General features: G+C 52.6%; 178 protein-coding genes, 8 tRNA genes, 4 pseudogenes and 1 other annotated feature (1 of these 191 only partly in view). Of the genes and pseudogenes, 107 read left to right on the top strand and 83 right to left on the bottom strand.

The window, feature by feature from the left end; genetic code table 11:
- The 4 genes from SIK69_RS09495 to SIK69_RS09480 all read left to right on the top strand — a co-directional run.
- Window positions 1-800, top strand: an 800-nt coding sequence (locus SIK69_RS09495) for a phosphohexomutase domain-containing protein (RefSeq protein WP_511071789.1), incomplete at its 5' end; no start/stop codon positions are given.
- Between the two features lie 176 nt (window positions 801-976).
- Complete coding sequence (gene gnd / locus SIK69_RS09490; protein WP_319627710.1) at window positions 977-2,383, top strand: NADP-dependent phosphogluconate dehydrogenase; 1,407 nt, start codon at window positions 977-979, stop codon at window positions 2,381-2,383.
- 229 nt (window positions 2,384-2,612) lie between these two features.
- A complete protein-coding gene (gene ugd / locus SIK69_RS09485; protein ID WP_319785968.1) occupies window positions 2,613-3,779 on the top strand; it encodes a UDP-glucose 6-dehydrogenase in 1,167 nt (388 codons plus the stop codon).
- Between the two features lie 155 nt (window positions 3,780-3,934).
- A complete protein-coding gene (locus tag SIK69_RS09480) occupies window positions 3,935-4,966 on the top strand; it encodes an acyltransferase family protein (protein WP_319785967.1) in 1,032 nt (343 codons plus the stop codon).
- Window positions 4,967-5,029: 63 nt separating this feature from the next.
- On the opposite strand, the gene SIK69_RS09475 is transcribed toward SIK69_RS09480, so the two are convergent.
- Entirely contained in the window at window positions 5,030-6,034 is a 1,005-nt protein-coding gene (locus SIK69_RS09475; RefSeq protein WP_319785966.1) for an NAD-dependent epimerase, read from the bottom strand.
- A gap of 230 nt (window positions 6,035-6,264) precedes the next feature.
- Here SIK69_RS09475 and wzzB point away from each other — a divergent pair, with 230 nt between their 5' ends.
- Window positions 6,265-7,269 (top strand): LPS O-antigen chain length determinant protein WzzB, encoded by a 1,005-nt coding sequence (gene wzzB, locus SIK69_RS09470; protein ID WP_319785965.1) that lies wholly within the window; start codon window positions 6,265-6,267, stop codon window positions 7,267-7,269.
- Between the two features lie 66 nt (window positions 7,270-7,335).
- On the opposite strand, the gene hisIE is transcribed toward wzzB, so the two are convergent.
- The 9 genes from hisIE to hisL form a co-directional block, all read right to left on the bottom strand.
- Complete coding sequence (gene hisIE, locus SIK69_RS09465) at window positions 7,336-7,935, bottom strand: bifunctional phosphoribosyl-AMP cyclohydrolase/phosphoribosyl-ATP diphosphatase HisIE (protein ID WP_319627714.1); 600 nt, start codon at window positions 7,933-7,935, stop codon at window positions 7,336-7,338.
- The gene (gene hisF, locus SIK69_RS09460; protein WP_319627715.1) at window positions 7,929-8,705 is read right to left on the bottom strand and encodes an imidazole glycerol phosphate synthase subunit HisF; all 777 of its coding nucleotides are present in this window, start codon (window positions 8,703-8,705) and stop codon (window positions 7,929-7,931) included. The genes hisIE and hisF overlap by 7 nt, the downstream gene beginning before the upstream one ends.
- Complete coding sequence (hisA, locus tag SIK69_RS09455; protein ID WP_319785964.1) at window positions 8,687-9,424, bottom strand: 1-(5-phosphoribosyl)-5-[(5-phosphoribosylamino)methylideneamino]imidazole-4-carboxamide isomerase; 738 nt, start codon at window positions 9,422-9,424, stop codon at window positions 8,687-8,689. The genes hisF and hisA overlap by 19 nt, the downstream gene beginning before the upstream one ends.
- Window positions 9,424-10,014, bottom strand: coding sequence for an imidazole glycerol phosphate synthase subunit HisH (gene hisH / locus SIK69_RS09450; protein WP_319785963.1), 591 nt, complete (start codon window positions 10,012-10,014; stop codon window positions 9,424-9,426). The genes hisA and hisH overlap by 1 nt, the downstream gene beginning before the upstream one ends.
- Complete coding sequence (gene hisB, locus SIK69_RS09445) at window positions 10,014-11,081, bottom strand: bifunctional histidinol-phosphatase/imidazoleglycerol-phosphate dehydratase HisB (RefSeq protein WP_319785962.1); 1,068 nt, start codon at window positions 11,079-11,081, stop codon at window positions 10,014-10,016. Before hisB ends, hisH begins: the two co-directional genes overlap by 1 nt.
- Complete coding sequence (hisC, locus tag SIK69_RS09440) at window positions 11,078-12,139, bottom strand: histidinol-phosphate transaminase (RefSeq protein ID WP_319785961.1); 1,062 nt, start codon at window positions 12,137-12,139, stop codon at window positions 11,078-11,080. The genes hisB and hisC overlap by 4 nt, the downstream gene beginning before the upstream one ends.
- On the bottom strand, window positions 12,136-13,440 hold the full coding sequence (gene hisD / locus SIK69_RS09435; protein ID WP_319785960.1) for a histidinol dehydrogenase: 1,305 nt from the start codon (window positions 13,438-13,440) through the stop codon (window positions 12,136-12,138). Before hisD ends, hisC begins: the two co-directional genes overlap by 4 nt.
- A 6-nt stretch (window positions 13,441-13,446) precedes the next feature.
- Window positions 13,447-14,346: an ATP phosphoribosyltransferase gene (hisG, locus tag SIK69_RS09430; protein ID WP_319627721.1), complete on the bottom strand. Its 900-nt coding sequence runs from the start codon at window positions 14,344-14,346 to the stop codon at window positions 13,447-13,449.
- A gap of 45 nt (window positions 14,347-14,391) precedes the next feature.
- Window positions 14,392-14,516, bottom strand: a sequence feature (His leader region).
- The gene (hisL, locus tag SIK69_RS09425) at window positions 14,492-14,542 is read right to left on the bottom strand and encodes a his operon leader peptide (RefSeq protein ID WP_159775649.1); all 51 of its coding nucleotides are present in this window, start codon (window positions 14,540-14,542) and stop codon (window positions 14,492-14,494) included. It overlaps the preceding feature by 25 nt.
- 176 nt (window positions 14,543-14,718) lie before the next feature.
- Between hisL and SIK69_RS09420 the strand changes: the two genes are divergently transcribed.
- The 4 genes and pseudogenes from SIK69_RS09420 (at window position 14,719) to SIK69_RS09405 (ending at window position 18,133) form a co-directional block, all read left to right on the top strand.
- Window positions 14,719-15,537 carry an SDR family oxidoreductase gene (locus SIK69_RS09420; RefSeq protein ID WP_319627722.1) on the top strand — a complete coding sequence of 273 codons (819 nt, stop codon included), beginning with the start codon at window positions 14,719-14,721 and terminating at the stop codon, window positions 15,535-15,537.
- A 39-nt stretch (window positions 15,538-15,576) separates the two neighbouring features.
- Window positions 15,577-16,591 (top strand): annotated as a pseudogene (locus tag SIK69_RS09415) (LysR substrate-binding domain-containing protein).
- Window positions 16,592-16,722: 131 nt separating this feature from the next.
- Window positions 16,723-16,785, top strand: coding sequence for a membrane protein YoeI (gene yoeI, locus SIK69_RS09410; protein WP_319627934.1), 63 nt, complete (start codon window positions 16,723-16,725; stop codon window positions 16,783-16,785).
- Window positions 16,775-18,133 (top strand): APC family permease, encoded by a 1,359-nt coding sequence (locus SIK69_RS09405; RefSeq protein WP_319627723.1) that lies wholly within the window; start codon window positions 16,775-16,777, stop codon window positions 18,131-18,133. The genes yoeI and SIK69_RS09405 overlap by 11 nt, the downstream gene beginning before the upstream one ends.
- 66 nt (window positions 18,134-18,199) lie before the next feature.
- Here SIK69_RS09405 and sbcB read toward each other — a convergent pair whose 3' ends face one another.
- Window positions 18,200-19,624: an exodeoxyribonuclease I gene (sbcB, locus tag SIK69_RS09400; protein ID WP_319627724.1), complete on the bottom strand. Its 1,425-nt coding sequence runs from the start codon at window positions 19,622-19,624 to the stop codon at window positions 18,200-18,202.
- Window positions 19,625-19,813: 189 nt separating this feature from the next.
- On the opposite strand from sbcB, the gene dacD reads away from it, so the two are divergent.
- The 9 genes and pseudogenes from dacD (at window position 19,814) to SIK69_RS09355 (ending at window position 29,376) form a co-directional block, all read left to right on the top strand.
- Window positions 19,814-20,980 carry a serine-type D-Ala-D-Ala carboxypeptidase DacD gene (gene dacD / locus SIK69_RS09395; protein WP_319627725.1) on the top strand — a complete coding sequence of 389 codons (1,167 nt, stop codon included), beginning with the start codon at window positions 19,814-19,816 and terminating at the stop codon, window positions 20,978-20,980.
- 138 nt (window positions 20,981-21,118) lie between these two features.
- Window positions 21,119-21,592, top strand: coding sequence for a DNA gyrase inhibitor SbmC (gene sbmC / locus SIK69_RS09390; RefSeq protein ID WP_319785959.1), 474 nt, complete (start codon window positions 21,119-21,121; stop codon window positions 21,590-21,592).
- 100 nt (window positions 21,593-21,692) lie between these two features.
- Entirely contained in the window at window positions 21,693-22,751 is a 1,059-nt protein-coding gene (locus tag SIK69_RS09385) for an FUSC family protein (protein WP_319627727.1), read from the top strand.
- Window positions 22,752-22,915: 164 nt separating this feature from the next.
- Window positions 22,916-23,251, top strand: a complete 336-nt coding sequence (locus SIK69_RS09380) for a DUF496 family protein (RefSeq protein ID WP_319785958.1) — start codon at window positions 22,916-22,918, stop codon at window positions 23,249-23,251.
- Between the two features lie 172 nt (window positions 23,252-23,423).
- Complete coding sequence (gene ldtA, locus SIK69_RS09375; RefSeq protein WP_319785957.1) at window positions 23,424-24,359, top strand: L,D-transpeptidase LdtA; 936 nt, start codon at window positions 23,424-23,426, stop codon at window positions 24,357-24,359.
- Between the two features lie 1,341 nt (window positions 24,360-25,700).
- The gene (locus tag SIK69_RS09370) at window positions 25,701-26,189 is read left to right on the top strand and encodes a PAAR domain-containing protein (protein ID WP_319627729.1); all 489 of its coding nucleotides are present in this window, start codon (window positions 25,701-25,703) and stop codon (window positions 26,187-26,189) included.
- Complete coding sequence (locus SIK69_RS09365) at window positions 26,189-27,766, top strand: S-type pyocin domain-containing protein (RefSeq protein WP_319627730.1); 1,578 nt, start codon at window positions 26,189-26,191, stop codon at window positions 27,764-27,766. The genes SIK69_RS09370 and SIK69_RS09365 overlap by 1 nt, the downstream gene beginning before the upstream one ends.
- Window positions 27,763-28,017, top strand: coding sequence for a DUF7683 domain-containing protein (locus tag SIK69_RS09360; protein ID WP_319627731.1), 255 nt, complete (start codon window positions 27,763-27,765; stop codon window positions 28,015-28,017). Before SIK69_RS09365 ends, SIK69_RS09360 begins: the two co-directional genes overlap by 4 nt.
- 191 nt (window positions 28,018-28,208) lie before the next feature.
- Window positions 28,209-29,376, top strand: a pseudogene (locus tag SIK69_RS09355) (IS3 family transposase).
- 172 nt (window positions 29,377-29,548) lie between these two features.
- Here the strand turns inward: SIK69_RS09355 and SIK69_RS09350 are convergent.
- A tRNA-Asn gene (locus SIK69_RS09350) sits at window positions 29,549-29,624 on the bottom strand.
- Window positions 29,625-29,629: 5 nt separating this feature from the next.
- Between SIK69_RS09350 and SIK69_RS22935 the strand changes: the two genes are divergently transcribed.
- On the top strand, window positions 29,630-29,737 hold the full coding sequence (locus SIK69_RS22935) for a DUF5951 family protein (protein WP_374941318.1): 108 nt from the start codon (window positions 29,630-29,632) through the stop codon (window positions 29,735-29,737).
- A gap of 79 nt (window positions 29,738-29,816) precedes the next feature.
- On the top strand, window positions 29,817-31,241 hold the full coding sequence (locus tag SIK69_RS09345) for an EmmdR/YeeO family multidrug/toxin efflux MATE transporter (protein ID WP_319627732.1): 1,425 nt from the start codon (window positions 29,817-29,819) through the stop codon (window positions 31,239-31,241).
- A 116-nt stretch (window positions 31,242-31,357) separates the two neighbouring features.
- Here the strand turns inward: SIK69_RS09345 and SIK69_RS09340 are convergent, their stop codons facing one another.
- The 4 genes from SIK69_RS09340 to puuD form a co-directional block, all read right to left on the bottom strand.
- Window positions 31,358-32,638, bottom strand: a complete 1,281-nt coding sequence (locus tag SIK69_RS09340) for an NAD(P)/FAD-dependent oxidoreductase (protein WP_319785956.1) — start codon at window positions 32,636-32,638, stop codon at window positions 31,358-31,360.
- Between the two features lie 2 nt (window positions 32,639-32,640).
- Complete coding sequence (puuC, locus tag SIK69_RS09335; protein WP_319785955.1) at window positions 32,641-34,128, bottom strand: aldehyde dehydrogenase PuuC; 1,488 nt, start codon at window positions 34,126-34,128, stop codon at window positions 32,641-32,643.
- Between the two features lie 151 nt (window positions 34,129-34,279).
- Window positions 34,280-34,837 (bottom strand): HTH-type transcriptional regulator PuuR, encoded by a 558-nt coding sequence (puuR, locus tag SIK69_RS09330; protein WP_319627735.1) that lies wholly within the window; start codon window positions 34,835-34,837, stop codon window positions 34,280-34,282.
- 25 nt (window positions 34,838-34,862) lie between these two features.
- Complete coding sequence (puuD, locus tag SIK69_RS09325; RefSeq protein WP_319627935.1) at window positions 34,863-35,627, bottom strand: gamma-glutamyl-gamma-aminobutyrate hydrolase; 765 nt, start codon at window positions 35,625-35,627, stop codon at window positions 34,863-34,865.
- 212 nt (window positions 35,628-35,839) lie between these two features.
- Here puuD and SIK69_RS09320 point away from each other — a divergent pair, with 212 nt between their 5' ends.
- The 3 genes from SIK69_RS09320 (at window position 35,840) to SIK69_RS09310 (ending at window position 39,209) form a co-directional block, all read left to right on the top strand.
- Window positions 35,840-37,258 carry a glutamine synthetase family protein gene (locus tag SIK69_RS09320; protein ID WP_319627736.1) on the top strand — a complete coding sequence of 473 codons (1,419 nt, stop codon included), beginning with the start codon at window positions 35,840-35,842 and terminating at the stop codon, window positions 37,256-37,258.
- 382 nt (window positions 37,259-37,640) lie between these two features.
- Window positions 37,641-39,029 carry an APC family permease gene (locus SIK69_RS09315; RefSeq protein WP_319785954.1) on the top strand — a complete coding sequence of 463 codons (1,389 nt, stop codon included), beginning with the start codon at window positions 37,641-37,643 and terminating at the stop codon, window positions 39,027-39,029.
- 104 nt (window positions 39,030-39,133) lie between these two features.
- Window positions 39,134-39,209: transfer RNA gene (locus tag SIK69_RS09310), tRNA-Asn, on the top strand.
- 55 nt (window positions 39,210-39,264) lie between these two features.
- Here the strand turns inward: SIK69_RS09310 and SIK69_RS09305 are convergent.
- The 5 genes from SIK69_RS09305 to SIK69_RS09285 all read right to left on the bottom strand — a co-directional run bounded on the left by SIK69_RS09305 (window position 39,265) and on the right by SIK69_RS09285 (window position 43,909).
- On the bottom strand, window positions 39,265-39,567 hold the full coding sequence (locus SIK69_RS09305; RefSeq protein WP_319627738.1) for a helix-turn-helix domain-containing protein: 303 nt from the start codon (window positions 39,565-39,567) through the stop codon (window positions 39,265-39,267).
- Between the two features lie 3 nt (window positions 39,568-39,570).
- A complete protein-coding gene (locus SIK69_RS09300) occupies window positions 39,571-39,924 on the bottom strand; it encodes a type II toxin-antitoxin system RelE/ParE family toxin (RefSeq protein ID WP_319627739.1) in 354 nt (117 codons plus the stop codon).
- Between the two features lie 530 nt (window positions 39,925-40,454).
- Window positions 40,455-42,221 (bottom strand): aminopeptidase P family protein, encoded by a 1,767-nt coding sequence (locus tag SIK69_RS09295; protein ID WP_319785953.1) that lies wholly within the window; start codon window positions 42,219-42,221, stop codon window positions 40,455-40,457.
- Window positions 42,222-42,238: 17 nt separating this feature from the next.
- Window positions 42,239-43,693 (bottom strand): AMP nucleosidase, encoded by a 1,455-nt coding sequence (locus SIK69_RS09290; protein WP_319785976.1) that lies wholly within the window; start codon window positions 43,691-43,693, stop codon window positions 42,239-42,241.
- Window positions 43,694-43,833: 140 nt separating this feature from the next.
- Window positions 43,834-43,909, bottom strand: a tRNA-Asn gene (locus tag SIK69_RS09285).
- Between the two features lie 331 nt (window positions 43,910-44,240).
- Here SIK69_RS09285 and nac point away from each other — a divergent pair.
- Window positions 44,241-45,158 carry a nitrogen assimilation transcriptional regulator NAC gene (gene nac, locus SIK69_RS09280; protein WP_319627741.1) on the top strand — a complete coding sequence of 306 codons (918 nt, stop codon included), beginning with the start codon at window positions 44,241-44,243 and terminating at the stop codon, window positions 45,156-45,158.
- A 102-nt stretch (window positions 45,159-45,260) separates the two neighbouring features.
- Window positions 45,261-46,211 carry an HTH-type transcriptional regulator Cbl gene (cbl, locus tag SIK69_RS09275; protein WP_319627742.1) on the top strand — a complete coding sequence of 317 codons (951 nt, stop codon included), beginning with the start codon at window positions 45,261-45,263 and terminating at the stop codon, window positions 46,209-46,211.
- A 47-nt stretch (window positions 46,212-46,258) separates the two neighbouring features.
- On the opposite strand, the gene SIK69_RS09270 is transcribed toward cbl, so the two are convergent.
- Both SIK69_RS09270 and mtfA read right to left on the bottom strand, forming a co-directional pair.
- Window positions 46,259-46,334, bottom strand: a tRNA-Asn gene (locus tag SIK69_RS09270).
- Window positions 46,335-46,434: 100 nt separating this feature from the next.
- Entirely contained in the window at window positions 46,435-47,232 is a 798-nt protein-coding gene (gene mtfA / locus SIK69_RS09265; RefSeq protein WP_319785952.1) for a DgsA anti-repressor MtfA, read from the bottom strand.
- A 92-nt stretch (window positions 47,233-47,324) separates the two neighbouring features.
- Here mtfA and SIK69_RS09260 point away from each other — a divergent pair.
- A tRNA-Ser gene (locus tag SIK69_RS09260) sits at window positions 47,325-47,414 on the top strand.
- 191 nt (window positions 47,415-47,605) lie between these two features.
- Here SIK69_RS09260 and ompC read toward each other — a convergent pair.
- Window positions 47,606-48,766 (bottom strand): porin OmpC, encoded by a 1,161-nt coding sequence (ompC, locus tag SIK69_RS09255; RefSeq protein ID WP_319785951.1) that lies wholly within the window; start codon window positions 48,764-48,766, stop codon window positions 47,606-47,608.
- Between the two features lie 690 nt (window positions 48,767-49,456).
- Between ompC and drpB the strand changes: the two genes are divergently transcribed.
- From drpB to SIK69_RS09235, 4 genes are all read left to right on the top strand, one after another.
- A complete protein-coding gene (gene drpB / locus SIK69_RS09250; RefSeq protein WP_319627745.1) occupies window positions 49,457-49,732 on the top strand; it encodes a cell division protein DrpB in 276 nt (91 codons plus the stop codon).
- A 68-nt stretch (window positions 49,733-49,800) separates the two neighbouring features.
- Window positions 49,801-50,496: a phosphohydrolase gene (locus SIK69_RS09245; RefSeq protein WP_319785950.1), complete on the top strand. Its 696-nt coding sequence runs from the start codon at window positions 49,801-49,803 to the stop codon at window positions 50,494-50,496.
- A gap of 57 nt (window positions 50,497-50,553) precedes the next feature.
- The gene (locus SIK69_RS09240) at window positions 50,554-51,975 is read left to right on the top strand and encodes a DNA cytosine methyltransferase (protein ID WP_319785949.1); all 1,422 of its coding nucleotides are present in this window, start codon (window positions 50,554-50,556) and stop codon (window positions 51,973-51,975) included.
- Entirely contained in the window at window positions 51,959-52,453 is a 495-nt protein-coding gene (locus SIK69_RS09235) for a very short patch repair endonuclease (protein ID WP_319785948.1), read from the top strand. The genes SIK69_RS09240 and SIK69_RS09235 overlap by 17 nt, the downstream gene beginning before the upstream one ends.
- Here SIK69_RS09235 and yedA read toward each other — a convergent pair.
- Window positions 52,428-53,339 carry a drug/metabolite exporter YedA gene (gene yedA / locus SIK69_RS09230; protein ID WP_319785946.1) on the bottom strand — a complete coding sequence of 304 codons (912 nt, stop codon included), beginning with the start codon at window positions 53,337-53,339 and terminating at the stop codon, window positions 52,428-52,430. The two genes, SIK69_RS09235 and yedA, sit on opposite strands and share 26 nt — an antisense overlap.
- Before the next feature lie 178 nt (window positions 53,340-53,517).
- Between yedA and SIK69_RS09225 the strand changes: the two genes are divergently transcribed.
- From SIK69_RS09225 to dgcQ, 3 genes are all read left to right on the top strand, one after another.
- A complete protein-coding gene (locus SIK69_RS09225; RefSeq protein WP_319627750.1) occupies window positions 53,518-54,426 on the top strand; it encodes a DUF808 domain-containing protein in 909 nt (302 codons plus the stop codon).
- Between the two features lie 77 nt (window positions 54,427-54,503).
- Window positions 54,504-54,683 carry a YodC family protein gene (locus tag SIK69_RS09220; RefSeq protein ID WP_319627751.1) on the top strand — a complete coding sequence of 60 codons (180 nt, stop codon included), beginning with the start codon at window positions 54,504-54,506 and terminating at the stop codon, window positions 54,681-54,683.
- A 73-nt stretch (window positions 54,684-54,756) separates the two neighbouring features.
- Window positions 54,757-56,460, top strand: coding sequence for a cellulose biosynthesis regulator diguanylate cyclase DgcQ (gene dgcQ, locus SIK69_RS09215; protein WP_319627752.1), 1,704 nt, complete (start codon window positions 54,757-54,759; stop codon window positions 56,458-56,460).
- Here the strand turns inward: dgcQ and SIK69_RS09210 are convergent.
- On the bottom strand, window positions 56,439-57,254 hold the full coding sequence (locus tag SIK69_RS09210; RefSeq protein ID WP_319627753.1) for a mannosyl-3-phosphoglycerate phosphatase-related protein: 816 nt from the start codon (window positions 57,252-57,254) through the stop codon (window positions 56,439-56,441). The two genes, dgcQ and SIK69_RS09210, sit on opposite strands and share 22 nt — an antisense overlap.
- 202 nt (window positions 57,255-57,456) lie before the next feature.
- A complete protein-coding gene (gene yodD / locus SIK69_RS09205; RefSeq protein WP_319627754.1) occupies window positions 57,457-57,684 on the bottom strand; it encodes a YodD family peroxide/acid resistance protein in 228 nt (75 codons plus the stop codon).
- A 141-nt stretch (window positions 57,685-57,825) separates the two neighbouring features.
- Here yodD and dsrB point away from each other — a divergent pair, with 141 nt between their 5' ends.
- The gene (gene dsrB / locus SIK69_RS09200; RefSeq protein WP_319627755.1) at window positions 57,826-58,014 is read left to right on the top strand and encodes a protein DsrB; all 189 of its coding nucleotides are present in this window, start codon (window positions 57,826-57,828) and stop codon (window positions 58,012-58,014) included.
- 46 nt (window positions 58,015-58,060) lie between these two features.
- On the opposite strand, the gene rcsA is transcribed toward dsrB, so the two are convergent.
- From rcsA to fliF, 14 genes are all read right to left on the bottom strand, one after another.
- Entirely contained in the window at window positions 58,061-58,684 is a 624-nt protein-coding gene (rcsA, locus tag SIK69_RS09195) for a transcriptional regulator RcsA (protein ID WP_319627756.1), read from the bottom strand.
- A 280-nt stretch (window positions 58,685-58,964) separates the two neighbouring features.
- Window positions 58,965-59,759: a flagellar biosynthetic protein FliR gene (fliR, locus tag SIK69_RS09190; protein WP_319627757.1), complete on the bottom strand. Its 795-nt coding sequence runs from the start codon at window positions 59,757-59,759 to the stop codon at window positions 58,965-58,967.
- A gap of 5 nt (window positions 59,760-59,764) precedes the next feature.
- A complete protein-coding gene (fliQ, locus tag SIK69_RS09185; RefSeq protein ID WP_319627758.1) occupies window positions 59,765-60,034 on the bottom strand; it encodes a flagellar biosynthesis protein FliQ in 270 nt (89 codons plus the stop codon).
- A gap of 11 nt (window positions 60,035-60,045) precedes the next feature.
- Window positions 60,046-60,783: a flagellar type III secretion system pore protein FliP gene (gene fliP, locus SIK69_RS09180; protein WP_319627759.1), complete on the bottom strand. Its 738-nt coding sequence runs from the start codon at window positions 60,781-60,783 to the stop codon at window positions 60,046-60,048.
- Entirely contained in the window at window positions 60,783-61,166 is a 384-nt protein-coding gene (fliO, locus tag SIK69_RS09175; RefSeq protein WP_319627760.1) for a flagellar biosynthetic protein FliO, read from the bottom strand. Before fliO ends, fliP begins: the two co-directional genes overlap by 1 nt.
- Window position 61,167: 1 nt before the next feature.
- Window positions 61,168-61,581, bottom strand: coding sequence for a flagellar motor switch protein FliN (fliN, locus tag SIK69_RS09170; protein ID WP_319627761.1), 414 nt, complete (start codon window positions 61,579-61,581; stop codon window positions 61,168-61,170).
- A complete protein-coding gene (gene fliM, locus SIK69_RS09165) occupies window positions 61,578-62,582 on the bottom strand; it encodes a flagellar motor switch protein FliM (protein ID WP_319627762.1) in 1,005 nt (334 codons plus the stop codon). The genes fliN and fliM overlap by 4 nt, the downstream gene beginning before the upstream one ends.
- Window positions 62,583-62,586: 4 nt before the next feature.
- Window positions 62,587-63,054 carry a flagellar basal body-associated protein FliL gene (gene fliL / locus SIK69_RS09160; protein WP_319627763.1) on the bottom strand — a complete coding sequence of 156 codons (468 nt, stop codon included), beginning with the start codon at window positions 63,052-63,054 and terminating at the stop codon, window positions 62,587-62,589.
- A 105-nt stretch (window positions 63,055-63,159) separates the two neighbouring features.
- A complete protein-coding gene (gene fliK, locus SIK69_RS09155) occupies window positions 63,160-64,386 on the bottom strand; it encodes a flagellar hook length control protein FliK (protein WP_319627764.1) in 1,227 nt (408 codons plus the stop codon).
- Window positions 64,383-64,826 (bottom strand): flagellar export protein FliJ, encoded by a 444-nt coding sequence (fliJ, locus tag SIK69_RS09150; RefSeq protein WP_319627765.1) that lies wholly within the window; start codon window positions 64,824-64,826, stop codon window positions 64,383-64,385. The genes fliK and fliJ overlap by 4 nt, the downstream gene beginning before the upstream one ends.
- A gap of 20 nt (window positions 64,827-64,846) precedes the next feature.
- Window positions 64,847-66,217 carry a flagellar protein export ATPase FliI gene (gene fliI / locus SIK69_RS09145; protein ID WP_319627766.1) on the bottom strand — a complete coding sequence of 457 codons (1,371 nt, stop codon included), beginning with the start codon at window positions 66,215-66,217 and terminating at the stop codon, window positions 64,847-64,849.
- A complete protein-coding gene (fliH, locus tag SIK69_RS09140; protein WP_319627767.1) occupies window positions 66,217-66,912 on the bottom strand; it encodes a flagellar assembly protein FliH in 696 nt (231 codons plus the stop codon). The genes fliI and fliH overlap by 1 nt, the downstream gene beginning before the upstream one ends.
- Window positions 66,905-67,903, bottom strand: a complete 999-nt coding sequence (fliG, locus tag SIK69_RS09135) for a flagellar motor switch protein FliG (RefSeq protein ID WP_319627768.1) — start codon at window positions 67,901-67,903, stop codon at window positions 66,905-66,907. Before fliG ends, fliH begins: the two co-directional genes overlap by 8 nt.
- Window positions 67,896-69,575 (bottom strand): flagellar basal-body MS-ring/collar protein FliF, encoded by a 1,680-nt coding sequence (gene fliF / locus SIK69_RS09130; RefSeq protein WP_319627769.1) that lies wholly within the window; start codon window positions 69,573-69,575, stop codon window positions 67,896-67,898. The genes fliG and fliF overlap by 8 nt, the downstream gene beginning before the upstream one ends.
- A gap of 214 nt (window positions 69,576-69,789) precedes the next feature.
- Here fliF and fliE point away from each other — a divergent pair, with 214 nt between their 5' ends.
- Window positions 69,790-70,101 carry a flagellar hook-basal body complex protein FliE gene (gene fliE, locus SIK69_RS09125; protein WP_319785945.1) on the top strand — a complete coding sequence of 104 codons (312 nt, stop codon included), beginning with the start codon at window positions 69,790-69,792 and terminating at the stop codon, window positions 70,099-70,101.
- A gap of 26 nt (window positions 70,102-70,127) precedes the next feature.
- Here the strand turns inward: fliE and SIK69_RS09120 are convergent.
- Window positions 70,128-70,265, bottom strand: a pseudogene (locus SIK69_RS09120) (integrase); the annotation flags it as partial.
- Between SIK69_RS09120 and SIK69_RS09115 the strand changes: the two are divergent.
- A pseudogene (locus SIK69_RS09115) lies at window positions 70,257-70,936 on the top strand (transposase family protein); the annotation flags it as partial. The pseudogenes SIK69_RS09120 and SIK69_RS09115 overlap by 9 nt on opposite strands.
- Before the next feature lie 98 nt (window positions 70,937-71,034).
- Here SIK69_RS09115 and SIK69_RS09110 read toward each other — a convergent pair.
- Window positions 71,035-72,084 (bottom strand): acyltransferase family protein, encoded by a 1,050-nt coding sequence (locus tag SIK69_RS09110; protein WP_319627771.1) that lies wholly within the window; start codon window positions 72,082-72,084, stop codon window positions 71,035-71,037.
- A 299-nt stretch (window positions 72,085-72,383) separates the two neighbouring features.
- On the opposite strand from SIK69_RS09110, the gene yedD reads away from it, so the two are divergent.
- Window positions 72,384-72,797, top strand: coding sequence for a lipoprotein YedD (gene yedD, locus SIK69_RS09105; protein WP_319785944.1), 414 nt, complete (start codon window positions 72,384-72,386; stop codon window positions 72,795-72,797).
- Between the two features lie 53 nt (window positions 72,798-72,850).
- Here the strand turns inward: yedD and amyA are convergent, their stop codons facing one another.
- The 4 genes from amyA to fliD all read right to left on the bottom strand — a co-directional run bounded on the left by amyA (window position 72,851) and on the right by fliD (window position 76,645).
- Entirely contained in the window at window positions 72,851-74,338 is a 1,488-nt protein-coding gene (gene amyA / locus SIK69_RS09100) for an alpha-amylase (protein WP_319785943.1), read from the bottom strand.
- A gap of 81 nt (window positions 74,339-74,419) precedes the next feature.
- Entirely contained in the window at window positions 74,420-74,803 is a 384-nt protein-coding gene (fliT, locus tag SIK69_RS09095; protein ID WP_319785942.1) for a flagella biosynthesis regulatory protein FliT, read from the bottom strand.
- The gene (gene fliS / locus SIK69_RS09090) at window positions 74,803-75,213 is read right to left on the bottom strand and encodes a flagellar export chaperone FliS (protein ID WP_319627775.1); all 411 of its coding nucleotides are present in this window, start codon (window positions 75,211-75,213) and stop codon (window positions 74,803-74,805) included. Before fliS ends, fliT begins: the two co-directional genes overlap by 1 nt.
- Window positions 75,214-75,235: 22 nt before the next feature.
- Window positions 75,236-76,645, bottom strand: coding sequence for a flagellar filament capping protein FliD (gene fliD / locus SIK69_RS09085; RefSeq protein WP_319627776.1), 1,410 nt, complete (start codon window positions 76,643-76,645; stop codon window positions 75,236-75,238).
- A gap of 278 nt (window positions 76,646-76,923) precedes the next feature.
- On the opposite strand from fliD, the gene SIK69_RS09080 reads away from it, so the two are divergent.
- The 9 genes from SIK69_RS09080 to sdiA all read left to right on the top strand — a co-directional run bounded on the left by SIK69_RS09080 (window position 76,924) and on the right by sdiA (window position 86,264).
- The gene (locus SIK69_RS09080) at window positions 76,924-78,231 is read left to right on the top strand and encodes a FliC/FljB family flagellin (protein ID WP_319785941.1); all 1,308 of its coding nucleotides are present in this window, start codon (window positions 76,924-76,926) and stop codon (window positions 78,229-78,231) included.
- A 163-nt stretch (window positions 78,232-78,394) separates the two neighbouring features.
- Window positions 78,395-79,126, top strand: coding sequence for an RNA polymerase sigma factor FliA (locus tag SIK69_RS09075; RefSeq protein ID WP_319627778.1), 732 nt, complete (start codon window positions 78,395-78,397; stop codon window positions 79,124-79,126).
- Between the two features lie 52 nt (window positions 79,127-79,178).
- Window positions 79,179-79,727 carry a flagella biosynthesis regulatory protein FliZ gene (fliZ, locus tag SIK69_RS09070; RefSeq protein WP_319785940.1) on the top strand — a complete coding sequence of 183 codons (549 nt, stop codon included), beginning with the start codon at window positions 79,179-79,181 and terminating at the stop codon, window positions 79,725-79,727.
- Between the two features lie 85 nt (window positions 79,728-79,812).
- Complete coding sequence (tcyJ, locus tag SIK69_RS09065; protein ID WP_319627780.1) at window positions 79,813-80,613, top strand: cystine ABC transporter substrate-binding protein; 801 nt, start codon at window positions 79,813-79,815, stop codon at window positions 80,611-80,613.
- Window positions 80,614-80,975: 362 nt separating this feature from the next.
- A complete protein-coding gene (locus SIK69_RS09060) occupies window positions 80,976-82,883 on the top strand; it encodes an energy transducer TonB (RefSeq protein ID WP_319627781.1) in 1,908 nt (635 codons plus the stop codon).
- A 102-nt stretch (window positions 82,884-82,985) separates the two neighbouring features.
- Entirely contained in the window at window positions 82,986-83,972 is a 987-nt protein-coding gene (dcyD, locus tag SIK69_RS09055; RefSeq protein ID WP_319627782.1) for a D-cysteine desulfhydrase, read from the top strand.
- Between the two features lie 12 nt (window positions 83,973-83,984).
- On the top strand, window positions 83,985-84,653 hold the full coding sequence (tcyL, locus tag SIK69_RS09050; protein ID WP_319627783.1) for a cystine ABC transporter permease: 669 nt from the start codon (window positions 83,985-83,987) through the stop codon (window positions 84,651-84,653).
- A complete protein-coding gene (tcyN, locus tag SIK69_RS09045) occupies window positions 84,650-85,402 on the top strand; it encodes an L-cystine ABC transporter ATP-binding protein TcyN (RefSeq protein WP_319627784.1) in 753 nt (250 codons plus the stop codon). Before tcyL ends, tcyN begins: the two co-directional genes overlap by 4 nt.
- A gap of 139 nt (window positions 85,403-85,541) precedes the next feature.
- Window positions 85,542-86,264 (top strand): quorum-sensing transcriptional regulator SdiA, encoded by a 723-nt coding sequence (gene sdiA, locus SIK69_RS09040; RefSeq protein ID WP_319627785.1) that lies wholly within the window; start codon window positions 85,542-85,544, stop codon window positions 86,262-86,264.
- A 70-nt stretch (window positions 86,265-86,334) separates the two neighbouring features.
- Here sdiA and SIK69_RS09035 read toward each other — a convergent pair whose 3' ends face one another.
- Window positions 86,335-86,559, bottom strand: a complete 225-nt coding sequence (locus SIK69_RS09035) for a DUF2594 family protein (protein ID WP_319627786.1) — start codon at window positions 86,557-86,559, stop codon at window positions 86,335-86,337.
- Between the two features lie 457 nt (window positions 86,560-87,016).
- Here SIK69_RS09035 and uvrY point away from each other — a divergent pair, with 457 nt between their 5' ends.
- From uvrY to SIK69_RS09005, 6 genes are all read left to right on the top strand, one after another.
- Complete coding sequence (gene uvrY / locus SIK69_RS09030; protein ID WP_319627787.1) at window positions 87,017-87,673, top strand: UvrY/SirA/GacA family response regulator transcription factor; 657 nt, start codon at window positions 87,017-87,019, stop codon at window positions 87,671-87,673.
- Window positions 87,670-89,502 carry an excinuclease ABC subunit UvrC gene (gene uvrC / locus SIK69_RS09025; RefSeq protein ID WP_319627788.1) on the top strand — a complete coding sequence of 611 codons (1,833 nt, stop codon included), beginning with the start codon at window positions 87,670-87,672 and terminating at the stop codon, window positions 89,500-89,502. Before uvrY ends, uvrC begins: the two co-directional genes overlap by 4 nt.
- Before the next feature lie 55 nt (window positions 89,503-89,557).
- Complete coding sequence (gene pgsA / locus SIK69_RS09020) at window positions 89,558-90,106, top strand: CDP-diacylglycerol--glycerol-3-phosphate 3-phosphatidyltransferase (RefSeq protein WP_097164896.1); 549 nt, start codon at window positions 89,558-89,560, stop codon at window positions 90,104-90,106.
- A gap of 150 nt (window positions 90,107-90,256) precedes the next feature.
- Window positions 90,257-90,332, top strand: a tRNA-Gly gene (locus SIK69_RS09015).
- Between the two features lie 39 nt (window positions 90,333-90,371).
- Window positions 90,372-90,445 (top strand) — tRNA-Cys (locus tag SIK69_RS09010).
- Between the two features lie 13 nt (window positions 90,446-90,458).
- A tRNA-Leu gene (locus SIK69_RS09005) sits at window positions 90,459-90,545 on the top strand.
- 353 nt (window positions 90,546-90,898) lie between these two features.
- Here SIK69_RS09005 and SIK69_RS09000 read toward each other — a convergent pair.
- Together SIK69_RS09000 and SIK69_RS08995 are read right to left on the bottom strand one after the other, a co-directional pair.
- On the bottom strand, window positions 90,899-91,552 hold the full coding sequence (locus SIK69_RS09000) for a LysE family translocator (RefSeq protein ID WP_319785939.1): 654 nt from the start codon (window positions 91,550-91,552) through the stop codon (window positions 90,899-90,901).
- Window positions 91,553-91,750: 198 nt separating this feature from the next.
- Window positions 91,751-92,623, bottom strand: a complete 873-nt coding sequence (locus tag SIK69_RS08995; RefSeq protein WP_319785975.1) for an EamA family transporter — start codon at window positions 92,621-92,623, stop codon at window positions 91,751-91,753.
- Window positions 92,624-92,691: 68 nt separating this feature from the next.
- On the opposite strand from SIK69_RS08995, the gene SIK69_RS08990 reads away from it, so the two are divergent.
- Window positions 92,692-93,213 (top strand): MarR family winged helix-turn-helix transcriptional regulator, encoded by a 522-nt coding sequence (locus SIK69_RS08990; RefSeq protein ID WP_374941365.1) that lies wholly within the window; start codon window positions 92,692-92,694, stop codon window positions 93,211-93,213.
- Window positions 93,214-93,355: 142 nt separating this feature from the next.
- Here SIK69_RS08990 and SIK69_RS08985 read toward each other — a convergent pair whose 3' ends face one another.
- The 3 genes from SIK69_RS08985 to SIK69_RS08975 are packed head-to-tail and all read right to left on the bottom strand — an operon-like array spanning window position 93,356 to window position 95,357.
- Window positions 93,356-93,817, bottom strand: a complete 462-nt coding sequence (locus SIK69_RS08985) for a GNAT family N-acetyltransferase (protein ID WP_319785937.1) — start codon at window positions 93,815-93,817, stop codon at window positions 93,356-93,358.
- Window positions 93,818-93,819: 2 nt separating this feature from the next.
- Window positions 93,820-94,671: an aminoglycoside phosphotransferase family protein gene (locus SIK69_RS08980; RefSeq protein ID WP_319785936.1), complete on the bottom strand. Its 852-nt coding sequence runs from the start codon at window positions 94,669-94,671 to the stop codon at window positions 93,820-93,822.
- 53 nt (window positions 94,672-94,724) lie between these two features.
- Window positions 94,725-95,357 carry a Vat family streptogramin A O-acetyltransferase gene (locus SIK69_RS08975; RefSeq protein WP_319785935.1) on the bottom strand — a complete coding sequence of 211 codons (633 nt, stop codon included), beginning with the start codon at window positions 95,355-95,357 and terminating at the stop codon, window positions 94,725-94,727.
- A gap of 275 nt (window positions 95,358-95,632) precedes the next feature.
- Between SIK69_RS08975 and SIK69_RS08970 the strand changes: the two genes are divergently transcribed.
- From SIK69_RS08970 to SIK69_RS08945, 7 genes are all read left to right on the top strand, one after another.
- Entirely contained in the window at window positions 95,633-96,850 is a 1,218-nt protein-coding gene (locus tag SIK69_RS08970; RefSeq protein ID WP_319785934.1) for a site-specific integrase, read from the top strand.
- A gap of 359 nt (window positions 96,851-97,209) precedes the next feature.
- Window positions 97,210-97,581 (top strand): hypothetical protein, encoded by a 372-nt coding sequence (locus SIK69_RS08965; RefSeq protein WP_319785933.1) that lies wholly within the window; start codon window positions 97,210-97,212, stop codon window positions 97,579-97,581.
- Window positions 97,582-97,606: 25 nt separating this feature from the next.
- Window positions 97,607-98,137, top strand: a complete 531-nt coding sequence (locus SIK69_RS08960; protein WP_063139136.1) for a hypothetical protein — start codon at window positions 97,607-97,609, stop codon at window positions 98,135-98,137.
- A gap of 72 nt (window positions 98,138-98,209) precedes the next feature.
- Window positions 98,210-98,644, top strand: a complete 435-nt coding sequence (locus SIK69_RS08955) for a DUF2787 family protein (protein WP_045331645.1) — start codon at window positions 98,210-98,212, stop codon at window positions 98,642-98,644.
- Between the two features lie 295 nt (window positions 98,645-98,939).
- The gene (locus SIK69_RS22930) at window positions 98,940-99,176 is read left to right on the top strand and encodes a DeoR family transcriptional regulator (RefSeq protein ID WP_375341503.1); all 237 of its coding nucleotides are present in this window, start codon (window positions 98,940-98,942) and stop codon (window positions 99,174-99,176) included.
- Window positions 99,177-99,261: 85 nt separating this feature from the next.
- Window positions 99,262-99,582: a hypothetical protein gene (locus tag SIK69_RS08950; RefSeq protein ID WP_319785932.1), complete on the top strand. Its 321-nt coding sequence runs from the start codon at window positions 99,262-99,264 to the stop codon at window positions 99,580-99,582.
- Between the two features lie 42 nt (window positions 99,583-99,624).
- Complete coding sequence (locus tag SIK69_RS08945) at window positions 99,625-100,017, top strand: hypothetical protein (protein ID WP_319785931.1); 393 nt, start codon at window positions 99,625-99,627, stop codon at window positions 100,015-100,017.
- A 50-nt stretch (window positions 100,018-100,067) separates the two neighbouring features.
- Here the strand turns inward: SIK69_RS08945 and SIK69_RS08940 are convergent, their stop codons facing one another.
- From SIK69_RS08940 to SIK69_RS08905, 8 genes are all read right to left on the bottom strand, one after another.
- On the bottom strand, window positions 100,068-100,955 hold the full coding sequence (locus tag SIK69_RS08940) for a GTPase family protein (RefSeq protein ID WP_319785930.1): 888 nt from the start codon (window positions 100,953-100,955) through the stop codon (window positions 100,068-100,070).
- Window positions 100,948-101,355: a hypothetical protein gene (locus SIK69_RS08935; protein WP_319785929.1), complete on the bottom strand. Its 408-nt coding sequence runs from the start codon at window positions 101,353-101,355 to the stop codon at window positions 100,948-100,950. The genes SIK69_RS08940 and SIK69_RS08935 overlap by 8 nt, the downstream gene beginning before the upstream one ends.
- Window positions 101,348-102,274, bottom strand: coding sequence for a helix-turn-helix transcriptional regulator (locus SIK69_RS08930; RefSeq protein ID WP_319785928.1), 927 nt, complete (start codon window positions 102,272-102,274; stop codon window positions 101,348-101,350). The genes SIK69_RS08935 and SIK69_RS08930 overlap by 8 nt, the downstream gene beginning before the upstream one ends.
- 263 nt (window positions 102,275-102,537) lie before the next feature.
- Window positions 102,538-105,138, bottom strand: coding sequence for a DNA polymerase type-B family protein (locus SIK69_RS08925; protein WP_374941366.1), 2,601 nt, complete (start codon window positions 105,136-105,138; stop codon window positions 102,538-102,540).
- A gap of 58 nt (window positions 105,139-105,196) precedes the next feature.
- Entirely contained in the window at window positions 105,197-105,799 is a 603-nt protein-coding gene (locus SIK69_RS08920; protein ID WP_045331631.1) for a hypothetical protein, read from the bottom strand.
- A 24-nt stretch (window positions 105,800-105,823) separates the two neighbouring features.
- The gene (locus SIK69_RS08915; RefSeq protein ID WP_045331629.1) at window positions 105,824-106,012 is read right to left on the bottom strand and encodes a helix-turn-helix transcriptional regulator; all 189 of its coding nucleotides are present in this window, start codon (window positions 106,010-106,012) and stop codon (window positions 105,824-105,826) included.
- Window positions 106,013-106,146: 134 nt separating this feature from the next.
- Complete coding sequence (locus SIK69_RS08910) at window positions 106,147-107,268, bottom strand: tyrosine-type recombinase/integrase (RefSeq protein WP_089580510.1); 1,122 nt, start codon at window positions 107,266-107,268, stop codon at window positions 106,147-106,149.
- A gap of 153 nt (window positions 107,269-107,421) precedes the next feature.
- Window positions 107,422-108,564: a hypothetical protein gene (locus SIK69_RS08905; protein WP_319785927.1), complete on the bottom strand. Its 1,143-nt coding sequence runs from the start codon at window positions 108,562-108,564 to the stop codon at window positions 107,422-107,424.
- Window positions 108,565-108,870: 306 nt separating this feature from the next.
- Between SIK69_RS08905 and SIK69_RS08900 the strand changes: the two genes are divergently transcribed.
- From SIK69_RS08900 to SIK69_RS08870, 7 genes are all read left to right on the top strand, one after another.
- Window positions 108,871-110,394, top strand: coding sequence for a type I restriction-modification system subunit M (locus tag SIK69_RS08900; RefSeq protein ID WP_047731832.1), 1,524 nt, complete (start codon window positions 108,871-108,873; stop codon window positions 110,392-110,394).
- A complete protein-coding gene (locus SIK69_RS08895; protein WP_047731830.1) occupies window positions 110,384-111,655 on the top strand; it encodes a restriction endonuclease subunit S in 1,272 nt (423 codons plus the stop codon). Before SIK69_RS08900 ends, SIK69_RS08895 begins: the two co-directional genes overlap by 11 nt.
- A 21-nt stretch (window positions 111,656-111,676) precedes the next feature.
- Window positions 111,677-114,961, top strand: a complete 3,285-nt coding sequence (locus SIK69_RS08890; RefSeq protein WP_319785925.1) for a type I restriction endonuclease subunit R — start codon at window positions 111,677-111,679, stop codon at window positions 114,959-114,961.
- On the top strand, window positions 114,958-115,713 hold the full coding sequence (locus SIK69_RS08885) for a M48 family metallopeptidase (RefSeq protein WP_319785923.1): 756 nt from the start codon (window positions 114,958-114,960) through the stop codon (window positions 115,711-115,713). The genes SIK69_RS08890 and SIK69_RS08885 overlap by 4 nt, the downstream gene beginning before the upstream one ends.
- Before the next feature lie 173 nt (window positions 115,714-115,886).
- Window positions 115,887-116,246 carry a hypothetical protein gene (locus SIK69_RS08880; RefSeq protein WP_319785922.1) on the top strand — a complete coding sequence of 120 codons (360 nt, stop codon included), beginning with the start codon at window positions 115,887-115,889 and terminating at the stop codon, window positions 116,244-116,246.
- Window positions 116,247-116,349: 103 nt separating this feature from the next.
- Window positions 116,350-117,477, top strand: coding sequence for a PD-(D/E)XK nuclease family protein (locus SIK69_RS08875; protein WP_319785921.1), 1,128 nt, complete (start codon window positions 116,350-116,352; stop codon window positions 117,475-117,477).
- A gap of 105 nt (window positions 117,478-117,582) precedes the next feature.
- Entirely contained in the window at window positions 117,583-118,764 is a 1,182-nt protein-coding gene (locus tag SIK69_RS08870) for a restriction endonuclease (RefSeq protein WP_319785920.1), read from the top strand.
- 104 nt (window positions 118,765-118,868) lie between these two features.
- On the opposite strand, the gene SIK69_RS08865 is transcribed toward SIK69_RS08870, so the two are convergent.
- Complete coding sequence (locus tag SIK69_RS08865) at window positions 118,869-120,353, bottom strand: SIR2 family protein (protein ID WP_319785919.1); 1,485 nt, start codon at window positions 120,351-120,353, stop codon at window positions 118,869-118,871.
- A 530-nt stretch (window positions 120,354-120,883) separates the two neighbouring features.
- Here SIK69_RS08865 and SIK69_RS08860 point away from each other — a divergent pair.
- Window positions 120,884-121,549: a YecA/YgfB family protein gene (locus SIK69_RS08860; protein ID WP_319627789.1), complete on the top strand. Its 666-nt coding sequence runs from the start codon at window positions 120,884-120,886 to the stop codon at window positions 121,547-121,549.
- A gap of 42 nt (window positions 121,550-121,591) precedes the next feature.
- On the opposite strand, the gene tyrP is transcribed toward SIK69_RS08860, so the two are convergent.
- The 4 genes from tyrP to SIK69_RS08840 all read right to left on the bottom strand — a co-directional run bounded on the left by tyrP (window position 121,592) and on the right by SIK69_RS08840 (window position 126,277).
- Window positions 121,592-122,803, bottom strand: a complete 1,212-nt coding sequence (gene tyrP / locus SIK69_RS08855) for a tyrosine transporter TyrP (RefSeq protein WP_319785918.1) — start codon at window positions 122,801-122,803, stop codon at window positions 121,592-121,594.
- Between the two features lie 175 nt (window positions 122,804-122,978).
- The gene (gene ftnA, locus SIK69_RS08850) at window positions 122,979-123,476 is read right to left on the bottom strand and encodes a non-heme ferritin (RefSeq protein ID WP_319627791.1); all 498 of its coding nucleotides are present in this window, start codon (window positions 123,474-123,476) and stop codon (window positions 122,979-122,981) included.
- A gap of 193 nt (window positions 123,477-123,669) precedes the next feature.
- Window positions 123,670-123,999, bottom strand: coding sequence for a YecR family lipoprotein (gene yecR / locus SIK69_RS08845; protein WP_319785917.1), 330 nt, complete (start codon window positions 123,997-123,999; stop codon window positions 123,670-123,672).
- A gap of 106 nt (window positions 124,000-124,105) precedes the next feature.
- Window positions 124,106-126,277, bottom strand: a complete 2,172-nt coding sequence (locus SIK69_RS08840; RefSeq protein WP_319785916.1) for an HD domain-containing phosphohydrolase — start codon at window positions 126,275-126,277, stop codon at window positions 124,106-124,108.
- Window positions 126,278-126,526: 249 nt separating this feature from the next.
- Here SIK69_RS08840 and SIK69_RS08835 point away from each other — a divergent pair, with 249 nt between their 5' ends.
- Window positions 126,527-127,165 (top strand): RpiB/LacA/LacB family sugar-phosphate isomerase, encoded by a 639-nt coding sequence (locus SIK69_RS08835; protein WP_319627794.1) that lies wholly within the window; start codon window positions 126,527-126,529, stop codon window positions 127,163-127,165.
- 37 nt (window positions 127,166-127,202) lie between these two features.
- Here SIK69_RS08835 and SIK69_RS08830 read toward each other — a convergent pair whose 3' ends face one another.
- Entirely contained in the window at window positions 127,203-128,624 is a 1,422-nt protein-coding gene (locus SIK69_RS08830) for an MFS transporter (RefSeq protein WP_319785915.1), read from the bottom strand.
- Between the two features lie 136 nt (window positions 128,625-128,760).
- On the opposite strand from SIK69_RS08830, the gene SIK69_RS08825 reads away from it, so the two are divergent.
- A complete protein-coding gene (locus tag SIK69_RS08825; RefSeq protein ID WP_319785914.1) occupies window positions 128,761-129,015 on the top strand; it encodes a DUF2766 family protein in 255 nt (84 codons plus the stop codon).
- A 68-nt stretch (window positions 129,016-129,083) separates the two neighbouring features.
- On the opposite strand, the gene SIK69_RS08820 is transcribed toward SIK69_RS08825, so the two are convergent.
- Window positions 129,084-130,427 (bottom strand): anaerobic C4-dicarboxylate transporter, encoded by a 1,344-nt coding sequence (locus tag SIK69_RS08820; protein WP_319785913.1) that lies wholly within the window; start codon window positions 130,425-130,427, stop codon window positions 129,084-129,086.
- A gap of 167 nt (window positions 130,428-130,594) precedes the next feature.
- Window positions 130,595-131,101 (bottom strand): non-heme ferritin-like protein, encoded by a 507-nt coding sequence (locus SIK69_RS08815; protein WP_319785912.1) that lies wholly within the window; start codon window positions 131,099-131,101, stop codon window positions 130,595-130,597.
- Window positions 131,102-131,360: 259 nt separating this feature from the next.
- On the opposite strand from SIK69_RS08815, the gene SIK69_RS08810 reads away from it, so the two are divergent.
- The 6 genes from SIK69_RS08810 (at window position 131,361) to otsA (ending at window position 138,111) form a co-directional block, all read left to right on the top strand.
- Window positions 131,361-131,918 (top strand): DJ-1/PfpI family protein, encoded by a 558-nt coding sequence (locus SIK69_RS08810; protein ID WP_319627799.1) that lies wholly within the window; start codon window positions 131,361-131,363, stop codon window positions 131,916-131,918.
- 284 nt (window positions 131,919-132,202) lie between these two features.
- A complete protein-coding gene (locus SIK69_RS08805) occupies window positions 132,203-133,183 on the top strand; it encodes an arabinose ABC transporter substrate-binding protein (protein WP_319627800.1) in 981 nt (326 codons plus the stop codon).
- A 57-nt stretch (window positions 133,184-133,240) separates the two neighbouring features.
- Window positions 133,241-134,755: an L-arabinose ABC transporter ATP-binding protein AraG gene (gene araG, locus SIK69_RS08800; RefSeq protein ID WP_319785911.1), complete on the top strand. Its 1,515-nt coding sequence runs from the start codon at window positions 133,241-133,243 to the stop codon at window positions 134,753-134,755.
- A gap of 22 nt (window positions 134,756-134,777) precedes the next feature.
- On the top strand, window positions 134,778-135,758 hold the full coding sequence (gene araH, locus SIK69_RS08795) for an L-arabinose ABC transporter permease AraH (protein ID WP_319785910.1): 981 nt from the start codon (window positions 134,778-134,780) through the stop codon (window positions 135,756-135,758).
- A gap of 162 nt (window positions 135,759-135,920) precedes the next feature.
- Window positions 135,921-136,712 (top strand): trehalose-phosphatase, encoded by a 792-nt coding sequence (gene otsB / locus SIK69_RS08790; RefSeq protein WP_319785909.1) that lies wholly within the window; start codon window positions 135,921-135,923, stop codon window positions 136,710-136,712.
- The gene (otsA, locus tag SIK69_RS08785) at window positions 136,687-138,111 is read left to right on the top strand and encodes an alpha,alpha-trehalose-phosphate synthase (protein ID WP_319627804.1); all 1,425 of its coding nucleotides are present in this window, start codon (window positions 136,687-136,689) and stop codon (window positions 138,109-138,111) included. The genes otsB and otsA overlap by 26 nt, the downstream gene beginning before the upstream one ends.
- A 38-nt stretch (window positions 138,112-138,149) precedes the next feature.
- On the opposite strand, the gene uspC is transcribed toward otsA, so the two are convergent.
- Window positions 138,150-138,578, bottom strand: a complete 429-nt coding sequence (uspC, locus tag SIK69_RS08780) for a universal stress protein UspC (RefSeq protein WP_319627805.1) — start codon at window positions 138,576-138,578, stop codon at window positions 138,150-138,152.
- A 794-nt stretch (window positions 138,579-139,372) separates the two neighbouring features.
- Between uspC and flhD the strand changes: the two genes are divergently transcribed.
- The 17 genes from flhD to cheZ all read left to right on the top strand — a co-directional run bounded on the left by flhD (window position 139,373) and on the right by cheZ (window position 156,774).
- Window positions 139,373-139,723: a flagellar transcriptional regulator FlhD gene (gene flhD, locus SIK69_RS08775; RefSeq protein WP_319785973.1), complete on the top strand. Its 351-nt coding sequence runs from the start codon at window positions 139,373-139,375 to the stop codon at window positions 139,721-139,723.
- Window positions 139,724-139,725: 2 nt separating this feature from the next.
- Window positions 139,726-140,304: a flagellar transcriptional regulator FlhC gene (gene flhC / locus SIK69_RS08770; RefSeq protein WP_319627806.1), complete on the top strand. Its 579-nt coding sequence runs from the start codon at window positions 139,726-139,728 to the stop codon at window positions 140,302-140,304.
- Window positions 140,305-140,431: 127 nt separating this feature from the next.
- A complete protein-coding gene (gene motA, locus SIK69_RS08765; protein ID WP_319627807.1) occupies window positions 140,432-141,322 on the top strand; it encodes a flagellar motor stator protein MotA in 891 nt (296 codons plus the stop codon).
- Entirely contained in the window at window positions 141,319-142,248 is a 930-nt protein-coding gene (motB, locus tag SIK69_RS08760) for a flagellar motor protein MotB (RefSeq protein WP_319627808.1), read from the top strand. Before motA ends, motB begins: the two co-directional genes overlap by 4 nt.
- A gap of 4 nt (window positions 142,249-142,252) precedes the next feature.
- Complete coding sequence (gene cheA, locus SIK69_RS08755) at window positions 142,253-144,289, top strand: chemotaxis protein CheA (RefSeq protein ID WP_319785908.1); 2,037 nt, start codon at window positions 142,253-142,255, stop codon at window positions 144,287-144,289.
- A gap of 21 nt (window positions 144,290-144,310) precedes the next feature.
- Complete coding sequence (gene cheW / locus SIK69_RS08750; protein ID WP_319627810.1) at window positions 144,311-144,814, top strand: chemotaxis protein CheW; 504 nt, start codon at window positions 144,311-144,313, stop codon at window positions 144,812-144,814.
- Window positions 144,815-145,204: 390 nt separating this feature from the next.
- Window positions 145,205-145,726: a spore coat protein U domain-containing protein gene (locus SIK69_RS08745; protein WP_374941320.1), complete on the top strand. Its 522-nt coding sequence runs from the start codon at window positions 145,205-145,207 to the stop codon at window positions 145,724-145,726.
- Between the two features lie 86 nt (window positions 145,727-145,812).
- On the top strand, window positions 145,813-146,286 hold the full coding sequence (locus SIK69_RS08740) for a Csu type fimbrial protein (protein ID WP_319785972.1): 474 nt from the start codon (window positions 145,813-145,815) through the stop codon (window positions 146,284-146,286).
- 16 nt (window positions 146,287-146,302) lie between these two features.
- Complete coding sequence (locus tag SIK69_RS08735; RefSeq protein ID WP_319785907.1) at window positions 146,303-147,067, top strand: fimbrial biogenesis chaperone; 765 nt, start codon at window positions 146,303-146,305, stop codon at window positions 147,065-147,067.
- Window positions 147,043-149,430, top strand: coding sequence for a fimbria/pilus outer membrane usher protein (locus tag SIK69_RS08730; protein WP_319785906.1), 2,388 nt, complete (start codon window positions 147,043-147,045; stop codon window positions 149,428-149,430). Before SIK69_RS08735 ends, SIK69_RS08730 begins: the two co-directional genes overlap by 25 nt.
- Window positions 149,430-150,401 (top strand): Csu type fimbrial protein, encoded by a 972-nt coding sequence (locus SIK69_RS08725; RefSeq protein WP_319785905.1) that lies wholly within the window; start codon window positions 149,430-149,432, stop codon window positions 150,399-150,401. Before SIK69_RS08730 ends, SIK69_RS08725 begins: the two co-directional genes overlap by 1 nt.
- Window positions 150,402-150,479: 78 nt before the next feature.
- Window positions 150,480-152,141 carry a methyl-accepting chemotaxis protein II gene (gene tar, locus SIK69_RS08720; RefSeq protein ID WP_319785903.1) on the top strand — a complete coding sequence of 554 codons (1,662 nt, stop codon included), beginning with the start codon at window positions 150,480-150,482 and terminating at the stop codon, window positions 152,139-152,141.
- Between the two features lie 36 nt (window positions 152,142-152,177).
- Window positions 152,178-153,779 carry a methyl-accepting chemotaxis protein IV gene (gene tap, locus SIK69_RS08715; protein ID WP_319785902.1) on the top strand — a complete coding sequence of 534 codons (1,602 nt, stop codon included), beginning with the start codon at window positions 152,178-152,180 and terminating at the stop codon, window positions 153,777-153,779.
- Window positions 153,780-153,801: 22 nt separating this feature from the next.
- Window positions 153,802-154,668, top strand: coding sequence for a protein-glutamate O-methyltransferase CheR (cheR, locus tag SIK69_RS08710; protein WP_319785900.1), 867 nt, complete (start codon window positions 153,802-153,804; stop codon window positions 154,666-154,668).
- The gene (locus SIK69_RS08705; RefSeq protein WP_319785899.1) at window positions 154,665-155,714 is read left to right on the top strand and encodes a protein-glutamate methylesterase/protein-glutamine glutaminase; all 1,050 of its coding nucleotides are present in this window, start codon (window positions 154,665-154,667) and stop codon (window positions 155,712-155,714) included. The genes cheR and SIK69_RS08705 overlap by 4 nt, the downstream gene beginning before the upstream one ends.
- A gap of 15 nt (window positions 155,715-155,729) precedes the next feature.
- The gene (gene cheY, locus SIK69_RS08700; protein WP_319627819.1) at window positions 155,730-156,119 is read left to right on the top strand and encodes a chemotaxis response regulator CheY; all 390 of its coding nucleotides are present in this window, start codon (window positions 155,730-155,732) and stop codon (window positions 156,117-156,119) included.
- Window positions 156,120-156,129: 10 nt separating this feature from the next.
- Entirely contained in the window at window positions 156,130-156,774 is a 645-nt protein-coding gene (gene cheZ, locus SIK69_RS08695; RefSeq protein ID WP_319627820.1) for a protein phosphatase CheZ, read from the top strand.
- Window positions 156,775-156,816: 42 nt separating this feature from the next.
- Here cheZ and SIK69_RS08690 read toward each other — a convergent pair whose 3' ends face one another.
- The 4 genes from SIK69_RS08690 to SIK69_RS08675 all read right to left on the bottom strand — a co-directional run bounded on the left by SIK69_RS08690 (window position 156,817) and on the right by SIK69_RS08675 (window position 161,940).
- Complete coding sequence (locus tag SIK69_RS08690) at window positions 156,817-157,968, bottom strand: fimbrial protein (RefSeq protein WP_319785898.1); 1,152 nt, start codon at window positions 157,966-157,968, stop codon at window positions 156,817-156,819.
- Complete coding sequence (locus tag SIK69_RS08685; RefSeq protein ID WP_319785897.1) at window positions 157,958-160,513, bottom strand: fimbria/pilus outer membrane usher protein; 2,556 nt, start codon at window positions 160,511-160,513, stop codon at window positions 157,958-157,960. Before SIK69_RS08685 ends, SIK69_RS08690 begins: the two co-directional genes overlap by 11 nt.
- Before the next feature lie 14 nt (window positions 160,514-160,527).
- Window positions 160,528-161,214, bottom strand: a complete 687-nt coding sequence (locus SIK69_RS08680; RefSeq protein WP_374941367.1) for a fimbrial biogenesis chaperone — start codon at window positions 161,212-161,214, stop codon at window positions 160,528-160,530.
- 144 nt (window positions 161,215-161,358) lie between these two features.
- Window positions 161,359-161,940, bottom strand: a complete 582-nt coding sequence (locus SIK69_RS08675; protein WP_319785896.1) for a fimbrial protein — start codon at window positions 161,938-161,940, stop codon at window positions 161,359-161,361.
- A gap of 445 nt (window positions 161,941-162,385) precedes the next feature.
- Between SIK69_RS08675 and flhB the strand changes: the two genes are divergently transcribed.
- The 6 genes from flhB (at window position 162,386) to lpxA (ending at window position 169,909) form a co-directional block, all read left to right on the top strand.
- Window positions 162,386-163,540 carry a flagellar biosynthesis protein FlhB gene (gene flhB / locus SIK69_RS08670; protein ID WP_319627825.1) on the top strand — a complete coding sequence of 385 codons (1,155 nt, stop codon included), beginning with the start codon at window positions 162,386-162,388 and terminating at the stop codon, window positions 163,538-163,540.
- Complete coding sequence (gene flhA, locus SIK69_RS08665) at window positions 163,533-165,611, top strand: flagellar biosynthesis protein FlhA (protein ID WP_319785895.1); 2,079 nt, start codon at window positions 163,533-163,535, stop codon at window positions 165,609-165,611. The genes flhB and flhA overlap by 8 nt, the downstream gene beginning before the upstream one ends.
- Window positions 165,611-166,003, top strand: a complete 393-nt coding sequence (gene flhE / locus SIK69_RS08660; protein WP_319785894.1) for a flagellar protein FlhE — start codon at window positions 165,611-165,613, stop codon at window positions 166,001-166,003. The genes flhA and flhE overlap by 1 nt, the downstream gene beginning before the upstream one ends.
- 249 nt (window positions 166,004-166,252) lie before the next feature.
- Window positions 166,253-167,839 carry an MFS transporter gene (locus SIK69_RS08655; protein ID WP_319785893.1) on the top strand — a complete coding sequence of 529 codons (1,587 nt, stop codon included), beginning with the start codon at window positions 166,253-166,255 and terminating at the stop codon, window positions 167,837-167,839.
- 1 nt (window position 167,840) lies between these two features.
- Window positions 167,841-168,980 carry a beta-galactosidase BglB gene (gene bglB, locus SIK69_RS08650; protein ID WP_319627829.1) on the top strand — a complete coding sequence of 380 codons (1,140 nt, stop codon included), beginning with the start codon at window positions 167,841-167,843 and terminating at the stop codon, window positions 168,978-168,980.
- Between the two features lie 137 nt (window positions 168,981-169,117).
- Window positions 169,118-169,909, top strand: a complete 792-nt coding sequence (gene lpxA / locus SIK69_RS08645; protein WP_319627830.1) for an acyl-ACP--UDP-N-acetylglucosamine O-acyltransferase — start codon at window positions 169,118-169,120, stop codon at window positions 169,907-169,909.
- A 47-nt stretch (window positions 169,910-169,956) separates the two neighbouring features.
- Here the strand turns inward: lpxA and argS are convergent, their stop codons facing one another.
- The gene (gene argS / locus SIK69_RS08640) at window positions 169,957-171,690 is read right to left on the bottom strand and encodes an arginine--tRNA ligase (RefSeq protein ID WP_319785892.1); all 1,734 of its coding nucleotides are present in this window, start codon (window positions 171,688-171,690) and stop codon (window positions 169,957-169,959) included.
- Window positions 171,691-171,881: 191 nt separating this feature from the next.
- Between argS and SIK69_RS08635 the strand changes: the two genes are divergently transcribed.
- Window positions 171,882-172,454 (top strand): VOC family protein, encoded by a 573-nt coding sequence (locus SIK69_RS08635; RefSeq protein ID WP_319627939.1) that lies wholly within the window; start codon window positions 171,882-171,884, stop codon window positions 172,452-172,454.
- Window positions 172,455-172,520: 66 nt separating this feature from the next.
- Complete coding sequence (cutC, locus tag SIK69_RS08630) at window positions 172,521-173,261, top strand: copper homeostasis protein CutC (protein ID WP_319627832.1); 741 nt, start codon at window positions 172,521-172,523, stop codon at window positions 173,259-173,261.
- A 239-nt stretch (window positions 173,262-173,500) separates the two neighbouring features.
- Here cutC and cmoB read toward each other — a convergent pair whose 3' ends face one another.
- From cmoB to SIK69_RS08605, 5 genes are all read right to left on the bottom strand, one after another.
- Complete coding sequence (cmoB, locus tag SIK69_RS08625; RefSeq protein WP_319627833.1) at window positions 173,501-174,475, bottom strand: tRNA 5-methoxyuridine(34)/uridine 5-oxyacetic acid(34) synthase CmoB; 975 nt, start codon at window positions 174,473-174,475, stop codon at window positions 173,501-173,503.
- Window positions 174,472-175,215: a carboxy-S-adenosyl-L-methionine synthase CmoA gene (cmoA, locus tag SIK69_RS08620; RefSeq protein ID WP_319627834.1), complete on the bottom strand. Its 744-nt coding sequence runs from the start codon at window positions 175,213-175,215 to the stop codon at window positions 174,472-174,474. Before cmoA ends, cmoB begins: the two co-directional genes overlap by 4 nt.
- 38 nt (window positions 175,216-175,253) lie before the next feature.
- Entirely contained in the window at window positions 175,254-175,649 is a 396-nt protein-coding gene (locus SIK69_RS08615; RefSeq protein ID WP_319627835.1) for an MAPEG family protein, read from the bottom strand.
- 69 nt (window positions 175,650-175,718) lie between these two features.
- Window positions 175,719-176,537, bottom strand: a complete 819-nt coding sequence (locus tag SIK69_RS08610; RefSeq protein ID WP_319785891.1) for a DUF72 domain-containing protein — start codon at window positions 176,535-176,537, stop codon at window positions 175,719-175,721.
- A complete protein-coding gene (locus SIK69_RS08605; RefSeq protein ID WP_319785890.1) occupies window positions 176,534-177,100 on the bottom strand; it encodes a hydrolase in 567 nt (188 codons plus the stop codon). The genes SIK69_RS08610 and SIK69_RS08605 overlap by 4 nt, the downstream gene beginning before the upstream one ends.
- 246 nt (window positions 177,101-177,346) lie before the next feature.
- Here SIK69_RS08605 and aspS point away from each other — a divergent pair, with 246 nt between their 5' ends.
- The 4 genes from aspS (at window position 177,347) to ruvC (ending at window position 181,014) form a co-directional block, all read left to right on the top strand.
- A complete protein-coding gene (gene aspS / locus SIK69_RS08600; RefSeq protein ID WP_319627838.1) occupies window positions 177,347-179,134 on the top strand; it encodes an aspartate--tRNA ligase in 1,788 nt (595 codons plus the stop codon).
- Between the two features lies 1 nt (window position 179,135).
- Window positions 179,136-179,579: a dihydroneopterin triphosphate diphosphatase gene (nudB, locus tag SIK69_RS08595; RefSeq protein ID WP_319627839.1), complete on the top strand. Its 444-nt coding sequence runs from the start codon at window positions 179,136-179,138 to the stop codon at window positions 179,577-179,579.
- Window positions 179,580-179,717: 138 nt separating this feature from the next.
- Window positions 179,718-180,458 carry a YebC/PmpR family DNA-binding transcriptional regulator gene (locus SIK69_RS08590; protein WP_319627840.1) on the top strand — a complete coding sequence of 247 codons (741 nt, stop codon included), beginning with the start codon at window positions 179,718-179,720 and terminating at the stop codon, window positions 180,456-180,458.
- A gap of 34 nt (window positions 180,459-180,492) precedes the next feature.
- Window positions 180,493-181,014: a crossover junction endodeoxyribonuclease RuvC gene (ruvC, locus tag SIK69_RS08585; RefSeq protein ID WP_319627841.1), complete on the top strand. Its 522-nt coding sequence runs from the start codon at window positions 180,493-180,495 to the stop codon at window positions 181,012-181,014.
- A gap of 28 nt (window positions 181,015-181,042) precedes the next feature.
- On the opposite strand, the gene SIK69_RS08580 is transcribed toward ruvC, so the two are convergent.
- Entirely contained in the window at window positions 181,043-181,630 is a 588-nt protein-coding gene (locus SIK69_RS08580) for a YebB family permuted papain-like enzyme (protein WP_319785889.1), read from the bottom strand.
- 213 nt (window positions 181,631-181,843) lie between these two features.
- Between SIK69_RS08580 and ruvA the strand changes: the two genes are divergently transcribed.
- Both ruvA and ruvB read left to right on the top strand, forming a co-directional pair.
- Window positions 181,844-182,455 (top strand): Holliday junction branch migration protein RuvA, encoded by a 612-nt coding sequence (gene ruvA / locus SIK69_RS08575; protein WP_319627843.1) that lies wholly within the window; start codon window positions 181,844-181,846, stop codon window positions 182,453-182,455.
- Window positions 182,456-182,463: 8 nt separating this feature from the next.
- Window positions 182,464-183,474 carry a Holliday junction branch migration DNA helicase RuvB gene (ruvB, locus tag SIK69_RS08570; protein ID WP_319627844.1) on the top strand — a complete coding sequence of 337 codons (1,011 nt, stop codon included), beginning with the start codon at window positions 182,464-182,466 and terminating at the stop codon, window positions 183,472-183,474.
- Window positions 183,475-183,504: 30 nt separating this feature from the next.
- Here ruvB and znuB read toward each other — a convergent pair whose 3' ends face one another.
- Together znuB and znuC are read right to left on the bottom strand one after the other, a co-directional pair.
- Window positions 183,505-184,290, bottom strand: coding sequence for a zinc ABC transporter permease subunit ZnuB (znuB, locus tag SIK69_RS08565; RefSeq protein WP_319627845.1), 786 nt, complete (start codon window positions 184,288-184,290; stop codon window positions 183,505-183,507).
- A protein-coding gene (gene znuC, locus SIK69_RS08560; protein ID WP_319627846.1) for a zinc ABC transporter ATP-binding protein ZnuC crosses the window boundary here: on the bottom strand, window positions 184,287-184,652 show its final stretch. It continues 390 nt past the right edge of the window; only the last 366 of its 756 coding nucleotides appear in the window; its start codon lies beyond the right edge, outside the window; it ends in the stop codon at window positions 184,287-184,289. Before znuC ends, znuB begins: the two co-directional genes overlap by 4 nt.

Raw genomic sequence — 184,652 nt, 5'->3', positions numbered from 1 at the left:
CGCGCTTCCAGGCAATGAACCTGCCGGTCACCTTTATCAAAGTTCACAACACCCCGGACGGTAATTTCCCGAACGGTATCCCGAACCCGCTACTGCCGGAGTGTCGCGACGATACCCGCAATGCGGTGATCGAACACGGCGCGGATATGGGTATCGCCTTTGACGGCGATTTCGACCGCTGCTTCCTGTTCGATGAAAACGGGCAGTTTATCGAGGGCTACTACATCGTTGGCCTGCTGGCGGAAGCGTTCCTCGAAAAACAGCCCGGGGAGCGCATCATCCACGATCCGCGTCTGTCCTGGAACACCGTTGACGTGGTGAACCTGGCGGGCGGCACCCCGGTAATGTCGAAAACCGGTCACGCGTTCATCAAAGAGCGTATGCGCCAGGAAGATGCCATCTACGGCGGCGAAATGAGCGCCCATCACTACTTCCGCGATTTTGCCTATTGCGACAGCGGGATGATCCCGTGGCTGCTGGTGACCGAGCTGCTGTGCCTGAAGGGCAAAACGCTGGGCGAACTGGTGCGTGACCGCATGGCGGCGTTCCCGGCGAGTGGCGAAATCAACAGCAAACTGGCCGATCCGGTAACGGCGATTGCCCGCGTTGAGCAGCATTTTGCGCCGCATGCGCTGGACGTTGACCGCACCGATGGCATCAGCCTGGCGTTCGACGAATGGCGCTTTAATCTGCGTTCCTCGAACACCGAGCCAGTAGTGCGTCTTAATGTGGAATCGCGAGCAAATACGAAGTTAATGGAAGATAAGACGAAAGAAATTCTCGAACTGCTTAGAATGTAAACACTAAGCCGTTGAATGCCCCATGTGCGGAAGCTTATGGGGGATTTCAGAATTGGCGTTCAGTGTGACATTGATCAGCAAAAGCTATTCATTGACGCTCTTCCTGAGTTAACATCTTCACCACATATCAAGCCACGCACACCTCGCGTGGTGACCACACCTGACAGGAGTATGTAATGTCCAAGCAACAGATCGGCGTCGTCGGTATGGCAGTGATGGGGCGCAACCTGGCGCTCAACATCGAAAGCCGTGGTTATACCGTCTCCATCTTCAACCGCTCCCGTGAAAAGACAGAAGAAGTCATTGCCGAAAATCCAGGCAAGAAACTGGCTCCTTTCTACACGGTGCAGGAATTCGTCGAGTCTCTGGAAACACCACGCCGTATCCTGTTAATGGTGAAGGCGGGCGAGGGCACGGACAAAGCCATCGAATCTCTGAAGCCTTACCTGGATAAAGGCGACATCATCATCGAAGGGGGTAACTCCTACTTCCCGGACACCGTGCGTCGTAACCGCGAGCTGTCTGCTGAAGGTTTTAACTTCATCGGTACCGGCGTTTCCGGTGGTGAAGAGGGTGCCCTGAAAGGCCCATCAATCATGCCTGGCGGTCAGAAAGAAGCATACGAACTCGTTGCACCGATCCTGACTAAAATCGCCGCTGTAGCTGAAGATGGTGAGCCGTGCGTGACCTATATCGGTCCGGATGGTGCAGGTCATTACGTGAAGATGGTGCACAACGGGATCGAGTACGGCGACATGCAGCTGATCGCTGAAGCTTACTCCCTGCTGAAAGGTGGCCTGAAACTGTCTAACGAAGAGTTGGCGCAGGTCTTCACCGAGTGGAACAACGGCGAGCTGAACAGCTACCTGATTGACATCACCAAAGACATCTTCACCAAAAAAGATGAAGAAGGGATTTACCTGGTTGATGTGATTCTGGATGAAGCGGCTAACAAAGGTACCGGCAAGTGGACCAGCCAGAGTTCCCTGGACCTCGGTGAGCCGCTGTCGCTGATCACTGAATCGGTATTCGCCCGTTATATCTCTTCTCTGAAAGATCAGCGTGTTGCTGCGTCTAAAGTGCTGAGCGGCCCTCAGGCAAAACCGGCGGGCGATAAAGCAGAATTCGTTGAGAAAGTGCGTCGCGCACTGTATCTGGGCAAAATCGTATCTTACGCTCAGGGCTTCTCTCAGCTGCGTGCAGCGTCGAACGAATACAACTGGGATCTGAACTACGGCGAAATCGCGAAGATTTTCCGCGCCGGTTGCATTATTCGTGCTCAGTTCCTGCAGAAAATCACCGATGCCTATGCTGAAAACGCTGACATCGCGAACCTGCTGCTGGCTCCGTACTTCAAGAAGATTGCTGACGACTACCAGCAAGCGCTGCGTGATGTTGTGGCTTATGCCGTGCAGAACGGTATTCCGGTCCCGACCTTCTCTGCGGCTATCGCATACTACGACAGCTATCGTGCAGAAGTGCTGCCAGCGAACCTGATTCAGGCGCAGCGTGACTACTTCGGGGCGCATACTTACAAGCGCACCGATAAAGACGGTGTGTTCCACACCGAGTGGATGGATTAATCTTAATTCAGCCACAGCAGCATCAAGGCCCGGAGCTTGTCTCCGGGTTTTTTTATCCAAAAAGCGGTCGTGTATTCGAAGTAGTCTGAATGTCACCTCAACATTGCGGGAATTCAGGGGCTGCGCCTTGACAGTGCCTTCACGCAAGAGGTTAAATCCCAGCAGCTATTGATTATCGTGGTGGCCCGGGTGCCATCTCTACCCGTTAACTGAATAAAGTTGCGTTCTAATGAAAATTACAATTTCCGGTACAGGTTATGTTGGCCTTTCAAACGGCATTCTGATTGCTCAGAACCACGAAGTCGTGGCGCTGGATATCGTGCAGGCCAAAGTGGACATGCTCAATCAGAAAAAATCGCCGATTGTCGATAAAGAGATTGAGGAGTATTTAGCGACTAAAACGCTCAACTTTCGCGCCACGACGGACAAGCAGGATGCCTATCGTGATGCCGAGTATGTGATTATCGCCACGCCAACCGATTACGACCCAAAAACCAATTATTTCAACACGTCAAGCGTTGAAGCGGTGATCCGCGATGTGGTGGCGATCAACCCGAAGGCGGTGATGATCATCAAGTCGACCATTCCGGTGGGTTTCACCCAGTCCATCAAAGACGAGTTGGGCATCGATAACGTGATTTTCTCGCCGGAATTCCTGCGTGAAGGCCGGGCTCTGTACGATAACCTGCATCCGTCACGTATTGTGATCGGTGAGCGCTCCGCGCGCGCAGAGCGTTTTGCCGCGCTGTTGCAGGAAGGGGCAATTAAGAAAGAGATCCCGACCCTGTTCACTGACTCCACCGAAGCCGAAGCCATCAAGCTGTTTGCCAATACCTACCTGGCGATGCGCGTTGCCTATTTCAACGAACTGGACAGCTACGCAGAAAGCTTAGGCCTGGACAGCCGTCAGATCATCGAAGGCGTTTGCCTCGACCCACGTATCGGCAACCACTATAACAACCCGTCGTTTGGTTATGGTGGTTACTGCCTGCCAAAAGACACCAAGCAGCTGCTGGCTAACTACGAGTCGGTGCCGAATAACATTATTTCGGCCATCGTCGATGCCAACCGCACGCGTAAAGATTTTGTCGCAGACTCCATTCTGTCGCGTAAACCAAAAGTGGTTGGCGTTTATCGTCTGATCATGAAGAGTGGCTCTGACAACTTCCGCGCATCCTCCATTCAGGGGATCATGAAGCGCATTAAAGCCAAAGGTGTTCAGGTCATTATTTATGAGCCGGTGATGCAGGAAGATGAGTTCTTCCATTCTCGCGTGGTGCGTGACCTCGAGGCGTTCAAGCAGGAAGCCGATGTGATTATCTCCAATCGCATGGCGGACGAGCTGGCAGACGTGGCAGATAAGGTTTATACCCGTGATTTATTCGGTAATGATTAATTGACATCCTAGGACGTGCCTAATTTAAGTTAAGCACGTCTTATATTTTTCATTTGACATTAGAGCAATTGCAAACTCTTCAATATGTACAGATAATACAGGGGGCATGATTTGCAGGTGTATATGAAACCATTAAATGGTAGGAAAGGCTATTAATGTTACTTTCAATTCAATTATTGCGTGGGCTGGCAGCTCTTTTGGTTGTACTTCATCACATAGCATTTAAAGAAAAGGTATATGGTGTAAATGGATTAGAGTGGTTGCATATAGGTGCATCTGGCGTGGATCTGTTTTTCATAATCTCTGGGTTTATTATGTGTTACGCAACGCATAATAAAGAAATGTCATTTTCAAAGTTTATTTTTTTGCGATTTGAACGCATTATTCCATTGTATTGGCTTTTTACAACGTTAGCACTTTTTGTCTTCATTATGTATCCACATTTAGTCAATTCTTCTGGCGGGCATACTAGCGTTATCAATTCATACTTTCTCATACCCACGAGCGATAAGTATTTAGTTCAAAATGGTTGGACATTAAGTTATGAATTTTATTATTACATCATTTTTTCGTTTTTTATTTTTTTAACCAAGAATAGGTTTGTTAGGTATTTAGGCATCGTTTTGACATTGTTTGGGCTCGCAACGATAGGCCAGTTATTTGTAGCGCATAATACTCTGATTAAATTTATCTTTAGTGATTGGCTTTATGAGTTTGCAATGGGCGTAGTTTCATTTTATTTATTTGCTAAATACAAACTTGAGAAAAAAACAGGTTTAATACTTATATGTGTCGGGGTTGTGTTGCTTGGTTATAAAAACAATCATATGTATCTTTTGTCATCCATGCCTGGAGCTTTGAGTGTTGGTCTGCCAATGTGGTTAATTTTTCATGGTTTTTTGGCATTGGAAGAATGGTTGGGGAAAGGAAATAATATTTATTTAAAAGTTGGGGTTTTACTGGGGTATAGTTCTTACTCGTTATATCTAGTTCATCCATTCATTTTGAGTCCGGTAGCAATGATCCTTAAAAAAATACATTTAAATATCCCCTATGTTTTTTCGGTTGGACTTTTAGTTCCCGCTATTATCTCAGGTGCTATTGTATATTTGTATATTGAAAAACCGATGGTTAATTATTTGAAGTTAATCCGCGTAGGCCGAGGTTTTAATGGGAAAATCAGTTGAGTTTCTAGATGATTAATAATGCCAATTGCTTTAACTATACAATTGGCATTACCACCCTAAGTATTATTTATTATAAAAATCACGATACCAGTCCACGAAGTTTTTCACTCCGTCTTTCACCGTGGTTTCGGGTTTGAAGCCGGTTACTTCCTGCAACGGTTGGGTGTCGGCGCTGGTTTCCAGCACGTCGCCCGGCTGCACCGGCATCATATTCTTCTCGGCTTCAATGCCTAACGCCTCTTCCAGGGCGGTAATGTAATCCATCAACTCGACCGGAGAGCTGTTACCGATGTTGTACACGCGATACGGGGCAGAGCTGCTGGCCGGGGAACCGGTTTCAACCGTCCAGTTGGCGTCAGGTTGAGGAATTACATCCTGCAGACGAATAATGGCTTCCGCGATGTCGTCGATGTAGGTGAAATCGCGCTTCATCTTGCCGTAGTTGTAAACATCAATGCTCTTGCCTTCAATCATGGCTTTGGTGAACTTGAACAGCGCCATGTCCGGACGTCCCCACGGGCCATAAACGGTGAAGAATCGTAGGCCAGTGGTGGGTAAACCATACAGGTGCGCATAGGTGTGCGACATCAGCTCGTTGGCTTTTTTGGTGGCGGCGTAAAGTGACACGGGGTGATCCACAGAATCATCGGTCGAGAACGGCATCTTACGGTTCAGACCGTAAACCGAACTTGACGAAGCATACAGCAAATGCTGAACCTTATTATGGCGACAACCTTCGAGGACGTTCAGGTGACCAATCAGGTTGGCATCAGCGTAAGCATGTGGATTTTCCAGCGAGTAACGCACCCCGGCCTGGGCGGCGAGATGGATAACCCGGTCAAATTTCTCATCGGCGAACAGGGCAGTCATCGCCTCACGATCGGCCAGATCCATTTTATGGAAACTGAAACCTGGCTTTTGCAGCAGGTCAAGCCGGGCCTGTTTCAGGTTAACGTCATAGTAGTCATTGAGATTATCAATCCCCACCACCTGATGGCCTGCCTGCAGCAGACGCTCACTGACATGGAAGCCGATAAAGCCGGCTGCGCCGGTAACCAGATATTTCATCACTTTTCCTCACAAACTGACCAGAAAATCGCCATATGCGTCTGGTACAACCGAAAGCAAAATCATACCGTTAGCGGGTGCAAAAAGATAATCGTTATCTACAATTAGCGTAGCCCGTTTTTTCGGTAAATTAGCGGGCCTTCAGGCATAATTCTTATAGTAATTCTGCTACACGTAAGTACACTATTCCGCCTTGTGGGCTTTTCATAAATTTCGCAGTTAAGGTTTGTATGACGCAGGATAACAATAAAAGTTTTAACGGTCGCAGCAACGAGCCAGAACAGATTGATCTCATCGATCTGGTGATGCAAATCTGGCGCGGGAAGGTCACCATCATGGTGTGCGTGGTTGTCGCTATTCTGCTCGCGGTGGGTTACATCATGGTTGCCAAAGAGAAATGGACCTCTACAGCACTGGTAACTCAGCCTGATTCAGGACAGGTTTCAAGCTACTACAACGCGATGAATATTCTCTATGGCAGCAACTCGCCGTCAGTGGGTGCGATTCAGCAGGATTTGATTACCCGGTTTAACTCTACGTTTTCCGCCCTCTCCGAGTCTTTGGATAATCAGGAAGAACCGGAGGTACTAAACATTGAAGCCGCAGTAAAGGGGCAAAGTTTGCCTTTGCGCGTATCGTATGTGGCCCAGACAGCGGAAGAAGCACAGAAGACACTGGCGCAGTACATCCAGCAGGTTGACGACAGCGTGGCCAAGGCCGTAGCAGGTGATTTAAAAGCCAATATAACCTCTCGTAGGAACGATATTGAGCAATCGCTGACCACGCAGGAAAAAGTGGTTACCGAGCAGAAGGCATTGCGCATAGCGCAAATTAGCCAGGCATTGACCATTGCTGAGCAATCTAAAATTAAGTTGCCGCTAATCCAGCAGGTTGACCAGGTCTCTCAGGACACCATGTTCATGCTCGGCAGCGATGCGCTGAGTGCCATGGTTAAAAATGAAGCCACACGGCCGCTGGAGTTCCCTGGCAGTTACTATCAGACGCGTCAGACATTGCTGGACGTGAATAACCTGATGTCCGGGGGTAAAGACGATCAGCCCAAAGTGCCGGCTATTCACGCCTACCGTTACGTGATGAAACCAACGCTGCCGTTCTATCGTGACAGCCCGAAACGCGCCATTATTCTAGTTTTGGCCGTGCTGCTGGGCGGTATGGTTGGAGCGGGTGTCGTATTAGGCCGCAACGCGCTGCGTAACTATCAGCCAAAAGTCTAACCGTTTATTTCGGCAATAAAAAACCGGGCATGGCATTCGCCCGGTTTTTTTTATGCCTGAAAAAGACTACTGATGACGCTGGCGCAAATTCTCAATCACGGTCGTCAAATCCAGCTCCTGATCCTGCAGCAGCACCAGCAGGTGGTACATCAGGTCAGAGGCTTCATTGGTCAGTTCATGCCTGTCATTCACCGTGGCGGCCAGCGCGGTTTCCACGCCTTCTTCACCCACTTTTTGAGCGATACGTTTGGTGCCGCTGGCGTACAGTTTGGCGGTATACGAACTGGCCGGGTCAGCCGTCTTACGCTCTGCCAGCAGTTGCTCCAGTTGATACAGGAACAGCCATTGGTGGCTGGTATCGCCAAAGCAGCTGGAGGTGCCTTTATGGCAGGTCGGGCCAATCGGCTTCACCAGCACCAGCAGGGTGTCGTTGTCGCAATCCGGGGTGATGCTCACCACGTTGAGGAAATGGCCGGAAGTTTCACCTTTGGTCCACAGGCGCTGTTTGGTGCGCGAGTAGAAGGTCACTTTACCGCTTTTTTCCGTGGCGGTCAGGGCTTCCTGATTCATATAGCCCAGCATCAGCACCTCACCGGATACCGCGTGCTGTACGATGGCGGGCATCAGTCCGTCGGTTTTTTCCCAGTCCAGTTGTTCAGTTAACATACCCTGATCTCCACGCCCTGCAGTGCCAGGTACGCTTTTAGTTCGCCAATATTAATGATTTGCTTGTGGAATACCGATGCCGCCAGCGCGCCGTCGACGTCTGCGTCGCGGAAGGCTTCGAGGAAATGGTCCATCGTGCCCGCACCGCCGGAGGCAATCAGCGGAACGTGGCAGACATTGCGCACTTTTTTCAGCTGCTCGAGGTCATAGCCGTTACGCACCCCGTCCTGGTTCATCATATTCAGAACGATTTCACCGGCCCCGCGCTTTTGCACTTCCTGCACCCAGTCGAGGGTTTCCCACTGCGTAACCCGGGTACGGCTCTCGTCACCAGTGTATTGATTCACGTGATACTTCCCGGTTTCTGCGTCAAACCAGGTGTCGATCCCCACCACGATGCACTGCACGCCAAAGCGATCGGCCAAGCGGGTGATCAGCTCCGGATCGGCAAGCGCCGGGGAGTTCACTGATATTTTATCTGCGCCAAACGACAGAATTTTTGCCGCGTCGTCCACGGTTTTAATCCCGCCCGCCACGCAGAAAGGAATGTCGATGACTTCCGCCACGCGCGACACCCAGCTTTTGTCGACCACACGGCCATCGCTGGAGGCGGTGATATCATAGAACACCAGTTCGTCTGCACCTTCTTCGGCATAGCGTTTTGCCAGCGGGACAATATCACCGATGATTTCGTGATTGCGGAACTGCACGCCTTTCACGACCTGACCATCACGCACGTCAAGACAAGGAATTATCCGTTTTGCCAGCATTGGATGGCCTCCGTTACGTTAAATTTACCTTCCAGTAAGGCCCGTCCGACAATCACGCCACCCACGCCGCTCCCGCGCAGGGCGGCAATATCATCGAGGCCGCCGATGCCACCGGAAGACTGAAACGCAACCTGCGGATAACGGGCACAAACCTCTTCATATAATGAAACGTTAGACCCGGCGAGGGTGCCGTCGCGGGAAATGTCGGTGCACAGCACGTGCTTCAGGCCGACGGGCACATAGGTTTCCACCAGTTCTTCCAGCGTGACGCCAGAGTTTTCCTGCCAGCCGCTGACCGCCACGTGTTTGGTGCCCTGGCTATCAATCCGCACGTCCAGCGCCAGCACCAGTTTTTCTGCGCCGAAACGTTCAAACCAGCCTTTCACGACATCCGGTGATTTTACCGCCGTCGAGCCGATAACCACTCGGGCCACGCCCGCGTCCAGCAGGGCAGAGACGTCTGCTTCAGTCCGAATACCGCCGCCAACCTGCACCGGGACATTCACCCCCGCCACGAGGTGTTTTATCAGGGGGATCTGGCGTTGAGCCGGATCTTTCGCGCCGGTCAGATCGACCAAATGCAGTATCTGCGCCCCCTGAGAAACATAGTTCTGCAAACGCGGTAGTGGGTCATTGCCGTAATCGCGCTGCTGGCCGTAATCCCCCTGATGGAGGCGAACCACGGTGCCATCAATTAAATCTAAAGCTGGAATGATCATTACATCTCCAGGAAGTTTTTCAGCAACTGCGCGCCCGCCGCGCCAGAGCGTTCAGGGTGAAACTGCACGCCGAAGAAATTGTCTTTCTGTACCGCCGCGGTAAACGGTTCGCCGTAATTACATTGGGCGACGGTCCATTGATTGACCGGCATCGCATAGCTGTGGACGAAATAGAAATACGACCCGTCTTCAATACCGCGAAACAGGCGATCGCCCGCTTTTGGGTAAACGCGATTCCAGCCCATGTGCGGCAGCGGCAGACCGAAATCGGTCATCTTCGGCACGTCCTGATCGATAATGCCCAGCAGGTCGACACCGTTGGACTCTTCGCTGCGGCGAGCCAGGATTTGCATCCCGAGGCAAATACCCAGCACCGGCTGGGTACAGGCTTTAATGAGATCGACCAGCTCGCGCTCGCGAATCTGGTCCATTGCGGCCTGAGCGGTGCCGACGCCTGGCAAGAACAGTTTGTCGGCACGCAGCACGATATCCGGATCGCGGCTGACTACCGGCTCGTAACCGTGGCGGCTGATGGCCGATTTCACCGAATTCAGGTTGGCGCAGCCGGTATCAAGGATAACGACGTTCATCACAACACTCCTTTCGAGGAGGGGAGGGTATCGCCTTCCACCCGAATGGCCTGACGCAGCGTACGACCAAAGGCTTTGAACAGGCTTTCTACACGGTGGTGGTCGTTCTTGCCCTTGGTTTTCAGGTGCAGCGTGACGCCCATAGTGTAAGAGAGCGAGCGGAAGAAGTGCTCGATCATCTCGGTGCTCAGGTCCCCCACGCGCTGATAGGTAAATTCGGCGCGGTATTCCAGGTGCGGACGGCCCGAGATATCCAGCGCACAGCGGGCCAGACATTCATCCATCGGCAACACGAAGCCAAAACGGTTGATGCCACGTTTATCGCCCAGCGCCAGCTTCAGCGCCTCGCCGAGTGCCAGACCGGTGTCTTCCACGGTGTGGTGATCGTCGATGTAGAGGTCGCCTTTGACGGTGATCTCCATGCGCAAGCCGCCGTGGGTGGCAATCTGATCCAGCATGTGGTCGAAGAAACCGACGCCGGTATTAATTTTGCTGCCACCTTCGCGGTCGAGCCAGACTTTAACGTCAATCTGCGTTTCGCGGGTGTTGCGCTCGACGTGCGCATAGCGGTCACGCTGGGTGAGTTGCTCGGTGATTTTCAGCCAGTTCAGGTCATCGCGGCTGTAACGCAGGCCAACGATACCCATGTTTTGCGCCAGCGTTACGTCGGTGGCGCGGTCGCCAATCACATAGCTGTTCGCCACGTCCATCACGCCGTCCTTCAGCCACGCAGCCACCATTTTAGTCTTTGGTTTGCGGCATTCGCAGTTGTCCGTTTCGAAATGCGGACAAATCAGCACATCGTCAAACTGCACGCCCTGAGAGCGGAACACCTGCATCATCAGGTTATGCGGGCCATCAAAATCTGCCTGCGGGAAGCTGTCGGTGCCCAGCCCGTCCTGGTTGGTAATCATTACCAGCTTGTAGCCTGCTTTTTGCAGCTTCAGCAGCGAAGGGATGACCTCTGCTTCAAACGCCAGTTTGTCGAACCTGTCGACCTGGAAATCACTCGGCGGCTCGCTGATCAGGGTGCCGTCACGATCGATAAAGAGGAACTTCTGGGTCATACTTTCTCCGCACGAAGGGCGTCAATGACGCGCTGGCTCTCGTCGCGGGTGCCGATAGTGATACGCAGGCAACCGCTTAAAGAAGGTTGTTTATTTTGGTCACGTAAGATAATGCCCTGATCCCACAAGGATTTGAAGACCGCACTTGAGGCCGTAATGCGTGCCAGGATGTAGTTGGTTTCAGAATCGAAGACCTGTTCCACGCAAGGGATCTCCCGCAGTTGGGTCACCAGGTACTGACGTTCGGCGAGAATTTGCGCCACGCGCTCGCGCATCGCATTGATTCCCTGCGGGCTTAACGCCTGGGCGGCGATATCCGCAACCGGGGTCGACAGCGGGTAGGGGGCAATGACTTTCATCAATAGGGCAATGACGTCTTCATTGGCCAGCGTAAAACCGCAGCGCAGTCCGGCCAGGGCGAACGCTTTAGAGAGCGTGCGCAGCACCACTAAATGCGGATAGTCGGCCAGCCAGGTGGTCAGCGTCGCCTGCGGGCAAAACTCTATATAGGCTTCATCAGCCACGACCAGCGCTTTGCCGCGGGTCATTTCCAGCAGGACGCGCAAGTCCTGCGGATTGATAATCTGCCCGGTTGGGTTATTCGGGCTGCACACGTACACCACTTTAACACCATCGAGTTTGTCGGCGATGGCCTGCAAATTCAGCTGCCAGTTTTCCAGGGCGGGCACCGTGCGATACTCCACGCCAAAAGTTTCGGCGCTGACGCTGTACATGCCATAGGTCGGCGGGCAGAAAAGAATGGCATCTTTACCCGGCTCGCAAAACGCGCGGATCAGCAGTTCGATACCTTCATCCGCCCCACGGCTGACCAGAACCTGTTCCGGCTTCACACCCGCGTACTGCGCATAGTTGTCGATGACGGCTTTCGGCTGACACTCCGGATAGCGGTTAAGCGTTTGCTGAGAAAGGTCGAACGTGACCGCCGTCGGAAATTCGTTGGCATTCAGCCAGACATCACCTTTACCGCCGAGTCGACGGGCAGACTGGTACGGCGTAAGGTCGCGAACATTTTTACGGGCTAACTCTTCAATGCTCATTTCATCTCCTTGAGGGCGGCCACACGTAAGGTAACGGCGTTTTTGTGGGCGGTCAGGCGTTCGGCGGCGGCCAGAATTTCAATGGTTGAGGCCAGGGCGGAAAAACCGTCCTGCGACAGTTCCTGAACGGTCATGCGTTTCTGAAAATCCGCCAGTCCGAGGCTGGAACAGGTGGCGGTGTAGCCGTAGGTCGGCAGCACGTGGTTGGTGCCTGACGCGTAGTCGCCTGCGGATTCGGGTGACCAGTCGCCTAAAAATACCGAGCCTGCACTGGTGATGCTGTCGACCAGCGAACGCGCGTTGCGGGTTTGAATGATCAGGTGTTCAGGACCGTACTGGTTAGAGATTTCCACGCACTGCGCTAAATCGCGGGCAACAATCAGACGGCTGGCAGCCAGTGCCTGACGCGCGGTTTCTGCCCGGGGGAGTTCGGCCAGTTGACGCTCCACGGCTTTAGCGACGCGACCGGCCATGTCGGCATCCGGGGTGAGAAGAATGACCTGAGAGTCCGGGCCGTGCTCTGCCTGGGACAACAAATCAGACGCCACGAAATCAGGTGTAGCACCGCTGTCGGCGATCACCAGCACTTCGGAAGGACCGGCAGGCATATCAATCGCTGCCCCATCCAGACGCTGGCTGACCTGGCGCTTGGCTTCGGTCACGAACGCATTGCCGGGGCCAAAAATTTTGTCGACTTTCGGCACGGATTCGGTGCCCAGCGCCAGCGCAGCAATGGCCTGTGCGCCGCCGACGTTGAAGATATCCTGCACGCCACACAGTTTTGCTGCATACAGAATTTCATCGGCAATCGGCGGCGGCGAGCACAGCACCACTTTTTGACAACCGGCGATGCGCGCCGGTGTTGCGAGCATTAATACGGTAGAAAACAACGGCGCAGAGCCGCCGGGAATATACAGCCCGACGGAGGCAATGGGGCGCGTGACCTGCTGGCAGCGCACGCCCGGCAGCGTTTCTACATCGACCGGTTGCAGTTTTTGCGCCACGTGGAACGTCTCGACGTTTTTCACCGCGACGGCCATGGCCTGCTTCAGCTCATCGCTCAGGCGAGAACTTGCCGCTTCAATTTCCTCGGCGCTGACTTTCAGCCCTGCGACCTCGGTTTTGTCGAACTTTGCGCTGTACTCCCGCAGCGCGGTATCGCCTCTGGCCTTGACGTTGTCGAGGATCTCCGCCACGGTGCGGCTGATGCTTTCCGAGGCGGAAATCGCCGGGCGCATCAGCAAATCGCGCTGTTGCTCGGGGCTGATGCTGTTCCAGTCGATGACAGTATTAAAGCTCATGGTCGGTTACTCCATCATCTTCTCAATAGGCAGTACCAGAATGGAACTGGCCCCAAGCGCTTTCAGTTTTTCCATTGTTTCCCAGAACAAGGTTTCGCTGCTGACCATGTGCATCGCGACGCGCTGCTGATCGCCTGCCAGTGGCAGAATCGTTGGGCGCTCGGCACCTGGCAGCAGGGCAATCACTTCTTCCAGACGCTCGGTTGGGGCGTGCATCATGATGTATTTCGATTCACGGGCCTGAATCACGCCCTGAATACGGGTCAGGAGTTTGTCGATCAGTTGCTGTTTGGCTTCCGGCATGTCGCCGTCGCGCTGAATAAGACAGGCTTTGGAGCGATAAATCACTTCCACTTCACGCAGGCCGTTGGCTTCAAGCGTTGCGCCGGTCGAGACCAGATCGCAAATCGCATCGGCCAGACCGGCACGCGGGGCGACTTCAACGGAGCCGTTCAGCAGGCAGGATTTGAACGAAATGCCTTTCTGGTCGAGGTAGCGCTTGAGCAAGTGTGGATAAGAGGTGGCGATGCGTTTGCCGTCGAGAGCTGCCGGGCCGTCCCAGGATTCATCTGCGGAGGTGGCCAGGGATAAGCGGCAGCCGCCGAAGTCCAGACGACGCAGCGTGAAATAGCGCGGGTCATCGCCCTGGGCGCGGCGGCTGAGTAATTCTTCTTCCAGCACGTTTTCACCGATGATGCCGAGGTCGACCACGCCGTCCATCACCAGGCCCGGGATATCGTCGTCACGCACGCGCAGAATGTCGATCGGCATATTTTCTGCCAGTGCAATCAGGCGCTGGGTGTGCAGATTGATTTTTATGCCGCAGCGGGCCAGTAATTCGCGTGAATCATCGCTCAAGCGCCCGGATTTTTGCATAGCTATGCGTAAACGGTTGTTGTCTAACATTCTCTTATCCTCGTAGTCCTGTGTGAATCACTGAAACTCGCGCCCAAAAAAAAGCCCCCGGAAGTGTGAATCTTCCGGGGGCTCTCTCTTGCGTTCTGCACCACTGGAAGATCTAACTGTCTTCCAGCACACATCGCCTGAAAGACTAGTCAGGGTGATGGTGATGATGGTGGTTTTTAAATTGAACGCAGTTCATAATTTTCTCGTTGAATGCTTATGCATTTGATGCCTTTTAACCTAAACCAGTTCAACGCCAGAAAGCAAGGGCTTTTTTACATCTTTAATTCATTTCATATTCATCAGATAAATTGTCAGTTGGCCAGGGCTGGCGTAGCCTTATTAAAGGAACGCGAATGAGTCAGGAGAGCACAGATGAAAAAGGTCGCAATCGTCGGTTTGGGTTGGCTGGGTATGCCCCTGGCCCTGTCATTAACGGCGCGAGGCTGGCAGGTGTCCGGCAGCAAAACTACCGAAGATGGGATTGAAGCTGCAAAAATGTGCGGAATTGACAGCTATGTGTTGCGCCTTGATCCGCAGTTGGTCTGTGATACGGACGATCTCGACGCGCTGATGAACGTTGACGCATTAGTGATAACGCTTCCAGCCCGACGCAGCGGGCCGGGGGAAGAGTTCTACTTGCAGGCGGTGCAGGAAATTGTCGATACCGCGCTGGCGTACCACATCCCTCGCATAGTCTTCACCAGCTCGACCTCGGTGTACGGTAAAGGGGAGGGGACCCTTAAAGAAACCGCGCCGCGTGAACCGATAACCTCGAGCGGCCGGGTGCTGAAAGAGCTGGAAGACTGGCTGCATAATCTGCCAGGCACGTCGGTCGATATTGTACGCCTCGCCGGTCTGGTTGGCCCTGGGCGTCATCCGGGACGCTTCTTCGCCGGGAAATCAGCCCCCGACGGGCAGCAGGGCGTTAACCTCGTGCATCTGGAAGACGTCGTATCTGCGATAACGCTATTGCTGCAGGCACCGAAGGGCGGTCACATCTATAATCTCTGTGCGCCGGGTCATCCTTCACGATCGACTTTTTATCCGCAGATGGCGCGTGAGCTTGGGCTCGAGCCGCCTGTGTTCAGCGATAGCGCTGAGAAGGGACGGATAATTGATGGCAACCGCATCTGTTCTGAACTGGGTTTTGAGTATCAGTATCCCGATCCGCTGGTGATGCCGCTGGAGTAAACGGCCTGCGGTGACATCGCGTACCCTCTGGGGGCGAAGATGAAACCATTGCTGGAAGTTCTCATCATTCTTGATGCGCTCGATAAAGAAGGGAGCTTTGCTGCAGCATCGGCAAAGCTCTTTAAGACCCCGTCGGCGCTGAGTTACACCGTTCATAAGCTGGAAAGCGATCTCAATATTCAACTGCTTGACCGCAGCGGCCACCGGGCGAAATTTACCCGTACCGGACAGATGCTGCTGGAGAAAGGGCGGGAAGTGCTGCACACGGTGCGCGAGCTGGAGAAGCAGGCTATCAAGCTGCACGAAGGTTGGGAGAACGATCTGGTGATTGGCGTCGACGACACCTTTCCCTTTTCCCTACTTGCTCCGTTAATCGAACAGTTCTACGAACGGCACAGCGTCACACGGCTTAAATTTATCAATGGCGTACTCGGCGGTTCCTGGGATGCGCTGGTACAGGGGCGAGCAGATATTGTGATCGGTGCGCTGCACGATCCGCCCCCACTCAGCGATTTCGGTTTTGCCCCGCTCGGCGAGCTGGAGCAGATTTTTGTCGTCGCCCCGCATCACCCGTTAGCCAGTGAAGCCGAACCGCTGAGCCGCAAAACCATCCGACACCATCGTGCCATCGTGGTGGGCGATGGTACAACCCCGGACTGCCCGGCCTTCCAGCAACTGCTGGATGATCAGGAAGCGATCACTGTTTTTGACTTCAAAACCAAGCTGGAGCTACAAATTACCGGTATCGGATGCGGTTATTTACCCCGTTATCTGGCGCAGCGTTTTATCGACACCGGTGCGCTGGTGGAAAAACAGGTCGCGGCTCACGTTGCGTTTGATGCGGTGTGGATTGGCTGGAACGAACAGACGGCGGGGCTCGCCAGCGCCTGGTGGCGAGACGCTGTTTTAGCAAATAGTGCTATCGCTGCCGTGTACCAGCGCGGCAGTGATGAATAATCAGACAGTTAAGCACAAGAATTTATTGCTGGACTTCTCATTCTCTTGTTTTTGTCAGGAGATGGGGGCAAAATACGCGCCAGAAAAAAAGGAGTAACCGACGCAATTTTAAAAGGCGTCGGTTATTTTTTTGTTTTCGAAACACTCATTCAAACAAGAGGCCGGGCTTCGTACCGGATAGATACTTACTTAAAAATCGACAGTTGTTGTCGCTGAGGATCCACACAAATGGGGCAATTTTTTGCTTACGCGACCGTTTTCACCGTAAAGGGGAATAGCCATGTCGCATAACGTTACTCCAAACACCTCTCGCGTGGAACTACGTAAGTCTCTTACGTTGATTCCGGTTGTTATGATGGGTCTTGCCTATATGCAGCCTATGACGCTGTTCGATACTTTCGGTATCGTATCTGGACTGACCGATGGTCACGTCCCGACAGCCTATGCATTCGCTCTGATAGCCATCCTGTTTACTGCATTAAGTTACGGTAAGCTGGTTCGCCGCTATCCGTCAGCGGGTTCAGCCTATACCTATGCCCAGAAATCCATTAGCCCGACGGTTGGCTTTATGGTGGGTTGGTCTTCGCTGCTTGATTATCTGTTTATGCCGATGATCAACATCCTGCTGGCAAAAATTTACTTTGAAGCGCTGGTGCCATCGGTACCGTCGTGGATATTTGTTGTCGGGTTGGTGGCCTTTATGACCATCTCGAACCTGCGCAGCATCAAAACCGTGGCTAACTTCAACACCCTGATTGTGGTGCTGCAGATGGGTATCGTTGCCGTTATCGTCGGCATGATCATCTGGGGTGTCTATAACGGTACGGGTGCAGGTACGCTGACCAGCAGTCGTCCGTTCTGGTCTGATGGCGCGCATATCACGCCGATGATCACCGGTGCGACGATTCTGTGCTTCTCGTTCCTGGGCTTCGACGGGATCTCTTCTCTGTCTGAAGAAACCAAAGATGCTGAACGCGTTATCCCGAAAGCGATTTTCCTGACGGCGCTGATTGGCGGGATGGTATTTATTGTTGCTTCTTACTTCCTGCAACTCTACTTCCCGGACATCTCTCGCTTTAAGGATCCTGATGCGTCACAGCCTGAAATCATGCTGTACGTCGCGGGTAAAACCTTCCAGTGGGGCGTGCTGATTTTCTCCAGCGTGACCGTACTGGCCTCCGGTATGGCCGCACACGCAGGCGTATCTCGTCTGATGTATGTCATGGGCCGTGATGGCGTGTTCCCGAAAAGTTTCTTCGGTTACGTTCATCCGAAATGGCGTACTCCGGCTTGGAACGTGCTGCTGGTGGGTGCGATTGCGCTGCTGGCGATTAAATTCGACCTGGTAACCGCAACGGCGTTGATTAACTTCGGTGCGCTGGTGGCCTTCACCTTCGTTAACCTGTCGGTCATCTCCCAGTTCTGGATCCGCGAAAAGCGTAACAAGACGCTGAAAGACCACTTCAATTACCTGGTATTGCCGGTATGTGGTGCGTTGACCGTCGGTGCGCTGTGGATCAACCTGGAAGAAAGTTCAATGGTACTGGGTCTGATTTGGGGCGCAATCGGCCTGATTTACCTGGCTTGTGTCACCCGTAGCTTCCGCAACCCGGTTCCGCAGTACGAAGACATCGCCTAAGTCATAGCGATAAAAAAAACCGGAGGCATGAACTGTCTCCGGTTTTTTTATACCTGGCATTTAGCCTTAGACTATCTCTTGCGCATATTGATACAGCGCTTTCAGCAGGGCCAGCTTCTCACTATTCCCTTCATACTGCGCGTAAAGCTCTTGCAGCTCGTTGGCGTAGGCTTGCAGATATTCCGGGGTGAACACGTTTCGGCGATGCTCTAACCAGCGCTGCTGCTCCGTTTCGTCCAACGTGCCGGGGAAGTTCCGCGCCCGATAGTTAAACAGCAACTTTTCGACGCGCGCGTCGGCAAAGGTTAAATCCAGAGCGGGCAGGTTGCGCGGCTCGGTTTCCAGCAGGATTTTCATCGCCGTGCGGTCTGCATCGCTAAAGAAGCCGTTGTACAACTGAGTATCAATATTGTCAGACGGTACGAATGGTTCCGCTTCGGCAAAAATAGCCACCACGTTGTCGCGAACCTGTGGGTTATCGCGCAGCACTTTCAGATTATCAAGACACTGCTGGCGATTGATACCCAGGCGGTCGGCATCTTCCGGACGCAGGGTATTGGCCTGGGCCAGAATAGGGCATTTGTTCAGATGCACCAGTTTCACCGGTACGGCCGCCAGCTCGCCGAGATCGGCTTTCGGGGTGTACAAACGCTCGCGTAATTCGTCCGCGTTCAGCTCGAGGAGGGGCGAAATGTCTCCCGCCAGATCGACCATAATCACCGCATTGCGGTTGTCCGGGTGCCAGGCAAGCGGGGCCACCCAACTGGTGTTACCGCGCCAGGCACCGAACATGCCTGAAATATGCACCAGCGGTTTCATTTGCGGTACGTCAATCAGCGTCGCCAGTTTGTTCTTGCCACGGTAGGTATAGAGATAGTCAAACAGCCGCGGCTGGCGGGTTTTAACCAGCTTCGCCATCGCGATAGTGGCGTACACATCGGCCATCGCGTCGTGGGCATTGCTGTGCTCAATCCCGTTGGCTTTGGTCAAGTGTTCGAGCCGGAAACTTGGCAAACCGTCGTCGTTCTCTGGCCAGTTAATCCCTTCCGGGCGCAGCGCGTAGCAGGCGCGCATTACGTCGAGCAGATCCCAGCGAGAGTTATTGTTCTGCCAGCTCCAGGCATACGGGTCGTAGAAGTTGCGATAAAAGATATTGCGCGTGACTTCATCATCGAAACGGACGTTGTTGTAGCCCACCACGCAGGTTTTCGGCACGGTAAACAGGTCATGAATACGACGGGCAAAAGTTGCCTCGTTATCGCCTTTTGCCAGCGCTTCCTGCGGGGTTATCCCGGTTATCATCACCGCCTGAGGCTGGGGCAGATAATCGTCAGCGGGCTTGCAGTAGAACACCTCAGGTTCGCCGATGATGTTGAAATCAGCGTCGGTGCGAATGGCTGCGAACTGTGCTGGCCTGTCCAGCTGCGGGCTGGTGCCGAAGGTTTCATAATCATGAAACAGGAATCCGGCTTGCGGTTGCGTTTCTTGCATGGTCTGTCTGTTACCCGTGAGCGCGTTAGCCGGTTATGGTAAACGATTTGCCCGTTCATCAGAAGCGGAGAGGGGCATTCCCGCGGCGTCGCTCGCAGGAAATGTCATATTTTCTTGCAATTAAACGCTGTCAGGAAAGCGCAACTGCCGTAAAAAGAACGTGAATTTGAGAACGTTGAGGATATGCTGTTGAAAGGCCGTATTTTTATTGCTGTTTCTTTGCTCGCGTCGAGCATTTCCTGCGCAGTTGCCGCAGATTTTATTCCCGCACCGGTACAACCTCCCGCTATCCAGGCTGCGTCCTGGGTGTTGATGGATTTCACTACAGGCCAGGTTCTGACTGCCGGTAATGAACACCAGCAGCGTAATCCCGCCAGCCTCACTAAGTTGATGACCGGATATGTCGTGGACCGCGCTATCGACAGCCACCGTATTTCACCCGATGACATCGTCACCGTCGGACGCGATGCCTGGGCCAAAGGCAATCCGGTGTTTGACGGCTCTTCACTGATGTTTCTGAAAGCAGGCGATCGGGTCAGCGTCCACGATTTAAGCCGTGGCCTGATTGTCGATTCCGGGAACGATGCCTGTGTGGCGCTGGCTGACTATGTCGCGGGCGGCCAGCCGCAGTTCGTCAACATGATGAATGATTACGTGAAGAAGCTGGGCCTGAAAGACACCCATTTCGAAACAGTGCACGGTCTTGATGCGCCAGGACAGCACAGTTCAGCATACGATTTGGCGGTCCTTTCCCGGGCTATCATTCACGGTGAGCCAGACTTCTATCATATGTACAGCGAAAAGAGTCTGACGTGGAACGGTATCACGCAGAACAACCGGAACGGCCTGCTGTGGGATAAAACGCTGAATGTCGACGGGCTGAAAACAGGGCATACCGCCAGCGCGGGCTTTAACCTGATCGCCTCTGCCGTCGACGGGAAGCGTCGTCTGATAGCGGTCGTAATGGGGGCGCAAAGCCCTAAAGGTCGTGAAGATCAGGCGCGGAAGCTGTTGCAGTGGGGTCAACAGAACTTTGATACGGTGCAAATCCTCCATAACGGTAAAAAGGTGGGCACAGAGCGGATCTGGTATGGCTCTCAAGAGCACATCGATCTCGGCACCGATCAGGACTTCTGGCTGGCGCTGCCGAAGGCCGAAGTACCGAACATTAAAGCCAAATACGTGATGGATAAGAAAGAGCTTGAGGCACCGATTGCCGCGCATCAGCGCGTGGGCGAAATTGAGCTCTACGATGGCGATAAGATTGTCGCCCACTGGCCGCTGGTGACGCTGGAAAGCGTCGGCAAAGGTGGCATGTTCTCCCGCTTTAGCGACTGGATGCACCACAAATCCTGACGTTATCGACCAGACATTGCGCCCTCTTCGGAGGGCGTTTTACTTTTCCGTTCTGTGAAATATCGCACATACTCAATCGGGGCTGTTTGCTAAGTTTTGCATGTATATTTATCCAGTAAACGTAGTCGCGGAGGCAATATGGATTACAGCATCAAGCAGGAAAATCGGCGTGTAGTGGCAGGTTTTCACATGGTAGGCCCGTGGGAAAAGACCGTTAAACAGGGGTTTGAACAGTTAGCGATGTGGGTTAACGGGCAGAAGATCCCCGCCAGAGAATGGGTAGCGGTCTATTACGACAATCCAGACCAGGTGCCAGCGGAAAAACTGCGCTGCGATACGGTCGTCACCGTCGATGAGGGCTTTACGCCCCCGGCCAATAGCGAAGGGGTGATTGTGACGGAAATCGCGGCCGGGTTGTACGCGAAAGCTCAAGCGCGCGTTATCGGGAACGATTTCTCGACGCCGTGGTATCAGTTCTTCAATAGCGTGTTGCAGGACAACGAGCATGAGATAGACGAGAAACCGTGCTTTGAACTGTACCTCAATGACGGTAACAAAGATGGGCACTGGGATATCGAGATGTATGTGTCTGTTAAAAAACGCGCGTTTTGAGGTTAACAAGCCTGGTAATTGAAAGGTTATTTGCGCAGACGTGATGCCAGCCGTAGAAAAACAGATACAATTGTGTTTTCTGTCCTGGCGGAGAGCAGGTGTGCGCGCCGATAAATCGTTAAGCCCTTTCGAAATCCGTTTATATCGTCACTACCGTGTGGTTCACGGTGTGCGTATTGCTCTGGCCTTTGTGCTGACGTTCCTGCTGGTGCGCCTTTTTGATGTGCCAGAAGGGACGTGGCCTCTGATTACTATCGTGGTCATCATGGGCCCGATCTCCTTCTGGGGAAATGTGGTCCCGCGCGCATTTGAGCGTATCGGTGGCACGATATTTGGTTCTGCACTGGGGCTTGTAGCGCTAAAGCTTGAATTGATATCGTTGCCGCTGATGATGTTATGGTGTGCGGCGGCGATGTTCCTCTGCGGCTGGCTGGCGCTGGGCAAGAAGCCCTATCAGGCCTTACTGATCGGCATCACCCTTGCGGTGGTGGTCGGCGCACCCGCAGGCGATATGCATATCGCGCTGTGGCGAAGCGGGGATGTGGTCATTGGCTCGCTGCTGGCAATGCTGTTTACCGGGATTTGGCCGCAGCGGGCATTCATCCACTGGCGTATTCAGATGGCGAACTATGTCACTGAGTTTAACCGCCTGTATCAAACCGGGTTCTCACCCAATTTACTTGAGCGTCCGCGACTCGAACGCCGTTTGCAGAAAATCCTGACTGACGTGGTCAAAATGCGCGGCTTTATCACGCCTGCCAGCAAAGAGACGCATATACAGAAATCCATATTCGAAGGCATCCAGACGGTCAACCGCAACCTGGTTTGTATGCTGGAACTGCAGATCAACGCCTACTGGGCTTCTCGCACCAGTCATTACGTGATGCTTAACGCGCATACGCTGCGCGACATGCAAACCATGACGCAGCAGACGTTGCTGACTATCGCCCACGCGTTGTATGAAGGTAACCCGCAGCCCATCCTTGCTAACAACGAAAAGCTTAACGAGATAGTGACGGAATTGCGCCAACTGATGCGCGAGCATCAGGACGAAAACCTGGCAGAAACCTCGATGCATGGCTATGTATGGTTGAGTATGGAACTGGCGCGACAGCTGGAACTATTGTCGCATCTGATCTGCCGGGCGTTGCGCAAATAACATCCATATGATCAGGGTTTATCCTGCGCTTGTTTCGATTCAGCTGCGTTTAGGGTTATGATGAACCCAGAGCAAAAACCATTGTCATTCACGGCCGCCAGCAGTTATGTTTACCCTTAGCGGCTGTTTTACGAATCCGAATCTCAATTATCAGGGGTGTAAAAATGGAAACAACCAAACCTTCGTTCCAGGACGTTCTGGAGTTTGTTCGTCTGTTCCGTCGTAAAAACAAACTGCAGCGCGAAATTCAGGACGTTGAGAAAAAGGTCCGTGACAACCAGAAGCGTGTGCTGCTGCTTGATAACCTCAGCGACTACATCAAACCAGGCATGAGCGTTGAAGCCATTCAGGGCATCATCGCCAGCATGAAAACCGACTATGAAGATCGCGTTGACGACTACATCATCAAAAATGCTGAGCTGTCGAAAGAGCGTCGCGAGATCTCTAAAAAGCTGAAAGTGATGGGCGAACTGAAAACGGCAGAACCGAAATCCGAGTAAGTTTGCGCTTCGCAGTGAGCTGAATGTAAAACCCCGCGCCGATGCGGGGTTTTTTTATGGCAGCTACAATGCCAGTTCCTCGGGGTCGGGCCAGTTAAATGAGGAAGATTGCGCTCTCAATGTGGAGCGCTATAGTAATCGTAGTGCCATCACGTCTGATAATAGGGAAATTATGATCCGTTCGCTTTCGCTTGCCCTGGTGCTCACCGCCGTGACCCACAGCGCTCTTGCGGTCAGCTATCCGCTGCCGCCTGAAGGTAGCCGTCTGATCGGCGCACCGATTACCGTTACCGTGCCGGAGGGGAATACCCAGCCGCTGGAGTATTTTGCCGCGCAGTATGGGCAGGGATTCAGCAATATGCTGGAGGCTAATCCCGGTGTCGATCCGTTCCTGCCCAAAGTCGGAACGCCGTTGACCATTCCGCAGCAGCTGATCCTGCCGGACACGGTCCACGAGGGGATTGTAATTAACGTCGCCGAAATGCGGCTGTATTACTACCCGGCAGACGGTAACACGGTGGAGGTGTTACCGATTGGCATTGGTCAGGCCGGACGTGAAACGCCGCGTAACTGGGTGACGAAAGTGGAGCGTAAGCAAGAAGCGCCAGCCTGGACTCCAACGGCGAATACCCGGCGTGAATATGCGAAAGAGGGGAAAACCTTGCCAGCGTTCGTTCCCCCGGGTGAGGATAACCCGATGGGGCTCTACGCCATTTATATCGGCAAGCTGTACGCCATCCACGGCACCAATGCCAACTTTGGGATCGGTCTGCGCGTGAGTCAGGGATGTATCCGACTGCGTAAAGACGACATCAAATATCTGTTTGATACCGTGCCGGTGGGAACGCGCGTCCAGTTGATTGATAGGCCGGTGAAAACCACCGTGGAGCCAGATGGAAGCCGCTGGCTGGAGGTGCATGAGCCACTGTCCCGCAACCGGGCCGAGTTTGAATCTGACAGGAAAGTTCCGCTCCCGATGACCCCGGCATTGCACGCAGCCACCCAGGGAGTCGACGTGGATGCCAGCGTCGTCAGTGCCGCGTTAACGCGCCGTTCCGGGATGCCGGTAATGATCGGCGCGGGTGCGACAAAGGCCGGGCAGTTCTGAATAGTCGCTAAGACGAAAAAGCAAAAAGCCCGCTCAGTTTCCTGAGCAGGCTTCTTAAATATGGCTCCTCTGACTGGACTCGAACTTCATCTGTATTCCTTTCTATTTATGGGATTGTTAAAACAAGACAGTTATTTACCAACATATTTACCATCATTATTGTTTTCTTATGATAAAAATGTCAATTAAAAACAATTAGTTGTTGTTATAAACATTTGACTATGAGTACCTTACCATTCTTTCACTGTCAATATGATGTTGTTGCTATCTTGGAGAAAGTAATTGATATAAAACAATTAGTTATTTTTTAGTAAATAAAAGATGTTTAGTCAAGATTGAAGTATTGGCCTCCAAGGTCACTTATCTGGTCTCACAGCATTTTGAAAACCCGTCCCCTCTTTTTCACTTTCTCTATCATGTTGAATGGGTTAACTTTTATGCTATAAAGAAAATGTATCGAAGAAATGGTTTTTCCATCCAATAGGGGAAATAATGTCAAATTGATGTTGGTGATCAATGATAACGTATTTTAGATGACAGAATAAAGATCGGAGTTGTCTGTCAGGAATAGTGATAAAACGCCACGGGAACGATTCTAAGTGATTTAAAATAAAACCAATAAGATTTCACTGGCTGTATGTTCTTAATCGATTACGTGCTGTCTGATTTGTTAAATCAAAAATAAATGTGGAAAAAGTAATACACCTTTGTGAAATTACGTTCATTAATAGCAGGGAATATGAAAGTTTCCATAGAAAAAATGTTGGTTTCCGTACAAGAGGTTTTTATTGTGTTTCCTGCTTAATTTCACTTTATGTTATAGACAGCAAGTAATTGTTTTATACAATCACAAAACGCTGCTTATTTCTATGCTTATACATTTTCTTCAACATCACTGGCGGCTGACGCCGCGATTTTTTATAGATAAATCCATCATTAGCAGGAGCAAGTCCTGTTCAGCCATGTGATTGTTGATGACAATCATAGTGGGCTGCGTTAAAAACGTTTTTCCCATTCTATGGGACGATTGTTCTCAGTTCAAAGACCTGAAATGATATATTGGTTAAAAATGCTATTTAAAAGATTTCAGATAAAATACACAGGATAATTTATCCGGCTTTGAATATAGCGATAGATTAAAAACTATTCTGTTGCTGAACAGAATACTGGGATCTCTGTAAGGCTGGAAAACACATCCTGTAGCTATCAGTTGGGATCAGAATTCGTCTGTTATTGCTTCGAAACCATGTCTTAGCATTATGATAGATAATGCTTTTAAGTCAAATTAAGGATCGGTTAGTATTGCATCAGCTTAACCACAAAAATGACAAGGAAAAGGAAATGGATCGTCAATACAACAATGAACTGACCCAGGAAGTGCTGGCAACAATGGATCAATCACCGTTTACGGCGGAACAACTGGCCGGAATGAATGATGAAACGCGGGCGCTCATCTCTGACCAGCAGGAATATTGCCGCCAGCATCCTGTTAATGCCATATACCGTATTGCAGTGGATGGCAGCCTTACCAGAGAGGGCGGAACAGTTCGTGCAGCATACAACGGAAACGAAATCGAACTTTCAGATGGTAGTAAGGTTAATGTTGCGCTGGTTGGTGATGATGTTGTTTACCCTGATGGGAGAACGGCGAAAATTGTCACTGGTGCGGGTAGAATGAGTGAAGTGAATGGTCGTGGTGTAGCACTGGTCAACAGCCATCTGGATAACGGAGATGAGATTATCAGCACACCGTGCGATGGACAGATGATTGTAGGTCGTATAGGAGAAGAGATGCCGGAGGATTTCCTGTTATCTGTAGAGGTGGCGTAATGGGAAATCGATCTGACTGTTATGGAAGAGGAACCGCACTTGAGGGTGATAAAACAACCACGGGTGCTGAATGCATTGCCTCAATGTCCAATGATACTGAACATGGGCGCAGGGTTGTTCGCGTTGGGGATAAAACAACCCCATGCCCTAAATGTGGTGAGGTAGGGGTTATCGTATCCGGTGAACCCCGAGATACCAATAATGGAAAAATAGCGGCGGTTGATGGTTCAATCGTGCGCTGTGCCTGTCCTTCCGGGTCTAACTGGATTATCGCACCAGCAGGACAATGGGTTGGAAGAGGCCCGGATCCTTCCATTGCAGCCCTTGCAGCACTGGTTGCTGAACGTAAGGCCGCAGAAGAAGAAAGAACTAAACAACTGGCTGAAGAGCGTGACCGCAATCGGGTATTCGCCAAATCCTGCCTTCGTGGTGAGGGCTGTAATGATGCCGGAGAAGATCAGGAGCCTCATACCAATTTTGCTTCAATGGCATTTTATCAGTCTGTTTCTTCTGCCGATCCAGCATCAGATACTGATGTTCCTCAACATGCTCAGACCGCCAAGAAAAAGAAACCTGTTGAAGATATTCCAAAGCCGAAGAAGCGAAGCGCCCTGTATAAATGGCTGAACGGTAATCATGAGGAAATTGAATACCAGCTGGCAACAGCAGCAGCTACAAGTGCTGCTAATGCTCAGATGGCTGTTGAAGGTGCCAGCGTTCTTGGGTTGGTAGGTGGAAGTGCCATCACGTCAGGAACATGGGCGGTAAAACTTGGGGAAATGGCAACCGGACTCGGAAGAATAGCCGCCAGCGGTCCCGGTGCTCCCATCGCCGCAGTCGTGATGGGAATGATGCCCGGAAGACTCAATGACGGTGAACAGGATTTTATTGACCGCATGAGGCTGGAGCAAATGCGTGAAGCGCCAAGCCGCGTGCGTTATACATGGGAACAAGACGATAAAGGTAATCCGGTTCCTCATGGCTGGCATACGCCACCGGGTAAAGATATGGTGCGTGTGCGCAAAATGGAGTGGGACAGCAGCCGTAAGGCGTATACGTTCACTACAGAGGAAGATCCGCGTATTACCATCATCTGGACGCCAGACAGTTCAGGTGTCAATGTTCCTTCAAATACAGGCAACCAGAACCCGGTAAGAATACCTAACCCTGTTATTGTTGATCCGCTGCCGGAAAATACCAGTATTGATACTACAACCAGCCCTGCGCCGGAGGAAAAGAATTTTGCGGATTACATTCTTGTTCTGCCTATATCGGCTATTCCGCCGATTTATATTTATATAAACGCGGATCATAAATACTACACTCCGCCGAAAGAAAATCCTCCACTACCTGCGTATCCTGATGCCAAAAAAGCGCAAGCTAAAACACCTGTTAAGGGAGGTGGGAAACTACGTAATCGTTGGAAAGATTCAAAAGGAAAAATCTATGAGTGGGATTCTCAACATGGCACGGTAGAAGTTTATGATCGTTCAGGTCGCAATCATTTAGGTGAATTTAATCATATCACTGGTGAGCAAACAAAACCCGCAGACCCAACAAGAAAGGTGGAAAAATGACGATATCGTATACTATTGATGTATATAGTAAAGTGGATGAGGCGTTGCTTCTTGAAATTGAAATCCCAGAGAATAAACTGTCAGATGTAGCTGAAATTATGGGGTGGAGTGAAGAGGATAAAAAGGAATTTTCATTAGGAATTGGTGTTTATAATATTAATGAAAACCAAGCGATTAAATTAGAGCGCTTGCTATGTAAAAAATTCTATTCCTCTGATCACTCTCTACAGATTTCAGGCGGCAGTGTCTAATACATTACAAATATCTCTGAAGCAGCACGAAATACCTTGGGTGCTGCTTCAACTTTTATCCCTTCTCATCAATGGGATTATATAAATGACAATAAATATTGGGGCATTGATCCGTTGCTTAGGCCATCTGATCCTACCCGCGAATAGTGGGCACACGACTAAGTGAGTAAACTCTCAACCAGAGGTGACTCATGACAAAACCAGCATCAACCAATAAGAAGCCCCGCAAACAGCACACACCTGAATTCCGCAACGAAGCCCTGAAGCTTGCGGAACGTATCGGTGTTGCTGCCGCTGCCCGGGAACTCAGTCTGTACGAATCCCAGCTCTACGCATGGCGCAGCAAGATTAACAATGCCCGCAGCTCTTCCGAACGTGAGCAGGAAATGTCCGTTGAAATTGCCCGTCTTAAACGCCAACTGGCGGAACAGGCAGAGGAACTGGCCATTCTCCAAAAGGCCGCGACATCCTTCGCCAGACGTCTGAAATGAAGTATGTCTTTATCGAAAATCATCGGGCTGAGTTCAGCGTCAAAAACCTGTGCCGGGTACTGCAGGTCGCCCGCAGCGGCTGGTATGCCTGGCGTCTGCGTCGTCAGCAGATAACACCACGTCAGCAGTTCCGGCTCGTCTGTGATACTGCTGTCCGTAAGGCATTCACTGAGGCAAAACAGCGTTATGGTGCGCCTCGTCTCGCTGGCGAACTGCGTGAGTACAACGTCAAAACCATTGCCGCCAGCCTGCGACGTCAGGGACTTTGTGCAAAGGCTGCCCGGAAGTTCAGCCCGGTCAGCTACAGAGAACATGGCCTGCTGGTGTCTGAAAATCTGCTGAAACAGGATTTTTACGCGAGTGGCCCGAATCAGAAGTGGGCAGGAGACATCACGTATCTTCGCACCGACGAGGGCTGGCTGTACCTCGCGGTGGTGATTGACCTGTGGTCGCGGGCTGTCATCGGCTGCTCAATGTCGCCGCGGATGACAGCGCAGCTGGCCTGCGATGCGCTGCTGGCCTGCAATGCGCTGCAGATGGCACTCTGGCGACGTAAGCGACCGGGAAATGTCATTGTCCACACCGATCGCGGCGGGCAATACTGTTCGGGGGACTATCAGGTACTGCTGAAGCGGCATAATCTGCACGGTAGCATGAGTGCCAAAGGATGTTGTTACGACAATGCCTGCGCGGAAAGCTTCTCCATTCGCAGAAAGTGGAATGTATCCACGGGGAACGCTTTATCAGCCGGGAAATAATGCGGACGACGGTGTTTAATTATATCGAGTGTGATTACAATCGGTGGCGTCGTCACAGTGCCTGTGGCGGCCTCAGCCCGGAACAGTTTGAAAACCAGAACTTCGCTTAGGGCCGTGTCCACCTTACGTGGGTAAGATCACTACCATTGCCAACATTTTTACCAGCAAATGGGTATGGCTTCGAGTGGTTTTTAGTGAACGAGGGTGAACCTGAAGAAGGGGGTAACAAATTGATAGAAATGCAGAAAGCAGACGTCAGTGAACGTCTGCTTCCCTTAAATATGGCTCCTCTGACTGGACTCGAACCAGTGACATACGGATTAACAGTCCGCCGTTCTACCGACTGAACTACAGAGGAATCGGTTGGAGGCTTATCTTAGCGGCGAAAAAACTTTTGTCAAACCTCTATTGGAACCTTTCGTTGCGACTGTCGGTTATGTCAACAATTTGTTGTATTTACCCACAATTTAAACGCAAATCAACGTTGCAGGTTTGGCATTTCTCCCTCATCATTTAAAACGAGGTTTCAACTTTCTCTCTAAGGCACCCTTTGAACGTCTCTGCCGCAGTAAGCCAGGCCGTCACGCGCACAACCTGGTATAAAAACCGCAAAACCTACCGTGTACTGTTCTGGCGTGAAATCACCCCGCTTGCCGTGCCTATTTTTCTGGAAAACACCTGCGTTCTGTTGATGGGCGTGCTCAGCACCTTTTTGGTGAGCTGGCTCGGGGCGGATGCAATGGCCGGGGTAGGGCTGGCGGACAGCTTTAACATGGTTATCATGGCGTTTTTTGCCGCTATCGATCTCGGGACGACCGTAGTGGTGGCCTTCAGTCTCGGTAAACGCAACCGAAAACAGGCGCGGGCGGCCGCCCGTCAGTCTTTGGTTATCATGACCTTGTTCTCGATTATTCTCGCGGTGGTCATTCATCTGTTTGGCCGGGAGATTATTGAAGTGGTGGCCGGGGCCGCCTCACCGCATGTTAAAGAACTGGCGCTGACCTATCTTGAGCTGACCGTGCTGAGCTATCCGGCAGCAGCGATTGCGCTGATTGGCAGCGGGGCACTGCGCGGGGCGGGGAACACCAAAATACCGTTGCTGATTAATGGCGGGATGAACATCCTTAACATTATTATCAGTAGTATCCTGATTTACGGGGCTTTTTCCTGGCAGGGCATGGGCTTTGTCGGCGCGGGGCTGGGCCTGACGATTTCGCGTTATATTGGCGCGGTGGCGATTGTTGCGGTGCTGGCAGTCGGCTTTAATCCGGCGCTGCGTATTCCGCTCAAGAGTTATATCAAGCCGCTTAACTTCGCCATTATCTGGGAAGTGATGGGCATCGGCATTCCAGCCAGTATCGAATCGGTGCTGTTTAACAGTGGGAAACTGCTGACCCAAATGTTCGTCGCCGGAATGGGCACCGATGTGATTGCCGGTAACTTTATTGCCTTCTCGGTGGCCTCACTGATTAACCTGCCGGGCAACGCCCTGGGATCGGCCTCGACCATTATTACCGGTAAGCGTTTGGGCAAAGGTCAGATTGGGCAGGCTGAAAAACAACTGCGGCACGTGTTCTGGCTTTCGACGATTGTGCTCACCGCCATTGCCTGGGGCACCGCGCCGTTAGCCGGGCTGTTCGCCTCCTTCTATACCCACGAGGCAGAGGTAAAAGAGGTGGTGAAACACCTGCTGTGGCTTAACGCCGCGTTTATGCCTATTTGGGCTGCATCGTGGGTCTTACCGGCGGGGCTGAAAGGCGCACGTGACGCCCGATTTGCGATGTGGGTATCCATGTTCAGCATGTGGGGGGCCCGCGTCGTTGCCGGTTACATCCTTGGGATTGTGCTGGGCTGGGGCGTGGTCGGCGTGTGGTTGGGGATGTTCCTCGACTGGGCAGTGCGCGGCGTCGCTTTCTATTGGCGGATGGTCAGCGGCCGCTGGCTGTGGAAATACCCGCGCGTGAAAAGCACCTAAAAAAACGCACAGGGGATCACCGCTGTGCGTCGGGTAAATGGCCAAAACGCCCGGCGGCGCAAGCTTACCGGGTCTACGCGATCGGCAGTCCCGGTAAGCATCGCGCCACCGGGAAATCATACCCCAAGGCGATCGCGAAGACTGTAATACGCCGCCCCCATGGCGGTAAACGGAATGCGCAGCGTGCGGCCACCCGGGAACGGGTAGTGCGGCAGATTGGCAAAGGCATCGAAGCGTTCGGCATCCCCGCGCAGCAGTTCGGAAATCAGACGACCCGCTAAATGGGTACAGGTCACACCGTGGCCGCTATAGCCCTGCATGTAGTAAATGTTGTTATCCAGACGGCCAAACTGCGGCATACGGGACAGCGTCAGCAGGAAGTTGCCGGTCCAGCTGTAATCAATCTTCACGCCGTTCAACTGCGGGAAGGTTTTCAGCAGGTTAGGCATCACCAGACGCTCAATGTCCGCCGGGTCGCGCGCACCGTACACCACACCGCCGCCGTACAGCAGGCGGTTATCGCCGGTCAGACGGTAATAATCCAGCAGATAGTTACAATCTTCCACGCAGTAATTTTTCGGGATCAGCGAGCGGGCGACATCTTCGCCCAACGGTTCAGTGGTTAACACCTGCGTCCCGCATGGCATGCTGCGTTTCGCCAGTTCTGGCTCCAGCTTATCGCCGAGATAGGCGTTACCCGCCACAATCACATACCGCGCCGTAACCTGGCCTTTCGCGGTGCTGACCACCGCCGGGCTGGAATGCTGAATCTTGGTCACCGGCGACTGCTCATACACGCGTCCGCCGTTCAGGCGAATCGCATTGGCCTCACCGATCGCCAGATTCAGCGGATGAATGTGGCCGCCGCTGTGATCGAGCAGGGCACCGACGTAGCGATCGCTGTTCACTTCGCGCTTCAGTTCGCTGGCATCAAGCAGTTCAAGCTGGGTATTGCCGTAGCGTTCCCAGTTGGATTTCTGCTCTTCCAGCGTTTCCAGCTGTTTGTGGTTCATCGCCACGAACAGGCCGCCCGGACGATAATCGCAGTCAATCTGATAACGCTTGATGCGCTCGCGAATAATATTCCCGCCTTCAAACATCATGCTGCCGAGCATTTTGGCTGCGTCCGGGCCGTAGGTGCGTTCAATCACGTCGATGTCGCGGCTGTAGGAGTTCACCAACTGACCGCCGTTACGGCCACTGGCCCCAAAACCAATTCGGGCGGACTCGAGCAGCACCACGTCATAACCCATTTCCGAAAGATGCAGCGCCGAAGAAAGCCCGGTGTAGCCGCCGCCAACGATACACACGTCACAGGTGACGGATTCGGTCAGCGTCGGAAACGGTTCATACTGATTGGCACTTGCGGCGTAATAGCTGGTGGTATGTTCAGTCATGATTAAGGCTCCAGGGCAATCCAGATAGTTTTCAGTTCACTAAATTTTTCCAGGGCGTGCAGGGACTTATCGCGTCCATTGCCGCTCTGTTTATACCCGCCAAACGGCACGGTCATGTCGCCATCGTTATAGTTGTTAACGAACACGGACCCGGCTTTCAGGCGGCGGCTCATCCGGTGCGCACGTGACAGATCGTTAGTCCACACGGCGGCCCCGAGGCCATACTCGCTATCGTTGGCCAGCTCCAGCGCCTGCGCTTCGTTTTTAAAGCGGGTGACGACCAGCACCGGGCCGAAGATTTCATCCCGGCCCACGCGGGCATTTGGGTCGGTATCGACAAAAATGGTCGGGCCGATGGCTGCCGGATGGTTGCCATCGCGGCCATCCAGTGCCAGCGTGCCCTGGGTTTCACCATCGCGAATAAAACTGTGCACCGTGTCCGCATGGGCGTTATCAATTAGCGTGCCCATCGTGGTTTTCGGATCGAGCGGGTTGCCCGGCAGCCAGTTTTTGGCCTGTTCTTTCAGCAGTTCAATAAAGGTGTCTGCGATGCTCTCTTCCAGCAGCAGACGGGTTCCGGCGATACACACTTGGCCCTGGTTGTAGAAAATACCGGCGGCGGTGGTGGCAGCGGCTTTCTCGAGACTGGCACAGTCGGCGAACACGATGTTGGCGCTCTTACCGCCGGCTTCCAGCCACACGCGTTTCATGTTGCTGTCGCCCGCGTCTTTCAGCAGCTGTTTGCCGGTGCGGGTTGAACCGGTGAAGGTAATCACGTCCACGTCAGGATGCTGCGACAGCGCCTGACCCGCTTCATGTCCAAAACCGCTGATGACGTTAAACACGCCGTCCGGAAGCCCGGCATCTTTCGCAAGCTGGGCCAGACGGAGGGCGGTTAACGGGGATTTTTCGGAGGGCTTGAGGACAACGCTATTGCCCGCAGCGAGGGCCGGGCCGAGCTTCCAGCACGCCAGCAGCAGCGGGAAGTTCCACGGCACCACGGCGGCTACCACGCCAATCGGTTCCCGGACAATCAGCGCCAGGTCGTTAACGCCGGTGGTGGCGACTTCGCCATACACCTTATCAATCGCTTCGGCATACCAGCGAATAGCGCGGGCCGCGCCGGGAATATCATCACGCAGGCTATGGCGGATAGGTTTGCCGGTATCGAGTGTCTCCAGCAGCGCCAGCTCCTCGTGATGCTGTTCCATTAAATCCGCCAGCTTGGTCAACACCGCTTTGCGTTTCGCAGGCGATGCTTGTGACCAGTCACCGCGTTCGAATACTTGGCGAGCACCGCGTACGGCGAGGTCCACATCGGCTTTTTTACCGCGAGCCACCTGCGCCAGCGGGCGCTGTCCGGCCGGGTCAACAATTTCAAAGGTGCTGTTATCCTGCGCCTGGCAATATTCGCCGTTAATAAATAACCGGGTTTCAGGCGAGACATTTTTCGCTTTTTCCTGCCAGTAATTCAGATGCTGAAAGTCCATGCTGACTCCTTTAAATTCAATTCGTTAAACGGTCTCTCTCTGCTGCTAACGGCAAAATCGGGCTGCAAAACGCCCCAGGAAATAAATCCTGTAAAAAAGGCGGTGTTTTAAAATGGCCTGAGAAACTCAGGCCGGGTTTAACCCTGGATAATCAGAACGTGGTGGGGGTATGGGCACTGATGATGCGGCAGATGCCTGCCGAGGTGTTGCTGAAGCTGTGTGGTATGCCGGTGTTTATGGCATAACTTTGCCCTGCAACGAGGTGATAATCCTGGCCGTTGATGGTCAGTATGACTTCACCTTCCAGTATCGTGCCGATTTCCTCACCCTGATGTTTAATCCTCTCCCCGGTGGTTGTGCCGGGTTGGTAGGTCTCGAAGATCATCGCCAGTGTTCGGTTCGGATTTCCGTTATGAACCAACTTCATTGAAACACCCTGACTGCCGATCTCAATCAGGTCGTCCTGATTGATAACCACCTGCGGCTCATCAGGTTTTTCCGGTTCCGCAAAGAACTCGGAGAGCGACAGCCCATAAACTTTCAGCAGCTTTTGCAGCGTACTGATGGCAGGACTGACTTTGTCCTGTTCTATGGTGCTGATGGCGCTATGCGTTAATCCAGACAGTTCGGCGGCACGACGTTGAGAGAGACCCAACTGCTGGCGGATCGCTGACAAACGTTTACCCGGCGCCAGGCCGTCATCGCTCATATTGGCATTTCCTTAACTGTAGGGGTCAGAGTCGCTGTTTTTCAGCGAGGTGGTTCTGACAAGCGGTGATAAAACCTTCAAGCAACAAACGCGACAGGGCGTATTCGCTACTGTTCCATTCTGGGTGCCACTGCACGCCAAGCGCGAACGGGTGATCGTGCACGCTGGCGGCTTCCACCAGGCCATCCTGCGAGCGGGCTTCCACGCGCAGTAACGGGCCGAGCGATTTAGCGCCTTGTCCGTGTAATGAGTTAACCCAAAACGTGTTGCAACCCGGTATTAATGTCGAAAGCAATCCTCCCTGTTGAACCTGGACTTCATGTGATGGCGCGTACTGCTGCTCCACCGGGAGTTCCGGATCTTCACGATGTTCCAGGAACTGAGGCTGATCGCACAGGCGACGATACAGAGTCCCGCCGGTGGCGACAACAAGTTCCTGCAAACCCCGGCAGATGGCGAAAATGGGGATGCGCCTTTCAAGCCCGGCGGTAATCAGCGCCATGCTCAATTCATCACGCCCGGGATCGGCGTCAGGCTCATCGCCGTTTTCACCATACAGGTGCGGCTGCACATTGCTGGGGCTGCCCGGCAGGAAGATCCCATCCAGTCTTGGCAACAGCGCATTCAGCAGTTCCGGCTCTGCCAACGCATGTGGCAAGGCAATCGGCAAACCGCCGGCATGTAAAACGGCATTCAGGTACTTTTCTTGCAATGTTTGGGTCTGATGACCCTTAAGCCTGTTCCTGCACATCACGACACCGATAACTGGCTTGTCAAATATATTGCCCATGATCAACCTCACATTCTGGACTAAATTATTGCCAAACTCTTCCATATGGCTCATTTCCGTTCAATATTTTCTCAATTTAGCAGTGCGATAACCTCTTTGCAAACTCAATTTAACATTTGACAAACATTTTGGTTAGCGCCATTGTCGATAAGTGGACATTATATTTAACGGTCAAAGCAAGCGACCGGCATCCAAAGCAACGGTGGTGAATCATGGAAACCAATATCGTAGAAGTTGAGAATTTTGTTCAGCATTCCGAAGAGAGACGAAGTAGCGCGTTCGCACGCGAAGTCAAAACCTTCCTCGAGCGTTACCCCAATACCCAATATGTTGATGTCTTGCTGACCGACCTGAACGGTTGCTTCCGCGGCAAACGTATTCCGGTGTCGAGCCTGCGCAAGATTGAGAAAGGCTGCTATTTCCCGGCGTCCGTATTTGCGATGGACATTCTCGGTAATGTCGTGGAAGAAGCCGGACTGGGTCAGGAGCTGGGCGAACCCGACCGGAGCTGTGTTCCGGTACTGGGCACCTTAACTCCGTCGGCGGCCGACCCGGAGTTTATCGGGCAGATGATGCTGACCATGCTGGATGAAGATGGCGCTCCCTTTGACGTTGAGCCACGGAACGTGCTGAATCGACTCTGGCAGCAGCTGCGCCAGCGCGGCCTGTTTCCCGTGGTAGCGGTAGAGCTGGAGTTCTATTTACTTGACCGTCAGCGCGATAATGAAGGTTACCTACAGCCACCGTGCGCGCCGGGCACCGATGACCGTAACACCCAGAGCCAGGTTTACTCCGTTGATAACCTCAACCACTTCGCGGATGTCCTGACCGATATCGACGATCTGGCGCGTTTACAGCTTATCCCGGCCGATGGTGCGGTGGCGGAAGCGTCGCCGGGCCAGTTCGAAATCAACCTTCACCATACCGATAATGTGCTGGATGCCTGTGACGATGCGCTGGCGCTAAAACGACTGGTGCGTACCGTGGCGGAGAAACACAAAATGCACGCCACCTTTATGGCCAAGCCGTATGAGGAATACGCGGGCAGCGGGATGCACATTCATATCAGTATGCTGAATAGCAAAGGCGAGAACGTGCTGGCCGATGTGGATGGCGAAGATTCGAGCATCCTTAAGCGTTCACTGGCAGGAATGATAGATCTGATGCCTGCGTCTATGGCACTGTTAGCGCCGAACGTTAACTCCTACCGTCGTTTCCAGCCAGGGATGTATGTGCCGACCCAGGCGTCATGGGGACACAACAACCGTACCGTTGCGCTGCGCATTCCGTGCGGCGATCGTGACAATCACCGTGTTGAGTACCGCGTGGCGGGTGCCGATGCCAACCCTTATCTGGTAATGGCGTCAATCCTCGCGGGCATTTTGCACGGCCTGGATAACGACCTGCCGTTACAGGAAGAAGTGGAAGGCAACGGTCTGGAACAGGAGGGATTGCCATTCCCTATCCGCCAGAGCGATGCGCTGTGGGAGTTCGCACAAAACGACAGTCTGCGTGAATTGATGGGGGAACGCTTCAGCCATGTATTCCACGCCTGTAAGAACGACGAGTTGATTCAGTTTGAGCGTCTGATCACAGAAACTGAAATTGAGTGGATGCTGAAAAACGCCTGACCGGACGACGATCGCCTGGGCCCGGTAAGCATCGCGCCACCGGGCAGTAAAGAAAAAATAAGCAGCATCATACGGTCTGAGCGGAGTCAGGCCGGACGTTTTGCAGGGCAACCTGCCATTTCCCGGAGTCGCGTAATGGAGCGCTGGCGGCAACGGGTCTTCAGTTAAACGACAGATTGTATGACGAGGATGGAGATGATGCAGATGTTCAAATACCCGCACGGCGAAGGTGAATGCCGTTGCCGCAGTGACTACGACGGACCGGCGAACAGTTATAACCCGACGTTAACTCCTTTGACTCCACGACGCACCCCCAGGCTACGCAGGTTTGCACTAACGACGACATCATCGCAAACCTGGACGCGCATGGGGGGGCTTCGTCATGGCGACTAACTCCTCTCTCGAACTCCAGCCGCAGGCGGGTAAACCGCAGCTGCGCAAATCTTTAAAACTCTGGCAGGTGGTGATGATGGGTCTGGCCTATCTCACGCCAATGACGGTGTTTGACACCTTCGGGATTGTGTCCGGTATCAGTAGCGGCCACGTTCCTGCGTCCTATCTGTTGGCGCTGGCAGGCGTGCTGTTCACCGCCATTAGCTACGGCAAACTGGTGCGCCAGTTTCCTCAGGCGGGGTCCGCCTACACCTACGCGCAAAAAGCGATCAACCCACACGTCGGGTTTATGGTCGGCTGGTCATCGTTACTGGATTATCTGTTCTTGCCGATGATTAACGTCCTGCTGGCGAAAATCTATCTGTCCGCGCTGTTTCCTGGCGTCGCGCCATGGATTTGGGTGGTCGGCTTTGTGGCGATCCTCACCGCCGCCAACCTCAAAAGCGTGAATCTGGTCGCTAACTTCAACACGTTGTTCGTGCTGGTGCAGATTTGCATTATGGTGGTGTTCATCATCCTGGTGGTGGAAGGTTTACGTAAAGGCGAGGGCGTTGGCACAGTCTGGTCGCTCCAGCCGTTTATTAGCCAGAACGCGCATCTGGTACCGATCATTACCGGGGCGACGATAGTGTGCTTCTCGTTTCTCGGCTTTGATGCTGTGACCACGCTGTCGGAAGAAACCCCGGATGCGGCGAAAACCATCCCGAAAGCGATTTTCCTGACGGCGGTGTACGGCGGGGTCATCTTTATCGCGGCGTCATTCTTTATGCAGCTGTTCTTCCCGGATACCAGCCGCTTTAAGAACCCGGACGCCGCGCTGCCGGAAATCGCGCTATACGTCGGGGGCAAACTGTTCCAGTCGGTTTTCCTGTGCACCACTTTTGTGAACACCCTGGCGTCTGGCCTGGCGTCACATGCCAGCGTCTCACGTCTGTTGTATGTGATGGGCCGGGACAACGTATTCCCGGAGAAATATTTCGGCTACGTGCATCCGAAATGGCGTACCCCGGCGCTGAATGTGCTGATGGTGGGCATCGTTGCGCTGTCGGCGATATTCTTTGACCTGGTGACCGCCACGGCGTTGATTAACTTTGGTGCGCTGGTGGCGTTTACCTTCGTCAATCTGTCGGTGTTCAACCACTTCTGGCGTCGCGAGGGGCGCAACAAAACCTGGAAGGATAAAGTTCATTATCTGATCCTGCCACTGATTGGTGCGGCGACCGTCGCGGTGCTGTGGGTCAATCTGGAAGTCACCTCGTTGACGCTGGGTCTGGTGTGGGCTGCGGTCGGTGTGTTGTATCTCACCTGGCTGACAGGACGCTTTCGCAAGCCGCCGCCGCAGTTCGATGCGGCGAAAGCGGAACGGGCCTGGGAGTAATTTTTACTCAGCCTGGAGAAGAAATCGGCAAACGATTTAAAATGTGAAAAACAGCCTTTGACAAGGCGAGGGCGCATCGCTAATATGCGCCCCGTTCACACGATTCCTCTGTAGTTCAGTCGGTAGAACGGCGGACTGTTAATCCGTATGTCACTGGTTCGAGTCCAGTCAGAGGAGCCATATTTAAGAAGCCCGCTTAAGGAAACTTAAGCGGGCTTTTTGCTTTTTAGTCAGGCTACAGCGAAAAACCGATGTGCGACCCGTCCGGCATTTCAATATCCAGATTCAGCTTGCAGCCCGCAGCTTCGACATAACGTTTGAGTGAAGAGAGTTTAATATCACGTCCCTGCTTTTCCATCCCCGCCACGGTAGGTTGTTTGATGCCCAAGGTTTCAGCCATTTCTACCTGGGTCTTATCCACCTTTTCACGCAGTTTCGCCAAATTGTACTCCAGCCGGATCTCTTGATAGATAACCTCAGCCTCTGCAAGGATCTCAGGCGAAGTTTCCGCCATCAGCTGTTCCAGTGTTTTGCCCATCTTTCACCTCGATTCAAATACAGTATTCAGATATTCGGTATATTCATGATCCGCGAGCGGAACCATTGCGTCATAAAAGTGTTTTTCATCACCGACTTTATTGCCTGCACAAAGCAAAATGCCGGTACGGGTCGGTGAAAATGCGAAGAAGATGCGGATCGGTTCACCATGGCTCTGAACTCGCAATTCTTTCATATGGCTGAATCGCGAACTACGGACTGTGTCCGCATAAGGTCGGCACAGCCCGGGACCTTCTTCTTTAAGTAATCTGAGTACAGCCAGAACACGAGCCTGTCCTCTGCTGTTCAAACTCTGATGCCATCTTTCATACGTCTCGGTTGATTCAATGTTCCACACGTCATTGCTCCTTGCAATATAGGTTAAATACTATATAGGTGTAAAGCTATGTGGAAGTGTGATGACAACCCGATGAACATCCCAGACGATATTTTTAAAGCATGAATCGAGGTCCAGAATAAAATGCCTAGCCGACAGCGGATACCCAAGAGGATGCGGCGGAGGCCGCAAAAAAGGGCCATGCATGCACGCGACAAATCCTGTCATGTTAGTATCGGCATCAACCACTGCATTCCCGGTCCATGCCAATGTCAACACCAGAAGAAAAACGCTCTCCCTAATATCAGATGTGTCTTCCAGAATAGTTTCGCGCAGTTGGAAGAGCAGGCAAGGATTGATGGCAACAAGACGCTTGCCACCTGGCTGAAAAGAATATTGCGTAAGGAATTACAGTCTCGCGGGATTGAACCGAAGGGATAATCCTGGAACCTGTTGCCCGGTGGCGCGTTGCTTACCGGGCCTACAACACCAATATGCTGCGTGGTTTTGTAGGCCCGGCAAGCGTGCGCCGCCGGGCGTGTAGACGGGTCTTAACTCACCAGCACCCGAACCGGGGCGGTGGCGGCGAACAGCCACGGGCGGGCATCGCTATCGACCAACGGTGACAGCGTGTCGCGTACCTGCTGGTGATAATCATCCAGCCACTGTCTTTCGCGGTCGGTGAGCATATTGAGTTCAACCTGGCTCAAATCAATCGGGATCATGGTCAGTGAGGCAAAGCGACAGAAGCCTGGCACTGCGTCAATAACCTCCACCTGATTTTCAATCCGGATCCCATACTCGCCTTCCAGATAATAGCCCGGCTCGATGGTCATTATGTTGCCCGCCGCCAGCGGCCACAGGTTGACCTTCTTCGCAATACGATGCGGCGCTTCGTGAATAAGCAACTGATGTCCGACGCCATGCCCGGTGCCGTGATCAAAATCAATCCCCAACTCCCATAAATGACGGCGGGCGAACGCATCCAGCTGATGACCAAAGCTGCCGGAAGGGAACTGTAGCGTGATCAGCGATAAAAAGCCTTTTAGCACTGCGGTGTAGTGCAATTTACGCTGCGGATCTAACGAACCGAATGCCAGGGTGCGAGTGGCATCGGTGGTGCCGGTGTGATACTGCCCGCCAGAATCATTGAGGTAGAAGCTGTCGGCGGTGATGGCGGCGTTGGTCGCCTCGCTGGAATGATAGTGGCACATCGCCGCATTGGCTGACGCGGCGGAAATGGTGCCAAAACTCTGCTCGATAAAGGTGTCCTGCTGCTCACGGAAGGCGAGCTGTTTGGCCTGCGCTTCCAGCTCCGTGAGCGGGTTTCCGGCCGCCAGACGGGCCGGAACTTCGTGCGACAGCCAGGCCAGGAAATTCACCCACGCCGCACCGTCTTTTTTGTGGCTGTCGCGATAGCCTTCCAACTCGACCTGATTCTTGGTCGCTTTGATGAGGGTAATCGGATCGGCGGCCCAGGTCACTTCTCCACCGTGGTGCTCGACGGCAAAGCGCAGCGCGACCGGGGCGCTGTCGGCATCCAGCTGAATACGCTTGCCGCTCGCTATCTCCTGACAGCGGGATACCAGTCCTTCCATCGGCGACAGCGTCAGGCTGCCCAGCAGTTCCTGTGATAAATTCGCCGTTTTTGCCGTATCGACAAACCACTGCATCTCACCTGTGCGGCTGAGAAGGGCAAACGATAGCGGCACGGGGCTGGTGGCGATATCAGAACCACGTACATTCAGCAGCCAGGCGATGTTATCCGGCTGAGTGATCGCCAGATAATCCACGCCACGGGCATCCAGTCCGGCGGCAATACGGGCGCGTTTATCGGCGCTACTTTCACCGGCAATGGCTAACGGCATTTCGCGGATCGCACCTTGCGGGGCGGCAGGTCTGTCGTGCCACACTGCGACGAACGGGTCGTCTTTCAGCGGGATGAGTTCGCAGTCGGTCGCGTTCAGCAATTCGAACTGGCTGTTGACCATCAGCATCGGATCAAAGCCAATCCGGCTGTTGGCGGGGAGGTGGCTTTCCAGCGGATCGTTGTGCAGATGATGGATTTCCCATGCCTGCAAATCCACTTCGTTACGCACCTGCACCTGATAACGCCCATCGACGAAAATCAGGGCGTTGTCCCGAAGCACCAGTGCGACCCCTGCGGTACCCGTAAAACCTGTCAGCCAGGCCAGTTTGTTGTCATGCGGCGCGGCGTATTCGCTCTGCCAGGCATCGGCCCGCGGCACAATCATGCCATCAAGCCCCTGCGCCAGCAGGTGGCTGCGCAGGGCGGAAAGAGAGGATGCGATTTGCATTGTGTTTGTCCTGAACGTTAACGGAACGGCGGTTCGTTGAAGGTGCGTAGTTTGCGCGAGTGCAGCTTGTCGCCTTCGGCACGCAGCAGGTCAATGGCGCGAATACCAATCTGCAAATGCTCCGAAATCGCCCCTTCATAGAACCGGTTTGCCTGTCCAGGCAGCTTGATTTCACCGTGGAGCGGCTTATCGGAGACGCACAGCAGCGTGCCGTACGGGACACGGAAACGGTAACCCTGAGCGGCAATGGTGGCGCTTTCCATATCAATGGCAACCGCGCGGCTGAGGTTAAAGCGCAGCGCAGATGCGGAATAGCGCAGCTCCCAGTTACGGTCGTCGGTGGTGACCACGGTGCCGGTGCGCAGACGGTGTTTGACCTCTTCGCCCGGCATGCCGCTCACCTGCTTGGTGGCGTCATACAGCGCGCGCTGCACTTCGGCGATGCTCGGGATCGGGATATCCGGTGGAAGCACCGCATCCAGTACGTGATCGTCACGCAGGTAAGCATGCGCCAGCACGTAATCGCCGATGGTCTGGCTTTCGCGCAGGCCGCCACAGTGCCCAATCATCAGCCACACGTCCGGGCGCAGCACCGCCAGATGGTCACAGATGTTTTTAGCATTCGCCGGGCCGACGCCGATGTTGATAAGCGTAATACCCTGGCCGTCTTTGGTTATTAAATGCCAGGCAGGCATTTGGTGCTTTTTCCACGCCAGGTCCGAGACGGCGGTTTCTGGCGCTTCGGTATCGGCGGTGATCCACACCCCACCGGCGCAGGAGAGGGCGATGTACGGGCTATCGGGATCGAGGATCTGGCTGCAACCCCAGCGCACGAACTCGTCGACATAGCGGGTGTAGTTGGTGAACAGTACGAACGGCTGGAAATGTTCGACCGGCGTGCCGGTGTAGTGGCGCAGGCGGGCGAGAGAGAAGTCCACCCGGCGCGCGTCAAAATGCGACAGGGGATACAGCTCGGTAGGATGGAATAAGCCGTCTGCGGTTTCATCCCCAATCTGTGCCAGATCGGTGGTCGGGAAATGGCGCGTCAGACCTGCGCTCATTGAGCGATCGAGGGTCAGCGTGGAGCCGTCAATCACATAAGGATAAGGGATTTCGTGCTGCGACAGTTCGACGGTAATGTGCGCGCCGTAATCCTGATACAGCGAGGTCAACTGTTCCAGCAGGTAATGGCTGAAAAGCGTTGGCTGGGTAATGGTGGTGGTGTAGCAACCGGCATGGGTAAAACGGCCCCAGGCGCGGGTTTTCAGGGCGTTATGCGCTTCGCCATCCCAGGAAACCGACAGCGACGGATAGACAAATAACCCTTTGGCTCGCTGTTCGGCATCGGGCAAAACGTTGTCGTTGATGTAGCGGCCTATCGCTTCACGCAGCGCAGTTACCGATTGATTGTAGAGCGCATCGAGTTGTTTCAGCGCTTGTTCCGGTGTCAGACCGGCACCCTTATTATTCATCATTCGCTCCTTCATTCAGCTCTGCGGTGTTACCCGATAGTATGTCACAGGAATGTGAAACAAAAGCGAGAGGAAAAAGCTGAATAAAGCAGGGATTCAGAAAAGCAAAAAGCCCGCTCGAAAGCAGGCTTTTCTAAATTTGGCTCCTCTGACTGGACTCGAACCAGTGACATACGGATTAACAGTCCGCCGTTCTACCGACTGAACTACAGAGGAATCGGTTAACGGGGCGAATACTAACGAGACCCGAACGGCATGTCAAAGCCTGTCTGCACATCCGAGGTTCGATTGCTGACAATTTCAGCAAAATGCGGTTAATTGCTGAAAATAAGCACAGCACGCACCGGATTGGTGCAACTCGTCCTCCTGATGGGGCATAGCGCAATCCACTGACCGGTTACTAAAAACGCTAAAATTATTAGAATCTCTTATTCCACGGCCTGTGCAGACCTTCTGGTCCGGCTGGTCAACAACTGGCAAGCATATTGCAACTCCTCCGACAACTGAATCGCCAGCGCTGGCACTGGCATCCCGAACCGGAGGCAAAATGAACTTAAGACGACTGAAATACTTCGTAAAAATCGTCGATATCGGTAGCCTGACCCAGGCGGCTGAGGTGTTGCATATCGCTCAGCCTGCATTAAGCCAGCAGGTGGCTACGCTGGAAGGTGAGATGGACCAGCAGCTCCTGATCCGCACCAAACGGGGCGTGACGCCGACCGAGGCCGGTAAAATTCTGTATACCCATGCGCGAACCATTCTGCGCCAGTGCGAGCAGGCGCAAATGGCAGTTTGCAACATCGGGCAGACGCTGAGCGGGCAGGTGTCGATTGGGCTCGCGCCGGGCACCGCCGCCTCATCTATCACCATGCCGCTATTACAGGCGGTGCGCAACGAACTGCCGGAAGTGATGGTTTACCTGCATGAAAACAGCGGCACGGTGCTGAACGACAAATTGCTCAACGGCCAGCTCGATATGGCGGTGCTGTACGAACGCTCGCCTGTGGCGGGTATTACCAGCCAACAGCTGCTGAAAGAGGATTTATGGCTGGTGGGCACGCGGGATTGTCCTGGTCAAAGCGTGGATCTGCTCGCCGTTGCAGAAATGAATCTGTTCCTGCCGCGTGATTACAGCGCGGTGCGCGCCCGGGTTGATGAGGCCTTTTCGCTGCGTCGTCTGACGGCCAAAATCATTGGCGAAATTGAATCCCTCTCGACGCTGACGGCGGCCATCGCCAGCGGAATGGGCGTCACCGTGTTGCCGGAATCTGCTGCTCGCTCGTTGTGTGCCGCGGCAAATGGCTGGATGGCGCGGATAACCACCCCGTCGATGAGTTTACCGCTCTCGCTGAATATGTCTGCCCGGGGTTCTCTTTCGCCGCAGGCTCAGGCGGTGAAAGAAATCTTGATGTCGCTGGTCAGCCGTCCGTCGCTTGAAAATCGTGAATTACAGTTGGTCAGCTAAGCGATAGATCTAAAAAGCATAAGTTGCGGGTTTTTATTATTTGTTCGCCAGGGGCGCAGACTCTAACAATAGCGTTATGTCTGAAGGTCCCTGGAGGAAAGGGTGAATTTCCAGCAACTCAAAATTATTCGTGAGGCGGCCCGGCAGGATTACAACCTGACCGAAGTCGCCAATATGCTTTATACCTCGCAGTCCGGCGTGAGTCGCCATATTCGCGAACTGGAAGAAGAGCTCGGGATTGAGATTTTCATTCGTCGCGGAAAACGTCTACTCGGGATGACCGAGCCGGGCAAAGCGCTGCTGGTGATTGCCGAACGTATCCTCAACGAGGCGAGCAACGTGCGCCGCCTCGCCGATTTATTCACTAACGATGCCTCCGGGGTGCTGACCATCGCCACCACCCATACTCAGGCGCGTTACAGCCTGCCGCCGGTGATCAAAGCCTTCCGCGAACTCTTCAAAGACGTCAGGCTGGAACTGATTCAGGGCACTCCCCAGGAAATTGAAGCCTTGCTGCATAACGGCGGGGCGGATATTGGGATCGCCAGTGAGCGCCTGAGCAATGACCCGACCCTGGCGGCATTTCCGTGGTTTCGCTGGCATCACAACCTGCTGGTCCCGGAAGGGCATCCGCTGACTCAAACGGTGCCGCTGACGCTGGACGCTATCGCCCGCTGGCCGTTGATTACCTATCGCCAGGGCATTACCGGGCGATCACGCATCGACGAGGCGTTTAACCGCAAAGGTCTGGTGCCGGATATCGTGCTGAGTGCACAGGATTCGGACGTGATCAAAACCTACGTCGAACTGGGGCTGGGTATCGGCCTGGTGGCAGAGCAATCCGGCGATAATCAGGAACTCGGTCGTCTGACCCGGCTGGATACTCACCATCTGTTTGATGCCAATACCGTCTGGCTAGGTCTGAAACGCGGCCAGCTACAGCGCAACTACGTCTGGCGCTTCCTGGAACTGTGTAATGCGGGATTGTCGGTCGAGGAGATTAAACGTCAGGTGATGGAGCCGGAAGAAGTGGCGTTGGATTATCAAATCTAGAAACGCAAAAAGCCCGCTTAAGTTTCCTTAAGCGGGCTTCTTAAATATGGCTCCTCTGACTGGACTCGAACCAGTGACATACGGATTAACAGTCCGCCGTTCTACCGACTGAACTACAGAGGAATCGTGTGAACGAGGCGCATAGTAATGGGTGCCCTTTTTTGTGTCAACACTAAAATTAACTGCCTGATTCAACTGAATGAAATAAAGGCAATCTGTCGTTTTAGTGTACTACGCGCAGGTTACTGCTCTCATCGCTGCCATTTTCACGAATTCGCAATAACGGATCTTGCTGGTAAAAACGGCAGAAACGCTGCCATAGCGCCGGGAAGCGGGGGGCAAACAGCTCCGGTGCGCTGAAGAAGTATTCTGAGAGCACGGCGAAACATTCAGCAGGGTCGGTGGCGGCATAGGCGTCGATACTGGCGGCACTTTCACCGACCAGATCAATCTCGTCCTGAATGTTATCCATCGCCGCATGGAGGTCATGTTCCCAGCTCGCGACTTCACGCAGGGGAATCAACGGCACGCCGTTAGCCCGGTCACCGTTGCGTACATCCAGTTTATGCGCCACTTCATGCACAATCAGGTTAAACCCGGACGCGTCGTAGGAATCCTGAATGTCGAGCCAGTTGAGGACGACAGGTCCTTGCTGCCAGCTCTGGCCTGACTGTACCACGCGCTGGCTATGCACCAGACCGATATCATCTTCCCACTCATCATCGACGACAAACGGGGCAGGGTAGATCAACACTTCATGGAAGCCATCGAGCCATTCAAAGCCCAGCGACAGTACCGGCAGGCAAAACAGCATCGCGATACGGGCATTCTGCACCGGTGCCAGTTCCAGACCCTGAAGCGGGACGAGACGTTTTTGTTGCAGGAAACGATCGGCCAGCTGTATGAGCTTGAGCTGTTCTTCCGGTGACAGACTCGCCAGGACAGGAATGGCAAGAGCCTGTTCCCACGGGATATCCGCGCTATGGGGAGCGTCATGTGCTTTCCAGGGCCATTTAATCATCGTTTTGCTCGCAAACTCGTCACTTGATATCAATTAAAGGGACAGGGTCTGTTAAAATGCCAAAGAACCTGGCATCATGGCAACCACTCAGCGGAGAGATGCCGGAGCGGCTGAACGGACTAGTCTCGAAAACTAGAGTAGGGGCAACTCTACCGGGGGTTCAAATCCCCCTCTCTCCGCCATTATTCAATCAGTTACAGCAATACTTTTCAACGACCCTCGTCACAGATACTTTTTCCTCTTTCGTAATAATCAGTTTAGAAGCCGCTTATCGTTCCCGTGATCGGATTCCTCTCCTTCATACGTACTTTCAATCGTAAAAAGCGCGCACAAAAAAGCCCGCTCGCGGCGGGCTTAAACAGGGGTGAGCGGATTAGAACTGGTAAATCATGCCAATGCCGACAACGTCATCGGTAGAAATACCGTTATCACCGTAGAATTCATCGTCACCGTCCAGCAGGTTGATTTTGTAATCAACATAGGTGGAGAAGTTTTTGTTGAAGTAGTAGTTGGCACCGATATCGATGTAGTTAACCAGGTCCTGGTCAACGTAGTCAATGTTGCCATTGCCGTTGATGTTACCGCCGAGATCAACACCTTTTGAGTATACCCACGCCAGGGATGGGCGCAGGCCGAAGTCGAACTGATACTGAGCCACGGCTTCAAAGTTCTGAGTTTTGTTTGCGATACCCGTGTCGCCATACGGGGTCATGTTCAGAGTTTCGGAATACATCATCGCCAGATAGACACTGTTCGCATCATATTTGCCGCCAACAGTCCATGCTTGTGCTTCGTCGCCACCGGCAAATTTGCTGTAGCGATTATTGCCTGCGCCACTGCCTTCCTGGTCGTTAGAACGATCAGAGGAAGAGTATGCTGCACCTGCGCTAAAGCCCATACCGAAATCGTAGACGGTTGAGAGACCAAATCCGTCGCCATTCTCAAAGCGAACATCGCGGCCATTGTTTGTACCTTCCTGATCTTCGTTCGCATTGGTGCTTTCGTTCGCACCCTGGTATTGCAGTGCGAAGCTCAGGCCATCAACCAATCCGAAGAAATCAGAGTTACGATAGGTTGCTAAGCCGTTGGCGCGACCCACCATATAGTTGTCGGTCCAGGAGTAAGAGTCTCCACCGAACACTGGCAGCATATCGGTCCAGGCTTCTACGTCGTACACCACGCCGTAGTTACGTCCATAATCAAATGCACCGAAGTCGCCGAACTTCAGACCGGCATACGCCAAACGAGTCCAGGCATTGTTGCCGCCGTTATCTTCGGTGTTGTTCGCCATCATTTTGTATTCCCACTGGCCAAAGCCTGTGAGATCATTGTTGATCTGGGTCTCACCTTTAAAGCCCACTTGTACGTAAGTTGCGTCGCCATCGCTGCCGCCATTTTCAGAGAACTGATGTCGCGCATCAACCTTGCCGTATAAATCGAGTTTATTGCCGTCTTTGTTATAAATTTCTGCTGCGTTTACTGCACCTGCCACCAATAATGCGGGCACGAGAATTGCCAATACTTTTCTTTTCATTATATATTCCCTTAAATGATTAATTCTATGAATAAATGCACGTCTTTCCGAAGTGCGAATTAAATATTAGCCATGAAGTTCATTTTAATTTAAAGAAAACATGTAAATAAATTAGTTAAAATATTTCCAGTTGTGTCTATGGGCGAGTGGTATATGTTATTGTGATGAGACTGGGTTTGGTATTTATATGAGTGATTTATAATGTCTTTTTTCTGTGTTGTGACAGCGAGGAGACGGTTCGCGTGAAACATTATTGATAGCGAAAATGAATGGTGTCGACGCAATCATCATACTTATTGTAATGGGCAAAAAAAAGCCTGTTCATAGAATTGAACAGGCGTTATTAACGTTAATAAAAGTGAGTGCAGTGTAAAAACAACAAAAGGCAGTGAATATTTGCATACACTACTCATAAAATAAAGTACGAAAGCAAACTGTCCCCACGCTCTTTGGCGACCCTATAAGGAAGTATCCAAAATTTACGGATCGGCTATTTTACATTCAAACGCCTGGAGCACTCTCCTTTTGTGAAAATTGCCAGAGATCAAAACAATCGCGAATCATTCAGCCGAGAAATGCCCTGGCGCTTTTCTGCGGCGTTTTGTGCGCTATAATGTGATTTGGTTCACATTTTTTATGGCAGAAAGTAAAGATTCAAACATTTTTGCCCGAGCAGGGGAGGTTTTACTAATGGATGAAAGGCGTTCGCGCGGGCCCGGCGGCATGCTGGCGTTATGGGTGTTCTACGCCTTTTGTGGCTACTTTATTTGGGCAATGCTGCGTTACTTCTGGATTGTGAGCCAGATTGACCCGATCCCTGGCGCGACGTTGGACAGCGATCTCGGTTCGACAACGGGGAAATGGCTGGGGGCGTTGCTCGGGTTTATAGTGCTGAGTTCGGTCGGGGCCATTCTCGGGGGGATTGCCTGGTACACCCGTCCGCGCGGTGAAGAGCCGTCAGGATGATAAGCTAAAAAAATGCTATCCTCGCTGCTCTGCTGCGCACGATTAATGGGTACGAGAGAGAGGGGCGAATGACCGTGCAATCCTGGCAACACCGTTTCGAAGACTGGCTTATGCAGCACCATAATGACGATGATGCAGCACATGATATTTCCCATTTTCGTCGCGTCTGGGCCACCGCGCAACGATTATCGCAAGCGGAACAGACTGACGAACGCGTGATCCTCGCCGCCTGTTATTTCCACGATATCGTCAGCCTGCCGAAAAACCATCCTGAGCGTAGCCGGTCGTCGGTGCTGGCGGCGCAAAAAACGTTGACCATCCTGCGGGATGATTTCCCCGATTTTCCTGAGGGTCTTTACTCTGCGGTGGCCCATGCCATTGAAGCACATAGCCACAGTGCCAACATTGCGCCCCGGACGCGGGAAGCCAAAATCGTGCAGGATGCCGACAGGCTTGAATCGTTAGGCGCAATTGGGCTGGCGCGCGTTTTTGTGGTCGCGGGTAAAATGAATGTGGCGTTGTTCGATGCTGAGGATCCGTTTGCCGATTCACGCCCGCTGAATGACATGCGTTATGCCCTCGATCATTTTCAGAACAAACTCTTGCGTCTGCCCGCCACGATGCAGACCGCGCAGGGCCGGGCGCTGGCGGAGCACAATGCCCGCTATCTGGTGCAGTTTATGGCGAAAATCAGCGCGGAGTTGCAGGGTGATTATCTGGAATATGATGACGCGATTCTGGCGCGTTTTGCGCCGCAGGCCTGAGTTCAGCCGGGGAAATTGTGTTACTCTCAGCGAAAATGGTCTGGCCCGGTTACTGAAATGCAACACACACTTACTCGCACTCTCCCCACACAAGACGCGGAAATTTCCGGGCCGGACGCACAGGCGCTGCTCATCCAGCTGTTGACGATTTACGATGTCAAAACCCTGGTGGCGACGCTTAATGCGGTAGGCGAGCAGCACTGGAGTCCGGCAATTCTTAAACGCGCGACGGACAACGGCAAAATCAACCGTCGGCTGGGCGATAACGAATACGCCCGGTTAGCCGCGCTGCTGCCGCAGCCCTCCAGGGCAGCAACGCATTTTCGTTTTATCGATCTGTTTGCCGGTATTGGCGGGATTCGCAATGGCTTCGAGGCCATCGGCGGTCAGTGCGTTTTCACCAGCGAGTGGAACAAACACGCCGTGCGCACCTATAAAGCCAACTGGTATTGCGACCCGGCTGAACATCAGTTTAATGAAGACATCCGCGACGTAACGCTGAGCCACAAAACGGATATCAGCGACAGCGAGGCCGCGGCACACATTCGCAGCGTTATCCCCCAGCATGATGTCCTGCTGGCGGGCTTCCCGTGTCAGCCTTTTTCGCTGGCGGGGGTCTCGAAGAAAAATGCAATGGGCCGCGCACACGGCTTTGCCTGCGACACACAAGGCACGCTGTTTTTCGACGTGGCACGCATCATCGATGCCTGCCGTCCGGCGATATTTGTGCTGGAAAACGTCAAGAACCTCAAGAGCCACGACGGGGGGAAAACCTTCCGGATAATCATGCAAACTCTCGATTCACTGGGGTATGACGTGGCTGATTCAGCGGAAATGGGTGCCGACGATCCAAAAATTATCGACGGTCAGCATTTCCTGCCTCAGCACCGGGAGCGCATTGTGCTGGTCGGTTTCCGTCGGGATTTGAACCTGCACCAGGGCTTCACGCTACGCGATTTACCCGCGCTGTATCCTGAGCGTCGCCCGACGTTTGGTGAACTGCTGGAACCGACGGTAGACGCGAAATTTATCCTCACCCCGGTTCTGTGGAAATATCTCTATCGTTACGCCAAAAAGCATCAGGCGCGCGGGAATGGCTTCGGCTACGGTCTGGTTGATCCCACCCGGCCGAGCAGCGTGGCACGCACGCTGTCGGCACGCTATTACAAAGACGGGGCCGAAATACTGATCGACCGCGGGTGGGACAAAGCGCTCGGTGAGAAGAACTTTGACGATCCGCAGAACCAACAGCGGCGTCCGCGTCGCCTGACCCCACGCGAATGCGCGCGTTTGATGGGCTTCGAAGCGCCGCAGGGCTACCAGTTCCGCATTCCGGTTTCAGATACTCAGGCCTATCGCCAGTTCGGCAACTCGGTGGTCGTCCCTGCGTTTGCGGCGGTAGCGAAACTGCTCAAATCCCGCATTTTGCAGGCGGTTGAGCTGCGTAAGGGCGAGAAAGCCAATGGCGGACGTTCATAACCCGGCCACCCGCAGTAAAAATATGCGTGCCATAGGCACGCAGAATACCGCTATTGAAAAGCGTCTGGCTGCACTGCTGACCGAGGCCGGATTTGACTACACCGTTCAGGACGCGACGCTACCCGGTCGCCCCGATTTTGTGCTGGAAGCCTGGCGCTGCATCCTCTTTACCCACGGTTGTTTCTGGCATCATCACGACTGCTATCTGTTTAAAGTGCCGGAAACGCGCACTGAGTTTTGGTTGCAAAAAATCGGCAAAAACGTTGCGCGTGACGCCCGGGATATCGCGCATCTGAAAGCGCAGGGCTGGCGGGTGATGGTGGTCTGGGAGTGTGCGCTACGCGGGAAGCGCAAACTTAGCGATGCGGCACTTAGGGAACGGCTGGAAGAGTGGATCTGCGGCGGCGAGGGCTGCGCGCAGATCGACACTCAGGGCATTGCGGCGTTAGCCGTTACTTCTCACTCTGACAGGGTGTAGCAGGAGCGCGCATCGGGAACAGCGTCTTGCCCAGCGTCACCAGCACCACCGCAAAAATTATGATGCCCAGCGCCAGCCATTCGACAGGCGACAGCCACTCCCCGCCGAAGCTGGTGCCGAGCACCACCGCCACCACCGGGTTGACGTAAGCATAGCTGGTGGCGACCGCCGGAGAGACGTTACGGATCAGATACATATAGGCGTTAATTGCAATCAGCGAACCGAATATGGCCAGATAACCCACCGCCAGAAAGCCCGACAGGGTCGGCATCTGCGTCAACTTTTCACCGCTTAACCACGAGCCGCACATCAACACCATGCCTGCCGCCAGCATTTCGACCGCACCGGCCATCATCCCGCCGGGCAGCTCGATGCGCGAACCGTAAACTGAGCCAAACGCCCAGCTCAGGGAACCGATCAGGATAAGGATCGCGCCCCACGGATTACCGCTAAGATTGCCACCGCTGTTAAGCAAAACGATGCCTGCCAGTCCGATGGCGATCCCGAGCCACTCCAGCTTGCGGGTTTTAATCCCGAACAGATAGCTAAAGCACAGCGCAAACAGCGGCACCGTGGCGACCATCACCGCCGCAATCCCGGAGGCAACGTGTTGGTGTTCGGCAATGGTCACAAAGCCGTTGCCGATAGCGAGTAGCAGGACGCCTATCAGCGCCGCGTTCAACATCGGACGACGGGCAGGCAGCTTATGCCCGGTCAACAGCAGGTAAGCCATCAGCAGCACGCCAGCAGACAGAAAGCGCACTCCGGCCATCATCATTGGCGGCCAGCTTTCCACCCCAATGCTAATGGCAAAATAGGTCGATCCCCAGATGATATAGAGTGCAAAAAGCGCTCCAATGAGCGGTAATAGTTGTCGGCTGTGCATGACGTTTCTCAAACAATGAATTGGGCGCATACAGTTAACGGGAAAACCCGCCGTCTGGCGAGCGCTTTAATTAGCGAGCTATGTTGTATTTTTGTTGACAGTTTGTATGCTTGGGCGCGTTGCGTCTTTTGCTTCATACTGTAGGTCAGTAAGATAAATAAAAACGAAGGAGCATCATTTGGCCGGAAGCAGTCTTTTAACGTTACTTGATGATATCGCCACCCTGCTGGACGATATTTCGATGATGGGCAAACTGGCGGCGAAGAAGACCGCCGGGGTGTTGGGGGATGATTTGTCGCTCAACGCACAACAGGTGTCGGGTGTGCGTGCCAATCGCGAATTGCCCGTCGTCTGGAGTGTGGCAAAAGGTTCGTTCATTAATAAAGTGATCCTCGTACCGCTGGCGCTGCTGATCAGTGCCTTTTTGCCGTGGGCGATTACCCCGTTGTTGATGATTGGTGGCGCATTCCTGTGCTTTGAGGGCGTCGAAAAAGTGCTGCACTCGCTGCATGCGCGTAAGCATAAAGAAGACCCGCAGGCCCGTCAGCAGCGTATGGAGGCGTTGGCGAAGCAGGATCCAATGCTGCTTGAGCGTGACAAAGTGAAAGGCGCGATACGCACCGACTTTATTCTGTCGGCGGAAATCGTCGCCATCACATTGGGGATTGTGGCCGATGCGCCGCTGCTCAACCAGGTGCTTATCCTCTCCGGGATCGCCCTCCTGGTTACCGTGGGTGTGTATGGCCTCGTGGGGGTGATTGTTAAACTCGACGACATGGGTTACTGGCTGGTGGAGAAGTCCAGCGCGGTGGCGCAGGCAGTCGGTAAAGCATTGCTGTTTATCGCCCCGTGGCTGATGAAAGTACTGTCGGTGGTGGGCACGCTGGCGATGTTTTTAGTCGGCGGTGGCATTGTGGTGCATGGCATCCCCGCCTTACATCATGCGATTGAAGGGGTTGCCGCCGCGCAGGGTGGCGTCGTGGCGCTGCTGTTGCCAACATTGTTCAATTTAGTCTTTGGTTTTATCGTCGGTGCCGTGGTGCTGGCGGGTGTGAAGGTTATCTCACGGCTGCGTTCGGCTACGTAAATGTTGTTAAGCTACTACGCAAAACCCATCATTTTCGGCTATCGTGAAACAGTTTCACTCTGATACCGGAGGCAGTTATGGTCTTTTTGGTCAGTGATGAGGTTAAACCGAAAAGTGGCGGGCCGCGTATGGTGGTCACCGGGTATGCCAGCGGCATGGTTGAATGTCGATGGTATGATGGGTTCGGCGTGAAGCGGGAAGCCTTCCGCGAAGACGAACTCATGCCAGGTGACCGGCGGATTCAAGACGAGTCATGACGACCACGCCCGGCAGCCGCCGGGCGTTTTCGTTGGTCGTTAACAGGTATCAGGCAATACTCAGGGAGTTTGTGTGCCCCACGTAACACGCGTAGAAAATCCGCGCTGGCTGAACAGCCTCAGCCGTTATTCGAACCCGGGTAGGGTAGTCAACGTTTGTTTTTTTATCGTACTGCTATTCTCAACGCTGCTGACGTGGCGTGAAGTTGCGGTGCTTGAAGATGCCTACATTTCCAGCCAGCGCAACACGCTGGAAAACGTGGCCCATGAGTTGAATAACCAACTTCAGGTCAACATTGACCGGCTGACCTTTTACCGCAACGGGATGCAGGCCGCGTTAGCTACACCGCTGGCGTTTGATGGCCTGCAAAACGCAGAGAGTCAATTTCAGCAGAAACGCGAACAGCACCAGTGGTCTATATCACTGAATAACCAGCGCATGCTGCCGGTGTATGGGGTGTCGGATACCTTTGTGGAAGAAACCACGCTTCTGTCACGTGATTATCCGCTGCTCAACAACGAGCTGAGTGCGACGCTCGAAGTCGGCTATCTCCTGCACCTCTCAACGACCCTGAGGCGTACCACGCAGCAGATGCTGTACGTTTCGCGGGCTGGGTTTTATATCACCAGCAATGCGCTGGACAGAAGCAATGACGTGGTCGAGCAATACTATTCCCTGGTGACCAGCCCGTGGTTTGTCGAGCAGTCTCAACACAGCAATCCCGGACGGGCTATGCGCTGGCTAAGCTGGATGGCGGACACCCCAAACGGAGATATGCGTCGTGTAGCGCTGGCGCTGCCAGTGGATTATCAGCATTACTGGTACGGTGTATTGGCAATTGAATTTTCTTTGCAGCAGATGAAGCAGCTATTGACCGTGGCGACGCAGGGTGAAGAGGACGGCGAATTCCGTCTGTACGACAAGAAAATGAATCTGCTGGCCAGTTCAATGACCAACAATGGCACTACGCCATCGCCGTTAAGCGCACAGGAAAAAGCCCAGTTGGCGCAGGCGTTTGAGCAGGATACCCGCGGTGGATTACGCTTCACGACCCGCTATGTGAACTGGGAAAAAATGCGTAATTTCGATGGGGTGCTGGTTCGTATTCATCATCTGGATGAAGGTGTACGTGGGGATTTCGGTACTATCTCCGTGGCGCTGGGCCTGGTGTGGACCTTGTTTACCTCGATGTTGATCGTGTCGTGGGTGGTTATTCGGCGGATGGTACGCAACATGAGCACCCTGCAAGCCTCGCTGCAATGGCAGGCCTGGCATGACGGCCTGACGCGGCTCTATAACCGCAGCACGCTGTTTGATTTGGCAGGGGAGGCCGCCAAACAATGCGAAGAACAAGGGCGGCCGCTGTCTGTTATTCAGCTCGATCTGGACTTCTTCAAGAGCATCAATGACCGCTTTGGTCATCAGGCCGGAGACCGGGTGCTGAATCACGTGGCGGGGATGATCGGTTCACAAATCCGTCAGGAAGATCTGGCCGGCCGCGTGGGCGGGGAAGAGTTTTGCATTGTCCTGCCTGGCGCAACCTGGGTGGACGCCTGCGCGATGGCCGAACGTATCCGGGCGCGGATTAATAATCGAGAGATATTGATTGGCAAGAGCGCCACGCTGCGCATTAGCGCGTCGTTAGGCGTGAGTAGCAGCGACGATAAAGGGTTGTACGACATTGAGTACCTGCAATCCATTGCCGACAACCGGCTGTATCTGGCGAAGCAAAAAGGCCGAAACCGCGTCTGCTGTCAGGACGAAGATAGCCAGTGATCGAGCCCTTCGCGCCAGCCGTCAGGGCCGCTTTGCCGGGTGTGATACGCGCGTTCGGGCGTATCATCCTGCAAACGGATGCCGTCGCGGTTTAAGCCTTTTACCACCACCGCGTAATCAGTGGTGTCCAACAGGGGGGCATCGTTCGGCCCGTCGCCCAGCCCAAGCGAAAGCCGTCGAAACCCCTCCCGCTGCTGATAGCGACTCAGCAGCCAGCTTACCGCCTGGGCTTTGCCACCGCGCTCATCGAGAACGTGCCAGAAGCGTGCGCCCTGCACAAATTGCAGGCCCAGCGAGGCCAGCGTCGCGCTAAATTCAGCCATTCTCTCATCACTGTCGCGCCAGATTAGCGTTTCCGATGCCTCATGCAGGCGGGCAAGGGCCGCATGCTTCAGGTTCATTCCCGTCCATTCGGCAATCTGTTGTTCAGTAACGTCAGAGAAGGTGGTGAATTTGTACCCGTCATTTTCCCGTAACTGTTGCAGTACATCCTCAATTTCAGCATGGGGTGAGCCGGTTATCAGACGCGGGTACGCCTCGTCATCCCGCCACGCACCCGCCAGTTGGATGACTGCGCCGTTTTCGGCAATCAGCGGCTGCAGGCCCAGTCCAAGTTCTTTTTGCAGCAGCATCATCTCCGCCGCGGTTTTGCTGCTGCACAGCACCACGGGAACCTTATGCTCCTGCAAGCGTAATAGCCAGTCGCTGGCAGGCTGCCAGAGCTGGGTGTGACTGTCGAGCAGAGTGCCCTCCACGTCGGTAAACACAATCAGTGGCTGTTGCAGATCAGGCATTACTTCTCCTTAAACGTCAATGCAGGCCAGAAAAATCTTAAATACATTCATGGTAATTATGAATAATGCTTGTCTTACAAAATAATTGAGGATAATGTTTTATCCGCATCAGATTTCCTGGTGTAACGAATTTTCAAGTGCTTCCTTGCGAAGGCAAGCTTCAACCCGACCACTCCGTGGCCGGGTTTTTTTTAGCTCGCGTTCAGCGATTGACTTCACTGATGCTGAAGTCATGAATATCCAGTTCAAAGGCTTCAGCCAGCTCACGCCAGGTGTGGTATTCCCGACCGTCAACGCTGACGTGATGGGTGGAATCCCCGGCGCGGTGTACTTCACTTTCGCTGATTTCGTTGATGGCATCCAGCAGGGCATCCACATCAACGTTCACCTCGCGTTTGGCCGTATCGCTGTACTCTTTGGCAGTTTTCATCAGAGGCTCCTCTTACATGGACAACAGCATTACCCAGAACAAAGTATAGTCGGTCGAAAAAAACAGCCATTGGCAGCGCAGACGCTGTCAGCGCGGAGGTTTTGTTCTACACTGGCTGAAGTAAAAGACAGGAGAAAAGGTATGCAGGTTAACGATCGAGTAACGGTCAAAACGGATGGTGGCCCGCGTCGTCCGGGCGTGGTACTGGCTGTGGAGCAATTTAGTGAAGGAACGATGTATCTGGTTTCGCTGGAAGATTATCCGATGGGGATTTGGTTCTTTAACGAAACGGGCCATCAAGATGGCATTTTTGTTGAAAAAGTAGACTAGACGATTTTCCACTGGCGGAGTGTTTCCGCCAGTGCTGTACGCATTCTCAGCGCATATTGACGTAGATCCCGCTTGTTACATTATCTGTCAATCGGACAACATGATAAATAACCTGCTTATTGTGGGTTTTTATTTTCTTTTTAATATTACCTTTATGTGATGATACCGTTTTTGCCTTAATATTCATCTGGTCGGATATCTGAATCGTTCCTTGTCCCGACATCCACATTTTCAACATACTTGATTCGGTCCGGCTCAGTGACAATGTCGGGATCTTTACCCGACTCACATTGTCGCTGATCTTCTGTAGGTAATCCGCCAGAATGCCGTCTAATGACTCAGGCTTAATCGACTTCGAACTAATTAACAGATTATCTCTGACCAACAGATACTCATCAAAATGAATATTGGCAATTGCCATAAATACGATAAACAGTGTCCTGGGGTGTTGATTAATGATCTGCTTAATATGCTGACTGCTTTCTGTATCGTGGATAAAACAGTCTTCATTAATGAACACGACAGCCGGGTGTAGCGCCCTGCAGGCCTCTTCAAGCTCACTGATGGTCTCAACGTCGCCGATATCACGTTTCCTGATGCCCCGGCTGGTCAAGTACCCGGTTAATCCAAGCCGGGTGTAACTGCATAGATCCATAATAATCGTTGACATGGCAAACCCTCACTCAATGCATAACGATAATTAACCCAAGCCCGATTACTTCTTATTTGTCACCGTACGCTAAACCAGCAGTTTCAAAGAACATGACAGAGAATCGGGCGACCTCAACTATCCCGTAAAGTTACGTATAATTTGCCAGGAAACATCTTAAAGTAAAGTAAATGTTAGGATGTGTGAGAGACCTAAAAACAATTAACCCGCGCCAGAGTTATCCTGGAAGATGTTTTTGCAGAGTGGTTTTAAGAATATCCTTAGGATGCCCATTTTAATATTAAGGGAAACTTATCTTAGGTAACTCACTGATAATATCTGCCAATAGATCGAATATTTCGCTGAACAAATGTTCGCAGAAAGGGGCGATGAGCGGCATTAACGCAGCCATCAAAATAATGCCCACGGTCAGGGTTATCGGGAAGCCGATAACAAACACCGACAGTTGCGGGGCCATGCGGTTCAACATCCCCAGCGCCAGGTTAATGGTCAGCAGCAGGGTGATAACCGGCAGGGCCAGCATCAGGCCGTTGAGGAAGATAAGCCCTCCAGCGCGCGTCAGGGCCATAAACGCATTGCTGTTCAGCGGTTGGCCGCCAATCGGCAGGGTATGGAAGGTATCTACCAGCATCGAAATCAGCCACAGATGGCCGTTGAATACCAGAAACAGCAGCATCGCCAGCATATCCATAATGCGCGCGAGGACTGGCATACTGAGGTGGCTGCTCGGGTCGACAAAGGTGGCGAACGACAGGCCCATTTGCAGGCCGATAATTTCCCCAGCGGTACGCACCGCGGCGAAGGCAAACTGCATGGTGAAACCGAGGGCAATGCCGATCAGAATTTGCTGCATCGCCAGCCACAGCGCGTTGGGTGAGAAAATCGTCACCTCGGTGGCGGGCAGGGAAGGCGCGATGATAAAGGTAATGATGACCCCAAGTCCCAGCTTGACGCGCTTCGGTACTGATTTTTCACTCAGAATGGGCGCGGTCGAAATCAGCGCCAAAACCCGCAGCAGCGGCCAGAAATAGAGGCTAAGCCAGTGCAGCCATTGGTCGCTTGAGACATGTAACATCCCGCTTATCCGATGATGTACGGCAGGTTGGTAAACAGCGTGCGCACGTAGTCCAGCAGCAGGTTCAGCATCCACGGGCCCGCCACAATGATAGCGATGAACACGGCGATAATTTTTGGAATGAACGACAGGGTCATTTCGTTAATCTGGGTCGCGGCTTGCAGAATACTGATCAGCAAGCCGGTGACCAGCGCCACCAACAGCAGCGGGGCAGCCAGGGCCAGCGCGACTTTCATCGCTTCCGTGCCAAGCATCATTACTGATTCAGGGGTCATGGCGGCACTCCTTAACTGTAGAAACTTTGGGCCAGCGACCCGACCAATAGCTGCCAGCCATCCACCAGTACGAACAGCATCAGCTTGAACGGCAGGGCAATGGTGGCGGGAGGCACCATCATCATCCCCAGCGCCATCAGCACGCTGGCCACCACCAAATCGATAATCAGGAACGGAATGAAAATGGTGAAGCCAATCTGGAACGCCGTTTTCAACTCGCTGGTTACGTAGGCGGGAAGCAGGATACGCATTGGCACCGCTTCCGGGCCCTGAATAGGCGGGGTATTTGCCAGCCGGGCAAACAGGGCTAAATCGGCTTCGCGCGTCTGGCGCAGCATAAATTCACGCAGCGGTTGCGCGCCCTTATCAATCGCCTGTTCGAGGGTGATTTTGTCTTCGGTAAACGGCTGATAGGCATCGGCGTAAATCTTGTCGATAACCGGCGACATAATGAAAAAAGTCAGGAATAGCGCCAGGCCGAGCAGCACCTGATTGGGCGGCGCGGAGGCGGTGCCGAGCGCGCTGCGCAGCAGGCCAAACACGATGATGATGCGCGTAAAGCTGGTCATCATCAGCAAAATGGCGGGCAGGAAGGTCAGCGAGGTGATAAACACCAGCGTCTGCACTGGCAGAGACCAGCTCTGACCGCCGTTTGGCAACGGCTGGCTGACGAGACCCGGTAGCTGGGCAAAAGCCGCCGGAGACAACAGGAATAGCGTGACCAGCGAAAGGGACAACAGACGGCGCATCAGAGTCTCCCTGGACGCTTGATAACGGATTTCATCAGTGAGGCAAAATCAGGGGTGTCCGCTTTTGGCGCATCGGGGTCGATGACCGTCGGCGGCAGTTTATGCAGCAGTGTGACCTGACTTGCGGTGACACCGAGTACCAGACGGGCATCTTCCACATCGACGATCACCACTCGCTCACGCTGGCCGAGAGCTGCGCTGGCGCTGACTTTCAGCTCTTTGGTTGCAGAAGTTTTCACCCCGCTAATGCCAAAGCGTTTCGCCAGCCAGGCCGCGGCCAGGATCAGCAGAATAATCCCCAGCAGCGCGCCGCTGACTTCCATCAGCCCAGAAGAGGGGGCGGCCATTGGGGCCGGTTGGATCATGCCTGACTGGGGTTTCATCTTAACGACTCAGACGGCGCATACGCTCGGACGGCGTAATGATGTCAGTAATACGTACGCCGTATTTATCGGCGACCACAACCACTTCGCCCTGGGCAATCAAATAGCCGTTGATCAGAATATCGAGCGGCTCCCCCGCCAGACCGTCCAGCGACACCACCGAGCCTTGCGTCAGGCGCAGCAGCTCTTTAATGGTCATCCGGGTGCGGCCCAGTTCAACGGTCAGCTTGACCGGAATGTCCATGATCAGATCGATATCCTGCAAGGTGCCGCTGACGTCGCCGCCGCCTAACTGCTGGAAGACCGCATCCGCCGCGCTTTTGCTGCTGGTGGTTTTCTGTTCGCTCAACGCTTCAGCCCACAGGTCGTCCATGTCGCCGTTATTCTCATCGGACGGATTATTCATATCACTCATTTGGGCTGTTCCTCATTCAGCGAATTCAAAATCGGGTTGATCAGATGCTCTACGCGCAGCGCGTATTGACCGTTCACCGTGCCGTACTGGCTGGTCAATACCGGCACGCCGTCCACATGGGCAATAATGCGATCCGGTTTATCGATAGGCAGCACATCCCCGGGCTGGAGTTTCAAAATCTGCGACAGGCGCAGCGAGGTCTCGGCAAAGTTCGCCACCAACTCCAGCTCGGAGTGCTGCACCTGGCGCACCAGGTTTTCACGCCAGTTCTGGTCTTCGCTGCGGGAGTTTTCCAGCGGCGGGTTAACCAGCACCTCACGCAGCGGCTCAATCATGCTGAACGGCAGGCAGATATTGAACTCACCGGTCAGGTTGCCAATTTCCACATGGAACGGGGTGTTGACCACAATGTCGTTCGGCGAAGTGGTGATATTGGTAAATTTCACCTGCATCTCAGATCGCACGTACTCCACTTCCAGGGGATGAATCGCTTTCCATGCGTCGCTGTAACCTTCCAGCGCCAGCTTCAACATACGGTTTATCACTCGCTGTTCGGTGTGCGTAAACTCACGACCTTCTACTTTGGTCGGGAAACGCCCATCGCCGCCGAACAGGTTGTCCACCGCGATAAACACCAGGCTTGGCGAGAACACAAACAGGCCCGTGCCGCGCAGCGGTTTCAGGTGGATCAGGTTCAAGTTGGTCGGCACCGGCAGGTTGCGGGCAAACTCGTGATAGGGCTGAATGCGGATCGCGCCGACGGTAATGTCCGGGCTACGACGCAGCAGGTTAAACAACCCCATCCGGAACTGACGCGCAAAGCGTTCGTTGATAATTTCCAGCGCCTGTAAACGCTCGCGCACCACGCGACGCTGGGTATTAGGGTCATAGGGACGAATGTCACTTTCGCCGGTTGCCCCGGCTTGCGGTTCGTCGCTCTTCTCGCTGTCGCCGTTCAGCAGCGCATCAATTTCGGCCTGAGAAAGAATACTGTCGCCCATGGGATTACCGGAGTATGAAAGCTGTATACAGCACGTCAGTCACTTCCTGCTTCGGCTGGCCCGCCACCAGAGGCGGCGCAAGTGTCTGTTTAATGGCGTTCACCAGATCCTGTTTCCCGGTATCGGTCGCCAGTTTGCTGGCATCCTGACGGGAGAACAGCAGCAGTAAACGGCTACGGACTTCCGGCAGGTATTCGTTCAGGCGCGTACGGGTCGCTTCATCTTTCAGACGCAGCGTAATACCCACGTAAAGCACGCGATCGGCGTCACCCAGGTTCACCGTGAAGGTATCCAGCGCCCAGAACACCGGAGCCGGGGGGGGCGGGACTTCTTTTTTCGCATCGGCGGTAGGGTGCTGCTGCAGTCGCCAATAGCTATAGCCTGCGGTGGCGCAGGCGGCGAGCGTCACCAGCACCAGCAGCGGGATCCAGATTGAACGCTTACTTTTCTTTGAGATCGCGGTGTCTGTCATCTGTTACGTCTTTCCTGTATTCGGTACTGCTTATCGGGTGATTATCCCGACTTAAGTCCAGCGCAAAGGGTGGAAAAGACGGGAATAATCGTGCTACCTCTGGCGTTAGGCGAAGGTGTCGACGGTGCCGTTGCCCCGGACCTGCGCCTGTAGGCTGGCAGGAACGCTCAGCATCTCTTCATCATCGGCAGGAAACGCGCGACCTTCAGAAGAACGTGGCGAGGAGTGCTGCCCGAAAGAGGACTGCTGTTGCTGCCCGGCAAAACTTTCGCTGCTGACGTTGCTCTGCGACAGCTGGATACCGTTATCGGCCAGTTGAGTTCGCAGCGTCGGGATAGCCGCTTCCAGCGCCGCGCGCACGTGGCTGTGCGGAGACACCATCTGAATTTGCGCCTGGTTATCCTCAATCTTGAGGGTGATGTTGACCTGGCCTAAGTTTTCCGGGTGCAGCTTCAGCTCGGCGGTCTGCTGGCCCTGACGGGTAAACAGGGTAATGTGCTGGCTGACGTTCTGCTGCCATTCCGGGGTGCCGAGCTGGGAATTGACCGTTACCACCGGATGGGTGTTCACCGTCGCGGTGGCGTTGCTGATAACTGGCGCGACGTTGACCGCAGGCGCGGCGGCAGAGAGCGAACTGTCGGCATCAGCTTTCGCGGCGGCAGCCGCAACCAGCGGCGAAGTCTGGTTAGCCGGGCTGTCATCTGTCTGAACCGCGTGTAGCCCGTGGGTCGGCAAGCCCTGAGCTAATGCTTTGCCGCTGTCATGCCCGGAGAGGGCGGTGCCGACCGGGGTTGCCGTGGTAGCGAAGTCCGCAAATCCTTTCCCGCTACTGGCATTGGTCGTTGTAATGGCGGTATTGGCAGGCGAGGTCGGCAGCGCCGCGGTGACGGTCGTGGTATGCGGCAACATCGCCATCAGCGCGCTTAACCCGGCCATCTCTTCCTCGCTGAGGGGCGGCTTGTCGTCGCCGTTGGTCAGGTCTTTCGCCAGCTGTTTCACCACGTCGCTTTTCACTTCCGGCGTTAAGGCGCTCAGCACCGACTGCGCGTCGGCCTGGGCCGTCACATCGACTTTTTGTGTTGCGTCATCCGCCTGCTGAGCCAGCAGTGTGCTCAGGGTGGTTTTGGCCTCACCCTGCGGCAGTTGCTGGCTGACGGCCTGCAAATCGGCGAGGCTCAGCGGGCCGTCTTTCGCCGCGGTCTTTCCGGACATTGCGCCAGAGAGTAGGGCGAAAAAGTCCTGCGCCCCGTCGGCTGCGCCGGTCGTCGCCCCGGTCTGAGCAGAAGCGGTGAGGTCGGCATCACTGACGACAAGTTTCGGCAGAGTAATCATTCGGGTTTCCTTAAGGTGGCACGCTGGGCGAACTCATCCATTTTTTTCTGGTCCAGACGGTTTTCTGCCAGCAGCGTGGCCGCAGCCTGTCTGTCCTGTAGCGTCTGCCATGCCTGCAAACGCTGCTTTTTCTCACGCCAGGCGTTGAGCGCCTGTTCAACTCGACGGTTCCACTGCAACAGCTGCTGGCGATGCTGGTCGATAGCCTTCTCCAGGGTCTGAATAAACTGCTGATAGTTCTGCCAGCGCAGGCTGGCCATCCCCTGAGACATGTTGTCGTTCAGGTTATTCTGGTACTCAAGCTGGTAGTCCATCAGCATCTTCAACTGCTCTTCCGCCTGCTGACAGCCCCGTCGCATCTCGCCCAATTGCAGGGCGGCATTGTCGACATCTTTTTCGGCCAGTTCTTTCAGCGTCACTAATGCGCCATGTTGTGCCATGATGGTTTACTCCTGCTAACTCAGGCCGCCGGGAAGATAATCTCTAACGCCTGAAGTGAATCTTCCCAGTCTGCCTTCTCGAAAATACCCTGTTGCAGAAACGCCTCCAGCTGCGGCCACAAGGCAATGGCCTTGTCGAGCATCGGATCGCTGCCTTTGGCATATGCCCCGACGCTGACCAGGTCGCGGTTGCGCTGGAAGCTAGAGAGCAGTTGTTTGAAGTTTCTTACCCGCGCGTAGTGCTTCTCGGTGATGAGGGCAGTCATGGCACGGCTGATAGAGGCTTCGATGTCGATGGCCGGATAGTGGCCCGCTTCCGCCAGACGGCGGGACAGCACAATGTGGCCGTCAAGGATCGCGCGCGCGGAGTCGGCGATCGGATCCTGCTGATCGTCGCCCTCGGTGAGCACGGTATAAAATGCAGTAACTGAACCGCCGCCGCTGATGCCGTTCCCGGCGCGTTCGACCAGCGCAGGCAGCTTGGCAAACACCGACGGTGGATAGCCTTTGGTGGCAGGCGGTTCGCCGATAGCCAGCGCGATTTCACGCTGAGCCATCGCGTAACGGGTGAGTGAGTCCATGATTAGCAACACGTGCTGACCCCGGTCACGAAAATCTTCGGCAATGCGTGTGGCGTAGGCGGCACCCTGCATTCGCAGCAGCGGCGACACGTCCGCCGGGGCGGCGATCACCACCGAACGGGCGCGGCCATCGGCCCCGAGAATGTTCTCGATAAAGTCTTTCACTTCACGGCCACGCTCGCCGATTAGCCCAACGACGATAACGTCGGCCTGGGTATAGCGGGCCATCATCCCGAGCAGCACGCTTTTGCCGACGCCGGACCCGGCAAACAGGCCCATACGCTGGCCGCGTCCGACGGTGAGCAGAGCGTTAATCGGGCGCACGCCAGTGTCGAGAACGTGTTCGATGGCGGTACGCTGTAACGGGTTAAACGGTTGGGTTACCAGCGCCCCGGTTTCGGTGGTATCCGGAGCCGGTAATCCGTCGAGCGGTTTTCCCGCGCCGTCGAGCACGCGCCCGAGCAGCGCCGGGCCGAGTGGCAGCTGTTTCCCGCTGTGCAGACCGTCGCCGGAGGCGTTCCGGGCATATACGCGTGCGCCGGGCAAAATGCCTTCCACTTCTTCCAGTGGCATTAAAAACAGGCGCTGACCGTTGAAACCGACCACTTCGCTTTCCACTTCGCGCGTTTCGCCCCCATCCTGACGCTCAATCACACAGGTCGCGCCGAGCGGCAGTTGCAGCCCGGTGGCTTCCAGCACCAGCCCGGTGGCGCGGGTTAAGCGCCCATAGCGGCGCACCGACGGTAGCTGCGTCATTTTGGTCTCGACGTTATCGAGCGTGTTGAGCCAGCGGGTCAGGCGCGCGGTCATTACACGACTCCCGGAGCGGCCAGGCGGCACAGCTCTTGCCAGCGGGTGGCGACGCTGGCATCCAGATCGCCTTCATCGGCTGACACTTTACAGCCGCCGTGATGCAGCGACGGGTCGCCGCGCAGCCGCCAGCCGTGCAGGCTCAGCGTCGCGCCAACCATTTCCTCTACGCGTTGCAGATCATCGGGATGTACGCGCAGCTGCGGCTTGCCGCTGAACAGCGGTTCCTGTTGGAGCAGTTCCTGAATCTGTTTGATCAACGCCGTGTTATCGACCATCGGAGCCTGGCCGATCACCTGGCGGGCGGCTTCCAGCGCCATCTGCATCAGACGCGAGGGAATCACGCTATCGAGCGCATCGAGCGTGTGCTGGAACTCGCTCACTAACTGTTGCATTCGGGCGTGGAGCGGCACCTGTTGCTGCTGGGCCTGCGCCAGACCTTGTTCCAGCCCTTGCGCTAATCCTTCCTGATAACCCTGCGATTCCCCGGCGGCGCGACCTTCCGCCAGCCCGGCATTGTAGCCCTGTTCATGGGCCTGCATCTGGATCTGCGCCAGCAGCTGTTGCTGCTTTTGCTCCTCGGAAACTTCATCTACCGGCTCATCGGCGGGCCCGATGAGTTCCGCCACCAACGCCTGCATCGGCGGGGTCAGATCGTCAGGCTGCCAGACTTTCCACGGCGTTGAATCAGACATAGGTGTCGTCTCCGCTGCCAATCACCATCTCGCCGGTTTCGGCCAGACGACGCACAATAAGCAGGATGGCCTTCTGTTCGTTCTCGACCTGCGACAGGCGAACCGGGCCACGGTTGGCCAGATCGTCGCGCAGAATGTCGGCGGCACGCTGAGACATATTGCGCAGGAACTTCTCGCGCAGCGGCTGCTCGGCACCTTTGAGCGCGATAAGCAGGGATTCGGAATCCACTTCCTGCAACAGGCGCTGGATGCTGCGATCGTCCACTTCGACCAGGTTTTCGAACAGGAACATCTCGTCGATGATTTTCTGCGCCAGTTCGCCGTCGAATTCGCGCACGGCGGTAATGACCGCTTCTTCCTGCTGGGTTTTCATCAGGTTGATAATTTCGGCTGCGGTTCTCACGCCGCCCATTTTGCTGCGCTTGAGGTTCTGGCCGTCGAGCAGGTTGTTCAGCACTTCGGTCAGCTCGGCCAGTGCCGCGGGCTGCACGCCGCCGAAGGTGGCGATACGCAGCATCACATCGTGACGCAGACGCTCGTCGAACAGCGCCAGAATATCCGCCGCTTGCGCACGTTTGAGGTGTACCAGGATAGTGGCAATAATCTGCGGGTGTTCGTCGCGAATAAGGTCGGCGGCGCTCTGCGGCTCCATAAAGTTGAGCGTTTCCATCCCGCTGGTGGTTTCGCGGGTTTCGAGAATATCTTCCAGCAGGCTGGCGGCACGCTCTTCGCCCAGTGCCTTCACCAGCACCGAACGCAGGTATTCGTTGGCGTTGACGTTCAGCGCCGCGTACTGTTCGGCTTCCTGTTCAAACTCCGCCAGCACGTCGGTCAGCTGTTTATTGGAAATCTGACGGACGTTAGCCATCGCCGCACTGAGGGTTTGCACCTCGCGGGTGTTGAGGTGTTTGAACACCTCTGCTGCGCGGTCTTCGCCAATGGTCATCAACAGGATGACGCTTTTATCGGTGCCTGAAAGGGTGTTACTCATGGTCGTTACTCATCCACTGGCGAATGACCAGCGCGACGACGCGCGGATCGTTGTCTGACATTTCGCGAATACGCTGGCTCATCACTTCGGCGCTCAGGCGCTGGTTAGCCCGGCGACTCTGCTGCTGCTCATCTTTGCTGAGACGGACTTCTACCGCTTCGGCGGTTTCACGCTCGATTTGGGCTTCTGCCAGGGCGGCTTTGGCGATTTCCTCGCGGCGCACTAACTGAGGACGTACTGCTTTACGCCACAGGATCCACGCCACCAGCGCAATCAGCACCCAGCGTCCGGCAGACAAGAGCTGATCGATAAACGACTGCTGTTGCCAGAACGGCAGCTCGCCACCGGATTCATCGCCTGCGGTGAACGGCGAATTAACCACGTTCAGGGTATCGCCCCGGTTGGTCGAATAGCCCATTGCTTCGCGGGTCAAATCTTCAATCTGTTTCATTTGATCGGCGGTCAGCGGTAGCGGCTTGCCGTCCGGCAGATTTTTGTAGTTCACCACCACCGCCACCGACAGGCGCTGGATATCACCCACGTTCATCTTGGTGTGACGGATGGTGCGGTCAACTTCGTAGTTAGTGGTTTCGTTTCGAGACGAATTGCGCGGTCCGCTCTGGGCGGTGTTGCTGGTACTGCTCTGCTGGCCCTGCGCGCCGTTCTGTTGATTAGCCGGCGGGGTCGAGATTGGCGCATTGGGCGCTGGGGCAGGGGAGTTCGACAGCGCGCCCGGTACGCCGCCCGGATTCTGGCCGCCAATCTGCTCGCTTTCATTCACCTGACGCGAACGCATCACCGACTTGCTGGCATCGCCATTCGGGCTGTACTGCTCTTCGGTTTGCTCTTTATTGTCGAAGTTGATCTGCGCGGTGACCTGCGCGTGGACGTTCCCGGTGCCAACAATCGGCGACAGAATGGATTCGATCCGGCGCTGGACGCGGCTTTCAACATCGGAGGCGTATTTCAGCTGCGCGTCATTAAGGTCACGATCGCCGGTATTGGACTGGGTGAGCAGATGACCGCCCTGATCAACGAGGGTGACATTACCCGGTGGCAGGCCCGCCACCGCGCTGGAGACTAAATGCACTACCGCCGCAATCTGGCCTTCGTCGAGCGCGCGGCCCGGTTCGAGATTCAGGGTGACGGAAGCGGACGGGAGTTTCTGTTCACGAACGAACAGCGACGGCTTCGGCATCGCCAGATGCACTCGCGCGCTTTTTACCGGACCGAGCGTTTCGATGGTGCGGGCCAGTTCACCTTCCAGCGCACGCTGGTAGTTGACCTGCTCGCTGAACTGGCTGATACCGAATTTTTCCTGATCCAGCAGCTCAAAGCCCACAGCGCCACCTTTCGGCAGCCCCTGCTGGGCAAGACGCAGACGCAGTTCGTGGACTTTATCCGCGGGCACTTCAATTGCACCACCGCTATCGGTAAAGCGATAGGGGACGTTCATCTGTTGCAACTGGGTGACGATGGCACCGCCGTCCTGATCGGTCAGGTTGCTGAACAGCGTGCGGTAGTCGGGCGCTTTTGCCCACAGCACCAGCGCGACAATAATCGCGACGGCCGCTGCGCTGGCCACCATTAAAGGGATTTTCGGGTTAGCGCGCAGGCGAGTGACCCACTCCGGCATTTTCGTTGGTGTCGTGGTCGTGGCTGTCGCGCTCATTGCGCACCTCGTGAATCCAGGTCGATGGCGTTAAACGTGTACAAAAGCAAGGCTGACTCCCGGTCGGCAAAGGCAAAGTAGTAGCGATGCCATTATTTGCCGTTCCCGAATTTTCTATGGCTCAAATAGTCGGGTTTTTTAACGTTAATTAGCGCCTTTATCTCATTGACAAACTGCTAATCTCATCCTCCATGACATCGACCAGGGGATAAACATGGCCATTACGGGTATCGAAGGGGTAGTGACGCAGATGCAGGCCGCAGCCAGCGTGGCGCGGAATCAGCAGCCGGAAGCACAGCCGGGCATCAGCTTTGCCGGACAGCTCAACGCAGCACTCGATCGCATCAGCGACACGCAAAACAGCGCCAAAGCGCAGGCTGAGAAATTTGCCTTAGGCGAGCCGGGGATTGCATTGAATGATGTGATGACCGACCTGCAAAAATCCTCTGTGTCGCTACAGCTGGGGATTCAGGTGCGGAATAAGCTGGTGTCGGCCTACCAGGAAGTGATGGGCATGCAAGTTTAGGTTATCTAACCTAATGATATTTATAATTAATAACCATCCGATCCCACGGCGTGGGGCATGAATGGGGCAAACTCACTCAATTTCTGGTTCAGGATGAGCACCTGGTCATGGTTGTTTTCCGCCATCCAGGATCCGGACACCACGTGGACCATTTGCTCGTTGGTTATCTGAAAGAAACATTTTCGATGAACGTACGTCAGGTATGCAGGACGTTATCGCAGAGCAGGGCTTTGTATTTTACCAACCGTAATACGCGGCGTGATGAACCCGTGATCAGGTAGTGACTTAAATAGCGGAGCGTTACACACGATATGGTGTTTAAGCACCTGTTTTGGGTTCTGTGCAGGCAGGGCCACGCCTCGAATCATAAGCGCGTTCGTCTGATTTATTTCGTGCTGAAACTGAATTTTCGTCGTAAGGCAACGCAACGTCCTTCGGTGCGAAACTCGGACCCACTGGCGACGTCTATAGCATTTAAGATTTTATTCACAATATTCTGGTGTGTAGCAGAGGATTCAGGACTTTCAATGTGGTAGATGATTATTACCGCGAGGTTCTTACGATAGTAATCGATTTGAATATTCTGGTTTGGCGAGTAATGAGAGTGTTAGACAGGATAGTGGCGAGTAGCGGATATACGCTGAAGATACGGATGGATAACGAGCCAGAACTGATATTACTGGCACTGATGCAGTTTGCCGAAGAACATGGTATTTTTCTGGGTTATTATCTGTTCAGAACAATGAAAGAAGCGCGGGAGATCACGGAGTGCTGGTTGGCTGAATATAACAGTGAGAAGCCTAATGAATTTCTGGATAACCTGATGCCTGAATAATACCTGCTTATAGCTGAAATTCCGGATATTTCAAAATGTGCGTGGAACTAAACAAGTTTAATTACAGGCACATCTCACAAAGATAGTGATCCCCAAGGTTAACGATACGGTTCAATCTGGTTGTGCCGTATTTTTTGTGATCTTCTTTCTAAGAATCTATAGCTTAGGCACGCAGAAATAATTGCCATGAGAATACCCATTGCTGCAATAAAATAATGATTTGTTATATGATCAAGTAACAGGTACTTCGTCATCAGGAAAATGGGTAAATGACATAAATAAAGCGAGAAGGATATATCCCCAAGGGCTTCCAGTGGCTTACTGAAAGGGCCTAGTACAGGCTTTTCATAAAATGTGACGCTAAAAAAAGCTAATGCCAAAATCAATGCGATGATTGTATGCGCTACTCCACCAAATATTTTATATGGATAGGAAAGATAGCATGCGGAAAAAATTGCAAGGCTGAAGATTGTTGTTACGACAATTATCGGAAACTGATTGAGTTTTTTTGTGATACTATCACACGATGTGGTTTGAGTGAAGAACCACAGTAATAAACCAATAAATAACCCATTTGCTCTAAACATCCACCATGTTTTTATCCCTCCAGGTACAGCAGTAAAAGCGAGCAAAAGAATAAGGCACGGAAACCATCTGTGACGTACGGTCAGTGCGACAAGTAGAGGAAGTAGGATGTAGAATTGCATTTCGACACCCAGCGACCAAAAATAACCAAAAACTGTAGGGTGTGTGGCATTGTAAAAATTACCTGTGAACGTAATAGCTCCGAAAAAAACACCAAGAATTTGTCTGAATTCTTTGAAATATTTCAGGTCAAGCCATATCCAGCTAAACAAAAGGATGAGGGTAGCCCAAAAAAAACAAGGGGAATAGAGCCTCAGGATCCTTTTTTTATAAAATATAATGGCATCTTCACTTGATAATGCTTTGTTATGAATTGCCTTGAGGAATGTTTCCCCCATTAGGTATCCTGAAATGATAAAGAAAAGATCAACACCAATGGATGTGTCGAAGAAAGAATGTAATAATTGAAATGTTCTACTATTTGGTATGAACACTCCTAAATGTGTAAAAATAACCAACAAAATTGAAATTCCACGTAATAATTGTATGTTGCTATTTTTCATTTGTGTTCCAAAAGAGTGGAGTGATCAGTTCACTTTTTAGATAGTGTAACATTCGGATTTTGTAATGTGAAAGTTAGAATGCTGAAAAAGAGTCTTAGTTTACGCGATTATAGTATGAATCTGTCCAAAAAACTGTACTGCCTTAAACAACGTGAGACGATTGACCGAAGCAAGTTCCACTTCATAGTAAAGATCTTCGAGATCCTCTTACGCATCCTAACGGCCCGCGCCGAAGTAAAGGCTGGAAGCCTTAACGCTTTAATGCCACAATATTTTTTTCACGGTTTTCAGGATAGGTGATGAAAAAGATTGCGATTCTCGGCGCACTGCTGGCATTGAGCGGATGCGTGCAGGTGGATAACTATAGCGGTGTGGTGAAAGCGCCCGCTCCGGCCGATCTGGCTGGTTACTGGCAGTCGGAAGGCCCGCAGAGTGCGATGGTGAGTCCGGAAGCGATAGCCACCCTGGTTATCACCAAAGAGGTCGATACCCTGGATTGCCGCCAGTGGCAACGCGTTATCGCGCGCCCAGGCAAGCTGATGCTGCGGGGTGACGACTACTACAACGTCACCGTTAGAAAAGAGATATATGAAATCGACCGTGACGACGGGCGTCTCGATTACGATCGCATGACCCTAAAGCGCGTTGACAGGCCGACGCAGGAATGTGCGGATTACCTGCAAAAGAATCCGCTGCTGTCACCTCTGCCATAACTTACCGCATTGAATATCGTCCCGGCAGGCATCGCGCCGCCGGGGTTCGCGCTTTATAGCACATCCTCCATCACCCATACGCTGACGCTGCCGCCTGGACAGGTAAATACCCCGTTGCCCTGGGCATCGGTTTCGACAATTTCTTCGCGGTTATTGAGAAAGTCTTTCCAGCGCTTATTGCCGTAATTATCGCCCAGTGTGAGCGTTTTTTCGCCGTCGTCGCCGTTGGACAGTACCACCACGCAACCGGGTGCCTCATCGGTGCCGCTGCGGCTGAAGGCGATGCAGTTGGGGTGATCGAAATAGAGGGTTTGTACCCCGTGGGCGAAGCGCTGACGGGCGTCGATCAGTTCGTGTAACTGCTCAATCACCGGCATCTCGATTTTGTAGGTGTTGCCGTCCCCGCCGGTATCTTCATAGACCGCGCCGAACAGATCGGCGTAAAACACCGTCGGAACGCCATTCTCACGCAGCAAAATCAGCGCATAGGCCAGCGGTTTAAACCAGGGTTCAACCGGGGCTTCCAGCGCCTGCAACGGCTGGGTGTCGTGGTTGGTCACCAGCGTCATGGCATGAAACGGATCGGCTTCCACCAGCGTGCCGGTGAAAATCTGGCTCATGTCGTAATCGCGACCCAGGCGTGACGCTTCGTGGAATTTCATTTGCAACGGGGCGTCAAACAGCAGAGTTTGGCCGTCGACCTGTTCGATATACTGCTGCAGTTTATCGACTTCATGTGACCAGTATTCGGCGACGATAAATAACGGTTTCGGTGCCACTTCCTGAACGTGCTCAATCCACTCTTTGTAGAACCACGCCGGGATATGTTTGACCGCATCGAGGCGAAAACCGTCGCATTGGGTTTGTTCCATCACCCAGCGCGCCCAGTATTTCAGCTCCTCGGTCACCGCATGATTGCGGAAGTCGATGTTTTCGCCCATCAGGTAATCGAAGTTACCCATCTCATCATCGACCTGATCGTTCCAGCCTTCGCCGGTATAATCGTTCACTACTTTGAAGACGCCGTCTTCATTGGGATTTTCGATGTGGTCGATGCCGCTAAAGCACTTATAGTCCCAGACAAACTGCGAATATTGTCCCGCGCGAACCGGGAAGTGGTATTTGGTCCAGGCATCACATTCGATGACTTCATCGTCGATCTGCGTGCGGTCCTGTTCGTTCACGCGCTGCACGCGGATGCGTTCTTTTTCATCAGCACCCATTTTGTGGTTCACGACTACGTCGAGCAGTACCGCGATCTCATTTTTCTTCAGCGCGTCGATGGCCGCCAGCAGTTGGGCTTTATCACCATATTTAGTGGCCACCGATCCCTTTTGATTAAATTCACCCAGATCGAACAGATCATAGCTGTCATAGCCGACGGAATAGCCGCCCGATGCGCCTTTGTAGGCCGGAGGCAGCCAGATCATGTTCACGCCAATTTCGTTCAGATTGGGCGCAAGCGCTTCGACCTCTCGCCACAATTCACCGCCAGTGGGGTAGTACCAGTGAAAACATTGCAACAGGGTTGGATTGCGCATACTCAGACTCCAGCGAGGAAAGAGACTCTAGTATGGAGTACGAAGCGGAAAAACGCCTGGCGCGCGATGCGCGCCAGCAATTCAGTTGGTCGGGGTATCGCGGATTTCTGTTTCCTGTGGGACCAGGATGTGTCCACCCTGTTTACCGTAGGTGGTCAGCACGGATTTCTGAATATTTGACTGGCCCACCAGTTTGGCCAGTTCATCCATTCGCGCCTGTAGCAGGCGTTTGACCGCGGTTTCATTCTCCAGAATGGCCCGCAGCACCGGACGCAACTGCTCCTGAGTCACCGTTGACGGTTCCGTTTTTTGCGTGAGTTCTGCCAGTTTTTGCACCGCACTGACATAATCCATTTCACAGGCGATCAACTCATCCCACTGTCCTTCAGAGGCGAGTCGCAGCATGACAAGGCTTTGGTCAAGCAGCTGCTGGTACAGGCTATACAGGTACGGTGCGGTACTCATTAGACGGCGTCCTGAATCAGAGTGGGCGAGGTGGCAACTTCCTTCCAGGCATCGGCGATGTCGCGCAGCAAAGATTCCACCTCTTCAACGGCAGAAATCTCGTTACGCAGATTGGCCTGCAGGAGACGCCTTACCATATAGGCGTACAGAGCAATCAGGTTTTGCGTGAGCTCATCATCACTTTTTTCATCAAGGCCGACTTTGAGCCCGTTTTCGATGATGTTGATGGCTTTTGAGAGGGAAAGGCCTTTCCCCTCCACGTTATTGTCCTGCATAAACAGGCGCGCGCGCACCAGCGCGCTGAGTGCACCATCAAACAACAGGGTCACCAGCTGCTGCTGGCTGGCGCTCATTACTGCGCTTTCGACTCCGATTTTTGCGTAGGCCTGTGTGCCTTTTGCGCCGTACATGTTAGCTCCTGAGCGTGATTAATTAGTTTTTGCTGCTGGAGGACGATTCGAACTGCTGCGTCAGATAGCTGCTGGTGGAGTTCAGCGAGTTCATCAGGACGTCCAACTGGGTAAACTGGGCTTTGTAACGTGCCATCAGGGTATCGATCCGATCGCTGGCGGCGTTGTATTGGGTCGTCAGGTTGTTCAGGGTTTTACTCACCCCATCGGTGGCCGCCTGAATGATCCCGGTGCTGGAAAGCCAGCTGGTCAGGTTGGTACCCATGGTGGTGGTGATGCCGGTTTTTTTACCGTCGCCAACGAACATGTCTTTGATGTCGGCTGAATTGGTTTTCAGCGCCGTTTCCAGCTTGGTGCTATCGACGGTTAATTTGCCGGTGCTCGGATCAGAGGTGATACCAATCTGCGCCAGGGTTTTATAGGCAGAGCTGCCGGTGGCGCTGGACAACATGCTTTTCAGCTGGGTTTGAATGGTCCGCAGGGTACTGTCACCGAGCAGAGCACCGTTGCTGGTATCCTGCGCATCGGTACCCGCGTCGACCGCGGTGTATTTGGTCAGTGAGGCAAAGGTATCCTGCAAGGCGTTATAGGCCGTGACCCACGCGTTAATTGCCGTTTCAGACTTGGTATTATCTTTCGAGATAGTTAGCGTCTGGTTGCCGGAGGTGGTGTCATTCAGGTTCAGGGTGATGTCTTCGAGCGCGTCGCTGATGGTGTTGCTGCTGTTCTCAATATCGACATTGTTAACTTTGAGTTTGGCATTCTGCGCGGTAACGCTTTCTTCCATTCCATTGCCAGTACCGGCGGCGTCATAACCCATAAAGCTTTGCAGGGCGCTGTCACCGCTTACGCTGATGCTCATCGCATTATCAGAGCCGGTATCATTGGCGGTGACGGACAGACGATACTGACCGTTCCCGACGTTAATGATACTGGCGCTGACGCCTGAATCGGATTTGTTAATTGCATCGCGAATGCCGCTCAATGAGGAGTTCGCAGCCGAGATATCGATAGTAACGGGCTTCTTCCCACCACCTTGTTGAATGGTTATCTTGCTGTCGGAGGTCGCAATCGCCGTTTTGCTGTCGGGCTGGGTGTTTTTGGTGGTCAGGGTTTGCGCCTGCGCCAGCTGCGTCACGCTGATAGTATATTTCCCGGCAATCGCATCCCCGGTGGTGGTGGCGCTAAAGGCAGATGAGCTGCTGCTGGTGGTGGTGGCGGTAAACAAATCGGCTTTATTCAGCGCGGTATTTGCCGTCTGGAACGAGACCAGCGCGCTTTTTAATGTTCCGTACGCGCTCAGTTTCGCGGTGTAAGACGACTGCTGCGTAGAGATAGGTTTCAGCCCGGCTTTTTCAGCGGCTTCAAGGTTATCGAGAATGGTGCTTAATTCCAGACCCGACCCAACTCCCAGCGTAGAAATACTTGCCATACTTATTCCTTAATGTAGCGACATGTAGATTGAATACCGGGGTTATCGGCGGGATTGGCGCAAAGTTTACGGTTAATTTTCTTTTTTTAATGGCGGGAATAAAGGCAACAGGGCGGACTATTTCGACGGCTAAGCAATTAATTCTGTGTTTGAGAAAAAAGTGTGAAAAAAAATCTAAAGGTTAGTGGGGTGGCGACGATAACCACAATGACGGCGATTGAGCCGACGGGTGGAAGCCCAAACCGTAACCACAGACTTGAAACACAGGAATCGAAATCATGGCACAAGTCATCAATACCAACAGCCTCTCGCTGATCACTCAGAACAACATCAACAAAAACCAGTCTGCTCTGTCGACTTCCATTGAGCGTCTGTCTTCCGGTCTGCGTATCAACAGCGCGAAAGACGATGCGGCTGGCCAGGCGATTGCGAACCGCTTCACCTCTAACATCAAAGGTCTGACTCAGGCGGCACGTAACGCCAACGACGGTATCTCCCTGGCGCAGACCGCGGAAGGCGCACTGTCTGAAATCAACAACAACTTGCAGCGTGTTCGTGAGCTGACCGTTCAGGCAACCACTGGCACCAACTCCGATTCCGACCTGTCTTCAATCCAGGACGAAATCAAATCCCGTCTGTCTGAAATTGACCGCGTATCCGGCCAGACTCAGTTCAACGGCGTGAACGTGCTGGCTAAAAACGGCACCATGTCTATCCAGGTTGGTGCCAACGATGGCCAGACCATCGACATTGACCTGCAGCAGATCGACTCTTCTACTCTGGGTCTGAACGGTTTCTCCGTTGCCAAGGGTTCCCTGAAAGTGGGTGCTGCAGTAACTCAGATTACTGACACGGCTTCTAATACACCGAAAGATGTTGATCTGAAAGGTGTTGCGACTGCGCTGGGTGTGGATGCAAGCACGCTGACTCTGCACAACGTGACCGGCACCAGCCAGTATGTTGTTCAATCTGGCAACGACTCTTACTCTGTTTCTGTTGGCGATACTGGTGCTGACGCAGGTAAAGTTGCGCTGAACACCACTAAAGTGACCTACGGCGATGCGGTTAATGGTATTGCGGCTGACGGCGCATCTATGGCGGCTCAGCCAATTAAAGTGGGTACTGATGACAAAGGTGTCGTGACTGGTTTTGTTACCGTTCAGGGTAAAAACTTTAGTGTTGACCCTACTGCAATGGCCAACACTAAAGTATCAACAGCACCAACGACTACTGTTGATACGACAGGTATTGAGCTTTCAGATGGCGGTGCTACCCGTGCTCCAACTGCTGAATTTGCAGGTGCTTCCACTGCAGATCCACTGGCTCTGCTGGACAAAGCTATCGCATCCGTTGATAAGTTCCGTTCTTCACTGGGTGCGGTGCAGAACCGTCTGGACTCTGCCATCACCAACCTGAACAACACCACCACCAACCTGTCTGAAGCGCAGTCCCGTATTCAGGACGCCGACTATGCGACCGAAGTGTCGAACATGTCTAAAGCGCAGATCATCCAGCAGGCCGGTAACTCCGTGCTGTCTAAAGCAAACCAGGTTCCACAGCAGGTTCTGTCTCTGCTGCAGGGCTAATCCTGATTATGCGAACAAACCCTGCCTCGGCAGGGTTTTTCTGTTTTAGCGTTTGACTTAACTCCCCAAATAACCCCCCCTTTTAGCCACTATTCCGTCGATTAAAACCCCTCCAGAAACGGATAATCATGCCGATAACTCAACTATTGCAGGGCTGTTTATCGTGAATTCACTCTATACCGCTGAAGGTGTAATGGATAAACACTCGCTGTGGCAGCGTTATGTACCTCTGGTGCGACACGAAGCATTGCGCCTTCAGGTGCGCCTGCCCGCGAGCGTAGAACTGGACGATCTGCTTCAGGCGGGCGGCATTGGGTTGTTGAATGCCGTCGAACGTTACGATGCTCTGCAAGGCACAGCATTTACCACCTATGCAGTCCAACGCATACGTGGCGCGATGCTGGATGAATTGCGCAGCCGGGATTGGGTGCCGCGAAGCGTGCGCCGTAATGCCCGTGAAGTCGCGCAGGCGATGGGTCAGCTGGAACAGGAACTGGGACGTAACGCGACGGAAACAGAGGTCGCTCAGCGTCTTGGTATTGCTGTGGAAGAGTATCGACAGATGCTGCTGGATACCAATAACAGCCAGCTTTTCTCCTACGACGAGTGGCGGGAAGAGCACGGCGACAGTATCGAGTTGGTGACTGAAGAGAACCAGCAGGAGAACCCGCTCCATCAGCTGATGGAGGGCAACCTGCGCCAGCGCGTGATGGAGGCGATTGAAGCCTTACCGGAACGCGAGCAACTGGTGCTGACGCTTTACTACCAGGAAGAGCTCAATCTGAAAGAGATTGGTGCGGTGCTGGAAGTGGGGGAGTCACGCGTCAGCCAGCTTCACAGCCAGGCTATCAAGCGGCTGCGTACAAAACTGGGTCGGTACCAGGAAGGCGGTTAAGCTGTCATGCCTGGAGAAATGCCGCATATAGCATTGACTACCAGGAGTTATCATGACGGTGCAGCAAGTAAAAAGACGGCCTTTAAGCCGCTATCTTAAAGACTTTAAACACAGCCAGACGCATTGCGCCCACTGCCATAAAATACTCGATCGCATTACGCTGGTGCGTCGGGGCGAAATCGTCAACAAAATCGCCATTTCCCGCCTTGATACGCTGATGGATGAAGCCGACTGGTTGCAGGAGCGCCTTGACTGGGTTGCGCTGTGCCGTTTCTGCGGCGATCTGCACTGCAAGGAGCAGAGCGACTTCTTCGATATCCTCGGCTTTAAACAATACCTTTTCGAGCAAACCGATATGAGTCCCGGCACCGTGCGCGAATATGTCGTGCGCCTGCGTCGGCTGGGCAACCATCTTAGCGAATTGAAAATCGACCGTGATTTATTAAACGGCGAACTCGACGACGCGCTCGCACAGTGGCTGCCACGGACCAGCACCAATAATTATCGCATCGCCCTGCGCAAGTATTCGCAGTTTAAAGGCCTGCGCCCGGTGCTGGAAACGCAGAAGTTCGCGTCTCAGGCAACCTCTGATATATATTAAATTTGAATGGCATATAGCGCACGGGTATTAGCTGTTTTTCCCAAACGCCTTACACTGCAAAAAAATTCGAATTTTCGGGGGAAGAATGAAAATAGCATTTATGGGCCGTCAGGCTCTGATGGGATTGATGGCCGTGGCGCTGGTTGCGGGTGCAAGCGTGAAAACGTTCGCCGCAGAAAATCTGCTGAACCAGGTTAAAGAGCGCGGTTCACTGCGGGTCGGGCTGGAAGGCACTTATCCGCCATTCAGCTTCCAGGGCGATGACGGCAAACTGACAGGATTCGAAGTGGAGTTCGCGCAGGAGCTGGCTAAGCATCTGGGTGTGAAAGCAGACCTGAAACCGACCAAATGGGACGGGATGCTGGCCTCGCTGGATTCCAAACGTATCGACGTGGTGATTAACCAGGTGACCATTTCTGACGTGCGTAAGAAGAAGTATGACTTCTCCACGCCGTACACCGTGTCCGGTATTCAGGCGCTGGTGAAGAAAGGCAACGAAGGGACGATCAAAACGGCGGCTGATCTGAAAGGTAAGAAAGTCGGCGTCGGTCTGGGCACCAACTACGAAGAGTGGCTGCGCCAGAACGTGCAGGGCGTGGACGTGCGTACCTATGATGACGACCCGACCAAATACCAGGATCTGCGCGTTGGCCGTATCGATGCGATTCTGGTTGACCGCCTGGCGGCGCTGGATCTGGTGAAGAAAACCGGCAATACCCTGGCCGTCACCGGCGAAGCCTTCTCTCGTCAGGAGTCCGGTGTGGCGCTGCGTAAAGGCAATGAAGACCTGCTGAAAGCTATCGACGGCGCGATTGCCGGGATGCAGAAAGACGGCAGCCTGAAAGCGCTTTCCGAGAAATGGTTCGGCGCTGACGTTACGCAATAAACGGTTATTACTTATGGGCGTTATCGAACGCCCCAAATTAAATAAAAAGTCCCGGTCGGCAGATCGGGACTTTTTACTTTTTCAGGTTACACCATTTACCTGGCCGACGGTCATGGCGAATGAATTATTCAGTGAATACCGCACCTCGAATCAATACAAAATATTTATAACTGCATGATAAAATAGGCAAAATAGCCTTTACCCTCAATGCGCGCGATCAATGTTAAACCGCGGGAGTTCATGATAATAGCGGGATAGTCAATTGAGGGAATAATAAATTGAAACCGATAAATATCATTTTGACGGGAATACTCGTTATTTCCGGCACGACTGCTGCCACCCATTCCGTCCCGGTGATCCCCATGCCAGCACAAGAGACGCCGGTTATTACACCCTACCGGGCCCCGCCAGAAACCACCTCGCCGATAACAAATCACACGGATAATGTCGTTGAGAATGCGCCTGACGCACAGTCCGTAAATATAAATGAGGTGGTGAAAACGGCAGAAATGGCCCGGGAAGCGGAAGCGGCTCAGGCCATGTTGGCAGCAAAAGCCGCCGACGCCGTTAAGGCCGCGAAGAGAGCAAAAGCCATTCAAACCGCAAGCGATGCCGAAGCCGTTAAAGCGGCGAAAACGCTGAAGGCGGCGCAGGCTGCCATGGAGGCAAAAATCGCGAAAGCAGAACATGCTGCAAAAGCCGTTGAGGCCGCGACCGCCAAAGAAGCGGCTAAAGTCTCGAAAGCCGTTAAGGCGGCAGAGGCGACCAAAGTTGCCAAAGCGAATGATGCCGAAAAAGCCAAACAGGCCACAGAAGCGGCGAAAGCGGCAGAGGCGGAAAAAATAGCCCAGGCTGCCAAAGCCGCCGAGGACGTTGCTGCCGCAGACCGTGTCGCGCAGAGCGCCCTTGCGGCAGCGGAAGAGGCGGACAGGGCCGCGCAAGCCGCTAAAGCGCTGGAAGAAACCAAGGTAGCAGAAGCGGCAAAGGCCACAGAAGCCGCATTAGTCGCCAAAGTGGCTAAAGTTGCAGAAGCGAACAAGGCGACAGAAGCTGCCAATGAGGCTACCGCGATTAACGATACCCTTACGGCACTGGCTGAGGAGGCGGCAAGAGAAGCCGAAGCGGCTAAAGCGGTCGAAAATGCACAGGTGACGGCGGCGCTGGCTGCTGCTCAGGAAGCGGCTAAAGCAGAAACCACAAAAGTGAATGCGTCCAGCGCACTAACAGAGGCCGAAACGCAGGCCGCAAGTACCGCCGAGGCGGCAAAAGCCGCAAAAGCGGCCCTATCAGAAAACATGACCGCCGCCACGAAAGCCGCTCAAATCGTAAAGACAGCAAAAGCCACTGAAGTCGCCAGCGCGAAAGAGGCCGCCAAAGCCGAGCAAGAAGCCCGCGAAGCCATCGCTGTTGCGGCGGCTAAAGCCACAGAAGCTGCGAGGGCGGCCGAGCTGGCCGAAACCGCGAAAGCCAGCGCGGAAATGAAAGTGGCCGCTGCAACGTCAGCATCTGAGGCGACCCAGGCCGCCGTTGCCGAAAATGAACAGGTGGCGCAACGCGTTGCAGACGCGAAAACCAACGCCACGAGTGCAGCCCAGGCGGCGAAAGCCGCAAAAGTAGACGTAGAGGCGAAAGCCGCCGCCGCAGGGCAGGCGGCTAAGGCGGCAGACGCGATCCGCCTCGAAGAGAGCACCCTGCGGGCTGAGGCGGACAGGGCGGCCGCCATCGCAAGGGCTGCAGAGGCAGTCCGGGCGGAGAAAGCGGCTGAGGTGTCGAGAACCGCAACACTTGTCGCGGCGGCCAAAGCGGTGGAAGCGGCTGCGCTGGCAGAGGCGGCACAGGCCACTGCGGTGGCTAAAGCCGCAGGAGTCAGCGATACGCCGGTCTTGACCCCTCCTGACTCTTTGGAAGAAGAATCGCTCCCGGCCATCACGTCAGAAAAGGAAGCGCCCCAAGCGCCCCTGAAAGCGATTCCTGAAAGGTCAGAACCTTTAACCATAGAGCAGGAAATATTTGGTGATTGTAAGTTGCCTGTCTATTCTGAAAAAGCGCGCGCCATGGGCGTGGAGGGACGCGTCACCTTGAAGGTGAACATTGGAGCGATGGGGCAATTGAAGCGTATTAATACTAAAGGGACGCAAATCTTTCTGCGTGATACCAGCCGGGCGTTTAAACGCTGCACCTGGCCAATGGGATATGCCGGAGAGTATCAAACCATCGTCCGGTTTAGTCTGGCGGAGGGCGTAAGTCTGCAACCGGCCAAATCCAAATAAGCTATTCGCACGCTGGAAAGCCCCTCGGCAACCGGGTCAGGACGAGGGGACTTATTTTCGAGGGCAACTGTGTGCATAATAAAAAGAAAATCAGGAGGTGCTATGTCACTGCATAATCTCACACGTTTCCCAAGACTGGAATTTATTGGCGCACCGACGCCGCTGGAGTATCTGCCACGTCTGTCCGATTATCTGGGGCGCGATATCTTCATGAAACGCGACGACGTTACGCCCATTGCGATGGGCGGCAACAAACTGCGTAAGCTGGAGTTTTTGGCCGCAGATGCACTACGCGAAGGCGCAGACACGCTGATCACCGCCGGTGCGATTCAGTCTAACCATGTGCGCCAGACGGCGGCGGTGGCGGCGAAACTGGGCCTGCACTGCGTGGCGCTGCTGGAAAACCCAATCGGCACCACAGCAGAAAACTATCTCAGTAACGGCAATCGCCTGCTGCTGGATTACTTCAACGCCCAAATCGAAATGTGCGACGCGCTGACCGACCCGAAACGTCAGCTGGAAGAACTGGCGACCCGCGTAGAGGCACAGGGTTTCCGGCCCTACGTGATTCCGGTAGGTGGGTCGAACGCGTTGGGCGCATTGGGCTATGTGGAAAGTGCGCTGGAAATTGCCCAGCAGTGCGAAGGTGCGGTATCGCTCTCTTCGGTGGTGGTGGCCTCCGGTAGTGCGGGAACCCATGCGGGTCTCGCCGTGGGCTTAGAACAGTTAATGCCGGATGTTGAACTGATCGGCGTGACCGTGTCGCGCAGCGTCGCCGACCAGAAACCGAAAGTCGTCACCCTGCAACAGGCGGTGGCGGAAAGTCTCGCGCTACAGGCTAACGCTGACATCACCCTGTGGGATGACTATTTCGCACCGGGCTATGGCACGCCGAACGATGAGGGTATGGAAGCGGTGAAACTGCTGGCGCGTCTCGAAGGCATATTGTTGGATCCGGTCTATACCGGCAAAGCGATGGCCGGACTTATCGACGGCATCAGCCAGAAACGCTTTAAGGATGAAGGACCTATTCTGTTTGTTCACACCGGCGGTGCTCCGGCGCTGTTCGCCTATCATCCACACGTATAATAAGAAGACACAATGCAAGAAAGTATCCAACTGGTTATCGACTCGCTGCCGTATCTGCTGAAAGGGGCTGTTTTTACCTTACAGCTCAGCATCGGCGGGATGTTCTTCGGTCTGGTTCTCGGGTTTTTACTGGCGCTGATGCGCATGTCGACGATCGCACCGGTGCGCTGGCTGGCGCGCTTTTACACCTCAATTTTCCGCGGTACACCGCTTATCGCCCAGCTGTTTATGATCTACTACGGCCTGCCGCAGTTTGGCATTGAGCTGGATCCGATCCCGGCGGCAATGATTGGTTTGTCGCTCAACACCGCGGCGTACACTTCCGAAACCCTGCGCGCAGCGATCTCCTCGATTGATAAAGGGCAGTGGGAGGCGGCGGCCAGTATCGGTATGACCCCGTGGCAGACACTGCGTCGGGCGATTTTGCCGCAGGCGGCACGCGTCGCGTTACCACCGTTATCCAACAGCTTCATCAGCCTGGTGAAAGACACATCGCTGGCGGCCACTATTCAGGTGCCGGAGCTGTTCCGTCAGGCGCAGTTGATTACCTCGCGCACGCTGGAAGTGTTCACCATGTATCTGGCAGCGTCGCTGATTTACTGGGTGATGGCGACGGTGCTCTCCGCTCTGCAAAACTATTTCGAAAACCAGCTGAACCGCCAGGAGCGTGATCCGAAATGAGTGCTATCGACGTTAAAAACCTGGTGAAGAAATTCCACGGCCAGACGGTGCTGCACGGTATCAGTCTGGAGGTGAAAGAGGGCGAAGTGGTGGCGATTATCGGGCCGAGCGGCTCGGGGAAAACCACGCTTCTGCGTAGCATTAACCTGCTCGAACAACCGGAAAGTGGCACTATTCGTGTCGGCGACATTACCATTGATGCTGCCCGCCCGCTGAGCCAGCAGAAAGGGCTTATCCGTACTCTGCGCCAGCATGTGGGTTTTGTGTTCCAAAGCTTCAACCTGTTCCCCCACCGCACGGTGCTGGAGAATATTATTGAAGGGCCGGTGATTGTCAAAGGTGAGAACAAAAGCGAAGCCGCCACTCGCGCCCGCGAACTGTTGGCAAAAGTGGGGCTAGCGGGGAAAGAAACCAGCTATCCGCGACGGTTATCCGGCGGACAGCAGCAGCGTGTGGCGATTGCCCGTGCGCTGGCGATGCGTCCGGACGTGATTTTATTTGATGAGCCGACTTCGGCGCTGGATCCTGAACTGGTCGGCGAGGTGCTGAGCACCATTCGACAGCTGGCGCTGGAGAAACGCACGATGGTGATTGTGACCCACGAGATGAGCTTTGCCCGAGACGTGGCTGACCGGGCCATCTTTATGGATCAGGGCCGCATCGTGGAGCAGGGCGAAGCCAAAGCCCTGTTTTCTAATCCGCAGCAGCCGCGTACCCGCCAGTTCCTCGAAAAATTCCTCATGCAGTAATCCCCAATGGCCTGATGACCTCAGGCCATCTCAGAATAATTCCGCATTCCACGATATTTCATATATATAAATAAGATTTATGTGTTAGTTTGAAGTATTCATACGAATGATAATTACTCAGGGAGTTTTCGCTTCAGATATGAGGGATTTCGATTTTTTCCATTGGCGCAAGGACATTTCGCAGCAATTTCATGCTGCCACGGCATCAGACCAGGTCTATGCCATTTTGCAACAGCAGACTCACTCGCTGGAATATGACTGGTTCGCGCTCTGTGTGCGTCATCCGGTTCCCTTCACCCGGCCCAAACTCTCCCTGCACACCACCTATCCGAAAGCGTGGATGGACCATTACCAGGCGGAAAATTATTTTGCGATCGACCCGGTGTTGAAAGCGGAAAATTACCGCAACGGCCATTTGCCATGGAGTGAAAGCTTATTCAGTGAAACCCAGGCGTTTTGGGATGCCGCGCGCGATCACGGTCTGCGTCGGGGGATTACGCAGTCGCTGATGCTGCCAAACCGCGCACTCGGTTTTTTATCGGTGTCGCGGGAAAGCAATCAGGCCAATCCCTTGTCAGAGGATGAAACCGAACTGCGGCTGCAAACCCTGATGGAGTTAAGTCTTGCCACGCTGCTACGCCTGGAAGATACGATGGTCATGGCGCAGCCAATGAAATTCAGCAAGCGCGAACTGGAAATTCTGAAGTGGACGGCGGAAGGGAAAACCTCAGCGGAAATATCGATAATCTTGTCGATATCTGAAAATACCGTGAATTTTCATCAGAAGAATATGCAGAAGAAATTTAATGCGCCTAACAAAACCCAGATTGCCTGTTATGCCGCCGCGATTGGGATAATTTGACAACTTAAGACGTTCTGCGTGCCAGACGCAAAAACGGCTGCGATGCATTGCGAATCGCAGCCGCCTGCAATTACTGACGGTAAGCTTGTTTAATCTGCTGAACAGTGCTGGAAAAAGCGGCTGCCTGAGCTTCATCTTCCATCTGCGTGATCTGTTTTTCCATTTTAAGAATCACGCGTCCTGCGTCTGCCTGACCCATGGCTTGCAGCATCAGCGCCAGTAACGCTTTCAGGCAAGAAACTTCCTGGGTCAATTGTTGATTATTTTCAGCAGTGGAAAGTTCAGGAGTACTCATCTATTTCCTCGTAAAAGATTTCAGTGCGCATGCGCGGGGTGTACTGTAAAGGTCGCGCAGTATACCACAAGGGATATCAAAAACGGGAGTGCCTGTTTTTTCTCCTCTGGTAAGAGGTGCTTACGGCTAATTATCGGTGCTCGAGAAACGTCCGAAGGCTTATTTGTTTAACTCAGGTTCTCGCTCGGTTAATTATTGTTACATTTTTGCAATCGTATTTATCATTTGTGCAAAATGCGCTGCTTTAGAGAAATTTTTGAAAATAGGTGTTTAAAAATAGGGTTGTTGTATCTCCCTGTTTTGTGGTTCTTTCCACGGGTTGTACATTCTTATTTCCAGAAACATTCGCTAAAACCCACCCTACACATTTTTTGCCTTTCATTGTCGAGATAAAACCCGGTAATATGGTCGCGAATTTAGAGTTAGTTGCGTTATCCCTATTCTGGAGATTATTCCTTTGATCAACATCCTTCTTGTTGATGACCACGAACTAGTGCGCGCAGGGATACGACGCATTCTCGAAGATATAAAGGGTATTAAAGTTGTCGGTGAAGTCTGCTGTGGCGAAGATGCGGTGAAGTGGTGCCGCGCCAATCCGGTAGACGTCGTGCTAATGGACATGAATATGCCAGGAATTGGCGGGCTGGAAGCCACGCGTAAAATTGCGCGCTCCACCGCAGATACCCGAGTCATCATGTTAACCGTTCACACGGAAAATCCACTGCCAGCCAAGGTTATGCAGGCAGGGGCCGCGGGCTATCTTACCAAAGGGGCCGCACCACAGGAGGTGGTCAACGCCATCCGCGCCGTCTTCGCCGGTCAGCGTTACATTGCATCAGACATCGCTCAGCAAATGGCGTTGAGTCAAATTGAGCCAGAAAAAACAGAATCACCGTTTGCCAGTTTGTCTGAACGTGAATTGCAGATTATGCTGATGATCACCAAAGGTCAGAAGGTGACTGAGATTTCCGAGCAGTTGAATCTCAGCCCGAAAACGGTGAACAGCTATCGCTATCGTATGTTTAGCAAATTAAACATTCATGGCGATGTCGAGCTGACGCACCTGGCAATTCGCCATGGCCTGTGCAATGCGGAGTCGTTAGCAAGTCAGTGAGTGACGTATTTGATTCAAAAGCCTTTCTAAAAACCGTGACCAGCCAGCCCGGCGTTTATCGTATGTACGATGCCGGCGGCACGGTTATTTATGTCGGTAAAGCCAAAGACCTTAAAAAACGCCTTTCCAGCTATTTCCGTAGCAACCTTGCGTCGCGTAAAACGGAAGCACTTGTCGCGCAAATTTCTCAGATTGATGTTACCGTCACGCATACCGAGACGGAAGCGCTGCTGCTTGAACACAACTACATCAAACTTTATCAGCCGCGTTATAACGTTCTGCTGCGCGATGACAAATCCTATCCGTTTATCTTCCTCAGCGGCGATACGCACCCACGGCTGGCGATGCACCGTGGTGCGAAACATGCGAAAGGCGAATACTTTGGCCCGTTCCCCAACGGTTACGCCGTGCGGGAAACCCTGGCGTTGTTACAGAAAATCTTCCCGATCCGTCAGTGCGAAAACAGCGTGTACCGCAATCGCTCCCGACCGTGTCTGCAATACCAGATTGGCCGCTGTCTCGGGCCATGCGTCGCAGGGTTGGTCAGCGAAGACGAGTATGCCCAGCAGGTTGATTACGTGCGGCTGTTTCTCGCCGGAAAAGATGAACAGGTAGTGAATTTGCTGGTGGCCCGGATGGAAAAAGCCAGTCAGTCGCTGGCGTTCGAAGAAGCGGCGCGTATTCGCGATCAAATTCAGGCAGTGCGCCGCGTAACCGAAAAACAGTTCGTTTCTAACGAAGGCGATGATTTGGACGTTATCGGTGTGGCCTTTAACGGCGGCATGGCGTGCGTACACGTGCTGTTTATTCGTCAGGGCAAAGTGCTCGGCAGCCGCAGCTACTTCCCGAAAGTGCCTGCCGGAACCGAGGCGGGTGAAGTGGTGGAAACCTTTGTCGGCCAGTTCTATTTACAGGGCAGCCAGGCGAGAACCCTGCCGGGGGAAATCCTGCTCGATTTCAACCTTGGCGACAAAACCCTGCTGGCCGATTCACTAACCGAGCTTGCCGGGCGGCGGATTAACATCCAGACTAAACCGCGTGGTGATCGTGCGCGTTACCTGAAACTGGCCCGTACCAATGCGGCCACTGCATTGGTCACCAAACTTTCGCAGCATTCGACCATCACCCAACGTTTGCAGGCGCTGGCAACGCAATTGAAGCTGCCAGAAGTGAAGCGCATGGAGTGTTTCGACATCAGCCACACGATGGGAGAACAAACCGTGGCCTCCTGCGTGGTATTCGACATCAATGGCCCGCTACGGGCGGAATACCGTCGATACAACATCACCGGCATCACCCCAGGTGATGATTATGCGGCGATGAACCAAGTGTTGCGCCGTCGCTACGGGAAAGATATTGAAGAAAGCAAAATCCCCGATGTCATTCTGATCGACGGGGGCAAAGGCCAATTGGGCCAGGCGAAACAGGTCTTTGCCGAGCTGGACGTGAGCTGGGATAAGCATCACCCGCTGCTGTTAGGCGTCGCGAAGGGCAGTGACCGTAAGGCCGGGCTGGAAACGTTATTCTTCGAGCCGGAAGGTGAGGGCTTTAACCTGCCGTCGGATTCTCCGGCGCTGCACGTTATCCAGCATATTCGTGATGAATCGCATGACCATGCGATCGCCGGTCACCGGAAAAAACGCGCCAAGGTGAAAAGTACCAGCACCCTTGAGACTATCGAGGGTGTCGGACCGAAGCGCCGCCAAATGTTGTTGAAATACATGGGTGGATTGCAAGGTTTGCAGAAAGCGAGTGTGGAAGATATTGCAAAAGTGCCGGGCATTTCGCACGGTCTGGCAGAAAAGATCTTCTACTCGTTGAAACATTAGGGGCTCTGTAGCAACATAGGGCTAATTTTACTGACAACAGATAGTTACCGTCGCCATGCAATTTAATATCCCTACGTTGCTCACATTGTTTCGCGTCATCCTGATCCCGTTTTTCGTGCTGGCGTTCTATCTTCCCTTTGTCTGGGCCCCGTTTGCCTGTGCGCTGATTTTCTTCGTGGCGGCGATAACCGACTGGTTTGATGGTTATCTGGCGCGTCGCTGGAATCAGAGCACCCGTTTTGGTGCGTTCCTTGATCCGGTCGCCGATAAGGTAATGGTCGCGATCGCCATGGTGCTGGTGGTTGAGCATTATCACTCCTGGTGGGTGACGCTCCCTGCGGCGACCATGATCGCGCGTGAAATTATCATCTCCGCACTGCGTGAGTGGATGGCGGAGCTCGGTAAGCGCAGCAACGTGGCAGTGTCGTGGATTGGTAAAGTGAAAACCACTGCGCAAATGGCGGCGCTGGTGTGGATGCTGTGGCGTCCAAACGAGTGGGTTGAATGGGCCGGGATTGGTCTGTTCATGGTTGCGGCGGTGCTGACACTGTGGTCGATGTTCCAGTATCTGAACGCGGCACGCGGCGATTTGCTTGAACAGTGATCGTTTCGACGTAAATTTCATCAAACGATCCGTTGCGGTGAAAATTAACGTTGACTCAGTGCGTCAGGTAAGTAGAATGCATCGCATCGAACGGCAGCACAGCTTGCCAGACGGTAATAAAATCAAATGATTAAGTTAGTCATCTGATCTGCGGGAATAGCTCAGTTGGTAGAGCACGACCTTGCCAAGGTCGGGGTCGCGAGTTCGAGTCTCGTTTCCCGCTCCAATTTAGACGCATCGGCAATTGCGGATGTGATAGTACTTCGGCGCGTTAGCAAAGCGGTTATGTAGCGGATTGCAAATCCGTCTAGTCCGGTTCGACTCCGGAACGCGCCTCCAATTTATTCCCCGAGGCCGGATGGTGGAATCGGTAGACACAAGGGATTTAAAATCCCTCGGCGTTCGCGCTGTGTGGGTTCAAGTCCCACTCCGGCTACCATGGGAAAAAGTAGAATAATCAAAGCAATAAGCAGTGTCGTGAAACCACCTTCGGGTGGTTTTTTTGTGCACGCAATTCACGCCCTGTGCATATCCTGTGCTCACGGGGTGCAATGACGTGCCTTCTCACGCCAGGTAATACCACCTCATTCGTTTCCCTTCAAGCATAGATAACAGGGCTCCTGTTTCGTGGTTCCGGTACGGTTCTGGTCTGATTTAGTTACGTGCTGTTTTGATGCGTTTGACGATTCTGAAACTGAGTGAATAGTTGTGAATTCCCTGTTTTCGAAATGCCAAAGGTAAATGTCCGCTGAGAGCGAAAAGCGGACATATAGCTTACCCTGTAGTTGAAACTTATTTCGCAGGCTTCGATACTACATTAGACCCGCCGAAGAACATGCGCATGCCAAGCCCTACCATGACAACGCCTGTAAAACGCTCCTGCCATTTGATAAAGCCGGGGTGTTTACCCAACCAGTTTCCAAATGTTCCTGATGCCATTGCGACTGAACCTAGGGACAAAATTCCAGCCAGTTTCTGGACACGGCCCAGAACAAGTAGTTGCAGCCAGACAGGACCCGCAGCCGGATCGACGAATTGAGGAAGAAAAGCAAACATGAACAGCAGTGATTTCGGGTTAGTCAGACTGTTCAGCGCACCTTCCTTAACGGCATTCCAGTCAGAAATCCTTGCGGTTTTCCGCAAACGGGTGTCTGTGCCTGAAGTAGCAATCATTTTTATGTCCAGCCATATCAGATAAGCTGCACCAACCCATCTCAGCAGATCCAGCGCAACCGGCCACGCGTGAACGACGGTTACCAGTCCTAAAACCAGAAAAGAAACCTGCACAAAACCTGCCACAAACACATTGCCCAGCACCGTGGGTAAAGCAATACGCCTTCCCTGACCGACGCCTCTGGCAATAGTCAGCATTATGTCAGGCCCAGGAGAAATCGCCAGAAGCGTCAGGGCGAGAACGAAAGTCATGAAGGTTTCAACAGAAGGCATGATATTACGTCCGAACTCAGGTTTTCTGCTACGTTACCTCGCCCCTTTCTAAGCTGAAAGAGAAATCTGCTGTCAAAAAAAGGAGAGTGATACTTCTCCACAAGCGGGCGGTCAGGTTAAGAAAAGTGGATTGAAACCCGTTAATTAACAGGATGATGTACGGAAATACTAGTTAGAACGTTCTGTATGGTTCAAGCGTTAATCAGAACGAACAGATGTGTATTGAACAACTAATACGCTGATCAGCACAATCACGAGGCCCATCAAAGCGGTGCCGCTTAGTGCCTGAGAAAGCACTATCCAGCCAAGCAAGACAGCAGCCAGTGGGCTGAGCAATCCTAATGAAGCTACGGCTATGCCAGGCAGCTGGTTGATGCCTCGGAACCATAAACCGTATGCGATAAAGGCACCCGCCAGGCACAAATAGGCATACGCGGTATATTGCGATCGGGTCAGGGCTGGTAAGGGCGCATCAACCATCCATGCCACTGGTGCCAGCATTAACCCTCCCAGCACTAACTGCCAGCCAGTCAACGCCATCACTGGCAAGTCGATCTGCCAGCGGCGAGTCAGCCAGATGCCGGTTGCCATACAGATTGCACCCAGCAATGCAGCAGCAATACCGACAGGTTCAAACACCGTCTGCGGAGAAAGTAACAATATAGCCATGCCGAATAAGCCTGCCAGCGCTGCCCATAACGTAATTTGTCGTGGTGCACGATGATCGACAGTCCAGGCAAGTACCATCACTAAAAGTGGCTGAATCGCCCCTATAACGGCGGCGAGTCCGCCGGGCAATCGGTAGGCAGCAATAAACAACAACGCCTGAAACACACCGATATTGAGTGCGCTGAGAATCAGCAGGCGTCCAGCGTCACGGTAAGCAGGGAAACGGCGGGTAAGCAGTAACAGCAGGATCCCTGCCGGAAGAACACGAATCAGGGCTGCGGTGAAGGGTCGATCTGGTGGAAGAAACTGTGTTGTAACGAGATAAGTGGAACCCCATATCGCCGGCGCCAGGGCAGTCAGCAGGACGTCACGCCAGTAAGTCAAAGAAAATAAGGTGTTCATGATTTTGCCTTTATCTTGAATTAAAGATAAAATCAGTCTGTCCATCAACTACCTTGAAGTCAAGACAAATGAGCGATATGAATAAACCCTTGCACGATGCGGTTGATGTCATTCTTGAGCAGTGGCAGCGCGAACGACCCGATCTGAACTGCAGCCCAATGGGACCAATTGGCCGTCTGAAACGTTGTACCGCGCTGCTGGAGCAGCGACTTGAATCAACGTTTTCAGAATTTGAATTGAGCATGTGGGAATTTGATATGCTGGCGACGCTGCGCCGGGCTGGCGCACCTTACAGCCTCAGCCCGACTGAGCTGTTTTCGGCACTGATGGTCACCTCTGGCACGATGACGCACCGACTCAAACGTCTGGAGGCACGAGGCTTAATCAGCCGTCAGGTCAATGCGAATGATGCGCGCAGCATGCTGGTTCAGTTGACGCAGGAGGGTGTGGCGTTAATTGATCGGGCCGTGGAAAAGCATGTCGAAAATGAAAGGGAAATCTTGTCAGGCATTTCAGATACCATACTGGAAAAATTAGACCGCAATCTGGCGGAGCTGCTGAAATCACTTGAACGATTTGACCAGCAGTAGACAAAGTAACATGCTGATTAGATTTTGCGTCGGAATTAATTATCACAGGTGTCCGCTATGAGCGAGCAGCAGACGTTTTCTTGAACTGTGGTGTTTCAATACGACCTTGCCGGTCTAATCGTTCATACCAACGTTACATTCGTTAAAGCTTTTTTTGCATTAATGCATTTTCCAGCATTACGCCGCGCCGGAAAGGGAAGCGGCGTTCGACAACATTAAAACCATGATGTAGAAAAAATCGTTCTGCGGTCTTGCTTACATCTGACATAAGGACTTTAATGCCAAGCATCGCTGCTTCTTCATAAATACGATTCATCAGCAGTGTTCCGACACCTTGTTTCGACATGGTTCCTGACACGAAGAAATGGTCAATATAACCGTTGGATTGAAGATCAGCATATCCAACTATTTCACCGTTAACCTCAACGACAAAGGGTCTTAGCTCTCTTATGTGGCTGAACCATTTTCGTTGGTTAATGTTTACTGGAGCCCAGGCATCAATTTGTTCTGGTGTATAATCGTGTGCTGCGATGGTGCGTACCGATGATAAAAAAACATTTAGTAAAGTAATTTCATCACCGTCTATAAACCTTCTCACGTTCATAATTACTCCTTCAATAGTCGCTTAGGGTAATTGCTCAGTTCAGCAATAGCCAACTTCGCGACATCGAGCTGAACTGATACACAGTTATTGATTTCGAGTGACCACGCAGCTGATAGACCACACCATGCAATTATCCACATAAGCAGTCGCTCTCTGTGTATTCCGGATAACGCAGTGATTATTTCAAGTCGCTGTTTAAAAATACTCAGCACTCTTGCTACTTGATATGCCGGATCGCCAAGATCTGGATTCGTGAAGATATTGGCAAAATCAAATCCTCGCTCACCACTTAACCCTTTTGGGTCAATTGCCAGCCAACCTGATTCAGCGAAATCAAGGACGTTTCCGTGATGTAAATCACCATGTAGCGAGACAAGATCAAGCGGTGTTGATAGTAATTCTTCCGCGACTTTAGCGCTATAGGCCAAAATACCACCGTATCTTTGAGCCGCAACGTCCAGAGGCGAAAACCATTGACGCAGAGGTGTCAGCGCTGACAATGGGTATTTTGGGGAGGCATGGAGCTTGTTTGCTACCCTGCATAGGATATGGCATGCAGCGTCATCCTGCCCTGTTCTGGACATAAGTGACAATGAAGCGGGGCCTGTTGCCCGCTCCAGAAGAATGGCCTCATTTTCGTGAGCAAAAACTCTGGCCGCCCCGTTTGCCTCCCACCATACCATCAGCGCATTGCCCAATTGCTCGGATTCATCGTAGGTAATTTTTAGCATGGCTTTACTGCCATTTGTTACCCTGATAACTGGCAGAAGATGTGAGGTATGGGTTATGAGTAGAGGACCATCAGGGACGAGCCTCCAGCGTTCCAGCCAGCGTTTGGATTCATCGTTATGCATAGTGTCTTCCATTAGCAGCCTGTCCCGATCAAAACTGAATGGGTCAAACCTGACTACGCTATTTTACGAAGAGCTTCGATATCATTGGTCATGATCGCGGCGAGAGATCTCGTAATTCGCGCTACGGGCCAATCCCACCAAGCCAGTTTTTCTAATTCCAATGTTATTTCATCGGAAAATCTTTTCTTTATCACTTTTGCTGGGTTCCCCCCAACGACGGTATAGGCAGGTACATCGGCTGTGACAACGGATCGCGAGGAAATAATTGCGCCATTACCAATTTTCACACCGGGCATGATAAGTGCTTCATATCCTATCCACACGTCATTCCCGATAATCGTGTCTCCTTTATAGGGGAGATCGCCGGATTGCGGTGTCGATTTTTCCCATCCATTGCCGAAGATGTAAAACGGGAAGGTAGAGAAGCCTGATAGTTTATGGTTAGCACCGTTCATGATGAACTGGGCACCTTTCGCGATAGCACAAAATTTACCGATAATTAATTTGTCGCCGATAAACGGGAAGTGATACAGAACATTTCGTTCAAAATTCTCCGCGTCCTCTGGATCATCATAATACGTGAAATCTCCGATGATAATGTTTGGGTTTGTCACTGTATTTTTAATGAAACAAACCTGAGGAAATCCCTCCATTGGGTGTTTGTTCATTGGATCAGGTCCGTGCATATTTCCTCCGATTAGAATTTTACCAACATCAGATTATCACACTCGACGTGGTCAACTAAGTCAGTTGCTGCGAGGAAAGCGGTAGCCAAAATTTTGCCACGATACGAGAGCTTGTCAGAACCTCTCTACGTCAGCTTCTGGCGCAGAGCTGAAATTCTACTATTAACAATTAATCCCCATAAACAATCTCCCGCCCAGGCCAAGCCCACCCGCAACAACCCCCTTTTTATTTACATATTATTATTATGATATCAGTAAGATACATGAGGATAATCATGCAGAAATCCTTCCGATTCACCAATTCATCCATCAAAGCCCTTCCGGCAAACACAGATACTCGATCTACAGAGCTTGAGGTGTCTGATACCGAAGTCATCGGCCTTAAATGTCTCTCAGGCCGAACGGGTAACAAACGTTTTCTCTTGCGCTACACATTCCACGGTACCAAAAAAAGTATCAGTATTGGCAGATTCCCTGAAATTGATGTGGGGACAGCCCGTCAGATAGCACGTCGTCACAAAGAGTCAATTGCACTGGGTAATGACCCGAAAGCGGAACGCGATAACTACCGTGCCATGCCCACACTTAGTGAGTTTTTCCACCAGACCTATGTTCCGTTCATCAAGCGCCATAAAAAGTCCTGGGATAAGGATGTGCAGCGTTTCACGCAATATATTGAATCCCGTCTGGGGAAGATTCGTTACTGCGACCTTCGGGCCCGGGAGATCCAGCAGGTGCTTTTCGACATGCTTGAGGGCCGTATTCACGGCCAGCAGTATGCACCGTCTACCTGTAACAGGGCACTGGCTATTCTGAAAACCATGGGCCGTTATGCGCTACGACAGGATGTCCTGGAGAAGAATGAAGCCGATAAGATCCCTTTGCTGAAGGAGAATAATCAGCGGACGCGCTTTTTTGACGCTGATGAGATCAGGAGGATCCTCGATGCTGCATCTCGATACCGAAATAAAGCTGCCGGAGGGCTGATCGCCATGTTGCTGCTAACTGGCACCCGCAAATCAGAAATGCTTAACGTCATGCACAAACATATTGATCGGGGTAACAGGTCCTTGTTCATTCCTTATACTAAGAATGGTCGAAGCAGGACTGTGTATCTCAGTGATGTCGCATTATCGATTATAGATTCGATCCCAAGGGTTGGCAGTAACCCCTATCTGTTTGCCGTAAAAGATAATGGAAAGCCGATATCAGAACCACGGTGGGCGTATGAAAAAATACTGGCCGAATGCGGTATAGATAAGAGTGAAGTCTGTTTTCACACCACGCGACATTCCGTCGCATCATTACTTGTCTCCAGTGGTCAGTACAGTCTGTATGACGTTAAAGCCCAGCTGGCGCATGCCAGTATTCAAAGCACGGAGCGCTACGCGAAATTGACACCAGAGCGTATGCGTCAGACCGGGCAGGGCGTAACAGATCTTCTTTTGAACACCGTTACTGTCGGTAACAATGATGATTTTAGCACCCCTTAAACGTGGAGAATGATTATGCCGTTAAAATGTCCTAAGTGCGATAGCCGAAACACAGTGACGGAAACAGCCGGAAAGATAGCTGAGTTGACTCGTGATGATCGGTTCCTGACAACGCCTGCTGGTTATATCAGCCCGGATCAAATGGCAGAATTGCTCAAAGACATCATCAGGGCAATAAAACGCCTCTTTGGATTTATGGAGCAGCGAGAGAGAAATAATGCGCCAGTGCTGGTCTGTAAATCGTGTGGGTATTATGAGCGTATATAGATGACCACTAAAGGCAATTCAAGATTATTTTCCTGTCTACATAACCCCGATACTTAAAACGTATCGGGGTTTTTATTTATGAGGGTTGTACAATGAAATTTGTCTCGAACTGGCAAGACCTGCCGTCGCTCCTTCTTCCCGATTCAGTTATGACTGTCCTGAGAAAAGAGCTGATACTCCCATTTGATGATGAATCTTCTGCAATGAATTTCTGGGGAGAGGTCGGTGTAACATTAATATACATTGAACCCGATGATGTTCCTGAAGGTATTAAGCGACACGTATTGGATGTAATTCATCATTTAATTGCAAACCCAGAGTTCGTGGTCCGTCTGACAGAAGAGTATTACTTGATGCTATCAATTACAGAAGATAACGGGAATGGTATTTATCTGTTGTTTCATCCCAATTGTCCTCTGGGCGGTATTGATACATTAATGTCTATGGCGGAATTCCGTCTGTAAATCAGATTAAAATGAGGAGAAGGAAATGAGAAAATTAAAGTCAGGAAAAAATAATAATGAAAACGATGAGCTGGAGTTAAATAATGATTTAAGCGATGTTGAGAATGGTATCACTGAAGATGAGAAAACATTACCTGAAGAGAGTTATAAGCTGCTCATTGAATCAGGGCAGGCGGAAAAAATCAGTCCTAAGGCCAGTGGTATGCTGACATGGCAACTGGCAATGTCTGAAACAGATAATGAGCTTTATCTGCGCCTACTGGCAAATGGCAGCGGAGGATTGTTCTCTAAGGACTGGATTTCACTTTCTAAAATTGAAAGTGTACTCGAAGTACAACCGATAACGGGTTTCACATCCGGCGTATTCAGACCATTATTTAAAGGGGCTAGTGCCAATAATTCTGGTTTTCTGGCTGCTGTTCTGCGCTCGCCAGATATATGTCTGCTGGAGGCGCATCCGGAGAAGTTATTTACGCATGTTTTATACGCCGACTGGCGTGTGCGCCTGAAAACACTCAGCAAAGTTGGGGATAGAGAAAAGAACGCAGAGGGTTAATTCTTTACCAGTACGTTCATACAACCAGAAACGGCTACTCACCACTGTTCATCTTCTTCAGGAACATTCATTATGCAAACCCAGTACGCCTTAAAACAGGCAGGATTAACGCTGCCTGTTACCAAATTATTTCAGCAGCACATCACTGCGCTTCTGACAGAACAATCTCAGCAAACATCGGTCAGGGCAGTGGTCATTAATTTTCGTGACCCAGACTACAGTGCAGAATCCGGCGGATTTCATCCGGTTGAAATGCGTTTCATCCGTAAGGATAACGAGTGGTATTTCGATTATGTCACAGACTTTAGTTACATGGGGCGAGTCTATCCTGAACTGGAAAAGGAAATAGACTTTTGCTGGTCGGGTCATTACGTCTTCCATTATCTGATTGGCGATATTTCGATAACAACAGAGATGAATGAGCTCTGGTCTTTATGGGAGAGTAATTTTATTGAATACCTGGCAATGGGGGTTTACCAGGTAACGGTAACTGAGGAAAGTTGTTGACCCGTTATGAACAGGAAGAAAGCGGGCGGCTTTGTAATTTTCTGCATGCGGCGTGCATCACAGCATGGGGATGATATCTCTTATTCCTGGCTGTTCGCATAAACATGTGCAGACACGGGGGATCTCAGATCCCTCGTGGTTTAGGCCCAAATGGCGCATTCCCCAGTGACAGGATGATAACGAAGACTCCATTACCCCAACGGCAGTTTTACACCGCATAATTAACATCGATATTACAGTGTCTTAGAGCCACTTTTGGCCGATGGACTGTTAAAACAAAACTAGACAGGTACCCATGATGCGTCAGTCACGAGGCGAGAAGATCTCTGAAAGACTGGGGTGGATATTGCTCCAGCTCTATACCGGCAATTCTCTGTCGGTTAATGATATTTGCCAGCAGTTTTATGTTTCCCGTCGGACAGGACGACGGGACTTATTGAGGGTGGAAACAGTAACGGAGGTTATTTCTCCCGGGAAAGTGAGGTTGGCTCCTCTGATAAGAGAGCGAGTCAGGCAAGGAATATCCAAATAATTTTCCCTACATGGACATAACCTGTCCTCGCATTGCATTAGGCTCAACAATGAACCAAATAAATGACCTTAATTAAGGATGTAAGATGAAAAGAACGATAATGGCGGCTCTGTTATTCACAGGTTTTCTGTCGCAGGCGCATGCCGGGCTTGTTCAGGTAAATAACCGTGTAGCCTGTTATCTTGCGATGGACAGTATAAACAGGCAACTCATGGAGTCAGATAAAAAAGCCACTGCTGAAATATATAAATATTTGGAGGGAGAACTACAACGTTATGGCGTTGACGAAGAATCTATTAATGAAAACACCATCGCCATGGAGAATGAACTACCTCGGGCATACCAGCAGGCAGCGTTTGCAGATAAGTGTGTGACATTTTACCGAAAACCATCAAACAGACAGTAGTGAGAACAGATAATCCTTCTCACCCAATTGGGAAATCATGATATGAAAAAGATAATTGCCGGATGTGTTGCGGCCATCGTGCCTGTCACCTCAATAGCCGCTTCTGTTTCACTTGATACAGCAGGGCGTTGTTATGAAGCAACTCGCCAGTCAACTCAAATGGCGATGTTGCTGGATCCAAATGCAGCGGAATACAAAAATCTCAACAGTAATGCCAAAGAGCTATTTGGCACACTCTCCGGTGGAGTAGGTGAAAAGGACTCAAAGAAAATTCGGGATGCCTGGAAGACCATTCTGGATAATGCCGGAATGGAAGGCCGCATGGCTAAATCTGATGGGTATCGGGAAATGAACAGATATCCCCAGGACGTCATTATGCAGGAGGCCAATAAATGTGTCCGTCTGGCAATTAAATCAGGGCTGGTGAAATTATAATGATTAATGAGATATGAATATTACGGGAGCAGTTGCTCCCGTTATTTTTTTTATCCAAAGATCCAGTTCCAGGCTTTTTTCAGCCCATTGACTACAGCTTTTTTGGCAGCTTTCACCACGACGCGCAATGGTGCTGGCAGGGTATTATCAATAATATCATCAAGAACGCGATCAACGGTATCACCAAATCCTTCCGTTGCTTCTTCTGTAACTGTACGGGTTTTGTGCTCGTCTCTCACCTGAGAAGCGACGCCGCTTTGAGCGTGCTTTGGGAGCGCACGAACCATTGCCTCCACCAAATGGGTCACATTGTATCCCTCACTGGCGGCGACAGCGATCACCGGATGGTCAGTAAACCCAAATCGCTGTGTGATATATGCTTCTTTATCGAGGATATTTTGCATCTGGGATGGAGAAGGCCGGGCGTTGACAACATCCCATTCACGGAATGGCTCAATTTTGTCGACCTGATTAAGCACAAACAGTGTTTTAGCCTCACCGCCAGCAGGGGCCAGCACATTTTTGTAGAAATGTTCATCCGCAGAGAAGGCGCGGTCATCGCCTTTAATCACCCAGAGAACCAGATCCAGTTGTGGTAACAGGGCACGATAAAGTTGTTCATATTCAGCGTCACGCTCAGCATTTTCTCCCACACCCGGAATATCAATCAACCGCACTGAGCGTTTGCCAAACTGGATGCGCATTTCCTGCGTTTCACGGGTACAGGCGGCGACATCACTGACTGCACAAATATCACCCTTAAAAATCGCATTACATAAGCTGGACTTCCCGGCTCCGGTCTTTCCCATAATGCCAATGACCGGCTCATAACTGATAACGTCATTGATGCGTCGGGCAATACTGTCCCTGATATTTTCAGGTAATATTTCAAGTGCATCCTTCACAGGATTTCGATTTTTAGTTTCTGTATTATTCATCTTGAGCACCATTCTCCATTTTCGCTTTAATTAGCGCACACTCGTAATATGAAATAATTACTTTTAGCAAGGCATTCACTTTTTCCAGATCACGGGGTGCCGCGTAACCGACGATCCCTTTTTTCATAGGGCTGAAGCGTTCCTTGCGGGAAAGATTCATTGCGGCCAGTTGATCATCAATACCGTGCATTAACAAATGTCCGTTTTCGCCAGCATTGAAGTGATTGCAAATCATCTCTGCATGCTGAAGGAGATGTTCGGGAACCACATTGAATGGCGCGTCAAGCCAGGCTTTAAGATGCGCATTCTGTTCATTATCGTTGGCGTCAAGAAGACCGCTGAGTAAATCCGTTGCTATGGTTTCGAAAAAATTCCCGAGTACATTTTCATCTTTATTCATTAGAGGTATCTCCGGTTGATTCTGTACTTTCATTCTGCTCGTATCGTTCCAGAGCAAGGCGTATGTCTTGCGTAACCTGATTACGAATCGATGCTGGTTTTAGAACTTCAACCTCGGGCATCCAGTATTTGATGAGAGGGATAATTTGGCCGAAGTGAGCCACCCGTGAAATCACGAGCAAATCACCGCTTGCGGAAGTGTGAATAATTTCCTGACCCGGTAACAGCGCACGGCGCAAGAACCACGGGGCTACAAGTGCAGAAACTGACATCAGTACTTCAGTAAGCTCTGCGCCATACCAGATACTTTCCGCATTTTCGATTTGCAGATGAATTTCCGGCGACATGGCAAATGACATGTTACTGGGCAGAACCTGTTTCATAGCTGAAATGACGAAACTTTTCAGCACACCTCCCTCAATGGCAGCGAGATACCAGAGCCCTCTGTCACTGACGAGACGATAGGGTTCAATGGCGCTGTAACGTTTCGTTTTATACATAAAGCTTATTTTTTTGCTGCCGCGAATCGCGTCTGACAATGTGTTCAGCGTAGACATAAAAACCCCACAGTTTTCATAGGGTCGCTGTTTGATCAGAAACGGATTATTTTCGGCATTGCCCAGCAATATGCCTAACAGGCGGTCATCCCAGCGTGGAAATAGCCCGTCAATACCCAGAATACGCGTAAAGCGGCGCAAGTCCGTATTGCTGCGCTGTCCCAGAACGCCAACGGGAAGGTGATATTTCTTACCACTGCGAAGAAGGTTGAGATAAGCCAGTCGCTGCGTAAGGTCACGCCGGATGGTCTTATCACAGACATTAAACTCTTCAGCGAGCCCACTCACCGTGACCGATTCACCGTTGTTAAGGCGAGTCAGTATCAATCCAAGGCGATACCCAAGTTTGTCATGCTTATCCATTCAGGCATCCAATTAATTGAAGCTGGAAGGATATTTTCAGCAGGGTGCTGGACAAGATGAGTCCAGGCCGAAGAGGGATTTCTAAAAAATAAAATCCATAAAATTCAAGGGTATATTTTTAGCATGGTTTTTTTGGACTCAACCTGTCCATGTTGTGGTGGTTGCGGGAAGCAGCTTTATTACCGCAGCTTCATTATCTACCAAACAGTAAAGCCCACGACTGGGAGCGTGGGCTTAGCAAATAGGTATTCAGCGTGAAGGATTTACAAAATTACCGAGGGCAATGAGAAGCCAGGATATTTCAGCATTATATGGTCCATCAGGCGAGTCATTCGGGAAGTCAGAGAACCAAAGATAATGGGTGGGAGCTTAGCCCGGCCTGCATTTTTAACATCACTGGATGTCACAGAGTAGCCTGCTTCGACCAGCCATGCAGCTATCTCAACACTGGTTTGTCGCTTTCTGTCGTCCGGCGTGAGCCCCCATTGATGTTGAGCCAGGGCCCGCAGGAAAAGGCGAACAAGGACGTCATCGCTTCGATTTTGTCCTACTTTCAGTTTCAGAGGGGTAAAAACGTTTCTGCAATAGAGAAAATCACACCAGTCTTCCCAGTCAGCTTCATCTTTCAGGCTGTGTGTCTGCCGCCAGTCATCGAAAAGTTGGCGTTGCTTAAGTGCCTGGGCTATATCATTCCACGGACGGGAATACATCAACAAATGTCCATCATTCATGGTGGGGGCGATCAGTTGGCGCTTAAAGTCGAACTCCAGATTTAACCGGATATCCGACTCAACTGCGACAAGGTCGCTTTCATTCAACCACATATCACGGGTTGAAATGAGAGATCCCCTGCGAAGCTTCTGACCCGGAGCCCTGTTAAGATAGAGGTCCACCATATAGCGGTTATAGTCGTCGCGGGGAATATCAGCAGGGGGTTTAACTCCTGCACGGGCGTGTACGATTGGGTAGCCTGCAAGTTCTTTATAGGTCAACTGCCCCCGGGTTTTCATGGCGACAAGTTGCCGGACCTGATGTTTACAGGTCAGCATAGACGAGCCCGGATCCGCAATGTCGCATAACGCCTGAAAACGTGATGATAACGGGCCAGACATATCGATATTATCGATAGCGGAATCCGTCAGAAAACCATCTGTAGTCACACTGACCACTGTTGCATTCGGCGGGAGTGCATTCATCAACTCGCCCACCACCGCGCGGACAAATCCCGTGACATGTGCAGCAAAAAATGGCTGGGTGACTGACGAAGGCGGCAGAGGGCTGTTCAGCCCTCGGGCGGTATCAAATGCAGTCTTTGCGTGAAGACCCTGAGCGAGTTTTCCGTACAGTGAATTTCCGATCTCTTTCCAGAATTTCTCCTCCAGAGACCCTTTATCATGGCGATTACGATTTTCGCGTACCTGTTGCACAAAGGGTAAAAACACGGAGCATGCTGGTTCTGCCGGTGATGAGGAATCATTAGATTTATACTGACGCCAGGGGATGATAATACCGTGCTGAATAGTCATTTCCGCACCCAGAGACAGAGCGAGGGCCATTTCCGGGGCGGTCGCCCATGACTCACCCGTCAAAGGGAAAAACAATCCGTACTGGTCGGTTCTGACGGGCAGGCAGGGGTAGCGTACCGTGTCGGGGAATCGAAAACTGACCAGCCCAAATCCCATGGTATGCCCGCAAAATTCCTCAGGATTTTGGCTCTGGTAAATATTATCGTAATCAGGCTGCAAAATATCTAACAGCCCGGTGGTGTAAGCGCCTGCTAAATCGTAGTCATACCATTGGCTTTCAGGGGTAATGCCCATCATGAAGCATTCATTTCGACCGCCGTGATAGCAGTTGATGGCGAACGTCTCATAGAGTTCCCTTGCGGGTATACTCTGCGTCGATTTTAACGTTCTGAATCCCTGAGTGTCCGGGTTCCAGCGCTGGCGCGATTCCGTCCAGGTTCCCATACAGACTTCAGGAGTCTGGCCGCTTTCCTTAATGGTTTTGAGAAACCGGGAAACAGCCATCGCACCAATCGTAGTGGGGACGCGCTCAATCAGCAGACTTTCAGTGCAGAACGATTTCACCTGTAAGGCATAGCGCACGGCAATTTCGGCATCACGAACTGCATAGGCCTCGAAACCGCGTCGATCGCCTTTTAAATACTGGCGCATATCGCTGATTGAATAAGGTGCTGGAATGGTTAGTTTCGGCAGGCCAAGTAATTCACCACATTCCGTCAGTCCCATACCGCCCGGAGTGATCAACAAGGTATCGGTAAACGTTACATTGCTGCAACGGGACGGGCTGGTCCGCTTATCAAACATGATTAGGCTGTTTTTTTCACGACGAGTTTCGACTTCATCAAAATCAATACCGTAGCGGTTTTTAAAACTGCTGACTGTACTGCGAATTCCTTTCAGCAATATTTTGTGATCGCTCCAGAAATCGGCAAACGAGGCAACATCAGCCCGCAGGAAATGAGCATACAGCGTAATCGAACCCGGCCATTCGTTAATCTGCTCATTCTTCAATAGTGGCGTCAGGGTTTTCGCGAGAAAGTTTTTCAGCGACAGGCGATCTTTTTTGTGGGCGCTGGCGGGGTACAGGATTCCGGGAACACCCGTTCCATCAGGCAGCACGACATAGCTCTGATAAGACAGAATGTCGTTTTGCTTTGTATGTGGGTTATAGACATATTCAGTATCAAAGCCGATATCAAGATGTAGCTCGCTGCTGACGTCCAGTCGATTTTTTGATTTTTGCGGTATTAACGGAAAGTTATCAAGAGTTTTAGCAGAGCGGGCGACAGGTTGCGTCACTCCCGCCGCATCTGCGAGCAGTGCATTCATGTCAAACATAAGTGTTTTCTTATTCAGGTGAGCGGTGTCAATATCGACACCGCTAATTAAGGGGAAATCAGGCAAGGGCTGTACGAATCTCAGCAAACAGTTGCTCTTTTAGAGCATCGTCTTTCGTTGCTACGAAAGATACGAAGTTATCGTTGACTTTAATGACGACGCCGTTCGGGGTCTTTTCGACCATCGGCAAGAGTCGCGAGGAGAGAAGACAATTAGCATGCAACCAACGAAAGCCCATTCCTTCAAATTCGCGACCACCAAGAGTGGTAGCCAGTTCCTGAAATGCCTCATCAAGAGTGTCAGATTTGGCTGATTCACTGACTAGTGTTCCGCCATAACGGTTAGTGAGCGTCAGGATAGCCCGCTCTGCGTTCTGGAACAGGCTGACGCCGTAGACGAACTTAAGTCGGGCAATGCAGTTATTACCCCGGTAGACTGCCTCTTCAGGCAGGTTACTTTCGAAGTTGCGGGCATAGGTGTTAAACGCAGTTTTCGCTGCTTCATCCGTATCAAAAGACTCGGTGTGCAGCAGGCGGCACGCCCGACTAATAAAATTGAGGCGGTTTTCAACGAGACTGATGCTGATGACATCAGAGACAGGGATAAGTATGTCGCTGGCGTTAACCAGGTAGTCAAAGCTGAGTGTTTTTGAGGTTTTCATTGTTTTTACTCCTTGAAAGTCAAATTAGCGCGAAGTCTGCGTATTTGTGAGTTGCTGCTGTTCCCAAGCTTCCACCTCAGCCACGGGAAAACGGATAGCACGTCCCAGCCGGATGAACGGAGGGAGCTTGGCCGGATTTCGGGTGATATCGCTGGCGATCGTGCTGGGCGAAATTCTCCAGCGTTGTGCAAGTTCTTTACAGTTGAGATACATATCAGGGCTCCTCAGAGCTAAAAGTCTTTAGGGGTTTGTCAGTCACTGCCGGGCCCTGCAGTGGTGTGCTCTAACCATACGAGCTGCGCAGTTTGATTACACGCCATAAAACTCACAGCTCATGCCTTCAATTTTTATTTATAACTATCAACCACTTGTGATACTACCGCCTGAGAGTCTGCTGCATTATGAAAGGCATACCGGCGGGTGGCCGTGAGTGAATGGTGATTCAGTAAACGGGAAGCCATGGCGATATCGCTGGTTGCCTGTAGCACGCGGGTGGCAAACGTCCGGCGAAGGTCATGCATGCGCAGGTTTTGTATGCGAGCATCCCGACAAATCCGGGTAAAGGTTTCACGCGGATAGCTCAACTGGCGAGTCGTGTCGGTAATGCGCGGGAAAATCCAGGTCGTGCTGAGTGCCAGTTGTGCCTGTCGCTGAACAATGACCACTGCGGGATTTGCAAGCGGGCAGGTGAATGGGTGCCCTGATTTCGTATCCGGAAGAAGTAATTGCTGTGCATCTGGATGCCAGTAATCCCATTTCAGCGTACAAACTTCACCAATACGCATACCGGTATAGAGTGCAAGCAATATGGCATCAGCAGCGGGCGTATTCAGGGCCTCAGCGGCCGCAATAAATAATGGAATTTCAGTGGCAGAAAGTGTGCGATACCGGACGTTGTTCTCTTTCAGATAACGAACGTGGGTCATCGGAGAATGATTTATCCATTCAGCGCGTACAGCCAGAGAGCATATCTTTGAGAGCAGAGCCAGAAGGCGGTTTATTGTTGCCGGGCTTAATTTCGGTCGTAGGCCAGCGGCGAATTTTTCGATTTCCCCTGGGGTGATATGACAGAGGCGACGCTTCCCCCAGAAGGGACGGATATGGCGATTGAGCTTCGATAGTTCAGACTGTGGACTTTTCTTATATAACTGCATATCAGGAATCCACAACTCGTTGATAGCCTGCTCGACGGTATGACGGCGGGACTGTATGGCAAGGCGTTTTTTATTACCAAGCCGAATCATAGTGTTCAGGCGGGCATCTTCAATATCAAGATGCGGGAAAGTGCCCAGCGTTTCATAAATACGCTGATTGTTGATGGTCGCCCGAAACGCGAGCGTGATTTGATTGGGATAGACCAGCGCCCTCAGATGGGGGCAGTGAATATCACGGTATTCCTGACAACCAGTCGTCGGATGCTGTAGTTGCTGAAGTGATTTAGTGCTGAAACGCAGATCAATAATGGACATCGTAGTTCTCCTGTGAATGTGTGCCAGGAAAAATACGATGAAAGGTGAGCTAATTGCGAGTTGTCATTTTAACAGTTCATCATGTCAATTTGCAAGAGTGATAAACTGTAGGAAATGAGAGAAATAGAAATAGTGAAGCGATATTTGCAGTGCTTATTTATTATGCGCTCGCGCTATAAGTTTCTCGACGTAGTTTACTGAACTGAGTCGGGTAATATCATTAATCAGAGAATCAGGTGATGGAGTCGGGGTCTTTGTTATCGGAGGGAATTTTAAAAATCCTTTAACCTCAGAGTATTTATGCCCCTCTAGAAAATAAATAATTTCTTTAGAAGTCGGCATCCATTGAGGATTCAGTAGTAATGCAATATAAATGTAGGCTTTACGGTGGAGCTGTTCAATGTCTTTTGTATATCCTGTCAAATTGGCTTTGCCAAGATTGATCGTGCTTTTCACAATGAAAGTATCTGGATTAGTAAGCGAGTTTTTATAATTTTCATAGGATATAACAGGCTGCATTATCTCATAAGGTAACATGGCCAATATGATTAACATGACCATATTGGGGTGATGAAGATAGTCATCAACGATGATTAACTTCGCTCTCATATCATCGAGTGTCTTACTGATTATATTGAAAAGGTATTTTTCACAAAAATGAGAAAAAACTAACCAAGAAGTTTCTTCAGGTTTAAGCTCTTGAACTTCAAGGAATTTATTGAGCCAATCCTCTGATGTTAAGTGTTTTGTGATATATAACTTATAGTATTTAATCGATCTGACATATTCCCGAATGGCTTTCTTTCCATCAAAGGAAAAACCATCAAGGGTGCTAAACGTTGCAGGGGTGACCATGTCAGCAAGTAATTCCATGAAGGGCATAAGTAATGGATGGCCATTAACTTCTACATAACGAAATTCATTTTCAATGAACAAATCTAGTTTATCAATTACATGCTTGGGTATTTTATTCTGGCGTTTCACTTTGTGAGCATAAATCTCTATTGCCAGTCGGGAAAATTCCTTACTTTGAAGCTCACACCATTTTTTCAGAACAGTTGTATCCTGAAAAAAATTAATCTGATTAGACATTATCGCCGATGAGTTGATGACGTTGATTATGTCGCTCGAGGGTTTCATCCATATATCGCCATTTGAATCGGTTATGAGCATCAAATTTAGCAAATCAGTTTCAGAGAAGAGATCAGACAGGGCATCAATATCGGGTTGATAGTTTGCGAGAAGGCGTGCGTTTTTAGCATTGCGGTTGGATAGATCCAGATAAGTTTCGAACATAATAAAGTCCTTTGTGATGCAATGCCGTGTAGGGGGGCCCGGTTGAGAGTTAAGGGAGTATAACATTACCCCAACGGCAGTTTTACACCATAGCTTACATTGAGTCTATCCTGCTAATATCATTAGAATTTATTAACTTGTAAACTTGAGGGGATTGGTAAGTCATCTGTCGGTATCAGGTGGACAATTCCCGTAAAGATACTGTGATTCAGGTGTGTCCAGGGGCGTTTCTTGAGGTATCATTTACCACAATTTTTAGGATGCAAAGCCCTGCATCGCTAGCTTTTCTTCATACCAGGATGATTCATGAACGACAAAATCAGTCAGGATACGATCAATAAAGCCCTGTGGGCCGCGTGTGATACGTTCCGTGGCACCATCAGTGCTGATACCTATAAAGATTTTATCCTTACCATGCTGTTCCTCAAGTACATTTCAGATGTCTGGCAGGATCACTATGACGAATACAAAGAACAGTACGGTGATGCGCCGGAACTGATTGAAGCGATGATGGCTAACGAGCGTTTTGTGCTGCCGAAAAGCGCCAGCTTTTATGCTCTTTACGAGCGTCGCCATGAGCCGGGCAACGGGGAGCGTATTGATCAGGCACTACACGCTATTGAAGAAGCCAACGGCACCAAACTGAAAGATGCCGGGAAAAGCGTGTTCCAGGATATTTCGTTTAACACTGACCGTCTGGGTGAAGAAAAACAGAAGAACACCATCCTGCGTCAGCTGCTGGAAGACTTTGCCGGTGAAGATCTTAACCTGAAGCCAAGCCGTGTAGGTACGCTGGACGTTATCGGTAATGCCTATGAATATCTGATTAAGAACTTTGCAGCCAGTGGTGGGCAGAAAGCCGGGGAATTCTACACCCCACCAGAAGTTTCCGATCTGATTGCTGAACTGCTCGATCCGCAACCGGGTGATACCATCTGCGATCCGGCCTGTGGTTCTGGTTCGTTGTTAATGAAGTGCGGACGTAAAATTGTCTCCGGACATGACAGCCGTAATTATGCGTTGTTTGGTCAGGAAGCGATTGGCTCCACGTGGTCACTGGCGAAAATGAACATGTTCCTGCACGGCGAAGACAACCATAAAATCGAGTGGGGCGATACCATTCGTAACCCGAAACTGCTCGATAAAAATGGTGATTTGATGCTGTTTGATATCGTGACCGCTAACCCGCCGTTCAGCCTGGATAAGTGGGGACATGACGAGGCCGAGAACGATAAGTTTGGTCGTTTCCGTCGTGGTGTACCGCCGAAAACTAAAGGAGATTACGCCTTTATCACGCATATGATAGAAACCCTGAAACCGGGGACTGGTCGTATGGGCGTGGTGGTGCCACACGGTGTGCTGTTCCGTGGCTCCAGCGAAGGCAAAATTCGCCAGAAACTGATCGACGAAAATTTACTGGATGCGGTGATTGGATTACCAGATAAGTTGTTCTACGGTACGGGGATTCCGGCTGCTATTCTGATTTTTAAGAAGCAGAAAGTGGATGACAAGGTGCTGTTTATCGATGCCAGCCGTGAATATAAGGCGGGCAAAAACCAGAACCAGCTCAGCGCAGAAAATATCCAGAAGATCGTTAACACCTATCGTGAAGGCGATAACGTCGAGAAATACGCCTATCTCGCCAGCCTGAAAGAGATTCAGGACAACGACTATAACCTTAATATTCCGCGTTATGTCGATACCTTTGAAGAAGAGGATGAGATTAACTTGTTGGCCGTGCGTAAAGAGCGAGAGCAACTGAAGATGGAACTGACGAAGCTCGAAACGGAGATGGCGGGTTATCTGAAGGAGCTGGGTTATGGCTCGTGAAATAACATTGCAAAAGCTGCCTGTAGGTTGGAACTACGATCTATTAGATAATCTTGCGGAAAGATGCAGTGGCCATACACCGAGTAAATCATTCCCGGAATATTGGAATGGTGGCATTAAATGGATTTCCCTCGCTGATTCATGTCGCCTTGATAAAGGGTACGTTTATGAAACCGATAAAGAAATATCTCTAGAAGGCGTCAAAAATAGTTCAGCTGAAGTACATCCGGCGGAAACTGTTGTATTATCGCGCGACGCAGGTGTTGGCAAGAGTGGTGTTATGGCTACGCCAATGGCTGTGAGTCAGCACTTTATTGCCTGGAAATGTGATAATAAAGAAAAGCTTCATAGTTGGTATCTTTATAATTGGTTGCAGTTAAATAAAGAAGAGTTCGAAAGGCAAGCTGTTGGCTCTACAATTAAAACAATTGGTCTTCCATATTTTAAGAAATTAAGAATAGCTGTTCCTCCTTTTGGCGAACAAAAGAAAATCGCCCAAATCCTGTCCGCTTGGGATAAGGCGATTTCGGTGTCGGAAAAGCTTCTCACTAACAGTCAGCAACAGAAAAAAGCCCTGATGCAGCAATTGCTTACCGGGAAGAAACGCTTGCTGGATGATAATGGTACAAGGTTTTCTGAAATTTGGGGATTGTATGCCTTATCGAAATTATTTCAGAGGGTTACGACCAAAAACAATGGAAAGAGCACTAATGTTGTAACCATTTCCGGACAACATGGTTTGATTAAGCAGGAGGCTTTTTTCAAGAAAACAGTGGCATCAGATACCCTTGATGGGTATTTCTTATTAAAAAAAGGACAGTTTGCATATAATAAAAGTTACTCTAATGGCTATCCGATGGGTGCAATAAAACGATTAAATCGATACCCAGAGGGAGTAGTAACAACTCTGTATATATGTTTTGAACTTTCTACCCCCAAAGAATCATTCGGTGACTATTGGGAGCATTATTTTGAGTCAGGCCTTTTGAATAACAGTTTGTCTCAAATCGCTCATGAAGGTGGTCGGGCTCATGGCTTGCTAAATGTAAAACCTTCGGACTTTTTTTCATTAAAAGTTCCGGTTCCTGGCTTTGAAGAACAGCAAAAAATCGCCGCGGTTCTTTCCGCTGCCGATGCTGAAATCTCCACGTTGGAGAAAAAACTCGCCTGCTTGAAAGACGAGAAAAAAGCTCTGATGCAGCAATTACTGACCGGGAAACGTCGTGTCAAAGTAGACGCTGAAGAAGCTGTGAGCGCTTAACGCGAAGAACAAGGAAAGCTAATGAACCAGACGTACATACCAAAATTCCAGGAAGAATACAGCGCCAAAATCCCGGCGCTGACGTTACTGACCAGCCTGGGCTGGACGTTTTTACCCCCAAAACAGATTATGGGTTATCGGGGTTATAAACAGGATGAGGTAGTGCTGCGTCCGGTTCTGCGTGAGGCGTTGTCGAAGCGTTCCTTTATGGCAGATGGCAAAATCTGCCAGTTATCGGAAAAGGCGCTGGATAACCTGATATCACAGGTCTGTTCTCCGGCGCTTAACGAAGGACTGCTAAAAGCCAATGAGCGGATGTACAACCATCTGCTCTACGGAATCGCCGTTACCGAGTTTGTCGATGGCAAGAAGGTCAACCCTACCATTGCGCTGATTGACTGGGAACATCCGGAAAATAACCAGTTCCACTTTACTGAAGAATTTAAGGTATTACGGTCAGGCGGTTTTGAAACCCGCAGACCGGATATTGTCTGTTTTGTGAATGGTATTCCGCTGGCTGTTATTGAAGCGAAATGCCCGGCTGGACATGGCAAGAAAGGGCCAACCATTGACGAGGGGATATCTCAGAGTATCCGCAACCAGTTCAACGATGAAATCCCGCAGCTGTTTGCCTACAGCCAGATATTACTGTCGATTAACGGGCATGACGGGCGCTACGGTACCTGTCATACACCAATGAAATTCTGGGCGGCATGGCGCGAAGAAGATATTACTGACGCGCAGATGTATGCGCTGCGCAACCATAAGTTATCGACGGAACAAATTCATGCGTTGTTTGATCATCGTCCTTCAGCCGATCTCGACTGGTACCAACAGTTAGTAGCCGCTGATGAACTGGCTGTCAGTGGACAGGATAAGCTGCTTATCAGCCTGCTTTCGCCGGAACGTCTGCTGGAGATGACCCGCTTCTTCACCCTGTTTGATAAAAAGACCGGCAAGATTGTCGCCCGCTATCAGCAGGTGTTCGGGATTAAAAGACTGCTGGAACGCATCAGTACTCGCAGACCGGATGGGGGCAGGAAAGGTGGGGTGATCTGGCATACCACGGGGTCAGGTAAATCGTACACCATGGTTTTCCTCAGCAAGGCGCTGATCCTTCATGACAGCCTGAAGCAATGTCGCATTGTGGTGGTGACGGACCGTGTCGATCTTGAAGGGCAGCTCAGCGGTACTTTCGCTTCTGGTGGAGAACTGGCCGGGAAGGATGATAAGGCCAAAGCGATGGCGACCTCAGGTCAGAAGCTGGCACAGCAGATTGGCTCTGGTAAAGAACGTATAATCTTTACCCTTATCCAGAAATTTAACTCAGCGACAAAATTGCCTGAATGCGTCAATACCAGCCCCGACATCATCGTTCTGATTGATGAAGGACACCGCAGCCAGGGTGGCGAGAACCATGTGCGAATGAAACTGGCCCTGCCTAACGCCGCCTTTGTGGCGTTTACCGGTACGCCATTGCTGAAAGAAGATAAAACCACCAATAAATTCGGACCGATTGTCCACGCTTATACCATGCAGCGAGCGGTAGAAGATAAAGCCGTTACACCTTTGCTGTATGAAGAACGTATTCCCGACCTTGAGGTTAACGATCGGGCAATAGATGCCTGGTTTGATCGTATTACCGATGGGTTAAGCGAAGCGCAAAAAGCCGACCTTAAGCGTAAATATGCCCGTAAGGGTGAGGTTTATAGTGCAGATGACCGCATCCGTCTGATTGCATTAGATATCGCCACGCACTTCTCGAAGAATATTGATGAGGGGCTGAAAGGCCAACTTGCCTGCGACAGCAAGATTTCCGCCATCAAATATAAAAAGTATCTTGATGAAGCCGGGTTGTTTGAGTCAGCTGTAGTTATCAGCCCGCCGGATACCCGGGAAGGGAATACCGAGGTGGATGAAAGCAAACTGCCGGAAGTGACAAAATGGTGGAAGGATAACGTTGGCACACAGGATGAGTCCGTTTATACCCGCAATATCATTAGCCGTTTCGATACCGATGATAAGCTAAAATTGTTGATCGTCGTTGACAAACTGCTCACCGGGTTTGATGAACCGAAAAATACCGTGCTGTATATCGACAAGCCGCTTAAATCCCATAATCTTATCCAGGCGATTGCCCGGGTAAACCGACTGCATCCACTGAAGAAGTTTGGCCTGCTGATTGATTATCGCGGCATTCTGGCTGAACTGGACACGACGATCGGTAAATATCAGGATCTCGCCTCCCGAACGCAGGGAGGATATGACATCAAGGATATTGACGGGCTGTACAGCGCCATGAGCTCTGAATACAAGCGTCTGCCGCATCTGTATAACCAGTTGTGGGCCATATTTGCCGGTGTTAAAAACAAGAATGATACTGAGCAGTTGCGTGCAGTTCTGGTGCCTAAAATGGAAGAACGTAACGGAGAGATGGTCGATATCCATCAGAAAACCCGTGATGATTTCTTCGAGGCGTTAACGGCCTTTGCCGGGTGTCTGAAAGTGGCACTGCAGTCCGCCACCTTCTTCACCGACAAGAGCTTTACGGAACAAGACCGAAACCTCTATAAAGAAACCGTAAAACAGATGTCCAGCCTGCGCCAGTGGGCGATGCAGGTCAGCGGAGAGCAGGTCAATTATGACGACTACGCTGAGCAGGTGAAAAAACTACTGGATAAGCATGTCACCGGCGTTGAGGTTCGTGAACCGGATGGTGTGTATGAAGTCGGTAAAATGGGCAAGAGCGAAAAGCCCGAAGACTGGGACAACAATAAAACCCGCAATGAAACCGACATCATTAAAACCCGTGTGACGAAGATGATTGAGCAGGAGCTGCGTGACGACCCGTATGCTCAGGAGGCATTTTCAAAACTCCTGCGTATGGCTATCGAAGAAGCAGAAAAACTGTTCGACCACCCACTGAAACAATACCTCTTATTCCGTGAGTTTGAAGGACAGGTTGAAGCCCGTAAGCTCAGCGATATCCCGGATGCTCTGGCGGTAAACAGGCATGCTCAGGCGTATTACGGTGTATTTAAAAAAGAGCTGCCTGAGGTTTTTGTGGTAAACGATGTTCAGGTGCAGGAGAAGTGGACGAAGCTGGCCTTTGAAGTGGACAACATCATTGTTAAAGCGGTGGAAGAAAACTCTCTGAACCCTCAGGACATTGAGAAGGTTGTTAAGACGAGTTTGTTACCGCTGCTGTTTACGGCCTGCCGGGAAATAGGTGCCGGAATGAACCAGGTAAACCGTATTGTGGAAACTATCATCCAGATACTGCGCGTTGGTTTAATGAAATCATGAGTGTAAAAGAGTCGCCAGCAATGAAAGCGTTACGCATTGTGTATGGTGATGAGGTCATCACCATACACTGTGTTCCACGTCAGGTCGTTAAGGGCAGGGTGCTCATCAAGGTGCATCCGGACTGCCGGGTTATTGCCTCTGTACCGCCAGAAACACCGGAGCACGAGGTGTTGTCTGCGCTGAAAAAAAGAAGTCGCTGGATATACCAGCAACTGCGTGATTTCAGGGAGCAACAGACACACATTGTCCCGCGTCAGTATGTCAGCGGAGAAAGTCATTACTATCTCGGTAAGCAGTATCAGTTGAAAGTGACTGAAGACGCTACTGTGCCGCAACGAGTGAAAATGTTGCGTGGGCGTCTGGAAGTGACTGTCAGACATAAATCGGCAGAAAAGGTAAAAGCGTTGCTGACCGAATGGTATCGGGAACGCGCCAGAGATGTCTTTCAACGCAGGCTTGATTTATTGATACCGCAGACCCTTTGGGTTAGTGAACGTCCGCCGATACGTCTGCGGGCGATGCAAACGCAATGGGGTAACTGTTCAGCAAAAGGCTGTCTGACCTTAAATCCGTGGTTGGTGAAAGCCTCCTCAGAATGCATCGATTATGTCTTGTTGCATGAGTTATGCCATGTGGCTGAGCACAACCACAGCGAGGAGTTTTACCGCTTGATGGGGCAGGTTATGCCGGGCTGGGAAAAGGTTAAGAAACGGCTGGATGGTATGGCGGGGATGTTGTTGGCTGATATGTGATTTTAGGGCTTATTCTAATTTAGAAACTAATCGGGGAAGTTATGTATTCAGTGTCAAAGTATGTTTTTTATACCACTCTGATTCTTTATGTCCTGACATTACTAACTGTCAGCTATGTTGGTGTCTATTTAACTTATGTGGCTATTCCGGTGATTGTTGTTTCTGGATTATTAATGAAACTTCTCGGTAAAAGAAAGAGTAAATCAGGAGAAGTATCAAATGTTGTAGCCAGGGTGCTCAATGATACAAATGCCGGACTGGAACGTTTTAATGAAGGCATGCACTGCTTCAATGAGAAAAACAGAATTATAAATGAAAAAACAAAACCTCTTAACGAACAAATTCATGCAATAAGAATGAAAATGATTGAGCCAGAGGTAAAGTTAAAATATGAAAGTGACCCTGAAAAAAGAAAAGTACTTAATGTTTTAATTGAAACCATGGAAAAAGATATCAGGATTATAGAATCCCAGAAAGATGAAATTAAAATGGCGATAGAGATAGATATTGCCCGTAGGAGGATTAATGAATAATGTTTAAGTTTTCTGCATGGATATTGATTAACAGTGACAGTTTTCAATAACTAAAATATCAAACATATGGCATAGTAAACATGATTGTTAAAGGGAGGTTGAATTGCATTATGAAGCGTTGGCTATCGAATTTATTGAACAACTGAAAGACATCTCGGTTGAGGATGATGTTGAATTCAATTTTTTTGAATTGGGAGGTTCCGGATATCTCGAAAATCCAACAACGGATTTGATGGCTTTGTTTATGGGAGCCCAGAAAATGGTGCCGCCATGGTTGCTAAAAGCATTGTTATGTTGCCTGGATGATTCCCTCGATGTTGATGAAATTGATTTCACCTCTCTGGAATTAGTGAGAGAAGCCAGAACAGAGGATGGGAAATATCTTGATATTCTTATCAGACATGATGAATTCATCATAGGTATTGAGCATAAAGTTTTGGCTGATACATATAATCCTTTTCCCAGCTATGTAAGTCTCATTGATAGCTACGGCGGCAACAATCAAAATCTATTTCGTTGTATATTAAAGCCTGATGGTAACTGCGCTAAAGGTGTAGACGGTTGGCAACTTATCAATTATTCACTGCTGCTGGAAACCGCCATCCGACGTATGGGGTTGGAGATGATGAATCAAGAGTTCAGCAAGTGGACTGTTTTTTATCAGGAGTTTTTAAGTCATCTTAAAAAATTGAGTGAGGTTAGTATGGATAAGGTATCTGATAAAAATGTGGAGTTTGTCACTGAAAATTTCACGGCTTTGATAAAATCGGTTCAATTGCTGGAAATGTACCAAAATGCTATCACCGAGGAAGCTAAATCGGTTGTCTCAGAGGTATTGCCTGATATTCATATTGCAATAGGTATTAATAACTGGAAGGGTTACTATAAAGCAATTCATCTGATGCCGGGATGCTGGGGTCAAGGTAAAACAGGAATTACGTTAGTTTATCGACCTTCAGAGGATGGACGAGATGAAGCTGAGTTCTACGTATATGGCTGGATACATTCAGATGATTACCCTGAAGTTAATGCACTAAAAGAAGAAATAAGAGTTGCTTTAAGTGCTGGAGATTTCATTCCAACAGCTAGCCCTGAGGACTACGAAGTATCAATTGCTGGGAAGGGGAAAGTGCTGGAACTGAGTTTTTGGGGGAATACGAGAAGCAAAAAAGATGCACTGGTTCTTCTTAAGGATATGACTAAGTGGATGGACTCAAAAATAAGAACATAAAGTAATATGACTGAGTGACGACGATTTTTTCTTAAATTGTGGATTATTAGGCTGGTAATTGAATCGCCGAATAGACAGATATTGGAATAAAAGGAGAATATTCAAATGATTTATCAGTGTGATACTTGCAGTAGAACGACTTTTGAGATTCATTGTCCATGGTGTAGTGGAGTTTTGCCTGTAAAAACGTCTGCATGGGGTTCAGCATCATCGACCGCACAAGCAATAGATATACAACGTATGACACCATTGAATCCATCTTTTTATCCCGAGTTTCAGTATCGTTCAAAGGGTATGCTGAAAGATCTGTTTGGGAAAAAGAAAGAACAAACTCAGCTTAATCAATTGCTTGAAAACGTTCTTGAAAAATATTCAAGTTTAAAAGATCCATATTTTACTAACTTCATTTACACATCCAGATTCTCACATAATAATAAATCGGAAGCAGATTTCTCAACAGAGAATGGTACATACTCCGAATTACAACTTTTCCGTGAGGTGTTGGTTAGAAAAGGGTTTAATGAGCTTGAGCAGTTACCAGAGCTATTAGATAAATTACTCCTTACCACGTCATTTAACGCTCTTTATTATGGTTTCGCTAAGGAAGTTAAACGGCATATTAAATCCACACTTACTGAATCCTTGAAGTCATGGATTGAGGAAGCGGGTACCACTTTTAGGGCAGATCTTTCATTATTTCTCTTCTATATATGGAGCAATAAAATAGAGTTCTCATCAATAGAGTTCAATGAAAAAGCAGAGGCCACGCCTGGTGTTCCTTTGGTTTTATTCGATGAAGTTGAAAAGTACTTAGCTGTATGCGAACGTATTTATTTTGATATTCTGGTTGATAGATTAGCTACACGCCTTGAGCATTTTAACCCTAATAAATTCGTTACCATGTATTTAGTTGATGCAATGGACGGTTTCCAGTTCGAAGATTTCCTTGTGGAAATATTCCAGACTATGGGTTATGACGTCAAAGAAACCAAGAGAACGCAAGATCAGGGGGCAGATCTTTTCGTCACTCGATTTGGTAAGGATATGGTTATTCAGGCGAAAAATTATTCTGGTTCTGTAGGTAACTCGGCTGTGCAGCAGGTGATCTCTGCTAAAACGTTCTATGGTTGTGATGAGGCGATGGTTGTGACTAATTCCTACTTCACACGCTCTGCTAAAGAGTTAGCTGAGTCAGCCTTGGTACGTCTGATCGATAGGGATGAACTGCAAAAGTATCTGGATGATTACAATCAGAAGATAATCGAAGATTTTCAGTCAAACTCATAATGTTTAAACATTGCAACATTGATGGTAAGTACTGGCAGGTTTTGCGTTGGTAACTTTAATTTACTAAACCGCCTTAAAAGCGGTTTAGTAAAAAAATCGAACATTTAAAATGCTAAGTAATCATAAAGACATAATAATTTTCTGAAATCCGTGTCACACCGTCCGGAGTGTTCTTCAAGATAATTCTTTAATTCTTCTATTGATATATTATCATCCATAACAGAATACATGATTCCACCGATGACTTTCCAGTCAGGTAAGTTATCCTTTATGTCAGTTATTGTTGAGTATTCATTTCCGCATTCTTTAACATAACCCTTTAAGTCAGCAACAATTTTATCAACTTGGCGATTTTTATATTTTTCTTCATTAATGAGATTCTCACAAATTGAACTGAATGCGAAAACCGGGAACCTTTCACGAGTTGATATGACTTGCTTATTCAGTAATGATATAAGTTGTGAGTTTGCTTCATCAACTATTTTGAAATAATTTTGAATCATTTCAGTTTTGGTTTGGAATTCATATTTAACAGTCCGTTCTGAACCAACGGCTAAAACCATATCTTCATTTTTTAGTTCATCGATGTTTTCTGTTATATTTACCTTTATTTCTCCGCCGCTTTTAATAGTATTCCAAACTTTTTGCACTTTCCTGATGTCCATCGCGGAAACTGGAAGGACTAGTTTTGAAAGTGCATCATATATAGCAGTATAGTTATCTGTTTTGATTTTATTGATGCGGATAGTTGCCATGCTCTCAATATCAATATCATGCTCGGTTATTTCTGTCGTATGATCACCAGGTGCATATTCAACTAGCAGGAAGTTATCGCGAATCTTCTTTGCTAGTTCAGTGTTGACATTTACATATGAAAAAATAGTTTTTAACAGGGACTTAATGTTTGAATCACTTATGCTATAGCCAATAAATATAATAGGGTTGTGTATGAAAATAGAAAGTAGTTGGGCCCTGATTAATTCGTATTTATTATTGAAGTTATTATAGTCGTCTCTTGTTATAATTATGTTGTCTGAGTCAGTTACACAACCATGTATTTTGTAAACTGAGCCATAGGGGTTGCTAAGAAGAATATCATTCCCTATTAACGGGTTGAACTCAAAAACTTTTTCACATAAACGATCGTAATTCGTGGTTATGACGGAACCAATGTTTTTACGTGCTCTAATTAGAGCGTCAATTTCATTGCTTTTTTCGGGTCTTATCAATAAGCCGTTAAGTATTTCTGTTATATAAATTTTAAAACGGCTCAGTTTCTTGCCTTCTTTCATGTTTTTATAAAAAATATCGTTAATGGCTTCGAATTTGCCATTCCGATCAGCTGCAAGACATTTGTTGAATTCTATCTCAAGCCTTGTTGCTAAAAGGTCATAACTATATTCACCATTCTCCATTGATTCTGCTTTAAGGTCATAGTAAAACTCCTCATTACCCGTGAGTTCATTGGATATAAACTCAAGTAATTCATTCCAGCCAAAAGAGTTTTGAAGATACCTAAGACTAAAACCGGTGCCGATGAAAAGCACTGGATGATTTTTATAATGACCTACAAAATCTTGGATTTCCATACCAATTCTCAACATTAACCCACATACTCATCATAAAATCAAATTTCGAAAGAAAATGCCAATGGTCTTTCATAAATAGTATCACCCTTATCAGACTGGAAAGGGGAACGAACATTAGTGGCAAACCACCACCATAGCTGACTTGGTACAGGTACAGCCAAGCTACATTTTTAGACGTTATTCATGTACTGAGATTGGCACTTGGGCTTCGGTGCCAAAGGGGCCTTACCTGTGCTGATTCTGTGCTCAACGTTATCCAAGCCTATCTATTTACTGCTAATTACAGTAAAATAGTGGAACAATTGCAGCAAAGTTTCGCAATGCACTGCTATGTAACACATTGATCCTGCGTAGAATTTAAAATCCCTCGGCGTTCGCGCTGTGTGGGTTCAAGTCCCACTCCGGCTACCATGGGAAAAAAGAATAAAATCAATGATAAGCAGTGTCGTGAAACCACCTTCGGGTGGTTTTTTTGTATTTGCGATCCTGATGTTCTATCTTCTACACACTTCCAACACGAGTACTCAGCGATGAAAACCGGACCGTTAAACGAAAGCGAACTTGAGTGGCTGGACGACGTCCTGGCCCGCTATGGCAACGAGCACTCCGTTATGGACGTCTCAGAGCTGGACGGCATGCTGACGGCAATTCTGTCCTCACCTGTTGAGATTGAACCTGCCGAGTGGATGTTGGCGGTGTGGGGCGGGGCTGACAACGTGCCGCGCTGGGCCAACGATCGCGAGCGTGATCGTTTCGTCAACCTGACGCTGCAACACATGGACGACATCGGCGAGCGTTTGGGTGACTATCCTGACCAGTACGAACCGCTGTTTGGCACCCGTGAAGCAGAAGGGCAGGAAATCACCATTGTCGAAGAGTGGTGCTTTGGCTATATGCGCGGCGTGGGGTTAAGCGACTGGTCAGCATTGCCGGAAGACTTGCAGCCGCAGTTAGACGCAATTGCCCTGCACGGCAGCGAAGAGAATTTCGAGCGCCTCGACGAGTTAAGCGCCGAAGAGTTTGTGGCAAGCGTAGATTTGCTGACCCCGGCTGCAATCACCCTGTGCCATTACTGGCTGGATAACCCGCAGGTGGCCCCGGTTAAACAGCCGGTTAAGAATGAGAGCAAAATAGGTCGCAACGATCCTTGCCCATGCGGTAGCGGTAAAAAATACAAAAGCTGCTGTCTGAAATAAGTGATGAAAAAAGGCCCGAAAGGGCCTTTTTTGTCTCTGGCGTTAGCCCACTGCCGGAAGCATTCCGGTGGCAATGGCGATTTGTACCAGGATGACCGCAATACCACAGCTGAAGACCAGCCAGAGGGCCGGGGTGCCACCCGCGACACGGTAAGCTGCCTGCGGGTGCTGTTGACGGCTTTTCATCGTCAGTAACGAAGGCACGATCAGCGCCAGTACCGCCAGCGCTACCCCGGCGTAGCCGAGAGCCATTACGAATCCGCGCGGATAGAACAACGCAAACGCCACCGGCGGTAAGAAGGTGATCGCCCCGGTTTGCAGCCTTCCGCCGACGCTATTTTTACGCTGGAACAGGTCAGCCAGATAATCAAACAGCCCAAGCGCCACACCAAGGAACGAGGTGGCTAGCGCCAGATCGGCAAACAGATGCACTGCCAGCTCAACGTGTGGGGAAGCCACCACTTCTCGAATAGCCTGTAATAGCCCGTTTAGTCCGGCATGGTTAGCCAACAGGGCGTTGAACACCGGTGATTCAATACTGCCCAGCGTCGCCAGTTGCCAAAAGATATAAGCTACCAACGGGATAAAGCTCCCGATGACAAAAATTCTCCGCAGTTTACGCACGTCGCCTTTCATGTAGCTGACAATACTTGGCACGCTGCCGTGGAAGCCAAATGAGGTAAAAATAACCGGAATGGCAGACAGCGCCAGGCCTTGTTGCAGCGGCAGCGTCAGCAGGTTCACCTGATGGATGTGCGGCATCAGCAGCCCCAGCATCAGCACTAAAAAGATAATTTTGGCGCTGAACAGGAAGCGGTTGAACAGATCGACCAGCGTGGTGCCGACGCAAATCACACCCCCACCGACGGCGGTAAACAGCAGTACGCCTGCTGCTGGATGTAATTCACTGCCCAGCCAGTCGCCGACGCTCGACGCCAGCAATTCTCCGGCTCCGCTAATGTAGGCCGCAGTCAGGGCATACATCAGGAACAACATGCTGAAGCCCGTCACCCATTGGCCGTAACGCCCGAGATAGCGCAGCGCCAGTGAACCGAGGCCGGTGTCTGCCGGGACGTGCTGGTACACTTCGAGTAGCAACAGCGCGGTGTAGCACATCAGTGCCCAAAGGCTTAGCAGCAGGACCAGCGTCACGCCAAAGCCTACTCCCGCCGACGCCAGCGGCATCGCCAGCATCCCTGCGCCGATAGTGGTTCCGGCGACGATTAAAATACTCCCTACGGTGCGGTTCTTCACGCTTTCCTCTGTTATTCAAAATAGAGACGGCAAATTATGCCGCGCAGGGTAGGGGAAATCCCGCGGCGCGTCAAATCTGAATTACAGTAGGTGTAAAGTATGTTTTACGATTTGGCTGGGTTGTATGAAAAAGTCAGGGAAAACGCTGGCAGCGATGGCCGCTGCCAGCCGGGAATTAATTTTGGGTGTCGAGGGTCGCCAGCTCTTTATCAATAAAGTACAGGCCTTCGCCGCTTTTACCGACCAGCGACAGTTTATCGATAACGGATTTAAACAGCTTCTCTTCTTCATGCTGCTCGGCAACATACCATTGCAGGAAATTAAAGGTTGGATAATCCTGATTGGTCATCGCGGCATGCGCCAGTTCATTAATTTTCGCAGTGATCAGCTGCTCGTGCTCGTAGGTCACGCGGAAGAGTTCATCCAGCGAGGCATATTCGGCAAACGGTGAAGCAATGGCATTAATGCACGGCAGGCTGCCGGTATCGGTCAGATAATCAAACAGGCGCTGCATGTGGGTCATTTCTTCCTGAGCGTGACGGCGCAGAAATGCGGCGGCACCTTCAAAGCTGTGATAACTGCACCACGCGCTCATCTGCTGATACAGCAGCGAGGAGTGAAGTTCCAGGTTCATTTGCTCATTCAGTTTGTCGATCATTTCCGTTTTTAACATGGGTGCTCCGTCATATTAGGCTCAGGGGAATACGCGGGAACTATAATTTGTAATTAAGTTATTTGCAAAAGGTAAAATAAATAATTAATTTTGTTAAATGCAAATGGGAATAACACGCATTGCAGCTATTAAATAATAAGATGAGAATGGTTATGATTACTGCCGGATTTATTTTCCCGGCAGTGAAATATAATCAGTAATAGGCGTTAGGGGTAATGGCCATTCCGCGACACTGGTACTGAATCGTGACGCTTTGATTCATGCACAGTGAACCGCTGGTGACGGTGCAGGTCGTGACCGGCTGACCGAACGGCACGGCAGTGGCGTAGCCCATTTGCTGACACTGTTTGGTGGCGGTACCGTTGGCCACATAATCGTCGGTGGTGGCCGATTGCAACATCGCCTGCCCGTAGGTCAGACGGACAATGCCGCTGGTGGTGTCCACATCGGTGACGTTGGCCTGACGATGTACCGTACAGGCGGAAAGCGCTATCGCTGCGACGATAGGGAGAAGTTTGTTCATGGCTCACTCTGCATAGATGTCCGATCCTCTCATCTTAGCGTCAGGAGGCCAAACCAATTCCCTGAATAGCCCGCAGAATTCCCCTCAGTTTCCGCCACCGCCGTCGTTAGTCTGCCCGGCTGTCATAAATCGCCTGGAATTTCGGATGCAGTTGGCGGAAGCGGTTAATCAGCTCCGGATCAAAGTGACGTCCGGTTCCGGCGATGATTAGCGAACAGGCGTGTTCATGGCTATACCCGGGCTTATACACCCGCTTCTGACGCAGCGCATCATACACATCCGCCAGCGCCAGAATGCGGGCCTCAATCGGGATTTGCTCCCCGCGTAGCCCTTCCGGATAGCCATTGCCATCCCATTTTTCGTGGTGATAGTGAATGATATTTTCCGCCACCGGCCCGAGGCCCAGCCCCTGAATGATCCGCCAGCCCTTAAGGGTGTGCAGTTTCATCTCGTTGAACTCTTCTTCGGTGAGTGGCCCTTGCTTGCGCAAAATCCGCTCCGGAACCGCAATTTTCCCGACGTCGTGCAACGAGGCGTAGCGTTCAATCTCCTGCACCATTTTACGCGGCAGCCCAATGTCCCGCGCCAGCAGGCCACAATAGGCGGATACGCGCTGAATATGGCTGCCGGTTTCATCATCATGGGCGCGATTCACTTTTTCCATCGCCTCGACGATGCTGCGGCTCACCGCCTGGCTTTGCTTCATCTGTCGCCACATCAGCCACAACAGGCACAGGCTGAACAGCACGCTAATGAACAACACAATGCTGATAATTTTGAAGGTATTTTTACTGAAGTCTGGCAGCGTGGAGGCGTCAGGATGGCGCTCCATCTGCGTGCGATAACTCGAAATACGATGGATTTGCGTCAGTAACGAATGCAGCGGATGTTGGCCATCGACCCATGAGACAATTTTGTAATCTGAGCGCGTCAGCCCCGCCACTTTAAGCACGCCACGAAACAGGTCATTACCGCGCAGTGAACCTTCCAGCGAGCTGAGGTCGCCCAGAATAAAATCAATTTTGTGCTGTTCAATGGCGTTGATCAGTTCTTCAATCGAGGCGGCGGGCAGCAGGGTAACGTCGGTGCCAAAACGCTGATGCAGATAGAGGGCAGAAAACGACCCGCGGATCACGCCGACGCGCTTATAGCGCACCTGCTCTTCGTCCCACAAAAACGGATCATCGATGCGGTTGTAATACGCGTTATGCCACGATAGCGCTGGGCCAATAATCCCTTCCGCCTGGGATTCATCACCGCTTTTGACAATGTTCACCATTCGCATCGGCCAGGCATCCTGGCGCAGGTGAGAGACATAATCCTCGGTGTACTTCACGTCGAGTTGGATAGGCAGCAGGTCGCGCATGTCGCTAATCATATCCATCACCGTGCCGTGATAACCGTGGCTGTCCTGCCACAACAGCGGAGCAAAGTTCTCGTTTTTAGGCAGCCAAAGGGTGAGCCGGTTGTTACGCATCCAGGCGGTTTCCTCGGGTGTGATATTAATTCGGCTGACCAGATAATCCCGTTTACTTTGATTTTCCAGCGCGTTCAGCTTGCCGCTCTGCTGCCACTCGCCGATCAGCTGATTAATGTTATCGCGCATGCCGCGTAATTCCGGACTGAACCCCATCACGGACGGTAGACGTAAATCGGAGAATGGCCGCGACAGGGTGTAGTAGTGCTGCGGATCATCCATCTCGGAATCGTCGTTAATGTAAAAATCTGCCTTGCGGTTACGCAGCATTGTAAACGCTTCGGTACTGCTGCCCACCAGAATGCGCTGACGGAAATGCAGAAAAGGATAGTGCTGCAACACCTGATCGCGGGTAGCGTCGTCCTTGCGAAAAATGACCCGGGTATAATTAAGATCTTCCGGGACAGCTGCCGTTCGATCGAGACTGGCGGCGAGCACTTCAATATCAAACAGGCGCGCGGAGAGGATTTTACTCTGCGCCCGCGCGTTGGTTTTGATCACGCCGGCATACAGCCCGTAGCTGTTGCTATTGAAACGACGGCCAATCTCTTCCCCCCCGATCGGTTTCAGCTCGAGATGATAGCCGTAGCGTTTATTGATTTCCTGAATGAGCGTCGGGTAGTAACCCTGATATTGACCGTGGCCGTCACGCCAGAATTCAAAATTATCCGCATCGAAGAGCCAGACTGGAACGGGGGAGGGATGAGCGACGGTATTTATGGGGCTAGCCCGCAGGAAACCAGCGTACGAAAGAAGTGTAACCCAGAGCAATGTGAGCGACATTGTTAGCACGGAGCGCACAAGAAGGTTCCTGATTTTTATCGTGTCGTTTGTTTTTAGTCTAACTAACTGCCGTAAACCCGGATAGAGATTTATTGATTTTGTGAATAATCATGCATTCTGGCGATCAAGGGCCAAAACTGTGACCGCAGCAATGATTAATGAAACAATATTTCATTAAATTTGAATGTGTGTTTAATGCGCGCTATGGTGAACGCATCGTGATTGTCCATTGCGCAGATGACCGCGCGAATTTCAGGAGAGGAAAGAATGAAAATTGCACTGATGATGGAAAACAGCCAGGCGGCGAAAAACGCCATTATCCATCGTGAGCTGAAGGGTGTTGCCGATGAAAAGGGCTTCCCGGTGTACAACGTTGGCATGAGTGACGAGCAGGATCATCACCTGACCTATATCCATTTGGGGATTATGGCCAGCATTCTGCTCAACGCAAAAGCGGTTGATTTCGTGGTCACCGGCTGTGGCACCGGCCAGGGCGCGCTGATGTCGCTGAATATTCACCCCGGCGTGGTATGCGGCTACTGCATCGACCCGGCTGACGCCTTCCTGTTTGCCCAAATCAACAACGGCAACGCGCTCTCACTGCCCTTCGCTAAAGGCTTTGGCTGGGGCGCAGAACTGAACGTGCGCTTCATCTTTGAGAAAGCCTTTACTGGTCGCAACGGGGAAGGCTATCCGCCGGAGCGTAAAGAACCCCAGGTGCGTAACGCGGGTATTCTCAACCAGGTCAAAGCGGCGGTGGTAAAAGAAAACTATCTCGATACCCTGCGTGCTATCGACCCGGAACTGGTGAAAACCGCCGTCTCCGGTCAACGCTTCCAGCAGTGCTTCTTTGAGAACTGCCAGGATAAAGAGATTGAAGCCTTTGTGCGCCAAATGCTGGCGTAATGCGGAAAACGCCGGCGGCACCCTGCCGCCGGCGTGCTTACTGTTTCCGTTTCGACACTGAACTTCCCGCATCCCGCGTCAGCTGTAACGTATCAACCATTCCCACCAGACAAATTAGCGCGATAAACACAAACGCCAACCGGAAGCTAATCCCCGGGATCGCCGCGAGCTGCAGCCAGTCACTCAGTTTTTCACCCAGCCTAATGCCAATCGCACCGAGCGTAATCCCCAGCCCGACGGCTAACTGGGTAGCGGTGCTGAACAAGGTATTGGCGTAGCTCATCTGCGGGGAGGGCACGTCGGCGAAAGCCAGGGTACTGACGCCGGTGAACTGGATCGATCGGAACACGCCGCCGAGGTACAGAATCAGCAGCGTCAGCCACAGCGGTGTGTGCGGGGTGAGGAAAGCGCAGGCCATCAGCGCCAATACGTTCAGCGCGCCGTTAATCAGCAACAGTTTGCGAAAGCCCAGCCAGCGGATCAGCGGTGTGGTGGCCGGTTTAATCGTCAGATTACCAACAAACACCGCCAGCACCAGCAGCCCCGCGTGGAACGGATCCATGCCAAAACCGACCTGAAATAGCAGGGGCAGCAGGAATGGCACCGCGCTTATCGAGGCGCGAAACAACGACCCGCCATACATCGTGACTCTGAAAGTTGGCACTTGCAGGGCATCAAGGCGGATCATCGGCCATTCGACGCGCCTGAAATGGCGCAGGGCAAAGAGAAACGTCACTGCACCCAAGGCCAGAAGCGCAAAGGGTAGCCAGCGTCGACCCTGTTCTGCACCGAATGCTTCCATCGCATAGACCAGGCTCACCATCGCAATGGCGGTGGCAACAAAACCCGGCAGATCAAACGGGCGGCGATCGTCGTCGCGGATATCCGGGATGATGCGCAGCGCCAGGGCGATAGCCACCAGCCCGAGCGGCACATTGATGAAGAATATCCAGCGCCAGTCAGCGAAACGGGTGATGAACCCGCCGAGCGGTGGGCCGATTATCGGTGCCACCAGCGCGGGCCAGGTCAGGGTGGCGATGGCAGTGATTAAATGATGTTTTGGCGTGGTGCGTAATACCGCCAGCCTGCCGACAGGCACCATCAACGCGCCGCCAACGCCCTGTAAAATGCGCATCGCGACGAAGCTATTGACGCTGGTAGCGAGCCCGCAAAATACCGAGGCGAGGGTAAAAATGAACAGTGCCAGGGTAAACACCTTGCGCGCGCCAAAGCGGTCGGCAATCCAGCCGCTGGCCGGGATCAGAACGGCGAGGGTGATGAGGTAGGCGCTGATCCCGATGTTCAGCGAAACGGCTTCCACGCCAAAACTTTTCGCCATATCCGGCAGCGCGGTGGCAATTACCGTCCCGTCGAGAAACTCCATAAAGAATGCGCCAGCCACCAGTAATGCGGCGGGGGACAGACCACGGCTCTCCTTTGCGGAGATGTTTTCACTCATGATAACGCTGCCATTTCAAAATGAATCATTGTTTCAGATGACCATAGCGCAACAAAATGCATGCTTCAGCAGGTTTTTTTGATTTCCGGGCAGAAAATTCAGGTTACTATGACGCCCCTGAAAAAAGGAGAAAATCATGTCCCAGAATCTGACCGAAAACGATGAGCTGATATCCGATGTTGTCGCGTGCCAGCTGGTCATTAAACAAATTCTTGATGTTGTCGATGTTATCGCCCCGGTTGAAGTCCGTGACAAAATGGCCAATCAGCTGCGCGCGATCGATTTCAGTGCCAATCCGGCAGGTGCTGACCCGGTGACGCAACGTGCGATTCAAAAAGCCATCGCCCTGATCGAGTTGAAGTTCACGCCGCAGGAAGGCAGCACCCATTAATGAAAACGGCGCTGCCGCGCCGTTTTTGTTGGCATAGAGGCCCGGCGCGTAGCGCCGCCAGGCGTTTGTCAGTAAATCGCTTCCACCAGCAGATAGCTGGCAACACAGGCGCAGCTCACGGCAATCAGGCCTGGCAGAATAAAGCTGTGGTTGATAATGAATTTCCCGATACGGGTGGTTCCGGAACGGTCGAACCCGATACACGCCAGGTCGCTTGGATAGGTCGGTAACACGAAGTAGCCATAGGCCGCCGGGAAGAAGGCAATCAGCATTTTCGGTTCCACGCCGAGCATCAGTCCCATCGGGGCGACGGCGGTTAGTGCCGCGGCCTGGCTGTTCACCAATTTTGACACCAGAAACAGCACGATGGCGTAGGTCCACGGATGACTTTGCACCACGCCTTCGAGTGCCGCTTTCAACTCCGGTAAATGCGCCTGGAAAAAGGTATCGCTCATCCATGCCACACCGAACACCGAGAAAATCGCCACCATCCCCGCTTTAAAGACCGCTCCGCTGGAAATGGCGGCGGCGTTCACTTTACAGGCCATCAACATCACCGCGCCGGCAATCAGCATCATCATCTGAATCACCAGGTTCATGGAGAGCGGGGCGAGTTTACCTTTCACTTCAAAGGTAGGCCGCAGTTCCGGCAGCGCGCCGAGTAATACCACCACGGCAATCCCGGCGAAGAAAATCCACGTTGACCAGTATGCTTCGCGATTAAAGCGCTGGTTGAGCAGCGTTTCGGTGCTGCCGTAGATATATTCCCGCTGTTTCGGATCCCGAATTTTGATCTGAAACTCCGGGTCATCGGCCAGATCTTTACCGCGACGCAGGCTCCATAGCGCGGCAATCGCCACCCCAAATAAGGATGCTGGCACGGAGACGGTCAGAATTTCGAGGATGCTCCAGGCGTGGCCCATACCGTGCTGAGCCCCGAGGATAGACACCAGCGAGACCACGGCCACCGACACCGGCGAGGCGGTAATCGCCATCTGCGAGGCTATCGATGCCACCGCCATGGGACGTTCGGGCCGAATGCCTTTTTTCAGCGCGATGTCTGCGATAATGGGGAACATGGTGTAGACCACGTGTCCGGTTCCGCACAGAAACGTCAATGTCCAGGTGGTAAACGGGGCCAGCAGGGTAATGTGCTGCGGATGCTTGCGCAGCAGTTTTTCTGCACACTGCATCATCACGTTCAGCCCGCCAGCGGTTTGCAGCGTGGCGGCACAGCCGATCACCGCCAGAATGGTGAGCATCACATCCACCGGCGGTTTACCCGGCTGAAGCCCAAACACGAAAGTCAGGATAAATAAACCGATCCCGCTGATAAGCCCCAGACCCATCCCGCCAAACCGGGTTCCCACCAGCAGGCATAAAATAATGACAACAAATTCAAGCGTAATCATGTCTCACCTGTCTCATCCATAAAGAAGGCTTGAATCATTACATTTTGTGCTGTTATTGAGTGAGAGACAGATCTGATTTGTAAACAGATGGAAAAACAATCTGTTATGTACATTTCGTTAACATTTAAGTCGTGGAGTTAGGGCGGACAACGCCGCCCTGAGGAGGCTTAGTGTTGTTGGTGGTTGACCACGGTGGTGAGGTGTTTGTCGGTTTGTTCCATACACAGGCCCGCTTTACGCGCACTGCGCACTTCATCAAGAATGGTCTGTAACAGCACGCCGTCCTGCTCCTGCTCTTTTTCCAGGGTATTCAAAAAATGCAGGGTGCTGTCGTCCTGTAAGGTTTTGGCTTCAAGGGTGAGGGCGCACAGGGTTTGGGTGCGCTGATGGTGTTCTTCAAGGGTTTTGAGAAATAAGTCTTCGAGGGTCGAGCAGCGGTTATCACCACAGGGTTTGGATTCTTTCACTACCGGATACGCGCCGGATTTTTTCATAAATTCGAACATGCGCATCATGTGGGTGACGTTGGACTGCGCCTGCGACCGTAAAAAATTCGCCGTACCCGTCAGTTTTTGTTCAGAACACCACTCGCTGAGACGCAGGTAAAAGTTGGAGGCGCAAAATTCAAGATTCATTTGCGCATTGAGTTTTTGAACCATTCCCGGGACTGTCATAGCAATATCCTTATTCCGTATTGCAGATATTATTTACGCTTCGTTACATGATCTCGTAAATATTCGATATTACCTTAGTAAAACTCTGTGAAAGCCGAGGTTAACGGCATGATGTCTAATGCAATTATATTCCATGATTATTTGATAAAACTGCGATCTGTCCTGCATTCACTCATATCCATGCTTGGAACTAGAATATTTTTTGGAGACAATTAGGTAATTAATTCAGAAACAAAAAATTGAAATCAGGGAGAGTGTAATGAAAAAAGTTGCGGTGCTGTTGGCAACCGGATTTGAGGAAGGTGAAGCTATCGTCACCATCGATATTCTGCGGCGCTTAAATATTGAGGTGGAAGTATTGTCCTGCGCAACGACCCGGGGCGTGACCAGCTATCATGGGATCCCGATGGTGGCAGACAGCACGCTCACCGAACGCAGCGACGTACTGTTTGATGCGCTGGTGCTGCCGGGCGGACCACAGGGCAGCGTCAACTTAGCGGCCAATCCACAGGTGATTGAATTTGTGAAAAAGCATGACGCAGCCGGGAAACTCATTTGCCCGATCTGCTCTGCGGCGGCGCGGATTCTGGGCGGGAATGGCCTGCTCAATGGGCGGAAATATGTTTGCTCAGGTGAACTGTGGCAGGACGTAAAAGATGGGCAATATGTCGATGCCCCGGTGGTGGAAGACGGCAATCTCATCAGCGGCAAAGGCCTGGGCCACGTATTTGATTTTGCCTTTACCGTCGCCGCCAGAGTGCTCGGCGATGAAGCCCCGGTCCGTGAACACGCAGAACATATTTACTACCGGTGGTGAGATAAGGATTCGCTGACTGCTGATATAGAGTAATCTGCTAACCCAAGGGTGAATTGTCTGACAATTCACCTTTTTTTTATGTCATTTCTCGCTAATTTTATGCACTCAATTACTGTAATTCTGCGGTGTGATGGCGCTCTCCTATGGATAATTAATTTCCCGCTATTAATGGTTCAGCAACAATGTGCTTACAAGCGAAGCCGCTAATGCATTGTTTTACTGCTAATTAAAATAAGCTGTTTCGTTTTCCCCTACAAAAAAGAACATTAAAGCTGGAGTTACCCATGCACAAATTCACTAAAGCGCTGGCGGCCATCGGGCTGGCCGCGGTTATGTCACAATCAGCTGTGGCTGAAACGATGAAACTCGGTTTTCTGGTCAAGCAGCCGGAGGAGCCGTGGTTCCAGACAGAATGGCGTTTTGCCGATAAGGCCGGGAAAGATTTAGGTTTCGATGTGATTAAAATTGCGGTGCCGGACGGGGAAAAGACCCTCAACGCCATCGACAGCCTGGCGGCCAACGGAGCCAAAGGGTTTGTTATCTGTACGCCGGATCCCAAACTGGGGCCAGCGATCATGGCTAAGGCCCGCAGCTATGACATGAAGGTCATCACCGTCGACGATCAATTCGTTAATGCCAAAGGCAAACCGATGGACACCGTTCCGCTGGTGATGATGGCGGCCAGCGAAATCGGTGCCCGTCAGGGTGACGAACTGTATAAAGAGATGCAAAAACGCGGCTGGGATGTGAAGGACACCGGGGTGATGGCCATCACCGCCGATGAACTGGACACCGCTCGCCGCCGCACCACCGGCTCGATGGATGCGCTGAAAAAAGCCGGATTCCCGGAAGCGCAAATCTATAAAGTGCCGACCAAATCCAACGATATCCCAGGCGCATTTGATGCCGGTAATTCGCTGCTGGTTCAGCATCCTGGTGTAAAACACTGGCTGGTGCTGGGCATGAACGACAACACCGTGTTGGGTGGCGTTCGCGCGACCGAAGGTCAGGGCTTCAAGGCGGCGGATGTTATCGGGATTGGCATTAACGGCGTGGATGCGGTGAACGAACTGTCGAAAGCGCAGGCGACCGGTTTCTACGGCTCGCTGCTGCCAAGCCCGGACGTTCACGGCTACAAAACCAGCGAGATGCTCTACAACTGGGTGACCAAAGATGCAGAGCCGCCGAAGTTCACCGCGGTGACCGATGTGGTGCTCATTACCCGCGACAACTTTAAAGCAGAGTTGGCGAAAAAAGGGCTGTAAGGCCTGACGCAGTCGCCCCCGGTAACTGCCGGGGGCAGGAAAGAATGTGGAGTGCATATGCAACAGTCACAGCCTTATCTCTCATTTCGCGGCATCAGTAAAACCTTCCCCGGTGTAAAAGCCCTGACCGACATTAGCTTCGACTGCTATGCCGGTCAGGTCCATGCCCTGATGGGTGAAAACGGTGCCGGAAAATCCACGCTGCTGAAAATCCTCAGCGGCAACTATGCCCCGACAGGCGGCAATCTGGTACTGCGCGGGCAGGAGGTTATCTTTGCCGACACTACGGCGGCGCTGAACGCTGGCGTGGCGATCATTTATCAGGAACTGCATCTGGTGCCTGAAATGACGGTGGCGGAAAACATCTATCTCGGGCAGATGCCGCACAAAGGTGGGATCGTCAATCGCTCGCTGCTCAACTATGAAGCGGGTTTGCAGCTTGAGCATCTGGGGCTCGATATCGATCCGCAAACTCCGCTCAAGTACCTCTCCATCGGCCAGTGGCAGATGGTGGAAATCGCCAAGGCGTTGGCACGCAATGCCAAAGTGATCGCCTTTGACGAGCCGACCAGTTCCCTCTCGGCGCGCGAAATCGACAACCTGTTTCGGGTTATCCGCGAATTACGTAATGAAGGGCGGGTCATCATTTATGTCTCGCACCGCATGGAGGAGATTTTTGCCCTCAGCGATGCGATTACGGTTTTCAAAGACGGGCGTTACGTCCGCACCTTCGACGACATGCAGCAGGTCAATAACGACCAGTTGGTGCAGGCGATGGTAGGGCGCGAGATTGGCGATATCTACGGCTGGCAACCGCGTGACTATGGCGCGGAAAGGCTGCGTCTGGAGAACGTCAAAGCACCGGGCGTGCGCCAACCGGTGAGTCTGTCGGTCAAAAGCGGTGAAATCGTTGGCCTGTTTGGCCTGGTAGGGGCCGGTCGCAGCGAGTTGATGAAGGGCCTGTTTGGGGCTACGCGCATCACCGGCGGTCAGGTGCTGATCGACGGTCAGCCGGTAAATATCCAGAAGCCTGCTCATGCGATCCGCGCCGGGATGATGCTGTGCCCTGAGGACCGGAAAGCGGATGGGATAATCCCGGTACATTCGGTGCGTGACAACATCAATATCAGCGCGCGACGCAAACATATTCGCGCCGGATGCCTGATCAACAATGCCTGGGAAGCAGATAACGCGGCGCATCATATTCAGTCGCTCAATATTAAAACCCCCGGCGCGGAACAGCTGATCATGAATCTTTCCGGCGGCAATCAGCAGAAGGCCATCCTGGGCCGCTGGCTGTCCGAAGAGATGAAAGTAATCCTGCTTGATGAGCCAACACGTGGCATTGACGTAGGCGCGAAACACGAAATCTATAACGTCATCTATGCGCTGGCGGCGTCCGGGGTGGCAGTGCTGTTTGCCTCCAGCGACCTGCCGGAAGTGCTGGGTGTGGCGGACCGTATCATCGTGATGCGAGAAGGCGAGATTGCGGGTGAACTGATGCATGACAGCAGTAATGAACAGCAGGCGTTGAGCCTGGCCATGCCGAAAACCACTCAGGCTGTTGCCTGACAGCCTGATGAAGGAGTGAATTATGTCATCGATGAGCACCTCCGGCCCGCGCCGGAATTCGTTTAGCGTGGGGCGCATTTGGGATCAGTACGGCATGCTGGTGGTGTTCGCCGTGCTGTTCCTCGCCTGCGCCATTTTTGTCCCGAACTTCGCCAGCTTCGTCAACATGAAGGGGCTGGGGCTGGCTATCTCGATGTCGGGGATGGTGGCCTGCGGGATGTTGTTCTGCCTTGCATCCGGCGATTTCGATCTGTCGGTTGCCTCGGTGATTGCCTGTGCAGGCGTCACTACCGCCGTGGTGATTAACCTCTCAGAAAGCCTGTGGCTGGGCGTGTTTGCCGGATTGCTGCTCGGTGCGCTGAGCGGGCTGGTCAACGGTTTCGTGATTGCGCGTCTGAAAATCAACGCCCTGATCACTACACTCGCGACCATGCAGATTGTGCGCGGCCTGGCGTATATCATTTCCGACGGCAAAGCGGTGGGTATCGAAGATGAACGCTTCTTCGCCCTCGGTTACACCAACTGGCTCGGACTGCCCGCGCCTATCTGGTTGACAGTGGGGTGCCTGATTGCGTTTGGTTTGCTGCTCAATAAAACCACTTTTGGCCGTAACACCCTGGCGATCGGCGGCAATGAAGAGGCCGCGCGTCTGGCCGGTGTCCCTGTGGTACGCACCAAAATCATCATATTTATACTTTCCGGATTAGTCTCAGCGGCGGCGGGAATCATCCTCGCCTCGCGTATGACCAGCGGTCAACCGATGACATCGATGGGCTATGAGCTGATTGTCATCTCAGCCTGTGTGTTAGGCGGTGTGTCGCTCAAAGGCGGGATTGGCAAAATTTCCTACGTCGTAGCGGGGATTTTGATTCTGGGAACAGTGGAAAATGCCATGAACTTACTGAACATCTCGCCGTTCTCACAGTATGTGGTACGCGGCCTGATTTTACTGGCGGCGGTTATCTTTGACCGCTATAAGCAGAAAGCAAAGCGTACTGTCTGATTTTTCCTCAACTTTTAAGTCTACTCTGCCCAACGCGCCAGTGGAAATCCCACTGGCGTTTTCATTCGAAAATGGCGAGCCTGGTCACACTGTCTATACTTACACTGCTAACGTTTAGGTAAGGTTTAACTTTTATTAGAGGTATTTGTGGAGGTAGGCAGGGTGACAGACCCGTTAACCGTTCCGCCGGTTTTACGCGGAAACTACGCATTTTTCTTCGACCTGGATGGCACGCTGGCGGAGATCAAACCGCATCCGGATCAGGTCATCATTCCCGAGTCCATCCGTATGGCGTTGCACCAGTTGGCGCAGCAGCAGCAGGGGGCTCTGGCCTTGATTTCAGGGCGCTCAATGGTCGAGCTGGATGGGCTCGCCGCTCCGTATCATTTCCCTTTAGCGGGAGTCCACGGAGCTGAGCGCCGTGACATCAAGGACCAAACGCATATTGTTGCACTGCCTTCTACGCTCGCCACCGAGGTTGAACAGTGGCTGACAGCGGGCATGGCCACGCTTCCAGGCAGCGAAATCGAAAATAAAGGAATGGCGTTCGCGCTGCATTACCGTCAGGCACCGCAGCACCAGTTGGCTATTGAACGGCTGGCCCAGGATACCGTTGCCCGTTTTGAGGGCCTGGCACTGCAGCCGGGTAAATGCGTGGTTGAAATCAAACCCGCAGGCATCAACAAAGGGGCCGCTATTACGGCCTTCATGCAGGAAGCCCCCTTCCGCGGCAGACTGCCGGTCTTTGTCGGCGATGATTTGACGGATGAAGCTGGTTTTGACGCAGTCAATGCCGCTGGCGGTATCTCGGTGAAAGTCGGGCAGGGGAACACGCAGGCGCAATGGCGTTTGGCAAACGTAGCGGAGACCCATCGGTGGGTGCTTCAGCTCGCACAACAACACGCGCTAACAGACAGGAGAGAAGGCTATGAGTCGCTTGGTCGTAGTATCTAATCGTATTGCCCCGCCGGATGACAAAAAATCCAGTGCTGGTGGGCTGGCGGTAGGTGTACTGGGGGCGCTTAAGGCCGCAGGTGGATTATGGTTTGGCTGGAGTGGGGAAACCGGCAATGAGGACCAGCCGCTGAAGAAGGTCACACGCGGGAACATCACCTGGGCCTCTTTTAACCTCAATGAGCAGGATCATGACCTGTATTACAACCAGTTTTCCAATGCCGTGCTGTGGCCGGCGTTTCACTATCGCCTGGATCTGGTGAATTTCCAGCGTGAGGCGTGGGATGGCTATCTGCGCGTCAACGCAACGCTTGCAGACAAACTGTTGCCGCTGATTGAGAAAGACGACAACCTGTGGATCCACGATTATCATCTGCTGCCGTTTGCCAGTGAGCTGCGCAAACGTGGGGTGGATAACCGCATTGGTTTCTTCTTGCATATTCCTTTCCCAACCCCGGAAGTGTTCAACGCGCTGCCGACCCACGCCGAGCTGCTTGAACAGCTGTGTGATTACGATTTGCTGGGCTTCCAGACGGAAAACGATCGTCTGGCGTTCCTTGATTGCGTCTCCAGCAAAACGCGCCTGACTAGCCGGGGCAGCAAAACGCACAGCGCATGGGGCCACACCTTCCGCACCGAAGTGTACCCGATAGGGATCGACCCGAAAGAGATAGCCAGCCAGGCGCAGGGACCATTGCCGCCTAAACTTGCGCAGCTTAAAGCTGAACTGAAAAGCGTGCAGAACATTTTCTCGGTAGAGCGACTGGATTATTCCAAAGGGCTGCCGGAACGTTTTCAGGCCTATGAGGCGCTGCTGGAGAAGTACCCTCAGCACCACGGCAAAATCCGTTATACCCAGATAGCCCCGACTTCGCGCGGTGATGTGCAGGCCTATCAGGATATTCGACATCAATTGGAAAACGCCGCCGGGCGCATCAACGGCCAGTATGGCCAGCTGGGGTGGACGCCGCTGTACTATCTCAATCAGCATTTCGACAGAAAGCTCTTAATGAAGATTTTCCGCTACTCGGATGTTGGGCTGGTTACGCCGCTGCGTGACGGGATGAATCTGGTGGCAAAAGAGTATGTGGCAGCACAAGATCCCGCTAACCCTGGGGTGCTGGTGTTGTCGCAGTTTGCCGGAGCGGCGAACGAAATGACTTCTGCGCTGATAGTGAACCCTTATGACAGGGATGAAGTAGCGGCGGCGCTAGACAGGGCGCTGACGATGCCGCTGACCGAGCGCGTCTCACGTCACGCGGAAATGCTGGAGGTGATTAAGAAGAATGATATTAACCACTGGCAGGAGCGGTTTATTGATGACCTAAAGCAGATAACGCCGCGCACCGACGAGAGTCGATTGAAAAATAAAGTGGCGGCTTTTCCTAAGCTTGCGTAAACAGTGAAAACAGCCCGGCGAAATGTGCCGGGCGCATTTTATTCGTCCTCAAGCGAAACCAGTAACACATCTACCCCGCTATTCCCCACCACGTTTTTGGCGCTACAGGTCGCGCGTGCGAAGAAACTTTTATTGTGATTGCCGCAGATGACCAAATCGACCTGCTGTTTCTGGCAGAAATCCTTTATATGTTCGCTTAATTCGCCACAGGCGATGGCGGCGTGGGCTATTGGATAATCGGCCCGGGCTTTGAGTTCCTCCAGGAATTGACGGGTCTCCTCCTGCATTAACTCGCGGAGGTTTTCGAGCATCGGGGCAGCGAACTGGTTATACATTTCGGGATCGGACGCCGAGGTGATCAGGCTGATTTGCGCATCGAAGGGGCGGGCAATCGACACCGCTTTATTGACCAGTTTATGACTTTCCGGTGTCGGTGCGACAGCGACTAACAGATGTAAATACGCCATTGTGCCTCCTTAAACGAGACGAAAAACGCCCATTCATTCCTCTTACTCTCTTTCGCTACGGGCTGCAAGAGAGAATACAACCAGGAAATGTGAGGTTGTTCGAATATTCATTAATTATTCTTATATTAAGAATATCGCTTGACAGCGGCTCTGAACGAATTTTTACGCATTTACATGATTCTTAAAAATCTAATAATAAACTCGCAACCAATTCCGCACGCTTATTAACAAAATGTGCATGATTTCACTGAGAAACTATCGCAAATAAATGAACGAGTAACCTGCTGTTTTTGAAGGTTAAGATGTGACTTAACAGAAATGTAAATCGCCCAACTTGCGATTTCGTAACATGCTGCTATGAAGCCGTCCAAAAAAAGAGCAACAAGAGATGTTCATTTACATTATTCAGATATATGGAATAGAAAAAAACCGCAGTTGCATGATATTTGCACAAATCACAATTGTAACTGATGGATTTGCTGCTATGATTCACTCAAATTATGTGACATCCGTCACATAATTTTCAAATTTAATGTAAAGCCACGTTGTATGTGTCAGAACTGGCGAGTAGAGTTGCCACGAATTAGGAAAAATCTTAGTCAATTGTAAGAATTCTTTAAAATTGTAGGGTTACCCTGATTGCCGAAGTGGATGATCTTACAATCCGCATGGACGCAAACTTAAGTCAGCTATGCATTTTGGCCGTTTCTTTTTTTACCGGGTATTTACCCGGCGACATCACGGGGTGCGGCCTTGCCGCATACAATAATGGTTGGTTATTCGGGATGGGAAAAATGCATACATCCGAGTTGCTAAAGCATATTTACGACATTAATTTGTCCTATTTATTACTTGCACAGCGTTTGATTAGTCAGGATAAAGCCTCAGCCATGTTCCGTCTCGGAATTAACGAAGAGATGGCCACGACACTGGGCGGACTGACGCTTCCACAGATGGTGAAATTAGCGGAGACCAACCAGCTGGTTTGTCAGTTCCGCTTTGATAGCCATCAAACCATCACCCAACTCACGCAAGAGTCTCGGGTAGATGACCTGCAACAAATTCACACCGGTATTCTGCTTTCTACTCGCTTACTGAAGGAAGCTAGCCTCGCAGACGGCTCTGCTCGGAAGAAAAGGGCCTGATCATGAGTGAAAAAAGCATTGTTCAGGAAGCCCGCGACATACATCTGGCAATGGAATTGATTACGCTTGGAGCACGTTTACAGATGCTCGAAAGCGAAACACAGCTGAGTCGCGGTCGCCTCATCAAGTTATACAAAGAGCTTCGCGGCAGCCCACCGCCGAAAGGCATGTTGCCGTTTTCTACCGACTGGTTCATGACCTGGGAACAGAATATCCACTCGTCGATGTTCTGTAATGCCTGGCAGTACTTGCTGAAAACCGGGTTGTGTAGCGGCGTTGATGCGGTGATTCGGGCTTACCGTCTGTATCTCGAACAGTGTCCGCAGCAGGAGAATGGGCCAATTTTAGCGCTGACCCGCGCCTGGACGCTGGTGCGTTTTGTTGAGAGCGGTATGCTTGAGCTCAGCGGCTGCAATAGCTGCGGCGGCAATTTTATCACCCATGCTCACCAACCCGTGGGGAGCTTTGTATGCAGTCTCTGCCAGCCGCCGTCACGAGCAGTAAAAAGACGTAAACTTTCTGGCGAAGGTGCCGATATAACACCACAACTGCTGGATGAACAGATAGAGCAAGCTGTTTAACCGAGAATTTCAGGTGTGGCAAAACACTCCAGCAGCGGACGCAGGTCCGCTGCTTTTTTTTTGCCAGCGTTTCGGTTATTTGCTCCTTCTTTCATCCCGGGCTTATCAATAGCGGAAGGATGATGTCGTGCTTATCTTATTAGGTTACCTGGTTGTTCTTGGTACAGTTTTCGGCGGGTTTGCATTCACCGGCGGACACCTTGGGGCACTCTATCAGCCTGCAGAACTGGTCATTATTGGCGGCGCGGGGATAGGGGCATTTATCGTTGGCAACAACGGGAAGGCCATCAAGGCAACGCTGAAAGCGCTGCCGTTACTGTTTCGTCGTTCGAAATACACTAAAAGCATGTACATGGATCTGCTGGCGCTTCTGTACCGGCTGATGGCCAAGTCACGCCAGCAGGGGATGTTCTCGCTCGAACGCGATATCGAAAACCCGACCGAGAGTGAGATTTTTGCCAGCTACCCGCGGATTCTGGCGGATAAAGTGATGCTGGAATTTATCGTCGATTATCTGCGTCTAATCATCAGCGGCAACATGAATACCTTTGAAATCGAAGCGCTGATGGACGAAGAGATTGAAACCCACGAAAGCGAGGCCGAAGTGCCGGCCAACAGTCTGGCGTTGGTCGGCGACTCGTTGCCTGCGTTCGGCATCGTGGCGGCGGTGATGGGCGTGGTGCATGCCCTCGGATCGGCAGACCGTCCGGCTGCAGAACTGGGGGCGATGATTGCCCACGCGATGGTCGGTACCTTCCTCGGTATTTTGCTGGCGTACGGCTTTATTTCGCCGCTGGCAACGGTGCTGCGTCAGAAAAGTGCTGAAACCACCAAGATGATGCAATGCGTCAAAATCACCTTGCTGTCGAACCTCAACGGTTATGCTCCGCCGATTGCGGTAGAGTTTGGTCGCAAGACGCTGTATTCCAGCGAACGTCCATCGTTCATTGAGCTGGAAGAGCACGTTCGCGCAGTGCGTAACCCAACGGCACAGCAGACGACCACCGAGGACGCATGAAAAATCAGTCCCACCCAATAGTCGTCGTCAGGCGTAAGAAGCATAAAAGCCATAGCAGTGCAGGGCACGGCTCATGGAAGATTGCTTACGCCGACTTTATGACCGCGATGATGGCCTTCTTTCTGGTGATGTGGCTGATCTCGATTTCCAGCCCGAAAGAGCTGATTCAGATTGCCGAGTATTTCCGCACGCCGTTGGCGACAGCGGTCACAGGTGGACCGCGTATTTCCAACAGCGACAGTCCGATCCCCGGCGGCGGCGATGACTACACCCAGCAGCAGGGCGAAGTGAAAAAAGAGCCGAACATCGATGAGCTGAAAAAGCGCATGGAGCAAAACCGGCTGAAGAAAATTCGCGGTGAACTCGATCAGCTGATTGAGTCCGATCCGAAGCTGCGTGCGCTGCGTCAGTATCTGAAGATAGACCTGGTTCAGGAAGGGTTACGCATTCAGATTATCGACAGTCAGAACCGGCCGATGTTTAAAACCGGCAGTGCGGACGTGGAGTCGTACATGCGCGATATTTTGCGCGCGATTGCGCCGATCCTGAATGAAGTGCCAAACAAAATCAGTCTTTCAGGCCATACCGATGATTACCCGTACGCCACGGGCGATCGCGGATACAGCAACTGGGAACTCTCCGCCGATCGCGCTAACGCATCGCGTCGGGAGCTGGTTGTCGGTGGCCTGGACGACGGCAAAGTGCTGCGGGTGGTTGGCATGGCAAACACCATGAAATTGCAGCAGCACGGCGGTGATGACGCGATCAACCGCCGCATCAGTTTACTGGTGCTCAACACTCAGGCTGAACAGGCGATCCTTAATGAAAACGCCGAAAGTCAGAACGAACCGTTAAGCGTATTACAGCAACCGGCGGCGCTGCCTCCGGGGGCCAGTCCCACATCGCCACAATCCTTCCAGAGGTGATAGCGTGAGCATGGATATCAGCGATTTTTATCAGACATTTTTTGATGAAGCCGACGAATTGTTGGCGGATATGGAGCAACACCTGCTGGATCTCGTTCCAGAAGCCCCTGATTCAGAGCAACTGAACGCCATTTTTCGTGCCGCGCATTCCATTAAGGGCGGCGCGGGCACCTTCGGTTTTAGCGTTTTGCAGGAAACCACGCACCTGATGGAAAACCTGCTGGACGACGCACGGCGCGGTGAAATGCAGCTCAATACCGACATTATCAACCTGTTTTTGGAAACGAAAGACATTATGCAGGAACAGCTCGATGCCTATAAAAGCTCGCAGGAGCCGGATGCGGCCAGCTTTGAATACATCTGTCACGCCCTGCGCCAGCTGGCCTTAGAAGCAAAAGGCCAGCTGGCCCCGGCGGCCGGAGCCAAACTGAGCGTGGTGGAAAGCGACGAATCTGCGCCCGACCTGGCGATGGCCCCTGCGCACAGCGGCGGTCAAACCCGGATCGTACTTTCGCGCCTGAAAACCGGTGAGCCGGAGATGTTGCAGGAAGAGTTGAGCAACCTTGCGCAGATTAGCCAGGTGGTGAAAACCGCTGATTCGCTCAGTGCCAACCTGGACGGTGCGGTATCGCAGGACGATATCGTGGCGGTGCTGTGCTTCGTCATTGAAGCCGACCAGATTGCCTTTGAAACGGCGTCAACCGCGGTAGCTCAGGTTGCTGAAACGTCTGCCTCTGCGGTCGTGGAAACCGCCGACGTGCCTGCGACGGTTAACGCTCCGGTACTGAAAGCCGTACCGAAAGAGACCGCGGGCACCCCGCGCGTAGAGCGTGAAAAACCGGCCAAGGCCAGTGAATCCACCAGTATCCGCGTCGCGGTTGAGAAGGTCGATCAGCTGATCAACCTCGTGGGCGAACTGGTTATCACCCAGTCAATGCTGGCCCAGCGTTCGAACGAACTCGACCCGGTCGAGCACGGCGACCTGATAACCAGCATGGGTCAGCTGGAGCGTAACGCCCGTGACCTGCAGGAATCGGTCATGTCGATTCGTATGATGCCGATGGAGTACGTCTTCAGCCGCTTCCCGCGCCTGGTGCGTGACCTCGCGAGCAAGTTGAACAAGCAGGTGGAACTGACCCTGATGGGCAGCTCGACCGAACTCGATAAAAGCCTGATCGAGCGCATTATCGATCCATTGACGCACCTGGTGCGCAACAGCCTCGACCATGGTATTGAATCGCCGGAAAACCGCATGGCAGCAGGCAAATCTGCGGTGGGTAATCTGATTCTGTCGGCGGAGCATCAGGGCGGCAATATTTGTATCGAAGTCACTGATGACGGTGCGGGTCTGAACCGCGAGCGTATTCTGGCGAAAGCGATGTCGCAGGGCATGGCGGTCAGTGAAAACATGACTGATGAAGACGTCGGGATGCTAATTTTTGCCCCAGGCTTCTCCACCGCAGAGCAGGTGACCGATGTCTCTGGTCGTGGGGTAGGCATGGACGTGGTGAAACGTAACATCCAGGAGATGGGCGGCCACGTTGAGATCAAATCGAAGCAGGGCTCAGGCACCACCATCCGTATTCTGCTCCCGCTAACGCTGGCGATCCTTGACGGTATGTCGGTAAAAGTGAGTGGCGAAGTGTTTATTCTGCCGCTGAACGCGGTGATGGAATCTCTTCAACCGCGCGATGAAGATTTACATCCTTTAGCCGGCGGTGAGCGCGTACTGGAAGTCCGTGGCGAATATCTGCCGCTGGTTGAACTGTGGAAGGTTTTCGATGTTCAGGGCGCTAAAACCGAAGCGACTCAGGGCATCGTGGTTATCCTGCAAAGTGCAGGACGCCGCTATGCGTTGCTGGTGGATCAACTGATCGGCCAGCATCAGGTGGTGGTGAAAAATCTGGAAAGCAACTACCGCAAAGTGCCGGGCATCTCTGCCGCCACGATCCTTGGCGATGGCAGCGTGGCGCTGATTGTCGATGTTCAGGCTTTGCAGGGTTTAAATCGTGAACAACGTGTGGCGTACACCGCCGCCTGATGGCAAGAAGAAGGGAAAAAAATGACCGGTATGACGAATGTAGCAAAACTGGCGGGTGAACCCTCGGGCCAGGAGTTCCTGGTCTTCACGTTGGGGAATGAAGAATACGGGATTGATATCCTGAAGGTGCAGGAAATTCGCGGTTACGATCAGGTGACGCGCATTGCCAATACCCCGGCGTTCATTAAAGGCGTGACCAACCTGCGCGGCGTGATTGTGCCGATTGTCGATCTGCGGGTGAAGTTCAGCCAGCAGGACGTGGAATACAATGACAACACGGTGGTGATTGTTCTCAACCTCAGCCAACGCGTGGTGGGCATTGTGGTTGACGGCGTTTCCGATGTGCTGTCCCTGGCCGCCGACCAAATCCGCCCGGCACCGGAATTTGCCGTGACGCTGTCCACCGAATACCTGACCGGCCTCGGGGCGTTGGGCGATCGCATGCTTATCCTGGTGAACATCGAAAAGCTGCTCAACAGCGAAGAAATGTCTCTGATCGACAGCGCCGCCATCAGCGCCGCGTGATAATTCCCCCCCTGATTGCGGGGGGATCCTCCCTCTTATTGTATCCTTCCTTAATTACTGGTTAGTCGCGCTAATATATCCCCGTCAACGTTGTGTGATTAAGATCACAATAACAGCAATATATTCTTTGCAGTGTCTCATTTTTTCTGCCGTTTCGCTTTCAACTTGTTGAAACTTAATTACTTATTTCGTCTATACGTCGAACGACTGAATTTATGCTCTAAGTTGGTTGAATGAATTCTCCTGAACTAGATTTCAGTTAAGGTCCCGAACTGGCGACCGGTTAACCATCTGACGCAAAACAAAAAAAGCGCCAGGTCTACTGACTCCGGAGACGCCCTCATGAACAGAACAGGTCTTCTGCTTACTTCCGCAAGTTTACTGGCGCTGATGTCATCAGGCGCGCAGGCGGTCACCAGCCTCGGGACGATCGCGGCGACCTTAACCCTGACCAACGGCTGCCTTATCAATGGCTCTCCGAGTCAGAGCGGTATCAATTTCGGTACGCTTGATTTTGGTACGCGTCCGGCAACGTTCTCGACGCTAACCACCCAATTGACCGGGGCCAGCGGCGGCAATAACTTTACCGTTCAGTGCACCACCAGCAGTTATACGGTGACGATTTCCGGGAATACCAACAGTACCGCGCCAACGACGGTGGTCGGTACGCCGGGGACGCCAGCCCGGTATCTGGTCAGCACCACCAATGCGGCACAAGGCGTGGCGTACAGCCTGTATAGCGACAGCGGCTACAACAATGTGATCGCCAATAATGCCGCGTTGCCGATTGCGTCCACGACTGCGGGCGTCGATAGCTACACCTTATATGGGCGCATTCAGGGTGGCGGCAACAGCGTCACCGTAGCGCCAGGAACCTACACCGACACCATTAACGTTAGCGTCAATTACTAACTCCACGAATGACATTGGGTGCATCAGGTTTCCTGCGGGAGACCCGGGAACGGCTACGCCTTTTTGGACTGGTGACGCTGCTGAGTATGGGCTCTCCGGTGCAGGCGCTGACGGTCACCACCCAGTCATTCAAGGTTAACGCCACCATTACGCCGGGCTGCTCGGTAGTGACCGGTAGCGGCGGGGTGATGGGCACTCTGAATTTTGGCAGCTACAGCGGGGTGAAATCCGGCCAGGTCAGTACCCAGTTTGTGCCGAATGCCTCGCTGTCGCTGGCCTGTACGCCGGGTGTGGCGCTGAGCATGAGCATCAACGGTGGGCAAAATTACACCACGGTGCGCAATATGCAGCGCTCCGGCGGTACGGACCGGGTTCCGTATCGGCTTTACAGCAGCAGTTCACTGGCGGCAAACACCGAAATCGGGGTCAATCAGGCGGTGTCGGTGGCCTACAGCGACAGCAACAATATCGCGCTCACCTTGTACGGGGCCGCGCAATTGACCGGGTTTAGCCCGGCAGGAAATTACAGCGATCAACTCACCGTGACCTTGTCATGGTAAGCCAGGGAGAATCACCATGAATCGACGTCTTCTGCATAGCTTGCCTACGCTGGCGTGTTGGAGTGCCCTTTGCCTGTTGTCATCGCAGGTACATGCCGCTGCTACAGTGCTCATTTGGCCTATCGATCCTGTTCTGACGGCGGACAAAAAGGCCACTGAACTGTGGATTGAAAACCAGGGCGTCAATGCCACCACCATGCAGGTGCGGATTGTGCGCTGGCAGCAGGTAGACGGTCGTGAGCGCTATCAACAGCAGCAGGATGTGGTGGCCAGCCCGCCGATTTTGCGTGTCGATCGCGGTGGTAAACAGCTGATCCGCCTGATCAAGCAGGCCCCGGTGCCGCAGGGCAAAGAGCTTGCCTACCGCATTATTATTGATGAAATCCCCCAGCCGACCGACAGCAGCAAACCGCAGATAGGCCTCAAGCTGCAAATGCGTTACTCCATTCCATTATTCGTTTACGGGCAGGGAATGCCGGTGGCCACGGAGGGGGCCAATCACGTGCAGGTCGACAGCCGCAACCTGAGCTGGAGCACCACTACGCTCGATGGCAAACCAGCCATTGAAGTGCGCAACCGCGATTTGGTGCATGTCCGGTTGAGCCAGGTTTCCGTTCGCCAGGGGGGGAGTGAGCGGGAAGTCGCCCCAGGATTGTTGGGCTATGTGTTGCCCGGTCAGAGCCGAAGCTGGCCGCTGCCCGCCGGGGTAACGCATCCTACCGGCGTCAGCGCAACGATTAATGCACAGGACGCGAAATGGCAGTCCACCGCGGGCAACTGACGAAACTTGCCATGTGCCTACTGCTTACCAGCTCAGGTCTTTGTCGGGCAGAATCGGGCGACGATCTGCTGCCTCCGCCCCCGGATGCACGGGTGATTAATCAGCAGGCGCAGTATCAGCTCGGGCTGGTCATCAATCATTATGATACGCAGCTTGTTGTGCCTGTGACGCAGCGCGATAACCACTGGGTCATTGCCAGCGCCGACCTGCAACGGGCCGGGCTTCCGGCAGATAAGTTTCCTGCAGGTGACGTGGACCTCTCGGCGCTAAGCCAGGTGAAAACGGAGTACGACGGCAACGGGCAACGGCTGCTGCTGACGGTGCCGTCCGACTGGTTTGCGGCCAGAGAGGCCACCTTTCAGGACGGCATTAAGCGGGTCAAACCGCTGGACGGCAGCGGGGCGCTGCTCAATTACGATTTCTACACCAGCCAGACCGATCACGGCATGGGGCAGGCGGCTATCTGGCATGAACTGCGCTTTTTCAGTGGGAAAAATAGCTTCTCCACAACCGGATATGTCCGCCAAACCCTCAGTGGTGAAAACTCGCTTGATGACGGTTATATGCGCTATGACACCACCCTGAGCTACACCGATGATGACAACGCTCTGGAATGGGAACTGGGGGATACGCTTAGTGATGCCCTGAGCTGGAGTAACAGCGTGCGCGTCGGCGGGGTCCGAATTGGCCGTGATTTCTCTCTGCGCCCTGACTTAGTCACCTGGCCATTGCCCACCTTTACCGGCGATGCCGCGGTGCCTACCTCGGTCGATTTGTTTATTGATGGCTATCGCGCCGGATCGACCCAGCTCCAGCCCGGTCCGTTCACCCTGACAAATTTGCCCTACATTAACGGCGCGGGCAATGCGGTGCTGGTCACCACTGATGCATTAGGGCGACAGGTCAGCACCACGCTGCCGTTTTACGTGGCCAGCGAAATGCTCAAACCGGGCCTGAGCGATGGGGCGGCGACCTTCGGCGCTTTACGGCGCAACTACGGCATCGAAAACGTTGACTACGGCCCGGCGGTGGGGAGTGGCACTTACCGTTATGGGGTGAATGATTATCTGACCCTCGAAAGTCATGTCGAGGCTGCGGAATCCCTCGCGCTCGGAGGGGGCGGCGCGTTGGTAAAACTCGGGCAGTTCGGTATCGTCAACGGCAGCTACACCCACAGCCAGATGTACGGCGACGGCGGCGAACAACTGAACTGGGGCTATCAGTACAGCACCGGCGCATTCAGCTTTATTACCCAGCACACCCATCGCGATAAAACCTTCGGCAACCTCGCCCTGTACGATACGCCGCGTTTATATGACGACCAGCACAATCCGATTGCCAGCCTCAGCCAGCGCAGCGACCAGTATTCGCTGTCATTGAACATGGGTAACTACGGCAATATCGGCGCGGCGTGGATTGGCGTCGAGAGTTTTGATAGCCAGAAAACCGAGCTACTGAATCTCTCCTGGAGCCGCAGCTTATGGGGTTCCAGCAGCATTTACCTGGCCGCCAGCCGGGACCAGCAGCGCGGGGACTGGACGCTGGCGATGTCGCTGCAAATCCCGCTTGGCGACAGGGATAGCGTGGCGGTCAGTACCGAAAATACGCCGGATTACGGCAATACCCAACGCATTAACTACAACCACACCATGCCGTCGGACGGTGGCTTTAGCTGGAATCTGGCCTGGGCCCGACAGTCGCAGTCGAGCAACTATCAGCAGGCGACACTCGGCTGGCGCAATAACAATGTTGAGTTGCAGGGCGGCGGTTATGGGGAAGAGAACGCCATGACCTGGTGGGGCGAAGCGATGGGATCGCTGGTCCTGATGGACGGACAGCTGTTTGCCGCCAATAAAATTAACGATGCGTTTGTGGTGGTGAGTACTGACGGGCAGCCGTCGGTGCCGGTTAATTACGAGCATCAACCGGTAGGCGAAACGAACGAAAAAGGCTATTTGCTGGTCAGCGGCGTCTCGGCTTGGTATCCGGCGAACTACAGCATTAACGCCCTGAATTTACCAGCGGATACGCAGTTAAAACAGACGGAACGGCGTATTGCGTTACGGCGTAACAGCGGTTATCTGCTTGAATTTCCTATGGAACAGGAAAGGGTGGCCAGCGTTATCCTCCATGATGCCGCAGGCACTGCGCTGCCGGTGGCAAGCGTTGTCTCACGCCCCGGCAAACCGGATGCCCCAGTGGGGTATGACGGCATCGCCTGGCTTGAGAACCTCACCGATGTGAATCCGCTGACCGTAAAGATGCCTAACGGTCAGCGCTGTGCGGCCAGTTTTGCGACGCAGCAGAACCCGGACCATAAATTACAGACCTACGGGCCGCTCACCTGCCGGGAGATAAATTAATGCGCCGTGCTTTAGGGGTTTTTACTCAGCTGTGGTTATTCAGTTCGCCGCTGCACGCCGCCTGCACCGTCGCGATGGCTAACGCCTCGTTCGGCAGCTTGTCGTCGTTTACGGTCAGGGGGACCGAACAGCAGACCTCGGCTAATCTGGTGGTGACCTGCGACACCATTCTTAATTTGCTGACCAACGATACGGTGTCGATGAATGTGCTCAGCGCCACGGTCACGTCGGGGACGCGCCCGGCGATGAAGCGCACCGATAACACCACCCTTCCCGATGTGGTCCCGGTGCGGGTGTGCGGCACCTCGTCGTGTTCAAATACTACCGAAACCGCGGTCGGGCAAACCTACAGCTGGAGTGGGAATACACTGCTCGGCCTGCTGACGTCGAAGAGTTACACCCTGCCGATATATTTCCGCACGGTGTCCGGGCAAAGCGTCACCGCTGGGCCGTATCAGGTCAACGTCACGCTGAACATTAGCTATAGCGTGTGTCCAACCGGATTGCTGGGCATTTGCCTCGGCACACCGCAGACCGGCACCGTACCCGTGACAACGCAGCTGACCATGAATGTCTCCACCGATTGCATCACCATCAGCGCGCCGGACGTCAATTTCGGCAGCGCGCCGTTGGTGAGCAATTTCCCCTCCGTTTCGCAATCGGTGGCGATCACCTGCACCAAAGGCAGCACTTACACCGTGGGCATTAACAACGGCGTGAACGCGGGCGGGGGGACGGTACGTAAAATGGTCAATGGCAGTAATTCGATGAGTTACGACATCTATAAAGGGAGCACCAGTACCCGCTGGGGCCCGAGCGGAACTGAACGCTGGGCCAGCGGTGCCGCCAGTTCGGTCAGCAGCGACGGCACAGTGAATACCTACAATTACACCGCGCGGATGCTGAGTGGGCAGAATACACCGCCCGCCGGAACCTACACCGACACGCTGGTGGTAGATGTGGCCTTCTGACGTGCAGACATGACTTAAGGTAAAGTTCCGCGGATACGTGCCGATAACACCGCTATCACGTTATTGAAAAGGTGTTGTATGTTGAACCGTATCCGCGTTGTCACCCTGTTGATGGTGGTGCTGGTCGTCTTCGCACTGCTTCAGCTGCTGTCCGGGGGCTTTTTATTCTCGTCACTCCAGCAAAACCAGCAAAGTTTCGCTCTCTCAAACGATCTGCGTACCCGTCAGGCTGAGCTCAACAAAACCTGGGAGCTGATGCTGCAAACGCGTATCAACCTCAGCCGTTCCTCCGCCCGGATGATGATGGATACTGCGAATCAGCAAAGCAGTGCCAAAACGGACTTGCTCAATAACGCGAAAAAAACACTGGCGGATGCAGCCAAACACTATGCCGCGTTCGGCCAGATAGCTGCGCACCCGGAACTGGCGGAGGCCAGCGCCCGGGTGAATGACCGCTATCAGAACTATTTTGCCGGACTGAGCGAGCTGGTTGGTTTCCTGCAAAACGGTAACATGGATGCGTATTTCGCCCAACCGACCCAGGGGATGCAAACCGGGTTGAGTGAGGCGATGACCCAATACGCGGCGCAGAGCGAAACGCTCTATCAGCATGCCTTCAACACCAGCAAGCGCGACTATAAATTTGCCCAGTGGCAGCTGGCGATTATCGCCCTGGTGCTGGCCGCAATCCTGGCCGCGGCCTGGTACGGCATTCGCCAAATTCTGTTGAATCCTCTCACTGGCGTAATGGCCCATTTGCGCCGCATCGCCCAGGGCGATTTGACCCAGCCGGTCAACGTCAGCGGGCGCAATGAGATTGCCGAGCTGGCAGATACCGTCAACCACATGCAGCAATCATTGATCGACACCGTGACCCGAGTACGTCAGGGCTCCGATGCGATTTATTCCGGCACTAGCGAAATCGCCATCGGCAATAACGATCTCTCTTCCCGCACCGAAGAACAGGCGTCCGCCCTGGAGCAGACCGCCGCCAGCATGGAACAACTGACCGCCACCGTGAAGCAGAACGCCGAAAACGCGCGGCAGGCATCGCAGCTGGCGCTAAGCGCCTCCGAAACCGCACAGCGCGGCGGTAAAGTGGTCGATGGGGTCGTGAAAACCATGCACGATATCGCCGCCAGTTCACAGAAGATTTCCGATATTACCGGCGTTATCGACGGCATAGCCTTCCAGACCAATATCCTGGCGCTCAACGCGGCGGTCGAAGCCGCTCGCGCCGGAGAGCAGGGCCGTGGTTTTGCGGTGGTCGCCGGGGAAGTGCGTAACCTTGCCAGCCGCAGCGCTCAGGCGGCGAAAGAAATCAAAAGCCTGATTGAAGATTCGGTCTCGAAAGTGGATACCGGCTCGGTGCTGGTGGAAAGCGCCGGGGAAACCATGAGCGATATTGTCAATGCCGTGACCCGGGTGACCGACATCATGGGCGAGATTTCATCGGCCTCGGATGAACAGAGCCGGGGCATCGACCAAGTGGCGCTGGCGGTGTCGGAAATGGACCGCGTGACCCAGCAAAACGCCGCGCTGGTGCAGCAGTCTGCCGCCGCCGCTGCCGCGCTAGAAGAGCAGTCCAGCAGTCTGACCCGCGCCGTTTCCGCGTTTCGGATTGCTGCAACGAGCAGCAACACAGGAAGTAAAAATACACGCGTTCCTCCGGCCAGTCGCGAGCCGTTGCGCCCGCGTGCTGCCACCGCCGGAACCGATGACAACTGGGAAACCTTTTAATTACACGCGGCCTGTTGCCGCATATCGGGAGTGGTGATGTTCAATCGAATTCGTATCTCGACCACCTTGTTTCTGATTCTGGTGGTATGTGGCTTGTTGCAGGTGGGCAGTAACGGGTTGTCGTTTTTAGCGTTTCGTGATGGACAGCAGAACCTCAGTCAGGTCGAGCAAGGGAATTTGCAGTTGAGCAGCCTGATGGATGCGCGGGTGGTGCTCTTGCAGGCCAGTACCGCGCTGAATAAAGCCGGGACCCTGACCGCGTTGAGCTATCCGCCGGAGGATATTAAGGCGCTGATGGCTCATGCGCGGCAGAACCTGAAACAGGCCGATAAAGAGTTTACCGAGTTTTTGGCGGTGCCGCCGGTGAACGATGAGGCCAAAACGTTACAGGCGCAAAGTAAACAAACCTACGCCAGTCTTCATGCGGCGCTGGAGCACCAGGCGACCTGGCTTGAGAGTAATCAGCTCTCTGATTTTATGACCGCGCCAGTCCAGCAGGCGCAGGATGCGTTTAATGCCAACTACCACACCTGGAAGCAGAACATGGGGGCCTACTTACAGGCTGCCCGGCATGACAGCGAAAGCAATTATCACCGTTCGGCGGCTATTTTCATTGCCATGGTGGTACTTGCGGCGCTGTTGACCAGTGGGGCGCTGCTGTGGACTCGCCGGATGATCGTCCAGCCGTTGAACATTATCAGTAGCCACTTCACCAGCATTGCGCAGGGCAATCTGGCCCGACCGGTGTCGGTGTATGGCAAGAATGAAATCTCGGCGATTTTTGCCGGACTGAAAGCGATGCAGACCGCGCTGCGTGACACCGTCAGCCAGGTGCGTCAGGGCAGCCACGCGATGCATACCGGCATTTCGGAAATTGCCGCAGGCAACAACGATCTCTCCTCCCGCACCGAACAGCAGGCGGCATCATTGGCGGAAACCGCAGCAAGTATGGAGCAACTAACCGCCACCGTAGGGCAGAACGCCGACAACGCTCGCCAGGCCTCTGGTCTTGCCAGCACCGCCGCCGCAACGGCGAAACGCGGGGGAGAGCAGGCTTCACACGTGGCTGACACGATGCATGACATCGCTACCAGTTCGCAGAAGATTGGCGACATTATCAGCGTTATCGATGGGATTGCCTTCCAGACCAACATTCTGGCGCTCAACGCGGCGGTCGAAGCGGCTCGGGCGGGGGAACAGGGGCGTGGTTTTGCGGTGGTAGCCGGAGAAGTGCGTAATCTTGCCAGCCGCAGCGCTCAGGCGGCGAAAGAGATTAAGGGCCTGATTGAAGAGTCCGTATCCCGCGTACAGGAAGGGTCTGCGCTGGTGGATACCGCCGCCAATACCATGAATGAGATTGTGCGTTCGGTCACCCAGGTGAACGACATCATGGGGGAGATTGCTTCGGCCTCTGATGAACAGCGTCGTGGTATCGAGCAGGTGGCGCTGGCGGTGAGCCAAATGGATCAGGTCACGCAGCAAAACGCTTCGCTTGTGGAAGAAGCGGCGGCGGCGACAGAACAATTGGCAGGACAGGCAGACAGTTTGACCAAATTAGTTTCGTTGTTTGAGCTCGAAGAAAAGCATGTAACGCAGCACGAAGGGGGGCGGTCAATTGCCGTACCCGTTGTTTCCTGAAAGGACGTAAGAAGAAGGCGCTATGACAGCAACTCTGCCCAACGGGCAATCGTCACTCCTCACGCAGATGACACAGCGCCTGGCGCTGTCCGACGCGCAGTTTCGTCGGATATGCCAACTGATCTACCAGCGCGCGGGTATTGTGCTGGCCGATCACAAGCGCGACATGGTGTACAACCGACTGGTGCGACGTTTGCGCCAGCTCGGACTCGATGATTTTGGCCGTTATCTGGCGATGCTGGAGGCCAACCAGAATAACGCCGAGTGGCAGGCCTTTATTAATTCGCTGACCACCAACCTGACGGCGTTTTTCCGCGAGGCGCACCATTTCCCGACCCTGGCGGAGCATGCCAAGCGTCGGCAGGGCGAGTATCGCGTCTGGAGTGCGGCGGCATCGACCGGCGAAGAGCCGTATTCGATAGCCATCACCCTGGCCGACACCCTCGGCACCGCGCCGGGACGCTGGAAGGTGTTTGCCAGCGATATTGACACCGAAGTATTGAATAAAGCGCAGAGCGGCGTCTATCGCCAGGATGAGTTGAAAACGCTGTCGCAGCAGCAGTTACAGCACTATTTCATGCGCGGAACCGGGCCGCATAGCGGGCTGGTCCGTGTGCGTCAGGAACTGGCGAACTACGTGGACTTCTCGCCGGTGAATTTGCTGGATAAAACCTATAACGTCCCGGGGCCATTCGATGCGATTTTTTGTCGCAACGTGATGATCTACTTCGACAAGACAACGCAGCAGGACATTTTGCACCGTTTTGTGCCGCTGCTTAAGCCCGGCGGATTACTGTTTGCCGGGCACTCGGAGAACTTCAGCAATCTCGTGCGCGAGTTCAGTCTGCGGGGGCAGACGGTGTACGCGCTGAGTAAGGATAAAGTATGAGTAAAATCAGGGTGTTGTCTGTCGATGATTCAGCGCTAATGCGTCAAATCATGACCGAAATTGTCAACAGCCACAGCGACATGGAAATGGTGGCCACAGCACCCGATCCATTGGTTGCCCGGGACTTGATCAAAAAATACAACCCGGATGTGCTGACCCTGGACGTCGAAATGCCGCGTATGGACGGCCTCGACTTTCTGGAAAAACTGATGCGTCTACGCCCGATGCCGGTGGTGATGGTTTCATCCCTGACCGGGAAGGGCTCAGAGGTGACCCTGCGAGCGCTGGAGTTAGGCGCAGTGGATTTTGTCACCAAACCGCAAATTGGTATTCGCGAAGGGATGCTGGCGTACAGCGAAATGATTGCCGACAAGGTGAGAGCGGCGGCACGGGCGCAGCTCAGTGCGCATAAACCGTTGACACCGCCAAAAGCACTCAAGGCCGGGCCGATGCTCAGCTCAGAAAAATTGCTGGTTATCGGCGCATCGACCGGCGGGACCGAGGCGATTCGCCACGTGCTGCAACCGCTGCCGCTGACCAGCCCGGCCATTTTAATCACTCAGCATATGCCGCCGGGCTTTACCCGATCGTTTGCTGAACGCCTGAACAAGCTTTGCCAGATAACGGTGAAAGAAGCCGAAGACGGCGAGCGTGTTTTACCGGGCCATGCCTATATCGCGCCCGGTGACAAACATATGGAGCTGGCGCGTAGCGGAGCCAACTATCAAATCAAAATTCATGACGGGCCGCCGGTTAACCGGCACCGTCCGTCGGTGGATGTGCTGTTTCATTCGGTGGCTAAATACGCCGGACGAAATGCCGTGGGAGTGATCCTCACCGGCATGGGTAACGACGGAGCCGCCGGAATGCTGGCGATGCATCAGGCGGGAGCCTGGACCATCGCTCAGAACGAAGCAAGTTGTGTGGTGTTCGGCATGCCGCGCGAGGCCATCAATATGGGTGGTGTTAGCGAAGTGGTCGATCTTAGCCAGGTAAGCCAGCAGATGCTGGCGAAAATCAGTGCCGGACAGGCAATACGTATTTAAGAGGAGTGAAGTTAAATGGCGGATAAAGAGCTTAAGTTTCTGGTTGTGGATGACTTTTCCACCATGCGTCGTATTGTGCGTAACCTGCTGAAAGAGCTGGGCTTCAACAACGTTGAAGAAGCAGAAGATGGCGTAGATGCGCTGAATAAACTTCAGGCGGGTGGATTTGGTTTTGTGATTTCAGACTGGAACATGCCAAACATGGACGGACTGGATCTGCTGAAAACCATTCGTGGCGATGGCGCAATGGCGGCATTGCCGGTGCTGATGGTGACGGCGGAAGCGAAGAAAGAGAACATCATCGCCGCCGCGCAGGCCGGAGCAAGTGGCTATGTCGTAAAACCGTTTACGGCAGCCATCCTCGAGGAGAAACTGAACAAAATCTTCGAAAAGCTCGGTATGTGAGGCGATGACCATGACTCAACACCCGATAAAACCGACAGACGAGCATTCCGCGGGCGATATTATCGCCCGGATTGGCAGCCTGACGCGTATGCTGCGTGACAGCCTGCGCGAGCTGGGCCTGGATCAAGCGATTGCCGAAGCGGCAGAAGCGATTCCGGATGCCCGTGACCGTCTGGACTACGTGGTGCAGATGACGGCCCAGGCGGCAGAACGTGCGCTGAACTGCGTCGAGCTGTCTCAGCCGCATCAGAACCAGATGGAGAAAGAGGCCAAAGCGCTTTCGGGCCGCTGGGATCAGTGGTTTGAAAACCCGATTGAGCTGAGCGATGCGCGTGAACTGGTGACCGACACCCGGAGTTATCTGGCGGATGTGCCGACACACACCAGTTTCACCAACGCCCAGTTGCTGGAAATTATGATGGCGCAGGATTTCCAGGATCTGACCGGGCAGGTTATCAAGCGGATGATGGACGTAATCCAGGAAATTGAGCGTCAGCTGTTGATGGTGCTGCTGGAGAATATGCCGGATGCCTCGTCCCGTCAGAAGCGTGAGAGCGACAGTCTGCTCAATGGCCCACAGGTGGACACCAGTAAAGCTGGCGTAGTCGCCAGCCAGGATCAGGTCGATGATTTACTCGATAGCCTAGGATTCTGATTAAAGAATGGCCCATAACGGGCCATTCTCATTTTAGGCGTTCTAGCGTAAATCCATCTTGATGGTCACGTTGCCTTCGAATTTCCCCGGCTCCGGTTTTTTGTTGGTGGTACTGACCGGGGCAGCCTTCAGGTGGATGCTGCCGTTGCCGTCGCTGTCCAGCGGCACGTCAAAATCTACCGTCCCATCCAGAATGACACTCTTGCTGTTTTCATCAAACATGCGCACGCCAAGGTCATCTCTGTCGAGCATTTTAGCGATAACCCGGTTGTCCGTGTCGCTGACGCCCTGATCGGCGGTGAGCGATAAGCGTATCTTGTTGCTATTGCTGACGGCGGGTGCATCGCAGTGATAATCGATGTCGACGTTTTTCAGCGTATACCCGGCAGGTGGCTGCCCTTGCGCGATAAATTGTGAGCTGACGATGTTACCCATTTCGATTTCAATCGTGCTGCCAGCATTAATCGTGCAACTGAGCGGGGCAGTGATGGTGCCGCCGAGTGAGATTGTAGAAACCTGCGTGGCATTCGTAGAATCACAGCCGGTGCCTGTGCCAAAAGAGAGGCAGGCAAAGTTCTCGACAACGGTCCGCTGTGGGATGACTTCTTCACCGAGAATAGGTTTTTTGATATACAACTTCATTGAAATTACATTCCATCGAAACTGGCGCTTGTTCGTCGCGCCGCCTTCCGGACGGCTTTCGTCACTGCACACGCTCGCAGTTCCCTCGGTAGAGTTGAAGGACTCCCTCGTGGTGGGCCTATTGGCGGGGCTGGTAGGGTATTCATTAATGTCAAGTTCCAGCAAACCGTTACCGCCAGGGCTGTTAATGGCGTCGCTATAACCGGAAATATCAACATCAACACGATCTGTCAAAGAACCGTAGCCGCTAATTCCAGGCGGCAACGGGCTTCCCGCTGCGCTGAGTTCATCTATGCGCATTCCGCTTGCCAGATTCCTGGGGCATTGACAATTCGCTTCCATTGTCGTGAGGTCGCCAACCTGATGGTCGTGGTGATCAACGATCGATCCGGTGCGGTTCTCGTTGGTGGGTAACTCGTATTGGTATTCTATGTTATAAGCTATTGGCCCGGTAAAGCAGTTTTGCAGAACAGTAGCCGCAGCCATCGCATAACCGGCCGGGAAAACGAGACATCCGGTAAAAATAAAGAAAAGAACGGATTTATTTAACATGATTTTCGACCTGCTGACATAGGGCATTGAGCGTGCGGATGCCGGTTGGATTAGTCGGCGCGTCATCTGCATCAACGGTGGCATGGGCGACGCACTTTTGTTCAGGTGCATTGCCCCATTTTATGGTCAATCGACTAGCTTCCCCCATGCCTGCGAGATAAAGCGTGCTGGTGTCATCAACAATACCGGTCACACCCGTGATGTCGTCACTGGCAATCGCGCCAAATGGAACCGGGCTGTTTCCTGTACGCATGAGGTTGATCAGTACCCGGTAACCAATATGCGCCTCCAGAGTGGCGGCAACCGCCGCACTGCGACTCGGGATCGTTGTAATGGCGGTGTCGACCGGATCGACATCCTCTGGCAGGCTGGTGGTGTCCACACGAATGTTGTTGATCTGATACGGGCTAAGTGAGGGGATAATGGCATTGCCAAAGACGTCAGTCGTGATCCCGCGTTCATTCTGGAAGCGAATGCCTGAGGCTCCTTTGGCGTTGATAATGGCGAACGTATCGCCCACCGGTTGCGAAAGGGTGATGCCATGTGGATGCGCGACAATAGCACCACTTGCACCATAGCTGAGCTGATGGGAGTGGTCCGAAGAGGCGTAATAGCCCGTATTGAAATTGGCATACTGCGACTTATAGCTGCCGTAAACGCTACTACTGGTGTCGCCATCGTGATTACTGCGGCTCTGTTGTAAGGAATAGCTCAATCGCTGATCGTCGAGCAGCGTGCCGTTAACGCCCAGGTTCTGGCGCGTGTCACCATTTTTACTATTGCTTACGTTGTAGCTGGCCCAGCTATTCGGCAACCATCGACTGAGTGGAATGCTGACCCCGAAAGAGAGCATCTGGTCACTGGCACTGTCGTCCATTTTGCTGTACGTGTACGACAGATGATAGCTTGCGCCATAAATTGTGCGGCTGATTCCTGCCGACAGACTGCGTTCTTTCCGCCGCGTGTCCCAGTAATCCTGCTGATAGCCGCTTAAGTAGAGGCTGCTGCCCAGCACATTCTGACTAATGCTGACCTGCCAACGGTTATGTTTGTTGTAACGGAACTGCCAGTCATCTTCGTCGGCATCATAACGTTGGTTAGCATCGGCAAAGCTGTAATAGCCCTCTGATGAGTAGCGATAGCCCGCGAGGCTAAAGTTAGTATCAGTGCTGTCGATTTTCCCTGTGTACTGGAGACGCAGAGATTTCCCGGTGCTGCTTTCATCGTTATCCAGACGGGCGCGCGCCACGGTGATATCTGCAGAAATGGAACCCAGAGTTCCTAAGGCTATCCCGCTGCCCACGTTGGCGGCCAGGTAGTCTTCTGAGGTAGTGATGCCCCCATAAAGTGTGGCTACGTTGTTCAGCCCGTAGACGATGCTGCCCTGAGCGAACAGCGGCTCGTTAGCATTGGTTTCGCCATCGGCACGATAACGGGCGACGGTAGCTTCATATTTCATCTGACCAGGGCGCAGCATAAGACCAAGGCTGGAATAAGGTTGCGTAAATTTATGCTCCGTGCCATCAGCCTCTTTGATCGTTACTTCCAGATCGCCACTGTTGGTGGTCGAGTAAAGGTCTTTAATCTCAAAAGCCCCCGGCGCGACGTTGGCCTGATAAATCAGATATCCGTTTTGCCGAACAGAGATTTCAGCATTACTGGTTGCCATCCCGCGAATTATGGGGGCAAAACCACGCTGGCTATAAGGAAGCATCTCTTCGTCGGTAGCCAGATTTACCCCTTTGTACTGGATGCTGTCAAAAACATCGCCTCGGGTACTGCTTTCACCAGCAGTAAACTGAGCCTTTAGGATGTCGATATCGTGTGCAATCCAGGTATTGATGGCCTGCCATGTATTTGAATCTGTGGTTTTACTCCAGGTGGAGTAATTGCGTAAACGCCAGCCACCGAGGTTTGCACCGCTGCGCAGGTTCAGGTACTGGTTGTCTTCGGTGCTATCGTCGCTCTCGGTTTGCTGCGAGCCTGAAAAAGAGTAATCCGCAAAGGCGGTGGGTACGCCATCATCCCAACGAGAAGGATCGATGGTGTCGCGGGCTAAGGTGTCGATGGCAGCCTGCGGCATACTGATCTGCAACGTCATGCTATTAAAATCAAAGCTGGCCGAGGCGTCGGGAATAATTTCCCCCAGCGTGGAAATTAATGGCGTATTGCCGGGGTGTTGCGCAAGGCTTGGGAACGCATCAACGCGTATCCCCCACTTACGCAGCAGGTCTGGAGTGAGTTGCGGGACCAATACGCCGTCCGGACCGTTGATGTAGCTGATGCGTGTCTCTTCCAGCTTCTGTTGATTCAGCATAATAATGGAGGAGTAAGTTCCCGGCAGCTGCGCATTGCTCTTTGAAAACAATGAAAGGTCAACGTCCGGTTGCGACTGCGCATCCCCTTCAAGTGATGAAGGCGAAAAATAGTAGTCGCGAGCAGTGGCGTCGAACGCGGTCAACAGGAGTACGCCCGCAATCAGACCGCTCAAAGGTGAAAGCGCTACGGGCACCTGAAGGGGTAAAGGATGGCGTATGTCCATCATGCCGTTCGTTATCCTTAATTCAGCGCTGTGGAGAATTTTTCACCTGCATTACCGTAATCGGTAATGCAGCGCCAGCTCACGTTTTGCCCGTTGGCTGACGTCGGTAACGGAATAAGTACGCTGCTTTTAGGCGCAACCATGTCGGCTTTTTCTACCGCCGCGCTACCGAGATGCACGTTGTCGAAGATGCTGTAGAAGTCGCCATCATTGGTAACTTGTAGCGCAGCGCCCTGACGACTGAACCGCAATTTTTTGCAAGTTTCAGTGGTGGTGCCTGTTAAACCCTTCGGTCGCCAGAACATCTTCATGCGGGTTTTGTAGATAAGACGCAGGACATTTTTGTCCTCATCTTCTTTGGCGACGGCGGGAATAGTGCGTATGTTTATCCAGAACAGCGATTCTCTGTCGACGGGAAGCGTTGCTCCGGACCAGGCAATACGCAGGCTCTGTTCTTTTTGTGGGTCGAGTCTGAACAACGGTGGCGTCACAATGAAAGGACCACGCGTTTTACCATCGCCGGTGTCTGTCCATGATTGAATAAGCCACGGGAGCTCTTTTTCTTGATTAATCAGTGGAAGAGCGACTTCTTTTTTATCAGCGTTATAAATGATGCGGGTTCGTCCTACCTGAATGCCTGCCGCATGGCTGACAGACAGAAATAAAAGTGAAGCGCCCATTACACCGGCTATAAAAATACGCACGTTTGGGTTTCCTCTGATGCAGCGTTAGCTAGTGTTACAATGAAAAATAAACCAGGGGCTGCCTGGTTTATCAAGTGAAAAATATGTGGTGTTACTACATTAATATATAGATTGCAGTAATGTTGCTGGCGCGATATATCGCTGTCAGCGATAAACAATATTGACCGTCATGTCGGCATCTGCAGACCCTGCGGTAACGGTGGTGGAGAAAGATTTATAGCGAGCGTTAAATTCTGCTTGAACGTCATTGCCGACGACCGATGGCAGGTTGACATAAACCTGACCCTCAGCGCCATCAAAGGTCAAATACCGAGTATTTTCCGATTTCGGGGTGACGGCGACTCCTACCCCAGTTGCAGCGGCGGCACCAGCCGTCTTGATGGCACTTACTTCAAGCAGTGAAGTAGACCCGGTAAGGGCGGTGGAGCCAGTAAACGTCAGTTGAACCTGAGGCAGGCCATCGCTGCCAACAGGGCAATCGGCGAGTCTAATAGTGAACGGGACAAGATCTGATTCATCTCCGGGAGCTTTGAAAAGAGAGGTTGTATAGGTTCCTAAAGGAACGGTGCTATCGGTGCCGCTGTCGCCTTCAATCTCGCAGCTTGGCTCAATGATTTCACCCGTAAAATGGATGATGCCCGCATTCTCTTCAGCGGCATAGATGTTTTGGCTGGTCAGCGCTAATAAAGATGACAATACTATCGCTGATTTAGATATTGTATTCATAAAAATCCTTTTGTACGAAAGATTCATAAAATGTATAAATGAAAGCGGCGTCATTATAGAGCGGCAAATATTGTTTTGCACACTAAACAACATCATTAAATAAACTTAATTAAACATTGCTGCATGTTGAATGTGTTATTAATTTCACTCAATTAATATGTTTTATGAATGGATGAGCGTCATTTTTCCAGGTTGAAGTGGATGAGTTAAATTAGTTGTAAATGAAAAACACGTCCAAAATATATTAAGTGTAAAATTATTGCTTCGCGACAGATATTATCCTCTCCATTATCAAGGTTAAAAAGTCCGGAAAAAGACATTCTGTTTTAAGAGCCTTGAACAAAGGCAAACCGCCTAAAAAGCAGTGAATCGAGCGGCTTTTCCAGCCATTGGTTGACGGGGGCTCTGGCATGATGGCAGCACTCACCGTACCCGGGCAGGCAACGTGGCAGACGAAAGCGATAACGACGACAAAACAGAAGCCCCCACACCCCAACGGCTTGAAAAGGCGCGAGAAGAGGGGCAAATTCCGCGATCGCGCGAGCTGACCTCCTTCCTGATTTTACTGGTTGGCGTGTGTGTGCTGTGGTTTGGCGGCGAATCGCTGGCGCGTCGGCTGGCGAGTTTACTGTCGTCCGGGCTGCATTTCGACCACAGTATTGTCAACGATCCAAATCTTATCCTCGGGCAAATCATCCTGCTCATCAAACAGGCCATGCTGGCGTTGATGCCGCTAATTGTCGGGGTGGTGGCAGTGGCGATTCTTGGCCCGGTGATGCTGGGTGGGTTGGTGTTCAGCCCGAAATCGCTGGCCTTTAAGTTCGACAAGCTCAACCCGTTACCGGGGATTGGGCGTATGTTCTCCGCGCAGTCGGCGGCGGAACTGTTGAAGGCGGTCCTCAAATCAGTACTGGTCGGCTGCGTGGCCGGGATATTTGTCTGGGTACACTGGCCGGACATGATGCGCCTGATCAGCGAGTCACCGCTGACCGCAATGGGCAACGCCCTCAATCTGGTCGGGCTGTGTGCTTTACTGGTCGCGCTGGGCGTCATCCCGATGGTCGGTTTCGACGTCTTCTTCCAGATTTACAGCCACATCAAAAAATTACGCATGTCGCGCCAGGATATTCGCGATGAATTCAAGCAAAGCGAAGGCGATCCGCACGTGAAAGGGCGTATTCGTCAGATGCAACGTGCCGCCGCGCGCCGTCGAATGATGGCCGATGTGCCGAAAGCCGATGTCATTGTGACTAACCCAACGCATTACGCGGTCGCGTTAAAGTATGAAGAAAACAAAATGAGTGCGCCAAAGGTGGTAGCGAAGGGCGCAGGGCTTGTGGCGCTGCGTATTCGTGAACTGGGTGAAGAAAACCGTATCCCGGTTTTGCAGGCCCCCCCTTTGGCGCGTGCGCTGTATCGTCACGCTGAAATTGGGCAACAGATCCCCGGTACGCTGTATGCGGCCGTGGCTGAAGTATTGGCCTGGGTCTGGCAGCTTAAACGCTGGCGACTGGCGGGGGGCACGCCCCCGAAGAAACCTGATAATTTGCCGGTGCCTGAAGCACTGGATTTTTTGAACGAGAATGACACCGATGGCTAATTTAGTCGCAATGCTGCGTCTACCTGTAAACTTTAAATCGACCCAGTGGCAGGTGCTTGCCGGGCCGGTGCTTATCCTGCTTATTCTGTCGATGATGGTCTTGCCCTTGCCGGCCTTCGTCCTCGATCTGCTGTTTACCTTTAATATCGCGCTGTCGATCATGGTATTGCTGGTGGCAATGTTCACCCAGCGTACCCTTGAATTTGCTGCTTTCCCGACCATTCTGCTGTTCACGACGCTGCTGCGTCTGGCGCTGAACGTGGCATCAACCCGTATCATTTTAATGGAAGGGCACACCGGCGGCGCGGCGGCGGGGAAAGTGGTTGAGGCCTTTGGTCACTTTCTGGTGGGCGGCAATTTTGCCATCGGTATCGTGGTGTTCATCATCCTCGTTATCATCAACTTCATGGTTATCACCAAAGGTGCCGGACGTATCGCTGAAGTGGGGGCGCGTTTTGTCCTCGACGGGATGCCTGGCAAACAGATGGCGATCGACGCTGACCTCAACGCCGGGTTGATTGGTGAAGAAGATGCCAAACGCCGCCGCTCGGAGGTCACTCAGGAAGCTGATTTCTACGGCTCAATGGACGGTGCGAGTAAGTTCGTTCGCGGTGATGCCGTGGCCGGTATTCTGATCATGGTGATTAACGTCATTGGCGGTCTGCTGGTGGGCGTATTGCAGCATGGGTTGTCGCTCGATAAAGCTGCCGAATCCTACACGCTTCTGACCATCGGTGATGGCCTGGTGGCACAGATCCCGGCCCTGGTAATTTCAACCGCAGCGGGCGTGATCGTGACCCGTGTCGCCACCGATCAGGACGTTGGCGAGCAGATGGTCGGCCAGCTGTTCAGCAACCCTCGGGTGATGATGCTCAGCGCTGCGGTGCTAGGCCTGCTGGGCCTGGTGCCGGGCATGCCGAACTTCGTATTCCTGCTCTTTACCGCCGCATTGCTGAGCCTGGCCTGGTGGCTGCGGGGTCGTGAGCAACAGGCCCCAGCGGAAGCCGCGCCGGTGCGCCCCCAGGAAAATCCGCAGGCCATTGAAGCCACCTGGAACGACGTTCAGCTCGAAGATACGCTGGGTATGGAGGTTGGCTATCGGCTGATCCCGATGGTGGATTCCCAACAGGATGGCGAGCTGTTGGGCCGCATCCGTTCCATCCGGAAGAAATTTGCCCAGGAAATGGGTTTCCTGCCGCCGGTGGTTCACATTCGCGACAATATGGATTTACCGCCCGCCCGCTATCGTATCCTGCTTAAAGGCGTTGATATCGGCAGCGGAGATGCCTACCCGGGGCGCTGGCTGGCGATAAACCCTGGTACCGCAGCGGGGACGCTGCCGGGTGAGCCAACGGTCGATCCGGCGTTTGGCCTGGCCGCTATCTGGATTGAAAGTGCCCTGAAAGAGCAGGCCCAAATTCAGGGTTTTACCGTGGTTGAAGCGAGTACCGTGGTCGCCACGCATCTTAACCATCTGATCAGCCTGCATTCTGCGGAGCTGTTTGGTCGTCAGGAGGCACAGCAACTGCTTGACCGCGTGACTCAAGAGATGCCGAAACTGACCGAGGATCTGGTTCCGGGGGTGGTGAATCTGACCACGCTGCACAAAGTGCTGCAAAATCTGCTGGATGAAAAAGTGCCTATCCGCGATATGCGCACCATTCTGGAAACCCTGGCGGAACATGCCCCGGTACAGGCCGATCCGCATGAGCTCACCAACGTGGTGCGTGTGGCGCTGGGCCGGGCGATCACGCAGCAATGGTTCCCGGGCAACGGTGAAGTGCAGGTGATTGGTCTGGATACTCCTCTGGAACGTTTGTTGCTTCAGGCGCTGCAGAACGGCGGCGGACTGGAGCCGGGTCTTGCCGACCGACTGCTGGCACAAACTCAGGAGGCGTTGTCACGTCAGGAAATGCTTGGTGCACCACCGGTGCTGCTGGTGAATCATGCGCTGCGCCCGCTGCTGTCACGCTTCCTGCGCCGTAATCTGCCGCAGCTGGTCGTGCTGTCGAATCTTGAGCTGTCCGACAATCGCCAGATTCGGATGACCGCCACGATTGGAGGCAAGTAATGCGCCATCTTTTACTCCTGATATGGTTGCCGCTGTGCGTTCATGCGGCAGGGGAGGGAGCCTGGCAGGCCAGCAGTCGGGGTGTGATGCTCAGTCATCGGGGGGAATCGATGTCGTCTCCGCCGCTGGTGTCGTCTCAACCGGCTAGCGGGTTGGTGACGATGATTGCCTGGCGTTACACGCTGATTGGCCCGACGCCTGCCGGGCTAAGGGTACGCCTGTGCTCGCAAACCCGCTGTGTGGAACTGGATGGACAGAGCGGTAATACGTGGGGATTACAGAATACCCCCGCCTCAGAGCCGTTGCGTTTTGTCTGGGAAGTGCCGGGTGGCGGGCGTCTGATTCCGGCGCTCAACGTGCAGAGTAATCAGGTTATCGTCAACTACCGCTAAAACCCTTCCCCTGTTGGTTTTCTGCTGGCAGGGTCGCAATTTTGACCTCATCTTTTGAATCAATCAAAACGTTGTTTTATAAATCAGTGAAGCACGTACTCTGAGTCTTTGCATTTTTGCCATTCTGACAACGCAACTGGCAAAAACGAAAAGGTTTAACCGTTGGCATCGCTCTACTGTAGCCGTGTAAGGACATCCTCAGCACTACTGAGGCAGGTTTTTCCTGATAAAACACGGGATTTACGGAACATGAAAACACGTAAAATCGGCTTAGCAAATTATCTTGCCTACGGCTCGGGAGATTTTCTTGGCGCAGGTACCACCGCGCTGACCGCCGCATGGCTTTTGTACTTTTATACGACCTTCTGTGGACTTTCGCCTATTGAGGCCACCTTTATCTTCGCTGCGGCGAGGGTGGCTGATGCTGTTGTCAGCCCGTTAATGGGCTTCCTGACGGATAACTTCGGGTCGACCTGGCTTGGCAAAAGCTTTGGTCGACGTAAGTTCTTCATCATGCTTGGGATCCCCTGCGTGTTCAGCTACTCCTTCATGTGGGTAGGGGATATGGGATTCTGGTATTACCTGTTGACCTATCTGCTGTTTGATATCGTCTACACCATGATTCTGGTGCCGTACGAAACGTTGGTGCCGGAAATGACCGACGATTTCAAACAGAAAACCAAATTCTCTGGGGCGCGTATCGCGATGGCGCAGATGTCGGCGATTCTGGCGTCATTCCTGCCTGGCGTACTGCTGACTCATTTTGGCAAAGACAACGCGGTCTCATTCTTCTACGCAAGCCTGGTGTTCTCGGTCCTCTGTGCGCTGATGCTGACGTTCGTCTGGTTCTTCACTTGGGAACGTCCGCGTGAAAACTGGAGTGAAGCGGCGCTGCGTGCGGAAGAAGAAAAGAAACAGCTTTCGCTGGGCCAGAGTCTTAATCGCCTGATTATCGAGCTGAGTTCGACTCTGCGGATCAAGATTTTCCGCCAGCATTTGGGCATGTACCTTGGTGGCTACATTGCTCAGGACGTATTCAACGCGGTGTTCACCTATTACGTGGTGTTCGTGCTGATGCAGGAAGCCTCTTTCGCCTCCAACCTGATGGGCACCATGGCTATCTTCCAGTTCATTGCGGTTATTGCAATGATGCCGCTTTGCATTCGCTTCGGACCTGCGCCGTCGTACCGAATTGTGGTGGTGCTGTTCGGCCTGAGTTCGATTTCCTATGCCGTCCTGTACTACGCGGGCTTAAGCGACATCTGGAGCCTGATGTTGCTGCTTTCTGCGGTGGCAGGGCTTGGGCGTGGCGGTATCAACTACGTGCCGTGGAATACGTATACCTATATTGCCGATGTAGATGAAGTGATCACCGGTCAGCGCCGGGAAGGGATTTTCGCCGGGATCATGACGCTGACCCGTAAAGCCTCTCAGGCAGGTGCGGTGATGCTGGTCGGGATAATCATGCAGATGTCCGGTTTTGTCTCCGGACAGAAAGTGCAGCCTGAAGGTGTGAGTCATACCATTCTGCTTATTCTCAGCGTGGGTACCATTATGGTTCTGGCCTGTGGATTCCTGGTGTCGCTGCGCTTCAAGCTCAATTTGCAGACTCACAGCATCCTGCGGGAAGAGACCGCCAAAATGCGCGCCTCAGGACATGCGTTTGCCGAAGCTACCACTCCAGAGGCGAAAGCCACCGTTGAAATGCTAGCCGGTATGCCATTTGAGACGCTGTGGGGTAACAACAATATCGGTTATCTGAATCGCAATAAGCCAGCGGCACCGTCGCTGAAGCAGGATGCACCACTGAATTCGACGTATAACGGAGGTTTGTGAAATGAAAGTCTGGCCTGTCAAACATAGCCCATTACTGTGTCAACCTGAACGCTTCATCGCCCGGGACGAACTGAAGGCGCTGATCCAGAAAGTGACGCACAATATGGTCAATATCAAGGATGAAAGTGGTCAGTTTCTGCTGCGTCTCGACGACGGGCGCGTGATTGACACCAAAGGATGGGCGGGCTGGGAGTGGACGCACGGTGTGGGGCTGTACGGCATTCATCAGTATTTTCAGCAAACCGGCGATGCGCAGATGCGCGACATCATCGACAGTTGGTTTGCCGATCGCTTTGCCGAAGGGGCAACCACCAAAAACGTTAATACGATGGCCCCGTTCCTGACCCTTGCGTACCGCTACGAAGAGACGAGAAATCCGCAATATCTGCCGTGGCTGGAAAGCTGGGCGGAATGGGCGATGCATGACATGCCGCGCACGGAACATGGCGGGATGCAGCACATCACTCTGGCGGAGGAAAATCATCAGCAAATGTGGGATGACACGCTGATGATGACCGTGCTGCCGTTGGCTAAAATTGGTAAGTTGCTCAATCGACCTGAATACGTTGAGGAAGCGGTATATCAGTTCCTGCTGCACGTGCAAAACTTGATGGACCGCCAGACCGGGCTGTGGTTCCACGGCTGGAATTATGAAGGCAATCATAACTTTGCTAATGCACGCTGGGCGCGCGGTAACAGCTGGTTGACCATCGTTATCCCTGATTTCCTCGAGCTGGTGGATTTGCCTGAAAACAACGCCGTGCGTCGCTATCTGGTGCAGGTGCTGAATGCGCAGATCGCCGCGCTGGCGAAATGTCAGGATGACAGCGGCCTGTGGCATACGTTGCTCGACGATCCGCACTCTTATCTTGAAGCCTCGGCCACCGCCGGGTTTGCCTATGGCATTCTCAAGGCGGTACGCAAACGCTATGTGTCAGCGGACTACGCTGAAGTGGCGGAAAAAGCGATTCGCGGTATTGTGGCTAATATCTCGCCGGATGGCGAGCTGCTGCAAACCTCATTCGGCACCGGGATGGGCAGCAATCTGGAGTTCTACCGCCAGATCCCGCTGACCTCAATGCCGTATGGTCAGGCGATGGCGATTTTGTGCCTTGGAGAGTATCTGCGTATTTATCTGTGAGTCGATTATTGATGAGTCGAAGGGCCTGTCGCATCAGACAGGCCTGATTTCGTGGAGGAGCTCTAAAAATAAGAAGTAATATGTTGTCCAATTGATTATGCTCCGCACTCTCGCTTGCCCCCCACCAGGAAAATCCCTTGTCCATTTCGCCCACGTCCCGCATCGCTGCCAGCAGTGTGGTGGAGTCCGGGGCTGTTATTGGTGCGTTCGTCAGCATCGGCCCGTTTTGTGTTATTACCGCAGGTGTTGTGATCGGTGAAGGAACCCAGGTCGGGGCCTGTTCGGTGATTACCGGCCTAACGACCATAGGCCGCGACAATATCTTTGGTCAGTATGCTTCCATTGGTGACGTAAATCAGGATCTGAAATACGCCAACGAACCCACCACGCTGGTGATTGGCGACCGTAATCAAATTGGTAAAAATGCCACCCTTCATCGCGGTACGGTGCAGGGACTCAGTTCGACGATCGTTGGCGATGATAATCGCTTCTTCAATAGCGTGCATATTGGTCACGACTGCGTGGTGGGTAACAGGACGAGGATTGGCGATAACAGCGGCCTGGCTGGGCACGTTGAACTTAATGACGATGCGCAGGTGGGCTTTATGTGTGCCATTCATCAGTTCTGCGTGTTAGGCAGTGGTGCCCGGATCCTCGATCAGGCCGGAGTGGTTCAGGATGTTCCGCCCTTCGTAATAGCAGGAGGCAATCATGCGAAACCGAGGGGCGTTAATGTTGAGTCGAGTGTGTTTCTGGCGCTAGATGCAGCGCAGCAGAATCTTATTCATGAACTGTATCAGCGTTTATACCATCAGGCGCTGGCCATTGACGACGTCAAAAGCGCGTTGCAAATGCGGGGAAGTGATTTACCTGTGGCGGCGCTTTATGCGCGATTCTTTTCGCGTTCGCGGCGGGGAATTGTTCGCTAATACGAGTGAAGCAAGGCTCGCCACCGGGCGTGACGAGCCGTTTGCGATTACATCCGCTCTACGGTTTCAATACCCAGCGTATCCAGACCCAGCTTCAGTGTTTTCGAGGTCAGCAACGCCAGTTTCAGGCGGCTGTTACGAATCTCTTCGCTGTCAGCGGTAAGGATAGGGCAGTGCTCGTAGAAGCCTGAGAACAGGCCTGCGAGGTCATACAGGTAAGCGCACATCACATGTGGCGTTCCTTCCCGAGCGACCACGTTCAGGGTTTCTTCAAACTGCAGCAGACGCGCCGCCAACTGGGCTTCACGATCTTCGTTAATCACCACCGGGGCATTAACGATAGCGTTCTCGTCGAGGTCGGCTTTACGGAACACGGACAGCACGCGGGTGTACGCATACTGCATATACGGCGCAGTGTTGCCTTCGAACGCCAGCATGTTGTCCCAGTCGAAGACGTAATCAGTGGTGCGGTTTTTGGAGAGGTCCGCGTATTTCACCGCACCAATACCGACGGTATTGGCCAGTTTTTCCAGCTCGTCCGCAGGCATATCCGGGTTCTTTTCCGCCACCAGGCGACGGGCGCGTTCCAGCGCTTCGTCCAGCAGATCGGCCAGTTTAACGGTGCCACCGGCGCGGGTTTTAAACGGCTTGCCGTCTTTACCCAGCATCATGCCAAACATGTGATGCTCCAACGGTACGGAATCTGGCACATATCCCGCTTTGCGCACGATGGTCCACGCCTGCATCAGGTGCTGATGCTGACGGGAATCGATGTAATACAGCACGCGGTCAGCATGGAGGGTTTCGTACCGGTATTTCGCGCAGGCGATATCGGTAGTGGTGTAGAGATAGCCGCCATCCTTTTTCTGGATGATGACGCCCATCGGGTCACCTTCCTTGTTTTTGTACTCATCAAGGAATACCACGGTCGCGCCTTCGCTCTCAGTCGCCAGACCTTTGGCTTTCAGGTCTGCCACGATGCCCGGCAGCATCGGGTTATACAGGCTCTCACCCATCACGTCGTCGCGAGTCAGGGTCACGTTCAGGCGGTTGTAGGTTATCTGGTTCTGCGCCATGGTGATGTCGACCAGCTTGCGCCACATCTCGAGGAAGTACGCGTCGCCGCCCTGCAGTTTGACCACATAGCTGCGTGCGCGCTCGGCGAAGGCTTCGTCTGAGTCGTAATGCTGCTTCGCCTGGCGATAGAAGCCTTCGAGGTCAGCCAGCGCCATTTCACCCGCGTTTTCCTGCTGCTGTTTTTCCAGATAGGCAATCAGCATCCCGAACTGGGTACCCCAGTCGCCGACGTGGTTGGCCCGGATAACCTTATGACCGAGAAACTCCAGGGTACGCACTGCGGCATCACCGATAATGGTGGAGCGCAGGTGGCCGACGTGCATCTCTTTCGCCACGTTTGGCGCGGAGTAGTCGACAACCACGGTCTGCGTTTCAGGCTGCGCCACGCCGAGACGGTCAGATTTCAGTGCATCGTTCACACCCTGCGCCAGAAACGCCGGGTCGAGGAAGATGTTGATAAAGCCAGGACCGGCGATTTCGACTTTATTCGCGATGCCGTCGAGGCTCAGATGAGACAGTACCTGCTCTGCAAGTTGTCGCGGCGCTATGCCCAGTTTTTTCGCAACTGCCATCACGCCGTTGGCCTGATAGTCACCAAACTGTACTTTTGCTGACTGACGAACCTGTGGTTCGCAATCGGCAGGTGCGCCTGCCGCAATCAGTGCCTGACTGACTTTTTCTGAGAGAAGAGCCTGAATATTCACCGGAATACCTTACGTTAATGGCGCTGCGCGGTTGCCAGGGCAACGCCGAAAATGAGAACAAATTAAGCCAGCCAGTATACTGCATTTGCGACGGGCCGTCAGCCCTGCAACGGCGCGTTAATCAGCAGTTGGTTGCGGCGTGCCAACAGGGTAAATTAACGGCCAGCAAAAACCGGGCCGAGGGCGAAAAAGTGAACTGGAAAACCAACCAAGCATTACAGGATATCGTAGCGGACTTGCCGCGTTTCACGCAGGCGTTAACTGAACTGGCTGACCGCCTGGGTCTGGACATCGCCCCTCTCGACGCTGACCATATTTCACTGCGCTGCCATCAGAATGCCACCGCAGAGCGCTGGCGGCAGGGCTTTGAACAGTGCGGTGAATTGCTCTCCGAGAACATCATCAACGGGCGGCCGATTTGCCTGTTCAAACTGCACGAACCGGTGTGCGTCGCACACTGGCAGTTTAGCGTGGTGGAGTTACCGTGGCCGGGTGAAAAACGCTACCCGCACGAGGGCTGGGAACATATCGAAATTGTGCTGCCGGGCGAGACGGAGACGCTGAGTGCCCGCGCGCTGGCACTGTTATCCGATGACGGCTTGAGCCAGCCAGGTATTTTTGTCAAAACCAGTTCGCCGAAGGGCGAGCGCGAACGATTGCCAAACCCGACCCTGGCGGTTACGGATGGCAAAGTGACCATCAAATTCCATCCCTGGACCCTTGAGGAAATTGTGGCGAGTGAAGCGGATGACACAACAATGTGAGCTTGCCCGGGAATCGATTTTTACGACTGTGTCATCATGTTGCACCCGAATGATAAGGAGAAAGTAATGGCTTTGCTGGAAGTGTGCTGTTACAGCATGGAATGTGCGCGAGAAGCGCAGCAAAACGGTGCCGACCGAATCGAACTGTGTGCCGCGCCGCTGGAAGGCGGCTTAACACCTTCCATTGGCGTGCTGAAATCCGCTCGTCAGCAGGTGAGTATTCCGGTGCATCCGATTATTCGCCCGCGTGGTGGGGATTTTTGCTACACCGACGGTGAGTTTGCGGCGATGCTGGACGATGTTTACACCGTACGCGATCTGGGCTTTCCGGGGCTGGTCATCGGTATCCTCGACGCGAACGGTAAAGTCGATATGCCGCGGATGCGGCAGATTATGGCAGCGGCCGGTTCGCTGGCAGTGACTTTCCATCGGGCATTTGATATGTGCGCCGATCCCCTTCAGGCGTTTGATAACCTTGCTGAACTTGGCGTGGCGCGCATTCTTACCTCCGGCCAGCAGCAAACGGCAGAAAAAGGACTTTCACTTCTTCGGGAACTAATTAGCCGCCGCGATGTTCCAATCATTATGGCCGGAGCAGGCGTGCGGGCAAACAACCTGGCGTTGTTTCTCGATGCGGGGATAAAAGAGCTTCACAGCTCCGCCGGACAATGGGTGCCATCGGTAATGCAATACCGAAACCCGGGCCTGTCGATGTCCACTGACCCGACGGCAGATGAATACTCACGATACGCTGTGAATGGCGCATCGGTAGCGGAGATGAAGGCGATCGTTAACCGTTACAGTTAATAGTGATTTTTACCGTGCATCATATCGCCCAATGTGATGCGTATTTGTACCAGGCCCCTGCCTTTTAAACAGGGGCCTCTTTTTTATCCTTCCTTCAGCCTGGCTTACTCGCCATTTTGTCCCCGGGAAGTGCTCGGTCTCCTCACGTACTAAGTGTACGCTCCGGGACCTGCGCGCTTGCCGGGAACAAACTGACTTCGACGCCGACGGCTTGGCTCCGCTGAACCTGAAAGAGCGCTCTACGGCTTTTTCGCAATCAGCACGGCACGCAGCGGGGCAGGGTAGCCTTCGATGGTTTTGCTGCTGTCGTTCGGGTCGAGAAACTCGGCCAGCGATTCGGTGGTCATCCACTCGGTGCGGCGCTGTTCTTCGGTGCTGGTCAGGTTCATATCGACAATGCGCACGTCAACGAACCCGCATTTTTCCAGCCACTGCTTAAGGGCAGGAGCGGACGGGATAAAGTAGACATTACGCATTTGCGCGTAGCGATCGCCAGGCACCAGAACCGTGTTCTCATCACCTTCTACGACCAATGTTTCCAGCACTAATTCGCCTTCGCTGACCAACTGATCTTTTAGCTGCCAGAGGTGCTCCAGCGGTGAACGGCGATGGTAGAGCACGCCCATCGAAAACACGGTATCGAACGCGTTGAGCACCGGCATTTGTTCGATGCCGAGCGGTAGCAGATGCGCGCGCTGATCGTTGCCGAGCAGTTTGCGTACCGCTTCAAACTGGCACAGGAACAGCTGTGTTGGATCGATGCCGACCGCCAGCTTCGCGCCCGCACCAATCATGCGCCACATGTGATAACCACTGCCGCAGCCGACGTCGAGAATGGTACGGCCGGTCAAATCGGACAGATGCGGCAGGACACGATCCCATTTCCAGTCAGAGCGCCACTCGGTGTCGATGTTTACGCCATACAGCGAAAACGGCCCTTTGCGCCACGGCATCAGGTTACGCAACAGCTTGTCGATGCGGGTCGTCGGGCCTTCGCCCAGCGGCTCTTCACTCTCAGCGGTGACGCTGTGCAGCAGATCAAGCTTCCACGGCTGTAACTCCGGCATGAATTCGACCGCGCGTGACCACTGTTTAAACTGACCGTGCAGGGCTTCACGCTGCCAGGCACCAATTTGCGCTGGCAGCGTTTCCAGCCAGCGGGAGAGCAGCGGATCTTTCGCAATCAACTGATAAAAATTGCCAAACTCGATCATTCGTCTACCCCGGCTTTCAGGGCGACCAGTGAGCCGAAGTTGAAACACTGGAACCACAGTTCGCTATGCGCAAAACCGGCGGCGTGCAGACGCGCTTTATGGGTTTCGACCGAATCGGTAAGCATTACGTTTTCCAGCATGCTGCGCTTCTGGCTGATCTCCAGCTCGCTGTAGCCGTTGGCGCGCTTAAAGTCATGATGCATGTTGAACAACAGTTCGCCGACTTTGTTATCTTCGAAGCTGAATTTTTCTGACAGCACCAACGCGCCGCCCGGGTTCAACCCTTGATGAATTTTCTCCAGCAGCGCCTGACGTTCCGGCGGCTCGATAAACTGCATCGTGAAGTTGAGCACCACCATTGAGGCATTCTCGATGTGAATATCGCGAATATCACCTTCGATGATTTCTACCGGCGTCGGGGCTTTGTAAGCGTCGATATGACGACGGCAGCGCTCAACCATCGCCGGGGAGTTGTCCACCCCGATGATTTTACAGCCTTCCTGCACGATATTACGGCGAATGGAAAGGGTAGCTGCGCCTAGCGAACACCCGAGGTCATACACCTGAGTGTTGGGCTGTACAAAGCGCTCCGCCAGCATGCCAATCATCGAAATGATATTGGAGTAACCAGGCACTGAACGCTGGATCATGTCGGGGAATACTTCTGCTACCCGTTCATCAAAGGTCCAGTCGCCCAGGCTTGCGATCGGAGCAGAAAAAAGCGTGTCGCGATGGGGCATAACGTGATTCCAGAAAATAAAAAACGGCGTATTGTGCGCTAACGCAGGGAGAAAACCAACTCCCAGGGCAGATACCAGAGGTTAGCCAGCACCATTAGCACCAATGAACACCAGGTGGCGCTCATCGCCGAGCGACGCCAGCTAAACAGGCGATGGTGAAAACCGTAGTAGTGCATCAGGCGTCCGGCAATCAACATCAGACCGCACAGATGAACCATCCATGTTTGCGCCCCGTTCATCTCCATAAACAGCAGCAGTAGCAAACCGATGGGGATGTACTCCACCGCATTGCCGTGAATACGGATGGCGCTTTGAAGTTCGTTGAATCCGCCGTCGCCATAGGCCACGCGGTACTGCATTCGCAGGCGAACCACATCGAAAGAAAACTTAATTAACAATAATGCACCCAGCACGACATACAGCGCGCTAACCATACAAACTCCATTTTGAATTATGCAGAGTATCGACCCGCTAATAGCACTCACTATGCGAGGAAGGATAACTCAAAATAGAGAAGTTTGCTGCGGGATGGCGGGGGGAGGGCCGATGTCCGGAATTGCCGCATGCAGGTCATGCCATAAGGCATCAACCAGTTCAGGAGCCTGGGCGATATCGGGCGTATGCAGGAAAAGATACGGGGTGGTGGTCTGCACCCATTGCGGCAATGCTTTGAGCCACACGGTAAACAATTCGCGATTTTGTGTCATATTATCGCTACCGATAAACCGCACCATCGGCTGGCTGGCGGTCACCACCGCATGCACCGGAACTTTGGGCTTTTTGCGCTGTGCATCGATTATCGCTTCGCTATGAGGAATGGCGCTGTGCACCGGACGGCTGTCCAGAATCACGCGATTCACACCGCGTTCATACAGCCCGCGGTTCAGCTGTTTTTCCTCTTCGCCTTTGGCAAAAAAGAGAGGGTGACGGACTTCGACCCCATAGGAAAAGCCATCCGGCAGATGGTCGAGAAAATGCCACAGAGCAGGCAGGTCCGCGGGGGAAAACGTCGCGGGCAATTGCAGCCAGTATTGGCCAATACGCGGGGCCAGCGGATCCATGCGTTCGAAGAATTCTGCCGTCAAGTCATCGCAGTGACGAAGCGCCGCCTGATGGCTGATGGTGGCCGGAAATTTGAAGCAGAAACGAAATTCATCGCTGGTTTGTGCCTGCCATCGCTGCACGATTTCGGCTCTGGGAAGCGCATAGAGCGTGGTATTGCCTTCCACACAGTTGAAGTGGCGGGCATAGTCTTCAAGACTTGTTATGCCAAGGCGCACCCATTTAGGGTGCGACCACTGGGGTAAACCAACATAGATCATATTGCCGCGAGGATCTCCTCGGTGCTACGAATGCGGGCAATGCGGGGGAATATGTTGGTCATGCTGCCCTGGTGCTGTTCGGCGTTGGCGGCGCTGCACGCATCTTCGGCGATAACCAGATTGAAACCCAGTTCCCAGGCATTACGGGCGGTAGACTCCACGCCAATATTGGTAGAGATGCCACACAGAATGATGGTATCAATCCCGCGACGGCGCAGCTGCAATTCCAGCTCGGTGCCGTAAAACGCGCCCCACTGGCGTTTGGTGACTTCAATGTCGGTCTCTTTTTTGCCCAGCGCAGGTGGATAGGTCATCCAGTTTTCTGGCAGTTGGTGTGCAGGCATCTGGGCATCGACCAGGGTGTTAACGGCATCGCCACCATCGGCAGACCAGCCAACGCGAACCATGACAACGGGTGAACCTTGCTCGCGACATTTGGCAGCCAGCTTCGCCGCTTTGGCCACGACGTCAGCGGCAGCGTGCGGCCCGCCCGCGAAGGGCAGAATGCCTTCCTGCAAGTCGATAACCACCAGTGCCGTTTTGTGTGCGTTTAATTCCAACATATTTATCCCCGTTAAATCACATAATTAGGTGGCTAACAATACGCTGAGTCAGGGTGGGCGCGCGTCACAAATTTTGTTAATTTTTGTGAGTCCCCGCAACAAGCGTACAGCAAACGTGCGCCTGGTGCGCGACGGGCTTATCGTACGGCAGAATTTCCAGTATAATAGCCCCCTTTTTTCATCCAGTTGTGACATTCAGCTAAAGCTGCGACAAGTGTGCCTGCGGCTAAGTTTAAGGGAACTCTCATGCGTACAGAATATTGCGGGCAGCTGCGTCAGTCCCACGTTGGGCAGCAGGTGACTCTGTGTGGTTGGGTCAACCGCCGCCGTGACCTCGGCAGCCTTATCTTCATTGATATGCGTGACCGCGAAGGCATCGTGCAGGTCTTTTTCGATCCGGATCGTGCAGAGGCCTTAAAGCTGGCTTCCGAACTGCGCAACGAGTTTTGCATTCAAATTACCGGCACCGTGCGTGCGCGTGACGCCAAAAACGTCAACAGCGACATGCCGACCGGCGAAATCGAAGTGTTGGCATCCGACCTGGTTATCATCAACCGTTCAGAATCCCTGCCGCTTGATTCCAACCACGTCAACACCGAAGAAGCGCGGCTGAAGTACCGCTATCTTGACCTGCGTCGCCCGGAAATGGCGAACCGCCTGAAAACTCGCGCCAAAATTACCAGCTTCGTGCGTCGTTTTATGGATGACCACGGTTTCCTCGATATCGAAACCCCGATGCTGACCAAAGCCACGCCGGAAGGCGCGCGTGACTACCTGGTCCCGAGCCGTGTGCATAAAGGTAAGTTCTACGCACTGCCACAGTCTCCTCAGCTGTTCAAACAGTTGCTGATGATGTCCGGTTTCGATCGCTACTATCAGATTGTTAAATGCTTCCGCGACGAAGACCTGCGTGCTGACCGTCAGCCAGAATTTACCCAGATCGACGTAGAAACCTCCTTCATGACTGCGCCTCAGGTGCGTGAAGTGATGGAAGCGCTGGTACGTCAGCTGTGGCTGGAAATTAAAGGTGTGGATCTGGGCGACTTCCCAATCATGACCTTCGCCGAAGCTGAACGTCGTTATGGTTCCGATAAGCCAGATCTGCGTAACCCGATGGAATTGGTCGACGTAGCGGACCTGGTGAAAGGCGTTGAGTTTGCGGTGTTTGCAGGCCCGGCTAACGATGCCAAAGGCCGCGTTGCCGCGCTGCGCGTTCCGGGCGGTGCTGCCCTGAGCCGTAAGCAAATCGACGACTACGGTAATTTCATCAAAATTTATGGCGCGAAAGGTCTGGCTTACATCAAAGTCACCGAACGCGCGAAAGGCCTGGAGGGTATCACCAGCCCGGTCGCGAAATTCCTCAACGCTGATATCGTAGAAGCCATCCTCGCCCGTACCGGTGCGCAAGACGGCGACATGATTTTCTTCGGCGCTGATAACAAGAAAGTGGTCGCTGACGCAATGGGCGCGCTGCGTCTGAAATTGGGTAAAGACCTGAGTCTGACCGACGAAGCCAAATGGGCACCGCTGTGGGTGGTCGACTTCCCAATGTTTGAAGATGACGGTGAAGGCGGTCTGACCGCAATGCACCATCCGTTCACCTCGCCGAAAGATATGTCTGCCAGCGAGCTGAAAGCCGCCCCGGAAGAGGCTGTGGCGAATGCCTACGACATGGTTATTAACGGCTATGAAGTCGGCGGCGGTTCCGTGCGTATTCACAGCGGTGAGATGCAGCAGACCGTATTCGGCATTCTGGGCATCAACGAACAGGAACAGCGCGAGAAATTCGGCTTCCTGCTCGATGCCCTGAAATATGGCACGCCGCCGCACGCTGGCCTGGCATTTGGTCTGGACCGTTTGACCATGCTGCTGACCGGCACCGATAACATCCGTGACGTTATCGCCTTCCCGAAAACCACCGCTGCGGCGTGCCTGATGACCGAAGCCCCAAGCTTCGCTAATCCGGCGTCTCTCGGCGAGCTGGGTATTCAGGTTGTGGCTAAAGAGCCAAAAGAGTCTGCGGAGAACAAGTAATATGCCCTTCAAGCGTCCCGTTTCCGTTCTGATAGTGATTTACGCGCAGGACACGAAGCGGGTGCTGATGTTGCAGCGGCGCGATGACCCTGATTTCTGGCAGTCGGTCACCGGCAGTCTGGAAGAGGGTGAAACTGCGTTGCAAGCTGCCGCGCGTGAAGTAAAGGAAGAGGTCGCCATTGACGTTGCCTCAGAGCCGTTGGCCTTAATTGACTGTCAGCGCACGGTAGAGTTTGAAATCTTTACGCATTTACGTCATCGCTATGCTCCGGGTATCGAGCGCAATACCGAATCGTGGTTCTGTCTTGCGCTGCCCCATGAACGTCAGATTGAGATAAGTGAACATCTCGCCTGGCGTTGGGTTGCTGCCGCTGAGGCGGCCGCGCTCACCAAGTCGTGGAGTAACCGGCAAGCGATTGAAGAATTTGTAATTAACCTTAATTAGTTTTCCCAAGAATTTACGTTCTCAGGACGGCGGCAAGTCCGGGAATCACCCTGAATTTACGTGAGTAAGTGATGGGTGTGAGCGGGCGCAACCAACACGCCTAAGGGCGTAAAGGCGACGGGAAGTGGAGAATTATTTATGGCAGGTCATAGCAAGTGGGCCAACACCAAACACCGCAAAGCGGCACAGGATGCCAAGCGCGGTAAAATCTTTACCAAAATCATCCGCGAGCTGGTGACGGCAGCCCGTCTGGGTGGCGGCGATGCCGCATCTAACCCGCGTCTGCGTGCGGCTATCGACAAAGCGTTGTCCAACAACATGACGCGTGACACCCTGAACCGCGCCATTGCGCGTGGCGTTGGTGGTGACGAAGACGCGAACATGGAAACCATCATTTATGAAGGTTACGGCCCTGGCGGCACCGCGGTAATGGTGGAATGTCTGTCTGACAACCGTAACCGTACCGTGGCAGAAGTGCGTCATGCCTTCACCAAAACCGGCGGCAACCTCGGCACCGACGGTTCCGTTGCGTATCTGTTCAGCAAAAAAGGCGTGATTTCCTTCGAAGCGGGCGATGAAGATGCGGTAATGGAAGCGGCACTGGAAGCCGGAGCAGAAGACGTCGTGACCTATGATGATGGCGCGATTGACGTGTATACCGCGTGGGAAGAAATGGGCGCAGTGCGCGATGCACTGGAAGCTGCGGGTCTGAAAGCGGACAACGCGGAAGTGTCGATGATCCCTTCGACCAAAGCCGACATGGATGCAGAAACAGCACCGAAACTGCTGCGTCTTATCGACATGCTCGAAGACTGCGATGACGTGCAGGAAGTCTATCACAACGGTGAGATCTCTGATGAGGTTGCAGCTACGCTCTAATGGGGCAGCTTAACACCACCACCGGAGGCGCGTGATGTCCATCATTCTCGGTATTGACCCGGGCTCGCGCGTCACTGGTTACGGCGTCATTCGCCAGGTCGGACGGCAGTTAACCTATCTTGGCAGTGGATGCATCCGCACCAAAGTAGAAGACCTGCCGTCGCGCCTGAAGCTGATATACGCAGGCGTATCGGAAATTATCACCCAGTTTCAGCCTGATTTTTTTGCCATCGAACAGGTGTTTATGGCCAAAAACGCTGACTCCGCGCTTAAGCTCGGACAAGCGCGCGGGGCGGCGATAGTGGCGGCTGTAAATCAGGATTTGCCGGTGTTTGAGTATGCGGCACGTCAGGTGAAGCAAACCGTGGTCGGAATTGGCAGTGCGGAAAAAGCGCAGGTGCAGCATATGGTGCGAACCTTGCTGAAACTGCCCGCTAACCCCCAAGCCGATGCCGCCGATGCGCTGGCGATTGCCATCACGCATTGCCACGTGAGCCAAAACGCAATGCAGATGAGCGACTCTCGTCTTAATCTCGCCCGCGGAAGATTACGTTAAATCCTATCAAATCAACCGCAAACGTCGTTTACGGTTGATTCATCTCTTGTGGATGGCTCGCATAAACCATTGATAGCGAACGATGGTGCCACAGACTGGCGGGTGTCACCGTTTTCCGTTCCCATGGAATGGCACCTAAAAACCAAAATTTCCAGAAATTTAATTTCGCATCAGGATTGCTATTTAACAATTCGCTGAATGTTTCGACGTTGCCAATATTTACCGATAACGCCTCTTTATAAATATCAAAAACAAATTTCGAACAAAATTGCTTCGAAGATTCATAATCAAATCCGGTATGATAAATTTTGCGTAATCTTGTGGGGACCTGGTCCAACAATGCATCTTTCTGGGTGGGGGATAATCCTTCTGCCAACCGTTTGATGCAATACCGCTGACAGGCAGAACGCTTGATGAAGCGGCTCAGAGAGGTGGTTGTTGAAAGGGGAACACGGCTTTCGGCAACGACATAATCATCACCATCATGTCCTATAATTATTCCAACATGATTGCTCCAGCAATTTGAGGCGGCAGAAATTTGTCCGAAAAGAGTCGTGCCAATACAGGTAAATACGACATCACCAACCTCATATTTTTCTGGGTAATGTTTAGGCATTATTATATTCCTTTAAATAATGATAAAGATGAAAAGTCATTATTGGGTATATTATTTTTTTAAGCGAAAGTAGCAACCACAGAATTGTGGAAAAGCGTTAAATTGCCCCTTGTCGCGCGATTTCCTCACGCCAGCAGAAATCTCGCTGGATATTTATCCAGTCTTTTTTTATGATATAGCATTCGAACTTTGTCCCCAACGCAGGAGCGTCACGTGATCGGTAGACTCAGAGGCATCATTCTGGAAAAACAACCCCCACTGGTACTACTCGAGGTGGGTGGCGTTGGCTATGAGGTGCATATGCCAATGACCTGTTTCTATGAACTGCCCGAACAGGGCAAAGAGGCCATCGTGTTTACGCAGTTTGTGGTACGTGAAGATGCGCAACTGCTGTATGGCTTTAACAATAAACAAGAACGCACACTGTTTCGTGAGTTGATTAAAGTGAATGGCGTCGGTCCGAAACTGGCTCTGGCTATCCTCTCCGGCATGTCGGCACAGCAGTTTGTGAATGCCGTTGAACGCGAAGAAATTGGCTCTTTGGTCAAGCTGCCAGGCGTGGGTAAGAAAACCGCTGAGCGCTTAATTGTTGAAATGAAAGACCGCTTTAAAGGCCTGCATGGCGACCTGTTTACTCCGGCGTCCGATCTGGTTCTGACCTCCCCGGCAAGCCAGGCCACTGACGATGCCGAGCAGGAAGCGGTTGCCGCGCTGGTGGCACTGGGCTATAAACCACAGGAAGCCAGCCGGATGGTGAGCAAAATCGCCACCCCGAATGCCAGCAGTGAAACGCTAATCCGCGATGCGCTTCGCGCCGCGATGTGAGGTAACGGATGATTGAAGCTGACCGCCTGGTCTCTGCAGGCAGCGTCGTACCGGAAGATGTTGTTGACCGCGCTATTCGCCCCAAGCTGCTTGAAGAGTATATCGGCCAGCCGCAGGTACGCTCGCAGATGGAAATCTTTATCCAGGCGGCGAAGCTGCGCGGCGAAGCGCTCGATCATCTGCTGATTTTTGGCCCTCCGGGACTCGGCAAAACCACTCTCGCAAACATTGTCGCCAATGAAATGGGGGTCAACCTGCGTACCACGTCAGGTCCGGTGCTGGAAAAAGCGGGCGATCTGGCCGCAATGCTGACCAACCTTGAACCGCATGACGTGCTGTTCATCGATGAAATTCACCGCCTCTCGCCGGTTGTGGAAGAGGTTCTGTATCCGGCGATGGAAGACTATCAGCTGGATATCATGATTGGAGAAGGGCCGGCCGCGCGGTCGATCAAAATCGACCTGCCGCCGTTCACCCTGATTGGAGCCACTACCCGTGCGGGCTCGCTGACCTCGCCGCTGCGTGATCGTTTTGGCATCGTACAGCGTCTGGAGTTCTATCAGGTGCCCGATCTGCAGTATATCGTCGGGCGCAGTGCGCGTTTCATGGGGCTGGAAATGAGTGACGAAGGGGCGCTGGAAGTTGCGCGTCGCGCGCGTGGTACTCCGCGTATCGCCAACCGTCTGCTACGTCGCGTGCGTGACTTTTCCGAAGTGCGACACGACGGCACCATTTCCGGCGATATCGCTGCGCAGGCGCTGGATATGCTGAACGTGGACGCGGAAGGTTTCGATTATATGGACCGTAAGCTATTGCTGGCGGTAATCGATAAATTCTTCGGCGGCCCGGTGGGGCTCGATAATCTCGCGGCGGCCATTGGTGAAGAGCGCGAAACCATTGAAGATGTGCTGGAACCGTTCCTCATCCAACAGGGTTTTTTACAGCGCACGCCGCGTGGCCGCATGGCGACGGTACGTGCCTGGAATCACTTCGGAATCACCCCGCCCGAAATGCCCTGAACCGCAGATGTAACGCATGAAAAAACCGCCTCACTGGGCGGTTTTTTTACTCATGCTCAGAATAAACATCGCGGCGGCGCACAGCACCACTGACGGCCCGGCGGGCGTATCGTAGAAAGCCGAGAACGTCAGGCCACCGGTGACGGCAATCATTCCCACGCCGACGGCAATTCCCGCCATCTGTTCTGGCGTCCGCGCAAAGCGACGGGCGGTTGCCGCTGGAATGATCAGCAGCGAGGTGATAATCAGCGCCCCGACAAATTTCATTGCCACACCAATGGTTAACGCGGTAACCAGCATCAGCAACAGCTTGACCCGTTGCAGCTTCACGCCATCAACGAACGCCAAATCAGGACTGATGGTCATCGACAGCAAATTACGCCACTGCCACAGCAAAATCGCCACCACTACCATCACGCCCAACGCAATGGAGATGAGATCCTGCGGGGTGACGGCTAACAGGTCGCCGAACAGATAGGCCATCAAATCCACGCGCACGTTGGACATCAGGCTAACCACCACCAGGCCCAGCGATAATGCGCTGTGGGCCATAATGCCGAGTAGGGTATCGATAGCCAGATGTGGGCGACGCTCCAGCCAGACCAGTCCGCCAGCCAGCAGCAAAGTAATGGCAATCACCGCATAAAAAGGATTCACGTTCAGCAGCAGGCCAAACGCCACGCCCAGTAACGAGGCATGGGCGAGGGTATCGCCAAAATAAGACATCCGACGCCAGACCACGAACGAGCCCAGCGGCCCGGCCGCGCAGGCCAGCATCACACCGGCCAGCCAGCCGGGAAACAGTAATTCAATCATGGGCGGTCGTTCCCTCGGCGCAACACAATGCGTCCTTGTAAGTCGTGACGGTGATTATGCTGATGGCGATAAATACCCAGCTGTTGCGCGCCGCGCGGGCCAAACATCGAAATAAATTCTGGATGCATCGACACCACTTCCGGCGTGCCGGAGCAGCAGATGTGATGATTCAGGCACAGCACTTCGTCCGTTTTAGCCATCACCAGGTGCAGATCGTGGGACACCATCAGCACCGCACAGTCGAGTTCAGCGCGCAACTGATCGATAAGATCATATAATGCGACCTGACCGTTCACATCCACCCCTTGAGTCGGCTCATCAAGCACCAACAGCTGCGGACGGTTGAGCAGGGCGCGGGCCAG

This window comes from Scandinavium lactucae (genome assembly GCF_033843265.1).
GTDB lineage: Bacteria > Pseudomonadota > Gammaproteobacteria > Enterobacterales > Enterobacteriaceae > Scandinavium > Scandinavium lactucae.
This window is presented reverse-complemented; position numbering and strand designations above follow the sequence as displayed.

What these genes read in the sequence shown, in the direction of transcription:
- SIK69_RS09380 (WP_319785958.1), top strand. Translation starts at nt 22,916, where the DNA reads ATGGAAACAACCAAACCTTCGTTCCAGGACGTTCTGGAGTTTGTTCGT.
- hisD (WP_319785960.1), bottom strand. Translation starts at nt 13,440, where the DNA reads ATGAGCTTTAATACTGTCATCGACTGGAACAGCATCAGCCCCGAGCAA.
- SIK69_RS08930 (WP_319785928.1), bottom strand. Translation starts at nt 102,274, where the DNA reads ATGGATAAGCATGACAAACTTGGGTATCGCCTTGGATTGATACTGACT.
- SIK69_RS08950 (WP_319785932.1), top strand. Translation starts at nt 99,262, where the DNA reads ATGAAAAGAACGATAATGGCGGCTCTGTTATTCACAGGTTTTCTGTCG.
- SIK69_RS09060 (WP_319627781.1), top strand. Translation starts at nt 80,976, where the DNA reads ATGCCAGCACAAGAGACGCCGGTTATTACACCCTACCGGGCCCCGCCA.
- SIK69_RS08685 (WP_319785897.1), bottom strand. Translation starts at nt 160,513, where the DNA reads ATGATGGACATACGCCATCCTTTACCCCTTCAGGTGCCCGTAGCGCTT.
- SIK69_RS09245 (WP_319785950.1), top strand. Translation starts at nt 49,801, where the DNA reads ATGACCGTGCAATCCTGGCAACACCGTTTCGAAGACTGGCTTATGCAG.
- fliG (WP_319627768.1), bottom strand. Translation starts at nt 67,903, where the DNA reads ATGAGTAACACCCTTTCAGGCACCGATAAAAGCGTCATCCTGTTGATG.
- SIK69_RS08915 (WP_045331629.1), bottom strand. Translation starts at nt 106,012, where the DNA reads ATGTATCTCAACTGTAAAGAACTTGCACAACGCTGGAGAATTTCGCCC.
- SIK69_RS08825 (WP_319785914.1), top strand. Translation starts at nt 128,761, where the DNA reads ATGTCCCAGAATCTGACCGAAAACGATGAGCTGATATCCGATGTTGTC.
- SIK69_RS08615 (WP_319627835.1), bottom strand. Translation starts at nt 175,649, where the DNA reads ATGGTTAGCGCGCTGTATGTCGTGCTGGGTGCATTATTGTTAATTAAG.
- yedD (WP_319785944.1), top strand. Translation starts at nt 72,384, where the DNA reads ATGAAAAAGATTGCGATTCTCGGCGCACTGCTGGCATTGAGCGGATGC.
- SIK69_RS09480 (WP_319785967.1), top strand. Translation starts at nt 3,935, where the DNA reads ATGTTACTTTCAATTCAATTATTGCGTGGGCTGGCAGCTCTTTTGGTT.
- SIK69_RS09315 (WP_319785954.1), top strand. Translation starts at nt 37,641, where the DNA reads ATGGCGACTAACTCCTCTCTCGAACTCCAGCCGCAGGCGGGTAAACCG.
- fliF (WP_319627769.1), bottom strand. Translation starts at nt 69,575, where the DNA reads ATGAGCGCGACAGCCACGACCACGACACCAACGAAAATGCCGGAGTGG.
- SIK69_RS08925 (WP_374941366.1), bottom strand. Translation starts at nt 105,138, where the DNA reads ATGTTTGACATGAATGCACTGCTCGCAGATGCGGCGGGAGTGACGCAA.
- dcyD (WP_319627782.1), top strand. Translation starts at nt 82,986, where the DNA reads ATGTCACTGCATAATCTCACACGTTTCCCAAGACTGGAATTTATTGGC.
- fliK (WP_319627764.1), bottom strand. Translation starts at nt 64,386, where the DNA reads ATGATTACTCTGCCGAAACTTGTCGTCAGTGATGCCGACCTCACCGCT.
- sbcB (WP_319627724.1), bottom strand. Translation starts at nt 19,624, where the DNA reads ATGCAAGAAACGCAACCGCAAGCCGGATTCCTGTTTCATGATTATGAA.
- SIK69_RS08605 (WP_319785890.1), bottom strand. Translation starts at nt 177,100, where the DNA reads ATGTTGGAATTAAACGCACACAAAACGGCACTGGTGGTTATCGACTTG.
- drpB (WP_319627745.1), top strand. Translation starts at nt 49,457, where the DNA reads ATGGATGAAAGGCGTTCGCGCGGGCCCGGCGGCATGCTGGCGTTATGG.
- gnd (WP_319627710.1), top strand. Translation starts at nt 977, where the DNA reads ATGTCCAAGCAACAGATCGGCGTCGTCGGTATGGCAGTGATGGGGCGC.
- flhA (WP_319785895.1), top strand. Translation starts at nt 163,533, where the DNA reads ATGGCTAATTTAGTCGCAATGCTGCGTCTACCTGTAAACTTTAAATCG.
- SIK69_RS08945 (WP_319785931.1), top strand. Translation starts at nt 99,625, where the DNA reads ATGAAAAAGATAATTGCCGGATGTGTTGCGGCCATCGTGCCTGTCACC.
- wzzB (WP_319785965.1), top strand. Translation starts at nt 6,265, where the DNA reads ATGACGCAGGATAACAATAAAAGTTTTAACGGTCGCAGCAACGAGCCA.
- fliQ (WP_319627758.1), bottom strand. Translation starts at nt 60,034, where the DNA reads ATGACCCCTGAATCAGTAATGATGCTTGGCACGGAAGCGATGAAAGTC.
- SIK69_RS09000 (WP_319785939.1), bottom strand. Translation starts at nt 91,552, where the DNA reads ATGCCTTCTGTTGAAACCTTCATGACTTTCGTTCTCGCCCTGACGCTT.
- ldtA (WP_319785957.1), top strand. Translation starts at nt 23,424, where the DNA reads ATGATCCGTTCGCTTTCGCTTGCCCTGGTGCTCACCGCCGTGACCCAC.
- SIK69_RS09320 (WP_319627736.1), top strand. Translation starts at nt 35,840, where the DNA reads ATGGAAACCAATATCGTAGAAGTTGAGAATTTTGTTCAGCATTCCGAA.
- amyA (WP_319785943.1), bottom strand. Translation starts at nt 74,338, where the DNA reads ATGCGCAATCCAACCCTGTTGCAATGTTTTCACTGGTACTACCCCACT.
- fliM (WP_319627762.1), bottom strand. Translation starts at nt 62,582, where the DNA reads ATGGGCGACAGTATTCTTTCTCAGGCCGAAATTGATGCGCTGCTGAAC.
- SIK69_RS08995 (WP_319785975.1), bottom strand. Translation starts at nt 92,623, where the DNA reads ATGAACACCTTATTTTCTTTGACTTACTGGCGTGACGTCCTGCTGACT.
- hisG (WP_319627721.1), bottom strand. Translation starts at nt 14,346, where the DNA reads ATGTTAGACAACAACCGTTTACGCATAGCTATGCAAAAATCCGGGCGC.
- hisB (WP_319785962.1), bottom strand. Translation starts at nt 11,081, where the DNA reads ATGACCCAGAAGTTCCTCTTTATCGATCGTGACGGCACCCTGATCAGC.
- fliN (WP_319627761.1), bottom strand. Translation starts at nt 61,581, where the DNA reads ATGAGTGATATGAATAATCCGTCCGATGAGAATAACGGCGACATGGAC.
- SIK69_RS08745 (WP_374941320.1), top strand. Translation starts at nt 145,205, where the DNA reads ATGTCATCAGGCGCGCAGGCGGTCACCAGCCTCGGGACGATCGCGGCG.
- SIK69_RS08870 (WP_319785920.1), top strand. Translation starts at nt 117,583, where the DNA reads ATGATTTATCAGTGTGATACTTGCAGTAGAACGACTTTTGAGATTCAT.
- SIK69_RS09405 (WP_319627723.1), top strand. Translation starts at nt 16,775, where the DNA reads ATGTCGCATAACGTTACTCCAAACACCTCTCGCGTGGAACTACGTAAG.
- ruvB (WP_319627844.1), top strand. Translation starts at nt 182,464, where the DNA reads ATGATTGAAGCTGACCGCCTGGTCTCTGCAGGCAGCGTCGTACCGGAA.
- SIK69_RS08975 (WP_319785935.1), bottom strand. Translation starts at nt 95,357, where the DNA reads ATGCACGGACCTGATCCAATGAACAAACACCCAATGGAGGGATTTCCT.
- araH (WP_319785910.1), top strand. Translation starts at nt 134,778, where the DNA reads ATGTCATCGATGAGCACCTCCGGCCCGCGCCGGAATTCGTTTAGCGTG.
- SIK69_RS08725 (WP_319785905.1), top strand. Translation starts at nt 149,430, where the DNA reads ATGCGCCGTGCTTTAGGGGTTTTTACTCAGCTGTGGTTATTCAGTTCG.
- uspC (WP_319627805.1), bottom strand. Translation starts at nt 138,578, where the DNA reads ATGGCGTATTTACATCTGTTAGTCGCTGTCGCACCGACACCGGAAAGT.
- fliT (WP_319785942.1), bottom strand. Translation starts at nt 74,803, where the DNA reads ATGAGTACCGCACCGTACCTGTATAGCCTGTACCAGCAGCTGCTTGAC.
- hisH (WP_319785963.1), bottom strand. Translation starts at nt 10,014, where the DNA reads ATGAACGTCGTTATCCTTGATACCGGCTGCGCCAACCTGAATTCGGTG.
- SIK69_RS08590 (WP_319627840.1), top strand. Translation starts at nt 179,718, where the DNA reads ATGGCAGGTCATAGCAAGTGGGCCAACACCAAACACCGCAAAGCGGCA.
- SIK69_RS09365 (WP_319627730.1), top strand. Translation starts at nt 26,189, where the DNA reads ATGGGAAATCGATCTGACTGTTATGGAAGAGGAACCGCACTTGAGGGT.
- nac (WP_319627741.1), top strand. Translation starts at nt 44,241, where the DNA reads ATGAACTTAAGACGACTGAAATACTTCGTAAAAATCGTCGATATCGGT.
- tap (WP_319785902.1), top strand. Translation starts at nt 152,178, where the DNA reads ATGTTCAATCGAATTCGTATCTCGACCACCTTGTTTCTGATTCTGGTG.
- SIK69_RS08905 (WP_319785927.1), bottom strand. Translation starts at nt 108,564, where the DNA reads ATGTTCGAAACTTATCTGGATCTATCCAACCGCAATGCTAAAAACGCA.
- flhD (WP_319785973.1), top strand. Translation starts at nt 139,373, where the DNA reads ATGCATACATCCGAGTTGCTAAAGCATATTTACGACATTAATTTGTCC.
- SIK69_RS08730 (WP_319785906.1), top strand. Translation starts at nt 147,043, where the DNA reads ATGGCAGTCCACCGCGGGCAACTGACGAAACTTGCCATGTGCCTACTG.
- fliO (WP_319627760.1), bottom strand. Translation starts at nt 61,166, where the DNA reads ATGAAACCCCAGTCAGGCATGATCCAACCGGCCCCAATGGCCGCCCCC.
- fliS (WP_319627775.1), bottom strand. Translation starts at nt 75,213, where the DNA reads ATGTACGGCGCAAAAGGCACACAGGCCTACGCAAAAATCGGAGTCGAA.
- SIK69_RS09290 (WP_319785976.1), bottom strand. Translation starts at nt 43,693, where the DNA reads ATGAATAATAAGGGTGCCGGTCTGACACCGGAACAAGCGCTGAAACAA.
- SIK69_RS09035 (WP_319627786.1), bottom strand. Translation starts at nt 86,559, where the DNA reads ATGAGTACTCCTGAACTTTCCACTGCTGAAAATAATCAACAATTGACC.
- fliH (WP_319627767.1), bottom strand. Translation starts at nt 66,912, where the DNA reads ATGTCTGATTCAACGCCGTGGAAAGTCTGGCAGCCTGACGATCTGACC.
- otsA (WP_319627804.1), top strand. Translation starts at nt 136,687, where the DNA reads ATGAGTCGCTTGGTCGTAGTATCTAATCGTATTGCCCCGCCGGATGAC.
- SIK69_RS09080 (WP_319785941.1), top strand. Translation starts at nt 76,924, where the DNA reads ATGGCACAAGTCATCAATACCAACAGCCTCTCGCTGATCACTCAGAAC.
- dsrB (WP_319627755.1), top strand. Translation starts at nt 57,826, where the DNA reads ATGCAGGTTAACGATCGAGTAACGGTCAAAACGGATGGTGGCCCGCGT.
- SIK69_RS09305 (WP_319627738.1), bottom strand. Translation starts at nt 39,567, where the DNA reads ATGGGCAAAACACTGGAACAGCTGATGGCGGAAACTTCGCCTGAGATC.
- SIK69_RS08655 (WP_319785893.1), top strand. Translation starts at nt 166,253, where the DNA reads ATGAAAACACGTAAAATCGGCTTAGCAAATTATCTTGCCTACGGCTCG.
- motB (WP_319627808.1), top strand. Translation starts at nt 141,319, where the DNA reads ATGAAAAATCAGTCCCACCCAATAGTCGTCGTCAGGCGTAAGAAGCAT.
- araG (WP_319785911.1), top strand. Translation starts at nt 133,241, where the DNA reads ATGCAACAGTCACAGCCTTATCTCTCATTTCGCGGCATCAGTAAAACC.
- ompC (WP_319785951.1), bottom strand. Translation starts at nt 48,766, where the DNA reads ATGAAAAGAAAAGTATTGGCAATTCTCGTGCCCGCATTATTGGTGGCA.
- SIK69_RS09240 (WP_319785949.1), top strand. Translation starts at nt 50,554, where the DNA reads ATGCAACACACACTTACTCGCACTCTCCCCACACAAGACGCGGAAATT.
- SIK69_RS09295 (WP_319785953.1), bottom strand. Translation starts at nt 42,221, where the DNA reads ATGCAAATCGCATCCTCTCTTTCCGCCCTGCGCAGCCACCTGCTGGCG.
- SIK69_RS09475 (WP_319785966.1), bottom strand. Translation starts at nt 6,034, where the DNA reads ATGAAATATCTGGTTACCGGCGCAGCCGGCTTTATCGGCTTCCATGTC.
- SIK69_RS08835 (WP_319627794.1), top strand. Translation starts at nt 126,527, where the DNA reads ATGAAAATTGCACTGATGATGGAAAACAGCCAGGCGGCGAAAAACGCC.
- SIK69_RS08980 (WP_319785936.1), bottom strand. Translation starts at nt 94,671, where the DNA reads ATGCATAACGATGAATCCAAACGCTGGCTGGAACGCTGGAGGCTCGTC.
- SIK69_RS08985 (WP_319785937.1), bottom strand. Translation starts at nt 93,817, where the DNA reads ATGAACGTGAGAAGGTTTATAGACGGTGATGAAATTACTTTACTAAAT.
- cmoA (WP_319627834.1), bottom strand. Translation starts at nt 175,215, where the DNA reads ATGCCCCATCGCGACACGCTTTTTTCTGCTCCGATCGCAAGCCTGGGC.
- SIK69_RS08895 (WP_047731830.1), top strand. Translation starts at nt 110,384, where the DNA reads ATGGCTCGTGAAATAACATTGCAAAAGCTGCCTGTAGGTTGGAACTAC.
- tar (WP_319785903.1), top strand. Translation starts at nt 150,480, where the DNA reads ATGTTGAACCGTATCCGCGTTGTCACCCTGTTGATGGTGGTGCTGGTC.
- fliL (WP_319627763.1), bottom strand. Translation starts at nt 63,054, where the DNA reads ATGACAGACACCGCGATCTCAAAGAAAAGTAAGCGTTCAATCTGGATC.
- SIK69_RS08970 (WP_319785934.1), top strand. Translation starts at nt 95,633, where the DNA reads ATGCAGAAATCCTTCCGATTCACCAATTCATCCATCAAAGCCCTTCCG.
- yedA (WP_319785946.1), bottom strand. Translation starts at nt 53,339, where the DNA reads ATGCACAGCCGACAACTATTACCGCTCATTGGAGCGCTTTTTGCACTC.
- SIK69_RS08820 (WP_319785913.1), bottom strand. Translation starts at nt 130,427, where the DNA reads ATGATTACGCTTGAATTTGTTGTCATTATTTTATGCCTGCTGGTGGGA.
- SIK69_RS08690 (WP_319785898.1), bottom strand. Translation starts at nt 157,968, where the DNA reads ATGTTAAATAAATCCGTTCTTTTCTTTATTTTTACCGGATGTCTCGTT.
- SIK69_RS09235 (WP_319785948.1), top strand. Translation starts at nt 51,959, where the DNA reads ATGGCGGACGTTCATAACCCGGCCACCCGCAGTAAAAATATGCGTGCC.
- SIK69_RS08865 (WP_319785919.1), bottom strand. Translation starts at nt 120,353, where the DNA reads ATGGAAATCCAAGATTTTGTAGGTCATTATAAAAATCATCCAGTGCTT.
- ugd (WP_319785968.1), top strand. Translation starts at nt 2,613, where the DNA reads ATGAAAATTACAATTTCCGGTACAGGTTATGTTGGCCTTTCAAACGGC.
- cheZ (WP_319627820.1), top strand. Translation starts at nt 156,130, where the DNA reads ATGACTCAACACCCGATAAAACCGACAGACGAGCATTCCGCGGGCGAT.
- cheR (WP_319785900.1), top strand. Translation starts at nt 153,802, where the DNA reads ATGACAGCAACTCTGCCCAACGGGCAATCGTCACTCCTCACGCAGATG.
- bglB (WP_319627829.1), top strand. Translation starts at nt 167,841, where the DNA reads ATGAAAGTCTGGCCTGTCAAACATAGCCCATTACTGTGTCAACCTGAA.
- fliE (WP_319785945.1), top strand. Translation starts at nt 69,790, where the DNA reads ATGGCCATTACGGGTATCGAAGGGGTAGTGACGCAGATGCAGGCCGCA.
- SIK69_RS08900 (WP_047731832.1), top strand. Translation starts at nt 108,871, where the DNA reads ATGAACGACAAAATCAGTCAGGATACGATCAATAAAGCCCTGTGGGCC.
- SIK69_RS08890 (WP_319785925.1), top strand. Translation starts at nt 111,677, where the DNA reads ATGAACCAGACGTACATACCAAAATTCCAGGAAGAATACAGCGCCAAA.
- SIK69_RS08830 (WP_319785915.1), bottom strand. Translation starts at nt 128,624, where the DNA reads ATGAGTGAAAACATCTCCGCAAAGGAGAGCCGTGGTCTGTCCCCCGCC.
- hisA (WP_319785964.1), bottom strand. Translation starts at nt 9,424, where the DNA reads ATGATCATTCCAGCTTTAGATTTAATTGATGGCACCGTGGTTCGCCTC.
- SIK69_RS09420 (WP_319627722.1), top strand. Translation starts at nt 14,719, where the DNA reads ATGAAAAAGGTCGCAATCGTCGGTTTGGGTTGGCTGGGTATGCCCCTG.
- pgsA (WP_097164896.1), top strand. Translation starts at nt 89,558, where the DNA reads ATGCAATTTAATATCCCTACGTTGCTCACATTGTTTCGCGTCATCCTG.
- puuD (WP_319627935.1), bottom strand. Translation starts at nt 35,627, where the DNA reads ATGGGCAATATATTTGACAAGCCAGTTATCGGTGTCGTGATGTGCAGG.
- SIK69_RS08735 (WP_319785907.1), top strand. Translation starts at nt 146,303, where the DNA reads ATGAATCGACGTCTTCTGCATAGCTTGCCTACGCTGGCGTGTTGGAGT.
- SIK69_RS22930 (WP_375341503.1), top strand. Translation starts at nt 98,940, where the DNA reads ATGATGCGTCAGTCACGAGGCGAGAAGATCTCTGAAAGACTGGGGTGG.
- puuR (WP_319627735.1), bottom strand. Translation starts at nt 34,837, where the DNA reads ATGAGCGATGACGGCCTGGCGCCGGGTAAACGTTTGTCAGCGATCCGC.
- SIK69_RS08705 (WP_319785899.1), top strand. Translation starts at nt 154,665, where the DNA reads ATGAGTAAAATCAGGGTGTTGTCTGTCGATGATTCAGCGCTAATGCGT.
- SIK69_RS08740 (WP_319785972.1), top strand. Translation starts at nt 145,813, where the DNA reads ATGGGCTCTCCGGTGCAGGCGCTGACGGTCACCACCCAGTCATTCAAG.
- SIK69_RS08815 (WP_319785912.1), bottom strand. Translation starts at nt 131,101, where the DNA reads ATGACAGTCCCGGGAATGGTTCAAAAACTCAATGCGCAAATGAATCTT.
- SIK69_RS08580 (WP_319785889.1), bottom strand. Translation starts at nt 181,630, where the DNA reads ATGCCTAAACATTACCCAGAAAAATATGAGGTTGGTGATGTCGTATTT.
- puuC (WP_319785955.1), bottom strand. Translation starts at nt 34,128, where the DNA reads ATGGACTTTCAGCATCTGAATTACTGGCAGGAAAAAGCGAAAAATGTC.
- fliI (WP_319627766.1), bottom strand. Translation starts at nt 66,217, where the DNA reads ATGACCGCGCGCCTGACCCGCTGGCTCAACACGCTCGATAACGTCGAG.
- yecR (WP_319785917.1), bottom strand. Translation starts at nt 123,999, where the DNA reads ATGAACAAACTTCTCCCTATCGTCGCAGCGATAGCGCTTTCCGCCTGT.
- nudB (WP_319627839.1), top strand. Translation starts at nt 179,136, where the DNA reads ATGCCCTTCAAGCGTCCCGTTTCCGTTCTGATAGTGATTTACGCGCAG.
- cheW (WP_319627810.1), top strand. Translation starts at nt 144,311, where the DNA reads ATGACCGGTATGACGAATGTAGCAAAACTGGCGGGTGAACCCTCGGGC.
- SIK69_RS09220 (WP_319627751.1), top strand. Translation starts at nt 54,504, where the DNA reads ATGGTCTTTTTGGTCAGTGATGAGGTTAAACCGAAAAGTGGCGGGCCG.
- SIK69_RS08610 (WP_319785891.1), bottom strand. Translation starts at nt 176,537, where the DNA reads ATGATCTATGTTGGTTTACCCCAGTGGTCGCACCCTAAATGGGTGCGC.
- mtfA (WP_319785952.1), bottom strand. Translation starts at nt 47,232, where the DNA reads ATGATTAAATGGCCCTGGAAAGCACATGACGCTCCCCATAGCGCGGAT.
- flhC (WP_319627806.1), top strand. Translation starts at nt 139,726, where the DNA reads ATGAGTGAAAAAAGCATTGTTCAGGAAGCCCGCGACATACATCTGGCA.
- sbmC (WP_319785959.1), top strand. Translation starts at nt 21,119, where the DNA reads ATGGATTACAGCATCAAGCAGGAAAATCGGCGTGTAGTGGCAGGTTTT.
- hisC (WP_319785961.1), bottom strand. Translation starts at nt 12,139, where the DNA reads ATGAGCATTGAAGAGTTAGCCCGTAAAAATGTTCGCGACCTTACGCCG.
- SIK69_RS08805 (WP_319627800.1), top strand. Translation starts at nt 132,203, where the DNA reads ATGCACAAATTCACTAAAGCGCTGGCGGCCATCGGGCTGGCCGCGGTT.
- SIK69_RS08675 (WP_319785896.1), bottom strand. Translation starts at nt 161,940, where the DNA reads ATGAATACAATATCTAAATCAGCGATAGTATTGTCATCTTTATTAGCG.
- SIK69_RS08860 (WP_319627789.1), top strand. Translation starts at nt 120,884, where the DNA reads ATGAAAACCGGACCGTTAAACGAAAGCGAACTTGAGTGGCTGGACGAC.
- cutC (WP_319627832.1), top strand. Translation starts at nt 172,521, where the DNA reads ATGGCTTTGCTGGAAGTGTGCTGTTACAGCATGGAATGTGCGCGAGAA.
- SIK69_RS09340 (WP_319785956.1), bottom strand. Translation starts at nt 32,638, where the DNA reads ATGACTGAACATACCACCAGCTATTACGCCGCAAGTGCCAATCAGTAT.
- tcyJ (WP_319627780.1), top strand. Translation starts at nt 79,813, where the DNA reads ATGAAAATAGCATTTATGGGCCGTCAGGCTCTGATGGGATTGATGGCC.
- SIK69_RS09360 (WP_319627731.1), top strand. Translation starts at nt 27,763, where the DNA reads ATGACGATATCGTATACTATTGATGTATATAGTAAAGTGGATGAGGCG.
- hisF (WP_319627715.1), bottom strand. Translation starts at nt 8,705, where the DNA reads ATGCTGGCAAAACGGATAATTCCTTGTCTTGACGTGCGTGATGGTCAG.
- yodD (WP_319627754.1), bottom strand. Translation starts at nt 57,684, where the DNA reads ATGAAAACTGCCAAAGAGTACAGCGATACGGCCAAACGCGAGGTGAAC.
- sdiA (WP_319627785.1), top strand. Translation starts at nt 85,542, where the DNA reads ATGAGGGATTTCGATTTTTTCCATTGGCGCAAGGACATTTCGCAGCAA.
- ftnA (WP_319627791.1), bottom strand. Translation starts at nt 123,476, where the DNA reads ATGTTAAAAACGGAAATGATCGACAAACTGAATGAGCAAATGAACCTG.
- SIK69_RS08965 (WP_319785933.1), top strand. Translation starts at nt 97,210, where the DNA reads ATGAAATTTGTCTCGAACTGGCAAGACCTGCCGTCGCTCCTTCTTCCC.
- flhE (WP_319785894.1), top strand. Translation starts at nt 165,611, where the DNA reads ATGCGCCATCTTTTACTCCTGATATGGTTGCCGCTGTGCGTTCATGCG.
- SIK69_RS08990 (WP_374941365.1), top strand. Translation starts at nt 92,692, where the DNA reads ATGAGCGATATGAATAAACCCTTGCACGATGCGGTTGATGTCATTCTT.
- SIK69_RS08955 (WP_045331645.1), top strand. Translation starts at nt 98,210, where the DNA reads ATGCAAACCCAGTACGCCTTAAAACAGGCAGGATTAACGCTGCCTGTT.
- rcsA (WP_319627756.1), bottom strand. Translation starts at nt 58,684, where the DNA reads ATGTCAACGATTATTATGGATCTATGCAGTTACACCCGGCTTGGATTA.
- ruvC (WP_319627841.1), top strand. Translation starts at nt 180,493, where the DNA reads ATGTCCATCATTCTCGGTATTGACCCGGGCTCGCGCGTCACTGGTTAC.
- cmoB (WP_319627833.1), bottom strand. Translation starts at nt 174,475, where the DNA reads ATGATCGAGTTTGGCAATTTTTATCAGTTGATTGCGAAAGATCCGCTG.
- SIK69_RS09370 (WP_319627729.1), top strand. Translation starts at nt 25,701, where the DNA reads ATGGATCGTCAATACAACAATGAACTGACCCAGGAAGTGCTGGCAACA.
- SIK69_RS08880 (WP_319785922.1), top strand. Translation starts at nt 115,887, where the DNA reads ATGAAACTTCTCGGTAAAAGAAAGAGTAAATCAGGAGAAGTATCAAAT.
- znuB (WP_319627845.1), bottom strand. Translation starts at nt 184,290, where the DNA reads ATGATTGAATTACTGTTTCCCGGCTGGCTGGCCGGTGTGATGCTGGCC.
- fliD (WP_319627776.1), bottom strand. Translation starts at nt 76,645, where the DNA reads ATGGCAAGTATTTCTACGCTGGGAGTTGGGTCGGGTCTGGAATTAAGC.
- aspS (WP_319627838.1), top strand. Translation starts at nt 177,347, where the DNA reads ATGCGTACAGAATATTGCGGGCAGCTGCGTCAGTCCCACGTTGGGCAG.
- SIK69_RS08920 (WP_045331631.1), bottom strand. Translation starts at nt 105,799, where the DNA reads ATGAAAACCTCAAAAACACTCAGCTTTGACTACCTGGTTAACGCCAGC.
- hisIE (WP_319627714.1), bottom strand. Translation starts at nt 7,935, where the DNA reads ATGTTAACTGAACAACTGGACTGGGAAAAAACCGACGGACTGATGCCC.
- SIK69_RS08940 (WP_319785930.1), bottom strand. Translation starts at nt 100,955, where the DNA reads ATGAATAATACAGAAACTAAAAATCGAAATCCTGTGAAGGATGCACTT.
- SIK69_RS08910 (WP_089580510.1), bottom strand. Translation starts at nt 107,268, where the DNA reads ATGTCCATTATTGATCTGCGTTTCAGCACTAAATCACTTCAGCAACTA.
- fliR (WP_319627757.1), bottom strand. Translation starts at nt 59,759, where the DNA reads ATGTTACATGTCTCAAGCGACCAATGGCTGCACTGGCTTAGCCTCTAT.
- tcyN (WP_319627784.1), top strand. Translation starts at nt 84,650, where the DNA reads ATGAGTGCTATCGACGTTAAAAACCTGGTGAAGAAATTCCACGGCCAG.
- SIK69_RS08885 (WP_319785923.1), top strand. Translation starts at nt 114,958, where the DNA reads ATGAGTGTAAAAGAGTCGCCAGCAATGAAAGCGTTACGCATTGTGTAT.
- fliJ (WP_319627765.1), bottom strand. Translation starts at nt 64,826, where the DNA reads ATGGCACAACATGGCGCATTAGTGACGCTGAAAGAACTGGCCGAAAAA.
- fliP (WP_319627759.1), bottom strand. Translation starts at nt 60,783, where the DNA reads ATGCGCCGTCTGTTGTCCCTTTCGCTGGTCACGCTATTCCTGTTGTCT.
- cheY (WP_319627819.1), top strand. Translation starts at nt 155,730, where the DNA reads ATGGCGGATAAAGAGCTTAAGTTTCTGGTTGTGGATGACTTTTCCACC.
- SIK69_RS09110 (WP_319627771.1), bottom strand. Translation starts at nt 72,084, where the DNA reads ATGAAAAATAGCAACATACAATTATTACGTGGAATTTCAATTTTGTTG.
- SIK69_RS08935 (WP_319785929.1), bottom strand. Translation starts at nt 101,355, where the DNA reads ATGAATAAAGATGAAAATGTACTCGGGAATTTTTTCGAAACCATAGCA.
- SIK69_RS08810 (WP_319627799.1), top strand. Translation starts at nt 131,361, where the DNA reads ATGAAAAAAGTTGCGGTGCTGTTGGCAACCGGATTTGAGGAAGGTGAA.
- SIK69_RS08960 (WP_063139136.1), top strand. Translation starts at nt 97,607, where the DNA reads ATGAGAAAATTAAAGTCAGGAAAAAATAATAATGAAAACGATGAGCTG.
- SIK69_RS09210 (WP_319627753.1), bottom strand. Translation starts at nt 57,254, where the DNA reads ATGCCTGATCTGCAACAGCCACTGATTGTGTTTACCGACGTGGAGGGC.
- tcyL (WP_319627783.1), top strand. Translation starts at nt 83,985, where the DNA reads ATGCAAGAAAGTATCCAACTGGTTATCGACTCGCTGCCGTATCTGCTG.
- fliZ (WP_319785940.1), top strand. Translation starts at nt 79,179, where the DNA reads ATGACGGTGCAGCAAGTAAAAAGACGGCCTTTAAGCCGCTATCTTAAA.